Annotated in this window: 171 protein-coding genes, 2 tRNA genes and 1 pseudogene (2 of these 174 cut by a window edge); 68 read left to right on the top strand and 106 right to left on the bottom strand. The window is 37.7% G+C overall.

Annotated features, from left to right (window positions below):
• The 6 genes from FRZ67_RS21935 to FRZ67_RS21910 form a co-directional block, all read right to left on the bottom strand.
• Positions 1 to 140, bottom strand: the 5' end (the start) of a protein-coding gene (locus tag FRZ67_RS21935) for an alpha/beta hydrolase (RefSeq protein WP_147192705.1). 727 nt of this gene lie to the left of the window's left edge; 140 of the gene's 867 nt are visible here — the first part of the coding sequence; the start codon lies at positions 138 to 140; its stop codon lies beyond the left edge, outside the window.
• 186 nt (positions 141 to 326) lie between these two features.
• On the bottom strand, positions 327 to 3,803 hold the full coding sequence (locus FRZ67_RS21930) for a glycosyl hydrolase (protein ID WP_225975437.1): 3,477 nt from the start codon (positions 3,801 to 3,803) through the stop codon (positions 327 to 329).
• 105 nt (positions 3,804 to 3,908) lie between these two features.
• Entirely contained in the window at positions 3,909 to 4,295 is a 387-nt protein-coding gene (locus FRZ67_RS21925; RefSeq protein ID WP_147192704.1) for a hypothetical protein, read from the bottom strand.
• 344 nt (positions 4,296 to 4,639) lie between these two features.
• Positions 4,640 to 7,690 carry a type ISP restriction/modification enzyme gene (locus FRZ67_RS21920; protein WP_147192703.1) on the bottom strand — a complete coding sequence of 1,017 codons (3,051 nt, stop codon included), beginning with the start codon at positions 7,688 to 7,690 and terminating at the stop codon, positions 4,640 to 4,642.
• Between the two features lie 197 nt (positions 7,691 to 7,887).
• Positions 7,888 to 11,631, bottom strand: a complete 3,744-nt coding sequence (locus tag FRZ67_RS21915) for a ThuA domain-containing protein (RefSeq protein ID WP_147192702.1) — start codon at positions 11,629 to 11,631, stop codon at positions 7,888 to 7,890.
• A 382-nt stretch (positions 11,632 to 12,013) separates the two neighbouring features.
• Positions 12,014 to 12,400: a hypothetical protein gene (locus tag FRZ67_RS21910; RefSeq protein ID WP_147192701.1), complete on the bottom strand. Its 387-nt coding sequence runs from the start codon at positions 12,398 to 12,400 to the stop codon at positions 12,014 to 12,016.
• Between the two features lie 275 nt (positions 12,401 to 12,675).
• On the opposite strand from FRZ67_RS21910, the gene FRZ67_RS21905 reads away from it, so the two are divergent.
• Both FRZ67_RS21905 and FRZ67_RS21900 read left to right on the top strand, forming a co-directional pair.
• Entirely contained in the window at positions 12,676 to 13,440 is a 765-nt protein-coding gene (locus FRZ67_RS21905) for an NUDIX hydrolase (protein WP_147192700.1), read from the top strand.
• A 198-nt stretch (positions 13,441 to 13,638) separates the two neighbouring features.
• The gene (locus FRZ67_RS21900) at positions 13,639 to 14,670 is read left to right on the top strand and encodes a GntR family transcriptional regulator (protein WP_147192699.1); all 1,032 of its coding nucleotides are present in this window, start codon (positions 13,639 to 13,641) and stop codon (positions 14,668 to 14,670) included.
• Positions 14,671 to 14,672: 2 nt separating this feature from the next.
• Here FRZ67_RS21900 and FRZ67_RS21895 read toward each other — a convergent pair whose 3' ends face one another.
• The 7 genes from FRZ67_RS21895 to FRZ67_RS21865 all read right to left on the bottom strand — a co-directional run bounded on the left by FRZ67_RS21895 (position 14,673) and on the right by FRZ67_RS21865 (position 23,281).
• The gene (locus FRZ67_RS21895; RefSeq protein ID WP_147192698.1) at positions 14,673 to 15,911 is read right to left on the bottom strand and encodes a glycoside hydrolase family 172 protein; all 1,239 of its coding nucleotides are present in this window, start codon (positions 15,909 to 15,911) and stop codon (positions 14,673 to 14,675) included.
• A 109-nt stretch (positions 15,912 to 16,020) separates the two neighbouring features.
• Positions 16,021 to 17,295, bottom strand: a complete 1,275-nt coding sequence (locus FRZ67_RS21890; protein ID WP_147192697.1) for a metal-dependent hydrolase family protein — start codon at positions 17,293 to 17,295, stop codon at positions 16,021 to 16,023.
• Positions 17,296 to 17,485: 190 nt separating this feature from the next.
• Entirely contained in the window at positions 17,486 to 18,124 is a 639-nt protein-coding gene (locus tag FRZ67_RS21885; RefSeq protein WP_147192696.1) for a peroxiredoxin, read from the bottom strand.
• 233 nt (positions 18,125 to 18,357) lie between these two features.
• Positions 18,358 to 19,596, bottom strand: a complete 1,239-nt coding sequence (dinB, locus tag FRZ67_RS21880; protein WP_317131454.1) for a DNA polymerase IV — start codon at positions 19,594 to 19,596, stop codon at positions 18,358 to 18,360.
• 46 nt (positions 19,597 to 19,642) lie between these two features.
• On the bottom strand, positions 19,643 to 21,178 hold the full coding sequence (locus tag FRZ67_RS21875; protein ID WP_147192695.1) for a M20/M25/M40 family metallo-hydrolase: 1,536 nt from the start codon (positions 21,176 to 21,178) through the stop codon (positions 19,643 to 19,645).
• 145 nt (positions 21,179 to 21,323) lie between these two features.
• The gene (locus FRZ67_RS21870) at positions 21,324 to 22,478 is read right to left on the bottom strand and encodes an acyltransferase family protein (RefSeq protein ID WP_147192694.1); all 1,155 of its coding nucleotides are present in this window, start codon (positions 22,476 to 22,478) and stop codon (positions 21,324 to 21,326) included.
• Positions 22,479 to 22,612: 134 nt separating this feature from the next.
• Positions 22,613 to 23,281, bottom strand: coding sequence for an FAD-binding oxidoreductase (locus FRZ67_RS21865; protein ID WP_147192693.1), 669 nt, complete (start codon positions 23,279 to 23,281; stop codon positions 22,613 to 22,615).
• Between the two features lie 398 nt (positions 23,282 to 23,679).
• On the opposite strand from FRZ67_RS21865, the gene FRZ67_RS21860 reads away from it, so the two are divergent.
• Positions 23,680 to 24,258, top strand: coding sequence for an Lcl C-terminal domain-containing protein (locus FRZ67_RS21860; protein ID WP_147192692.1), 579 nt, complete (start codon positions 23,680 to 23,682; stop codon positions 24,256 to 24,258).
• 137 nt (positions 24,259 to 24,395) lie between these two features.
• On the opposite strand, the gene FRZ67_RS21855 is transcribed toward FRZ67_RS21860, so the two are convergent.
• The 5 genes from FRZ67_RS21855 to FRZ67_RS21835 all read right to left on the bottom strand — a co-directional run bounded on the left by FRZ67_RS21855 (position 24,396) and on the right by FRZ67_RS21835 (position 29,639).
• The gene (locus FRZ67_RS21855; RefSeq protein WP_147192691.1) at positions 24,396 to 25,022 is read right to left on the bottom strand and encodes a class I SAM-dependent DNA methyltransferase; all 627 of its coding nucleotides are present in this window, start codon (positions 25,020 to 25,022) and stop codon (positions 24,396 to 24,398) included.
• A gap of 180 nt (positions 25,023 to 25,202) precedes the next feature.
• Positions 25,203 to 26,576: a di-heme oxidoreductase family protein gene (locus FRZ67_RS21850; RefSeq protein WP_147192690.1), complete on the bottom strand. Its 1,374-nt coding sequence runs from the start codon at positions 26,574 to 26,576 to the stop codon at positions 25,203 to 25,205.
• 141 nt (positions 26,577 to 26,717) lie between these two features.
• A complete protein-coding gene (locus FRZ67_RS21845) occupies positions 26,718 to 27,791 on the bottom strand; it encodes an imelysin family protein (RefSeq protein ID WP_147192689.1) in 1,074 nt (357 codons plus the stop codon).
• A 1-nt stretch (position 27,792) separates the two neighbouring features.
• Positions 27,793 to 28,236, bottom strand: a complete 444-nt coding sequence (locus FRZ67_RS21840; protein ID WP_147192688.1) for a QcrA and Rieske domain-containing protein — start codon at positions 28,234 to 28,236, stop codon at positions 27,793 to 27,795.
• 170 nt (positions 28,237 to 28,406) lie between these two features.
• On the bottom strand, positions 28,407 to 29,639 hold the full coding sequence (locus FRZ67_RS21835; RefSeq protein ID WP_147192687.1) for a hypothetical protein: 1,233 nt from the start codon (positions 29,637 to 29,639) through the stop codon (positions 28,407 to 28,409).
• A 326-nt stretch (positions 29,640 to 29,965) separates the two neighbouring features.
• Between FRZ67_RS21835 and FRZ67_RS21830 the strand changes: the two genes are divergently transcribed.
• From FRZ67_RS21830 to FRZ67_RS21810, 5 genes are all read left to right on the top strand, one after another.
• Positions 29,966 to 31,231, top strand: a complete 1,266-nt coding sequence (locus tag FRZ67_RS21830) for an MFS transporter (protein ID WP_147192686.1) — start codon at positions 29,966 to 29,968, stop codon at positions 31,229 to 31,231.
• A gap of 266 nt (positions 31,232 to 31,497) precedes the next feature.
• Positions 31,498 to 32,661, top strand: coding sequence for an AraC family transcriptional regulator (locus FRZ67_RS21825; RefSeq protein ID WP_147192685.1), 1,164 nt, complete (start codon positions 31,498 to 31,500; stop codon positions 32,659 to 32,661).
• A gap of 20 nt (positions 32,662 to 32,681) precedes the next feature.
• On the top strand, positions 32,682 to 35,279 hold the full coding sequence (locus FRZ67_RS21820; protein ID WP_147192684.1) for a glycoside hydrolase family 2 protein: 2,598 nt from the start codon (positions 32,682 to 32,684) through the stop codon (positions 35,277 to 35,279).
• A gap of 326 nt (positions 35,280 to 35,605) precedes the next feature.
• Positions 35,606 to 38,131 (top strand): ligase-associated DNA damage response DEXH box helicase, encoded by a 2,526-nt coding sequence (locus FRZ67_RS21815; protein ID WP_147192683.1) that lies wholly within the window; start codon positions 35,606 to 35,608, stop codon positions 38,129 to 38,131.
• Between the two features lie 116 nt (positions 38,132 to 38,247).
• Positions 38,248 to 38,766: a class I SAM-dependent methyltransferase gene (locus tag FRZ67_RS21810; RefSeq protein WP_147192682.1), complete on the top strand. Its 519-nt coding sequence runs from the start codon at positions 38,248 to 38,250 to the stop codon at positions 38,764 to 38,766.
• Positions 38,767 to 38,861: 95 nt separating this feature from the next.
• Here FRZ67_RS21810 and FRZ67_RS21805 read toward each other — a convergent pair whose 3' ends face one another.
• The 3 genes from FRZ67_RS21805 to FRZ67_RS21795 form a co-directional block, all read right to left on the bottom strand.
• Complete coding sequence (locus FRZ67_RS21805) at positions 38,862 to 39,560, bottom strand: LytR/AlgR family response regulator transcription factor (RefSeq protein WP_147192681.1); 699 nt, start codon at positions 39,558 to 39,560, stop codon at positions 38,862 to 38,864.
• On the bottom strand, positions 39,557 to 40,735 hold the full coding sequence (locus FRZ67_RS21800) for a sensor histidine kinase (protein ID WP_147192680.1): 1,179 nt from the start codon (positions 40,733 to 40,735) through the stop codon (positions 39,557 to 39,559). Before FRZ67_RS21800 ends, FRZ67_RS21805 begins: the two co-directional genes overlap by 4 nt.
• A gap of 86 nt (positions 40,736 to 40,821) precedes the next feature.
• On the bottom strand, positions 40,822 to 41,619 hold the full coding sequence (locus tag FRZ67_RS21795) for an MOSC domain-containing protein (RefSeq protein ID WP_147192679.1): 798 nt from the start codon (positions 41,617 to 41,619) through the stop codon (positions 40,822 to 40,824).
• A gap of 280 nt (positions 41,620 to 41,899) precedes the next feature.
• Between FRZ67_RS21795 and FRZ67_RS21790 the strand changes: the two genes are divergently transcribed.
• Together FRZ67_RS21790 and FRZ67_RS21785 are read left to right on the top strand one after the other, a co-directional pair.
• Positions 41,900 to 42,709 (top strand): N-acetylmuramoyl-L-alanine amidase, encoded by an 810-nt coding sequence (locus tag FRZ67_RS21790; RefSeq protein ID WP_225975436.1) that lies wholly within the window; start codon positions 41,900 to 41,902, stop codon positions 42,707 to 42,709.
• A 21-nt stretch (positions 42,710 to 42,730) separates the two neighbouring features.
• Entirely contained in the window at positions 42,731 to 43,663 is a 933-nt protein-coding gene (locus FRZ67_RS21785; protein ID WP_147192677.1) for a DUF72 domain-containing protein, read from the top strand.
• A 777-nt stretch (positions 43,664 to 44,440) separates the two neighbouring features.
• Here FRZ67_RS21785 and rpoB read toward each other — a convergent pair.
• A complete protein-coding gene (rpoB, locus tag FRZ67_RS21780) occupies positions 44,441 to 48,244 on the bottom strand; it encodes a DNA-directed RNA polymerase subunit beta (protein ID WP_147192676.1) in 3,804 nt (1,267 codons plus the stop codon).
• 259 nt (positions 48,245 to 48,503) lie between these two features.
• Here rpoB and FRZ67_RS21775 point away from each other — a divergent pair, with 259 nt between their 5' ends.
• The gene (locus tag FRZ67_RS21775; RefSeq protein WP_147192675.1) at positions 48,504 to 49,196 is read left to right on the top strand and encodes an outer membrane beta-barrel protein; all 693 of its coding nucleotides are present in this window, start codon (positions 48,504 to 48,506) and stop codon (positions 49,194 to 49,196) included.
• Positions 49,197 to 49,385: 189 nt separating this feature from the next.
• Here the strand turns inward: FRZ67_RS21775 and FRZ67_RS21770 are convergent, their stop codons facing one another.
• Entirely contained in the window at positions 49,386 to 52,136 is a 2,751-nt protein-coding gene (locus FRZ67_RS21770) for a 2-oxoglutarate dehydrogenase E1 component (protein WP_147192674.1), read from the bottom strand.
• Positions 52,137 to 52,300: 164 nt separating this feature from the next.
• Here FRZ67_RS21770 and rpsT point away from each other — a divergent pair, with 164 nt between their 5' ends.
• Positions 52,301 to 52,558: a 30S ribosomal protein S20 gene (gene rpsT / locus FRZ67_RS21765; RefSeq protein ID WP_147192673.1), complete on the top strand. Its 258-nt coding sequence runs from the start codon at positions 52,301 to 52,303 to the stop codon at positions 52,556 to 52,558.
• Between the two features lie 300 nt (positions 52,559 to 52,858).
• The gene (locus FRZ67_RS21760; protein ID WP_147192672.1) at positions 52,859 to 53,494 is read left to right on the top strand and encodes a LysE family translocator; all 636 of its coding nucleotides are present in this window, start codon (positions 52,859 to 52,861) and stop codon (positions 53,492 to 53,494) included.
• Here the strand turns inward: FRZ67_RS21760 and FRZ67_RS21755 are convergent, their stop codons facing one another.
• The gene (locus FRZ67_RS21755; RefSeq protein WP_147192671.1) at positions 53,495 to 54,670 is read right to left on the bottom strand and encodes a class I SAM-dependent rRNA methyltransferase; all 1,176 of its coding nucleotides are present in this window, start codon (positions 54,668 to 54,670) and stop codon (positions 53,495 to 53,497) included.
• A 292-nt stretch (positions 54,671 to 54,962) separates the two neighbouring features.
• Between FRZ67_RS21755 and FRZ67_RS21750 the strand changes: the two genes are divergently transcribed.
• Together FRZ67_RS21750 and dnaJ are read left to right on the top strand one after the other, a co-directional pair.
• Positions 54,963 to 55,535, top strand: a complete 573-nt coding sequence (locus tag FRZ67_RS21750) for a nucleotide exchange factor GrpE (protein WP_147192670.1) — start codon at positions 54,963 to 54,965, stop codon at positions 55,533 to 55,535.
• An 85-nt stretch (positions 55,536 to 55,620) separates the two neighbouring features.
• Complete coding sequence (gene dnaJ, locus FRZ67_RS21745; RefSeq protein WP_317131453.1) at positions 55,621 to 56,781, top strand: molecular chaperone DnaJ; 1,161 nt, start codon at positions 55,621 to 55,623, stop codon at positions 56,779 to 56,781.
• Positions 56,782 to 56,949: 168 nt separating this feature from the next.
• On the opposite strand, the gene FRZ67_RS21740 is transcribed toward dnaJ, so the two are convergent.
• Positions 56,950 to 57,021 (bottom strand) — tRNA-Glu (locus FRZ67_RS21740).
• 265 nt (positions 57,022 to 57,286) lie between these two features.
• On the opposite strand from FRZ67_RS21740, the gene gap reads away from it, so the two are divergent.
• Positions 57,287 to 58,300 (top strand): type I glyceraldehyde-3-phosphate dehydrogenase, encoded by a 1,014-nt coding sequence (gene gap, locus FRZ67_RS21735; RefSeq protein WP_147192668.1) that lies wholly within the window; start codon positions 57,287 to 57,289, stop codon positions 58,298 to 58,300.
• Positions 58,301 to 58,478: 178 nt separating this feature from the next.
• On the top strand, positions 58,479 to 59,678 hold the full coding sequence (locus tag FRZ67_RS21730; RefSeq protein WP_147192667.1) for a phosphoglycerate kinase: 1,200 nt from the start codon (positions 58,479 to 58,481) through the stop codon (positions 59,676 to 59,678).
• Between the two features lie 454 nt (positions 59,679 to 60,132).
• Here FRZ67_RS21730 and FRZ67_RS21725 read toward each other — a convergent pair whose 3' ends face one another.
• Together FRZ67_RS21725 and FRZ67_RS21720 are read right to left on the bottom strand one after the other, a co-directional pair.
• Entirely contained in the window at positions 60,133 to 61,668 is a 1,536-nt protein-coding gene (locus FRZ67_RS21725) for a Do family serine endopeptidase (protein ID WP_147192666.1), read from the bottom strand.
• Between the two features lie 256 nt (positions 61,669 to 61,924).
• Positions 61,925 to 62,923, bottom strand: coding sequence for an aldehyde dehydrogenase family protein (locus FRZ67_RS21720; protein ID WP_147192665.1), 999 nt, complete (start codon positions 62,921 to 62,923; stop codon positions 61,925 to 61,927).
• Between the two features lie 71 nt (positions 62,924 to 62,994).
• On the opposite strand from FRZ67_RS21720, the gene FRZ67_RS21715 reads away from it, so the two are divergent.
• The 5 genes from FRZ67_RS21715 to FRZ67_RS21695 all read left to right on the top strand — a co-directional run bounded on the left by FRZ67_RS21715 (position 62,995) and on the right by FRZ67_RS21695 (position 67,951).
• Entirely contained in the window at positions 62,995 to 63,342 is a 348-nt protein-coding gene (locus tag FRZ67_RS21715; protein WP_147192664.1) for a 4Fe-4S dicluster domain-containing protein, read from the top strand.
• Between the two features lie 525 nt (positions 63,343 to 63,867).
• A complete protein-coding gene (locus tag FRZ67_RS21710; protein ID WP_147192663.1) occupies positions 63,868 to 64,494 on the top strand; it encodes a DUF4294 domain-containing protein in 627 nt (208 codons plus the stop codon).
• Between the two features lie 100 nt (positions 64,495 to 64,594).
• Positions 64,595 to 65,323: a bacillithiol biosynthesis deacetylase BshB1 gene (gene bshB1, locus FRZ67_RS21705; protein WP_147192662.1), complete on the top strand. Its 729-nt coding sequence runs from the start codon at positions 64,595 to 64,597 to the stop codon at positions 65,321 to 65,323.
• Positions 65,324 to 65,430: 107 nt separating this feature from the next.
• Positions 65,431 to 66,498 carry a fatty acid desaturase family protein gene (locus FRZ67_RS21700; protein ID WP_147192661.1) on the top strand — a complete coding sequence of 356 codons (1,068 nt, stop codon included), beginning with the start codon at positions 65,431 to 65,433 and terminating at the stop codon, positions 66,496 to 66,498.
• 259 nt (positions 66,499 to 66,757) lie between these two features.
• A complete protein-coding gene (locus FRZ67_RS21695) occupies positions 66,758 to 67,951 on the top strand; it encodes a formylglycine-generating enzyme family protein (RefSeq protein ID WP_147192660.1) in 1,194 nt (397 codons plus the stop codon).
• A gap of 239 nt (positions 67,952 to 68,190) precedes the next feature.
• Here FRZ67_RS21695 and yajC read toward each other — a convergent pair whose 3' ends face one another.
• From yajC to FRZ67_RS21675, 4 genes are all read right to left on the bottom strand, one after another.
• Complete coding sequence (gene yajC / locus FRZ67_RS21690; RefSeq protein ID WP_225975434.1) at positions 68,191 to 68,547, bottom strand: preprotein translocase subunit YajC; 357 nt, start codon at positions 68,545 to 68,547, stop codon at positions 68,191 to 68,193.
• 25 nt (positions 68,548 to 68,572) lie between these two features.
• Positions 68,573 to 69,043: a DUF1573 domain-containing protein gene (locus FRZ67_RS21685; protein ID WP_158638429.1), complete on the bottom strand. Its 471-nt coding sequence runs from the start codon at positions 69,041 to 69,043 to the stop codon at positions 68,573 to 68,575.
• 126 nt (positions 69,044 to 69,169) lie between these two features.
• Entirely contained in the window at positions 69,170 to 70,099 is a 930-nt protein-coding gene (gene nusB / locus FRZ67_RS21680; protein ID WP_147192658.1) for a transcription antitermination factor NusB, read from the bottom strand.
• A 281-nt stretch (positions 70,100 to 70,380) separates the two neighbouring features.
• Positions 70,381 to 71,418: an endonuclease/exonuclease/phosphatase family protein gene (locus FRZ67_RS21675; protein WP_147192657.1), complete on the bottom strand. Its 1,038-nt coding sequence runs from the start codon at positions 71,416 to 71,418 to the stop codon at positions 70,381 to 70,383.
• 129 nt (positions 71,419 to 71,547) lie between these two features.
• On the opposite strand from FRZ67_RS21675, the gene FRZ67_RS21670 reads away from it, so the two are divergent.
• The 6 genes from FRZ67_RS21670 to FRZ67_RS21645 all read left to right on the top strand — a co-directional run bounded on the left by FRZ67_RS21670 (position 71,548) and on the right by FRZ67_RS21645 (position 78,848).
• Positions 71,548 to 74,100, top strand: a complete 2,553-nt coding sequence (locus FRZ67_RS21670) for a TonB-dependent receptor domain-containing protein (RefSeq protein ID WP_147192656.1) — start codon at positions 71,548 to 71,550, stop codon at positions 74,098 to 74,100.
• A 222-nt stretch (positions 74,101 to 74,322) separates the two neighbouring features.
• Positions 74,323 to 76,284 carry a DUF5689 domain-containing protein gene (locus FRZ67_RS21665; RefSeq protein WP_158638428.1) on the top strand — a complete coding sequence of 654 codons (1,962 nt, stop codon included), beginning with the start codon at positions 74,323 to 74,325 and terminating at the stop codon, positions 76,282 to 76,284.
• A 269-nt stretch (positions 76,285 to 76,553) separates the two neighbouring features.
• The gene (locus FRZ67_RS21660) at positions 76,554 to 76,946 is read left to right on the top strand and encodes a DUF1801 domain-containing protein (protein WP_147192654.1); all 393 of its coding nucleotides are present in this window, start codon (positions 76,554 to 76,556) and stop codon (positions 76,944 to 76,946) included.
• Between the two features lie 27 nt (positions 76,947 to 76,973).
• Complete coding sequence (locus FRZ67_RS21655) at positions 76,974 to 77,339, top strand: DUF2200 domain-containing protein (protein WP_147192653.1); 366 nt, start codon at positions 76,974 to 76,976, stop codon at positions 77,337 to 77,339.
• Between the two features lie 133 nt (positions 77,340 to 77,472).
• On the top strand, positions 77,473 to 77,937 hold the full coding sequence (locus tag FRZ67_RS21650) for a hypothetical protein (protein WP_147192652.1): 465 nt from the start codon (positions 77,473 to 77,475) through the stop codon (positions 77,935 to 77,937).
• A 191-nt stretch (positions 77,938 to 78,128) separates the two neighbouring features.
• Positions 78,129 to 78,848, top strand: coding sequence for a hypothetical protein (locus FRZ67_RS21645; RefSeq protein WP_147192651.1), 720 nt, complete (start codon positions 78,129 to 78,131; stop codon positions 78,846 to 78,848).
• Positions 78,849 to 79,046: 198 nt separating this feature from the next.
• On the opposite strand, the gene FRZ67_RS21640 is transcribed toward FRZ67_RS21645, so the two are convergent.
• Both FRZ67_RS21640 and FRZ67_RS21635 read right to left on the bottom strand, forming a co-directional pair.
• The gene (locus FRZ67_RS21640; protein WP_147192650.1) at positions 79,047 to 80,231 is read right to left on the bottom strand and encodes a trans-sulfuration enzyme family protein; all 1,185 of its coding nucleotides are present in this window, start codon (positions 80,229 to 80,231) and stop codon (positions 79,047 to 79,049) included.
• 54 nt (positions 80,232 to 80,285) lie between these two features.
• Positions 80,286 to 80,708, bottom strand: coding sequence for an OsmC family protein (locus FRZ67_RS21635; RefSeq protein ID WP_147192649.1), 423 nt, complete (start codon positions 80,706 to 80,708; stop codon positions 80,286 to 80,288).
• 346 nt (positions 80,709 to 81,054) lie between these two features.
• Between FRZ67_RS21635 and FRZ67_RS21630 the strand changes: the two genes are divergently transcribed.
• The 3 genes from FRZ67_RS21630 (at position 81,055) to FRZ67_RS21620 (ending at position 82,893) form a co-directional block, all read left to right on the top strand.
• Positions 81,055 to 81,564: an RNA polymerase sigma factor gene (locus tag FRZ67_RS21630; protein WP_147192648.1), complete on the top strand. Its 510-nt coding sequence runs from the start codon at positions 81,055 to 81,057 to the stop codon at positions 81,562 to 81,564.
• A gap of 2 nt (positions 81,565 to 81,566) precedes the next feature.
• Positions 81,567 to 82,232: a hypothetical protein gene (locus tag FRZ67_RS21625; RefSeq protein WP_147192647.1), complete on the top strand. Its 666-nt coding sequence runs from the start codon at positions 81,567 to 81,569 to the stop codon at positions 82,230 to 82,232.
• Positions 82,233 to 82,317: 85 nt separating this feature from the next.
• On the top strand, positions 82,318 to 82,893 hold the full coding sequence (locus FRZ67_RS21620; protein WP_147192646.1) for a 1-acyl-sn-glycerol-3-phosphate acyltransferase: 576 nt from the start codon (positions 82,318 to 82,320) through the stop codon (positions 82,891 to 82,893).
• Between the two features lie 141 nt (positions 82,894 to 83,034).
• On the opposite strand, the gene FRZ67_RS21615 is transcribed toward FRZ67_RS21620, so the two are convergent.
• Positions 83,035 to 83,820, bottom strand: a complete 786-nt coding sequence (locus tag FRZ67_RS21615) for an NIPSNAP family protein (protein ID WP_147192645.1) — start codon at positions 83,818 to 83,820, stop codon at positions 83,035 to 83,037.
• Positions 83,821 to 84,074: 254 nt separating this feature from the next.
• On the opposite strand from FRZ67_RS21615, the gene FRZ67_RS21610 reads away from it, so the two are divergent.
• Positions 84,075 to 85,592, top strand: a complete 1,518-nt coding sequence (locus tag FRZ67_RS21610) for a S10 family peptidase (protein ID WP_147192644.1) — start codon at positions 84,075 to 84,077, stop codon at positions 85,590 to 85,592.
• Between the two features lie 136 nt (positions 85,593 to 85,728).
• On the opposite strand, the gene FRZ67_RS21605 is transcribed toward FRZ67_RS21610, so the two are convergent.
• A complete protein-coding gene (locus tag FRZ67_RS21605) occupies positions 85,729 to 86,562 on the bottom strand; it encodes a metallophosphoesterase family protein (protein WP_147192643.1) in 834 nt (277 codons plus the stop codon).
• 121 nt (positions 86,563 to 86,683) lie between these two features.
• Positions 86,684 to 87,127 (bottom strand): hypothetical protein, encoded by a 444-nt coding sequence (locus FRZ67_RS21600; protein WP_147192642.1) that lies wholly within the window; start codon positions 87,125 to 87,127, stop codon positions 86,684 to 86,686.
• 379 nt (positions 87,128 to 87,506) lie between these two features.
• On the opposite strand from FRZ67_RS21600, the gene FRZ67_RS21595 reads away from it, so the two are divergent.
• Positions 87,507 to 89,429, top strand: coding sequence for a S8 family serine peptidase (locus tag FRZ67_RS21595; RefSeq protein ID WP_147192641.1), 1,923 nt, complete (start codon positions 87,507 to 87,509; stop codon positions 89,427 to 89,429).
• A 374-nt stretch (positions 89,430 to 89,803) separates the two neighbouring features.
• Positions 89,804 to 91,156: a cytochrome-c peroxidase gene (locus FRZ67_RS21590; protein WP_147192640.1), complete on the top strand. Its 1,353-nt coding sequence runs from the start codon at positions 89,804 to 89,806 to the stop codon at positions 91,154 to 91,156.
• Positions 91,157 to 91,412: 256 nt separating this feature from the next.
• Here the strand turns inward: FRZ67_RS21590 and pckA are convergent, their stop codons facing one another.
• On the bottom strand, positions 91,413 to 93,017 hold the full coding sequence (pckA, locus tag FRZ67_RS21585) for a phosphoenolpyruvate carboxykinase (ATP) (RefSeq protein ID WP_147192639.1): 1,605 nt from the start codon (positions 93,015 to 93,017) through the stop codon (positions 91,413 to 91,415).
• A 382-nt stretch (positions 93,018 to 93,399) separates the two neighbouring features.
• Between pckA and glyA the strand changes: the two genes are divergently transcribed.
• Positions 93,400 to 94,680, top strand: coding sequence for a serine hydroxymethyltransferase (gene glyA / locus FRZ67_RS21580; RefSeq protein ID WP_147192638.1), 1,281 nt, complete (start codon positions 93,400 to 93,402; stop codon positions 94,678 to 94,680).
• A 94-nt stretch (positions 94,681 to 94,774) separates the two neighbouring features.
• Here the strand turns inward: glyA and FRZ67_RS21575 are convergent, their stop codons facing one another.
• Positions 94,775 to 95,617: a DUF922 domain-containing protein gene (locus FRZ67_RS21575; RefSeq protein ID WP_147192637.1), complete on the bottom strand. Its 843-nt coding sequence runs from the start codon at positions 95,615 to 95,617 to the stop codon at positions 94,775 to 94,777.
• 140 nt (positions 95,618 to 95,757) lie between these two features.
• On the opposite strand from FRZ67_RS21575, the gene FRZ67_RS21570 reads away from it, so the two are divergent.
• The 6 genes from FRZ67_RS21570 (at position 95,758) to flxY (ending at position 105,824) form a co-directional block, all read left to right on the top strand.
• Positions 95,758 to 96,960, top strand: a complete 1,203-nt coding sequence (locus FRZ67_RS21570) for a DUF2062 domain-containing protein (protein ID WP_192903889.1) — start codon at positions 95,758 to 95,760, stop codon at positions 96,958 to 96,960.
• Between the two features lie 2 nt (positions 96,961 to 96,962).
• Complete coding sequence (locus FRZ67_RS21565) at positions 96,963 to 100,817, top strand: 1-acyl-sn-glycerol-3-phosphate acyltransferase (protein WP_147192636.1); 3,855 nt, start codon at positions 96,963 to 96,965, stop codon at positions 100,815 to 100,817.
• A gap of 161 nt (positions 100,818 to 100,978) precedes the next feature.
• The gene (locus FRZ67_RS21560) at positions 100,979 to 102,490 is read left to right on the top strand and encodes a phytoene desaturase family protein (RefSeq protein WP_147192635.1); all 1,512 of its coding nucleotides are present in this window, start codon (positions 100,979 to 100,981) and stop codon (positions 102,488 to 102,490) included.
• Entirely contained in the window at positions 102,483 to 104,153 is a 1,671-nt protein-coding gene (locus tag FRZ67_RS21555; protein WP_147192634.1) for a C45 family autoproteolytic acyltransferase/hydrolase, read from the top strand. Before FRZ67_RS21560 ends, FRZ67_RS21555 begins: the two co-directional genes overlap by 8 nt.
• A 2-nt stretch (positions 104,154 to 104,155) precedes the next feature.
• Positions 104,156 to 104,542 carry a holo-ACP synthase gene (gene acpS / locus FRZ67_RS21550; RefSeq protein WP_147192633.1) on the top strand — a complete coding sequence of 129 codons (387 nt, stop codon included), beginning with the start codon at positions 104,156 to 104,158 and terminating at the stop codon, positions 104,540 to 104,542.
• Entirely contained in the window at positions 104,532 to 105,824 is a 1,293-nt protein-coding gene (gene flxY / locus FRZ67_RS21545) for a flexirubin biosynthesis putative acyl-CoA ligase FlxY (protein ID WP_147192632.1), read from the top strand. Before acpS ends, flxY begins: the two co-directional genes overlap by 11 nt.
• Positions 105,825 to 106,048: 224 nt before the next feature.
• Here the strand turns inward: flxY and FRZ67_RS21540 are convergent, their stop codons facing one another.
• Together FRZ67_RS21540 and FRZ67_RS21535 are read right to left on the bottom strand one after the other, a co-directional pair.
• Positions 106,049 to 107,812, bottom strand: a complete 1,764-nt coding sequence (locus tag FRZ67_RS21540; protein ID WP_147192631.1) for an ABC transporter ATP-binding protein — start codon at positions 107,810 to 107,812, stop codon at positions 106,049 to 106,051.
• A complete protein-coding gene (locus tag FRZ67_RS21535; RefSeq protein WP_147192630.1) occupies positions 107,793 to 109,535 on the bottom strand; it encodes an ABC transporter ATP-binding protein in 1,743 nt (580 codons plus the stop codon). Before FRZ67_RS21535 ends, FRZ67_RS21540 begins: the two co-directional genes overlap by 20 nt.
• Before the next feature lie 333 nt (positions 109,536 to 109,868).
• Here FRZ67_RS21535 and FRZ67_RS21530 point away from each other — a divergent pair, with 333 nt between their 5' ends.
• Entirely contained in the window at positions 109,869 to 111,104 is a 1,236-nt protein-coding gene (locus tag FRZ67_RS21530) for a cation:proton antiporter (RefSeq protein ID WP_147192629.1), read from the top strand.
• A gap of 98 nt (positions 111,105 to 111,202) precedes the next feature.
• Positions 111,203 to 112,501: a TIGR00341 family protein gene (locus tag FRZ67_RS21525; protein ID WP_147192628.1), complete on the top strand. Its 1,299-nt coding sequence runs from the start codon at positions 111,203 to 111,205 to the stop codon at positions 112,499 to 112,501.
• Positions 112,502 to 112,914: 413 nt separating this feature from the next.
• Here the strand turns inward: FRZ67_RS21525 and ggpS are convergent, their stop codons facing one another.
• The 9 genes from ggpS to FRZ67_RS21480 form a co-directional block, all read right to left on the bottom strand.
• Positions 112,915 to 115,200, bottom strand: coding sequence for a glucosylglycerol-phosphate synthase (gene ggpS, locus FRZ67_RS21520; protein ID WP_147192627.1), 2,286 nt, complete (start codon positions 115,198 to 115,200; stop codon positions 112,915 to 112,917).
• Between the two features lie 16 nt (positions 115,201 to 115,216).
• Positions 115,217 to 116,203, bottom strand: coding sequence for an NAD(P)H-dependent glycerol-3-phosphate dehydrogenase (locus FRZ67_RS21515; RefSeq protein WP_147192626.1), 987 nt, complete (start codon positions 116,201 to 116,203; stop codon positions 115,217 to 115,219).
• 300 nt (positions 116,204 to 116,503) lie between these two features.
• A complete protein-coding gene (locus tag FRZ67_RS21510; RefSeq protein WP_225975433.1) occupies positions 116,504 to 116,941 on the bottom strand; it encodes a hypothetical protein in 438 nt (145 codons plus the stop codon).
• Positions 116,942 to 117,054: 113 nt separating this feature from the next.
• Positions 117,055 to 118,791 carry an APC family permease gene (locus FRZ67_RS21505; RefSeq protein ID WP_147192625.1) on the bottom strand — a complete coding sequence of 579 codons (1,737 nt, stop codon included), beginning with the start codon at positions 118,789 to 118,791 and terminating at the stop codon, positions 117,055 to 117,057.
• Positions 118,792 to 119,061: 270 nt separating this feature from the next.
• The gene (locus FRZ67_RS21500) at positions 119,062 to 119,508 is read right to left on the bottom strand and encodes a DUF305 domain-containing protein (RefSeq protein WP_147192624.1); all 447 of its coding nucleotides are present in this window, start codon (positions 119,506 to 119,508) and stop codon (positions 119,062 to 119,064) included.
• A 172-nt stretch (positions 119,509 to 119,680) separates the two neighbouring features.
• Entirely contained in the window at positions 119,681 to 122,263 is a 2,583-nt protein-coding gene (locus FRZ67_RS21495; protein WP_158638427.1) for a TonB-dependent receptor, read from the bottom strand.
• 87 nt (positions 122,264 to 122,350) lie between these two features.
• Positions 122,351 to 123,247 (bottom strand): universal stress protein, encoded by an 897-nt coding sequence (locus FRZ67_RS21490; RefSeq protein ID WP_147192622.1) that lies wholly within the window; start codon positions 123,245 to 123,247, stop codon positions 122,351 to 122,353.
• Between the two features lie 482 nt (positions 123,248 to 123,729).
• Positions 123,730 to 125,112 carry a sensor histidine kinase gene (locus FRZ67_RS21485; protein ID WP_147192621.1) on the bottom strand — a complete coding sequence of 461 codons (1,383 nt, stop codon included), beginning with the start codon at positions 125,110 to 125,112 and terminating at the stop codon, positions 123,730 to 123,732.
• Positions 125,112 to 125,807: a response regulator transcription factor gene (locus FRZ67_RS21480; protein ID WP_147192620.1), complete on the bottom strand. Its 696-nt coding sequence runs from the start codon at positions 125,805 to 125,807 to the stop codon at positions 125,112 to 125,114. Before FRZ67_RS21480 ends, FRZ67_RS21485 begins: the two co-directional genes overlap by 1 nt.
• A 158-nt stretch (positions 125,808 to 125,965) precedes the next feature.
• On the opposite strand from FRZ67_RS21480, the gene FRZ67_RS21475 reads away from it, so the two are divergent.
• The 5 genes from FRZ67_RS21475 to FRZ67_RS21455 all read left to right on the top strand — a co-directional run bounded on the left by FRZ67_RS21475 (position 125,966) and on the right by FRZ67_RS21455 (position 132,741).
• Positions 125,966 to 126,811: a universal stress protein gene (locus FRZ67_RS21475; RefSeq protein ID WP_147192619.1), complete on the top strand. Its 846-nt coding sequence runs from the start codon at positions 125,966 to 125,968 to the stop codon at positions 126,809 to 126,811.
• 40 nt (positions 126,812 to 126,851) lie between these two features.
• Positions 126,852 to 128,465 carry a tetratricopeptide repeat protein gene (locus tag FRZ67_RS21470; RefSeq protein WP_147192618.1) on the top strand — a complete coding sequence of 538 codons (1,614 nt, stop codon included), beginning with the start codon at positions 126,852 to 126,854 and terminating at the stop codon, positions 128,463 to 128,465.
• 168 nt (positions 128,466 to 128,633) lie between these two features.
• Positions 128,634 to 129,698: a mechanosensitive ion channel family protein gene (locus FRZ67_RS21465; protein ID WP_147192617.1), complete on the top strand. Its 1,065-nt coding sequence runs from the start codon at positions 128,634 to 128,636 to the stop codon at positions 129,696 to 129,698.
• A gap of 585 nt (positions 129,699 to 130,283) precedes the next feature.
• Entirely contained in the window at positions 130,284 to 131,633 is a 1,350-nt protein-coding gene (locus tag FRZ67_RS21460) for a tyrosine-type recombinase/integrase (RefSeq protein WP_147192616.1), read from the top strand.
• 22 nt (positions 131,634 to 131,655) lie between these two features.
• Positions 131,656 to 132,741 carry a PDDEXK nuclease domain-containing protein gene (locus FRZ67_RS21455; protein WP_147192615.1) on the top strand — a complete coding sequence of 362 codons (1,086 nt, stop codon included), beginning with the start codon at positions 131,656 to 131,658 and terminating at the stop codon, positions 132,739 to 132,741.
• Positions 132,742 to 132,849: 108 nt separating this feature from the next.
• On the opposite strand, the gene FRZ67_RS21450 is transcribed toward FRZ67_RS21455, so the two are convergent.
• The 8 genes from FRZ67_RS21450 to FRZ67_RS21415 all read right to left on the bottom strand — a co-directional run bounded on the left by FRZ67_RS21450 (position 132,850) and on the right by FRZ67_RS21415 (position 142,539).
• A complete protein-coding gene (locus FRZ67_RS21450) occupies positions 132,850 to 134,040 on the bottom strand; it encodes an N-6 DNA methylase (protein ID WP_147192614.1) in 1,191 nt (396 codons plus the stop codon).
• A 4-nt stretch (positions 134,041 to 134,044) separates the two neighbouring features.
• Positions 134,045 to 135,013, bottom strand: a complete 969-nt coding sequence (locus FRZ67_RS21445) for a hypothetical protein (RefSeq protein ID WP_147192613.1) — start codon at positions 135,011 to 135,013, stop codon at positions 134,045 to 134,047.
• Positions 134,985 to 136,925, bottom strand: coding sequence for an ORC-CDC6 family AAA ATPase (locus tag FRZ67_RS21440; RefSeq protein WP_445375998.1), 1,941 nt, complete (start codon positions 136,923 to 136,925; stop codon positions 134,985 to 134,987). The genes FRZ67_RS21445 and FRZ67_RS21440 overlap by 29 nt, the downstream gene beginning before the upstream one ends.
• Positions 136,925 to 137,836 (bottom strand): phosphoribosyltransferase-like protein, encoded by a 912-nt coding sequence (locus FRZ67_RS21435; protein WP_158638426.1) that lies wholly within the window; start codon positions 137,834 to 137,836, stop codon positions 136,925 to 136,927. Before FRZ67_RS21435 ends, FRZ67_RS21440 begins: the two co-directional genes overlap by 1 nt.
• 23 nt (positions 137,837 to 137,859) lie before the next feature.
• Complete coding sequence (locus FRZ67_RS21430) at positions 137,860 to 138,654, bottom strand: thymidylate synthase (protein WP_147192610.1); 795 nt, start codon at positions 138,652 to 138,654, stop codon at positions 137,860 to 137,862.
• A gap of 73 nt (positions 138,655 to 138,727) precedes the next feature.
• Positions 138,728 to 140,686, bottom strand: coding sequence for a conjugal transfer protein MobC (gene mobC / locus FRZ67_RS21425; protein WP_147192609.1), 1,959 nt, complete (start codon positions 140,684 to 140,686; stop codon positions 138,728 to 138,730).
• A gap of 198 nt (positions 140,687 to 140,884) precedes the next feature.
• The gene (locus tag FRZ67_RS21420) at positions 140,885 to 142,159 is read right to left on the bottom strand and encodes a relaxase/mobilization nuclease domain-containing protein (protein WP_147192608.1); all 1,275 of its coding nucleotides are present in this window, start codon (positions 142,157 to 142,159) and stop codon (positions 140,885 to 140,887) included.
• Positions 142,144 to 142,539 carry a plasmid mobilization protein gene (locus FRZ67_RS21415; RefSeq protein WP_147192607.1) on the bottom strand — a complete coding sequence of 132 codons (396 nt, stop codon included), beginning with the start codon at positions 142,537 to 142,539 and terminating at the stop codon, positions 142,144 to 142,146. The genes FRZ67_RS21420 and FRZ67_RS21415 overlap by 16 nt, the downstream gene beginning before the upstream one ends.
• A gap of 804 nt (positions 142,540 to 143,343) precedes the next feature.
• On the opposite strand from FRZ67_RS21415, the gene FRZ67_RS21410 reads away from it, so the two are divergent.
• Positions 143,344 to 146,169, top strand: a complete 2,826-nt coding sequence (locus FRZ67_RS21410; RefSeq protein WP_147192606.1) for a tyrosinase family protein — start codon at positions 143,344 to 143,346, stop codon at positions 146,167 to 146,169.
• Between the two features lie 68 nt (positions 146,170 to 146,237).
• On the opposite strand, the gene FRZ67_RS21405 is transcribed toward FRZ67_RS21410, so the two are convergent.
• The 30 genes and pseudogenes from FRZ67_RS21405 to FRZ67_RS23700 all read right to left on the bottom strand — a co-directional run.
• A complete protein-coding gene (locus FRZ67_RS21405) occupies positions 146,238 to 146,708 on the bottom strand; it encodes a JAB domain-containing protein (protein WP_147192605.1) in 471 nt (156 codons plus the stop codon).
• Between the two features lie 172 nt (positions 146,709 to 146,880).
• Positions 146,881 to 147,171: a hypothetical protein gene (locus FRZ67_RS21400; protein ID WP_147192604.1), complete on the bottom strand. Its 291-nt coding sequence runs from the start codon at positions 147,169 to 147,171 to the stop codon at positions 146,881 to 146,883.
• 135 nt (positions 147,172 to 147,306) lie between these two features.
• Positions 147,307 to 147,615: a MutS N-terminal domain-containing protein gene (locus tag FRZ67_RS21395; protein ID WP_158638425.1), complete on the bottom strand. Its 309-nt coding sequence runs from the start codon at positions 147,613 to 147,615 to the stop codon at positions 147,307 to 147,309.
• A 60-nt stretch (positions 147,616 to 147,675) separates the two neighbouring features.
• Entirely contained in the window at positions 147,676 to 148,743 is a 1,068-nt protein-coding gene (locus tag FRZ67_RS21390) for a DUF932 domain-containing protein (protein WP_147192602.1), read from the bottom strand.
• Between the two features lie 50 nt (positions 148,744 to 148,793).
• Positions 148,794 to 149,186 carry a single-stranded DNA-binding protein gene (locus FRZ67_RS21385; RefSeq protein WP_147192601.1) on the bottom strand — a complete coding sequence of 131 codons (393 nt, stop codon included), beginning with the start codon at positions 149,184 to 149,186 and terminating at the stop codon, positions 148,794 to 148,796.
• A 40-nt stretch (positions 149,187 to 149,226) separates the two neighbouring features.
• Entirely contained in the window at positions 149,227 to 149,439 is a 213-nt protein-coding gene (locus tag FRZ67_RS21380) for a hypothetical protein (RefSeq protein WP_147192600.1), read from the bottom strand.
• Between the two features lie 1,168 nt (positions 149,440 to 150,607).
• Positions 150,608 to 152,833: a copper-translocating P-type ATPase gene (locus FRZ67_RS21375; protein WP_225975432.1), complete on the bottom strand. Its 2,226-nt coding sequence runs from the start codon at positions 152,831 to 152,833 to the stop codon at positions 150,608 to 150,610.
• 103 nt (positions 152,834 to 152,936) lie between these two features.
• Positions 152,937 to 153,164 carry a hypothetical protein gene (locus FRZ67_RS21370; RefSeq protein WP_147192599.1) on the bottom strand — a complete coding sequence of 76 codons (228 nt, stop codon included), beginning with the start codon at positions 153,162 to 153,164 and terminating at the stop codon, positions 152,937 to 152,939.
• Positions 153,165 to 153,190: 26 nt separating this feature from the next.
• On the bottom strand, positions 153,191 to 155,938 hold the full coding sequence (locus FRZ67_RS21365) for a multicopper oxidase domain-containing protein (RefSeq protein WP_225975431.1): 2,748 nt from the start codon (positions 155,936 to 155,938) through the stop codon (positions 153,191 to 153,193).
• A 90-nt stretch (positions 155,939 to 156,028) separates the two neighbouring features.
• Entirely contained in the window at positions 156,029 to 156,493 is a 465-nt protein-coding gene (locus tag FRZ67_RS21360) for a heme-binding domain-containing protein (RefSeq protein ID WP_147192598.1), read from the bottom strand.
• Between the two features lie 233 nt (positions 156,494 to 156,726).
• A complete protein-coding gene (locus tag FRZ67_RS21355) occupies positions 156,727 to 157,341 on the bottom strand; it encodes a DUF3347 domain-containing protein (RefSeq protein ID WP_147192597.1) in 615 nt (204 codons plus the stop codon).
• A gap of 80 nt (positions 157,342 to 157,421) precedes the next feature.
• Positions 157,422 to 157,946, bottom strand: a complete 525-nt coding sequence (locus FRZ67_RS21350) for a DUF3347 domain-containing protein (protein ID WP_147192596.1) — start codon at positions 157,944 to 157,946, stop codon at positions 157,422 to 157,424.
• 80 nt (positions 157,947 to 158,026) lie between these two features.
• Complete coding sequence (locus tag FRZ67_RS21345) at positions 158,027 to 158,479, bottom strand: HYC_CC_PP family protein (RefSeq protein WP_147192595.1); 453 nt, start codon at positions 158,477 to 158,479, stop codon at positions 158,027 to 158,029.
• 113 nt (positions 158,480 to 158,592) lie between these two features.
• Complete coding sequence (locus FRZ67_RS21340) at positions 158,593 to 159,888, bottom strand: efflux RND transporter periplasmic adaptor subunit (protein ID WP_147192594.1); 1,296 nt, start codon at positions 159,886 to 159,888, stop codon at positions 158,593 to 158,595.
• Positions 159,889 to 159,894: 6 nt separating this feature from the next.
• Entirely contained in the window at positions 159,895 to 161,136 is a 1,242-nt protein-coding gene (locus FRZ67_RS21335; RefSeq protein WP_225975430.1) for a heavy metal-binding domain-containing protein, read from the bottom strand.
• Positions 161,137 to 161,142: 6 nt separating this feature from the next.
• Complete coding sequence (locus FRZ67_RS21330) at positions 161,143 to 162,387, bottom strand: TolC family protein (RefSeq protein WP_147192593.1); 1,245 nt, start codon at positions 162,385 to 162,387, stop codon at positions 161,143 to 161,145.
• Positions 162,388 to 162,397: 10 nt separating this feature from the next.
• Positions 162,398 to 164,317: an efflux RND transporter permease subunit gene (locus FRZ67_RS21325; RefSeq protein WP_147192592.1), complete on the bottom strand. Its 1,920-nt coding sequence runs from the start codon at positions 164,315 to 164,317 to the stop codon at positions 162,398 to 162,400.
• Between the two features lie 128 nt (positions 164,318 to 164,445).
• A complete protein-coding gene (locus FRZ67_RS21320; RefSeq protein WP_147192591.1) occupies positions 164,446 to 165,723 on the bottom strand; it encodes an efflux RND transporter permease subunit in 1,278 nt (425 codons plus the stop codon).
• Positions 165,724 to 165,803: 80 nt separating this feature from the next.
• Positions 165,804 to 166,079, bottom strand: a complete 276-nt coding sequence (locus FRZ67_RS21315) for a heavy metal-binding domain-containing protein (protein WP_147192590.1) — start codon at positions 166,077 to 166,079, stop codon at positions 165,804 to 165,806.
• A 33-nt stretch (positions 166,080 to 166,112) separates the two neighbouring features.
• A complete protein-coding gene (locus FRZ67_RS21310) occupies positions 166,113 to 166,436 on the bottom strand; it encodes a heavy metal-binding domain-containing protein (protein ID WP_147192589.1) in 324 nt (107 codons plus the stop codon).
• Between the two features lie 181 nt (positions 166,437 to 166,617).
• Positions 166,618 to 166,983: a heavy-metal-associated domain-containing protein gene (locus FRZ67_RS21305; protein ID WP_147192588.1), complete on the bottom strand. Its 366-nt coding sequence runs from the start codon at positions 166,981 to 166,983 to the stop codon at positions 166,618 to 166,620.
• Between the two features lie 142 nt (positions 166,984 to 167,125).
• A complete protein-coding gene (locus tag FRZ67_RS23460; RefSeq protein WP_158638424.1) occupies positions 167,126 to 167,503 on the bottom strand; it encodes an HYC_CC_PP family protein in 378 nt (125 codons plus the stop codon).
• Positions 167,504 to 167,639: 136 nt separating this feature from the next.
• Positions 167,640 to 170,339 (bottom strand): cation-translocating P-type ATPase, encoded by a 2,700-nt coding sequence (locus FRZ67_RS21300; protein ID WP_147192587.1) that lies wholly within the window; start codon positions 170,337 to 170,339, stop codon positions 167,640 to 167,642.
• A 20-nt stretch (positions 170,340 to 170,359) separates the two neighbouring features.
• Positions 170,360 to 170,614 (bottom strand): DUF5676 family membrane protein, encoded by a 255-nt coding sequence (locus FRZ67_RS21295; RefSeq protein ID WP_147192586.1) that lies wholly within the window; start codon positions 170,612 to 170,614, stop codon positions 170,360 to 170,362.
• Positions 170,595 to 170,801 (bottom strand): hypothetical protein, encoded by a 207-nt coding sequence (locus FRZ67_RS21290; RefSeq protein ID WP_147192585.1) that lies wholly within the window; start codon positions 170,799 to 170,801, stop codon positions 170,595 to 170,597. Before FRZ67_RS21290 ends, FRZ67_RS21295 begins: the two co-directional genes overlap by 20 nt.
• A 331-nt stretch (positions 170,802 to 171,132) precedes the next feature.
• Complete coding sequence (locus FRZ67_RS21285; protein WP_147192584.1) at positions 171,133 to 171,879, bottom strand: PPK2 family polyphosphate kinase; 747 nt, start codon at positions 171,877 to 171,879, stop codon at positions 171,133 to 171,135.
• Between the two features lie 198 nt (positions 171,880 to 172,077).
• Entirely contained in the window at positions 172,078 to 173,214 is a 1,137-nt protein-coding gene (locus tag FRZ67_RS21280; protein WP_158638423.1) for an efflux RND transporter periplasmic adaptor subunit, read from the bottom strand.
• A gap of 10 nt (positions 173,215 to 173,224) precedes the next feature.
• Positions 173,225 to 174,571 (bottom strand): efflux RND transporter periplasmic adaptor subunit, encoded by a 1,347-nt coding sequence (locus FRZ67_RS21275; RefSeq protein WP_158638422.1) that lies wholly within the window; start codon positions 174,569 to 174,571, stop codon positions 173,225 to 173,227.
• Between the two features lie 29 nt (positions 174,572 to 174,600).
• Positions 174,601 to 175,860 (bottom strand): TolC family protein, encoded by a 1,260-nt coding sequence (locus tag FRZ67_RS21270; protein ID WP_147192581.1) that lies wholly within the window; start codon positions 175,858 to 175,860, stop codon positions 174,601 to 174,603.
• Between the two features lie 412 nt (positions 175,861 to 176,272).
• Positions 176,273 to 179,392: pseudogene (locus tag FRZ67_RS23700) on the bottom strand (efflux RND transporter permease subunit); the annotation flags it as partial.
• A gap of 25 nt (positions 179,393 to 179,417) precedes the next feature.
• Here FRZ67_RS23700 and FRZ67_RS21255 point away from each other — a divergent pair.
• Genes FRZ67_RS21255 through FRZ67_RS21235 form a run of 5 tightly spaced genes read left to right on the top strand, consistent with a single transcriptional unit; the run spans position 179,418 to position 182,412 of the window.
• Positions 179,418 to 179,744: a DUF4138 domain-containing protein gene (locus tag FRZ67_RS21255; protein ID WP_147192578.1), complete on the top strand. Its 327-nt coding sequence runs from the start codon at positions 179,418 to 179,420 to the stop codon at positions 179,742 to 179,744.
• Between the two features lie 9 nt (positions 179,745 to 179,753).
• The gene (locus tag FRZ67_RS21250; RefSeq protein WP_147192577.1) at positions 179,754 to 180,983 is read left to right on the top strand and encodes a hypothetical protein; all 1,230 of its coding nucleotides are present in this window, start codon (positions 179,754 to 179,756) and stop codon (positions 180,981 to 180,983) included.
• 47 nt (positions 180,984 to 181,030) lie between these two features.
• Positions 181,031 to 181,780, top strand: a complete 750-nt coding sequence (locus tag FRZ67_RS21245; protein ID WP_147192576.1) for a hypothetical protein — start codon at positions 181,031 to 181,033, stop codon at positions 181,778 to 181,780.
• Positions 181,752 to 182,087, top strand: coding sequence for a hypothetical protein (locus tag FRZ67_RS21240; protein ID WP_225975429.1), 336 nt, complete (start codon positions 181,752 to 181,754; stop codon positions 182,085 to 182,087). The genes FRZ67_RS21245 and FRZ67_RS21240 overlap by 29 nt, the downstream gene beginning before the upstream one ends.
• Positions 182,088 to 182,094: 7 nt before the next feature.
• Complete coding sequence (locus tag FRZ67_RS21235; protein ID WP_147192575.1) at positions 182,095 to 182,412, top strand: helix-turn-helix domain-containing protein; 318 nt, start codon at positions 182,095 to 182,097, stop codon at positions 182,410 to 182,412.
• A gap of 256 nt (positions 182,413 to 182,668) precedes the next feature.
• Here FRZ67_RS21235 and FRZ67_RS21230 read toward each other — a convergent pair.
• Positions 182,669 to 182,752 (bottom strand) — tRNA-Leu (locus tag FRZ67_RS21230).
• Between the two features lie 437 nt (positions 182,753 to 183,189).
• Here FRZ67_RS21230 and FRZ67_RS21225 point away from each other — a divergent pair.
• The 3 genes from FRZ67_RS21225 (at position 183,190) to FRZ67_RS21215 (ending at position 186,332) form a co-directional block, all read left to right on the top strand.
• The gene (locus FRZ67_RS21225) at positions 183,190 to 184,386 is read left to right on the top strand and encodes an NAD(P)-dependent oxidoreductase (protein WP_147192574.1); all 1,197 of its coding nucleotides are present in this window, start codon (positions 183,190 to 183,192) and stop codon (positions 184,384 to 184,386) included.
• Positions 184,387 to 184,487: 101 nt separating this feature from the next.
• Positions 184,488 to 185,597: a DUF5005 domain-containing protein gene (locus FRZ67_RS21220; protein ID WP_147192573.1), complete on the top strand. Its 1,110-nt coding sequence runs from the start codon at positions 184,488 to 184,490 to the stop codon at positions 185,595 to 185,597.
• Positions 185,598 to 185,789: 192 nt separating this feature from the next.
• A complete protein-coding gene (locus tag FRZ67_RS21215) occupies positions 185,790 to 186,332 on the top strand; it encodes a cupin domain-containing protein (RefSeq protein ID WP_147192572.1) in 543 nt (180 codons plus the stop codon).
• Here FRZ67_RS21215 and FRZ67_RS21210 read toward each other — a convergent pair whose 3' ends face one another.
• From FRZ67_RS21210 to FRZ67_RS21195, 4 genes are all read right to left on the bottom strand, one after another.
• Positions 186,333 to 187,058 (bottom strand): tRNA1(Val) (adenine(37)-N6)-methyltransferase, encoded by a 726-nt coding sequence (locus FRZ67_RS21210; protein ID WP_147192571.1) that lies wholly within the window; start codon positions 187,056 to 187,058, stop codon positions 186,333 to 186,335.
• 201 nt (positions 187,059 to 187,259) lie between these two features.
• On the bottom strand, positions 187,260 to 188,009 hold the full coding sequence (locus tag FRZ67_RS21205; RefSeq protein ID WP_225975428.1) for a succinate dehydrogenase/fumarate reductase iron-sulfur subunit: 750 nt from the start codon (positions 188,007 to 188,009) through the stop codon (positions 187,260 to 187,262).
• A 113-nt stretch (positions 188,010 to 188,122) separates the two neighbouring features.
• Positions 188,123 to 190,096, bottom strand: a complete 1,974-nt coding sequence (locus FRZ67_RS21200) for a fumarate reductase/succinate dehydrogenase flavoprotein subunit (protein ID WP_147192569.1) — start codon at positions 190,094 to 190,096, stop codon at positions 188,123 to 188,125.
• A gap of 143 nt (positions 190,097 to 190,239) precedes the next feature.
• On the bottom strand, positions 190,240 to 190,911 hold the full coding sequence (locus FRZ67_RS21195) for a succinate dehydrogenase cytochrome b subunit (protein ID WP_147192568.1): 672 nt from the start codon (positions 190,909 to 190,911) through the stop codon (positions 190,240 to 190,242).
• 271 nt (positions 190,912 to 191,182) lie between these two features.
• Here FRZ67_RS21195 and FRZ67_RS21190 point away from each other — a divergent pair, with 271 nt between their 5' ends.
• From FRZ67_RS21190 to eutC, 5 genes are all read left to right on the top strand, one after another.
• Positions 191,183 to 192,442, top strand: a complete 1,260-nt coding sequence (locus tag FRZ67_RS21190; protein WP_147192567.1) for an ABC transporter permease — start codon at positions 191,183 to 191,185, stop codon at positions 192,440 to 192,442.
• A 168-nt stretch (positions 192,443 to 192,610) separates the two neighbouring features.
• Positions 192,611 to 193,630: a tRNA (adenosine(37)-N6)-threonylcarbamoyltransferase complex transferase subunit TsaD gene (tsaD, locus tag FRZ67_RS21185; RefSeq protein ID WP_147192566.1), complete on the top strand. Its 1,020-nt coding sequence runs from the start codon at positions 192,611 to 192,613 to the stop codon at positions 193,628 to 193,630.
• A gap of 166 nt (positions 193,631 to 193,796) precedes the next feature.
• On the top strand, positions 193,797 to 195,134 hold the full coding sequence (gene eat, locus FRZ67_RS21180; protein WP_147192565.1) for an ethanolamine permease: 1,338 nt from the start codon (positions 193,797 to 193,799) through the stop codon (positions 195,132 to 195,134).
• A 135-nt stretch (positions 195,135 to 195,269) separates the two neighbouring features.
• Positions 195,270 to 196,646 carry an ethanolamine ammonia-lyase subunit EutB gene (locus FRZ67_RS21175; RefSeq protein WP_147192564.1) on the top strand — a complete coding sequence of 459 codons (1,377 nt, stop codon included), beginning with the start codon at positions 195,270 to 195,272 and terminating at the stop codon, positions 196,644 to 196,646.
• Complete coding sequence (gene eutC / locus FRZ67_RS21170; RefSeq protein ID WP_225975427.1) at positions 196,643 to 197,404, top strand: ethanolamine ammonia-lyase subunit EutC; 762 nt, start codon at positions 196,643 to 196,645, stop codon at positions 197,402 to 197,404. Before FRZ67_RS21175 ends, eutC begins: the two co-directional genes overlap by 4 nt.
• 464 nt (positions 197,405 to 197,868) lie before the next feature.
• Here eutC and galK read toward each other — a convergent pair whose 3' ends face one another.
• Together galK and FRZ67_RS21160 are read right to left on the bottom strand one after the other, a co-directional pair.
• On the bottom strand, positions 197,869 to 199,056 hold the full coding sequence (galK, locus tag FRZ67_RS21165) for a galactokinase (protein ID WP_147192563.1): 1,188 nt from the start codon (positions 199,054 to 199,056) through the stop codon (positions 197,869 to 197,871).
• A gap of 166 nt (positions 199,057 to 199,222) precedes the next feature.
• Positions 199,223 to 199,825: a GNAT family N-acetyltransferase gene (locus FRZ67_RS21160; protein WP_147192562.1), complete on the bottom strand. Its 603-nt coding sequence runs from the start codon at positions 199,823 to 199,825 to the stop codon at positions 199,223 to 199,225.
• Between the two features lie 249 nt (positions 199,826 to 200,074).
• Here FRZ67_RS21160 and glmS point away from each other — a divergent pair, with 249 nt between their 5' ends.
• The 4 genes from glmS (at position 200,075) to FRZ67_RS21140 (ending at position 205,958) form a co-directional block, all read left to right on the top strand.
• Positions 200,075 to 201,910: a glutamine--fructose-6-phosphate transaminase (isomerizing) gene (gene glmS / locus FRZ67_RS21155; protein ID WP_147192561.1), complete on the top strand. Its 1,836-nt coding sequence runs from the start codon at positions 200,075 to 200,077 to the stop codon at positions 201,908 to 201,910.
• A gap of 694 nt (positions 201,911 to 202,604) precedes the next feature.
• Positions 202,605 to 204,602 (top strand): choice-of-anchor X domain-containing protein, encoded by a 1,998-nt coding sequence (locus tag FRZ67_RS21150; RefSeq protein ID WP_147192560.1) that lies wholly within the window; start codon positions 202,605 to 202,607, stop codon positions 204,600 to 204,602.
• A gap of 355 nt (positions 204,603 to 204,957) precedes the next feature.
• Positions 204,958 to 205,389 carry a hypothetical protein gene (locus FRZ67_RS21145; RefSeq protein WP_147192559.1) on the top strand — a complete coding sequence of 144 codons (432 nt, stop codon included), beginning with the start codon at positions 204,958 to 204,960 and terminating at the stop codon, positions 205,387 to 205,389.
• 11 nt (positions 205,390 to 205,400) lie between these two features.
• Entirely contained in the window at positions 205,401 to 205,958 is a 558-nt protein-coding gene (locus FRZ67_RS21140; protein WP_147192558.1) for a globin family protein, read from the top strand.
• A gap of 225 nt (positions 205,959 to 206,183) precedes the next feature.
• Here FRZ67_RS21140 and FRZ67_RS21135 read toward each other — a convergent pair whose 3' ends face one another.
• The 8 genes from FRZ67_RS21135 to FRZ67_RS21100 all read right to left on the bottom strand — a co-directional run bounded on the left by FRZ67_RS21135 (position 206,184) and on the right by FRZ67_RS21100 (position 217,436).
• Positions 206,184 to 206,372, bottom strand: a complete 189-nt coding sequence (locus FRZ67_RS21135; protein WP_147192557.1) for a hypothetical protein — start codon at positions 206,370 to 206,372, stop codon at positions 206,184 to 206,186.
• A gap of 144 nt (positions 206,373 to 206,516) precedes the next feature.
• A complete protein-coding gene (locus FRZ67_RS21130; RefSeq protein ID WP_147192556.1) occupies positions 206,517 to 207,176 on the bottom strand; it encodes a hypothetical protein in 660 nt (219 codons plus the stop codon).
• A gap of 299 nt (positions 207,177 to 207,475) precedes the next feature.
• Entirely contained in the window at positions 207,476 to 208,687 is a 1,212-nt protein-coding gene (sucC, locus tag FRZ67_RS21125; RefSeq protein WP_147192555.1) for an ADP-forming succinate--CoA ligase subunit beta, read from the bottom strand.
• Positions 208,688 to 209,061: 374 nt separating this feature from the next.
• The gene (locus tag FRZ67_RS21120; protein WP_147192554.1) at positions 209,062 to 211,059 is read right to left on the bottom strand and encodes a choice-of-anchor X domain-containing protein; all 1,998 of its coding nucleotides are present in this window, start codon (positions 211,057 to 211,059) and stop codon (positions 209,062 to 209,064) included.
• A gap of 320 nt (positions 211,060 to 211,379) precedes the next feature.
• Positions 211,380 to 213,386, bottom strand: a complete 2,007-nt coding sequence (locus tag FRZ67_RS21115) for a choice-of-anchor X domain-containing protein (protein WP_147192553.1) — start codon at positions 213,384 to 213,386, stop codon at positions 211,380 to 211,382.
• A gap of 656 nt (positions 213,387 to 214,042) precedes the next feature.
• The gene (locus FRZ67_RS21110; protein WP_147192552.1) at positions 214,043 to 215,962 is read right to left on the bottom strand and encodes an SPFH domain-containing protein; all 1,920 of its coding nucleotides are present in this window, start codon (positions 215,960 to 215,962) and stop codon (positions 214,043 to 214,045) included.
• Positions 215,963 to 216,284: 322 nt separating this feature from the next.
• Positions 216,285 to 216,911: an ATP-binding cassette domain-containing protein gene (locus tag FRZ67_RS21105; RefSeq protein WP_147192551.1), complete on the bottom strand. Its 627-nt coding sequence runs from the start codon at positions 216,909 to 216,911 to the stop codon at positions 216,285 to 216,287.
• A gap of 339 nt (positions 216,912 to 217,250) precedes the next feature.
• Positions 217,251 to 217,436: a hypothetical protein gene (locus tag FRZ67_RS21100; RefSeq protein WP_147192550.1), complete on the bottom strand. Its 186-nt coding sequence runs from the start codon at positions 217,434 to 217,436 to the stop codon at positions 217,251 to 217,253.
• Between the two features lie 542 nt (positions 217,437 to 217,978).
• Between FRZ67_RS21100 and FRZ67_RS21095 the strand changes: the two genes are divergently transcribed.
• A complete protein-coding gene (locus FRZ67_RS21095) occupies positions 217,979 to 219,922 on the top strand; it encodes a M4 family metallopeptidase (protein WP_147192549.1) in 1,944 nt (647 codons plus the stop codon).
• A gap of 178 nt (positions 219,923 to 220,100) precedes the next feature.
• Here the strand turns inward: FRZ67_RS21095 and FRZ67_RS21090 are convergent, their stop codons facing one another.
• The 4 genes from FRZ67_RS21090 to FRZ67_RS21075 all read right to left on the bottom strand — a co-directional run bounded on the left by FRZ67_RS21090 (position 220,101) and on the right by FRZ67_RS21075 (position 229,606).
• Positions 220,101 to 221,162: an NAD(P)/FAD-dependent oxidoreductase gene (locus FRZ67_RS21090; protein WP_147192548.1), complete on the bottom strand. Its 1,062-nt coding sequence runs from the start codon at positions 221,160 to 221,162 to the stop codon at positions 220,101 to 220,103.
• A 160-nt stretch (positions 221,163 to 221,322) separates the two neighbouring features.
• Positions 221,323 to 227,616, bottom strand: a complete 6,294-nt coding sequence (locus tag FRZ67_RS21085) for an alpha-2-macroglobulin family protein (protein ID WP_147192547.1) — start codon at positions 227,614 to 227,616, stop codon at positions 221,323 to 221,325.
• Positions 227,617 to 227,882: 266 nt separating this feature from the next.
• A complete protein-coding gene (hxpB, locus tag FRZ67_RS21080; RefSeq protein WP_147192546.1) occupies positions 227,883 to 228,542 on the bottom strand; it encodes a hexitol phosphatase HxpB in 660 nt (219 codons plus the stop codon).
• A 134-nt stretch (positions 228,543 to 228,676) separates the two neighbouring features.
• Positions 228,677 to 229,606, bottom strand: coding sequence for a phosphoribosylaminoimidazolesuccinocarboxamide synthase (locus FRZ67_RS21075; RefSeq protein ID WP_147192545.1), 930 nt, complete (start codon positions 229,604 to 229,606; stop codon positions 228,677 to 228,679).
• Between the two features lie 147 nt (positions 229,607 to 229,753).
• Here FRZ67_RS21075 and FRZ67_RS21070 point away from each other — a divergent pair, with 147 nt between their 5' ends.
• Positions 229,754 to 230,686: the 5' portion of a TonB-dependent receptor gene (locus FRZ67_RS21070; protein ID WP_225975426.1), read on the top strand. Its footprint extends 2,001 nt past the window's final position; only the first 933 of its 2,934 coding nucleotides appear in the window; the start codon lies at positions 229,754 to 229,756; the stop codon falls past the right edge of the window.

Here is a 230,686-nt window from a genome sequence, read left to right as displayed (position 1 = left end):
CCGATATCAGCTTTGATCTGTGTCTCATCCCAGTTCCAGTTTTCAGAACCGGGTGCTGCACCATTGTATAATGGAATTACTGTTTGTGCATTTGAATAAAATGCAATAAATATAAATAAGACTGATAGTAGCTTTTTCATGAATTCATTTTAAATAATATAAATATAAACATTGCGTCGCACACTTTAATAGTTGTTCGTTGTTTGGCAAAGAACAAAACGTACAAGTGTGCGACGCAACGAAAGTTTCACGCTTATTCTAAAGCACGGCTCACAAAGACCTCTCCCTAAATCCCTTTCCAAAGGAGAGGGACTTTTGAATACTAATTACTTTCTGTCAACAGATATTATCTGCACCGGACCCAACAAACCTGATGACTGCAATTTTGAATTTGCCTGGTAGAAAGGCATGGTTGTGTAAGTAATTTTATTGGTAACATTTGGCTGTGCATCGCCGATCAGGCGGTTTACCCAAAGGTTGGTAACCTTTACCACCACAGTGTTTGCGCCGGGCTTCAATGCACTGGTGATATTAACACGGAAAGGTTTTTTCCAGAGAATGCCCAATGATTTACCGTTCACAATTACTTCTGCAAGATTCTTTACATCGCCAAGGTTCAACCACAGTTCAACATCTTTTTTAAACCAATCTGCAGATGCAGTAATTGTTTTTGTATAAGTGCCGGTACCAGAAAAATATTTTATACCAGCATCAGTATTATCAGACCATGAAGTGAGATCATTTACTTTAACAGAAGCAGGCGCACCGCGGTTCTTTTGAAAATCAATATTCCATTCGCTGCTTATTGTTGCAAGCTCTTTTACTTTAAGAGCAGGTAACTCAACAGAAGCTTTTGTTGCTTTGTCTTTGAACACGATGAAGAATGCATCGTTTGGTTCCATGTGCAGTTTAACTTTTGTAACACCATTTGCAATACTGTAAGAAAGTGGTTCTGTTTTTCCTGTTTCTGCAAACCATAACTCAGGCACTTTTCCATCAACACGGAATGTTGCTTCGAGATCCTGTACATCACTGGTTCTGCTGTTTATCCAATAAATATCACGGTCATTTGTTTTGCGGTGAACGTATAACAACTTTGTATTGTTCTGTGGTTTTGTATAAGTAAAATCAGGTGGTACATTCAGCACATCACTCAAAGATTTTCCTTCAGTAACTTTTGCATTGAATGAAGACCATATTTCATTAACGAGTTTATTGAATTCATTTTGGTCATCTGCCAGGCTTGGTGTTGATATTGGTTTAACGCCTGCAACAGTTGCACCTGCTTTTACCAATGCACTTATTTTACGCAGTACAGGCAACGACATTTTTGTTGCGTTGCTATCAAGCACCAGTACACGGTAACTCATACCACTTGGTGTAGTGAGTTTATCATCTTTAAATGTTAACACATTGATGAGTGCATCTGCGTTGATGTAATCGTAATTATATCCTTCAGGAATAACGGGAGGCTTCTTACCAAATAAAGAAGTTATGTTATTGTCTTCTCCATAATAGTAAACAATATCTGCAACAAATTTCCCTTGTTGTAACATGTAGCTGCTGCGTGATAAATAAGCATTCCATGCTACTGCCTGCTCAGCCCATGTTTCATGACGTGTGTACCACTGCCCGAATGGCCCAAGACCAAGCCCCGGAATTTTATCATCTACCGGTTGATGCGGGGAGCAGTGAATCACAAACCTGTTCAAGCCACTTGCCAATTCAAGGTCCACACTTGGTTTTAAGTTTTCAGGGTAATAAGACCATGCTGTACCTCCAATACCAAGCGCAGTAAGGCTTTCAGCGGCTACAAGATTTTGTCCGTAGATATGTGCAACAGATGCAGACTCACGGATATCAACAGTATGTTTTGTTTGATCGTTTCCATTTATAAAAGCATTGGGTGTCCACAGTGCAGACATAGGTATAGCAGCTGATCTTTTCACTTCCATACCATCCGCAATCAATGCACGACCATCTTCATGCGATTCTGAATAACGTTTCATGCCATGCGCTGCAAGAATTTTCGTCAAGCCATCGTAATGATATCCTGCAACAAGTTCACTGAGTGTATGCCTGAAATCAAACAGGAACTGTTCACTTGCCTGTGCACTTTTTATTACTTGCCCTGTTAAGACAGGCAACCATGGAATAATACTATAACCTCTGCGTTTCTGAAATTCTGCAGGGAGATTGGCTGTCCAGTTTTGTGCACCAGCTTCCCAGCTATCTGTGATCATATATTGCAAACCACCTTTGCTTCCCATCAAACCACCAGTTGCATCTTTATATTGATCAAGATAATTTTCAAAATAATTTTTGATAGCAACAGGATCTAATTTATCAACTTCCAAACCTGTTGCTTCGGGAGAAGCAGGGTGATTAGTGATGCCCATCAGCGAATAACCAAAGCGAACAATATTCCATTCTCCGGCAGGAGCAGTCCAGTTTAATGTTCCATCTGTATTCAGTTTATTGGTAAGATCAATGATATCATTCGTAGCAACAACATCATTTGCACTTGTAGTTGTTTTTTTATCCAAATCACCAACAGGAGCAAATGCATCTTTCTCTTCTATCATGTTTATGCGATCTGCAGTATGCAAAACAATTTCTGCTATTTCAGTACCACCAATATCTTTTACAGGTCCGCCAAAACCAAAGGCTGCGCCCGGGTTAGTAGCCATTGGAGGATTTTTTACCGTAACGCGAAAATATTTTGCAGTGGTTGGAGGTATGGTAATTGTTTGTTCTAATACTGCACCTGGCGGTATGATACAAATAAGTTTATAGTTAACACCATCGTCACTTGCTTCAAGTTTGCGGCTATCTTTCGCATCAGCACCCATTCCAAAAACACCGGGATTACCGCCGCCTACCATTGTTATTGCTTTAATGGTTTGCGGTTGTTGAAAAGCAAATTGTATCCAACCAAAACCGGCAACTGTATCTCTTGGTAAAAGATTAGTGGTACCAAGATCCCCATCTGTTAATTGTTGTAATATAAAATTCCCACCGCTTGATGTAACCACGGCATTTAATTCACTTAATGATTTGTCTGTTTCCGGTAATTTGTAAGCAACAACTGCAATGTCTTTATAAAATAAAGAAAGTTTTGAAGCATCAACAGTTTCGCCAAAACCCGGTTGCATAGGAATATTCTGAATGGGACCGGTAACACCTTTTTGCGAAGGTATTTTAATGTTAGACGTTCCGCCTGCAACACGTGTTTCTGTCCATACAATTTTTTTCATGCCATCTTCCGGTTTTACCCACGGACCACCACTTTCACTCCAGCCAGGTGAACCTGCAATTGCCATTTCAAGATGCAAAGAATCTGCAAGCTTTGCAGTAAACCTGAACGCATCTTTCCACTCAGGCGTCATGTATGTTAAACGCTTCTCTACGATCTGCGGTGTAGCCAATGCAGCGTCAAAATTCTGAAAACCGCCAATGCCAACACGATGCATCCATTCAAGATCTTTGCGAATGCCGTATTGAGTTATGTTGCCATTCATCCAATGCCACCACACACGTGGCTTTGCGCTGTTTGGTGGTGTTTTAAAGTTCGCATATACACTGTCTTTAGAAGTACTGTTTGTTTGAGAAAAAGCAACAACTGATAATAGTGTTGCAGCAGAAAAGAGAAAGATTTTTTTCATCATGACAAGTTTGATGCGATAAATGTAGAACACGATAATTATACAACCATCATGCGCCGTCATGGTTGAATTTTGGGTAGCCATCTTTGGCGCAGGTGGCATCGTTCCTTGCGTCGCACACTTATACGTTCCCTTCATTGATCTTCATTGCGAAGCCATTGTCATGGTTCGTGCCTCCCGAATCGTTTTCATTTGCTAAAATATTGGTGCGTGAGACACGCGCCTTGGCGGAGGTTACTCTAATTACAATTTCAAAACTTTTGCTTTTTTGTGTATTGCAAATATCATTATCGCTGAAACACAGCAATAAATTATTGACTCAACAATTGAAAAAATATTATTTATATAAGCACCTTCAACTATGGTAAAAATATTTACAAGAAACACTAATGACAGGGCGATTTTAAGAGTGGGAACACTTTGCTTAACCAGGGAATAAGCAATCAGGGCTCCAATAGAAAATTGTCTCATAGCCCACATGGTTGTAAAATGTCTTACATTTTTTGCTAAAAAATCAGTGTCGGGGAAAAATGTTTTTGGATAAACAACAAGATTTATAGAAAACGCTAAGATACTTAAGGTCATTAAGCTTGCAACAATTGTTACCCATAAAGGAATTACTCGTGTCATGTTAGTTTATTAAGATAGTTATATAATTACCGCCAGCGTTCACGCATTTGTGTTTGTGGCGGAATTTGAAACTCCATTGCCCTGGTTCGTGTCTCACGAACCATTTTTCATTTGATATTGGTGCGGAACACGCACCCTGGCGGAGAAAGATGCTTCCTTCGTCAGCATGACAAGCTAAGGAATAATTATTTTGCTGAGCATAAAATTTCAGCTTCGTTCAAGAACTTCAGCTTGTCATGCCGAAGAATGAGGCATCTGTTTCGCACTGCTCAGTAGCATTACCTTTAGTACAAGTGTGCGACGCAACGGCTGCTTAATGCATATTCTGTTGCCGGGTTCATAATTTACTCATCCGGCATTTGTGCAATAATGTTCATTGTTTCTACACTTACAGTGCATACTCTTCTTAAAAGATCAATTACATGTTCTTTGTAGTCTGCAAATTTGTAGGTGTTGAATTTTTCTGCAATGGTTGGGTCTGATGGTTTCTTTTCTTTGTATTGATCGAGCACCCATTCCAATGCGCTGCGGTTTCCGAGTTTATAATCCCACGCTGTTTTTGGAATGCCTGTTAAAGTAGTAGCTGCATCGAGTTCTATAATGCCGTTTGTTTTATCTGCTTTTAGTTTTGCTTTCTGTAGTTTCTCTGTATCTGTGGTTGAGCCTGCATTTACTTTTTCAATCAGTAAATTAAATGGCTGCACTGTTTCATAATTAATGTGCAGGTTCATTAACTGCTCTCCCCATTTCGCCCACCGCATAAAATTTTCGTAGAATGGTATGCGAGGAAATTCTCTTTTTAAATTAAGCTCGTATTTTTTGCGGTAGGCGGGATGATGGAGTACTGCGTAAACGTAATAAAAAATATCTTGTTTGGTTATGTTGCTTTCTTTGTACTGTTCTTTGAATTGTTGCAATGCCCAATCGGTTATGTTTTCTATACGTTGACCTTCTTTTGTGTAGCGGTACAGAGGGAGAACTTGACTATCTCCAGTGAAATGTAAATCAGGAATATTCTTAGTAGCGAGCGTCGCAAAATTATTTTTCTGATTTGAATCGAAAGTTATTACAGCATTTTCAAATCTATTTCCATCTATTCCGAAAATGTTTGGTATCTGATAAATCATTTCTATAAAGACTCTTTCAGAAAAGAAAGATTTTGATACATAGGGACGATAAGAAGCATCTGTTATATAATTACTATCGGCTTTTGAAAATACCCCTCGACATAGATATTTTTTTAATTCTCTTGCCCATTTTATCGAATAATCTATTTCATTGTCTATCTCATCATATTTTCTTCCTTTAAACTTAGGTACTTGTCTATTATAATTTTCAGAGAGAAATTTAACCTTCTTAAATAATTCATCGGAGTTGAAATCATAAACCCATTCATCTCTATTCGTTCTTATGCCTAGTGTATATAATCGAAATATTGAATTCTCAGAGTTACCCGATTTTACATTTTTATTTATCAAAGGGATAAGATTTTCGTAATCACTCTCCGAATTATTAATCCAGTTATTATTTTTATCCGGTATTAGATTTTCAAATTCAATTTTTTCAATAGGATTTTCAACTAACCATTGCAGTTTTTCTTCTTTCCTCCATTCATCTCTCATGCTCACATATTGAATTCGGCAATCGTTGTCTTTTATTTTTCCGCTACTTAATCTCAAAAGAAAAACAATTGCAACTCCAGTTTGTATTCCAAAAACATTATGCGTTGTTCCAGCGATCTTCGGATTTGTTCTGACGTCACTTTGTGTATCTATTATGTAGGCATAGTCATACTCAGTTTGTATTGTTTTACGAAATCCATCAAATGCTTTACTATCAATATAACTTCGATTTGAAACAAATGCGATTATTCCATTGCCATCTAATCTATCCATTGCCCATCGAAAAAATCTCGAATACATATCGAATATTTTATTCTTATTCTGAGCTTTTGAGACCTTTCCAAAAGTTTCTCGTATTCTCTTGTCGATTGTAGGATATTCGCGGTTTTTATTGTTGTCATTTTCATTTTGCTGATTAGCATTATAAGGCGGGTTGCCAATAAGAACGCTTATCTTTTTTTCATTTTGCTTTCGTACTCTTGCTGCGTTCTCTGCACTTACACCAAACAAATTGCCCTGTTTGCCAACCCAATGAAAGCCAGTATTGTCAAGCGTATCTACAAAACATAAATTCTCAAACTCTGCATAGTTGCCCATCTTTTGTTTGTAGGTGTATTCAATATTAAGGTTGGCAATATAGTAAGGCAGTATTGCCAGCTCATTTGCATGCAGTTCGTTTTTGTATTTGTATTCGAGTTTATTGCGGGGAAGAAAATCTATAATGTCGCAGATAAAAGTTCCTGTGCCTGTGGCAGGGTCAAGTATCTCTACATTTTTATCGGCCAGTGTTTTACTAAAATGTTTGTGCAGTAAATAATCTGTGCTTTTTATCATGAACTGCACAATCTCATTTGGTGTGTAAACAATGCCCAAACGGTCTGCGGCTTTTGGATTATAACCTTTATAAAAATTTTCATACACCACTTTTAAGAATTTTTGTTTCTCATGGTGGTCTGCAATACCTGCGGCGTTTGCATTAATGGTATCGTAATAATGTTTTATGCTGCCCAGTGTTTGCCTGCGTGCCGCACCGGTAAAAAAAGTTTCCACAACTTTATTCAGTTCCCGTGCTATATTATTTTCCTGGTGAAAATGCGGTTCATCAAAAATGGTGTTAAAGATGTCTGCACTAAGAATATGCTGCACGATCATTTCCTGCACATCAGCATCTGTTATATCAGGATTGATGGATTGTTTGCAGAGTTCATGAAAACTATGCAGGGCTTCTTTGTATGATGCATTATCGTTTTGCTTTTCTATTATTTCGCGGATGGCTGCTGTAACTTTTGGAATATCTTCTTTGAATTTTTCAATAGCCGCACGAAAGTCTTTTATTTCCTGGCGCTCAAAACTTATGTATTTGTTGAGGAGTTTATCCAATTGTTCTTCTTCCTGCATGGGCACACGCATTACTTCTGTGCCATGCTGGTAAAGAACAGCCGTATTGGTATCTTCAAAAAGAATATTATCGCTTGGGTAACCTTTGCCGAATTTCTTTTTTATTTCTTCGTTTATATCGTCTGCTTCATCCTTACTTTCCCAATAACCATGATCTAATCGCAGCTGGTCTTTTAAAGTTCCATCGGGTGTTACTGTTTTACCATTTTTTAGTTTTATAGAAACTTCCGGTACAAGACGCAGGTTTAAGGGCTTACCATATTCATCTAATAATTTCTGAAAAGCAAAACGAATAGCAGTTTCTTTTGTAGTGCCGCCGTAATGTTTTAGATCTTCAAGCTCCCTGTGGTATTGTTTAATAGCGTAAATGCTCATAGCCGAAGTGCGATTTAGGTTTTGCGTGTAAGATAAAGGATAGTTGGGAATTTTTGTTCCTGCTAAAATAAGAAACGGTCTTACACTTTTGAAGCGTAAGACCGCTATTGCTTTTTCATTGCTCAATTATGTTCAAACAGTACAAGTGTGCGACGCAACGAAAGTTTCATGCATGCTTAATTGCCGGGCTCATAAAATTATTCTTTCACTCCTTCAAACTTAAAGTTCATTGCTTCCATTTGAACCTTGTTTACCTTGTCCTTTTCGTCGCGTATAAATAAGAGCGTTGCTTTACCACCTGCATCAAATTTATCTGCTTCATCCATTTGTGTTATTTCTCCGCCCTGCTCTCCTGCCTTCATCATAAGCTTTCCATCCTGCACAGTTACTTCAATGTATGGAAACGGCAGGTTGGTCATTTTATATTTTCCAACATAATCATTGAGGTCTGCTTTTGGAACCGCTGCCTGAACATTTTGATTAGTGGTTGAATCAGCAGTTTTGAAACTTGTATTCAACACAACCATCAATGAAGCACCTTGTTTAGCATTTGGGTTTTTAAATACGAGGTAAATATCGTGCATGCCTTCTGTTGGCGCTACGGGAAGCGAAACAGGTTTACCGCCACCACCAAAACCGCCACCTGCATCTCCGATAAAAGGTGTTTTTCCTAACAGTTTTCCATTGGGTGCATCTGTGTGCAATTCAATGGTACCGCCTTCTGCATTCAATTGCGCTTTAGGCGCCATGGCAGTTATTTCTATACTGCTGATGCCTGTAAGATCTATTTGTTTAAGACTAATGTAGCTACCCGTTTTGGAAGGAATAACAAAATTATTGCCACCATAACTCATCTTGGTTGCATCAACTACTTCATCATATTTTGATGGGTTTATATTTGGGTTGCGGAGTGTGAATGTTTCTTCAGAAGCCACGCCTGGCAAGCCATTGGCACCATGATCTGTGTACGCTGCACGGAAGATGTAAACGCCCTGACCTTTATCGCCTGCTGGTTGCTTTGTTGTATAAGTTCCCTGTGCAGGCAATGATTTTACTTTTGGTTTTGGCTGCGAAAGACTCAAAATATATTTGATCATTTCTGCGGCATCTTCTGCAGAAAGATTGGGATGCGCAGCCATCGGCACATCGCCCCAGACACCTTTACCACCGGAAATAATTTTCTTCGTAAGTTTTTCTACTGCGGCGCTGCTTGCTTTATACTTTACTGATACTGCATAGTAGGCAGGGCCAATAGATTTTTTATAATCAGCATGACAAGACCTGCAATCGCTTGCTGTTATCAGTTTCAAACCTTTTGAAACATTTGGCGCTGCGGCTGCCTGTTCTGCTGTACGGTGCCCCTGTATGATCTCTGCCTTGTCAAAACCTTCGGCGAGGTAATCAATATTAACTATAACTGCAGATGGTTTTATTTTACCGTTTGCTGTGGACCCGTCTTCTTTGTCTTTTACATCTACTTTATAATTGTATGTTTTGTTTGGAACATAAAATGATTTGTTGCTCTTACCAATATCAAATGAAACGACAGGAGGTTCATTGCCTGCAGTTAATTCCATTGATTGTGTTGAAACACCACCTTTATTGTCTTTTACAGTAAGCGTTGCTTTATACACGCCTGCTTTAGCAAAGGTGAGTTTTGCATCCGGCTCATTGATGGTTTTTGAAAAACCATTTTTTGAAGTTACTTTCCATGAATACGTTAATGTATCGCCATCTGCATCTTTTGTACCTTTTGATGTAAGGCTTGCATTGAACGGAATAGAACCCGCCATTTTATCTTCAGCAATTTGTATAGATGGATTTCTATTACCACCGTTATATTCTATGCGAATTAAACGTGCATCATCATTTGCAGTGAACCAACCAGAACCATATTCAAGCATATAGAGATCACCATTAGCAGCAAACTCCATATCCATCGGATTACTGAATTTATAACTTGGCATAAAGCGTTCCATAGAAACATAATTGCTCTGTTTATCCATTGTTACCGCCATGATCCAGCCACGCATCCATTCATAGATCAATAGTTTGCCATCGTAATATTTTGGAAATGCACGTTGTGCAGTTTTAAATTCATCACTATGAAAAACAGGGCCAGCCATTGCAGTTCTGCCGCCAGTACCAACCAATGGAAACTCTTTTGATTCGGCATAAGGATACCATATGAATGCTTTTTGTGCAGGTGGCAATTCTTTCAGCCCTGAACTGTTTGGAGAATTGTTGATTGGTTTTTCAGGATCGAATTTTGGACCTGATGTATTGCTTGCAAAATCAAAATGATTGTATGCTTTGTTATCTCCAACAAAATAAGGCCAGCCGAAGTTGCCGGCTTTTCTTGCCTGGTTCATTTCATCCTGTGCTGCAGGGCCTTTCAATGAATCTGGATTGTTTGAATCGGGGCCAACTTCTCCCCAATAAAGAAAGCCGGATTCTTTATCAACAGAAATTCTGAAAGGATTCCTGTTGCCCATTACAAATATTTCAGGTCTTGTTTGCGCTTCGCCCTTTGGAAAAAGATTACCATCGGGAATAGTGTAGGTTCCATCAGGCTGTGGTTTTATGCGTAATATTTTTCCACGCAGATCATTGGTGTTTGCAGCAGATTTTTGTGCATCCCACGGAGACCTGCCTTCACGTTCATCAATAGGTGCATATACGGTTGCTCTCGGGCTTGTATTATCTCCGGTAGACAAATAAAGATTGCCTTGTGCGTCAAATGTAATGGAGCCGCCAGTGTGGCAGCATTGCTCACGTTGTGTAGCCACTTCGAGAATAACTTTCTTTGAACTAAGATCGAGTGCATCCCCTTTGAGCGTGTACCTTGTTAATATATTCCTTGATTTTGCCGGATCAGAATAATAGAGATATATCCAATGATTCATAGCAAAGTCTGGATCTTTATTCAAGCCAAGTAATCCATCTTCTGCTTCGGATGTTTTGCCATCTTTATCTGTGTACTTTGTGCTAACCGGGATTGTAGCGATCGTCTTTAATTGTTTTGTTTTGATGTTGTACAATTTTACAGCACCATGTCTTTCAATAAACAAAACACGCCCATCATTCAGTACACTTAATTCCATCGGTTCATTTAATTTTTCTTCCAGTACAACTTTTGAAAAACGATTCTCCTCGGGTTTAGCTTTTGAATAATCCAGTGCAGTTGGCGCATCACCACCCATTACATAATGCAAACCAGCCCAGAGATGATTTAGGAACAGTGGTTCCATAAATGTTTCATCGGTATGACCCATGTTGGTATAAAAAGCGCGGCCGCCATCAAAATCATGATACCAGCTCATGGGATGGTTATCGCCATTCTTTCCACCTTTGTAAGATGCTTCATCGATCTTCACCAATACATGAATGGATGGATCAATATTTTTGAAACTATAAAATTCATCTGTACGTTCAAATGTATCGGGCATTCCTGCTGTTGCCGCATTATTCTTATCAACTACATAATATTTTCCTTTCTGAATATTATTTGGCATCGGGTGATCGAGAAACCAGGCACCAACAAGTCTTCCATACCAGGGCCAATCATATTCACAATCTGCAGCGGCATGTATGCCCAGATAGCCGCCACCCGCCTGTATATATCTTTCAAATTCCTGTTGCTGATCATTGTTCAACACGTCTCCCGTAGTACTCAGGAAAACAACAGCATTGTATTTTTTCAGATTGTTTGTAGTGAATTGTGTGGCATCTTCTGTAAAGTCAATAGCAAACCCTTTCTCTGTAGCCATTTGCGTCAGCGCTTTTTTACCTGCATCGATAGATGCATGTCTAAAACCAGCTGTCTTGTAAAACACAAGCACACGCTGCGTTTGAGCACTCAGCGTATTCGTAAAACACATTGTCAACAAAGCAATAATAAATGTGTACACAGTTTTTATAACTGTATGTTTTGGTTGCATAATCGTTGATTTAAAAATTCTAACCTTTTATATAAATGAAATTTTATGAGCCATAAGCTATTGCTGCTATTAAGCTTTCGTTGCGTCGCACTCTTCAGCGCTTTGTTTACCAATCGTCAGATAATCTAATGCACTTAAAATCTTAATACTTTTTATTGCGTTATCGTTACGCAATATGTCGGCTAAAGTATATTATTTCCCTCAACCAAAACTTATTCTTTAATTATTATGCGACGAGCCTCAAAAAAACCGCGACATATTTCTTGTTGTGTCGCTCACTTGTACGCCTTGCTCATTACTGAACTGAACGATGAAGTGTGCGACGCAACAGGTGTCGCATAGTAGTAATGGAGCCTTGTACAAAATCGAATTCTAATTATAACTAGTTCTTCATTTCTTTGATACGCTCACCTTCGGCATCAAACATGCTCATCAGGCTGCCTGTTGTGTGATCATCGTCTTTCTTTGTCATTAACAGGTTAACATCATAACCCTGCGCAGTAAAATAAAGTGTTACTTCTGTATCCTTCAGTTCAACGCTTGTAATTTTTGCTATCTCCGTGCCTGTTGTATCCCGCACCACGCCTGCAATAGAATCGTTGTTATTTTCAAGAACGAAGATCATTTTTGCATCTCCGTTGGGTGTGCCCTTTATCAGCACACTCCATTTTCCTTTGAAATAATCGGCACCGGTTTTTGATTGCGCGTTTACGTTTACAGATACAATAAGACAAAGAATTCCCACAAGAACTGAAGTGAACTTTTTCATTTTTTTTGATTTTAAATTTTTGAGTATTGTTTATTTCAGTGATGTTAGAATGCCGGCTTTTTAGTCAGTTGTTCTTCTCCTGGCAGTTGTTTGACCTTACAGCAATCTTATTATTCTGTAAAGCCCGGCACATGCAATCACGAAATATATTTGACAAATATAACAGCTATTGTATCATTTTGATACAATAATGTGTAATTTTATTTTCTTAAAGGAAATTTACTAAGCGACCAGTTCGTTAAAGCAACATGAAGTCACCATAAATTGCGTTCAAAATGAGTACTATAGACTTTGTAAACGACTCAGCATTAAAGAAAGGAATAAAAGAGTTCCTGGAAACCGCACCCCATATTTATATGGCAGGTGTATCGGTTGACACCGTGATCTTTGGTTTTCACAATGACAAACTAAAAGCATTGATGCTACGCTTTGGCAATACGCCCTATTTCGTGCTGCCAGGAGGATATATCATGAAAGAAGAAAACCTTGATGATGCAGCTTTGCGCATATTGCAGGAAAGAACCGGGTTGAAAAATATTTACCTGGAACAATTTTATACATCAGGAAATACAAGTCGCTCTAAGGAAGAGGTTGCTATGGAACTAACGCAAAAAATGATCGGCACCCTACCGAACAGCAATTGGTTTGCGCAGCGTTTTGTTTCTGTATGTTATTATGCTTTGATAGATGATACAAAGGTGAACCCGGTGACAGAAGTATTCTTCACAGAGGTTAAATGGTTTGATGTAAGCAAACTTCCAAAAGTTTTATACGATCACGATGTTATCATTAACAAAGCATTGAAAAGATTACAAGCGGACCTTGACGAAAAACTTGTTGGTTTCAATTTAATGAGTGAAACATTTACGATGGGACAGTTACAAAAATTATATGAAGCCGTTTATCAAAAGAAATTCGTGCGCACCAATTTTCAGCGAAAGATGCTTAGTATGAATGTACTTGAACGATTGGAAAAGCAATACAATGGCAAGTCTCATAAAGCTCCTTATTTGTATAGATTTGCGGAAAGTAAAAAGTGAAAAATCGTTAATTGTTTTAGGTGCTGAATAATGTTTTGCAGTACAAGCGTGCGACGCAAGGAAAGTTTAATGGATGAACAAAAGCCTGGTTACACATTATTCTTCCACTATTATCAGCTGCTCTTGAATGTAAGAGTACTTATACCGACAATATTTACTTATATGTTTTTAATTCAGCGGTCTTAGCTTTGTAATATCATGGCATCGGAAAATATATACCGGCTTATATCTATTGATGAATATGCTGTAACGCCCAAGTATGTGCAGCTTACCAACTCTATTGTAAAAGCCATTGAAGAAAAAAAAATTGAGAAAGGTTATTTGCTGCCGTCAATAAATGATCTCAGTTTTGAACTCGATATATCAAGAGACACTGCAGAGAAAGCTTATAAACATTTAAAGAAGCTTGGTGTAATTGGCTCTGTGCCTGGCAAAGGATATTTTATTTCCAATACAGATGTAAAGCAACCAATAAAAATATTCCTGCTTTTTAATAAGCTGAGTACGCATAAAAAGATCATGTACGATGCTTTTGTAGCAAGCCTTGGCGAAGATGCAGTAATAGATTTTTACATTTACAATAACGACTTTTCTTTATTCAGAAAACTACTTACCAATAAAAGAGATGATTACACCAACTATGTTATTATACCGCATTTTTTAGAAGGTGGTGAAAATGCATACGAGATCATTAACACCATTCCCAAAGAAAAATTGTTACTGTTTGATCAAATGCTTGCAGGCGTTGAGGGCAAATTTGCTGCAGTGTATGAAGATTTTGAAAAAGACATTTACAATGCATTGGAACAAGCAGTGCAACAGCTAAGCAGGTACCAGACCATCAGGATCATTTTTCCGGATTATACTTATCACCCAAAACAAATACTCGAAGGGTTTTACAGGTTCTGCAACCAGTACGCTTTTAATTATGATGTGGTAGCTGACATCAACAGCACTGCCATTAATGAGGGTGAAGTTTATATAAGCCTTATGGAAAATGACCTTGTTACACTTATAGAAAGGATCATTGAAACAAAACTGGAAGTGGGCAAACAGGTGGGTGTTATCTCTTACAACGAAACGCCATTGAAAAAAATAATTCTCAATGGCATTACTACAATCTCTACAGATTTTTATGCTATGGGGGCAAAAGCTGCTGAGCTGATCCGTAATAAATCAACGGAGCATTTTGCGGCGCCGTTTTATTTAACGCTTCGCGAGTCTTTATGATCTTATTTGTGTCTTAACTCTGTTGTGCGTATTGATAGAGGTTGTATTGCATTTAAATTATTTGTTGGTTTATCCAAATAAAAATAAGCAACAGCAGAAACATCATCTGAACGGTAAAAATTAGTCCAGCCCTTGTATGGAGAAGTGGCAAGTTGTACCACGCTGTCTTTTTTATAAAATGAATGAAACTGGCTTTCACTTGTAGAAACAGGAATGAGTTGTGCTCCTTCTTTTTGATATGCAGCAACACTATCTGTTGCATCCCCTCCTATTTGCTGCATAGCAACACGACAACCTGTTTTAAAGAAAACAGGATCAGGAATATGATAGCGATAAAAAGCCCATTGCAGTAAGGTATCATCTGCAACAGTGCAGCCACTATAGTTATTGATAAATTTTCCCTGTCCCCAACCGGTGCCTATATAATCTTCTGTCCCGGTACCATTGAGCGTTGGATAATCTTTATCATTATCTAAATAGATTTTCACTTCACCTTCTCCAAACCATGACTTACGATAGGCACGATTTGCAGCAACACTAATATTGGTTCCGAGAAACCTTCCTTTGCCTTCGATCTGAGGTAATATTTCAAAATCCTGTGCAAGTTTTGTTTCGGTGTCTCTGTGCCAGTATGCATGAAAATACATATAGTCATCATCCCACTCTTTTAATAAACTATAATCAACATCAAAGAAGAACAAGGGCAGTGTTTTCGACGATTCATTTACTACCTGGATCTTCGCTCCCGATTTAAAAGGCATCTCTATAAAACAGTTGAATGATCTGCCTTCTGCGTTTGCAAACAATGCATTTTGAAATGCGGTTGTTTGCCCGAGACCAATACCAAAGAAATCTCCGAAAGGCACACTCACTGCGGGTTTATCAGCACCATCCCAAAACATTTCGATCTTTAATGCACGTAGCATTTCAGGGCTGCGATCATTAATTGTAACCCACATTCTGTTGATAATGCCCATGTCTCTTATATCAAGCAATTTGTAAGTTGCGCCTGTTGCAATAGAATCAAATGCATGACCTTTGGCAGCATTGTTTTCTTTGCCACCGGCACCCTGCACGCCATTTATATTTTCAGGGCTACTCCATCTTGTACTTATGTTGTCATTGTATTCAAACAGTTCATTACCATTTTCATGTTCTTCATTTTCTTTGCACTGGGAGAAAATAATTACAACCGTAAAACCAAATAATAGTTTTTTGAATAATGAAAAATTGTGCAGCATAGAAATGTTTTATCGTTAGAAAATAAAATTATTGCTGAATAAAGAACAAAGCGTACAAGTGAGTGAGACAACAAAGCCCAATAGTGGCTATTCTGTTAGTAAACAAAACTTATTCACTCTTATAAACAACTCCTGCTTTCATTACAAACTTTACATTACCCATAGCATTTACATCTTTTGTTGGATCGCCATCAACAGCAATGATGTCTGCAAGCTTATCTTTTTCAATACTGCCGATATTATTAACGCCAATTAAATCAGACGCATTGACCGTAGCCGCTTTGATTGCTTCGAGAATGGGCATACCGGCTTCTGTCATGTAAATAAATTCTTTCCAGTTCTTGCCATGTGCGTAGACCCCGGCGTCTGTACCGAACGCGATCTTCACGCCAGCTTTATATGCTTTGCCGAATGTGCTTTGTATCTGTGCACCTATTACAATTGCTTTGCCGGCAATAACCGCAGGATAATAACCAGGCTTCTTTGCAGAGTCTGCAACAGACTTACCTGCAATGATCGTAGGCACATAATATGTTCCATATTGTTTCATCAACTGCATTCCCTCATCATCCATGTAAGTGCCGTGTTCAATAGATGCAACGCCTGCACGTACTGCACGTTTGATGGCTTCTGCACCATGAGCATGTGCGGCTACTTTCATTCCATAATCTTTTGCCGTTTGTACAATTGCTTTTATTTCTTCTTCACTGAACTGTGCACCGGTTCCATCTTTTTCCAAACTTAATACACCACCTGATGCAGTTATTTTTATAAGATCGCTCCCTTCTTTGTAACGTTTACGTACAGCTTTTATACATTCTTCTACGCCATCTGCAACGCCATCACCGGGACCAGGGTTGCCCATAAGATCTTCGCGAAGACCTGTTGTAGGATCTGCATGGCCACCGGTTGAACCAATAATTTTTCCTGCAGTATAAATTCCTGGTCCAACTACTTCTCCTTTGTTTATCGCATTACGTAAAGAAATATTTACACCTGAACCACCCACATCACGAACTGTTGTAAAGCCAGCCATTAATGTTGTCTTTGCAAACACTGTTGATTCAAATGCAATGTCAGCAGGGTTTTCAGTAAACTGTTTCGCAAAATCATCAGGGCTTGTTTCATTTTCAAGATGTACGTGACAATCTATAAGTCCCGGCATTACGGTTTTATTTTTAAGATCAATTGTTTTATCTGATGCGCCTGCCTGTATATAACCTTTTTGTACATCAACGATCTTATTACCTTCAACAATGATTGACATTTCGGTAAGCACCTGAAGGTTCTTTACATCAATTAATTTTCCGCAATAGATAATAGTTTTTTGTGCGAAAAGAAAGTTTGTTACCAATAAAGCAACAGCAAGAAATATTTGTCTCATAAGTGGTTATTAGATTATGAAATTAATGAAGTATGCAATACAATGCTGAATAGAATTAATTGAGTACAAGAGTGCGACGCAACCGTTGGTAAATAGCAGCACTAAAGTTTGGTGCATAAAAAACCCGGCAGAAAATTACCGGGCCTCATATAATATTTGCGCATCGTTTCTTTTGAGACGATTACTGAATTTAATCAATATTTGGTTGTGGTGTATAACGCAAGTAGGGCTTTATAACTTTTACGCCTTTAGGGAATTTCTTAATGGCATCTTCTGTGCTTACGGCAGGCACCACAATTACATCCTCGCCACCTTCCCAGTTTGCAGGAGTGGCTACGCTGTAATTAGCAGTTAACTGCAATGAATCTATCACACGCAATACTTCATGAAAATTTCTTCCTGTTGATGCAGGATACGTGATCATGAGTTTTACTTTTTTATCAGGACCAATTACAAATAAGGAGCGCACTGTTGCAGTTGCTGAAGCGTTTGGATGAATCATGTCATACAACGTTGCAACTTTTTTGTCTTCATCTGCAATGATGGGAAAGTTAACGGTACAATTTTGTGTTTCATTAATATCATTCACCCAGCCAAAATGTTTATCGAGCGGGTCAACACTTACTGCAAGCACTTTTACATTGCGCTTTGCAAACTCTTCGTTGAGTAATGCGGTACGGCCGAGTTCTGTTGTACAAACCGGCGTATAATCTGCAGGGTGAGAAAACAAAATACCCCAGCTATTTCCGAGGTACTCATAAAAATCAATATCGCCTGCAGTTGTTTTTGCCTGGAAATTTGGCGCATCATCGCCTAAACGTAAACTCATAATTCATGTTTTTAGGACTGCAAATATAAAACCTACTGGTTAAGTGGACTAATATTTTTTTCTCTTTCCCCGCAAAGACACGGAAGCGCGGAGATTTTTTATTGACAAACACCATTGCTACTATTGAGCTTCTGTTGTGTCACTCACTTGTGCGTTCAGAAATTCTCTTCAGCATTGTAGAATCATCTTTTATAATAAATTACTTCGCTCTGTCTCGTCTCTGCGGTAAATTGTTATTCCTTTTCTTTACGCACCGTTCTTCCCTTCTGCAAAAAAGTTTTGCCGAATTTATTTTTTACATCATCAATGGCTTTATACAAATTGTTTTTCTTTTCACCGTCGTCAAATAAACTGGCCTGCACCGCATGGTTCGTTAATTCGCTCAAACGCACACCAAGCAAACGAACGGGTTGACCTTTCTTATAGAGTTTATGAAACAGGTCCTTTGCTGCAAAGATCAATTCATCATCACGCAACGTATAATTAATCGTTGTCTGGCGGGATGTAGTATCAAAATTCGGATAACGAATTTTTACTGCTATGCAACCTGCAAGTTTTTCATCCTGCCGCAATTCGTAGCCAACACGTTCTGTCATACGCACCAATTCACTCAACAAAAACTCTACATCAGCAGTATTTGTTTCAAAAGTATTTTCAGTTGAGATCGATTTTGCTTCATGATATGAATGCACTTCTCCATGATGGATGCCATGCGCTTTTTGCCAAAGATCAGCGCCCCATTTGCCAAGCTTTTTTTCCATTTCATCAGCAGACTTTTTTGTAATGTCCCCGATATATTTAATGCCCATTTCTTTAAGTGTAATAAAAGTGCTTTCTCCTACTCCGGGGATTTTATTAACAGGCAGCGGCGCTAAAAAATCTCTTTCTCTTCCAGGCTGAATAAAAATGTATCCGTTGGGTTTAGCCTCATCCGTCGCAATTTTTGAAACCAGTTTATTAGATGACAGACCAAATGAAATTGGTAGTTGTGTTTTATCTATGATCTCCTGGCGCAGATCGATTGTCCATTGGTATGGATCGAAATATTTGTCCATGCCTGTAAGATCAATGTAGAATTCGTCTATACTTGCTTTTTCAAACAAGGGCGCTTTTGCAGCAATAATTTCTGTCACCCATCTCGAAAATCTACTATACTCACCACGTGTACCACGTACTAAAATTGCCTGCGGGCAAAGCTGCATTGCCTTCTTCATCGCCATTGCAGAATGAACGCCAAATTTTCTTGCCGCATAGCTGCAGGCCGCTACCACGCCACGTTCCCGGCTACCGCCAACGATCACAGGTTTATCTTTTAACGCAGGATTATTCAATACTTCAACACTTACAAAGAAAGAGTCCAGATCAAAATGGGCAATATAACGTTGCGGCTTATTCATGAACATTGTAAAGGTAGAGAAGATTTTTTGTTGACAGGCTGTTGTGCAGGTGGCATCAGTGGTTGTGTCACTCACTTATACATCCAAAACTTTTATGAACAAAAAAAATTGTACAGTAGAATTATTTAATCAACATTAGTGATGCCATTGTTTCTATTCCTTCAAATAAATTACCCAAACGGATATTCTCATTTTCGGCATGCTGGTTATTATCGTAATTAGCTATCGGAACTGTAACAGTTTTGGCCCCAAGGTATTTTTCAAATAAAAACAACGGAAGACTGCCACCCATTGTTGGCTGAAGTACTACCTGATCCCTGGTAGTAGTTTTAACCGCATCAATTACTTTTTTAATTATGGGCAGATCCATAGCGGTTCGCTGTGCATTATAACCATCATTTGCAGGTATCACTTTTATAATCTTTGCATATTCTTTTCTTTCTTCATCAGTAGGTTCATGATCTGTTACAAAGTATCCCTGTGCTTTAATATGATCGATCACTTTTTGTTGTTGCCTTCTCCAATAGTTACCCAATACCAGCCGCAGATCAATAACTGCTGTGGCATAAGTTGGTATCTGGTTCGAAGCAAGTTTACCAACATTACCGCTTTGCATACCATTGATGTTTAATGAGGGCTGGTTTATAGCTTCTGTTAGTGAGAGGCCTTTCATCTCTGTAACACTTATTCCCAGTTCCTTTTTCATTTGCTCATCAACTGATGGCACTTCTGCCAGTGCATTTTTTTCAGTGGCAGTTAAAGGTGTTACATCATCATAAAAACCTTTCACCATAACTCTGCCGTTTTCATCTTTCATGGAAGCTAATAATTTTGCCAGCATCATAGCGGGGTTAGGCGCCCAATTGCCGTAATGACCGCTATGCAGCGGCCTTTTTGATGCATATACTGTAAGATCAAGATGTGTATCACCACGAACACCAAATACAATTTGCTTTTTTCCTGATTGATGAACAGGCCCGTCACAAATGATCCATAAATCTGATTCAAGTAAAGCTTTATATTTTTCCAATATTTCGTTAAGATGTATGGAACCGGCTTCCTCCTCTCCCTCAAAGAAAAATTTTAGATTACAGCTAAGCGCAGATCCGCTAATTTTAATGGCGTCATATGCATTAAGGATAACATCAACACCTGCCTTATCATCAGAAGCGGCACGTGCATAAATTCTCCAGTCATTATTATACATGCCATCGGCAGGAAAAGAAATATTTGTTCCTCCTTTATCTATTGCACCTGTAAATAATCCAGGCTGAAACGGATCAAGCTCTTTTGCCCATTGCGCCGGGTTAACAGGCTGGCCATCATAATGCGCATAAAAAATTAGTGTTTGTTTGGCGCCGGGAACCATCACTTCTCCGTATACTGCAGGAGGTGCGCTCTGAACAGTTGTATTTAGTAATTGTATGTTTTGAATACCACGTTTGCTCATCATAGACATAATAAATGCCGTATTCTTTTGAAGGCCCGGCGTGTCTGCAGCAATATTTGGTATCGAAAGAAAACTTGTAAATTCATTAATAATATGACCGGTATTTTGCTTTACATATTTATTGATTGATTCAACTCCCACTGATTGAGCAAGGATGAATTTGCTTACCAAAACACTTAAACTAAGGAAGCAGAAAATTTTTCTCATGAACTAAGTTTTATAAAGTAAAATTAGCTGTGTACACGAATGAAACAATCAACAAATTGATTCTGCTGATTATAAATCATCAGTATAAGTGTGCGACGCAAGAGCCGATGCCATGAAAAGCTAGCGGCGGGTACAAAAAAACTACTTATGCGTTCTCAAATTTCTTTTTTAGATTCAAAAATCTTTTTTCGAAAAAGACATAAGAAAGGTAAGCCACCAGCATAGTGAAAAACACACATAGTAAATAACACATAATGGTTGCGGTTGTAACCGGAATGTCTAAAAAAAAACGTTTCATAATCCCTATAACCACGAAGCACGTCATTACATGATACATGTACATACCATAAGAAATATTTCCAAGTAATTCAAACGTTTTACCGCCGGTTTTAATAATACTTCTTTTATTGAGTGAAACACACAAAATAACGTACAGGAATACAATACCCATTGGCACACCGTTATAAATTCTGTTAGTTAAAACACTAAAAAGAGGACTTATAACAGGAATGCCTGCAGCGGGTAAAGTTTTGTTGAAAAATAATACCGCGAACAATATCCCGAAAAATAACAGCTGTAAAGGCAGGCCAAATAATTTATCTAACAAATATTTGTAACGGCTTCTTATAAATATTGCACCAAGGCAACCAATACATATAGCTTCAAATCGAAGGTCTAATATGATAATCGTTGCAGTAGTTGCCGGGGTTACCTGGCCGGCAAAAAAATTCAAAAACAACTTGACAATAATAACAGTTGCAAAGATGAGAGCAAGGCTTTTCTTTTTGTATTTTATAACCGGCGCTATTATCAGGTAGAATTGCTCTTCTACACCAATGGACCATAGCGGGAACAATAAAATACGTGGCCCAAAAATAAAAGTGAAATTGGGCAGCAATAAAATATACATAAGCAATTGAGGAACACTTAGACCAGGGTCTGGTCTTAAATGAAATATGTTGGCCAGTATGGGGAAAACAGCAAAAGCAATAAATACTATAAGATAATACAGTGGCCATATACGCAGCATTCTTCTGATGTAAAATCGTTTAACGCTGATGGTGCCTGATTCTTCGTGCTCTTTTAATAATAAAGAAGTGATAAGAAAACCGCTAAGCACAAAAAAGAAATCTACAGCCAGACCACCATTGCTGAAAAATGAGAACGGCCTGAAATCGTAAATATTTGGATTTGAAGTTTTAGTAATAAAAGTGGGCACATGCGCAAAAACTACCAGTAATGCTGCCATGAAACGAAGCCCGTTTAATCCTTTGAAATATAATGTAGATTTAGCCTGCATGTATTTATGCACGAAATGTACGTATACTATGGCTAATGATAAAGTGTAATTGCTGATAAAATTACCAGCAGTACAAGTGTGCGACGCAACAGAAGCTTACCATTAGTAATACAGACGGCAAAAAAAACAATTTCCTATTTTTCAAAAACCAAACTATCAGGATGTGCACCGGATTCTTTTAAAGCATTTAAAATATCGGCGGTAAAGGCATCGGGGCCGCACACATAAAAAGGCTGATTGAAATTGGTTATGTTCTGATGCAGGAAAGTCTTATCTATCCTGCCGTGCATGTATGCTTCAGAATTTTCTTCTGTAATGATATTAATAAAATTGATGCCAAGCATCTTTTCAAACTCTTCTTTAAGTATAATATCTTTCAATGTTCGGTTAGAAAAGAAAAGTTGGTTATTGCCGATTTTATTTTCGGCATGCAAATAACGCAGTATAGCAATGAACGGTGTAACTCCGGCGCCGCCTGCAATAAACACACCCTCGCCTTTGTATTCAATAGCACCCCAGGCATCGCTAATTTCGAGCATATCGCCTGCTTGTGCTTTTGAAAGCTGGTTGGTAACACCATCATGATCGGTATAGCATTTTATGGTAAATTCAAGATGATCACCGTTGGGCAAAGACGTAAAAGTAAATGGCCGTTTTTCTTTTTCCCAGCCTGGTTTTAAAACAGAAAGCTCGGTAGCCTGCCCGGGCTGATAAGTAAAGCCAGCGGGCTTTTCAACAGTAAAAGACCTTACATTATGTGTAACATTTCTTACAGCTATTATTTTTACAGAAGTGTTTTCCATAATCCACTATGTTTACCAAACTAAGTTACACCATGTTATTTAAAGGAGTTAGAATTTGATAAACAACCTTTATAATATTTATTATCATTCTGCTAGGAAGACGAACATACTTTTTATAAGATTTCTCAGCCACTTAAAAACTTTACTTACAAAGAAATACTTCGCACTTTTATGTTTTGTGTTGGCAATACGCTATATTCGGTTTAATTTTTGTACCAATATCGTAAACAAAAAATCAAAAAAAACTGATCAAATAAAAATACCGGACCTGATTGCTCCGTACTGTTAAGATTGCTATTTCCCTGCTGGCAAGAATTAAGATCAAGACTTATTTATTAAAGAAGTGGCCTCTGGTCTTAATACATTAAACTGTATCTTTTAAAACCAAAAAAAATAAAATGAAAACATCAATGAAAACCACTCTCGCAGCTATTATTTTGCTGTCGGTTGTTGCCTGTAAAAAAGAAAGTATTCATACCAATACCGGTCTTGCTGCTGCAGATGCAAGTAAATCAGTGCAGGCACTTGTGATCGGGCAGGATTACCAGGGTGGCATTATAATTTATATAGACACATCGGGTGCACACGGACTAATTGCAGCAAAAACAGATCAAAGCCTCGGTGCTACCTGGTACAATGGTGTGTACGGCATTACCGGTGCAACAGGAAAAATTATTGGAACAGGCCCGGCTAATACCCGAAAAATCGTAAAAGCACAAGGCACCACAGGTGTGTATGCAGCCAGGGTATGTGCACAACTAAAAGTTGATGTCTATAATGATTGGTACCTGCCTTCTAAAAATGAACTTGCTGAAGTATATAAACAAAAAGCGATTATTGGAGCAGGCAATTTTGTATATTGGAGCTCAACTGAAGTTGATGGAAATATTGCATGGGCGCAAAACTTTTCTACAGGCGGCCGCAAACAAAGTGACAAAAGTAAAATTTACCATGTGCGTGCTGTAAGAACTTTTTAGTGCATTTCTTTTGAAAAAGCCACCGATAGTTTATACTTCCGGTGGCCTTTTTATTTTTATGAGCCAGGCTGTATTGCTGCTATTAAGCAACTGTTGCGTCGCACACTTCAGGGTTCCGATTTTTAAATGATAAAAAATCAGGCCTTTTTAAAAAGAATGTTTAATATCCTTGGTATTGTATTTCTATCATTGTCATCAAAATATTCATTTATATCAACCAGTACCAGGCCATTTTGTTTAGCGGCCAGCATAAAATCTGATACATGGTGATCATAACATGGCACAATAGTAACACCATCTGATGTCTCAAACCTTGCTTTGCTGCCATTATATTGTTTGAAAGGATGTAATTCCCCAACATAAACATATCCACCTTCAGTTAATGTTGCTGCAACTTTTTCAAAGATCGCATCAAGGTTTTCGATATGCTCGAGTACAAGACTGAATGTTACCAGGTCATACTGTTGTTTTCCAAATGACCATTCAGCAGTGACATCTGCCTGTATAAATTCAACATTACTATTGTTGATCTTTGCTTTTGCTTTTGCCAGCATTTCCTCTGAGAGATCAACAGCTGTTATGTGCTTTGCTTTTGTTATCAACCATTCTGTATTCTTTCCTGTGCCACAACCAATCTCCAAACATTTATCAAAAGGAATTGCGCCAAGTGTTGTACGCAGCGCCTGTGCTTCAAGGTCTCTTGTTTTATTTATGTTCGTGTCGTATTGTTCTGCCCACGTGTTGTACGCTTCTCTTGTATTCATGATTAATTATTGATGCGCAAAAATAATAATTACCGCATTTTGCGTAATGAACAAAATGCACAAGAGTGCGACGCAAGGAACGATGAATGATGCTATACTGTTGGGTTAAACGATATTCATACAAACAAATAAGCAATTGCTATTCAGAATAACAATTGCTTTAATTATAGCGGGGTTTTCTTACAGGGAATTCAAAAACTTAATGATCTTATCTCTTTCTGTTTTTGTTAACTGCATAAATGCATTTTTACTTTTTTCTGCTTCGCCGCCATGCCAGAGAATGGCTTCTTCCAATGTTCTTGCACGGCCATCGTGTAAAAAATAAGGAATACCATTTGTCTTCTGAAACAATCCTATTCCCCATAAAGGAGTAGTACGCCACTCTTTACCATCGGCAAGAAAATCGGGCCGGTTATCTGCAAGGCCATCACCCATATCATGCAACAAAAGATCAGTGTAAGGATGTATGCGCTGATTGCTTAATTGCCTGATCGTTACATCAACACCGGTTTGCATTGTCTGCTTATGACAACCCGTACAATTTATCTGATTAAATAATTGTTCGCCTTCTTTTATGGTTACATCTGTAACATTTCTTCTTGCAGGAACTGCCAGTGTTTTTACATAAAATGCAACTTCATTTAAAATACTATCTGCCAATTCAGGATCATCTTTATATGCATCGGATTGCGCTTGTCCATAACTGCTTTCCTGCGGAAAAACATAACTCGTAATACCCATGTCCTGGTTATATGCACCCGCAACCTGAACCAATAAATTGGGATTGTTTGCTTTCAAACCAAACCTTCCCAATTCAGTTTCTTTTGTGTATGCATTGTACACATAATTTGGTTTACCGCTTATGCCATCACCATCTTTATCGTTCTCATCCGCAAAAGAAAGAATGGTGCTTTCAGGTATCAGTTCAAGCAAGCCCGTACCAAATACAGGCGGCGCCATACGTGGCGATAACATATGACCGGCAGGCAGTAATAAATAAGACTGCGTAATAGTATAAACCGGGTCACGCAACACAACACTGCTGCCATCAGGGTAATTAATTTCTTTATCATTATAGTTGATATCAACATGTACTTCGGGTTGTTTACCAAACACAGCCTGGTCCTGCAATTGACCACCATAACCAATTGCTGCTAACGGTCCACCATATTCATCTGCACCCGGGATGCTTATTCTAAACAACATAGACGAGGTGCTGAAACCCGCTGTGGGCGTACCTTTCCCATCGTTGTGGTGACAAGATATACAGGATACATTATTAAACACGGGGCCAAGTCCGCTGTTTACAGGCGCAGGTGCACTTACAAAAGTTTGTTCAAACGCAGCATCACCTAACTCATGCACTTCCATATCACGGTCACTCAATCCTTCCACTGCATGAGAAAAAGCTTTGGATGTTTCATCAAATACAGTAGCAAGCCCGGCGCTTAGCCTCTCATCATAACCGGCATCAGGAAATACATCGGCTTTATTGCACATAGTAAATCCACTAATGCTCACCACCACAATACCGATGACCCAAATTTTTTTCATGTTGTTTTTCTTACTGTATTTTATTTTATGAACCAAACTTCGGTACTACTATCATAGTCCCTTGCGTCGCACACTTGTACTTAAGAATTTATATCAACAACCGGGAAGAAATTTCACATCTTACTTTTCACCTTTCACAGTCTAATCCAATATATACTGCACAATAAAAGGCTTCAGATCATTCTCCAATGTTTCTTTTAATGTAGCCAGTACATCCATCGTTGCCTGGATCTTTACACGGCCATCAGTAGTAATGATCGCATCTTCATAATAACCAGAAATATTATCAAAAGAATTGATCGCTGCCGTTATCTCATTTTGAATAGTATTGTCTAATGATTTATTTTTTGCAGCAACAAGATCTTTCAAACCTTTGCCACCATTTAAACCAAGATATACATTCTGTATCCCGATGATATTATTCTTAAAATCTATTGTTGAGTTTCCTGAATAAGGAGATTCTACCAACTGCGCATCTTTTGCATCAAAAGGCTCCTTCATTTTGCCTTCGCCTACTTCTTCGCAAATACCGGTCAGGCCATCAACCAGTGCTATATACACTTCCTGTTTCTTTGCATACTTTGTGCTGCCAGTTCCCGCAGTAATAACCTGCTGTGCAAAGTTTTCAGGAGCAGAAGCCCAACTTAAGTACAGGTCATTACAGGTGTTGCTAAGATCAGTTGATAAACTCATCATATATTCTTTCTGTCGTGTTGTTATCTCAGCAGCAGTGCGGCTTCCATGGTTTCCAAAGATGATATATTCAATAGGATGATAACCACGCAGGGATAAAGTAAGACCTTGTATATCGCTTACTGTAAGCGAATTTGCACTTGCCAGCAATGCATCCATCTGCTGGTAATCTGTTGGCCATGTATCCATGTTGGGATCGTAGTCATTATCTTCAACAGGGCCAAACAAAAAACTTTCGCATTGTTCCCACACGGTACGCATATCTTTCCATGCCTGTCTTGCTGTGGCAAGATTTACTTCCGTAGTATTTGCATTAAGATTTTGCAATGCCGTATTTAACTGCATTGCTTTAACACTAAGATTTAAATAACCACTCAGCGCTATGTTATTGGTGAAGTCTGTTAGCACTGTTTGTTCAAGCGTAGCAAAATCATCTGTTTGCGGTATGGCTTGTGGTGCTTTATTACAGGCAGCAAAAATTACAGTTACTGCTATGCTTAATGCGAGAAATGTTTTCTTCATTTTAAATAGGCGCTTTTGGTATTTGAATGACGAGATTATTATTTTCAATACTTGTGTAATAACGTTCCAGCGGCTTTTCAGCAGGGCCTTTCCTTACATTACCAACCATATCAAACTGGCTGCCATGTAAACTGCATTGGTATCCATTCTTTCCATTTGGTGTTAGCTGGTTTTCCTGGTGTGTGCACTGCAGCAATAACGCCTGATAAGTATTGTCAGCGTTTTTTTGTACAGCAATATCAAAATACCAGCCTTTTGGCCTTACAAACTGCACGGCACTCTGATCAAACATGCTCAAAGGGATGCTGATCTTTTTATCAACAATGTCTGTTTTAAAAACACTGTATGCTGCCGGACTGCAACCCGTAAGTTTTGGTAAAAAATATCCGGCAGTCATTAGCATACATGCTTTACAGGAAGACGTTATAAATTCTTTTCTTTTCATAATGTTGATTGCTTTTGTTGCTGCATAAAGATGAATTAGCCTACGTGCTATTTGCAATTAATAAAACAACTTGTAAACGTTACCCGGTGAATTGCCGAAACTATCTCTTGTGTACAAGTGTGCGACGCAACAAAAGCTTCATTTGTATGCCACAGTTCGGTCCCAAAAAACTAAAAGGAATAACCAATACCAAGATTAAAAAACTGGTTGCTCTGCTGATAGGGTAATGCATTGGGTGCAGGATTGATAACAAGATCAGGATTCTGCGCACCGGTATGCAGCAAACGCACATCTGCTTTTATAACCACGTTTGGAATAGGCAAATAACTAAAACCCGCAATGATATGTGTTTGCTTTTCTGTGCCATCGTATATGGCTTTGGGCGGTGCCGGAATAGAAGCGTTCAGATCAAACATTTCTGCACGTGCAAAAGTGATGAGCTGCGCTTTCTTTTGTTTCCTATACAACCAGTCATAACCAAATTCTGCATACGCACCATACATACCTTTAGCAATATTTTTTGCGTATGCCGTATTTATTTTTTCCGCATCGGGATAAGCAATATAGGCACCTAATACCTTTGCGGAGAAACCATTATTCGCATATTGCATATTTGCTTCGCCAAGATAAAGAGGTGTACCAAACGCGCCGCTGTTAAGCCCCAGACTGTCTGCACTTGTTTTAGGAAGTCCAACCGTACCGCCCATGTAACCCGATACCTGGAATTTGAAATTGCTTACACTGTATTGCAGCGAAGCAGTTACCGCAAGATTATTGGCAGTAGCGTTGCGGCCTTCAGCACGGCCTTCGCGTATGCCGCTGCCATGTTCAAACCCCTCACTGTTTAAACCGTTCACCAGCGCAACACTATAGTTTAATGGTAACCTGTTTGCAGTTCCGTAAAATCCAATACCCAACTCTCTCCATGTTGCCGGAATGACCAGTTGTTCAACCAATGGTCTTTCTACTCCATTGAAATTTACGGGCAGATGATTTTCGTTGAGCAAACCAATACGCGGAATAATCAACCCGGCAATAAGATATTGCCTGGGATTGAGATTGAATTTTAAGAATGCCTGCTCTAATGCAATTTCACCGCCTGGCTCACCACCTTCAACTTTTGCATTTTCAATTTCCATTTCCGTAAAAACAGAAATTTTAGGATTGAACTGGTGACCAACAAAAAGTACTACTCTTTCTAATGTTGCAGTAGATTGTTTCAGGTTAAAATCCCGCTGGTAAGAAGCACTTCCGTAGCCGGAAAGAACCGTTTTATTTTTTGAAATACCCGCATTCAAAGAATCCTCATTCGTCATAATCAATTGCTGTGCATTAGTTCGGTATTGCGCATTAGATACAAACACCACAAACACAGAAATAAATAATAGTAAACGCTTTCTCATAATGCCGCGAAAGTAATTATATACAAAACAGGTGACTTACGCAATCAGGAAACCACTTTACGGAATCAGGAAACGTTTTGTATTTACTATTCATCTATTGCAGCATATTTTAATTATGAGAATAAAATAATTTATGCACCAAACTGGAGAATAAATATTAAAGATTGTTGCGTCGCACACTTGTACGTTCAGATCTTCAGGCAACAGGTTAGCACTACAGCATTTTTGAGTCCACTTGCGCAAATCGAAGAATATTATACGCAAAATACGAATGGAATATCTGCGGAATCTGCATAGCTTTATCCTCTCTTTACGAAAGCCACTATATGAATCCAAAAAGACAAACGCTGCTGGTAATACTTGTAATGGTCATATTTTTTGTGATCTCTTTTCTTACCAATATACTCGGGCCATTGGTGCCTGATATTATTGACAGCTTTCATCTAAGCCTTGGCCTTGCCGGCTTTCTGCCCTTTTCATTTTTTGTGGCTTATGGTGTAATGTCTATACCTGCCGGTATTTTAATTGAACAATACAGCGAGAAACTTGTGTTGATACTTGGCTTCCTGCTTGCACTGGCAGGCGCCATGCTTTTTGTATTTTTTACCAGTTTCACGGTAGCACTGCTTTCCTTGTTTTTAATTGGCCTTGGAATGGCGATGCTGCAAGTCGTAATAAATCCGCTGTTGCGTGCTGCAGGTGGTGAAGAACATTTTGCATTCAACTCAGTACTGGCGCAGGTGTTCTTTGGGCTTGCTTCTTTTATCAGCCCATGGTTGTATAGTTACTTAGTACAAAACGTACATACTGATACCAGCAACGTAATAGTTAATGTGCTGAATAAAATTGTACCGCAACATTTGGAGTGGGTCTCTTTATATTGGGTATTTGCACTCGTTACCTTATTAATGATATTAGTTATCTGGAGTATAAAATTTCCGAAAGTAGAATTGAAAGAAGATGAGAAGATAGGAACGCTGGATAACTTTAAAGAATTACTGAAAAACCGTTATACCATTCTTTTTTTCTTTGGTACATTTTGCTATGTAGGCACAGAGCAGGGCATCGCCAACTGGATCTCAAAATTCCTGCAACTCTATCATGGTCTTGACCCTGAAACAAAAGGTGCATCTGCTGTTGCATGGTTTTGGGGATTAATGACTGCAGGTTGTTTACTCGGCCTTGTATTACTAAAGTTATATGACAGCCGAAAATTACTGCAGGTATTTGTTGCAGGCGCTATGCTTAGTTTACTCGCAGCATTGTATGGCTCTGCAGGTATTGCTGTGATTGCATTTCCGGCTTGCGGCTTTTTTGCATCTGTTATGTGGAGCATTGTTATTTCACTTGGTTTAAATTCTGTTGCCAAACATCATGGCAGCTTTGCAGGCATCCTATGCACAGGCATTATTGGTGGTGCTGTTGTACCATTATTAATTGGGGGAATTTCTGACTATACAGGTTTAAGAACTGCTATGTTGTTTTTGCTTTTAACACTGGGGTACTTATTCAGCATGGGCATATGGGCAAAGCCTCTGGTAAATAATTCCAAAATATCATTGCGTGATCTGTTCAAATCAAAAGATGCATAGAAAATTTTTATTGGCCTGGCTGTAGTACAAATATTAAACTTCTGTTGCGTCGCACACTTTTGCTCCTTCAAGAGTTTCAACAGTTCACGAGTTTAAATGTTTACGGGTTGCTTGCACCTGTAAACGCGTGAATTGTTGAACATGTAAACGTTTGAACTTTTTATCATTGTTCTGAACGTACAAGTGTGCGACGCAACAGGCGATGCTACAAACACTGCGGCCGGGTACATAAAAATCATATCAAATATTTACATGAATAAAAATATATGCCTAAGATAATCCTGTTAACAGATTTAGCGGAAGAGTATGGCCGAGGCCTGATAAAAGGAATTATGGCGTATGCAAAAGAACATGGGCCATGGGTGTTTTGCCGTATGCCTGAAGCATTTAAAGATGCCCATGGTATAAAAAATTTTTGCAAATGGGCAAAAGATTGGGGTGCAGATGGAATTATAGGGCGCATACGCACAGAAGATGATGCAGAGCAAATAAAACGTGCAGGTATTCCTTTGATAGCACAGGATTTTAAAGAGCGGTTAAGCAATGCCGTAAACATTACGGGTGCATATAATGACACCGGTAAAATGGCTGCTGAATATTTTTTGAAAAATGGCTATACCAATTTCGCTTTCTATGGTTTTAAAAATATTGTATGGTCGAGAGAACGTGCAGAAGGTTATGAAGCAACCGTAAAAAAACACGGATATAAGGTTCATTATTTTGAACAACGCAGATCAAATACCTCTGAATTATGGTATTACAAACCTTCGCCGTTGAGTGAATGGCTCACATCTTTGCCTAAGCCTATGGCATTGATGGCATGTGATGATAATCTTGGTCAGCAGATAACAGAAGCATGTAAGTTAACCGGCATCAGAATCCCTGAAGAACTTGCTGCGCTTGGTGTTGACAATGATGAAATGATCTGTACCATTTCAAACCCTGCATTATCAAGTATTAGTCTGGATGTTATAAAAGGTGGTTATGATGCTGCTGCATTGATGGATAAAATGATCAAACAAAAAAGAAAACAACAATGGAACGATATTATTGTAAAGCCTATGCAAACTGTAACAAGGCAATCAACAGATATCTACGCAGCGAATGATCCTTACATACTTCCTGCATTGAAATACATTCATGAAAATATTCACCAGAATCTGCGGGTAACGCATGTATTAAAACATATTCCGCTTTCCAGAAGAGCTTTGGAAACACGTTTTCAAAAAGTTACCGGCTTTCCTTTATACAGGTATATCTATCATTTGCGCATTGAAAAATTTTCGCGCCTTTTACTCGAAACAGATAAAAGCATTTTTGAGATAGCTACCGAAACCGGGTTTGACAGCAGCAAAAATCTTTCCCGACTTTTTAAAGAAGTAAAAGGATGCACGCCGGGTGAATACAGAAAAAAACATTTAATAAAATAAGTTATTATAAATAGTATACAATGAAACACTTCATCACAATTCTTTTCCTGCTCTTACTTATCAATGCAGTTGCGCAGGATGAAAACAAAATAATATTAAGCGATGGATGGAAAATGCAATCTTCGCTAACAGATAAAGCAGGTGGTAAAGAAATATCGCAGGAAAATTTTACAGCAAATAATTGGTATAACGTTTCTGTGCCTACCACAATTATTGCAGGCCTTATTGCTAACAAAGAATTTGATTTTGATCCGTTCTATGGTAAGAACCTGGAGAAAATTTCAGGTGAAAGATTTGACCATTCGTGGTGGTTCAGAAAAACATTTGAATTACCTGTAGGTGAAAAAAATAAAACAGTGATACTTACACTGCATGGCATTAATTACAAAGCAAATCTTTGGGTAAATGGTGTGCTTGTAAAAGATTCTTCAGTAATCAAAGGGCCATTCAGAATTTTTGATCTTGATATTACAAAGTTCATCAATGAAGATGGCAAGAATGTTATAGCATTGGAGATATTAAGCCCATTCAATCCTAATAAAAAAGATGGTGACCTTGCAATAGATTATGCAGACTGGATACATTATCCTGCAGATTATAACGGAGGCATCGTAAATAATGTAAGCATCAGTACTTATGATAAAGTTGCCGTTCGTTATCCATTGGTTACAACAAAGTTTAATTCCAAAGCCCTTACGGTTGCACATTTAACGGTAGATGCGGAAGTAATAAATTATTCCGGCGAAGCGCAGGACGTAACAGTAAAAGGAAAGATCAATAACAACATCAATTTTGAACAGAAAATACATCTTCAACCAAATGAATCGAAAAGCATTACATTTAAGCCGACAGATTACAAACAATTAAACATAGAAAACCCACGCATCTGGTGGCCCTGGCAATATGGCAATCCTGACCTAAATACCATCACCCTGCAGTCTGTTGTTAAAGAAAATATAAGCAATACTATCAAAGAGAATTTTGGTATCAGAGAAATAACTTCTGTATTTATCAGTAATGATGCAAGAGAATTTATTGTTAATGGTAAACCAATCATGTTGCGTGGTGCAGCATGGTCGCCTGATATTTTTCAGCGTCGCTCACCAGAAAGACAGGAGCAGGAAATAAAACTGGTGCGGGATATGAACATGAACATCGTACGTTCAGAAGGAAAATTTGAAGATGACAATTTTTATGATCTCTGTGATAAATATGGTTTGCTGGTAATGACAGGATGGATGTGTTGCGGTTCATGGCAATATCCAAAAAGCTGGAGTGCAGAAGAAAGAAATGTTGCCATGGAATCTGACCGCAGTGTTATGTACTGGCTGCGCAATAAAGCCTGTATGCTTAGCTGGCTCAATGGAAGCGATATGCCGCCAACAGATACTTCTGTAGAAAGCGGTTACCTTGCTATAGAAAAAGAATTGAAATGGCCCAATCCTATACTTGCTACTGCAAACGAAGGTGTATCGAAAGTGTCTGGCAAAAGCGGCGTAAAAATGGCCGGGCCTTATGATTGGGTGCCGCCCATTTATTGGGAAACAGATCCGCACAAATATGGTGGTGCATGGAGTTTTGCAACAGAGATCTCACCGGGGCCTTCTATCCCACCTTATGAAAGTTTAATCAAGTTTATTCCGAAAGATTCTTTGTGGTATACAAACAGTGATTGGCTTTATCATTGTGGCACCATGGAATTTGGCGATACAAAAATATTTAATGAAGCATTGAATAACCGTTATGGCAAATCAACAACTATACAGGAGTTCCTTGATAAAGCACAGGCACAGAATTATGAAGCTCATCGTGCTATGATGGAAGCATATGGTTTAAATAAATACAACACAGCAACAGGCGTAGTGCAATGGATGCTCAGCAATCCATGGCCCGGCTTAATCTGGCATACCTATGATTATTTTCTCTATCCTGCAGGCACTTATTTTGGTATGAAGAAATCGATGGAACCTCTGCATGTTCAATATTCTTACAAATCAAATGAAGTGATTATAAATAATTCCTTGTTAAAAAGCTTTAATAATCTAACTGCCAAAGCAGCGATATATGATATTAATGGTGTCTTGAAGTTTAATCATTCGATTGTAACGTCAGTAAAAGAAGATGCAATAACAAAATGTTTTGTTCTTCCAGCGATCAAAGATTTAAGTGATGTTTATTTTTTACGACTTGAATTGACTGATGCAAATGGCAAAACAAAAAGCATCAACTGGTACTGGCTTTCACAAAAACAGGATGTGCTTAACTGGAATAAATCAACGTGGTTCTACACGCCGCAATCTGCTTATACAGATCTTAGTGGTTTGCAGCAACTACCAAAGACCTCGCTAAAAACCGATTACATAACAACTAAAAAGGAGTTATCAACAACACAACATATTACAATAACCAATACAGGCAAAGCTGTTGCATTTTTTGTGCACCTGCGTGCATTGAAAGGAAAAGATGGAGATGATATTTTGCCGGTAATTTTTGATGACAATTATTTTTCACTGGCGCCCGGCGAAAGCAGAACGATCAATTGCAGTTATGAAAATAAAAATGCCGGCAATGCAGATGCCTATATTTTAACAACCGCATGGAATGCGGCCGGTGAATAAAAAATAATAACCGGGATAACACCCTATCCCGTTGTAAGATTGACGAAGCACTTGTATAACCTCATATGTCGGCGATCCAAAGGAAATGGGACACTTTTGAATTGCGCTTTGAATACATACGAATGCATTTTCAGTCTTACAACGGGATATTTTTTTGCTCCCATCTGCAGAATAAGTATTAGACTTTCGTTGCGTCGCACTCTTCTGCATTAAGTTCAATACTGAGCAAAGCGTACAAGAGTGCGACGCAACAATGCTTAATAGCAGGAATACAGTTGGGTTTATAATATTTCTCTGCTTACTTTCATGGTGCTGAAAAATATAGAATGGCATCATTAAATAGAACAAAAGGCTTTCAAATTATAAAAGATTGGTTTACTGCCAAAAGCTTTGCCCCATTTAGCTTTCAGCAGGAAACGTGGCAGCATATTCTTGATGGCAAAAGCGGTTTGGTAAATGCCCCTACAGGCTGCGGAAAAACATTCTCCGTTTTTATTGGCAGTGTAATACAATTCATTAACGAACATCCGGACAACTACAAAACGAAATCAAAAAACGGTTTACAATTATTGTGGGTAACACCACTGCGTGCATTGGCAAAAGATATTGCACGTGCCATGGAAGAAGTAATTGCAGAATTAGGCATGCAATGGAAAGTTGGCATTCGTAATGGTGATACAGACACCAGTGAGCGGCAAAAACAAAAACGTAATATACCCGAGGTGTTGCTGATAACTCCGGAGAGTTTACATTTATTATTGGCGCAAAAAGGCTATCCTGAAACTTTTAAAGACCTGCGCATTATTGCTGTTGATGAATGGCATGAATTGCTTGGCAGTAAACGTGGTGTACAAGTGGAATTGGCGGTGAGCAGGATTGTAAATGTCGTCAATGGGCAATTGGCAATAGACAACAGAGAAGGTGAAAAGTCAAAAGTTAAAAGTCAAAAAAAACAAATTTCTGTTTGGGGTATTAGCGCAACAATTGGAAATCTGGAAGAAGCAAGAGAAGTGTTGCTTGCGCCTGTAAATTTTGAAGAAAGTGTAATTGTAAAAGCAAACCTGCATAAGCGTACAGAAGTTTATTCCATTATACCAGACGAGATAGAAAAATACCCATGGGCGGGCCATCTTGGTATTAAGCTGGCTGCACAAATTATTCCCATCATTGAAGCAAGCAATACCACGCTCATTTTTATTAATACAAGAGGCATGAGTGAAAGATGGTATCAAACCATTCTTGATATTGCGCCACAGCTTGCCGGCGCCATTGCATTGCACCATGGCAGTATTGAACAAGAGCTGCGTTGGTGGGTTGAAGAAGCATTGCATACACAAAAATTGAAAGCAGTGGTGTGTACTGCAAGTCTTGATCTTGGTGTTGATTTTAGGCCCGTTGATACTGTAATACAGGTTGGTTCTCCTAAAGGTGTATCAAGGTTTTTACAACGTGCAGGCCGCAGTGGGCACAGGCCCGGTGATGTAAGTAAGATTTATTTTTTACCAACACATTCATTGGAATTGGTAGAAGCTGCAGCATTAAAAGAAGCCATCAAGGACAAAGTAATAGAAAGTCGTGAACCAATGTTGCTTTGCTTTGATGTATTGATACAATATCTCTGCACATTAGCTATTGGCGAGGGTTTCAGGCCAGAGGAAATTTTCGAAGAAGTAAGATCAACTTATTGTTTTGCTGATATAAAAGAAAGTGAGTGGCATGAAGTAATATATCATATCACCAGTGGCGGTAAAGCGCTGGAACATTATGATGAATATAAAAAAGTAGAAGTTATTGATGGCTTATACCGCATACGCAACAGGCGCATTGCCATGCGGCATCGAATGCATATTGGCACTATTGTTAGTGATGCGATGATGAAAGTAAAATTCATGAGTGGTGGCTATATTGGTGTGATTGAAGAATGGTTCATTAGTCGTTTGGAGCCTGGTGACGTGTTTGTGTTTGGTGGTTATAATCTTGAAATGGTTGCTATAAAAGATATGACAGTGCTTACACGTAAATCAAAATCGAAGAAAGCATTGGTGCCAAGCTGGATGGGTGGAAGAATGAGTCTTACTGCAAATCTGGGTCATGTGCTGCGTAACACATTTAATAAGATCGCAGCCAATGATCTTGATGAAATTGAATTAAAAAGTTTGCAGCCATTGTTTGAATTGCAAAAGGAATTATCACATATTCCACAATCAGATGAATTGCTGATAGAACATATCGAAGATAAAGATGGTTATCATTTAATGGTGTATCCGTTTGAAGGCAGGCAGGTGCATGAAGCCATGAGTTCATTGATGGCATACCGCATCAGCAAAGCAACAGCCATTACTTTTTCTATCGCTATGAATGATTACGGTTTTGAATTATTGAGTGATCGCCCCATTCCTGTGGATGACACCAACGTGCATGAATTATTTACAACTGAAAATCTTATTACAGACATTCAAAAGAGTGTAAACTCTGTTGAAATGGCAACACGTAAATTCCGTGATATTGCTGTGATTGGCGGATTGATCTTCCAGGGTTTTCCTGGTGAGCAAAAAAAGGCAAGACACCTGCAATCCTCTGCCGGACTGCTTTTCAAGGTGTTTAGCGAATATGACCCCCATAATATTTTATTGCGGCAGGCATACCAGGAAGTGTTTGATCAGCAGATGGAAGAAGTGCGTTTGCGCAATGCATTGCAGCGTATACAAAATAGTCGCATCGTGATTATGTTTCCACAGCAGTTTACACCGTTGTCTTTTCCTATTATCGTTGATGGATTAAGCAGGTATAATCTTTCATCTGAAAGACTGGAAGATCGCATAAGAAGAATGCAACAGCAACTTGAAAATTAAAATATAAATGATAGTAATTTTTATGAGCCAGACTATATTACTATTACGCATCTTCCTTGCGTCGCACGCTTGTACGTTCTTATCTTTATTCAGCAATTAGTAGCACCTGATAGAATATGCAATTAAGCGAGGCAATAAAATTAATTCAACATAAAGACATCCTGCACACAGCGCCACAAACGTGGGCTGATCTGGGTTGTGGTTCGGGTTTGTTTACACAAGCCTTAGCAAACTTGCTGAATAACAACAGTACAATTTATGCAGTAGATAAAACCATAGGCGGCTTTAGAAAATTCTCTACACCAATTACAATTGAATTTTTGCAACTTGATTTTATTAAAGACACTATACCTCTTAGTGATCTGAATGGTGTATTAATGGCTAACTCCCTTCATTACGTAAAAGATAAAATTTTATTCATAAATAAGTTGATGCACTTATTAAGGAAAGATGGTTATTTATTATTAGTAGAATATGATACAGATAAATCAAATCCCTGGGTTCCTTACCCATTGAGTTTTTCATCTTTAAATACATTATTCAAACAAATAAAACACAAAGAGATAATAAAATTACAAGAACATCCTTCAGTTTTTGGAAGAGCGAATATGTATGCAGCATTGATAAAACTATAAACTTTTTGCTCACTAAATAATAAGGTGTTGAAGAGTGCGACGCAACAGGCGATGCCATAAGATCAAAAGCCAGGTCCATAAAAAATTCATTGCAATCAACGGGCGATAAGATTCATTACTTTCTCTTTATAACTTATGCCAATAGGGATGGTTGCTTTACCCATTTCTATAGAGTTTCCGTAAATGCTTTTGATGTGCGCAACTGCAATAATATAAGATTTGTGTACACGGATAAATTGCTTTGAAGGTAGCAACTGTTCCATTTCCTGCATCGTCTGGTGTGTAACAAGTATGTTTTCCTGCGTATGAATTTTTAAATAATCTTTCATGCCTTCTATGTAAATAATATCAGGAAAGTCGATCTTAAAAAATTTGCTATTGCTTTTAATGAAGATATGATCACCGGTTACATCGCCGCTTTCAGTTTTGTTTTGTAAAACAAATTTGCCGTCAACAATTTTACTGATCGTTTTTGAAAAACGATCAAATGAAATGGGCTTTAGCAAATAATCAATAACATTGAATTCATAACTCTCTAATGCGTACTCTGCATAAGCTGTTGTGAGCACAACGAGTGGCGGATTGTTTAATGAACGCAGAAAATTCAGTCCAGTCATTCCGGGTAATTGAATATCAAGAAACATCAGGTCAACTTCATACTTATTCAACAATGCCTGCGCTTCCATCGCATTATTGCAAACACCTACCAGTTCAAATCTTTCTGCTTTTTGCAAATGGCTTTGAATAACCTGCTGTGCAAGTACTTCGTCTTCTACTATTATACACTTTATCAAGCAGCCTGTGGTTTTATAATTAATGAAACTGTGAATACATTGTTCTTTAAAATTACATCAAGCGTGTGAGCATCGGGATATAATGTTTCCAACCGGTCTTTTGCATTTTTGAGCCTTACTTTGCTTTCCTGTCTTTCATCTTTATCCGTTTGAATAATATCCAATGTGTAAGCAGCAGGATATAATAATTCAAGCAGGCTCTTACTTCCGCTGATACCTTTGCCATGAATTCTCTTTGCCTGTGTCTCAAGATCAATGTTTGTATTGTTGAGTACATTTAATACGATCTCACCTGGCTTTACTTTTATAGTAATATAAATAAATGGCTCAATCTCCGTATTATCCAATGCGTGTTTAAATCCGTTTTCAATAAAAGAAATAAAAAGAAAAGGTTCTATCATTATGCCTTCCGTATCTCCTTCCACAGTAAAACGTATATCTGCTTTAAACCTTATTTTTTCTATTTCAATATAGTTCCTGATGAAATCAATTTCTTTATTCAAAGAAATCCTGTCTTCATTGCATTCGTATATCAGGTAGCGCATTACATCTGCCAGTTTTACTACTGCTTCAGGCGCTTTATCAGATTTTTGCAGGCTAAGCGAATAAATACTATTCAACGTATTAAAAAGAAAATGAGGATTCAGTTGCGCACGCAGGTATCGAAGTTTATAAAAATTATTTTCCTTTTGAAGTATAGCCATCGAATCATCTTTTGTCATCGCTTCTCTTATAAAGCAAATTACCCCGGCAAAAAGCATGTTGATAATGATCCATAAACCTTCGCGAATGAACGTGCCATAGCTATGAGAAACATAATTGAATTCGGGAGGCGTAAGATCATGGATCGTTAAAACAATTGAGCAGATCGCAAAAAATAATGATTGTATCACCAGGAAGAAACCAATACTCAATAGTGCAAAAAGAATGTACCGTTTACGAAAAAGAAATTTAGAAACAATAAACCTGGCATATAATACATAAGCAGGAAGAAACAGCATATTAATGATAATAATAACTAAAAGGTCCAATACTATTGGAGTGGGATGAGCTTTTAAATATTCATGGAATATACTCCACCAATTAACGAGGGGATTCATAAGGCAAAGAATTATCCAACCCGTAATTTCGATCTTGTTGACCGGTCTTATTATTCTGTCATTATCAAATTCCATAGCAGTAGTGTTTCAATATAAAGCTACTCCTAATAATACAAGCTTATAATTGATTTCGACAAACTATCAAAAATATTCGATGAAGTTTAAAGCAGCGTTATTTTATCGCCTGCATGAAGCGTGCCGGTGTTATTATATAAAAGGTTTTGACCAAAGTAAACCTTGTTATCCCGCATGCGGTATGTGCTTAGTGTTTTAAGTGGCTCTTTATTTTTCTCACCGGTTTGCTGATCAATGGTTGTAATAACACAACGTGCACAAAGCTTTACACCATAAAAATTTATACCGTTAATTTCAAAGGCTTTCATATCATCTTCCTGGAAAGGATAACCACCCGTAAACACAATATTCGGTCTAAAACGGTTTATAGGTAAGGGTTCTGTAAGTTTTTCATTAAGATCATCAAGTGATGCCTGTCCAATAATCAGCAAAGGATAACCATCAGAAAAACTGGTGATTTCATTATGATGAGCATATTTCAAATCAACAAGTCGCCGCGTATCATCAGGCATATATACCAGCCTGCATTCCTGCGAAAGTATTTCAGAAAACCACGCATCTGCTTCTTTACTAATGTAAGTTGCTTCACAAACATCATCCCAAATATTTACTGTAACCGGCGCATCATTTTCATTGTGCAATGGAACAGATAATATATGCCCTTGTTTATGTAAATGGTGTATCAATAAATTTTCATCAGTAATAGAAACTCTTAATAACGACATTTCATTTACTTCACGTTGCGAAATAAATTTCCCTGCAGCATCGACCAGCATCCAGCGTCTGTCATGCTCAAACCCACGATCTGTAAGCTTTGCTTCATTTACAGCAACACCACCTAATGATTTAACCGGGTAAATATATAGTTCACTAATGCTAAGCATAAAATGTCTGTTGCAATAAAGATATATGATGTGATTAATATGGATATTTATTTTTGGTTGCAAGCTGTTGTACTTCTAGCAACCCAGTTGTGTCACTCACTTGTACGTTCTGATCGTGAATGGTCAATTGTGAATGGTTAATAAGTCCTTCACCATTGACCACTTATTATTCACCTGTACAAGAGTGCGACGCAACAGTAGCATCATAATTTTACTGCAGCTGGTTACATAATCCTGCTACATAAAAATCATTGCTTAATTTCATTTTACAAATATGAACATGAGACACAGAATTTTGTTATTAATTTTTATATCATTTTTACAATTACTTAGTTGTTCGCGCAATCCGTATGCAGCAACAAATAAATTGTATAAAAAACAAGCTAAAGCTTTTTCGAAAACAATTGCTACCTATCCATTGGAAGACTCCTTACAAAACGCACCATACTTTGTAGGAACTACCAACTTTAATTTGCGCAAACCAAACTTTGTTATCATACATCACACAGCACAAGACAGTTGCGGGCAAACACTGAAAACATTTACGCTGCAACGTACACAGGTAAGTGCACACTATGTTATTTGCAAAGACGGAACGATTCATCACATGCTAAATGATTATCTGCGTGCATGGCATGCTGGTGCAGGCAAATGGGGCAATGATGCAGATATTAACAGCAGCAGCATCGGCATTGAACTCGACAATAATGGTTTTGATTTTTTTCCTGATGCGCAAATGAAAAGCCTTTTGCAATTATTAACGTCGTTGAAGAAAACATATAATATTCCAACTGCAAATGTTATTGGTCATGCAGATATTGCACCAACAAGAAAAAATGATCCCAACATATTCTTTCCCTGGAAAGAGCTTGCAGGCAAAGGGTTTGGTAATTGGTACGATGATACAACGAATATAATAATGCCACCATTTTTTGATGATATAAAAGCATTACGCATTATCGGTTATGATACAAAGGATACTACTGCTGCAATACTAACTTTTAAAAGACATTGGCTGCAGGATACAACGAGAGTTTTAAGTGACGCCGATAAGAAAGTGTTGTACATGGTAGAAAAAAAGTTTGACTGATATTGCTAAAATATTTTACTCATGGAATTCGGACGTGTTGATGAAAGCGAATTAAATAATATAGATTTTTCTTTACCTGCAGAGCCTGTGTTTAACAAACAAGTGCTGAAAGGTAAGCCTGTAAAGAATCCCAAAGTTTATATAGGTTGTGCCAAATGGGGAAGATTGGAATGGGTAGGCAAAATATATCCGCCCAAAACAAAGGAAAAAGATTTTCTTGATCATTATGTACAACACTATAATTGCATTGAACTGAATGCAACACACTACAAAATTTATGGAGCAACAGGCATTGCAAAATGGGCTGCAAAAGCAAAAGGAAAAGATTTTTTATTCTGTCCGAAAATGTACCAGGGCGTTACACATCGTGGAAGTTTAAAAGGAAAAGATTTTCTTACTTCTGAATTCCTGCGAGGTATAGTTGCATTTGAAGAACATCTCGGGCCTATCTTTGTGCAGGTGAGTGATACATTTAGTCCAAATAGAAAAGATGAGTTGTTTACTTACTTAAGATCGTTGCCAACCGATCTGCAATTCTTTCTTGAAGTGCGTCATCATGATTGGTTTGGCAAACAACATATACGAGAAGAGTTATTTGGTACACTTAAAGAAATGAATATGGGTGCTGTTATAACAGATACAAGTGGCAGAAGAGATTGTGCACATATGCATCTTACTATTCCGAAAGTATTCATCCGTTATGTTGGCAACAGCCTGCACCCCACTGATTATACAAGAACAGATGTTTGGGTTGATCGCATGAAATACTGGCTGGACAAGGGTTTACAGGAACTCTATTTTTTCATGCACATGCATGATGAGGCATACTCACCTGAGTTAACTGTTTATCTTGTTGACAAACTTAATGCGGCTTGTGGTTTGCAATTACAAAAGCCCGTGTTTATAAAAGATACAACGCAACAAAAACCAAGACAGAAAGGCTTGTTTGATTGATGTTTTTTGTTGACAAGCTTTTGAATTATTATAAGCTTTTGTTGTGTCACTCACTTGTGCGTTCGCGGCAGTGCTGAGCTTTTATCGAAATATAATAAACATATTTCATCAACGTTATACTTGTAAAACAAATGCGTGCTTTTTTTCTGCTATTTATATATCTTCTAATTTCAGGAAATTGTTTAGCAAAAAACAATGTATATGAACCAGATACTTCTTTGTTAAGATGGATCGACAGCATTTATTTAAACCTTCTTAAGAATAAGCTTCCAAAACTTAAATACTGTAGAAATGAATATGAAACAGCGGCGATATTGATGTATTCGACCGAAGTCTAAAATCCATTTCAAGCAAAGCTGATCGGCACTTTATTATTAAATTAATAGAATATTCAAATAGCTTTTGCAATAATGCAATTCAATATTCTGATTCATTAAAAAACACAATAAACTTGCTGAAAGAAGAAAATTATTGGGTAGACTTTTATTAGCGTGAAACAGATGACAAGACTACTGATGTGTTGTGTATTATAAGAGGTTCGAATAGACAAATTATTCTATCAAATGGATTCAAAGACAATGATTAAAACAACACTAACAAATTAATCCTTACGTAAGCTAAGAGTAGCCATTTAATATTCTTGTTAAAAGCTCAATAAAGAATTACAGTACAAGAGTGCGACGCAAGTAAAGCTTCATAGAAGCAATACAGCTAATTACATAAAATAAAAAAAGGCTGTTCTTTCGAACAGCCTTGAATATGATGTAAGCGTTTTGCTTATTCAAATTTAAGATCGAGACCTAAGCCGCGTAACTCATGAACCAATACATTGAATGATTCCGGTACACCTGCTCTTGGAATATTATCACCTTTAACGATGGCTTCATAAGTCTTTGCACGACCGATGATATCATCTGATTTAAGCGTAAGCAATTCCTGCAGAATATTTGCTGCACCATAAGCTTCGAGTGCCCAAACTTCCATTTCACCAAAACGCTGACCACCGAACTGTGCTTTACCGCCGAGTGGCTGTTGTGTGATAAGAGAGTATGGTCCGATTGAACGGGCATGCATCTTATCATCAACCATGTGGTGCAGCTTAATGATGTAAATAACACCAACTGTTGCTTTTTGGTGGAAGCGTTCGCCGGTTTCACCATCGTACAGATAAGTGTGACCCATTGAAGGAATTCCTGCATCTGTGCAATACTGACCGATCTCATCTACTGTAGCACCATCAAAAATTGGTGTAGCAAATTTAACGCCCATCTTCTTACCTGCCCATCCAAGAATTGTTTCATAAATCTGACCGAGGTTCATACGTGATGGTACACCCAATGGATTCAATACAATATCAACCGGTGTTCCATCTTCCATGAACGGCATATCTTCTGCACGAACGATCTTGGCAACGATACCTTTGTTTCCGTGACGACCCGCCATTTTATCACCCACTTTCAACTTACGTTTTACAGCGAGGTAAACTTTAGCAAGTTTCAAAACACCTGCAGGTAATTCATCACCGATAGAGATATTGAATTTCTCTCTCTTGTAACGACCAAGTTCTTCGTTGTATTTGATGTTGAAGTTGTGTAACAAAGTATTGATCTGGTCATCAACAACTGCATCACCAGTCCAGTTCAAAGGATTAACGTTCTGGTAATCGATTGCCGCAAGATTCTTAACATTGAACTTAGCAGTTTTACCAATCAGCATTTCGCCAAAGTTGTTGGTAACACCTGCAGAGGATTTGTCACGAAGTAATGTTTGCAATTTGCTTAGCAATACTTCTTTCAGATCTTCTTCATTTTTATCGTGAACCTTCTCTACTTTTTCAAGTTGTGCTTTCTCACGGATCTTTGCATTCTTATCTTTCTTTGCACGCTGGAAAAGCTTCTTATCAATTACAACACCTTCAGTTCCGTTAGGTGCTTTTAAAGAAGCATCTTTTGCGTCACCTGCTTTATCACCGAAGATGGCACGTAATAATTTTTCTTCCGGTGTAGGATCGCTTTCACCTTTTGGTGTGATCTTACCGATAAGAATATCGCCTTCGCGAACCTGAGCACCAATACGGATGATACCATTTTCGTCAAGGTCTTTGGTAGCTTCTTCAGAAACGTTTGGAATATCAGGCGTTAATTCTTCTTCACCAAGTTTTGTATCACGAACTTCCAATTCATATTCATCAATATGGATAGAAGTAAACAGATCTTCACGAACTACTTTCTCGCTGATAACGATAGCATCTTCAAAGTTGTAACCTTTCCATGGCATGAATGCAACCTGCAGGTTACGGCCCAGAGCCAATTCACCATTCTGTGTTGCATAACCTTCTGTAAGGAAATCACCTTTCAAAACCTTCTGGCCTTTCTTAACAGCCGGGCGAAGAATGATACAAGTTGATTGGTTTGTTTTGATGAATTTAGTGAGTTTGTAAATTCTCAGATCTTCTTCAAAACTTACCAAACGATCCTGATCGTTCCTGCTGTAGCGAACATGTATTTCTTTTGAGTCAACATATTCAACTACGCCATCACCTTCTGCATGGATTTGGATACGTGCATCACGTGCAGCTTTACCCTCCAGCCCTGTACCAACAATTGGTGATTCAGGACGGATAAGCGGAACTGCCTGGCGTTGCATGTTTGATCCCATCAATGCACGGTTGGCATCATCATGTTCAAGGAATGGAATTAATGAAGCACTCAAACCAACGATTTGGTTAGGTGCAACATCCATATATTCAACATCAGCTTTATCAAGAATAGGGAAATCACCAGTTTCGCGGCTTACAATCTTATCTTCAACAAAGTTTCCTTTTTCATCTACTATAGAATTAGACTGTGCGATCTTTGCCGTATCTTCTTCTTCTGCGCTCAGATAAGTAAGCTCTTTCATATTCACCTTACCATCGTTAACCTTACGATAAGGTGTTTCAATAAAGCCCATATCATTGATCTTGGCGTGTACACAAAGTGTAGAGATCAAACCAATGTTTGGACCTTCCGGTGTTTCAATCGTACAAAGACGACCATAGTGTGAATAGTGTACGTCACGAACCTCAAAACCAGCTCTTTCACGGCTAAGACCACCGGGGCCTAAAGCTGAGATACGACGTTTGTGTGTGATCTCGGATAAAGGATTGGTTTGGTCAAGAAACTGTGATAACTGTGATGTACCAAAGAATGAATTAATCACTGATGAAAGTGTTCTTGCATTGATCAAATCAACAGGAGTGAACACTTCATTATCGCGTACGTTCATTCTTTCACGAATAGTACGTGCCATACGTGCAAGGCCTACACCAAACTGTGCATATAATTGCTCGCCCACGGTACGAACGCGACGGTTACTCAAATGATCGATATCATCAATTTCCGCTTTAGCATTTGTTAAGCGCACCAGGTATTTAATGATTTCAATAATATCCTCTTTAGTAAGAACCTTATTAGTAAGCTTTTGAGTAACGCCTAATTTACGGTTGATCTTATAACGACCAACTTCACCAAGATCATAACGCTTATCGCTAAAGAATAATTTATCGATGATACCACGTGCAGTTTCATTATCAGGAGCATCAGCACCACGCAATTGGCGATAGATATGTTGAACTGCTTCTAATTCACTATTAGAGGTATCTTTATTTAATGTATTATAGATAATAGCATAATCACCACCAACGTCTTCACGCTGAACGAAAACACTTTTGACATCTATATCTGCAATAGTTTCAATTGCTGCCTCATCAAGGATTGTATCACGTTCCATAACGATTTCGTTACGTTCGATAGATACAACCTCGCCGGTATCTTCATCCACAAAATCTTCTACCCAGGTACGCAATACACGTGCAGCCAATTTTTTACCAAGATGATTTTTTAAAGATTTTTTATCGGCGGGAACTTCTGTAGCCATGCCAAAAAGTTCCAGGATATCTTTATCTGTTTCGAAACCGATAGAACGCAATAAAGTAGTTACCGGGAATTTTTTCTTACGATCGATGTAAGCATACATTACATTATTAATGTCTGTAGCAAATTCCATCCACGCCCCTTTGAAAGGAATTACTCTTGCTGAGTATATCTTAGTTCCGTTAGGATGAATAGACTGACCAAAGAATACACCTGGTGAACGATGCAATTGAGATACCACTACACGTTCAGCACCATTGATAACAAATGTGCCACGTGGAGTCATGTACGGAATATTTCCAAGAAATACATCCTGAACAATTGTCTGAAAATCTACGTGCTCCTCATCATTACAACTTAAACGCAATTTAGCCTTAAGCGGAACCGCGTAAGTTAAGCCACGCTCCATACATTCTTCAATTGTGTAGCGGGGAGGATCAATAAAATAATCCAGGAACTCCAAAACGAAGATGTTACGGGTGTCGGTAATAGGAAAATTTTCCTTAAATACCTTAAACAAGCCTTCGTTGTTACGTTTGTCAGGAGTAGTTTCTAACTGGAAAAAGTCTCTGAAAGATTCTAACTGAATGTCTAAAAGATCAGGAGTTTCAGCCAGGTTCTTTGTTTTACCGAAACTAACCCTGCTTTGCATTGTAGTTGATGACATATCTATAATTAACCGGTTTTACTGTACAATAAAGAGAACAACTTGATTCTCAACTGTTTGATATGTTGTGCTACGGATTATCTGGCCAGCCGCAGCAAACATCGCTAATTAGCCCTAAATTAAAGGAGGGCAAAGGTAATGATAGTGCGCGAAACTCAAAAACAAATTTTATTCCGTATGTTAATACTACCAAATAAGACATTATTCTTTTTAAACCTTTTTGTTTATTGATAATCATACTGATAAATCATTATTCATTATGAAAAAACATATACTGATTATTGTCATACTTTGTACGGCTTTTGCGATAGAGTCTGAAGCTCAATTCCGATATCATTACTATTATGGAAGGCCAAGGGTAAGGAGCAGAGTAAGAGTTGCACCGGCACCAAGACGACCACAGACAAGGCAAACAGCACCGAAGAAAGCACCATTCGAACCAACATTGAATTTGAGCATTGGGTATGGGTTTCCCAATTTAGATAAAGATCATCTGTATAATTTTTACAATAGCTACAGAGGAAATTCCTCTCAAACAGGCCCTATAACAGGCGCGATAGACTACCAGTTTAACCGCAATATGAGCATTGGAGTTATAGGAACTTATGGAAAAGTTTCTGCTCCATATTATAATTATAGTAATAGTACTAACATTCCGGATTTTACAGGCAAATTAGAAAACTGGAGTGTAATGCTGAATATCATGACTTATTTTCCAACATATAACAGAAAAGTAGAACCATATTTAAGAACAGCCATAGGTGTTAATAACTGGAAACAGGATTATATAGACGAAACTGGTGCAAAAGTTTATGACCTTGAAAATCCTACCATCCTCGCATACCAGGCATCTCTTGGTGCAAGATTTAATATTTCTAAAAATGCAGGGCTTTATATTGAAGGTGGCTATGGAAAATATATTCTTAATGGCGGCCTTACCCTTAAATTTTAAATAATCAATTTGGTTGATGTTTAGTAAAACGATGAAGTGATTGCGACGCAACGATGCTTAACCGGAGTTGCAAAAGCTTGTATTCAAATAAATAAGAAAAGCCCGGAACATTTTTATGATCCGGGCTTTTGTATTTCAATTAATCTTATGTTGCGTCGCACTCTTGTACTACGACAAATAATGCAGCAATTAAATGCTGAAAGCTGTTTGTATAATTTCTTCCTGCTCCTGTTTATGAACTTTAGCATAGCCTGTAGCTGTTGCCGCGCTTGGGTTACGGCTGATTACGCCGTAATTGATACTCTTTAAATTCATTTGTAAAAATGATGCGGCGCCCATGTTCAAAGGCTCTTCCTGTACCCAAAACCAAACGGCTTTATTGTATTTTTTATAAAGATCATCAAGTTGTTTAAAAGGCAATGGGTATATCTGTTCGAGACGAATGATCGCTACATCATTGCGATTGTCTTTTTGTTTTCTTTCAGCAAGATCGAAATATAATTTACCGGAACAGAACAATACTTTTTTGATCTGTGCAACATCAGTTACATTTTCATCATCTATCACTTCTTTAAAACCACCACTTATAAACTCTGAGAGATGACTATAACTTCCCGGGTGACGAAGATTTGCTTTTGGCGAAAAATTGATCAATGGTTTTCTGAACGGCCAGGCAACCTGTCTTCTCAAAGCGTGGAATAAATTTGCAGCGGTAGTAATATTTGTAATTACCATGTTCAATTCGGCACAAGCCTGTAAGTAACGCTCCATTCTTGCGCTGCTATGTTCAGGGCCCTGACCTTCATAACCATGAGGCAGCAACATAGTAACGCCATTCATACGATTCCATTTTTGCTCACCAGCACTTATAAATTGATCAATCATGGTTTGTGCGCCGTTACTAAAATCACCAAACTGAGCTTCCCAAAGAACCAAAGCGTGTGGATTTGCCATAGCATAACCATATTCAAAACCTAATACACCATACTCACTAAGTAAGGAATTATAAATTCTGAATTTTCCTTTTGCTCCATCAAGCCTGCTTAAACGGCTATATTCTTTATCAGTATTTTCATCTCTTAATACTGCATGACGATGAGAGAATGTACCACGTTTAACATCCTGCCCGCTCATGCGCACATCATTGCCATCAAGCAGAATACTTGCATAAGCCATTAATTCGCCGGTTGCCCAATCAACTTTATTTTCAGCCTGAAAAAGCTTGACCTTATCCTGAATAATTTTCTCCACTTTTTTAAGTGGCGTAAAATCTTCAGGCCATGACATTAAGGCGTCAAATATTTTTTTGAAATCTGAATTGGAAATTGCAGTTGTTGGTGACTTCACAAAATCATCAGATGTTGCTTTGCGCAAACTCTTCCACCACAACTCCGGTTGTTGATAATTATAAGGAAGCGGATTCTGTTTTACTTCATCTAATCGTTCTTGCAGATCTCCCCAGAATTTCTTCTCCATTTCTTTGGCAAGATCTTTTGCATCAGCTTCACCTTTTTCCAAAAGGTAGTTTGTGTATAGCTCACGCGGGTTTTGGTGTTTCTCAATCAATGCGTACATATGCGGCTGTGTAAACTTTGGATCATCACCTTCATTATGACCATGACGACGATAACAAACCATATCTACAAAAATATCAGCATTGAACTGCTGACGGTAACGCGTTGCGATCTCAACACATTTTACTACTGCTTCAGCATCGTCACCATTTACATGTAGCACGGGTGCTTGAATAGCACCAGCAAGCGAAGTACAGTAATCAGAGCTCCGGGCATCGTCGAAGTCTGTAGTAAAGCCAATCTGGTTATTAATTACAAAATGAATAGTACCTCCGGTATAATAACCTTTCAGATCGCTCATTTGCAATATTTCATATACTACACCCTGACCAGCAATTGAAGCATCTCCATGTATAAGTATTGGAAGAATTTTGTCGTATTCACTTTCATACATCACATCTGCCTTTGCCCTTGAAAAACCTACCACCACCGGATCCACTGCTTCAAGATGTGAAGGGTTTGGCATTAGTTTCAGGTGGACAGTTTTATTACCGGGTGTAGTAACCTCACTTCCATACCCCATGTGGTATTTAACATCGCCGCTACCCATTGTCTGGTCAAGTTTAGCAGTACCTTCAAATTCACTGAATATTTGTTCATAGGTTTTACCCATGATATTAGCGAGCACATTTAATCTTCCTCTATGCGCCATGCCAATCACCACTTCCTGTACGTCATTATCTGCCGCAGTATTAATGATTGCATCTAAAGCCGCAATGGTGGTCTCCCCTCCTTCCAATGAAAATCTTTTCTGGCCGATATATTTGGTATGTAAAAATTTCTCAAACATTACACCCTGGTTCAATTTTTCCAGTATGCGTTTTCTTTTTTCAAGAGGCAAAGGGTCATTGAATTTTCTTTCCATTTCATTGTATAACCAATCTACCCTGTCCTGCTCACTTATATATTTAAATTCAACACCAACATGTGTTGCATAAGCTTTTTGTAAATAATCAATAATATTTCTAAGCTTGGTTTTGCCAAGACCAATTAATTGACCTGCCTGGAATTCTTTATCAAGATCAGCTTCCGTAAACCCAAAAAAACCAAGATCAAGGTTAGCGCCTCGATCTTTTCTTTCACGAATAGGATTTGTTTTAGCAATTAAATGCCCCTTGTTCCTGTAACCAAGAATAATACGATAAACACGAATTTCACGCATCCAGTCAATTGCTTCGCCAGTGCTAACTGCTGCAGGCGTCGCAGCCCCATTACCGTTTTTTGAGCCGTTATTTACAGCAAAATCAAAACCTTCGAAGAATTTCCGGAATTCCGGATCAACACTTTCGGGGTTTTTACTAAAATCCTGGTATAAGCTTTCAACGAATTGGGGATGTGAGCTGGTTATATACGAAAAGTCTTTCATCTCGATTGCTTTTAAAAATCATTATGGCGGATGCAAATATCGTTCATTGATGCCATATTGCAATTGCCCTGGAAAATTCGCAAGATCAAAATTTTAGATTTATTCTGAATTTTTTTTCTTTTTTTCGTTCAGATGCCTACCTTTGCCGTCCGAAAAAATAAATAATGGCAAATCATAAAGCTACAAAGAAGGATACTCGCCAGGCAGCGAAACGCAGGGACAGAAACCGTTATTACGGTAAAACTACACGTAATGCAATACGTGACCTGAAAGAGGTAAAAGAAGAGAAAGCTTATACTGATGAACTTCCTTCTGTTATTTCTATGATTGATAAACTGGCTAAAAAAGGTATCATTCACAAAAACAAAGCAAGCAATCTTAAGAGTAAACTCTCTAAGAAAGCTGCGCTTCCCAAAGCATAATTAATTTTAGTTGTTGAATTATAATTAAAGCTGTGTTAGTCATAACACGGCTTTTTTATTTTGTTCCGGGCTTCTGTTCTTTTGGCATCGCCGGTTGTGTCACTCACTTGAGCGTTTGGAAAAATGGTCGACAGTTAACGATTGACTGTCGATAGAAGAGCAGAACGTACAAGAGTGCGACGCAACAAAAGATTAATATATATTCATCAGCCTGGCTCATAAAAACTAATTCCATTTTACTGATAGGTTACTTACACAATCATCTTACTGTTTTCTTATCATTGCATTTTAAATAAGTGCATGCATTATTTTTTTATTTTCTGGATAGGCTGGTTGGTAAGTTTCTTAGGACAATTACCATTAGGCACCATGAGTATTACCTCTACACAGATCGCTGTGCAGGAAAATTTTAAACATGCATGGCGCTATGCAATTGGTGTAGCAATCGTAGAAATTATTTATCTGCGGCTTACGCTTTTCAGTGTCAACTGGATTATGCAGCACAAACTTTTATTCCAGGTTTTAGGATGGCTTACAGTTGCGGTTTTTCTGACGCTTGGTATTATTAGTTTTGTTTCAGCGTGGAAACAAGAAACTGAAAAAAAAGCGCTATTACTTGATAACAATCTTCACCGCTTTTTGCTGGGTGTAAGTATGAGTGCATTGAACCCTGCACAAATACCTTTTTGGTTTATATGGAGTACATATTTGCTAGACAATAAAGTACTCCTGTCAAATTTTACCGAGTTTAATTTTTTCACTTTTGGTTGTGGTGCAGGAACCATCAGCGGTCTGGCACTTTACATGTATGGCGGCAACTGGCTTATTACCAAAATGAACACCAGTACAAAAACACTTAATTCTGTAATGGGCGGCATTTTTATAATAGCCGCACTGGCACAGCTTTACAGGATGATATGGGGAAAATTTATTTAGTTATTTATTACTTACTTCAACGATCAAAAATTTCAAGTAATTCGTATTCTCCATCCCCCAAACAATCGGATGATCACTTGCCTGTGCACGAAATGTAACCTGCTTTATTTTCTTTCTTGCATCTCTCGCAGCCATATCAATGACCTGCAAAAACAATTCAGGTTGCACAAGATTGGTACAACTTGATGTTACGAGAAACCCTCCATCACGCAGCAACTTCATACCACGTAAATTAATTTCCTTATAACCGGTTATTGCCTTCTGAATGGTTTCCCTGCTCTTGGTAAACGCAGGCGGATCAAGCATTACAACATCATATTGCCTGCCTTCTTTTCCCCAATTCTTCAACGCATCAAAAGCATTGATCGTTTCAAACTTGCAGATATGATCCAGTTTATTTAACTGAGCATTTTTTGTAGCTTGTGCAACCGCATTTTCTGAAATATCCAAACCATGTACACTCTTTGCACCATAATGCGCTGCATGAATTTCAAATGTGCCCGTATAAGTAAATGCACCAAGAACATCTGCACCTTTTACTATGTGTTGTATCTGTCTCCTGTTATCTCTCTGATCTAAAAAGTACCCGGTCTTTTGTCCATTTTCAATATCCACATGAAACTGCAAACCATTTTCATTGATGATGATATTTGTATCAAAAGGCTCAGATAAAAAACCCTTTTGTTGTTGCAACCCTTCCAGTTCACGAACAGGCACATCGTTTCTTTCATAGATTCCTTTGGGAGAAAATATTTTCTGCAAAGCCTTTACTATGGCAGGTTTCCACACATCAATACCCAGCGCCATTGTTTGAATTACAAAATAATCGTTGAACTTATCAATGATCAATGCAGGCATTTCATCTGCTTCACCAAATATCAGCCGACAATTTTCTGTATAACCAATTTTCTGTCGGTATTTCCAGGCTTCATTAATGCGCCTGAAAAAAAATTGTTCATCAATTTCTTCTTTCCTGCGTGTAAGCAAGCGCACCATTATCTGAGATTGCGGGTTCACATATCCCCTGCCCGCAAATTTGCCGTCGTGAAAAAAAACATCTGCAATACCACCTGCATCCACAGCGCCTTCCGTCTTTTCAATTTCATTGGCAAATATCCACGGGTGCCCGTTGGCAATACGCATTGCAATCTTTCGCTTTAGAATAACCTTTGTCATGTGGCAAAGATAATTGGCGGGTTGCAGTATTTGATTTTGATATTTAGGAACCCAACTAAAGTGCAGAAATTGGACATCGTTGCGTCGCACTTTTGTAATCCATGAACAAAGGCAAGGAGGCAATAGGCAGTGAAATTGTTCATTAAAGTTCCGAACGCACAAGTGAGTGACACAACCGGCGATGCCATAAAAACCCAAAAGCCGGCCCCAGAATTCATTTATCGCCTGCCAATATTTCCACTTAAGTATCCTTGGCAAAAAATTTGACCAATTGAATAACAATATTTAAAGTATGGAAGACAATCAAAAGCAAACCTTTGAACAGGATAATACTGTAGAAACGGCTGATTTTTCAATTAATGCTGACGAAAATGCAGCGGGCACCACGCATCTTAACGAGCCTGTAGGCAATGAGTCTGAATTAGAAAAACTAAAAGCTGATTTACAGGAACAAAAAGATAAATATGTGCGCCTATACGCAGAGTTTGACAACTTTCGCCGCCGCACAGCTAAAGAAAGAATAGAGCTGATACAAACAGCAGGCAGAGATGTTATCACGTCTTTACTGGATGTATTGGACGACTGCGACCGTGCAGAAAAACAGTTGCAGCAAACAGAAGATGTTGCCTTAATAAAAGAAGGTATACAACTGGTTTTTAACAAGCTGCGCAATAACCTGCAATCAAAAGGTGTAAAGGCAATGGAAAGTATTGGTTCTGAGTTTGACGTAGAAAAACATGAAGCCATTACGGAAATTCCGGCACCCACCCCTGCATTATCAGGTAAAGTAGTGGATGAAGTTCAAAAAGGTTATTACCTTAATGATAAGATCATACGCTTTGCAAAAGTAGTTGTGGGTAAATAATTTGAAAATTTAAAATGTGGAGATGTGAAAATGAAAAAGCGGATAACCACATAAATTCATCGACACATTAGCGCATTTAAACATTATGAAGCAAGACTATTACGAGATTTTAGGTGTCAGTAAAACAGCTACTGCCGAAGAGTTAAAGAAAGCTTATCGCAAGGTGGCTATGCAATATCACCCTGACCGCAACCCCGGAGACAAAACAGCTGAAGAAAAATTCAAACAAGCAGCGGAAGCCTATGAAGTATTAAGCGATGCTGATAAAAGGGCTAAATATGACCGCTACGGTCACCAGGCATTTGCACCAGGGCAAGGTGGTTTTGGCGGCGGCCATGCAAGCAATATGGAAGATATTTTTAGCCAATTCGGAGATATTTTTGGCGATGATATTTTCGGCAGCTTCTTTGGTGGAGGACAACGAAGAAGTGGTGGCGGTGGAAGGCCCAGAGGGATAAGAGGAAGCAACCTTCGTGTGAAATTGAAACTCACTTTTGAAGAAGCTGCAAAGGGTGTAACAAAAACCATCAAGGTTAAAAAATATGTAGGCTGTAATACGTGTGGTGGCAGCGGTGCAAAAGATAAAGGCAGTGTGCAAACCTGCAGCACCTGCGGCGGTAGCGGGCAGGTGAGAAAAGTAACTAATACTTTTCTTGGTCAGATGCAAACAGTAACAACATGCTCAACCTGTAACGGAGAAGGAACAACCATCACTGCAAAATGCGGCAACTGTAAAGGAGAAGGCCGTGTGTACGGTGAAGAAATGGTTACCGTTGATATTCCTGCAGGTGTGCAGGAGGGCATGCAGTTAAGTATGAGTGGAAAAGGTAATGCAGGTGAAAGAGGCGGTGCACCAGGTGATCTGATTATTCTTATAGAAGAAGAAGCGCATAAAGAATTGCAGCGTGATGGATTGAATGTAGCATTTGAATTGCACATCTCTTTTCCTGATGCAACATTTGGCACACAGGTAGAAGTTCCAACGATTGATGGAAGAGCTAAAATAAAAATACCGGCAGGTACACAGAGTGGAAAGATCTTTCGATTAAAAGGCAAAGGCTTTCCTGATGTAAACGGATATTCCAAAGGAGATCAGTTGGTGCATGTAAATGTGTGGACACCACAACATGTAACAACTGAAGAAAAAGAAATGCTCGATAAATTAAACAACAGCCCGAACTTTAAACCGCAACCAGGAAAAAGTGAGAAAAGTTTTTTTGACAGAGTGAAGGAAGTATTTAGTTAAATAGTTTTTTTATTTATGATACCAGCGATAGTACATGTAGCAGCTTCGTTGCGTCGCAATCTCTTCATCAGCAAAAGATAAATTGAGCAAACCAGAACAAAAGATTTAAAATAAGAAATCCCAACCATCTTTGCAGACAATTGGGATTTACAACTTTACCTTTTCCTGTAGAGCGTACGGGAATCGAACCCGTGATTCCTCCGTGAAAGGGAGGTGTCTTAACCCCTTGACCAACGCTCCATGTCCCTCATTTTTTGGGAGTGCAAAAATAGGCGCGTTTTCTATTTCGGCAAAATTTTTTTAAGCCTTATAAGTATTTTATCAATCACAAAAATAACATGCGAGCTGCAACTCAATGCTCATAAGGATTACAGAACGATGAACGTAATGCGACGCAACAGAAGCTTAATGCTTGTACTAACGTCTGTAAACAAAAAATATCATGTTTTTTCACTTCAATACTTGTAAATTCGCATCGCTTTTAATAAAATATAAACAATAAAACATGAGCACAGTAAAAGTTGCAATCAACGGATTCGGAAGAATCGGCCGTTTGGTATACAGACAGATATTTAACATGGAGGGGATTGATGTTGTTGCGATAAATGATCTTACTAGTCCAAAAGTATTAGCACATCTTTTAAAATATGATAGCGCACAGGGCCGCTTTAATGAAGAGGTTTCTGCTACAGAAAATTCAATCATTGTAAAGGGTAACGAAGTAAAAATATATGCACAAAAAAATCCTGCTGAAATTCCATGGGGCCAGCATGATGTAGATGTTGTTTTGGAATGTACAGGTTTCTTCACAGATAAAGCAAAAGCAGAATTACATCTTACTGCAGGCGCAAAACGCGTTGTTATTTCTGCACCTGCTACAGGAGATCTGAAAACAATTGTATTCAATGTAAACCATAGTATTCTTGATGGCAGCGAAACCGTGATCAGTTGTGCATCCTGCACTACCAATTGTCTTGCACCAATGGCCAAAGTGCTTGAAGATACATTTGGTATTGTTAATGGTTTAATGACTACTATTCACGCTTACACAAACGATCAGAATACACAGGATGCGCCGCATCCCAAAGGTGATCTTCGCCGTGCACGTGCAGCAGCACAGAACATTGTACCAAACAGCACCGGGGCTGCAAAAGCAATTGGTCTTGTACTGCCTTCATTGAAAGGCAAACTGGATGGTTCTGCTCAGCGTGTTCCAACTATCACAGGCTCTTTAACTGAATTGACTGCGGTTCTTGGTAAGAAAACAACCGTTGAAGAAGTAAATGCAGCAATGAAAGCAGCAGCAAATGAAAGCTTTGGTTATACCACAGATGAAATTGTAAGCACAGATGTTATCGGCATCACCTATGGTTCTTTGTATGATGCAACACAAACACGTGTGCAAATAGTTGGCGATGTTCAATTAGTACGCACAGTTAGCTGGTACGATAATGAAATGAGCTATGTAAGCCAGTTAGTACGCACAGTACATTATTTTGCAGGTTTAATAAGCAAGTAATTTTTGTTGCACAACAGTTGTGCTTATGGCATCGCCTGTTGTGTCACTCACTTGAAGGTTCAGATCTTTATTCAACATAAACCGCGGAGACGCAGAGACGCTGAGAGTTTTTAATTTTATTATTTCTCTGCGCCTTTAAGTCTTTGCGGTTTTTATTTACAAATAATAAATCATAATCATGAGCAAATTCTCTGATCATAATTTTGCAAATGAAAAAGCATTGATCCGCGTAGATTTCAATGTGCCTTTAGATAAACAAACTTTTGCTATTACAGATGACAGCAGGATGCGTGCAGCAGTACCCACTATAAAAAAAATACTGGGGGATGGCGGCAGCGTAATTCTTATGAGTCATCTTGGCCGCCCCAAGGAAGGACCAGAAGATAAATATTCATTGAAACATATTGTAGCACACTTAAGCGATTTACTAGGTGGCGTTGCTGTTGAATTTGCCGATGATTGCATTGGTCAGCAGGCTACAGATAAATCTGCAGCATTAAAACCAGGACAAGTATTGTTGCTGGAAAATCTCCGTTTTTATAAACAGGAAGAAAAAGGTGATGAAGCATTTGCAGAAAAATTATCAAAGCTTGGTGATGTTTATGTGAATGATGCATTTGGCACAGCTCACCGTGCACATGCATCTACAGCAGTAATTGCAAAATTCTTTCCCGGCGATAAAAAAATGTTTGGCTTATTAATGGAAAGTGAAGTGATCAGTGCAGAGAAAGTATTGCACCAATCAGAAAAGCCATTTACAGCTATTATTGGTGGCGCAAAGGTTTCAGATAAGATTCTCATTATTGAAAATTTATTAGAACGAGCAACGGATATCATCATCGGTGGTGGCATGGCTTACACATTTATGAAAGCAAGAGGTGGAAAGATTGGTAATTCATTATGCGAAGAAGATCGCCTGGATACAGCAAGTGAGCTTCTGAAAAAAGCAATAGTAAAAAATGTAAGCATCCATCTACCTGAAGATTCTGTAATTGCAGACAAGTTTGCGGCAGATGCAAATACCAAAACATGCATGAGTGATGCAATACCAGATGGATGGATGGGTTTAGATATTGGTCCTAAAGCATGCGGTGTATTTTCTGAAGTGATCAGGAACTCTAAGACCATTTTATGGAACGGACCAATGGGTGTTTTTGAAATGGAAAAATTCCAGGCTGGCACCAAAGCAATTGCAGATGCGGTAGCTGAATCAACACAAAACGGTGCTTTCTCTTTAGTAGGCGGTGGTGATAGTGTTGCTGCTGTTAACCAGTTTGGTTATACTGACAAGGTAAGTTATGTAAGCACCGGTGGTGGCGCAATGCTTGAATATTTTGAAGGCAAGGTATTGCCAGGCATTGCAGCTATTAATGAATAACAGGTGGGTACAAAAGATTCTGCGACTAGATTTTTAAAAATCTATTCGCAGTTTTATTTATAAGCTATAATGTATTTACTAAATATGCCTAGATTAAAACGGCTCATGTAAACATATATTCAATTCAATCTTCTTTTGATACAGTTCATTCAGATACATTTTTTGAAAGGCATATTATGAATATATCTTTACGCAAGAAATAAAACACCGAAGAATTCATAGTTAAGAAATTAAGTTGGATTTGGATAATGGAAAGCAACCTATGGAACAAAAGAAAAGAAAGTGGCTCCGTAAAGCCACTTTATTTTTATTATTTTATTGCTCATGCTTTTCAGAAAGTTGAAGTGAGTGACGCAACGGAAGTTTAATAGTAGTGCTATAGCTAAGTACATAAACAGTATAAAAAACCCGTTCTATCAATGAACGGGTTTTTTAATTTAATAATTATATAAGATTACTTATCAGCACCACCATCTGAACTACTTAAGTTGAGTGGATAACCATAGGTGCCTTCATAACCAGGGTAAATACCTTCGAGTCTTACAGTGCCGCCCTGTGCATTATTTAAAATTGCTTTTAAGTCCTCAACAGTTTTTACTTCCTGTCCGTCTACACTAGTAATTACAAAACCTTCCTGCATGCGTGTATTTTTCAAAATACCATCGCCCAGTTTCTTTACAAGTACACCGCCAGCTATGTCATTTTTCTGAGCAGTAGCTTTATCCAGATTTACCAACTCAGCACCACCAAGATTATCAAGAGCTGATTCTTGTTTTACTGCCTCATAATTACCAGCCTTGTTTTTAAGTGTAATTGCAGCTGTATTCTCTTTACCATTTCTTACGAAAGTAATGGTTACTTTATCGCCTGGTTTATAACGGGCAACCTGCTCCTGCAATTCAGGGCCACTGTTCACTGCACTTCCATTAATCTTTGTAATAAAATCACCCTTCTGAATACCAGCCTGTTTAGCAGCACCATCATCGGCTACACCATTTATAAAAACTCCTTCACCGTCTTTAATACCCATTTCTTTTTTCTTTTCTTCGGGAAGATCATCTGGTGGATAAGAAATACCGATATAAGCTCTTTGTACAGCACCAAATTTCATAAGATCTCCAACTATCTTTTTTACAATATTTACAGGTATTGCATAAGAATAGCCAGCATAAGAACCTGTTGGTGAAGCAATGGCAGAGTTAATACCGATCAATTCACCATTTGTGTTTATCAAAGCCCCGCCGCTATTACCCGGGTTAACTGCCGCATCTGTTTGTATGAATGATTCTATTGGACGATCGCCTTTATTTATACCAATAGAACGCGATTTGGCACTCACAATACCGGCAGTTACGGTAACATCAAGATTTAATGGATAACCAACAGCTAATACCCACTGACCAAGTTTTACATCATCACTATTACCCCAAACCATATAAGGAAGGTTGCCTGCGCCATCTATTTTAATAACAGCAAGATCTGTGTTAACGTCTGTGCCAATTACTGTTCCCTTGTATGTTTTTCTGTTAGTTGTGGTTACCGTAATTTCATCAGCTCCTTCAACTACATGGTTATTGGTAACGATGTACCCGTCATTGCTAACAATTACACCACTGCCGCTTGCGCGTTGTTCAGGTATTACCATGTTACGCGGGCCTCCAAAAAAATCAGAGAAAGGATCATCATCGCCAAAAAGGTCAGAGAAAGGATTTTTACGTTTGTTATTATTGGCAACCTGCTTTTCTTTTGTATGTGTTTTTATGTGTACTACTGCAGGGGTAGATGCTGTTGCAGCTGCGGTAAAATCAACCGGACCAACAGGAGCATTATCCTTATCAAAAAAACCGGCATAGTTTACGGGAAGTTTTCCGTTGTCCTGCTGTATTCCGGAAGAGCTATTATGATCTGCAAACTTAGCATAGCCCCAAACACTCAAAATAGCGGTAGTAGCACTAATAAAAACTACCAATAAAATGTTTTTGAGTTTCATTGTCATTTAGATTTTGTTTTATCGTTTAGTGTCAAATTTTATTCCTGTTCTGATAACAAAGTAACAAAGCGGTTTAATCGTCAGTTGTTAAGCTATCCCTTTTAACATAAAATTGACGAAAGCTATCGTAGTTCTGTCATTCTTTCTTTTATTTAAAAGGATAAATTTCTGTTTGATGACAAAATATGTCATGCTTACAAACAATCTCTGATAAATCCATCTGTAAAATTAAATAAAGAAAGTATGTTCAAAGAGATTAAAGTTTGCTCAAAAAAAGCAAAGTATCTTTCCCATCTGCATAATCAGTTAATGATGGGAATTGTGCCCTGCCAAAAGGGATAAACCCATGCCCTGTTATACATTGAATATCCGCAATTTTACTGAGGCTTCTTTTTAGTACCATGGCATCCTCAAAAAAACTGTAGTTAACCTGGCTTACCGGTGCAAATAAGGAATCATTTTCAGTAAGAAGGAGAGACCCATCCGTCATATAAAATTTGTTATTCATTATAAGTAATGCTAACTGGTAATCATAATTGTGTTTATACTTGTAAAACTCCATAAACCTGTCGTACTTTTTTATGGTACTTAATAACGGCACAAAATCATAATTCCTGGGGATATACAACTTGGTGATGTTTCTGCAACCAAGACCAAAATACAATTGCATATCGTCGGTTAGTAATTCAAGTTCTTCAGGTGATTCGCTCCCATCAAGTATTGCAACAGATGTTTTATTTTTTCTGATGATAGAAGGATATTTTCCAAAGTAATATTCGAAATACCTGCCGGAATTATTACTGCCGGTAGCTATATAAGCATCGCAATCTTTCAGTGTTTCTGCCAGTGATATTAATTGGTGAATGCTTCCTTCCCATTCATTCATCTTATTAATGAGGTGTTTTATTAAAATAACGTCCTTTGAAGAAGGCTTAATAACTGCGGTATGACCACTTATAAATACACTCAGCAGATCATGAAAACCCACCAACGGAATATTGCCTGCCATTACAATCCCAACAGTTTTAGGAGATTTATTTTCTGCAGGGATATTATAATAATCTACCCAGGCTTTTAGTTTATCTTCCTGCAAAAAATCATTTGCAATATTTGCTACTGCCAGATCAATAAATTCGGGAATAAACCACGGGTTTTCGCGGTATGCATTTTCTTTTACCAATTCAAATTCATTATTTCCATTTTGCATATATTCGCCAAGGTGAACCAATAAATCTATTCTTTGTGATAACTGCATGTAAAATATTTAAGCTGCTTAACTATATTTGAATTACAAACACTATTTAAAACTTCAAAATTAAATATACTATGGCTATAAAAATTACTGAAGAATGTATTAACTGTGGTGCCTGCGAACCAGAATGTCCAAACAATGCAATTTACGAAGGCGGTGTTGAATGGGCCATTTCAGATGGTACTACTATTAAAGGCCCATTTACATTGATGGACGGAACTGTTGTAGACTCAGATCAACGCTTTGAACCAATAAGTGTGGATACATATTTTATTGTTCCCAATAAATGTACAGAATGCCAGGGTTTTCATGAAGAACCACAATGTGCTTCTGTATGTCCTGTAGATTGTTGTGTGCCCGATGAAATGTACAAGGAAACAGTTGAAGAGTTACTGGCAAAAAAAGACAGGATGCATATATAATTGTGCATAACTAATGTCAAAATTTTAAGGTAGATTTTCTTGGTTTATTCAATGAAATTTCTACCTTTCCTATACAAAGAACTGTTGCGAAAGCAGCAATTAACAAGCGGGTGATATTTCCCGTAGTAGAGGTGAAGGGTCAGTAGTCCTTCACCTTTTATTTTTTTGTAATTAATTAATTTTATCTGGAGGTCCGGGCAAAAACCTATTAATCAAACTTTGTGCGTCGCACACTTCAGCACCTTTATATCTTTCATCTTATTTATACAGAAGTTGTAATTTTTATGTATTTAGCATTTATTATTTCATTCAAATCATAATGTTTTTACTGCAGCGTCAAGTACAAATTGTACAAGAGTACGACGCAACTAAGTTTAATAGCAGTATATAGCCGGGCCCCAAGTATAGTTCTTCATTAATTTTATTTGAATGATTGTTAAATATTCATAAAACAACATCCTGCAAAGGTTACTAAACGGCCGGGATGTCATTAATAAGATGGACTATTGTTATATTTATACTTGAATGCGATTGACTAAAAGAATATTATCCTTATTAACAATCTTTTTTATATTTTTCTGTGTACCCAAAACCTCAAATGCACAGAATGGCACCGGTATATATGATACGATAAGAGTTGATGCGTGCATAGAGGCAAATGGAGATACTATCCCCTGCTCATGGCTTGATCCTGCTTATGTGTATGCCAAACTAACCGGCAAATGGAAAAAGAAATATGCCGAATGGACGCGTTTGCGTAATGCAGTTTATGTTACTTATCCCTACGCAATCGAAGCTTCAAAGGTTATGAACAACATCAACGCACGATTAGAAGGTGTAAGTGATAGAAGCAAACGTAAAGCAATTATTAAATCGCAGGAAAAAGAACTCAAATCAAAATTTGCAGATAAGCTTACACAACTTTCAGTTTACCAGGGAAAGGTTTTAATGAAACTAATCTACCGTCAAACCGGCAATAACTGCTATGAAATTATTGAAGAATACAAAGGCAGTTTCAATGCAAGTTTCTGGCAGACCATTGCGTTGATCTTTGGGAGTAACCTTCGCCAGAATTATGAACCAGCAGGGAAAGATGAGGTTATGGAAATGATAGTAAAAGATGTTGAGAAGATGTATGGTGTAAAAGGATAATAATAATTCCCCTTTGATTCTTTCCTGGATAAGCATGTTTCTGGTTCTCTCCTTTCGACTTTATCAACTTATCTTGCATTCCGAAAAAATTTTCTTTTATATGAAAGTGGACATACTTGCTTTTGGTGTTCATCCAGATGATGTTGAATTAGGCTGCTCGGGAACATTGATTGCTTCTGCAGCTGCAGGAAAAAAAGTGGCGGTTATTGATCTTACCGGTGGTGAACTTGGTACAAGGGGAACCATTGAAACAAGAAAAACAGAAGCTGCTGATGCAGCTAAAATAATGCGGCTTTCTGCCAGAGAAAATCTTTTTATGGCAGATGGTTTTTTTCAAAACGATGAAACAAATATTCGTAAAGTAATTACTGTTATAAGAAAATATAAACCTGAAATAGTTTTATGTAATGCACCTGAAGACCGGCACCCGGATCATGGGCGCAGTTCAAAACTTGTTGCCGATGCAGCCTTTCTTTCTGGTCTTAGAAAAATTGAAACAAGTATAAACGATATTCAACAAGAGCATTGGCGGCCATCTTATGTTTTTCATTATATACAGGACAGGTATCTGAAACCTGATTTTGTATTTGACATTTCAGCTTACTTTGAGGAAAAGATCAAATCAATTCTTTGCTACAAGACGCAATTTAATACTACTGATACAAGCGAACCAGAAACATACATTTCAAATCCGGATTTTCTTGAAACAATCAAAGGAAGAGCACTGATGTTTGGCAAAAGAATAGGGGTAAAATACGCAGAAGGATATTTATCGGCTAAAACACCCGGGGTTTCAAACTTTGATGCTTTTATTCAACAAGTAACATAAGCAATAAGAATATAATATCATACATTAACTAAACATAATTCGGATAACTGACGAAATAAGTGCACCTTTGCAACCGAATCATTTTAGTCAGTAATTTTATTTTGATCATGCAAGCTCCAAAATTCGCGCACACATCCCAATCTTTCCACGTAGAACTGAAAAACCGCATCAACGATTATTTTGCAAATACAGGTAAACCAACAACAGGAGGTATAAGATTATTTGGTAAAGCAGCTTTTTTGCTGATTACTTTTTGTTACCTCTACATTCAATTAGTTTTCTTTACTCCATCTGCTCCATGGGCCATATTATTAAGTATTTTATTAGGCGCATGCACAGCAGCTATTGGCTTTAACGTTATGCACGATGGTGGCCATGGTAGTTTTAGTAAATATCCATTTGTAAATAAATTTGCCGCTATAACTGCGGAAGTTTTAGGTGCAAGTCATTTTATGTGGAACATGAAGCACAATGTTATACATCATGCATATACAAATGTTGATGGTGTGGATGATGATATAGATGCTAAACCTGTACTTCGAATGGCTTCAACGCAGAAACGTTACAAATTGCATAAATTTCAACATTTATATTTTTGGATATTTTATTGTTTTCTTCATCTCTATTGGGTTATGATGAGTGACTACAGGAAATATTTTGCCGGAAAGATTGGCGATATTCCTTTGAAAAAAATGAGTGTAAAAGATCATATCACTTTCTGGGGTTTTAAAATATTGCACTACTCATTGTTCATTGTTATACCAATAGTAAAACTGGGCTTTACAGATTGGCTGATAGGCTATCTTTCTTTCACTGTTGTTGCAGGTTTTATTCTAAGTATTGTTTTCCAGCTTGCACATACTGTAGAACATACCGAATTTCCCGTGCCTGATGCAGCTACAAACAGGCTGGAAGATGAATGGGCTATTCACCAGTTGAAAACAACTGCCAATTTCGCTACAAAAAGTCGTTTTGTATCGTGGTTTGTTGGCGGGCTTAATTTCCAGATTGAACATCATTTGTTTCCTAAAATTTCGCATATACATTATCCGCAGATCAGCCGCATTGTGAAACAGGCATGTCATGAGTACGGTGTAGTGTACGTAGAATATCCAAGACTTGACCAGGCGGTGGCTTCCCATGTTGCATTTCTGAAACAAATGGGCAGGGCATAACTTCTAAATAATATTTCTTTTGTGTAAAAGCCGTTCATTTAATGAACGGCTTTTACTTTTTCTAAATAGACCCATAATATTATAATTGCAAAAGAGTGCGACGCAACAGAAGCCTGATAGCAGTATTAAAGATCGGCTCCCTACAGAAATCAAAAGATTTATTATCAGGAGTGCAATATTTTAACGGCTTCTTACTTTTATTTACACAAAGCTTATATAACTTACATAAAACGTTGAGCAAACATTTTATCCATTAAAGATGATACATTTTAAATACACAAGCATTTTACTTTTAATACCAGTATTAATTACATCACTTTTTAGTTGTAATAATGCAACTCAGAAACAAAAGGAAGATGCCTCTGTTATTATTGAGCACACAAAAGTTGCAGGCGCGATATCATGTGCATACGGGCTCTCACCAAACGATAGTGCAGTATTTATGAATGGTGGTGGCGCAGATTTCAAAGAAACTGTTGCAAATACTACTACACCAACTGAAACCGCACCTGAAGGAATGGTTTGGATACCAGGTGGCGAATTTAGCATGGGTGGCGTAAACCCTGTAGGCATACAAGACGGTGGCTTTGAAACCATGAACGATGCAAGACCTGTTCACCGTGTATATGTCGACGGTTTTTACATGGATGCATCTGAAGTAACCAATGCAGAATTCGCAGCCTTTGTAAAAGCTACTAACTATATTACAGTTGCAGAAAGAAAACCAACTAAAGAAGAATTCCCAGATGCTCCTGAAGATAAATTGATTGCAGGTTCTGTGGTATTTTCTCCACCTGCAGGAAAAGTAAGTCTTACTGATTATTTACAATGGTGGAGCTATAAGGATGGTGCCGACTGGCAACACCCGCTTGGCAAAGGCAGCTCCATAAAAGGAAAAGAAAATTACCCTGTTGTACATATTAGTTATGAAGATGCTGAAGCTTATGCAAAATGGGCAGGTAAACGATTGCCAACAGAAGCTGAATGGGAATTTGCTGCACGTGGTGGCAAATCAGGCAACCTATATGCATGGGGCAATGAACTAAAACCTGGAGGCAAATGGCCCGCTAATATTTTTGAAGGTTCTTTTCCGGATAAAGATGCAGCAGACGATGGTTATGCGGGCATTGCACCTGTAAAACAATTTGCACCAAATGGGTATGGCTTATATGATGTAGCCGGGAATGTTTGGGAATGGTGCAGCGACTGGTACACACCCGATTATTATCAACAATTATCAACAACCGGCGTTGCAAGGAATCCTCAGGGCCCCGCAAATTCTTATGATCCGGCGGAGCCGGGTTTAAAGAAGAAGGTTCAACGCGGTGGTTCATTCTTGTGTACCGATCAATATTGCACACGCTACATGGTAGGCACAAGAGGCAAAGGGGAATACAGGTCTGCCACCAATCATATTGGTTTTCGCTGCGTGCAGGACTATGTAAAGAAATAATTGAAACAATTCAAGAAAGTCCTTGTAACCAGCTTTTGTACTACTATTAAGCGCCGGTTGTGTCACTCACTTGTACGTTCAGAAATATAGTGAGCATTTAAAAATTATTTTTTGCGTAAAGATCAAATGCACACGAGTGCGACGCAACAGGTGACGCCACACAATACAAAAGTTTGGCTCATAAAAAAAGGAAACCATTTTAGTTTCCTTAATCTATTTTATGCCGTGCTTGCTGTTGTTTATTTCTTCTCTACAGAACCTGCTGCTTTATTGGCATTCTGGCTCCACTCAAGACTGATAGCAGATTTTTCGATCTTAATATAGCTACCCGGGCTTGTTTCAAGATCTATAGTTCCATCTTCATTTACTTTGTTGATCTTGCCATGTATACCTGCAATGGTTACGATCTTATCCCCTTTCTGCATGTTCTCGATATATTTTTTCTGATCCTTTGCTTTCTTGGCCTGTGGACGTATCATAAACAACCAGAAAACAAGAATAATGGCGCCCATCATAAGAAAGGTAGGTAACGGACTTTGGTCTGCTCCGGTTCCTGTTTGAGGAGCCATTAGTAATACTGTGTTCAAAAGATTCATCGTTGCTTTTTTATATGTTATTGTGTTAAGAACTTTTCTTAGTGCTGTCTTTGCTTTCCGCAGGAGGATTTACGGTTCCTGTAAAGGTTAAACGTGGCGAAGCATTCAGCGTATTTGTTTGCACGGCAATTGATTTGTGTACTTCACCAGGATTGCCATGATTACTGTCAAATTCTGCATTTACTTCCCCGGTTTTACCCGGCATAATAGCAGCCTTGGTATAGTCAGCTACGGTGCAACCACAGCCAGGGCGTACAGAATAAATAAATAAAGGTTTATTGCCCGTGTTAGTGCAGGTATATTTTATATGCACTTTCTCCCCTTTAACAACAGTGCCGAAATTAACCGCAGTATCATTCCATTTTACCGTAGTAAAATTGGCAGAATCTGTGGCGACATCTGCAGGTGCTTCTTTGGCTGCAGCATCGCCTGAATTACAGGAATAAAAAATTATCAGCAGCAACAAGGGAAGAATAAAAAAAAGAACCCTTTTCATTTGTTTAATTTTTTTTGTTTTGGTCAAACAGAATTCGCTAAATAATCTTTCCGGCTTCGGATAAGCATTATCATAGCTCATTTCATAATTAATTATTTTGAGCGCAAATGTAAGCGATTCCTTACATCAGGCTTTTTGTTTAAAATCAATTTTATGAATTTTATCCTGGCTTAGCAGTTCCTTATGTATGCTGTCGAGAATACCATTTACAAACTGCCCACTTTGCGGTGTGCTGTATTCTTTTGCCAGGTCTATATATTCATTGATGGTAACCTTTGGTGGTATCGTTTCAAAATAAAGAAACTCACATACACCCATTTGCATAAGTATCATATCAAGCGCGGCTATTCTTTCTGAATCCCAGTTTTTGAGTTTGGGTTTTATAAGTTCCAAGGCGTAATCTTTTTTATTAAATGTTGTTACCAGCAGGTCTTTTGCAAATTTCCATTTCTCCTCTCCCACCATTTGCTGCAGGCTGTAAGATCCAGGCTTTTGGAGGTAATTTAGCATTAGCTGGTCCATCATTTCAGCATCGTCATCCCAGTTGGTGAAATGTTCTTCTATATGCTGAATAAAATCTTCGTTGGGCAACATAAGATTCGTAAAAATAAAAATAAGCATGTCTTTTTCTGCTTTCTTATCACGCCCTTGTGCAAGAATGTATTGCTTGTAATTATCAGTAGCAGCCAGCTCATTGTAGGTTTTTTTTACCTGGTCTTCCGTATCAGGAAAAGCTAATGTACGGGTAGCTTTTTCTTTTTTAAAAGACTCATTTTCCAGGATACGCCAAAGTAATTCATTTCCCGAAATCTTGGTATTTACATTTTTGTCTGCTGCCGATGGCAGGTTTCTTAATGCACGCTGTTTTGCATCTTTTTCTGCATAGCGTGCCACTTCGGTAATAAAGTACAACAGGTAAACAAAAAGGCCCGTGGTAAGATCAAGACTCTTTTTTAAATTATCTACGGGATTAATTTTATCCTGCGCACCATCTATTGCTTGAAGCGCGTACAGTTCCTGCATTACTTTAACACGTATATTTCTTCTGCTGATCATTCAGGAAAGAGCTTTTTTTGAGGCTGCGAAGATAGGGATTTCATCCTAAACAGGATATCGGGAAATCTTGATAGTGAGATATTGATTTGGGTACAGGCTTTGGTAATGCTATTGAACTTCGTTGTGTCACTCACTTGTACGTTCGGAAGAAAAGGCAACAAGGCAATGAGGCAATAGGCAAAGAGTCTTCTATTGCTATCTGTTCATTTGTATTCAATAGCACAAGAGTGCGACGCAAGGAACGATGCACATTGAATTAATAGTTGGGATCAAAAAAACTATTACACTTTTTTTACCAATACAATGTAAGTAGGAAAGTGATCACTATAACCGCCGCGATACGTATTGCCATCCCATGTGCGCATAGGATAACCGCGATACTTACCATTATTCTCGATCATGTATTGTTTATTAAAAATATGCTGATGAAAATAAAAATAACCATCCTGGTTTTTGTTTAGCCATGAATAACCGATGATGATCTGGTCAAACAATCCCCATGCATCCTGGTAGGCAAGTGTGCCATAACCTTTCTTATACATCTCCACCCATGGATTAAAGAGGCCGCCAGGTTGCACCTCATTAATTTTTCCTTTTGCATGCAACACTTGTGTAAGGCTTGGACTGATAGGATCGTCATTTAAATCGCCCATGATAATGATCTTTGCACTGGCATCAGTTTTTTGTATAGAGTCTGCGAAATCTTTACAAACCTGCGCTGCTGCTGCGCGGCCAGGAGCACTGCGTTCTTCTCCACCCAACCGACTTGGCCAGTGGTTAACAAAAACATGAACAGTTTCGCCATTCAGTTTTCCTTTAACCCATAATACATCTCTGGTAAAAATATTTTCTTTTGCACCGGCTGGCAAGCGCACAAAAAGTTTTTTACTGTCTTCTACTTTAAAATATTTTGGATTATAAATCAGTGCCACATCTACACCACGCAGGTCTTTAGAATCGTAATGAACAAATTTATATTGACGGCCACTGAGCAATGGCTCTCTTATAAGATCATTTAACACAGTATCATTTTCAATTTCAGCAGCACCGAGAATCGCAGGCCCATCAGGATTCATATCTGTTCCTATTTGAGAGATAACTGTAGCAAGGTGATGAACTTTGCTGTTGTAAATAGTACTGTTGTAATTTTTTTCTCCTTTTGGTGTAAACTCATTATCATTAATGACAGGGTTGTCTATAGTATCAAAAAAGTTTTCGAGGTTATAAAACGCAATCACCTCAGCTTTATAGTTTTGTTTCTGCGCCTGAACTGTATAAAAAAAGATAAGGGATAAAATTAGCGTTGATACTATTTTCATGCGGGTGAAATGTGTACGCAAACATACAACAGTGTTGCTTTTGCGGAATTAAGAAATAATTATAAATAGCTGAGCTCTTTGTACAAATAATATACATGTATAGTTTTGTTGAGATACCAAAAACTCTGTATGCGAAAACTAATCCTAATCCCATTGTGCTGTATCTTTTTTGTATCCTTTGCCCAAAATAAAGATTCAACATCAGTGGCAGACAGTTCACTTTACGAACTAAAAGATAATGCACTGGATAACCTGCCTGTGATCTCTTTAGACGACAATGATTTTTCAGATGCAGGGCCACAAAATGTTTCTTCTGTTTTAAATGCAGGAAGAAATCCTTTCTTTTCAGCGGCAGCTTATAATTTCAGTGCGCTTCGTTTTAAGATCCGCGGATATGATGCAGATCTTTCTGCAACATTTATGAATGGTATTCCAATAACGAACCTTGATAATGGTTTTACACCTTTTGGTTTATGGGGCGGATTAAATGATGTAATGCGCAACCGCGATATGGCTATTGGGTTAAGACCGGGCACGTTTGCTTTTGGTGCACCAGGTACCAGTACAAGCATTGATGCAAGAGCAAGTAAGCAACGCAAACAAACCAGTTTTAGTTATGCATACTCTAACCGCAGCTATAATCACAGATGGATGCTTACACACAGCACAGGCATTAATAAAAAAGGATGGGCATTTTCTTTTTCAGGCAGTCGCCGCTGGGCCGATGAAGGTTATGTACCCGGCACTTATTATGATGGGTGGAGTTATTTTTTTGCTGTAGATAAAAGGGTGGGGCAAAGAAATATGCTTTCACTTGCAGCGTTTGGAGCGCCTACAGAGAATGGAAGGCAAGGTGCTGCTGTTACCGAAATGCAGGAACTGGCGGGCACGCATTTTTACAATCCTTATTGGGGATACCAAAATGGCAAAAAAAGAAATGCAAGTGTGGGTAAAACTAACCAACCTGTATTTATACTTACACATGAGTTCAGGATAAACGACCATACTTCACTACTGACAGCAGCAGGGTATTCATTTGGTAAAAGAAGCATAAGTGGTGTTGACTGGTATAATGCACCGGACCCAAGACCTGATTATTATCGTTATTTGCCAAGCTTTCAAACAGATCCTGCAATAAAAGATATAGTAACAGGTCTTTTAAAGAATAATGAAGCCAACAGGCAAATAAACTGGCAAAATTTTTATGATGTAAACAGGGATAACAACGAAACAATTTACAATGCTGATGGTATTGCCGGAAATAATGTTACCGGGCATCGTGCATTGTATATTTTATCCGACAGAGTTACTGATACAAAAAAATTTAATTTTAATTCAACACTTAATTCCAGCTTTAGCGATCATCTTGATTTTACTGCCGGGCTAACAGTGCAATCTCAAAAAAATATTTATTACCAGCAAATAGATGACCTGTTGGGTGGTGAATTTTATGTTGACCTTAACCAGTTTGCAGAAAGAAGTTTTCCGGGTAACAACAACGCAGCGCAAAATAACCTGGATCACCCCAACGGGCTTGTAAAGGTGGGAGAAAAGTATGGATATAATTACGACATCGATGTTATAAGAACTGCAGCATGGGCACAAACATCTTTTAAATACAATAAATTAGATTTCTTTCTTGCAGGTGAAGTTTCACAGAATGTTTTCTGGCGAAAAGGAAATGTAAGGAATGGATTATTTCCTGATGATTCTTATGGCAAATCAGACATAAACTATTTTGTAAACTTTTCTTTTAAAGGGGGCTTTACCTATAAGCTTAATGGCAGAAATTATTTATATGTCAACGCCGCTTATAGCACCAGAGCTCCATTCTTTGAGAATGCCTATATAGCACCCAGAACAAGAAATATTGAACAGGATGATCTTACTTCAGAAATAATACAAACAGCAGAAGCAGGCTATATACTTAATGCACCAAAACTTAAGATAAGGCTGAATGGTTATTATACATCATTCAGGCATGGGTTTAACGTGCTCACATTCTATCATGAAACTTATCAGAATTTTGTCAACTATGCATTAAGCAATATTGATAAACTTCATTTCGGTGGCGAATTTGGTTTTGAAGCCAAAGTTGCCCGCAACCTTACCGTAAATGCCGCAGCAGCTGTTGGCCGCTACTATTACAACAGCAGGCAAAACGCAGTTGTATCGCTAGATAATACCGCAGAGATACTGGATAAACAAACAGTGTATTCTGAAAACTACAGGATTGCTGCAACGCCACAGGAAGCTTATAGCTTAGGCTTTACTTACCGTTCACCAAAATTTTGGTTCTTAAGTTTAACGGGCAATTATTTTGACCAGATGTGGCTCGACTTTAATCCCATACGAAGAACCGCAGCAGCAGTGGAGGGTGTTGATCCAAAAAGCACGCAATGGCAGGAAATCATAGACCAAACGAGACTAAAAGCTGCATATACAGTCGATTTCTTTGGTGGTTATTCCTACAAGATCAGCAGAACAACACAAAAACTTAAACCCATGTACCTGGTATTTAATGTTGGTATCAATAACCTGCTAAATAATAAAAATATAGTTACCGGTGGTTATGAACAACTGCGTTTTGATTTTGATACAAAAGATCCTAACCAGTTCCCGGCCAAATTATATTATGCGTATGGTTTAAATTATTTCGCCAGTGTTACATTAAGATTTTAGTGTTATTCAAATTCAGGAAATAAAAAAGGCAGGTTGGATTTTTTGGGAGCAAGACTGCATTACTGCTATAAAGCCTTACTTGCGTCGGACTCTTCAGGGTTTTGTTCTTTGTTAAGCAATGTTCCGAACGTATAAGTGAGTGACACAACCGGCGATGCCCAGAGACATAAAGCCGATATTCAAATTAACCTTTAAAAAAATTATTCAATGCAAATTCATTTTATGAAAAATAGATTAAAGTGTTTCTTATCGTTTACGAGCCTTGCAATTGTTGCAGTATGCATCACAGTTTCCTGTAATAAAAAATTTGATGAACCCCCTGTTTATACAGCACCTGATATAATACCGGATCTAACCATCAGCGATCTTAAAGCCATGCATGTAAGCGGAAAATTTGAACAAATAACAACAGATAAAACAATTGGCGGAATAGTAGTTGCCGATGACCGTACTGGTGAGTTTTATAAAACAATTGTAATAGAGGATGAAACAGGTGGCATAAGTGTAAAACTTGATGCGTATGATCTTTATACAAAATATCCTGTTGGCAGAAAAGTATATATAAAAGTAAAGGATCTTTATCTCGGCGATTATAACAAACTTATTGAAATAGGCGGTGGCGTTGACAATACAGGTTCTTCACCAAGATTGGATGAGATACCTTCTGTGCTAATAGATAAATATGTAATAAAAGGAACGCTTGATAATGCAGTAACACCAAAGGTGGTAACAGTAGATGAATTAGATGACTCTTACCAAAACATGCTGATACAACTCGACAACTATGAATTTGCTGTAGCGGATACTTCAAAAACTTATGCAAAGCAAGACCTTAGTTCCAGCGCAGTAAATTTTACGTTACAAAGTTGTTCGGATAAGTCTATTATACTTCGCAACAGCAGCTATGCAGATTTTGCAGGATACAAAGTGCCCGGTGGCAATGGTTCTATTATTGCCATTTATACAGTATTTGGTACTACCAAACAATTAAACATACGCGATACATCAGATGTAAAATTTTATGGTGCCAGATGTGGCAGCGGTGGTACCGGCGCTGTGGTTGACATTGCAACCATCAAATCATTTTATAATGGCAGTGATGTTACACTTGGTTCTTATAAAATAGGAGGTGTGGTTATTTCAGATGCTGTTGCTAAAAATATTTCTTCGGGTAATATTGTTTTACAGGATAAAGATGCGGGTATTAAATTATATTTCGGAAGCAGTGCAGCAACTGCAAACTTTAGCATTGGAGATTCACTGGTAGTAGATGTTACAGGCGGCACATTGCAGGATTATAATGGTTCCAAGGAAATATCATTGTCTTCTTCTGCACTACCATCGGTTGCAATAGCTACAGGCAAAACAATAACACCAAAAGCGTTAACAATTGCAGAGATCGCCACACAATTACCCGACATAGAATACACACTCGTTACAATAAAAGATGCAACAGCAACCAGTGGCATTTACAGTGGCAATAAAACATTAACCGATGCAAGTGGTTCTATGACACTCTACACTTCTTCAACTGCAACATTTGCAGGCGATGCATTACCCACAACAGCAAAAACATTTACCGGTTACTGCACACTTTTTGGCAGTACAAAGGAGATGATGTTGCGTAACACAAATGATGTAACTGATGGTGAAGCCCCACCACCAACAGGCGATACACTTATCATCTCAGAATATGTGGAAGGTTCTTCTAACAATAAGTATTTGGAAATTTATAATTCAGGAAGCGGCGCAGCAGATCTTTCTAAATACACAGTCAAAATGTACACCAATGGTGCAATCACTGCTTCATCAACTGCAGTACTGGATGCAGTTACAGGCCTCGGTACATTACCCGCAGGCGCAGCCATTATATTAAAAAATTCCGGCGCTGCATTAACATTACCTGCTGCTGTTACAGCTTACAATTCCGGGGTATGTGGGTTCAATGGCGATGATGCTGTTACATTAGAAAAAGATGGAGTGGTAGTAGATGTATTCGGTCTTGTTGGTATAGACCCGGGAGATAGCTGGACCATCAACAGTGATGCCGCTGCCACAAAAGATAAAACAGTGAGAAGACAGGCAGGCATTACACATGGCAACACAGACTGGGCAAGTTCTGCTGCTACAGAGTGGGATGTAATATCAACAACAGATGATGTAAGCAATCTCGGTACACGTTAACCGAATATTCAAATATTTTGAAAACTTCACTAAAATTTAGTGAGTTTTCATTTTTTATGTACCCAACTGCCGAATAAAACGGCATCACCTGTTGCGTCGCACTCTTGTACAGTTAATGCTATAAGCAGCTTTATTGAAGCGGAACATGGCAGTAGTAAAAAAACGAAAGTTGCCGATTTTCAAATGCAACATAATTTGTATTAATTCTCAATATTTTTTTATAGATTTATTTTGCTAATACAAAATTTAGCTGTGATTATTGACAAATCATGAACGCAGAAATTCAGGCATATAATAACGACCAAACAACAGTTAACAAAGAAATCTGTAACCTTCTCGCAGTTACAATAGACAACGAACTGACTAAAGCAGAAAGCAAAATCTGGCACGCTCACCCTGTTTGGTTTTTAGACGGTAATCCAATTGTTGGCTACAGTAAACAGAAAGCAGGAATGCGTTTGATGTTTTGGAGTGGCGCAGGTTTTGAGGAAGAAAATTTAAATGTGGCAGGTGGGAAATTTAAAGACGCTTCTATTTTCTATACTGTTCCTGAACAAATCAATACAAAGGATCTTAAACGCTGGCTGAAAAAATCAAAAGAAATTCAGTGGGACTATAAAAACATAGTGAAAAGAAAAGGTAAATTAGAAAGATTGAAATAACTTGAAGTTGTAAGTTAAATATAAGATATGAACACCACAGAAAAACACGATGAGCGTATTGCGAAAATGACATTCGCTTCTGTGTATCCTATGTACATCGCAAAAGTGGAGAAGAAAGGCAGAACGAAAGAAGAATTGCATCAAATAATTAAGTGGCTGACTGGCTACGATGAAAAAAAACTACATGACCTGATCGAAAAAAAAGTAACTTTTGAAACATTCTTTCAGCATGCAAAATTAAACGCAAATGCGCACCTGATTACTGGTTTAATTTGTGGCTACCGGGTGGAAGAAATAGAAAATACTTTAACACAACAGGTAAGATATCTGGATAAGTTGGTAGATGAATTGGCTAAAGGTCGTAAGATGGAAAAGATCCTGCGTGTTGCATAGTTTGTTTTATCTTTTGAAAAGTTTAGTCTATTAGCAACTTCACAAACACCTTGCTCCGCAAATTTAAGTTGCAGGCAAAGAATATGTTTTCCTGTGGCACCATTTTGGGAGCAATTACTGTAAACACTAACTTATGGAACAAAACAAAAAAATATCTTCAGACCTGCAGGATTCAAAAAGAGATAAACAATATCTTAAGAAAGAAGAAACGACAATAGATATTCCCGACGTAAAAGATATACCCGGGCAGGAACATATACATGTGCCCAAAATGAAAGAAATGATTGATACAACAATTTCTTCTGATGATGAAGAAGGTAAAGGTTTATTTGAGGAAGATGAATTAGATGCAGAAACCAATGTATCAGCCGAAGAAAAAGAGCTATTACAAAGCAGCAGCGAAAGTATGGCAGGCGAAGATGATGAAGCAAGAAAAAATATTGTACTTGATAATACTGATGAAGACGGTGAATTATTAAATGTACAAAATGATATATCCGGAGATGATCTTGATGTTCCTGGTGCGGAACTTGACGATGCTGATGAAGCAACAGGCAATGAAGATGAGGAAAATAATACTTACAGTTGGGGACAATAATCCATAAAGTCTGGTTTCAATAAAAAAGTTCCGTATGCGGAACTTTTTTATTTTATTCAGGTGAACCGGCCAATGTTTTTCATGGCATCGGCTGTGGTGTCACTCACTTGTGCGGTTGGGGTTGTAATTGGGCAGTTGCCGGTGAAAAAGTTTTGTATATTTTTGAGTTAGCGGCAAGCTTAAATGACCACATGGACAATCAACTTAAACTTTTAATTTCCTTGTACGAAGAAGAAAAGGTTCAACTCCAAAAACTGATTCACGAGTGTTTAGGTGAAACTGAATATTTACTGGCTCATTATCATTCACAAGCTTTATATCAATTAAACGGCAGGCTTCAGACTTTAAAGAATATTGACGACAAACTCTTTGACCAGAAAGATTTTAGACAAAGAAGAATTGACAGCCTACAAAAACGAATTGAGGTCGAAAGTTCAGATTATATGAAGGAGCATTATGTGAAAGACCTTCAACGGGCTAATGAAGAATTAGAAAAACTAAATCAAATTCCCAAACCGGCGACATCATCAGGCAACGAAACTTTATTTGACGAAACTCTAAAAAAGCTTGTAGACAAGAAAATTAAAAACCTAAAGCTAATTCTAAAAAAAGCAGACAATTTATTCTTAGGATTTAGGTATTCAAAGAAAATACTAAAAGTAACATTGCCGTATGTTAAACAGCATACAAAAAAGTGGATACTTTATGACGACAATATAAACTCTTTTAAAAATTTAGGGTTCAACTTAACAGAAAGTGAAACAAAACTTATCTTGACACTTACTGGCGACAAAGACGAAATCCTGAACAGATTGAAATTAGTTTTATCAAAAGTAGTTTTTGAAATTTTTTATTTTAAAGAGTTTGACAATGAAAGCTTCATTGAATTCACGGACAAAGCCAGCCGCTAACGTGGGCTTTGCCCTCTCAGCCTATTCAGGGCAAATGAACGGATGTGCTGTATATCATCCGTTCTTGACTTTTTTGTTACTTTTTGTGTTAAGACAAAAAGTAAATAAACAAGAATGATGCAAAGAGAACAGCACGCACAAGTGAGTGACACAACCGCCGATGCCATGCAAAACAAAAGCCTGCAAACAAAAATTATTTTAGCACTTATCTAATGCCTGTGTAATATCATAAATGATATCATCCACAAATTCCAAACCAACGGAGATGCGCACAAGACCCGGCGTAATGCCAACGCTCAAACGCTCTTCTTCGCTAAGCTTTGAATGTGTAGTGCTGCTGGGGTGAGATGCAATGCTGCGTGTATCGCCAAGATTAGCGGTCATAGAAAGCATCTGCAAACTGTTGAGGAATTTTCTGCCGCTTTCAACGCCACCTTTTACTTCAAAGCAAACAATACCACCACCGCTTTTCATTTGTTTGATAGCAATATCGTATTGCGGGTGACTTTTTAAGAAAGGATATTTAACCCATGAAACTTTTGGATGATTTTCCAATGCCTGAGCAACCTTCATCGCATTCTCGCAATGACGCTGCATGCGCACATCAAGTGTCTCAAGACTCTTGCTTAGTATCCACGCATTGAATGGAGATAATGATGGACCTGTATTTCTGCAGAACAAATAAATTTCTCTTATCAATGCTTTATCGCCAACAACAACACCACCTAATACACGACCCTGTCCATCTATCCACTTAGTTGCAGAATGCACACTAAGATGCGCACCATACTGCAAAGGTTGTTGTAATAATGGCGTAGCAAAACAATTATCAACGTTAAGAATAAGGTTATGCTTTTTTGCAAGCTGCCCCGCCCATTCAAGATCTATCAATTCCAGTTGTGGATTTGTCGGCGTTTCCAAATAGATCATTTTAGTATTTGGCTTTATTGCTTTTTCCCACGCCTCTTTATCGTTGGCAGCAACCAATGTACATTCAATGCCATACTTGGGAAGAAACTTTGTAACGATCGTAAATGTGCTGCCAAAAACAGAACTGCAGCAAAGCAAATGATCGCCTTGTTTCAGCAATGCGAAGATGGAGCCAAACACAGCAGCCATACCGCTTGCAGTGGCAAAGCCTGCTTCAGCATTTTCCAATGCACACATCTTTGCAACAAACTCATCAACGGTGGGGTTACTAAACCGGCTGTAAATATTTTCTTCATTCTCTTCTGCAAATGCGCCACGCATTTCTTCTGCTGAATCAAATGTAAAACTGCTGGTAAGATACATGGGAGAAGAATGCTCCATCTGCCAGGTTTGATCACCTCTTACACGCACCGCTTTTGATAAAGGGTGCAGTTCATGTTGTTGTTCGCTCATCAAAAATATAATTATGATTTGCGGTCAGGCCGGGACGGTCAGACCGATGCTTACTTAAGGATGTACAAATACATTCCATTTAAGATCCGCACCTGCAGCCTTCAATGTTGCAGATACAGAACAATATTTATCCATTGATAATTCCACTGCACGTTTTGCTTTGTCTTCATCAACATTGCCATAGATGTGAAAATCTATAGAAATATCTTTCCACAAAGAAGGTTCTTTACCGGCTTCACGTTCACCATTCACGGTCATCTTATAATCGCGAACTTCCTGGCGTTGCTTTTTCAAAATGCTTATCACATCAATAGCACTGCAACCAGCCACACCCATCAGTAACATTTGCATGGGCCGCACACCAAAATTATGCCCGCCACTTTCGGGGCTTGTATCCATCTGCACTTTATGCCCGTACGCGTCTGTGGCTTCAAAGCCATAGTCATTCTGTACACGTGCAAGTTCTATTTTAACCATACAACTAATTTTCGGGAGGCGAAGTTATTTCATTTTGCAATAACAGGTGTTAGCGAAATAAGAAATGATTTGGAGCCGGGCAATAGAATATGCATTAAGTTTTCGTTGCGTCGCACTCTTGTGCTGCAATTGCATGTAGCAGCAGGTGAAAAGTCAAAAGTAAAAGTGAAAGTACAGGGTTGACTTTTCATCTTTCACTTTTACAGTACAATACAGCTTCGAACCCTGAAGTGAGTGATACAACCAGCGATGCCAGATGCCCTACAGCTTGTTACAAAAAAATTTTATACTTCACTGTGATTTTTCTGACCTTTCTGCGAATAATTATTCAGACACGAACAATCACATGAATAGCGAGGCAGATAAACAGGCATTTACGCAACTAATACAGGACAACAAGGGAATTATTTTCAAGGTTTGTAATGCCTATTGTGCTAATATTCATGATCGCGAAGATCTTGCACAGGAAATTATTTACAACGTTTGGAAATCCTGGAGTGGTTTTGATAACAGCCATAAATTTTCTACATGGATGTATCGCATAGCGTTGAATGTTGCTATTAGTTCTTATAGAAAGCAAAGCAGGAATACTTCAACGATTTCTATCGATGCAAATGAAAAAGAGATAGCAGATACAACTGAGCGACATGATGCAGCAACAGAAAACACTTTATTGCTGGAGCAATTTATCAACGAACTCAACACACTAGACAGGGCATTAATGCTGCTTTATATAGATGGCAAGAGTTATGCCGAAATAGCCGTTATTCTTGGCATTACAGAAACAAACACTGCTACAAAAATTAATCGCATTAAAAACAACCTGAAACAAAAAGTATCAGGGTTAAACAAATAATTATGGAAGACAAATCTTTTGAAAACATGTTACAATCTTTTAAAGAAAAAGATAATGATACATGGCTCATGAATGTAATGCAATTAAATATGGATTGTATTATTACTATACAAACACAAAAAGCAAAATCAAAACTTACTTCAGTTGCTATTATTAAAGTGCTTGGTATATTGCTTGGCTTGCTTTGGGTGTGGTTGCTCGGATCACTTGGCTTTGCTGCATATACTGTTGGTAATATTTTCTTTGCTTTATCAGCATATGCTGTGATGTTTATTTCCATTATTGCCATTATTGTTTATATCAAACATCTTGTGCTGATAGCACAGATAAAAGAAAGTGATAGTATTACTTACACACAAAGAAAACTTGCAGAGCTGCAAACATCGACTTTGAAAATAACACGTATTCTTTTTCTGCAGATGCCATTTTATTCTACATGGTTTATTACACCAACACTCTTAGCAAATGCAGGTACGGGTTGGCTGATAGTACAGGCAGCAGCAACAGTATTACTTACATTTCTTTCCGTATGGCTCTACATGAATATTTCTTTTAAAAATGTAAATAAAAGATGGTTTAGAATATTATTTGGCAATAGTGAATGGACCGGCGTTACACAAGCCATTGCTTTTATGAAAGAGATAGATGAATTTAAAAGTGCTAAATAATATACTCAAGACTTAAAAGCATTTACAAAACTTTTCATGCGCATTGTTGTAATAAAAGTTACTTTGCTCGTATAACCACTGCTGCATGCTAAGACTTTTTTGCCGTTTCATTTTTTGGGTCACCGGATGGAAACTCGACACTAACGTGCCCCCGCAGATTAAGCGATGCATTGTAATAGCGGCACCACATACCAGTAACTGGGATTATTGGTATGCGATGGCAGCATTTATAATTTACCGGCTAAAGATCCGCTATGCTATAAAAAAGGAATGGGTTCGTTTTCCATTCAGCTTAATTACTAAACCGCTTGGTGGTATTGGCATTGACCGTTCTGCCAAAAAAGAAGGTGAGCCACGTTTAAGCCAGACAGAAGCGTTAATGGCGCTCTTCAAAGAAAATGATGAACTGATTTTATTGCTTACACCTGAAGGTACCCGTAGCAAAAACGAACATTGGCGAACCGGTTTTTATCATGTAGCTAAAGAGTGTAATGTGCCGATATTACTTGGTTATGTAGATTATCTAAAAAAGATTGCCGGCATTGGCAAAATTATTTACCCATCTGATATGGATAAAGACATGAAAGAGATTATGCAGTTTTATAAACAGTTTCATGCAAAATATCCTGACAATTTCAGTGTGGATATTGACTATCTATAAAGTACAGTTTATTTTTTATACTAAACCGGATCGATGCTGTCAGGCTTGGTTGAGCAACCTGCGTGATGAAGCAGCAGATAGAAACACTATATATGAGTTCTTTATGCAGCAAAAAGGTTGCTGCATAAAGAGCAGGGGAAATTAAAAATCGGAATAATTTGTTGGTCTTAAAAAAGTGATATCTATATGCTGTACATTATTTTGATATTCTGGCATAGAAGATAATTTTTTCCACTCTTCATCTGCACCAAAGGCCTTCCAATGGGCTTCACGGTCCTGCATATTTTCAAATGTGGTCATGTACATCAGGTTAGGCATTTTAGGGCCTGCAATTACTTCACTGTAAAAAACAGCATTGAAATTAAGTCGTTTAAAGAGCGGCACTTCCCCACCCTCATTAAACATTCTTACTTTGTTTGCAAACACTTTTTCCGTGGCACTTTCATAACTGCGCAACTCATACACTCTTTCATTTGCGGCTGATTTTAACTGTGGTAATTGCATTTTAGGAGCCATTGGAAATGCATACAAAATAATTGTTTCCTTTCTTGTATAAGGTGGTTTATTATAAGCGGCATCGATGTAATTACTGCCGGCTGCCTGATATGCTTTGTCTTTGTCGATATCTTCTTCCATATTCTTCATATCTTTTAGAGATTTGAATGGCATGAACACATACAATAATTTATCTGTAACCGTGTCATTGGAAAGACTTTTGAACACACCTACATCTGAAACCTTTTGCCTGTGCAGTGCAGGTAAAAGTGCATGCTCAAGATAGGTATCCAGTATATCCTCCTGAACGGCATCTTTATAATGATACACTATTAGTTTATAATATTCTCTTTCGGGAGTTTTTTGAGCAAAAGCAAGTGTGCTTATCAAAACGAAAGAGGAAAGACAGGCAATAATTAAAGATTGTTTCATTTTCATACTTATGATCGTTATATAAATTTATAAGACGCACCGAAATTAGTACAAGTAAATTATATACTGCAAACATTCTGCGGAACCCCGCAATAAAAAATCAAATTAATTTTCAAATAGTATGCCCGCTGATGCTGAATAAAGAAACAAACAGTACAAGAGTGCGACGCAACAAAAGCTTAATATTAATTCTAAAGTTGGGTGCATAAAAAATTTTATTCTCCTTATCTTGTATACTTAATAAAAATCTGTTTATGAGAAAACGTGTTTATTTATTCTTGCTATTGTTATGTTTTACAAGTATTGGATACACGCAAACGCCGCCGGCAATTAATGATACTACGCCTATACCGGCACCTGTAAAATCTGTAACGAAGCACAGCATTACTATTAATGGTAAGCTTATTAATTACACTGCTACCGCCGGTGCCATCATTTTAAAAAATGAGAAAGATGAACAGGTGGCATTGTATGGTTATACAGCTTATACAAAAGATGGAGAGGCAGATGCGGCAAAAAGACCGATTACCTTTTCATACAACGGAGGGCCGGGTTCTTCTTCTATGTGGTTACACCTTGGTGTAATGGGCCCAAGGAAAGTGGTGGTAAATGATCCATATGACAATCCGCCACCGCCATATAAAATGGAAGACAACATGAACTCAATTCTTGATGTAAGTGATATTGTGATGATAGACCCTGTGGGCACGGGTTTGAGCCATGCAGTAGGTAAAGCAAAGAATAAAGATTTCTGGGGAGTAGACCAGGATATAAAAAGTGTAAGCTGGTTCATTAAACAATATGTTACAGATAACGACCGCTGGAACTCTCCCAAATTTCTATTGGGAGAAAGTTATGGCACCATGCGCAGTGCAGGTGTTGCCAATTATTTGCAGGAAAATCTGGGGTTAGCAGTAAATGGCATTGTGCTTGTTTCTGTGGTGCTTGATCTGCGTACACTTACTTTTCAGCAAGGCGATGACATTTCTTATCCGCTGCATTTACCAACTTATGCAGCAACTGCCTGGTACCATAATAAACTTGCAAACAAACCTGCAGACCTCAATGCTTTTCTAAAAGAAGTAAGAACATTTGCAAGTGGCGAATATCTTGCTGCGCTTACAAAAGGCGATCAGTTAACAGACGCAGAAAAAGATAATATTGCAACCAAACTTGCATCTTATACCGGCTTAAGTAAAGATTACTTACTAAAAGCAAATCTTCGTGTAAACGAACCACAGTTTACACAGGAATTATTACGCAACGAACATATGACTGTTGGCAGGCTTGACTCAAGATATAAAGGTATTAACCAGGATCTGCTGAGCGAGTATTCTGTTTTCGATCCACAGAGCAGTGCAGTAAGTCCACCATTTGTTGCCTCTTTTATGAATTATTATTATGGCGATCTTAAAGTTGATAAAAGCAACGTATACCATGTTAATGCTTACAGTGCAGAAGGTTTTGACTGGGATTGGAAACACGCTAAAAATGGTGGAGGCGGAGATCCTGTAACGCCTAATACAGGAACTGATCTTGCAGAAGCCATGAGCCATAATCCAAACCTGAGGGTGCTTGTGTTAAACGGATTGTATGATCTTGCCACGCCTTTCTTTGCAACTGAATACACTTTCGATCATTTGAGTCTGGAAAAGAAATTAAAACAGAATGTAACTTTCAAATATTATAATGCAGGCCACATGATGTATGTAGAACCAGCGTCTGCAGCGGCTTTCAAAAAAGATGTTGCAGATTTTATCACAGGTAAATAAATATTTTATTGAAAATAAAAAAGAGGCATACGCAATGCCTCTTTTTTTATTTCAATAACCAGGCTGCAGTAGAACTATTAAGCTTTACTTGCGTCGCACTCTTGTACTGCATAACATTATGCAGCAATAAAGCCTGCTAAATATTATTAGTATTCACTTTCTGTTGAACAGCAGGATTCATTTGATAAGTAATGATCTCTCCACTTTTTAAAATCTCAACAATCCTGTATCCACGATACTCTGTTCCCCAGTTACCTGCAATATGCGAATCGAAGAAATAATATTTTCCTTCGTTTTCTTTTACATTATCCTCGTCATGATCATGCCCATGAAATATAGCTTTCAGGTTTGACTGTTTGTTAAAGATGTCAACAAGTTCAGGGCAAGGCAATCCTGCTTTCGTCCAGTTAAATGGCGTTATATGCATAAACACGAATAACTGTTTTTTATTTTGGTGTTTATCCAGTTGTTCTTTTGTCCATGCAAGGTCGGGACATATGTACGTGCCTTTGTCATCAGCTGAATTTAAAACAAGAAACGTTGCATCCTTTTGTTCGAAAGTATAATGCCACCGGGTATTCCATGTTTGTTCCCATGCATCTTCATGTATCATGTCATGATTGCCATGTGAAACATAATAAGGCATTTGCAAACCATCGAGTTTCATTTTTATTTTTGGCAAAAAAGTTACATCGTTATGAAAAAGATCACCATTGATCATTGTAAAATCAATACCACGATCTTTCTTTTCTGCATTTAGCCAGGCAATCATTTCATCATGCAGTATATCATACTTTGTATCAGGCTGGCCATAATGCCCGTCTGATGCAACAGCAAAACGCAAACGGATTTTGTCTTTTGAAGGCAATATAAAATCTGAAGCTGCAAATGATTGCAGTGTATTACCTGCTCCAATTACAACAGCAGCTTTAAATGTTAGCTGTAAAAACTTTCTCCTGTTAACATTCATGGTTTTGCGTTTACACTGCTAAGTAACAATATTTACATGAAGTAAATATTAAGTATTACAGCGAAAGAAAAGTCCTGCCCTACAGGCAGAACTTTTACTTTTCGAAACCTCAAACCAATTATTACCTTATTACCACATAATTATTGCGATGATTTCTGAAAGGCGCATACCTTGCATCGCGACTGTTTAAAATCACTACCTGCCTGTTACGATAGTTCCTGAATTTCCTGTAGTGATTTCTGTCATAATCGTGATACATGAAAGGGCGATCACGGTTAACTACAACTTTGTAACCGCCATACAGATCATAGTTGCGATAGTTAACAGGTAATGCAGTTGCATACACCCAGCGGCCACGATCAAGATAAACGAATCGTCTTGCCTGTACATCATAGTACATATCAAGATCAGGTAAGTAGTAAAATTGTGCGTAGTCATAACCTGCAGGCCCCCACTGTGGCTGGTTGCCAATGTTTGCATGCAAACTAACTCTTACCTGTGCATCTGCCGAAGTATAGATCATACTTCCGATGAATAATGTTGTTGCGAGTAAAATTCTTTTCATAATTTTTATTTTTTGTTGTTTGATTACTATATGCCAAAGCAGGTGCCAACGATTGTTATTAAAAACAGAAACATTCCCTATTAAAAATATAAATGTTCATTCCTCATTAAACCTTTGAAAACAACAATTTTTTGGGCCCATCAATTAATGCTTTGGGCATCGCCTGTTGCGTCGCACTCTTGTACTGCAACACAGGTATCAGCCACCAGCAGTCAGGCTTCAGCAATACACTTTACTTTCTGAATGCTGATAACTGTTCTGAATGTACAAGTGAGTGACACAACCAAAGCTTAATAGTATTGTTGTAGCTCACAAACAAAAACTATTTATCATAAATAGTATTATAAATGCGTTGTACATTCGAACGGAAGAATTTTCTATGCGTGTATTTTCAATAGCAATGATTTTATGTTTGTGCAGCACACAGTTGGTTGCGCAATATTCAAAGTGGATCATTCAATTCACCGATAAAAATAATTCTCCATATAGTTTAAATGATCCAACAGCTTATCTCTCACAGAAAGCAATCGACAGAAGAACAAAACAACATATTGTTATTGATAGCAGCGACCTGCCGGTTAATCCGATTTATATAGAACAGGTTCTTGCAAAGGGAAATGTTACTTATTTAAGCCAGGCAAAATGGCTTAACCAGATATTGATCTATTGCAAGGACAATAACACAATCACTGCCATCAATCAATTACCATTTGTAAAAAAATCGCAGGCTATTGGTTTGTTTAAAACAACAGAACCCATAAAAGAAAAGACAGAAGATGAAATAAAAGAATTGGACGTTAGTTCATTCACTGCATCCACTATGCAGGATACATTAGATTATGGGAATGCCTATAACCAGGTGCATATACATAATGGAGAATTCCTGCACAATAAAGGTTATACAGGTGATGGAATTACCATTGCAATACTTGATGGAGGATTTTATCAATACGATAACCTGCAGGCCTTTGACAGTGCACGATTACAAAACCGCATACTTGGTGTAGAAGATTTTGTTGATTTTGATAACAGTGTAACCGAAGATAATTCGCATGGTATGTTTTGCTTAAGCACTATTGCAGCGAATGTGCCAGGCAAAATGGTGGGTACTGCGCCGCATGCTTCTTTCTGGTTAATGCGCACAGAAAATGTTTTTAGTGAATACCCTATAGAAGAACATAACTGGGTTGCAGCAGCAGCATTTGCAGACAGTGCAGGTGCAGACATCATCAGTTCATCACTCGGTTATTATCTTTTCGATGATCCAACTTTCAATCACAGCTATGCAGATTTTTATAAGAATTCAACCGTTGTAAGTAAGGGGGCAACTATGGCTGCACAAAAAGGTATGATCGTAACCAACAGTGCAGGCAATGAAGGCAACAACAGTTGGAAATATTTAATATTTCCCGCCGATGCTGATAGTGTTTGCACAGTAGGCGCTGTTGATAATAATGGTATCATTGCATCTTTCAGCAGTTATGGCTATCCTGGAAAAGTAAAACCCAATATTGTTTCTGTAGGATCCGGCACTGTTATTTGGGGTACGAATAATGTACCTGCAACAGGTAGCGGCACTTCGTTTTCGAATCCTAATATAAATGGCCTGATAGCATGTTTATGGCAGGCATTTCCGGCAGATGATAATATGACTATTTTAAATGCAGTTTATGAAAGTGCTGATAAATATAATAATCCTGACAATCGCTATGGCTTTGGTATACCAAATATGAAAGAGGCTTATGTCATCCTGAAAAAGAAACAGAACATTGAATTGTATGGCAACGAATGGTTATTCGCAAGCCCTGATCCTTTCACCAGCAGAATTGATGTAAAAGTGATTGCACAACAGGAAGGAACAATAACATTATCATTAATTGATAAAGACGGTAATACTATTCAATCACTTGCACTGAATGCAGAAGCGCAGGAAATATATGACACTTCATTTACAGGACTTGATAATTTACCTCCGGGAAATTATAACGTTCAATATAAAGACAATGAAAACACAAGAACAGTTGTATTAAAGAAAAATGGCATTATCATGAAAGACTGGCTGGTTGTGGCACCAGTGCCATTTAATAACCAACTTACAGTTTATTTAAAAGCGCCGGAAACAGGAAAAGCCAACATAAGGCTTATTGATGTGGCAGGAAGAATAATAACTTCAACGACTATGAATGTGCAGTTAAATTACTATTACACCATTCCATTTAATAATATAGCCATACTTCCTGAAGGCGTTTATTTTGTACAATATATAGGCGCTACAAAGAAGACAGTAAAAGTTTTGAAATAACATTGTCTAACAAATCTTTATAAAAAACCAGCCATCTATTCTTTCCTTTTTTATAACAACAGGCATTATTATAAAAGACTTAAAAAGTTTTTTCTTATTCTTCTCAAGTAGGTTTTGTTTAGTTATATCCGTGTAATGTACCATACAGACTTTAACGCTGAAGAGTGCGACGCAACAAGCGATGCCATGAAATATTATCGTTGGGTTTATAAAAAAATACCTCATCACTACATCATCATTTTTGTAATTAATAGATGCTTAAACACATTATTTCCGAATCGCACATTTACTATTTCGCCTACTTTTGTGTTTCCGTACCTGGTTAGTATTCTTACCCTAAATACTAATCATTCTTTTTATGAAAACTCAACCCGATGAAGAAAACTTTAATCCATTTTTCCCTGCTTGCCTTGTTTATCAGTGGATGTCAGAAAAGTGATTTAAGGACAAATACAAGGAATAGTATTCCCAGCAAAAATGATCCTGATAATGTAAAAACAACGGCCGTTGCACTGGCAGCATACCGCTTACCGGACAGCGATGATTTTGCATCCATTCCACAAGATCCAAAAAATCCTCTTACAGCTGAAAAAGTGGAATTGGGAAAATTACTATTTCACGAATCCAGGTTAGGTATCAACAATTTATCTCCGCAAGGGTTACAAACTTATTCCTGCGCAACCTGTCATCATGCAGAAGCCGGTTTTCAATCAGGTCTTGCCCAGGGCATTGGTGAAGGTGGAATTGGATTTGGAACTTATGGTGAAACAAGAGTTGCAGATCCTCTATATGATATAGGTCTTATAGATGTGGGTCCTATACGTACACCAAGCGTATTAAACACTGCTTACAGTGAAGTAATGATGTGGAATGGTCAGTTTGGCGGTACAGGAGTTAATATTGGCACCGAGGCCGGATGGACTCCGGGAACAACAAAATACAATAACTATTTAGGCTACCAGGGCCTGGAAACAACAGGACTTGGCGCAGAAGTAAGACATAGATTACAGCCTGATACAGCATGGCTCGCCTCTGTTCCTGAATACAAGAATCTATTTGATCTTGCGTTCCCCGATCTGCCGGATACTGCGCGAATTACCGATCTTACCGTAAGCCTTGCCCTGGCTGCATACCAGCGTACACTACTACCTAACCAATCACCTTTTCAGCTTTGGTTGCGCGGCGACGAAAAAGCTATGACAAAAGATGAGAAAGACGGTAAAACATTATTCTTTAGTAAAGCCAAATGCGCCACATGTCATACTTCGCCTGGTCTTAATGCTGCAACATTTTATAGCCTTGGTATGAATAATCTTACAAATGGCATCTCAAATGTGTTGAATGTTTCGTCCGGTGCAGTTGAGCATAAAGGAAGAGGTGGGTTTACGGGCAAGAATAAGGACCTCTATAAATTTAAAACACCGCAGTTATACAATCTTAAAGATGTAAAATTCTTTGGACACGGCTCTTCGTTTAGTTCGGTGTCAGATGTTATACATTATTTAAACAATGCAGTGCCGCAAAATCCGAATGTACCGGTATCACAATTAGCCAAACAGTTTCAACCGCTTTATTTAACAGAGGATGAAATGAGTAAACTTACAAAATTTGTTGAGGATGCTTTATACGACCCAAATCTTTCAAGGTATGTGCCTGCAAGTTTACCGTCGGCAAGCTGTATTCCAAATAATGATGCACAATCAAAAACAGACCGGGGATGTAATTAATATTTTTTTGAGCCGGGCAGCAGTGCTGCTATATGACCATGTTGCGTCGCACGCTTGTACGTCTTATACTTAACGGTGCATTTAATAACATAAAGATTGACCTCCATTTCCTCATAGCAAGCAGTACATAGTGTTTAAACAAAAACTCCACCGGCAACGGTGGAGCTTTTTTATTTGCATAGCAATCGAAGAGGCTCAGTTTGATGTACAGATTAAAATACTTTTGAATATTTTATAAATATAAATACAAAATTTCTTAATTACCCAAAGGCGCAGCAGATAATATTTCTTTGCTTACACAGTTTGCATACTTTTCAAAGTTTTTTACAAACATAGCAGCAAGCTCGTTTGCCTGTTTATCATATGCTTCTTTGTTTGTCCATGTAGCACGAGGGTCGAGTAACGCTGAAGGCACATCAGCACAGCTTTTAGGAACCGCCACACCAAATACAGGATGTGTTTCATAATCCACATTATTTAAGCTTCCGTTCAATGCTGCGGCTATTATTGCTCTTGTATAACGCAGTTTTATACGGGCACCAACACCATATCTGCCACCTATCCATCCGGTGTTTACCATCCAGACATTTACATGCTGCTCTTTCATTTTTTTTCCCAGCATCTCTGCATAAAAATCAGGGCGTAAAGGCAGAAAAGGCGCTCCAAAACATGCACTGAACGTTGCCTTCGGCTCTGTTATACCTGTTTCTGTTCCGGCAACTTTTGCGGTATAACCACTTATGAACTGATACATAGCTTGCCCGGGTGTAAGCTTACTTATTGGTGGTAACACGCCATAGGCATCACAGGTAAGAAAGAAAATATTTTTTGGCAAGCCGCCAATACTTGGTTCAATTGCATTCTTTATATAACCGAGCGGATAACTTACTCTTGTATTCTCTGTAATTTTTTTTGAAGTAAAATCTATTTCGTCAGTATCATCGATAAAAGTTACATTTTCAACCAATGCACCTTGTTTTATTGCCTTGAATATTGCAGGTTCTTTATCTTCATTAAGGTCAATACATTTTGCGTAACAGCCACCTTCGAAATTAAAAACTCCATGATCATTCCAACCATGTTCATCATCGCCGATAAGTTTGCGGCATGGGTCTGCACTTAACGTCGTTTTACCGGTACCACTTAAGCCAAAAAATATTGCAACATCACCGTTACTGCCCATATTAGCGCTGCAATGCATGCTCAACACATTTTTATCATTCGGCAATATGTAATTGAGTACCGTAAAAATGCCTTTCTTTATTTCACCGGTATAACCTGTACCTCCAATCAATATTGTCTTATGCGTAAATGAAATAATAGCAAAATTTTCCTGTCGTGTTCCATCAACTTTTGGATCTGCTTTAAAACCCGGCGCCTGCATTACTGTCCATTCCGGTTCAAAACTTTCAAGCTCTTCTTCTTTTGGACGCAGGAACATGTTGTAGGCAAACAAATTACTCCATGGATTTTCATTGATCACACGAATATTAACCCTGTAAGCAAGGTCTGCACAGGCATAACAATCACGCACCCAAACATTTTCTGCTTTATTTAAATAGGTTAGCAACTTTTCTTTTAGTTGTAAAAAATATTTTTCGTCTATCGGTAAGTTGAAATTATTCCAGTAAGCGCTGCTCTCTGTTATGGCATCTTTAACTATGAATTTATCCTGCGGACTTCTTCCTGTATACGCTCCTGTACTGATACAAAGGGCTCCTGTATTGTTTAAAACACCTTCTCCTCTGTTGATCGTTTGTTCTGTAAGGTCGTCAGGATTTAGCTGGTAATGAATGTTGGTGTTTGTCAAACCAAGTTGCTTCAGATGCTTTTCAGGTATTGTCATTAGCGATACAGACATAATCATAGATTTTTTTAGAACGACAAAAATATAATTTATAAACTAACGATAGTAAGTTTTTATTACCGAAACTTAGAAAAGGTCTTGTTGAATACAAGTTTATTTAGATAGTGTCGAAATTTCTATGACTGTAATTAACAGTGGTCTATAATTTTTGCCATGCTATTGGATAGCTACGAATACTTTAAATATCAAATCCGGCTAAAAATTAGTATTGAAGATGCAACAATGATCTGAACGATGAAAGGATTGCGACGCAACGGCTGATGCTATGAAAAATTGCTGCTGGTATCACAACTTTTCAACATAACAGCAATGAAAAACGATTAACTAAAAACGGCAAACGTTTACCCGCTATCTTTGCGGCAAATTTTAGAACCTCATGCAAAGAGATAATTTGGTTTTCGACCTCATACGCAAAGAACTGGAACGCCAGCGCCATGGTATTGAACTGATTGCATCGGAGAATTTTACAAGTTTGCAGGTGATGCAGGCGATGGGGAATGTGATGACGAATAAGTACGCTGAAGGCTATCCTGGCCGCCGTTATTATGGTGGTTGCGAAATCGTTGACCAGACAGAAAATCTTGCGATTGACCGTTTAAAACAAATCTTCAATCTTGAATATGCTAACGTGCAGCCACATAGCGGTGCGCAGGCAAACGCTGCAGTAGCGCTTGCTTGTTTGCAACCCGGTGATGATATTCTTGGACTTGACCTTAGCATGGGCGGACACCTTACTCATGGCTCGGCTGTTAACTACAGTGGTAAGTTATATAAGCCACATTTTTATGGTGTGGTAAAAGAAACCGGTCGCGTTGATTATGAAATGCTCGAAGCAAAAGCAAGAGAAGTAAAACCAAAACTGATCATTTGTGGCGCCAGTGCCTATAGCCGGGATTGGGATTATGAGCGCATTCGCAAAGTGGCCGATGAAGTTGGCGCTTTGGTGATGGCTGATATTGCACATCCGGCGGGTTTGATCGCTAAAGGTTTGCTGGCTGATCCTTTTGATCATTGTCATATTGTTACTTCAACTACACATAAAACTTTGCGTGGACCACGTGGCGGCATCATTATGATCCGCAAAGATTTTGAAAACCCGTGGGGGCATAAAGATCCTAAGGGCAACATTCGCATGATGAGCAGCCTGATCGATCTTGCTGTTTTTCCGGGTATCCAGGGTGGACCGCTTGAACACGTAATTGCTGCAAAAGCAATTGCATTTGGTGAAATTCTTTCTGATGATTTTACTGTATATGCAAAACAGGTTGTTGAAAATGCGCAGGCAATGGCAAAAGCTTTTCGCGACAAAGGTTACAACATCATCAGCGACGGTACAGACAATCATTTATTGTTGATAGATCTTCGTAATAAAAACATCAGCGGTAAAAAAGCAGAGCAGGTTTTGGTGCAGGCAGATATTACTGCTAACAAGAACATGGTGCCTTTTGATGACAAGAGTGCATTCGTTACAAGCGGTATCCGCGTTGGTGTTCCGGCGATCACCACACGTGGTATGAAAGCAGAGCACATGCAGTTCGTGGTAAATTCTCTCGACAATGTATTGATGAATGCAGACGATGCAAATGTTATTTCAACTGTTAGGAAACAGGTAAATGAATTTATGAGCCAGTTTGAATTGTATCCTGAGATGGGTTAGGAATTTTTTGAACCAGAGTGTTGAATAAGTATTAGGCTTTCGTTGCGTCGCACTCTTGTACGTTTGTACAAAAGATGTGCTTTTCAAAATGCGTCTATTTCACAGAATAGTTGTCAGAGTTTAATAGTTCAACGGAAATTTCTTTTTCCCATTCCAGTTGCTTTTGCCTGTCCAGTCCATAATTAGTTTCTCTTTCATAGGCTTCCTGTCGGGTAAGGTAAGATGAAGAAACATCTTTGTAAATACGATCTGTGGCTGCAGATGAGTTGAAACTATTAATTTTTTCCTGGCTTAATCTTTTAGATAAAAGTCTTCTGTATATTTCTGACAAATCGAAATGTCCTTGTTCATGTTCCAGTAAATCAGCCCGACCTTTTTCTTCAGGCTTTACCCAACTTAACCTGCAATCAAACGTTGCCTTTGTAAAAGATCTTGCAGAAGAAATCATACTACTGGTACTTGACCTATAAGCAAAGCCACAATAGGTTTGAGCAGCTGTGTTAATATTGGTCAGCACTTTTGGAGTTCCTTTAAAATCATCCCAGGTTAATTTTCTGTTTTTGCTCCATTCGATTTCTTTTTCGTAGTCGAAAACATTGTGGACTTTATAAATGTCCGCTTTAATACGATGGCACGAACTCCATACATCCGGATATTTATGTTCAGTTATTTTTAAAACATTAGCTCCCTTTGTTAAAGCAAGGCTTTTCAATAATTCAACTGTTTTTTCATAAGAGCAATTAACAGAGAACCCATTGTCAGATGAGCGTAATGTACCAAGAACATTACCACGAATACTACTGGTATCGTCCTCCTCTAAAATAATAAATGGTGTATTTACCGGCAAAGAAGGCTGTATGGTGGTAATTTTTGAACTGAGTTTTGGTGCACAGGAAAATAATATAAAAAAGGTTACTGCAAGAATGAAATATTTCATTTGGTTGAATTATTACTACTGTAAACAAATATAAAAATCAATTTAATTCAAAGAACAATAATGCGATCACTAAAGAACTATTTAAGGTTGTACAATTCGAAGCATTAAATTTGCCGAGATAAATATTGACTACTATTTTAATGACTGAAGATATTTTATATCGGGATAATTTTGATCAACTGAAAGTGTGTGTTATTATTCCTACCTACAATAATGCAAAAACACTTGGTTCAGTAATCAATGATGTATCGGCTTATACAAAAAACATTATAGTAGTTAATGACGGCTCGCTTGATGAAACAGAAAAAATTCTTAGTGAGCTCCCTTTTCTAAATATTATCAGTTACAAAAAAAATGTTGGCAAAGGATGGGCACTAAGGCAAGGTTTGAAACGTGCAACAGAACTTGGCTATTTATATGCCATAACAATAGATTCAGATGGGCAACATTTTGCAAAAGATCTTGCTGCATTCTTAGAAAAACTGGAAACGGAAAAGAATGCTATCATTATTGGTTCAAGAAATATGAACCAGGAATCAGTACCCGGTAAGAGTAGCTTTGGACACAAGTTTTCTAATTTTTGGTTCAAGGTAGAAACGGGGATTAATGCCCCGGATACGCAATCTGGTTATCGCTTGTATCCATTACAACCATTGAACAAGATAAAATTCCTTACCCGCAAATATGAATTTGAAATAGAAGTATTGGTGCGTGCAGCATGGCGTAGTGTAAAGATTGAATCCGTTCCTGTTTCTGTTTATTATGCGCCAAAAGCAACAAGGGTTTCTCATTTCAGGCCGTTTAAAGATTTTACAAGAATAAGCATATTGAATACTGTGCTTGTTCTTATAACTTTTTTATATATAAAGCCAAGAAATTTTTTAAGCAGCATTTTTAAGAAAGAAACCTGGCGCACTATATGGCACAATCATTTATTACATCCCGGCGAGCCTGACGTCGTAAAAGCTGCATCTGTAGCTTTTGGCGTTTTTATGGGTATTGTTCCAATTTGGGGTTTTCAACTGGTTGTGGCTATTTTTCTGGCTATTCTATTTAAACTGAATAAACCCATTGTAATAATTGCTGCCAACATAAGTATACCACCAATGATACCACTGATTATTTTTCTAAGTTTCATGATGGGTAGTTTTTGGATCGGCGATAAAGCAATTGATTTTTCATTGACAAATAATATAACACTTGATTCAATCAAACAAAACCTTCAGCAATACATTTATGGAAGCATAACATTGGCTATTGCTGCAGGTATTACCTTAGGCTTACTAACTTTAATACTTCTGAAAGTTTTTAAAAGGAAACATACCATTACAGTACAGAATTAACAATGGAAAAATTCTTCTTACGGATATATAATTATTTCAGCAATCATAAGACGGCTTTGTATGTTTCATTTGTTGCCAGCTTTCTGGTAATTGGCTTTTTTGCATCCCGGGTGGTTTTTGAAGAAGACATTTCCAGGATTCTTCCAAATGATAAAAAGATTGAAAAGCTGAACAGTGTTTTTCAGAATTCAAAGTTTGCTGATAAACTCGCCATTACTATTTCACTAAAAGATTCACTTGCGGGGCCACAGCCCGATAGCCTTGTAAACTTTACGGACAGCTTTGTAAGTCAAATACAAAATAACCTTTCTCCCTTCATAGCAAAACTGAATTATAAAGTTGATGATAATACGGCGCTGGAATTATTCAGTACGATCAACGATCACTTGCCAGTGTTTCTTACGGAAAAAGAATATGCAACAATAGATAGCCTCATAAAGCCTGAAACGGTAAAACAAACTTTGGAGTCTGATTTCAGAACGCTTATATCGCCTTCAGGTTTTGCATTAAAGCAGATGATCAGCAAAGATCCTGTTGGTATCTCATTTATTGGCTTAAGGAAGATCCGGCAACTGCAGTATGACGATAATTTTGAATTATACGATAGCTATATCGTTACAAAAGATCAAAAGCATTTATTAATATTTATTACGCCCGCATTTCCTGCAAACAATACAGGAAAGAATGCGGAACTAATTCATGGACTTGATAATATCATTGATAGTTTTACTTCTATCAGCTATAAGAATATTTCTGTTGATTATTTTGGCGCCGCCGCAGTTTCTTTAGGCAACGCAGAGCAATTGCGAAATGATACTTTACTTACTCAAGGCATCACTGTTATATTCCTTATTTTATTTATAGGTTTTTATTTTAAAAAGAAAAGAGCACCCTTTCTGATTTTAATTCCAGTTGTCTTTGGGGCTTTATTTTCACTTGCTGCCATTTATTTTATTAAAGGAACGATTTCTGTTATTGCATTGGGAACAGGCTCCGTAATACTTGGTATTGCTATTAATTACTCTTTGCATGTATTTAACCATTACCGTCATACACATAGCAGCGAAAAAACAATTGAAGACCTTTCCTTTCCTTTAACGATTGGAAGTTTTACTACCATTGGTGGGTTTCTATGTCTTGAGTTTGTGCAATCCGAATTATTGAAAGATCTGGGTTTGTTTGCTGCATTCAGTCTTATTGGTGCAGCACTCTGTAGTCTGATCTATTTACCGCATTTCATTCATACTAAAGAAGAAGATAATCATGGCGCACATGATCTTTCATTTATAGATAAACTTGCAGCATACAATCCTCATTACAATAAAATATTGATTGCAGCTATAATTGCACTTACTATATTCTTCTCATTCTATGTAAGCAATGTTGGCTTTGATTCAGACATGATGCACATGAACTACATGTCAGATAATTTGAAAAAATCTGAATCAAACCTAAATGCATTAAACCAGGCTGCTCTAAAATCTGTGTATGCAGTCTCAGAAGGAAACACTTTGGATGAAGCTCTAAAAAACAGCGAACATCTTTCTTCAACAATTGATTCATTGAAACAGCAGAATATTGTTACTAAATATTCAGGGGTCTCATCACTTATCCTCTCTGACTCTTTGCAGCGGGAAAGAATTAACCGCTGGAATAATTACTGGACTGTAGAAAAAAAGCAAGCCCTGATGGCAACATTGAAAAAAGAAGGTGCACCACTAAAATTCTCTTCATCTGCATTTAATAATTTCAACAACTTATTAAATACAAAATACGAACCTATCTCTTTAACAGAAATGACGGATGTAAGGAAAAAGTTTCTTGATGATTATATTTCAGAAACACCCACGGGTGTAAATGTTGTAACACTCATAAAAGTTTCAGATAAAAATAAGCCTGCTGTTTATAAAAGTTTTGCACATAATAATACTGTTACTGTTCTCGATAAACAATACCTGGCAGACCGTATGGCTGAAATCATCAATACTGATTTTACCAGCATTGCATATATGTCTTCTATATTGGTGTTCATCGTTCTGTTAATCACTTACGGAAGAATTGAGTTGGCACTTGTTTCATTCATTCCAATGTTCATTACCTGGATATGGATCCTTGGCATCATGTCTTTATTCAACATTCAGTTCAATATCATAAACATCATCATCTCTGCATTAATATTTGGCTTGGGTGATGATTACAGCTTGTTCATCATGGACGGTTTATTACAGGAATATAAAACAGGAAAGAAAAATTTATCGTCTTTTAAATCATCTATTTTCCTTTCGGCAATTACAACAGTTGCAGGTCTTGGTGTATTGATCTTTGCCAAACATCCTGCATTAAAATCAATTGCATTTATTTCCATTACAGGCATTCTTTGTGTTGTATTGATTGCGCAGGTAATGATCCCGTTCTTGTTCAATTTTCTTATTACAAACCGTGTTAAGAAAAACAAATTCCCATGGACAGCACTTGGTTTGTTCAAATCATTTTTTTCTTTTGCATACTTTGTTATTGGCAGCATATTATTAACCATTGCAGGTTTTTTTCTTGTGATTATCTTTCCGTTTGGCAAAGAGCGAGGTAAACTTATCTACCATACACTGCTCTCAAAATACACGTGGTCATTAGTGTATATAATGAGTAACCTTACAAAGAGAATAGTAAATCCACATGAAGAAAATTTTAAAACGCCTGCGGTTATTATATGCAATCATCAATCCTTCCTTGATATTCTGGTAACGACAATGCTTTATCCAAAGCTTATTCTTTTAACCAATCAATGGGTCTGGAAATCGCCGGTTTTTGGATGGGTTATAAGAATGGCTGATTATTACCCGGTCGCAGATGGTATTGAAAACAGCATTGAATTATTAGAAGATCGTGTTAAGAATGGTTATTCGATAGTAATCTTTCCTGAAGGCACAAGAACAGTTGATGGAGCGATGAAACGTTTTCATAAAGGAGCATTCTATCTTGCAGAAAAATTAAATCTCGACATTTTGCCTGTCATTATTCATGGTACTGGCTACACTATGACGAAACATGATTTTCTTTTAAAAGATGGAACCATAACATTAACCATTGAAGAAAGAATAAAACCAGGCGCCACAAAATTTGGTGATGATTATACTACGAAAGCAAAAACAATAAGTAAAAATTTCAAACAACGTTTTGCGGAAATTAGCAACAATATTCAGCAACCTGCTTACTACAAAGAGCAACTCAAATACAATTATCTTTATAAAGGTCCTGTTCTTGAGTGGTACATGAGAATAAAGACAAAACTGGAAAAATATTATCAGCCGATTCATAACCTGATCCCCGGAAGCGGCAAAATGCTGGATATCGGTTGTGGTTATGGTTTCATGAGTTACATGCTTCACTTTGCAGCGCCACAAAGAATTATAACGGGCATAGATTATGATGATGAAAAAATAACACTTGCCAATCATTGCTTCAGCAAAGACGAAAATATAAATTTCCTGCATGCTGATGCAACAAATTTTGAAACCGGAGATTACGACGTAATTATAATGGCAGATATGTTGCACTATCTTGAATCTGCACAACAAAAAGAGCTGATTGAAAAATGTATCAGGCATCTGAATCCGGGCGGAACAATTTTGATAAGGGATGGCAATACAGATTTAAAAGAGCGGCACAAAAAGACAAAGCTTACAGAATTTTTTTCAACAAGATTGATCGGTTTTAATAAAACATCCGGAAAGGGTCTTACGTTTTTTTCCGGTCAGCTTGTAAAAGATATAGCAGCAGCGCACAACATGCAATGCAAAGAAGTTGACAACACAAAATATACTTCTAACATTATTTATTTGCTTCAACATGCTGAGTAGAATTGTTGCAGCAAAAGTGTGCGACGCAAGAGAAGCATCATAGCAGCAATATTGTTGGGGGCATAAAAGAAATAAATTTTGTGAGCCAAACTTTAGAATAAATATTGAACATCGTTGCGTCGCACGCTTATACGCTTTGTTCTTTATTGAACTTTTAAAACATGAATGGATACGACGTTATAATAATTGGTAGTGGCATGGGCGGTTTGGTTTGCGGAGACATTCTTAGCCGCGAAGGTTATAGCGTGTGCATTATAGAGAAGAATAAACAAATTGGCGGGTGCCTGCAGATTTATGCAAGAGACAAAGTGGTATTCGATTCAGGTGTGCATTATGTGGGAGGGCTTGATAAAGGGCAAAATCTTTACCAGCTTTTCAAATATCTTGGATTGATGGACAAACTGAAGCTGGAAAGAATGGATGAAAATGCGTTTGATAAAATCATTATCAGTGGTGATGAAAAAGAATATGCATTGGCACAGGGCTATGAAAACTTCATTGCAACACTTGTACAGGATTTTCCCGAAGAAGCAACTGCTATAAGAGCGTACTGTGATAAAATAAAGGACATCTGTAAAAAATTCCCTTTGTACAATCTTGATACAAGAGATGGCTACGAAGAAAAAACAAGCATACTTGATATAGATACCAAAGGTTTTATTGAATCACTTACAGGTAATAATAAACTGCAGGCAGTACTTGCAGGCAATAATGAATTATATGCAGGTGTAGGCAACGAAACACCATTTTATGTGCATGCACTAATTACCAATAGCTATATAGAAAGTTCATGGAAATGTGTTGATGGCGGCTCGCAGATTGCAAAATATATGGCCAAAAATATAAGAACCAATGGCGGTACAATCTTTCGAAACACAAAAGCAGTAAGCATTGTAGAAGATAAAGGAAAAGTTGATCATGTTATCCTGGAAGATGGTTCAAAATTGTATGCGGAACATTTTATATCAAACCTGCATCCTGTAAAAACACTTCAACTTACAGAGACAACTGTTTTTAAGCAGGCTTATAAAAACAGGATGCATAGTTTAAAAGATACGATCTCCTGCTTTATTGTAAACATAGTTTTGAAAAAAGATTCTTACAAATATCATACACATAATTATTACTGGCACAGAGAAGGGCATTTATGGTCGCAGACAGCATACACGGAACAGGATTGGCCATTAGGTTATGCCATTTTTATTTCAGCAACATCAAGATCAAAAGAATATGCAGAAGGATTTACCATATTTACTTACATGCGCTATGAAGAAGTGAAAGAATGGGAAAATACTTTTAATACTGTCTCAGCAGAAAGCAGCCGTGGAGAAAGCTATGAAGCTTTCAAGAAAAGAAAAGCGGAGAAATTGATAGATGTTGTTTCTGAAAAATTTCCGATGCTTAGAAGCTGCATAAAATCTTACTACACTTCAACACCACTTTCTTTCCGTGATTATATCGGAACAGACAATGGTTCTCTTTATGGAATAGCCAAAGATTATAAAGAACCTTTAAAAACTTTTATTTCTCCACGCACTAAATTGCCAAATCTTTATTTTACAGGTCAGAACCTGAATTTGCATGGTGTACTTGGCGCAGCAATAAGTGGCCTGGTAACCTGTACGGCAGTAATGAACAGCAATGAATTCATAAAAAAAATCAAGAATGCTTAGAAGAAAGAAGTTTTGGAAAAGGGTAGCATATGTGTTTGGAAGCTTTATAGCATTGCTCCTTATTTTGTTTTTATATCTGGCATGGATTGCAAAAATTGATCCGCCGGAAATAAAAGATAAAAGCAGTTTACAATTAACACGCACAGAAGTAAGCCCTGATTTTTATACACTAAAAAATGATTGGTTTCATAAAAGCAATACAGGTCTTTACGAATTATATACAGAAGGCCAACCTTTTGAACGTGGTGTTATTAATGGAAAACTTACCAAAGAATTGATCTGGCGACAGGAAGATAATTTTAGTGCGCAAATAAAAAAGATGATTCCGTCTGATTTTTATTTGCACTTTCTAAAATATTTTATTGGATGGTTCAACAGGGATCTTGCAAAAAATATTACAGAAGAAGACAAGGAAGAGATTTTTGGTGTGTCTCAATCTGCATCTGATAAATACGATTACATTGGTGATAATTATTCACGCATTTTAAATTATCATGCGGCGCACGATATTGGTCACGCATTGCAAAGCATGGCATTAGTTGGTTGCACTTCATTTGGTACATGGGGTGCTATGTCTCAGGACAGTACGATGATCATTGGTCGCAATTTTGATTTTTATGTAAGCGATGATTTTGCAAAAGAAAAGATCATTTCATTCTGCAAACCCTCACAAGGTTACAAGTTCATGTATGTAACATGGGGAGGTTTCACAGGCGTTGTTTCCGGCATGAACGAAAAAGGGCTAACAGTAACTATCAACGCCGCAAAATCAGATATACCAGGCGGCTCCGCAACGCCGGTATCTCTTGTTGCAAAAGAAATTGTGCAGTATGCAAAGAATATAGATGAAGCAATCGCCATAGCGAAGAAGAGAAAAATGTTTGTATCAGAATCTTTCCTCGTGGGTTCTGCAGCAGATAAAAAAGCGGTCGTTATTGAGAAGACCCCGGACTCTCTTGATGTGTACGATCCAAATAAAAATTTCATTACATGCGCTAATCATTTCCAGGGACCGCAGTTAAGCAAATTAAAATCAAATCTGGAACAGATGGATCAAAGTGCATCAATTTACAGATACAATCGCTTGTCTCAATTGCTGCAGCAAAATGGAAAAAACACTGTTGAAAAAACAATTGCAATTCTAAGAGATCATGAGGGTATAAATAATGCAGACATTGGTCTGGGGAACGAAAAAGCGTTGAACCAATTTATCGCACATCACTCCATTGTATTTGAACCGGAAAAATTAAAAGTGTGGATATCTACATCGCCCTGGCAATTGGGTCAGTTTGTTTGTTATGATCTTACTAAAGTATTTGCGATGGCTGGCTCAAAAAAAGACCAGGAAATTTATGATACGGCACTGACTGTACCTGCAGACCCGTTCATGCAAACACAACAGTTCAAAAATTTTCTTGATTACAGGAATTATGCACATGAAATAACTGACGGCAAGACGATTAACGCAGACAACATCATTGCAAAGAATCCAAACTATTATCATGCGTATGTTTTGGCAGGAGATTATTCTTATAAGAAAGAAGAATACAAAAAAGCGTTGAGCTATTATAAAACCGCATTAACAAAAGTTATTGCAACAAAAAAAGAGGAAGATCATATAAAAGCGCAAATAGAAGCCTGTAATAAAAAGTTAGCCGATTGATCATGATAAAAGGCATAGGAACAGATATTATAGAAGTGGAGCGGATTGCTTCAAAAATTCAAAAAGAAAATGGATTTCGTGAACTCGTGTTCTCTGCTGAAGAAATAAAATATTGCGAAGCAAAAACAAACAAATACGAACATTACGCAGCACGCTTTGCTGCGAAAGAAGCGCTGGGAAAGGCTTTGGGCTTAGGTTGGGCAGAAGGAACAACCATAAACGAAGTGGAAATTCGCAACAACGCCGAAGGTAAACCATACATCAATTTTTTAGGAGAAACAGCAAAAAAAATTGCTTCATTGAATTTAGGAAACATTCATGTTTCTTTGTCTCACATAAAAACATTTGCAACTGCCATTGTAATTATTGAACAACAGCATGGATCATAAAAACAATATTGCATTTCAATCTGCAGCAGAAATAAAAAAAATACAGGAAACAAAACTGAAGGAATTGCTTGTTTACCTGCAAAACAATTCTCCCTATTACAAACAACTTTTTGCGGAGAACAATATTGATGTTTCAAAGATCAATACGCTTGAAGATCTTGCAGCTTTACCAACAACTGGCAAAGAAGAATTACAAACAAGCAATGATGATTTTTTATGCGTCCCCAAAAACAGGATCATTGAATACACTTCTACATCAGGCACTATTGGCAAACCTGTTACCATTGCATTAAGTGATAATGATCTCAATCGTCTTGCGCTCAATGAATATTCATCTTTTTTATGCGCTGATGGTTCTGCATCTGATATATATCAACTCATGCTTACGCTTGACCGCCAGTTTATGGCAGGCATGGCATATTATACAGGCATACGAAAAATGGGTGCGGGTATTATTCGTGTTGGTCCGGGCGTTCCATCATTGCAGTGGGAAACAATTGCAAGATTGCAACCAACTGCGATCGTAGCCGTTCCTTCATTTATTGTAAAACTTATTCAATTTGCAGAAGAACATAAAATTGACCTCAATAATTCTTCTGTGAAAAAAGCAATTTGCATTGGCGAGAATATCCGCAATACAGATTTCTCTTTGAATGTGCTGGGTAAAAAAATTACGAATGCCTGGAATATTAAATTGTATTCTACCTATGCATCTACAGAGATGCAGACTGCATTCACGGAATGTACTACACAACATGGCGGACATTTGCAACCAGATCTTCTTATAGCTGAACTATTAGATGATGATGGAAACCCTGTTGCAGCAGGCAATCCCGGCGAAGTAACAATTACAACACTCGGGCTGGAAGCTATGCCACTACTACGTTACAAGACCGGTGATATCTGCATTGCTCATCACGAATCGTGTAGCTGCGGTAGAAATACTTTGCGCCTCTCTCCCGTTATCGGCCGTAAAAAACAAATGATCAAATACAAAGGCACCACGCTTTTCCTTCCTGCACTTTCAGATATTTTAAATGAGATGGCAGACATACAGGATTATGTTGTGGAAGTTTATGCAAACGATCTGGGTACAGATGAAATTTTATTACACCTTGTTCGCACAAACGAAACTGAAGAAACAGATCATAAAATACGTGCTTATTTGCAGGCAAGACTGCGTGTTAGCCCGCACGTTAAATATGTTGCCAAAGATCAAATGATGCAGTTGCAATTCCCCGATGCAGGCAGAAAACCAAGAAAATTTATTGACAAGAGATAATATATTTTTTTGCAGGCTGCAGCTCTTGGTGTCATCGCCTCTTGTGTCACTCACTTGTACGTCCGGAACATTAATCCTCAATAGTCAATCATGAAAGGTCAATAAATTTTGAACAGTTATTTTATTCACCATTGACGACTAACCATTCACCAGTACAAGAGTGCGACGCAAGTAAAGCTGAATTGCAACCAAAAGCCGGGAACAAAATACTTGAATAATTAATTTTAGCTTTCTCTTTCCCCATGTAACAACATATTCACTGCATGATCGAAGGAACCAGCACGGATGACTTCACCGGCATTTACAAAAAATATTTCATCTGCATTTTGTATAGTGTTTAAGCGATGCGCAATAATTACACGGGTAGTGCTTTCGGGAAGTTTGTTTAGAATGTCTTGCAAAATTTGTTCGGTGATGGTATCTATATTGGCAGTGGCTTCATCTAAAATAAGCAATGCAGGATTGCGCAATACAGCACGCATAAAGGCAATGAGCTGTTTTTGACCAAGACTTATGCTTTCTCCGCCTGAGGTTATTTCAGTATCAAGACCTTTTTCAAAAATATTGAGCAGGCTTTGCAAACCAGCAGATTGAATGGTTGCTTCAAGTTGCTCATTGCTGAAATTTTTATATGCTTCGTTGCTATACAAAATATTTTCCCGCACAGTACCCGTAAAGAGAAATGGTTCCTGTAATATAAAACCAATCCTGTCACTTCGTTCATCAGGTTGGTAACTACGAATGTCTTTACCATTGAGCAATACCATGCCTTTTACAGGATCATACAATCTTGCGATCAATGATGCAGTGGTTGTTTTACCGCCACCTGTTGGGCCAACCAATGCATACGTTCTGCCGCGTTCCAATGTAAAATTAATGTGGTGCAAAATTTCTTTGTCTTTATTATACCCAAATGAAACATCACGAAATTCCATGATTGCACCATTCATATTCTCTTTAGTATTGCTTGCTATTACAGGCAGGTTTGTTTCCAGATTTAAAATATAGGATATCCTGTCCCACCCTGCCATTGCCACCTGGAAGCCCGTCCATAATGCAGCAAGTTGTCGCAATGGGTTATAGAAATTTGTAGCATAGGCAAGATAGCTTACCAGCAACCCAATAGAAAAATGCCCGGTAGCAATAAGATATATACCAAACGTAAGTACAATTAGTTGTGCGAGTCCTGCAAAAAAGCCATATACAGGTATAAATACATTATTTGCAATACCGGCAGCAATGGCACTTGTATAATTTTGCTGATTGGCTTCGTTAAAACGGTTGCGAAAATAATCTCTTCGATTAAATGCGATGATGACTTTAAAATTATGCAGGCTCTCCTGTATCTCTGCACTGAGGCCACCTGTACGCTGCATGCTGAGTGCATTTCTTTTTTTAATCCATGGCGAAGCAAATTTGGTAAAAAGAAATATCAGTAATCCTGGTATGAGCGTAGCAACACCCAGTTCAAAATTAATAGCCAGCAAAAAGATGCCGGCACCAGTCATAGTAACAATTGTTCCTATAAACTGCATCAGCGATTGTGAAAAGAATTGATTGATCTTATCTGAATCATTATTAACCCTTGAAATAAGGTCACCTGCTTTATTTTGATTAAAAAAATCAACGGGTAATTGCTGCAGTTTTGTAAAAATGGAATTACGCAGTTTAAATAACATACGTTGCCCCACACCGCCCATGCCTCTTGATTGCAGGTAACTGGCTACGGCTGCCACAATATACATGGCAAGTAATATACCTGCCCACATTAATACACCAGCATAATCTTTGTGCACTATGTAAGTATCTATTACATAGCCAATGATAAAAGGACCAAGCAGGTTTAGCCCCGAGTTAGTAAGTATGGCAACCAACGCCAGAAAAAGGTTGCGGCGCTCTTCCTTTATCAGCTGCAACAATCTTTTCAACGCATTGAGTGTTGATGTTTTCTGTTGTGCCGTTCCAATATCATTGAGGTTGTAATTCATAATTGCTTGTGCTCTGCTGTGAATTAAAAATCTGTATGTATTCCGGGCTTTGCTTCATTAATTCGGAATGTATACCGGTAGCTACAATTTCGCCTTCCATTAATACGATGATCTGGTCAAAGTTCTCTGCCGTAGCTATTTTTTGTGTAACAGAAACTAATGTAATATCAGGATAGTTCTGCCGCAGGTTTTTCAGGATTTTCGTTTCGGTATTGGTATCTACACGTGCTGTAAAATCATCGAGTAATAATATTTTCGGATTAATAGCCAATGCTCTTGCCAGCATCATACGTTGCTTTTGACCACCTGATAAACTGGTGCCTCTTTCTGAAATAACTGAATCCAATTTATCAGGAAGCGAATCAATAAACTCTTTCAATTCAGCAGTGGCAATGGCTTTGGCAAGTGATTCATCTGTAACAGTGTTGCTGAATGCAATATTCTCTCGTATACTCATATTGAACAGAATGCTATCCTGAAAAACAAAACCTACCTGGCTGTAAAAGTTCTCTTTGTTGTAATCCTGAAGATTTACTCCGTCGAATGTAATACTGCCTTCAGTTGGTTTTATTAAACCAGTTAACAGGTGCAGCAATTGTGTTTTGCCTGCAGCAGTTGGTCCAATTACCGCTAAAGTAGAACCACCCCTAACTGAAAAGCTAATATGCTGCAAGGCTGGTTTCTGTCCATAGAAAACAGACACGTCCCTTAATTCAATATTGCCTTTTAAATATGCTCTGTTGGTTCCCTTATCCGGCACCTCCGGCACATCGATGACCGCTTTTATACGCTGATAACTCGCACTTGCCTGTGCTATCACATTGCTCATAAAGCCAATAACCAGTATAGGAAAAATAAGCAATGAAAGATAACTGCTAAAGGCTGCATAATCGCCAAGTGACATGCTACCACTTATTACAAATTTGCCACCGATAGTAAGTATAGCTAATCCCGCTAAATTGGATGTAAAAATGATTACAGGAATAAGACCTGCAAATAATTTTAAAATACTTAATCCAAGATCTTTTGCTTTTGTATTGGCAGCAAGAAATTTATCGTATTCCAGTTGTTGTGAATTGATGACCCTAATGATTGCCGCGCCAAGAATGCTCTCATTAATCACTTTATTTAATCTGTCCACCACCTGTCTGCTTTGTAAAAATATTGCCCTGACTTTTTTTAACACAAAAAAGAATGCTCCACCAATAATTGGAATAATTGCTACTATAGCGAATGCAAGTTTCCAGTTAATGGAGAACAACATTATGCAGGCTCCAATAATAATGATGACAGAAGATACAATAGACACGATCGCCTGTGACACAAACATCTTAATAGAATCAACATCTGCAGTTAAGTTGGTTAATAATTTTGCCGGATTAGATTCTTCTATATATGCATAACTCTGTGTAGATATTTTATAGGAAAGTTGGGAGCGCAAATCTCTGGCTACTTTCTCAGAAGTATATACCTGCACAACACCCTGCAGATAAGTGAAAATAAAAATAATCAGAGAGGCGCCAAAAAACTCGATCAATATCTTTTGTAATACATAATTTTTTGGCCAGGCATCAATACCATTGGCTATTATTTTAGGTAACATCAGGTTTATGCCGTTACTTAATAATGTAAAACTTATAAGCAGGAAAACCATACCATTGTAAGGCTTAAGGATACTGAATATACCCGGACCTTTGGTGGCTGCAGATTTGAAACGTGCCATTGTATTGCTATGCGTTATTGGTAGATATACCTGCGAAAATTAATTAAAAATAATGGCAAATAAGTTATTTACTTCTTTAAGGCATTTGTTTGGTGCATAAAAAAAATCTTGAAAAGAGGTGTTGTGTCCAGAACAGGAATCGAACCTGCACTACGTTGCGATAACCAGATTTTGAGTATCTTTTTTTTGAACATCCATCTTTTTAGAAAAGGATTTGTAATAATAAATATACTATACTAAAAATGTATTTCTTAAATTCCCGGTTATTGACAACATCAGTAGCTATTTTAGCAATCAGCTACTGTAATAGCTAAAGCAATAATTTAAATAATCATGGAGCTTTTTGTTTTATTTTCCGCTTTAATTTCCCTGGCTGCTTTTTTTTCATACATTAACGTAAGATTTTTAAAACTACCATCCGGTATAAGTTTAATGCTAATGGGCACAATCGCAGCTATTGCTGTAATTATTGCCGGATCCTTTTCCAGTGGGTTTAGTGCGCTTGTAGAAGAGAAATTGCTGTTAATAGATTTTTCAGAATTTTTACTTGGCATTTTATTAAGTTTTCTGCTTTTTGCAGGGTCATTGCATGTTCAGTTAGATGATTTGAAAACTGCAGCAAAAAGTATTATTAGTTTTGCTACATTAGGCACCCTCATTTCCACCTTTGTTATTGCTACAGGATTATTCTACCTTGTTCAGTTATTTAATGAACAAATTCCTTTTATCTATTGTCTTCTCTTTGGGGCATTAATCTCACCTACCGACCCTATTGCTGTTATGGGCATTTTAAAAAGTGCAAGACTGTCTAAAACTATTGAAACTAATATCATTGGTGAATCATTATTTAATGATGGTATTGGCGTTGTGGTCTTTACTACGGTATTAAAAATCGCAACTTCGTCAGAAGATAATTTTGGAGTTCCTGAAATCAGCATGCTGTTTTTACGGGAATCAGGCGGTGGCATTATAGCAGGCCTTGTAATCGGAATAACAGGTTACTTATTGATGAAATCTATCGATCATTTTCAAACTGAAATTTTAATTTCATTAGCCATGGTAATGGGCGGCTACAGTCTTTGTCATTACCTGCACGTATCCGGCCCATTAGCAATGGTTGTTGCAGGTATAATGACAGGAAACAAAGGCAAAGCACTTGCAATGAGTGATATAACCAGAGATTATCTTGGTAAATTCTGGGAGATCACTGATGAAATATTGAATGCGGTTTTATTCCTGCTGATTGGACTGGAGTTAGTTATAGTTGATTTTAAATTTCAATACTTTTTTATTGGCTTAATCACCGCTTTACTATTAGTTGTAGCCAGGTACATTTCTTTGTTTTTCCCCGCCTGGCTATTGGGTTTTAAAAAAGCCCTTGGTAATAACACCCTGACAATAATGACATGGGGAGGTTTACGCGGAGGCATATCCATTGCTCTTGCCTTGTCATTACCGGCCGGGTCTTACAAATACCAGTTAGTTTCAGTCACTTTCGTTATTGTCTTGTTTACTATATTAGTGCAGGGTTTTACCATTGAAAAGCTAATCAAAAGATTAAACAGGTAATTACAAGACTGTAGAAATTTTCCCTTTACGCCGAACCATTGATTATCTATTATGGCTTCGCTCTTAATTTTATTATTTTATCATTAGAACTGATATACATGAGATTTTTGCACAAAACTTTTAGCATTTATGAAGGTACTGATAAGGAGCAAACCATTGATGCTATCAGCAAAGGTGTAACGTTGCAAGGCTATAATATCTGGATATTGATTTGCTCGGCCATGCTAGCTTCCATAGGCTTGGATACAAATTCTACCGCGGTAATTATTGGCGCAATGCTTATCTCTCCTTTAATGTCTCCTATACTTGGTGTGGGGTTATCCATTGCTATACACGATAAAGAACTTCTATTCAGATCTGTTCGCAATCTAAGTATTGCAGTTATATTAAGCCTTGCAACTGCAGTACTCTTTTTTTTACTTACGCCATTAAGAGATGTTACTTCAGAAATTCAGGCAAGAACATACCCAACTTTGCTTGATGTACTTATAGCATTATTTGGTGGTGTTGCAGGTATTGTTTCAGCTTCCAGAAGTGAAAAAACCACTGCTATTCCCGGAGTAGCTATTGCAACCGCTTTAATGCCACCTTTGTGTACCGCTGGTTATGGTATAGCAACCGCACAATGGAATTATTTTTTTGGAGCATTTTATTTATTTTTTATTAACGCAGTTTTTATAAGTCTTGCCACATTTATAATTGCCAAGTATTTAAAATTTCATGAAAAAGAATATGTAGATGAGCGAATGCAAAAGTTGTATTCAAGATGGTTTACTGTGCTTGCCATAATTGTTATTTTACCAAGTATTTATTTTCTGTACACAGTGTATAAAAAAGAATCTACCAAAAAACAATTGCAATCATTCGTGTTAGATAAAATTCAAAGTGGCGGCAACGAAATACTTAAATGGGAATTACAGCCCACGGATTCTGCTACGCTCATAAAAGTATATCATTCGGGAAACCCCATCAGAAAAGATGAAGTTTCTTCTATTGATAGTGTACTGCGACAAAATGGCTTAAGTAATTACAGGCTAAAAGTGTTTCGTGTTAATCTTACAAAAGAAGAGATCAGCAGTCTTACGGCCGAAGCTGCAAGGCAGGCAATTAACGAAATTCAGTTGCAGTCCATTAAAGAAACTCTTCCTGTAGTATTAAAAGATTCTATAAAATTTTATAACAACATTGCCGGCCCTGAAACCAAAATAGCTTTTCCTTTTATTGATACGGTTAAGAGCGGAATGTTCATTTCAATTTCAGATAAAAATACCGTAGATACATTACCTGTATTCTTTTACAAAAGTAAACGTAACCTCAGCAATAGTCAAAAAGCGCAGTTATATCAATACCTGCTGCTGCGTTCAAATAAAGATACAGTGGCGTTACTGCCATTTTAAACCATTAGTAATATTATTCAAAAAATAAGTTATTAGCTTTTTGTACCCTGCAGCAGGTATCTGTTTAGCTTTGGTTGCGTCGCACTCTTGTACGTGCAGATCATACTTCGTCAGATGCCGCTTGAAATTATAATGCACAAGAGTGCGACGCAACAGAAGTAGCTTTCTTATTCTTTAGCAGATAACAAAACTGTATTTTATTGAATTCAAAGAAAATGAGGAGTGTAAATAAAAAACATCCCTTTAAAAAGAGATGTTTAACCAAACTGCCTGCGTAAAAGCTGGTAAAGCTTTTCATAGTATTGCATCAGATTACTTATAATTAACAAATAGACCCTTTATGTTTTTAAAAAAGCAAAATGAGATCATTTAGGTTTTTTGCTTTTTTCTGCAAAACCTTTGTGTAATATTAATTATTCAACATGTTCTTCAACTAATTCTCCGTTTACTATACACATAGAGGTTGAATTATCTGACAAAAGATTTTGCAGAAAATCATCTGACCAAAAATCAATATCATAATATTCCACTTGTTCATACAACCGTTGGATCCGCATTTGTTTATCCTCATCAGCAAGCGTTAGTGCATGCAATAAACTTTCTTTCAGTGAGCGCAGATCATAAGGGTTGGTGAGAATTGCATACGGTAATTCAACTGCTGCACCTGCAAATTCAGAGAGTATCAACACGCCTTTTGGATTTGATAATTGGCCTTGTGCTGCCACAAATTCTTTTGCCACCAGGTTTAGTCCGTCCCGGAGAGGAGTGATCCATGCAATATCTGCCGCAGCATAATAGGTAACAATTTCTTCAAAGGGTAATGAGCGGGAAAATAATCTTATGGGAATCCAGTTCATGCTTGCATACTTACCATTGATCCTACCGATGGCATGTTCAAGATCATGCTTTATTTTATCATAGATCTTCATACCGGAAGCAGGTGGCGTACAAATATTTACCAGCTCAACTTTACCTCGGAATTCTGCATATTCATCGAGGAATTGTTCAAATGCCAGTACTTTTTCAAGCGGCCCTTTTACATAATCCAACCGCTCCACACTGAGAATAAGTTTCTTGCCATGCATTGATTTCTTTATGCCGTTTATTTTATCAAGCATAACCTCCTGTTGCAGCAATTCTTTAATGTAATTGACATTAATTCCAACAGGGTTAGCACCAAGTTTTACCTTCCGCTGCCCTGTATCAATTCGGGTTGTCATTTGTTGAACTCCTAAAGCGGTACTATAGGTTAAATATCTGGGTGCACAATTCACCTTTTCCAATACAGTTATTGGGAAAAGGCTTTTTACTACATCAACAAAATTTTCTACATATCGTGGTATATGAAAACCTACATAATCACATTGCAGGAGGCTGCTGATAATTTCTCTTCTCCACGGAAGTATATTGAAAGTATTGGCTGCAGGGAATGCGGTATGATGGAAGAAACCAATTTTTAAATCGGGCCTTAATTGTCTTAATAATCCCGGCACCAGCCAGAGATTGTAATCATGGATCCAGATAATAGCACCAAAGTCTGCCTGCTCAGCAGCTTTTTCCGCAAACAACCTGTTAATATCTACAAAATGATCCCAGTGATGATGATTGAATTTTACTTTTTCTATAAATGCAAATATGGTTGGCCAGAATGCTTCCTTTGCAAATGTTTTATAAAATATCTCCACTTCTTTTTTTGTAAGCCCGATCCTTGAAGCCATCAGATTTGGGTATTGTTCTTTTTCAATGTAAACATTACGAAGCAATTCTCCTTTCTTACTTACTTCTTCCCAGGCAATCCATACACCCGGGCGGCCATTGGCAAAGTAACCCTGCAACGTTGGCAATATTCCGTTGGGGCTTTTGGGCGGCACATTTTTTATAACCCCGTTGATCTCCTTTTTTTCGTAAGGAAAACGATGATACATCATTACCAGTTGTTGTGCGTCGTTGGTTTCAACAGGCGTCTCGTGTTCGATAAAACTTTTTATATAAGCCCCGAAAACGTCAATCGTGGACATGGCTTCTAAAATACCTCCTGCGCCATCTTCTTTTGCATGATATACTTCCGGTATAGACAACGTTGCGTCAACCAGTCTTTTCTCAGCATTACCTACTACAACACCTTTATAACCGCATTCATACATTTGAAGATCGTTCAATGTGTCTCCGGCAACAAGCACCGTTTCTCCATCAGCTTTAAGGAATTCAATAAGATTAATAAGCGTAGTTCCTTTATTGACATCTTTAGGTAATATATCCAGAAATTTATTTGCAGAGAATATGACATCACAGTCAAGTTCAACAACTCGCTTAGTTACTTCATGAATAAGATCAGGGTCATTGGTAAAAAAGGAACACCTGCGTTGCTGCGGCACTTCCTGGTATTGTAATCTTTCCAGATCTGCAAGGCACTTTATAATTTTTCGCCTGCCCGGCCATTTTTTTTCTATTTCATTTTGTAATAATTCGACAGGCTCTAGTGTATGACCATTTACAATGGTTGCCCCGACATCGCATATTATGTAGTCAGGATTAGGTATAATTGGATCGTTCAATATGGGAATTACTGATTCCAGGCCGCGGCCTGTTACAAATACAAGACTTATATTCTTGTTCTTTCTGATTAGCCTGTATAGTTTTTGTTTATCTAAGCTTTTCCCTCCCAGGAAAGTCCCATCCAGATCTGTTGCCAATATCATAAATTACTTTTTTAAATTAACATAATTGCTGTTCAAGCAATTTAAATTCATGAAAAGGATTTGCATGCTGATGCAGTATCCTATACACGCTATTAATAACCGGTAAAGAAATATTCAGGTCACTTAACATCGGGGCCAGCTCTTTTGATGCATTATAACCTTCTGCTACCATTTCCATTGCCTGCAATGCATGGCTTACATGAATACCGCGGCCAATTAATTTTCCCAGTGTTCTGTTCCTGCTAAACCCAGAATAAGCCGTAACAAGCAGGTCTCCAAAATATACAGAGTCATAAACGCTTCTGTTTGCATGTATACATGATAAGAAACTGTCTACTTCACGCATTGAATTACTGGTAAGAACAGCCTGGAAATTTTCGCCATAATGCAAGCCCGACGCAATACCTGTTGCAATGCCGATGATGTTTTTAAGTATAGAAACATATTCAACACCCACCGGATCATTGTTGGTAACAGTGCGTATATAGGGCACAGAAATACTATCTGCAATTTTTTTAACCCATACCGGGTCTTCGCCGGAAATGGTTACGTAGGTATTTCTTTTCATGCCAATTTCTTCTGCATGACAAGGGCCACCGATAATCAATACGGGCTCGCGCAAATCAAAATATTTTCTGATATATAAACCTGGTGTACTACCTGAAGATGGAATAATTCCCTTTATAGAAACAGCTACTGCTTTGTTATGTATCCAATCTTTGTTTATAGATTGTATAATTTCCTTTAAATAGATGGAGGGGACAGCAAGAACAATGAGTTGTGCATGTAATATAGCTTCTTCCATACTAGTCGTTGGCCTGATAAAATTAAGATCAAGTTCTGCATAGCTCAGGTATCGGGGATTACGTTTATTCAACCTTATATACTCAGCCTGATCTCTATTACGAACCAGCCACGATATGTATATTCCACTTTCAGAAAAAATTTTTGCAAGTGCAGTTGCCCAGCTACCACTACCTATTATTGCGATATTTTTTAACATGAAAAGTAAAGGTATCAACGTAGTATTAGGGTATAATTAGAGATGCATTAGAATTGTATTAGAAGCTTAACACAATTTTTAAAATATAATTTGCCAGGCATTATTACAAATATTAAGCTGTACTTGCGTCGCACACTTATACGCTTAGTTCATTGCGGTTTTCAAATCAAACTCAGTAAAGTGGCACGCCGCCTGGATGCCAAAATCCAGCGTTCGTCTTGGAAATGGAGTATAGGCATAATCGCTTCATTCATATCATAGAGTTACCTCTTTGAGAGAACTTAATTAACAACCATAGGGTCAAAAATTGTTTGTTGAGAGTACAACCTGCTCGCCGGGGTATTGAATATTAGTATTATTTTCTGCTGTAATGAAAACCTTTTTTGGTTTAAAAGAAGTAACAGTTTCTAAAGAACCTTTTAAAGCATTTGAAAAGAGGCTGCTGGAACTTTTTAACTGACCAATATTTTTTATGCCATTATTCTCAGTTTCTATCCATACTACGTAATACTCTCTTGCAGGTTGCAGCCTTGAAGCATCAGCTAAACGCTCTATATTTATAGATATGGCGTAATTACTATTCTTATCCTTTTTTACTTTAACTGAACCTTCGGCCGCAGGTACTACTGAAGAATTGTTAAAAGATACTTTTCTTGAACAGGAATTTAATACTATAAAAGAAAGGCCTAACAGAATCGTAAATAATACTCCGGAGCTGAATTTATTTTTAAGCATCATATGTGTTTTCTTGTTGTGTAAATTCACAACACTTGTATAGATACAATATACGAGCCTGTTATTAGTACCTCGTTAATGCATCATTAGAATCTCCTAAGAAAAAAGTTTATTACCTAAATAATTAATCTGACACCATGCAGATCTGAAATACGATGGGAAAATTTATCGCCAGGGGAACTGATAAACATAAAATTGGTTGGTATATTCCACTTTTTACTTAATTCATCTATAAGCTGCGGACCGAAAATTCCATTCATTTGCAGAAACTCAATATCTATTTCCGGGTAAGCACGGTCAAGTACTTTCAGGTCTGTAAGAAAAGAAGGAACAATTTCCTGGCCATCTTTTAATACTGTAACAATTTTTAGTTTAGTGGTTATTTCATTTTCCTGGACATAGATCATCACCTTGTTTAAAATAGATATATCATCGCCTTTAGTGAAATAGACAAATTGTTGCTGAGACAGTCTGCGGATATATTTATTTATGTGTAACCTGCTAAAAGCTGCCCATTTTTTTATTACATCAAAAAAACTGGTAACGATAATAAGCATGTACTGTAAGATCTGTATTCTATTCAGCAATATGTACAGCAACAGAATGGATGGTATAAAATACTGTAGAAATACAATCAGGTATTCGGGATTTAATTTCACATTTACATAAATTGCTATCAGTACAGCAAGTACCGCTATTGCAACCAGGAAAGACGGTGCATACTCCGGTCTGGGCAGCTTTGATCTTTTAATCTTAAGCAAAAAATTTCCATACCCAAAATAAGCCATCACCAAGAGAAATGAAATGGTGTATACACCTGCCAGCGGGCCCAGTTGGCCTTTCGTAATAAACAATACAGAAAGACACAGTAAATAGAACAATATAAATATGCGTGAAGAACTGCCACGTTTATTTTCTTTTAGCAATCCTTGTGGTAATATCCTGTCAAGCGTCATACGCTTCATTAAACCTCCTACACCAACATAAGAAGTTAATACTGCACCACTCAAAACCAAAGTAGCATCAATAGAAATAAATGATGCCAGTGCCTCTCCACCTGTTTTATTACCAAGGTAGGATAGTAAGGCTTCTTTATGAAGAACTGCGTCACCTACCGGTAATACTAATATTGCTGTCAGCGCCATTAAAGGATTTATAATTGAAACAGCCATCCACATGTTGCGCAATGTTTTACGAAATACACCAGGAGCCTGCTCTTCTACAAAATTGGCTGAGCTTTCAAAGCCTGAAATACCCAGCATTGCAGTGCTAAAACCCAATATGAGTGCGGTAAAAATGCCGCCTTCTACAGGTAACTGAAAATTTTCATGCGCTATATTTAACCCATTATTAAATACAAACCAGAACCCGCTTACTATAAGTAATAGCATCGCAAACAAATGCGTAATAAAGATAATCGTTGCTACAATTGCAGATTCACTGGTACCCATAATTACCAGTACAAGAAAAAGGCTCAGCAATATTATTGTAGAGATAAAAACATTTACCTGCATAAATAAACTATGCAGGTAATGCATTGCTTCACTTGCTGAAATAACAGCGGTAACCATGTATGATAATATAGTAAGGCAGGCTGCAACAGATGCATTGCTTTTACTGGTTGTATTAAGCAAAACATTGTATGCTCCACCGTTTAAAGGCAGTGCGCCTACTACTTCACCATAAATTCTCCTGAATAAAAATAAAACGGCTGCTACCAGCAATAAAGCCAGCCATGCATACTGCCCTGCATATACTATGGTAAGTGCTGAAACATATAAACAGGAAGATGTAATATCATTTCCACAAATGGCAGTTGCGGGCAGTTGCGAAAGTTTTTTTGTGGAGCTCATCTTTTTAAATTGTAATACCAATTACAGAAGCAATCTTCTGTAAAATTATATTTTTTTGAACCAGGCCTCATAGTGTATATTAAGCTTTTGTTGCGTCGCACTCTTGTACTATATAACTTTCAGCAACATACTAATTGCTGCTTTTACGTACACATATTACAGATAACATATGGCAAACAAAAAATTATCTGGCAGGGACATCTGAAAACAAGACTGCCGGAATTATTTGCTCACCTGTTTTTATAATAATTTCTACTTATCCAAATAATTTTACTTTTTTTCGATTCTTTCAAGCATAGCTTTCATCTTAGCTATCTCTTCTTCCTGTGATTTTATGATCTGTTCAGATAACTGCTTTACTTCAGGATCCTGGATATCCGCATTTTTGCTTGTCATTATTGCAGATGAATGATGCGGTATCATTGCTTTCATGTACTGTATATCGCCAATAGGAGTCTGGGTTCTCAATGCGACAATAAAAACACCAATTAAAACAAAGCTTGAAATAATGATGATAGTATTTAATTTCTTCCTGGGATACATTTTCCCCATCATGAGTAACATTAAGATGCTCATTGGTAATATCATCAACATTGTCATATAAGTTCTGGTGGTGCTTAGATATATATGGTCTACTTCATCTACGTTTAAAAACATAACGCTGTACATAATTATAAATGAAACAACCAGCATTAGTAAAAATTTTCTGTAATTCATTATCGCGTATTTAAAATTAAAAATCCAGGTTGGCCTGGCTTATATTCTTGTATAACAAAAGCCATGCAATGAAATAGTTGATAGTTTTTTCCTGCTGAAAAGGCTAAATTGTTGAAGTGAGTGACACAACAGGCGATGCCACTGTGTTACAGCAGCTGGTAAATAAAAATCTTTAGTCGGCACTATCAATTCCGTCCGTTTCAAAATCTGCAGTATTATTTCTTCTTTTGAATAGGTCAAAGTTTGCACTGCCGAATTTATATGTGAATGTTATGCGGAAAGTTCTTACGCTCCACCTCCGATAAGAATCCTGGTAAAAGTTTTCAGTTTCATAAATATTACCAAACCTGCGTGTATTTAAAATGTCGTTGATGCTAAAAGAAAGAGAGGCAGCTTTCTTTTTTAGAAATTCTTTACGCATAGCAAAATCAGCAACAAACTGCTGTTTTGTTCTGCCTTGCGGTATTACACGTGGCCCCTGGTAATTAGCTACAAACTGAAACCCGAGATTATTGAAAAATTTGTTTGCTTGTGTGATAAACTTATAATTGGCAATCAATTTTGTTCCAAAATTAAAACCCTTATTATTTAAATCAAGTTTGTTTACGCTTGCTTTTGTAACGCGGTATTGCATATCTGCATTATAAATAAGATTTAAACCCTTACCGAGTTTTTTTTGCACAGTAAATTCTGCACCCATTCTATTGGTATAACCGGCATTAATGTATGTATTTAAAATAGCATCAGGTGAGATGGCGGCATTGCTTAACTGCTGATAAAATGCTGTTGAAATGGTGTCACTATACTGTGTAACGTCACCAACATTATTTTTGAAATACAACACTGCGAGAAATGTACCTGCGTTTTTATTAAACCTGTTGAAATAGTTTAATTCAAATGAGTTTGTGTATTCAGGTCTTAATGCGGGGTTTCCTTGCCGGATATTTAAAGGATCATTAATGTCAACAAAAGGATTTATTTCCCAAAACCTTGGCCTGCGTATTCTTTTGGAAAAATTGAATTGAATGTCTTCATTTTCACTTAAAGGTTTAGTGAGAAAAAAGCTGGGGAATAACGCATAACCCAGGTTATTAAATCCATCAGGAAAAGCATATCCAAAATTAAAATTGCTATCTACAAGAAAGCCATCTAGCTTTGAAAATTCTACACGTAATCCCAACTGGTAAGTAATAGATTTCCATTTATTGGCATAATTAAGGTAGCCTGCGTTTACCATTTCAGTATATTCATAATTGTTGCTAAGTGGCAACTTGGTTTCATGATCGGACTGGTCAATTGAGTACGTTCCGAAATTGGTAGAAGTTTTATTATAGAAACTGCGTATACCAAATTCTATTCTTTTATCATCACTCATTTTATTGCTATAATCTGCCTGTACAGTAAACTGGTGATCATTTCCTGACCCAGCATTTCGCACCATATTAGCAGGTGCATAATCAGTTCCATCAATTGCGTAAAAATCATTAGTGATGAATGATTCGTTATTCCTGCCGCCATTATTATAGGTTATATCTGCTGTAAGCTTTTTATCAGGGCGATCAAACTTTTTTTCAAAGCTTAAACGGCTGCTGTTTCTGTTGAAAGCGTTAACACCGTTTGCTGTACGTAAACCCGTATAATTTAAAGATTCATTTTTGTCAAGATAATCCTGGTCCTGGATTTCATTATTTAGAACATTGCCATTATTAAAACTTTGAGTTAGGGAAAGGGTGCTGTTGTTATCAATATAATAATCCATTCCAAACCGGATTGTTTCAAATTTTCGTATTCGCTCATTTGTTGAAGATTGATAAAAATAATCAGTTATCTGCCCATCGCTTTTATTTTGCCTGCCTGTTTCTTCGATGGCTTGTCCACCTGATCTGTTATAATTTCCGCTTACAAAAAAATTGAATTTTTCTTCCCGCAAATTCAGGTTAATATTCCCGTTTAGTAAACCGGGCGTCCCGGCACCCACGGATGCAATGCCGTTTATACCTGTCCTTTTATTCTTCTTCATAATAATGTCAATGATACCTCCGGCGCTGGATGCATCATATTTAGCGGATGGATTGGTAACTAATTCAACCCTTTCTATGTCGTCTGCGGGTATCTGGTCGAGTGTTAATATAGTAGGCCGGCCATCAATAAGTATTTGCGGACTGCTGTTTCGCATTTGTACATTACCATCTACATCAACAGAAAGCGAAGGAATATTTTTCATTACGTCAACAGCGGTACCGCCTTGAGCAGTAATATTCTTTTCAACATCAAAAATCTTACGGTCTATGTCAAACCGCATAGAAGGCGCTGCGGTTGAAGTAACTATTACATTGCCAAGCATTTTTTGACTTTGTAGTAATTTGATAGTGCCTATATTTCTGATTTCCTGTGCACCATCCCTCCGAGCTGATTGAGGTACAAATATCTCTTTGAATTTAGTGTCATATCCGATTGAAGAAACAACGAGCGTATATTTTTCACATACCGGTATGTTGCCAATAATAAACTTACCATTAGCAGTTGTAAGAGACATTTTTTTTACAATATCATTTGTGGTATTAGCATCTTTGGTTAACGCAACCCAACTTAATTCAATAGTAGCACCATTAATGCCAAGAGAAGTAGTACTATCTGCAATTACACCGGTTATTGTTATTTGTGCTGTAGTAGAATCAATTTTATTTTTTTCAACCTGTGCCGATAGAAACAGATTTATTAAAACTAATTGTATGGTTATTAAATATCTTTTCATTTGCATTTTTTTGTATTCATCCTGGATGATTTTATGGTTGTTAGTTCTAAAAGCTGTAACGTTTAAAAATAATATCGTATCAACAAATCAATTGGCGCTGATTTGTTTCTCCAGCAGTTCCAGTTCAATTTCTTTTGATTGGGGAATAGTTTCCGGTTTAATTACCAACACAGGAATATTAGCCTGGTGTATAATCTGTTGCGCATAAGGTGATAGATAAAAAGTATTTGCAGGTATATTATGTTCAGCTGAAATAATTAAAAGATCATGTTTAGTCGTAGCCTCCTGTACTGTCTTCAATATTTTTTCAGCGAATTTATCATCCCGGAAATAGTAAGATATCTTAGTCTTGATATTATCTTCTTCGAATTTTCTTTTCAGGAGATCAACCAATTTAGAAATGATATGCAGTTCATTGATGTAATCAGGGTTGCGCAAATTCATTATATGCAATGTTGCATCATTTTTATTAATTATCTCCTTCACCGTCGTATACTTTTCAAGCATACTTACTGAAGGGCGCACAGGGAAAAGTATATTTTTAAATTGCGACCAGGATTTTCCGGCAGGCACAAGCAAAACAGGGCAAAGCGCTTTTTTAGACACGTCATAGGCACAAGAACCCGCATACAGTTCTCTTTTGCCTGCATTTCCGTTCTTTCCCATAACTATAAGGTCTATTGATTCGTCGGCAATGTCCTGTAATATGCAACTTGTTATAGAGCCTGAAAAGAATGAAAAACTGCATTCAATATTGCCATCATCTTTTACGCACCTGGCAAGGGTTCCCAGCGTTCTCATTGCATCATGTGCACCATTTGAATGCAGGTGCGGGTAAAATTTATTATCATTATCATTAACGTAAACCAATTTTACAGAAGCGTCATGCCTTTTGGCTATAGATGTGGCGGTTTCCAGGGCGTTCATAGAATTGTCGCTGAAATCAATAGGAACCAATATTCTTTTTAAATGTAGCATTTGCATGTATTGTATTTTTTTATTTTTTGAAATTGCAGTTGTGAAAAAACTCTCTTAAAGTGTCATTGCTTTACTATATTGCTTACGTGCATTATAAATTCTTCCCGCAAGTTTATAATTCTGATAATCGGGGTAAATGCTTTCATAATCTGCACAATATCCTTTTTGACAATTAGCAGGTAATTAATATAAGATTAGAAAACCATTAGAATAGAAAAAAGCAGAGACATTTTTATTTGTGTAGCCCGGCAATGGTAACATTATTAAGCTTTTGTTGCGTCGCACACTTGTACTGTTGAGTAATTATGCGGCTTTATAGCGACGCAACATAAACAGAACAGCAATTGTGAAAAATATAGAATTATGCCTTTAAATTTTTATTAACTGATTCACTATGTTAAAAAGTTGCATAAAATTCAGAACGCACAAGTGAGTGACACAACAGCAGACGATAGTAGTAATGCCGTTGGCAAAAAAAATATGTAAACTTATTTGGTGCCTGCAACAGGAAGGTAAATGGTGAAAGTTGTTCCAGTATTTATAACAGAATCTACTTTTATATGGCCGCGATGAAGTTTTATAATGCGGCTTGTTAGCGAAAGCCCAAGGCCAAAACCTGTCTCAGTTTTATGATCTCCTGCACGAAAAAATGGTTGAAAAATATTTTGTAATTCATCCTTGGCTATTCCCCGCCCTTCATCGATTACTTCAATAATAATCTCATATTGTTTTACTGATAAATTAATATTTGCTGTATGGTTAGATGAATATTTGCAGGCATTAAGCACAATATTTTTTATCGCACTAAACAACAGGTCCTCATTGCCAAAGATGAGCAGTTTTTCTTCTTCTTCCGGAAGGTCGTTAAAACTAAGCTTTACAATATATTCATTATTAAGTTTAATCATATCCCGCGGCATACGCAACAATATTTCATCTATGCGAACAAGGTCTATTTCCAGGCCACTTGAAGTGCCGGAAGCCTTTGCAAATTGCAGCAATGCCTGTGTAAGTTTATTTAAATGCCTTACATCCTGCAGTACAGAATGCATGACTGTTTTATAATCATTTGCGTTTCTTTCTTTTTGTAGTGATACTTCCAGCTGGCTGGAAACGGAAGTAAGCGGTGTAGATAATTCATGCGACGCATTGGCAATAAACCTGCGCTGCGTGTCAAAACTTTCCTCCAGTCTGTCAAGCAATTCATTAAGCGTATTAGTTAAATAATCCCATTCATCTTTGCTATTCCTTGAAACTATTCTACGTGTTAGATTTTGTGCCGAAATATCGTTTAATTCATCAGCAATCTTGCGAACAGGCCGTAAAAGGCCCGAAGTAAAGAAATAACCACCGGCTAATGCAATTAATATACCACCCACAAAACAAGACCATAAAATATATTGCAGTTGCTGAAGGTTCTTTTTACCTTCTGCATCATAGGCAGCTATAATAATGATTACATGGTTATTCTTATCAGTAAAATGATAACCTGCAGCATCTTTATTGTTTGCGGTAAAATAAACGTATTGGTTTTGTTTGGCCTCTTCGAGTATTTTTTTATCAACACTTATGGTATCACCCGGCTTATCGGCATATGCATATATTCTTTTATCATAAAAATCGTATGCCTGTACAGTCTTATTGGTCATAGCAAGTGCCGTGGAAGCATCGATCTTATGTATCAGTTCCTGGTTAAATGTTTCTGACTGTGCTAATAAACGGGCAGTTGTAACGGCACGGTTGGTAAGACGGTTATTAAAATTTTTTTGCCTGTTTATATACGAGAAATAATAAACAGCGCTGCAGAGCAACGATAGAATAACAAATACTATCAATGTAAAGAAAAGGGTAATTTTTATTCTTACAGGCATCAGCTCGTTGTTTCTTTAAGTATATAACCAAGACCTACCTGGGTTTGTATCAACTTATAAGGAAATGGCTTGTCTATTTTATTGCGCAGGTAATTAATATAGACATCTATCACATTGGTATTTGTATCAAAAGACATATCCCAAACATTCACTGAAATATCCGCTCTTGAAACTACACGGTTTTTATTTCTCATCATATATTCCAGTAACTGAAGCTCTTTTGCAGTGAGATTAATTATTTTATTTCCCCTCCTTACTTCCATGTTGTCAAGATTTAATTCCAGTTCATCAGCCCTTAAAATATTGCCGGAAGGTAATTGCTGTTCCATAGTTCTTTTCAGCAGCACACGTATCTTCAAAAGCAGTTCCTTAAATTCAAAAGGCTTCACCATATAATCATCTGCCCCTGCGTCGTAACCTTCCACCTTGTCATCTAAAGTACCCATTGAAGTAAGCATTATAACAGGAATGGCTGCATTTTGCCTCCGTATATGTCTGCACAAATCATAACCGTTCATACCCGGCAGGTTAATATCAAGTATTACCAGGTTAAAATCATGAGCATCAAATATCCTCTTTCCGATCTTACCATCATAAGCAACCTCAACATGATATCCATGTTCTGATAAACCAAATTTTAATGTATCGGCAATCTTTTGTTCGTCTTCAACTATTAGTACTTTTCGCTCCTCCATAGCTAAGGTTTTTTACAAGGAAAATTCAAAATTAACTATTGCATGGCTTCTAAGTTAATCCTGATTCTAATAGAATTCTAATCTTCATTTAAGACCCCGCTAATACTCTGCCTATAATTTAGTACATATTCAACTTATAAAGTTTAAACCATGCATGCATGAACACTCATTTTTCTAATATATTAATACCCGTTGATTTTTCTATCAATACTGAAATAGCAGTTCAGAAAGCGCTATGGCTTTCCGGGAAAGAAGTTACTGTAATTCACCTTTTGCATGTTATACATACAACTTTCAAGGCAGTCGGTTATTATGTATCAGGTTTTATTATGCCTCCACCTTTGACAATACCTTCAATTAAAACTACAGTAGAAAACAAACTGGAAGAAATAAAATGCCGCATACTGAATTTCGGTTCAAACATTGAAGTGAGAACCCACATAATTAAAGATAATTCTATACAGGATTCTATAATAAGCGCTGCCAATGAGTTGCAAACTGATCTGATTATAATTGGCAGAAGCAACAACCATAACTGGTTTCCTTTTCTAAAAACCGTTAATGCAAATGTGATAAACAGGGAAACAAAATGCGCTGTATTAACAGTAAAGCCGGGTAGTATTTCCAGGAAAATGCAGTCAGTAGTAATGCCAATTGACAACAATAAAACTGAAAGAAAAATCGAACTGCTGAGCGCATTAACAGGCACTAACCGGCCAAAGATCTATTTAGTTGCTATATTCAAAAAAGATGATCCTGATAAGTGGCCCAGTGTATTTCTTGAAACCTATCGCACTCTGTCACATTATCTCCATTACCCGGTGGAATATGAAATACTAACAGGAAATAACACCGCAAAAGCAATTTACGCTTATGCAAGGTCTGTAAGAGCCGACATGCTTATTCTTAACTCGAATGAAGAATCTAAAATCAATTCAATTTCCGGCATGCAGACAACCGATCTCATCAGGCCTAACTCAAAGCTTAATGTATTAACCGCGTGAATAATTCGTAATTAATTTATCAAATAAAAAAAGGGCATTTATGAAAAGTATTTTTATTATCATTATCTGTTTAATTTTTTCAACAGCAGTTTTTCCTCAAAGCATACAGGAAGTAAAGGCACTTATTTATCATCAACGTTACAATTCTGCAGAAAAAATGTTACATACTATTTTGCAGGCTGGTGCTGATAACGAAGAAGCTTGGTATCTTCTAATTAAAACAAACCTTGAACAGGATAAAGTAACACAAATAAAAGATAGCCTTCAAAAAGCCCCGCAGACAGTATTAAATGCACCCTTAATAAAAGCTGCATATGGTCATATTTTATTAAGAGAAAATGACGCAGCAAGTGCACAGCAAAATTTTGAAGCGGCTTTAAAGCAAACAAAATATAAAGATGCTGCTGTATTGATAGAGATTGCACAAGCTTATATAGATATTAAAGAGGCAGATGCAAACTATTCTATAGAATTATTAACAAAGGCAATTAAAAGAGATAAAAAGAATCCAGAAATTTATGCGCTTATGGGCGACGCATACAGTAAACTATCCAACGGTTCTGATGCCTATAGCGCTTATCAAAAAGCATTGCAGGTTGATCCTTCTTATGCCAGGGCGTTCTACAGATTAGGTAAAATATTCACCTCGCAAAAGAACCCTGTCTATATGCAGTATTTTAATGATGCCCTGACAACTGATTCATTGTATGCACCCGCCCTTTATGAAGTATATTATCATTACTATTACCGCGATGCAGCACTGGCGATGACATACCTGAAAAAGTATATTGCAGCATCTGATTACAGTATAGAGAATGATTACATGCTTACTGATATGTTACTTGTGCAGAAAGATTATAAAGCTGCTGTGCATAGCGGGCAGGAACTAATCAAGAAAGAGGGTAAAAATGTTTCTCCAAGGATCTATAAGCTTGTTGCCAATAGTTATAAAAATCTGAATGATAATGAAAATGCGTTTGAATACATGCAAAAGTATTTCAGCAAAAATACAGATACAACTTTCCTGGTATCAGATTATGAAACAATGGGTGATATATATGCAGAAACGGGAAAGAATACAGATTCAGCAGCATATTATTATGCTATGGCAGCCAAACTAAACGAAAAGGAGGCAGAGCGATTTAGGTTGTATAAAACAATTGCAACATTATATGGAAAAGAAAAAAATTATGAGCAACAGGCTTTATGGCTAAAAAAATATTATGATGGTAACGTAAAAGCCACAAATGTTGATTTGTTTAACTGTGGTCTTGCATATTACTATGCCACTGAATATAATAATGCCGATTCTGTCTTTGGTATCTATACAAAAAAATATCCTGATCAGAAATACGGTTATTATTGGAGAGCAAAGGCTAATGTGGCAATAGATACAGCAATGGAAAAGGGTTTGGCAATACCTCACTATCTTAAAGTAATTGAGATTGCGGAAAAAGATACCGCGGATGATCAAAACAGGAAAAGGTTAATAGAAAGCTATGGCTACCTGGCAAGTTATAAGGCTAATCACGAAAAAGATTATAACGGTTCGTTGCTATATTTTGAAAAGATATTGGATCTGCAGCCAGAAAACGAAGATGCAAAAAAATATATAGCAATATTGAAAAAGTATGTTAATGATGGCATCAATTAAAAAGCCGGGAAAATATATCGGGTAGCATTATCTGGATTATCTTTTATTAAAGAAATTATTTAACAGTATAATACGATAAATATATCCTGTGCGGCTTTGCCAACCTTTGTACTGAAAAGTATCCGGCGATGGTTTTCAATCCCACTTTTTACTAATGAATAATAGATTATGAATAACCTTTGGGGCCATACATATTTGGGAAATGATATAAAGACGTGGTTAATTGTATCAGGCATTATCATTGGTGGATTTTTGACTACCAGATTTTTTAAAGGTACTTTGTTAAAAAAATTTAAACGGTGGTCAAAAAATACGAAAAGCTCTTTTGATGATTTTATCGTAGTATCTTTTGAAAAATATGTTATTCCGTTTCTTTATTTCCTCATCGTTTATGCAGCCCTATCTTACCTTCATATGCCTCAGGTAACAGAGCAACCCATCCATACAGCTATGCTGCTGATTTGTACTTATTTTATTTTACAAATTATCAATTCAGCATTACAGTATTTTTTACTTAGCGTTTTAAAAAATCAGGATGGTGGTGAAACAAAACAAAAACAAGCCAGGGGTTTGATCATCATCATCAAAGCAATTGTCTGGATCATGGGGGTTGTATTCGTTTTGGATAACCTTGGATACAATGTAAGTACCATCATTGCCGGGTTGGGAATTGGGGGTATCGCGATAGCTCTTGCGGCGCAAACAATATTGGGAGACCTGTTCAGTTATTTTGTAATTCTATTTGACCGCCCTTTTGAAATCGGTGACTTTATTATTGTAGATGATAAAATGGGCGCTGTTGAATATATTGGAATCAAAACCACAAGATTGCGCACTTTAGGTGGGGAGCAATTGGTCTGTTCCAATAAAGATCTTACAGACTCACGTGTGCACAATTATAAAAGAATGGAAAAAAGAAGAGTAGTTTTTAACATTGGTGTAACCTATCAAACAACATCAGAGAAATTAAAAGCTATACCAGTTGTAGTAAAAAATATCATTTCAAAAACCAATGATGTACTTTTTGACCGTGGGCATTTTTCGGCATTTGGAGATTCAAGCCTCAATTTTGAATTTGTGTATTTCATACTCAGCTCAGATTACGCTTTATATATGGATAAGCAACAGGCAGTAAATTTTGAAATCTTTGAAACGTTTGAAAAAATGAATATCGATTTTGCATATCCTACAAGTACTGTATTTATTAATAAGGAGCAGCCAGTATTTGAATAAAAAATATAGTTATTGATATGAGTTTGCCGAAATAATGAACCAGACTACATAATTATCTGGCATTTTGATGCATCACTGTAACTACAATTATAAATTTTAGTAAGGATAATAACGAAGTGTAACAATTAAAAGAAAGATGAGAAAAGATAGAGAAAGCGAATACAAACATACATGGGTAATGTCAATCATTCCAAAAACCAATTAAGCCTTTAACGCATTCAGGAAACAGTTCTTTTACTTTTCCGATAAAGCCTGAAGGAAGTAATAAGAGAGTTAGTTTTTATTTTATTTGCAAATTAAAAAAGGCCGCAAATTGCGACCTTTATATTAATTAATAATCACGTGCCCAGAACAGGAATCGAACCTGCACTACCTTGCGATAACCAGATTTTGAGTTCCCTTTAATACTTAATCTAAGTTAACTAAGCTTATCTTAGTTTAATTTAATAAATTGATTGTCAAATATTTAGAGTAATTTTTTAATTTTACTTACTCTTATTAATAAGACGTTTAACTGGCGATTGTTTGCAAATTTGTTTGCAAATTTTTGAGGAAAAGATATTGTGAAAGTGAAATTATTCAGTTATGTCCATATCATTATCTATTATTCTCGATACACGAAGAATAAAGCAGAAAACAAACAAATACCCTGTCAAAGTTAGGGTAACATTTAAAAGGGTTAGTAGGGATTATCAAACTATCTATGATCTGTCCAAGGAAGAGTATGACAAGCTCACTGCGCCACGCATAAATGCGGATCTGCAAATTGTAAGGGAAGGACTTAAGGAAATTCAAAGAACTGCAGAAAATGCTACGAAAGATTTTCTTGACTTTACCTTTCATGAATTTGAAAAAAAATATATCGTTGATAATCGGTTTTTCCGTCCAAGGAAGTTTAGAAATGTAGAAGCTCCAATAACTAATTATCAATTTGACTTTTCTTCTTATGAACAAAAGTTTTCAATCTTAAAAGAAGACCAATCCAAACCCGATTTTATTTCTACTGTTTATATTTCATACATAAAAAAGTTATTACAGGAAGGTCGTATCGGAAGTGCATTCAATTACCAGGATAGCTATTATTCCTTAAAGAAATTTAGAAGCAACCTTCCTTTTGCTGAGATTACTGTTAGTTACCTAATTCAATACGAGCAATGGATGCGTAATAAAGATTGCAGCAAATCTACAGTTGGAATTAAACTCAGGCCATTGCGTGCAATCTTCAACGAAGCGATAGAAGCTGGTATAATTGACAGAAAAAGATGCTACCCGTTTGGCAGAAGAAAATATCAGATTCCTACTTCCAGGAATATAAAAAAAGCGCTTCTGTTAAATGATATAGCCCTTATCTACTATCACAAACCTATTTGCGTAGATGAACAGAAGGCAAAAGATTTTTGGCTGTTTTGCTATTTAGCCAATGGCATCAACCCAAAAGATGTGGCGTATCTAAAGTTTAAAAATATTGAAGGTGAGTATTTAGTTTTTGAACGGGCTAAAACAGAGAACACTACAAGAAATGATCCCAAACCTGTTACAGTTTTTTTAACTGAAGACATATTGGGCATCATTGATAAATGGGGAAACAAAAACCGTAAGCCAGGCAATTATATTTTCCCTGTTTTAGAAGAAGGGTTGACTTTGCTTGAACAACATTTTGCTGTAAGAGCATTTGTAAAATTCATTAATGATAGAATGGCGAGGATCGGAATGGAATTAGGTATTGAAAAAAAGCTTACAACGATTGTATCTCGCCATTCATTTTCTACACAGTTAAAGAGATCAGGTGCAAGTACTGAATACATCCAGGAAGCTCTAGGTCATGCTGATAAAAAAACTACAGAAAACTACCTTGATAGTTTTGAGAAAGAAGTAAAGAAAGAATTTGCCGCAAAACTCACCGCATTCAAACATAACGATCTGAAAACCGCCTGACTTACGTGCTAAATTCAAACAAATGAAACCATCAAAACAATATCTCCATTTGATAACTGAATTAAAGCAAAGTATTATCAACAGTCGCTACCAGGCTGCAAGGTTGGCAAACCGTGAACAATTAATGCTGTACTTTAAAACGGGTAAGATGCTTACAGAAAAGATTGATGCGGAGAAATGGGGCGCCAAAGTGGTTGACCAAATATCAATAGACCTTCAAAAATTATTGCCCGGGCTAAAAGGTTTCTCCCGCAGAAACTTAATGAAAATGAAACAATTTTATTTGGAATATCATCAGTTGGTAATTGTGCCGTCGGTAACGGCACAATTGGAAAAATCAACGGAAAGCTTATTTGTGCCGTCAGCGGCGGCACAAATGAATGCAGAGATGTTAAGCGCATTTGCGTCAATAAGTTTCAGCCACCATATTGTTATTTTAAGCAAATGCAAATCCTTTGAAGAAAGAATGTTTTACATTCTTGAAACTGCTGCACAATTCTGGCCGGTCAGCGTAACGGAGCACCAAATAGATGCAGGTCTTTTTCAAAAACAGGGAAAGCTACCCAATAATTTTTCTAAAACCTTAAGCGAAGATTTAAAGCCATCAGCCCTGCAGGTTTTCAAAGATGAATATTTGTTTGACTTTATTTATATACAGGACGGTGATGATGAAAGAAATATAGAAAGTAAAGTGGTAGCAGAAATCCGCGATTTCATTCTTCGTATGGGCAAAGGCTTTTCTTTTATTGGCAATCAATACAGGGTAGAATTAGATGGCGAAGAATTTTTTATCGATCTGTTATTCTTCAACCGTAACCTGCAGTGCCTTGTGGCATTTGAATTAAAGAAAGGAAAGTTTAAACCGGAATATGCAGGGCAGTTAAATTTTTATCTGAATGTACTGGATGAAAAAATAAAACTGTCTCATGAAAATTCCAGTATTGGAATTGTATTGTGTAAAGAAAAAAATAATACAGTGGTTGAGTTTTCAGTAAAGAGTATAGACAAAGCGATGGGCGTAGCTACTTATAAAACATCAAAGCAAACCCCAATTCAAATGAAAGGTATATTACCTGACGCTAATGAGTTGTGTAAGCTGTTAGAATAATTTTTATGATACCAGCTTAAGTTTTTCATGGCATCATCGTTGCGTCGCAATCCGTTCATCGGTTGGAAGGAATGGCATCTTTTTTATATGAGAGGTAAACTATGTTAGTTATTTTTTATGAACATGACGCTTATATACAAAAACTTTAAAGTTTTCAAGATCTTTTTTGCTTAGCACTTGTGCACATACTCCATGAATAACCTTCTGTAAATATATTTTGCCCTCCTCACTTTTTAGCCTGTTATATACCGCTTCCCTAAACTCCTCTGAAATTGACACCTTGTAAACGCAGTCAGTTACTGCAATTTTACCGCTTTTTACAAAAGTTATTTTGTCAATACAATTTCTTCCAACCCTACCAATCAGAATATCTCCCTTCTTAGCAATCACAGGTTCTTTATTAAGTTTATAATGAGTATTTCGCAACGATAGGCCGTTAATGCTCCAATTACTGGTAGTGTGAAAGTATATTTGTTTTGCTTTTTCAAGTTCATTTTTAGAATAATTACCCCTTCGAATCGTAACTCCCAATTCTTTTAGGGTTTTCCCTTTAATATTTTTATTTGCAGAGGCATGGTATTTATAATCCATACGTTCTATCAAATCAGTTTTTTGTATCTTAATTCGTTTTTCAATTTTCCCATTAAGGTCGGCTTTGCATAATTGTACTGTTCTGGTCCTGGTTTGACCTTTGTCTAAAATAAGTATGTAAGTTTTTGCTTCAGTTTTATTGAAAATTTTTGGCTCTAACTGAATTACCATTTTCAGGTCATGCCTTTCAAGCAGATCCTTCCTTAGTAAATTAAAATTATGTCCGCAAACAATGCCTTCCGGAACGATAATTCCTAATGTCCCTTTATCTCTTAACAGGTTAATATTTTGCGCCAAAAAAATTAGGTCAGATGTATAACAGGGTATATTAACAGAATTGTTTAATCCCGCATTTCTCAATATTGTTTTGTACTTCGATCTTTTTTTAAGATTCAAATAGGGGGGGTTACATATGGCGATATCCACAGTACCCATTTTTATTTTAATACTCTTTCCTAGAGATATATCCAGCGAATTAATATTGTGTAACCTTACATTTGGTAGTCTTTCATTTAAGCTATCAAGCCGTTCCTTGTCTACATCAACACCATAGTACTTAGCATGTCTCCACTTCTTAATAGCTGCCACTGTCAAAGCCCCGTCACCTATCCCTAAGTCCACGATTACTTTCGGCCCCCTGAAATCAATATTTTGAATGAGCAGGTTTGAAAAGTGATCTTTTGTAAAATATTGTGCTAGATATGCCATTATTCTATTCTATATAAGTAGTTAAGTTATAAATATCCGCTTTTAATATCTCTTCGCTCCTGAATAGTTTTTCTACAGGGAAATCGTAAATTAAATGACATTGCTTATGCTTTGTTGCAAATAAAGCAGCACCTAAAGAATGCGGCCTGGTGCCCAAAGGTGCAATTAGTAGTTTGTAATCACTTCCATAGAGATCATAAAGTTCTTTCAATAACCTGTATAGGCCAAAGGGGCTGGATGCTTCACAAAATCTGATCTGCTGTTCAGATTCAGCATCAGAAATCACTTTATAGTTCATATAAAGGGCTGTCAAATTCCAACCAGGCACAAACGATGGGAAACCTAATATTGGAATAAGGCCACCCTTAGGTTCAACACTTTCAAAAATTGAAATCAAACGTTGTCGTTCAAACCCAAAAGGAGCTATAAGCATTTCTTTTTCCTCACGGTTAATCTTGGCAAACCCCGGTACAGAATAGTTACACCCAATAATTTTTTCATACAGTTCAAACTCCTCATCTTCAGTAATAAGATGGTGATTCTTTTTATACTTTTTAGGTTCAGTATATGCAGCAAACAGTTTTTTGGGCTTGATTTCTGTAAGAAATATTTTGATAAGTAGAAACAAGATAGGCTGTGCTAGGCAGGTAATATCAATACACACACTGTTTGCATCAAACTTATTTTGTTTTAAAAATTTTCTTAAGTCGGGAATTAAGTTCAATCCGTCTTGTTTGTCAATTATATCACCATTATCTTTTCTGATTTCATAGTTTAAGGTATTTGCATCTTCATCAGTACTAAAATAAATCACCTTGCCCTTAAAATCTTTCAAGCTTCGTTTTACATGATTATAGCGGTCGTCTTTTTCACTATCTGCCCTTAATCCACATATAAGTACATCAACTTGCTGGGAAAAATACGGAGCGCTGCTATGATCGAGATTAAATTTCTCCTGATAAATCATCTCCATAAAAGTTTAATTTTCCCTGGATACTTTCAGTGTTTTTATTGACAATTGATCTGACAACCTTTTCTACTTCACCTGTAGTGCCAATTAATAAAGTTTTTAACTCAGCGGGTTCAAGAAATATCTTCCTTTTTCTCCTATGTGATATTTTAAAATAAGGGCAATAAATGTGATTTATATGGTAATCTGTTGTTTCAATAGCCTCTGTGTTTTTTTCCTTCGTAGGTAAATCAAACTGAAGCACATTGTGCAGTATGGCATTTTCCAAAATCCGTAATGCCTCTGGCGAAAGTGCTTTTAATTCCAGAGGTTTTGTATAAAAATGATTGGGCTCTGGCTCTCCCAAAGTTGCATCGGGGTCAGTATGTTTTAAATAAAATATTTTTCCAATTGCTAACATAAAACGTTTTAAGTGCATGCCATCTGGAACAAAGCCCTCTATTTTTGATACTTTGGATTGACTTACATAGTGTGCAGCATTTGTTTGCTCGTCAATAGTTAGACTCCTTGGATTGTCAAATGTAAAGCCCTCGCTGAATGCATAATCGAAGGCGCTTTCACAAATCTCAAGAAAGCTCCTTATCACTCCAGACGACAACATTGAAAAGGTCGACAGGCCGTGATATTTTTTTATAATATCCAGTTCCTTACAAAGGAGAAAATAAGTAGCGAATCCGGTATTATGCTTCCAGCTTTGATAAACTTTTGTGTTGCTCTTTGCATTTTCAAAGAGTTCCTTAATTGAAACTTTATTACGGCGATTCAAGATGGAAATATGCATTCTTACCAGGTCAGGTGTACAGTTCACAAGAACGTTGTAAACCTCCTTCATTTCATCTTTGTCAAAGTAATGTCGGTGTGCATTATCTTCTTCTATTAATCGTTTTAATCTTGTTCGTATAGAAGGCATTTTAGAAGATTGCTCAAATTCCTTCAGCTCTATTTCTTTGCCATAATCTTTCAGATAAAATCTTATATCAAGGAAATCGTCATTAGAAACTAATGCTTCAGGTAAATAGTCCTTAATTCGCTTTGAGCAAATAGAAACTAATAATCTCTCGTATTCCTCTTTTCTTTCATAACTATCAATTTCGGGGTAGTAGTGTAAATAATCATCAGGCTCTTGAATTATTTCTCCCGATATTGTTTCTTCGGTATGCCTTCCTTTGGTCTTTACTCCAAAATCATATACAAGCCAATACTTGCTCTGTTTTAGCAAAGTATTCAATTGCTTTTGTTGAGCTTCATTCAACTCTTCAAATTCATCAATAAAAACATGGAACCTTGCTTCATTAAATAACTGAATTTTTCGGATTTCCTCAATAGCTGTTGCAATGAGGGTGCCTGCATGTAATCCAAGTGGTTTCTTTTTCTCAGGGTCATTGGAGAAACCTTCGATCTCATCCAATACAACATCAAAATGATTATATGTCTTTTCCAGGCTTTCTACGTCACAGTTAAATTCCAGCTTGCCGTTTATTCTTTTAACTAGGGTTGAAATTTCATCTTTTGCGATATACCCTCTATCGATACAATGGCTTAAAAAATTAAGGACATCTTTACAAATAATAATATTAAAATAGGTATTGAATACAGATTGCCATTCCCATTCTTCAACGCCTTTTTTTGATAAATTTTTCCCAACAAACTTACCGTCAACCTTATAGTAAAACCCAATTAAACCAGTTTTGGAAAATATTTCTGTAACGTTAATTCCTTGGGTCTCGTATTCAGCGAACTTTTCTTTCCAGGAGTTGCACAAAAAAAACATCGTTTTCCCACACCCTCGGCTTCCTTCAAAAATCAGTGGCTTTTCAGACAACAGATCTGTAAATGGTTCTTTCACAAAATACCGCCAGGTATCTTCTCCCATCTGCTCGGCTCTGTTTCTGTTAAATGGGTTCTTTGCTCGCATTATGAATTTGAGTTTTTTCGTTTCAATAAAGGCTTCCAGTCATAATTTTCTGTCCAGAATATAGGCAGAGTCCAGTCTGGTACGGAATTATGCATGAATAAAGAAAAATCCAGTCCGGCATAACCCACTCGTGGCACACCATATTTGCTACCAATGTCATCAAAATAAGTAATTGCGAAGTTCATTTCTTCATCACTGTTCCAAATGATATTCTGACTTGAATATATCTTGTTACGTTCCTCAAGTTTGTCACATATTACTACTCTCAAGCCAACCAAATCTCCAGTGAGTTGTAAATCCAGGACTTGATTTTCATAACCAATCAAAGCCAGGTAGTAAATGTCTACCCCTTTCGCTAACGCTTTATTTTTTACATCAAGGAATGTTGTGTTCCAGAAAGTATTCAACTGATCCCCGCTGCCAATACAATCATCAACAATGATTATTTTTTCAATATTATCAAGATCACTATCCTTAATATTAAAATGAAAAATTGTATTTGATGGGCTGATAGAAAGTTTTGTAGTTAGATATCTTATAATAGCATTGCCGCTTTCATTAGGCCTGTTCTTATCCAAAAGTGGAACAAATAAAATTTTATCAACCTTCTGCCGTACCTCAGCTTCAGTAACTGATTGAGGTACAAAAATATTGTTACTTGCAATCAGGTTGCTTTTTATTTCCTCGCCAATTATTTCATGATAAATGCCATGTCGTAATAGTTCAATTAGATTTTCTTCACTGTAGTAAAGACTATGCAATAGAATTTTAACAGCCAGATATTTGCCTTCAGGGTCTTTAAAATTTCCCTGCAGCCAGTCAGTTAAATTTGATTCTTTTAACCCACTCCATTGATTTGTTCGGCATATTACTCTTATTAATGTGCTTTTATTAGAGTAATATAACTTCATATCCGGTATGCTTGGAACACTCATTATACTGCAATTGGTGCTTTTATCGAGGAATGAGGGTTATATCCCTCTAGTTTAAAATCCTCATACTTAAAATCAAATATATTTTTTATTTCTTTATTAATAACCATTTTAGGGTAAGGCCGTGGTTCCCTTTCCAATTGAAGTTTCACTTGTTCTATATGATTGTTGTAAATATGGGTATCTCCAAAAGAATGCACCAATTCACCTACTTCCAAATCACAAACCTGTGCAGTCATCATGGTTAGCAATGCAAAGGATGCAATATTAAAAGGCACACCAAGAAAAAGATCAGCACTTCTCTGATACATGTGACATGATAATTTTCCTTCAGCAACATAAAATTGAAAAAAAGCATGGCAAGCAGGTAGCGACATTTTTTCTATATCTGCTACATTCCAGGCGCTGACTATAATCCTTCTTGAATCTGGATTGGTTTTAATTAAATGTATTGCATTACTTATTTGATCGATATGTCTTCCATCTGGGGCAGGCCATTTACGCCATTGGTACCCATAAATAGGACCCAATTCTCCATTCTCATCGGCCCATTCATCCCAAATCGTCACCCCGTGCTCCTTCAAATACTTAATGTTAGTTTCACCTTTTAGAAACCAAAGAAGTTCGTAGATTATTGATTTTAGATGAAGTTTTTTTGTTGTTATTAGTGGAAAACCTTCTTGCAAATCAAATCGCATTTGATAGCCAAAAATACTAAGGGTACCCACCCCAGTTCGATCTGTTTTCTTATTTCCTTTTTCTAAAACGAATTGGAGAAGGTCTTCATATTGGTTCATAAAAATTGCTTGTGTTGATTACCAGATTTTAACCAAATATTGTTCTGCGGTTTTTGAGTAAAAACAAATATAGTCAATGAGTACTTAACTTCAACCTCTCCACCTCTTCCCCAATCAACCGCTTCACTTCCATCTTCACCTGGTAATAATTATCCATCACCTGTTGTCGCGTAACATTTGATACAACAGGTATCTCTTTATATCTGCCTACTTCATCGTTCAGCTTATCAGTATCATTAATAATCTCTGCATTAAACATTTTAAGTTTAATCTTTTCATGCGGATCATCAGCAACCATTCCCACAAATTCACCCGATGATAAGGCTGCGATCTTAGATGCCGGTATAGCGGCATCTAATTGTGTGGAGCGACTGATGGACGTATCATTGCGGTTAATAGAAACACTTTCCCTGTCCTGCATAATTTTACCAAAACGTTCAGATAAAAGTTTAGATGTTTCACCCATCACCTGACCACTGATAATATTACCAGTAATGTTTACAATCACATCTGCCTGTTCTTTGCCATAATCTTTTTTTAACTGGCTAAAATCCTGCATCGCTAAAGTGGTAGCAACTTTATTGCTTCTCGCCGTTGCTATCAATGAATCAATATGATTAAAAAAGATAGTCGGAAATTCATCAAACACCAGGCTGCATTTTTGCTTTCCTTTTTTGTTCACCATTCTTACCAATCTTGAAACATACAACGATAACACTGCGCCATAGATCTGTTGCTTCTCCGGATTGTTACCCATACAAACTATTTTAGGATGCGCAGGGTTATTTATATCAAGTGTAAAATCATTGCCCGATAATACCCAATACAATTGTGGCGAAGCAAGCCTTGCCATACCAATTTTTGCAGATGCAACCTGGCCTTCCAGTTGTTCCATTGCATCATTTTGATATGCCGTAACAAAGGGGTTTACCAACACTTCGATTTCAGGTTGCGTGTTTAGTACGGGAAAGAGTTCATCATAATCTGCCTGCATTAACTCTATTACATGTGGCAGCGTACAATATTTTCCATCATTATACTTTCGCAAAAACCAAATGACGGCGGTAACAAAATTGATAGGTGATTCTACAAAGAAATCCCCTTGCTTGTTGATCCACTCCCTGTTAAGCCCTAATAAAATTGTTCTGGCAGATTCTGTCGCATCTGTTATATCATGCATCGCAGAGGGCTCTAATGGGTTGCAGCGATGGGTTACAGAAAGGTTATCAAAATTGATCACATAAAATGACGGCACAACCGCATACTTGTCTTTATACAATTGCAAACAGTTGTAAGCAATCTTGGATAGGTCATCATATTTAAAATCGTAAATGAACATAGCAAAGCCTTTCTCAATATGCTGCTTCATCACATGCTGTATCACAAACCAACTCTTACCTGCACCCGGACTTCCAATCACTAACAAGCCACGAAATGGATTGATAATATTGATCCAGCTTCTTTTTACTTTTTCTTTCAGTTTATAGCGAGCCGGAAGATTAATGGAATACTCATTATTGATCAGCCTTTCTTCCTGCGGAAATGTTTCATTCAGGTCATTAAAAATATCTTTTGACAAACTCACCTTTATCAACCTGCTCAACATAGTGCCATTACTCAATACCAATAAAAATCCCAAACCACTACCTGTCATGTAAGCAACAGCAATTGTTGTGTTATCAACAGTAAGGCTAAAAAACAAATTGCTTGCGAAATAAAAAAGTAACCCAATAGCTATCCATGAGAGAATGCTTTTCAAACGCAGCTTTTCATCCTTTTTACCCATTGCACCGATTAGCGAAATAACCAACAACCCCAATGCAATTATTTTTGAAGTAACCCAGTGATTGAATAAACCAGTATTCGCTATATTCATCATCAGCCGGTCGCTGATGCTTGCTGTAAAATTCCATTCTCTAAAAGCTGCATAACAGTAGTAGTAAAAATGCAGTATCAAAATAGCGATAGCCGCAAGCCTTGTAAAATCAAGTATTTTCCTCAGCCCCATTTCATTTTCACCTGTACCCGACATAACAATATTTTAAAGATTGTAAATTTTTATGAACCCAAGTTTTGCTTTTCAATTAAGCATTCGTTGCGTCGCACTCTTAAACGTTCTTCTCATTGCTCAATAAAATTCCGGATGTATAAGTGTGCGACGCAACAGGCGGTGATAAAAGTGATAAAGCCTGGTACAAAAGATTTTTATAATTTTCATACACCTCACATTCTATGAATTAAAATTCTTCTTCTTTTTTCTTTTCTTTTTGAGTAACTGAAAGGGAGTATTTCCGAATTCTTGTTTGGGAGAAATCAAAACATTCAACAGGCCATAAGTTTTTGCAGACTGATCTTGTTGTGCATTTGTACTCAAATCATTTTTCAAATTGTCAATTGATTTATCAGTTTTACCAACATTTTGCATAGCCTCATTTTTTGAATGTCCATTACGTGAAGAAACTACGCGGATTTGCAATGCAGCAGCACTATATCCTTTGCCTATATCACTGCCATTAAAAACACATCTATTTTGATTGTTCACAAATGTTATCCCATACAACCTGCCTTCTGCATTTTGTCTTAACACGGTATAGATTTGCTTTTGTTGCAGAGAGGCCATCAGATTTTTCATACTGCCGGGTGACATTTGCAAACATTCATCAATCTCTTTTTTCATTCTTTGTTTCAATGGCTCTTTTGCAGTTTCATTTACGATAAATTTCTTTTCAAGATTATCCAATGTGGGCTTACAACCAATACTGCTTGCTTTAATGGGAACACCAACTTTATTTCCATCTGCATCTAATATCCGGTACACCAATCCTCTACTCTTATAAATTCTTCCTTCTTCTTTTCCTCTGTCGGCAACTACATTAAATTGTTTTAGTGCCGCATTAAATTCAGGTAACGATGAGAATTTATATTGACTAAAAACTGCAGCCACAACATTTGAAATACTTCTTTTGGTTTCAGTCTTTCCATAGATCGCTTTTTCAGGATCTACCGGCTTGATGCCAGGCTTCATTATCTGTTGCTGCCGTTCTGCTCTTACCAATCCATACATTCCTTCAATTTCTTTTCTCGCCTTTTCCGACTGATTTCTGCCAATGTTATGCGTATTAATTCTGCTGCCACCTTCCTTGATAGTTGTACTTACAATGTGAATATGCGGATGCCCGGCGTCTTCGTGTTTGTAAACAAGAAAAGGTTGTTCGCCAAAACCAATCTTATTCATATATACATTTGCAACCTCAACTAACTTTTCATTGGACAACTTTTCAGATGGATCAAAATTGAGCGACACATGCAGTGTTTTTGTAAATGCTCTTTCATTCAAACTGTTCAAACTTTCAAAGCCATTTAATTTTTGATAGAAATTCATTTGCTGTACATCACTTAAATAGTTGGCTGCATGTAAACATTCAGCGTTGCCTTTCTGTACTTTTTTTTCGTTATAGTTTAGTGCAGCTTCAATGCTTTTTGGTATCGTTATTTTTGCAACCATTCTTCGTAGAGTTTACTCACTTTTAATTTTATTTCTTCTACCTTGCTCACTAAAGATTGCTGAACACTTTCATAATGGTTAAGCCAAACCCTGAACTCAGGTATCTTATCCAGCAAGTGCAGTTTATGTACTGCCTGGTTGAAATTATTACCGATGGCATTCAGTTCCTTCTTAAGCCCCAGCATCTCTTTTAAAAAATCATCTGCAGACTGGTTGCGGTATTTGATCGTAATAGGCTTTTGCATGGATACTTTTCGCATATACTCACTCAGGCTCCTTTCTGTTGTTTGACTCTTGTATTTTTTCACCATTTTTATCTCTGCATCATTCATGCGTATTTTGATAAATGTTCTTCGCACTTCGCTTTCTTTCTTCTTCACGATCTTACCATTTTGTATTTGGAACAATATTCAAATCATCTTCTGTAATTCCCCCGAACGACTTCGGAGTGGAGAGGCAAGATTCAAACGTGGCCACGTTTGTACATCTTGCCATGTGCAAGACCGGGCACATTAATCCCTTGCAGATATTAAATAATCGCGAACCTTGATAATGCTGAAGTAATCGTAAATCATAACAAAATGCGGAATATATTTGAACGAAGAAAGAAAGCTAATAAAGCTTTGAATAATGCTGTTGTAAACTGCGTATTTGCAGCAAAGATTTTTACCTTTCATAACCTTTCATTTTCACTTAAAAATCTGATAGCATTATAAAGGTAGACCGAACGAAATTCCGTAACAATACATGGCTAAATTTTAGCCATGCTAAATTAAAAATGAGTTTTACGGGATCACATAAGCTTTTTAGCATAAACACTCTGTTTACTGCGTAGAACTACACATAAATTTTCAGGTGTTTATACGCTTGCAAAGAAACTTATGCTTGCTTACATTTACAGGTGTGATAGGAATAACTGTTGCAATAAAAAATTGATCATGTAAACGGTCTTATTAAAATAAAATTTCGGCCCTTAAACTTTTCTATTTCCACGCAGCAATAACACAAATCTATTTCCTATAAAAACATTACAGAGTTCAATCAGGAAGAAAGGGATGTTTTGATCTGCTTATTCATTAACACTCCTTAAATAGCTAACATAAATAACAGCTTGCCGGGTATTCTTTAAAACTTATCCGAATAAACCATTTCATGTCTTTTTTAACTTATAAAAACAATCAATTATGGCACTCGGTGATGGAATCCGCAGAAACATTGCGCATGTCGATCCAAGCGAAAGAGCTTTGCTGATCGACGCGATCAAACAATTAAATCAACGTTATTTTCCGGGAAGTAGGAACGACCCCAATCCCGGTGGTGTTTCCTGGTGGTTTAAACAGGATGAAATACACCAGGCAACACATGTACATGGTGGTCCGGAATTTATTCCATGGCATAGGGAGATAGTAAACAGGTTTGAGGCGATGCTTCGTGAGATTAATCCTCAGTTATCATTGCATTACTGGGATTGGACGCAAGACCCAAGAAATATTCCCAATGCGAACCTCGGTGGAGGAACAACAGGCAATCTTAATTTATTTACATCGTCGTTAATGGGCTCTTCTAACGGCTCAATTGGTGAGCCATGGTTAAGCGCAGGTTATTATGTTCCCGGAACATCAAATGACAGGGATGTAACAGGCAATCCTGCTGATGCACCAGCGGACGTTTTCAGGATTGTTGGAGGTTTAGGAAGTGGCCCTGAATCAATAACAAATGACAATAACAATATTGTTAACGGCGGAGATTATCCAACTATGCGTCTTGCAATGGAAAGCGCCCATAACAGGGCACATGGCTTTGTGAACATGGGTGGCGCCCATATTTCTTTCAGAGATCCTTTTGTCTTTTTACTTCATTCAAATGTGGATCGCTTATTTGCAAGATGGCAAACTGATCCTGCACATCCTGGACGACTGGATCCTGACCAGATATACGGGGCAGAATCAAATCTTGACGTTCCGGTTTTAGACCATATTCAAAATGTAAATCACAACATAGAGCCATGGTCTTCAGGCTTCTCAGAGGATGAATTTGGTGTGACCCATTTCACGAGACCTTGGTCTGCCCCTGAAAACGAGGGAATTCCTCATACCTATAAACATCCTTCTATTATTTTCCCTCCTTGTTATGATACAAATTTCAATAACATTCCGATTGTTGAAGTTAAGAATGCGGGTACACCACCTGTAATAAACTTTAATGATATACCATCTGGCGATACAGCAGTAAGAGCAGCAAGTTTCAAGGTTTACAGTTGTGTAGGTACAACCATTCGGGTGCAGCCAGGGGGTAACCCTGCAGCTCCTTTTTCCATTCTTCAACCTTTATCCGGTACAGTAAATGTTTCTCACGTTTTAGAGCCTTATGTGGAAGCGCGTATCTGGCTTGCTTTTACTGCTGGTGCAGCGAATGTGGCAGTACCTGATGGTTCAGTTACTTTTGAATGCGTGGAAAGCGGACAGACTTTTACTTTTATTTTAAGAGCAAATGCTATTGTCCGACCAAGGGTGGCTGTTATGCTTGCATTGGATCAGTCCGGCAGTATGGATGATCCTGCAGGCACTTCTGGTGCACATAGAATAGATGTATTGAAAGATGCAGCCGATGCTTTCATGGAAGTAATTCCGGCTAACAGTGGAGTTGGGTTAATTAGATTTGATACAGATGCTTATCCGGTAAATGACGCAACTTTTCCTGGATTCCCTGTTACAAGAATCACAACCAATAGCCAATTTGATCCAAACAGGATTGCGGCAAAAAATGCAGTATCCGCTCATCATACCAATATTAACGGTGCAACTTCAGTAGGTGATGGCTTGCAAATGGCGAGAACGGTGATCAACGCTGTGCCAATTGCGGACTATGAGCAAAAAGCAATTATTGTTTTTACTGATGGCTTGGAAAATCAACCACTTTCTATTGCTGATGTAGCCGGGTCGATAGACAACAGAACTTTTGCAATTGGTCTTGGTAATGAAACACAGGTTAACACCGGGGCACTTAAAGCACTAACTAATGGCACTGGCGGCTATCTTTTACTTTCGGGTATTTTAAGTTCAAGTATTGATGATTTTTTCAGGCTAAGCAAATATTTTCTTCAAATACTTGCTGGTGTTACAAATAATAATATAGTGCTTGATCCCAATGGATATATTGCACCCGGTAACAAAATAAAAATTCCCTTCCAGCTTAATGAAGCAGATATTGATGGGACTGCGATACTTATTACAGATGCACCTGTAGTAGATATGTTTATAGAAACACCGGGAGGATTGTGGATTGATCCGGTAAATGCTGCTGGTCATGGTATTGATTTTGCTGCCGGACAAAAAACAAAAAACTATAAATTCAATCTTCCTGTTGCTGCTGCTAGTGGAAACCATGCAGGTACCTGGAATGTTGTGCTGTGCGTAAATGATGATGATTATAAAAAGTATCTTTCTAAAATAAGAGAGACGCAAAAACGGAGTCAGTCCTTTGCCACACATGGAGCAAGATATTCTGTTGTAGTGAATACTTATTCCAATTTAAAAATGAATGTCTCAATACATCAAAACAGTCTTGAACCTGGAGCAACCTTAACCTTACGTGCCATTCTTACTGAATACGGTTTGCCGGTAGAAAAAAGAAGTTCAGTTCAGGTAGAAATCAGAAGACCAGATAACACTTCATTTTCGCTTTGGTTATATGAAGTTGAACCAGGCGTTTTTGAAAATTCTTTTACTGCTGGCATAAGCGGGATTTATATATGCAGATTTTTGGCAAAAGGTGTAACCCTGAGAGGAACTCCATTTACAAGAGAACAAACCTTAAATGGTACAGTTTTTAACGGCGGAGATAAACCCGATAACCCTATTCCATCAACACATAATGATTGTTGCTCTTTAATAAAATGCTTCCTTTATGATAAAGGTGTGCAGAATTATCTAAAAGAAAGAAAAATCGATTTCAAAAGTATATTGGAGTGTAATGAAAAACATTCCAAAAGGAGTCGGTTATTTCAGTAAATAAATTTTGACATTCAAAAGCCTGTAATGACTCTCTTACAGGCTTTTTTCATAAATAATCTCAGCTATTATATACATCCTTCATCGGCAAATGAATAATAACCTTCATTGCAGATAATAAGATGATCCATTACATTAATATCAAGCAGCTTTCCTCCTTCTTTTATTTTTTGTGTAAGCGTTGTATCTGCATTGCTTGGTTTAAGACTGGCGCTTGGGTGATTGTGTGCAAGAATAAGTGCTACAGCGTTTGCTTTTAAAGCGGCAGTAAATATGAGGCGCGGATCTGCAACTGTTCCGGTAATACCACCTGTTGAGACTTCATAAATACCTACTACTTTATTGCCTCTATTAAGTAAGAGAATTTTAAACTGCTCCTGCAGTTCCATTTTATCTTCATCCCACGTTTGAAGCAATATTTTATAAGCATCTTTTGAAGTAATGATTTTAGGACGTTCTGAAGCTTTTACTTTTGATTTATATACCAATTCTATTTCCGCAACCTGGTACAATGTTTCCATACTGAATGTCTGTTCCATAACATAAGATTTAATGATTTAAAAATTAATGATGGAACCATCGCTGCTTTCAGGCAATACAGGCCATGAAGCAACGGAATAAATAGCGCAGCGGTTTATGCCGGAATTTCATGGCCGCTTCAGCAGCCTGAAAGCGAAATTTGTGAAGGGATTAATAGAGAATAAAAAATAATCAGAGCATTTCTTTATTGATGATCTTGTTAGCTTTTTCTGATTCATCAATCGCCATTTTTATCATTGTTCTTAGCAATGGATTAATAGGTGTATTGCCTGGCATATCATACCAGTTTCCTTCTTTTGTTTTGTAGAGTTTACCAATTAGTAATTCTGTTTCAGCAATCTTATAAAGCGTATATTCTTTGAGTGTAGCTTTTATAATACCTAAAGGGTTTTCAGCATTGATAAATGCAGTAGCGTAAACATACCTGTTCCCGTCCTGTACAAAGATTTCAGTTTTTTCCATATTGCCGTATTCGCATTACAATAATACAAATTAGCCTGACAATTCAATATGATTAATTGTACACATCTGCCACAGTAAACACAACGCCCAAGCCCTTAAAGGCTTGGGCGTTTCCGGGCATTTATTAATGTGATGTTATGGTGGTGAAACCAACTGATCACATATAGCTACCCTGTTACCCGCTTTTACCAGTTTGTTTAAACAGATATCTAACTCAGCAACAGGAAAACAACATTGCATTTCTACATGTTCGCATTCACTTAAGATAATACCTGTAATACTGCTTACAATGTATGCATCATTATCAAAAGTAAAATAGCATTCTTCAATTCTTAGTAACACAATAGTATTACTGTATTTTGCTTTAAGAGATTGCCACGCCTTAATATGCATAATGTCGGGTTGAACGATTGCTTTATTATTACGCTTCATTTGTTTTTCCATAACTGATATTTTTTTGTTAGAAAATAAAAAGAACAGGGCAGCCATAGCTGCCCTGCCTTATTAATTTAGTAATAAAATAGCATCACCCTTATTTGCATAATCCGTACAAAGATTAAATGCTGCCTGTGTTCTTAATTGTGCTGTGCCGCCCAGCAAAACAGATTTTAATTTTGCTTCATCATTTTTATAGTTGCGTATATTTTGAAAATATCCTGTTACTGCATTGTAGGCTCCAAACAAAGTGCCTCTGGTAGTTGCATGCTGTTGCGTGGGGCTTGTTAATGCATATTCATACACATTATCACACATATTTTTAAAACAGGTAGAAAGCACATCATCTTTGCCAGCCTGTACATTGTGCAATACTTCTTTGTTTGGAATCATGGCAAGTTGTATCAGTTTTTTTATTGCGGAGTCGGCAATGCGCACTTTAGCCCAATGGTTAAAAATAGTTTCCATTTGTTCTGTTAGTTTATTGGCAATGCCCATCACTTTATGTGCCTGCTCCAGTCTTTGTTTTGCGTTGGCGGTGTGCCGTATTTTAATACTGTTGGAATAGTTACGAAGTGCTGCGTTTAAAGTATTGGCGCAAACAATACGCACAGGTGTAAAAGCTGCAAGAATACTTCCATAGCCATCATGGGAAGTGGTAAGGAATAAATACTTTTCTATTAAATCATCATTACCGACTTTAATATAACCCGGTAGTTTCGCAGTAATAAAAATGCGTTCGCCTTTACCCAATGCACCTGCTGTTTCATATTGAATGCCATCACCACCAACAATTGCATCAAAGAAACTGAATGCATCTGTATTTTGTACTACTTCATAATCCTTGCCCACTACGCCTAAGACCTGTTCTGTATCTGTACGCATGGTAGCAAAAAAATCAGGTACATCAATTTCAGGAATTTTAATATCTGTGTCTTCATCCGCTGCATTGTTTTCATTGTCATAAGTAAACAATGGTCTTTTTTCTACGGTGTAATCCAGCCCTGCATGTTTAATTGCTTCTGCACTGGTTGGATAGTCCTGCACAATTTGTCCCAACCCATGCCATGCTTTTTCCTTCACTGAAAAGAAACTGTGCTTTTCTGTTTGCTCATTGTAATTAAGATTGTGTGCCATGATCAAATTTTTAAATGATTAAATAATTGGTAAGGGTTAGGGTTAAAAAATCAAAACGGTAAATCATCTGTCTGCTCTGCCCCTGCTTCTGTTGCAACAGGTGCGGCTGTTTCTGTGTTGTTGCTTTCATACTTTGGCTTGCCATGCAGTTTAATATTGTTTACATGAAAGGTTAATGCAGCTTTCGCTTCACCCTGCATATTGTTGTAAGCGTTTACACCAATGCGCCCCTGCAACTCAACCAGTGTGCCTTTGGTGAGGTATTGGGCTATGTTGCTGTTTACCCAATAAGCGCATTGCACATAGGTTACCAGCTTTGTAACTTCGCTGCTGCCTTTAGGTTTGTAACTGTCGTTAATAGCTACATTGAAGTTTACCACCTGCCTTTCATCCTTCAAGGTTTTTACTTCTGCGTTTGCTGTTAATCTTGCTGTGATTTCCATAATGCTGATTTTAAAATATGAATAGATAATTGTTTACTGCTTAGTGTGAATTGAATAAAGTCAAATGTTGTGCTTCCACTTTGTTCGGTGCATTTTTATTGCTGTGCCGTTTAACGAGATAATAAATAGTGATGTCCTCGTTTAATGTAATTGCCCATGCAGCCTGTAATGATTTGCTGCGGTTGTGTTTCTTCTTGCGCTGAATTTCCCATGACAACTGCATGAGGTAAGAAAGTTTAGTATTGCGTTCCATGATGTTGCATTTTGCCTGTTGATGAAAAAAATATTTTGTAAAAGAAAAAATGGAAAAAAGAAAGCATTAAGAACTGCGGCTGTATTTAAGCCAAAAGGAAACGGAATAAATGATGGCTTTGTGCGTAAGGAGTTGTGTTTATGCCGTAGTCTTTTGGCAGCTTTTATTTAATCATACAACAATGACAGCCGCAAGCTTCGCTGCCTTTTTATCCATTGATTTTACAAAAGACAATACAGCCTGATATATCTGTGATTGCAATTCAGGTTTGCAATAATCTATTGCAATAATTTTTAAACATCCTGGTATTGGGCTTCATGAGAGAGCGACGGAATGGAAGTATGGAATGAAGGAGCGAATGAATGAAGTGGAATACCACAATAATTTTGCAGCAATCTTTTATGTTTTTCAAAATAATTTGCGGTTGTTGCACAGCAAGTACCGCAACAGTTAAATTTTAGCAGTCATTAAGAATTGAATTTTTTGTACCGAACATCTGTAACACTATTTAGCTTTCGTTGCGTCGCACTCTTGTACTGGATATAGAGGATGAGCAATGCAAAAGAATTGACTTCAGTACTTTTCAGTTGGCCCAAGATCGCTTTATACACGAATTTTTTTATATACATTCGTAAATACAAACCACAAAACTCAATCTTTTTGGGATTTCACTCCTAACTGGTTTGATTGGTTTTCTGTGCTTATAAGTATTATAAGCATATTTGGTGGCTATTTGATTGCCACAAAGATTTATTCAAAAGAAAGACGAGATAAAGACAATGAAGAAAAAGAAGTTCTTTCATCAGAAATTAAACTTTTTAAGAACAGCTTGACGCAGTTAAGTTCATCAGCTTCAAATCAAATACAATTGCATTGAAAAAAAGGGTGAGCAATCATCCATTTTACCACCAAGCGGATTGGATGGGTGCGTAGCTTGTACGGAAGTGCTTTTATTTGAATGCGCAGCATCAGTATCGGAGCAGGGCATACAGCTCAGCACCAAAACAAGAACAGCCATTATAAATCCCAATAAACGCATGGCGGCAAAGGTAACAGACAAATAGTACAGCGCAAAACAGTAAAAGTTTTACGTTGTTGCAAAAAAAGATGCATGAGGAGTATCTGCCAAAAAATACCTTATGCCCTTTCAAATATCCTGTCGCTATAATTATTTTACTTTCAACATGCTTGCATTAATCGCAACCACTATGGTACTCAAACTCATCAAAACCGCACCCGCAGCAGGGCTTAAGAGAATTCCCCAATTATATAAAACTCCTGCTGCCAATGGTAATGCCACAACATTATACCCGGTTGCCCACACTAAGTTTTGAATCATTTTACGGTAAGTAGCTTTGCCAAATAATATCAGGTTTGTAATATCCTGCGGGTTGCTGTTTACTAAAACAATTCCTGCTGTTTCTGCAGCAATATCACTTCCGCTGCCAACTGCAATTCCTACATCCGCCTGTGCCAAAGCAGGTGCATCGTTAACACCATCACCGGTCATTGCAACGAACTCGCCCTTGTTTTGCAATTCTTTTATCTTTTCTAATTTCTGGTGCGGTAGCACTTCTGCTATGTAACTGTCTATTCCTATTTTTTTGCTTACGCTTTCGGCTACCTGTTTGTTATCGCCGGTGAGTAAAACTGATTTAATATGGTTTGCATGTAATGTTTGTATTGCTCCTGCTGATTCCGGACGAATGGAATCTGATAATGCAATGTATCCTGCCAAAGCATTATTGATTATTACAAAAACAACTGTTTCTGCCAGATCTGTTTTAAAATCTCCTGGTACTGTTATGTTGTTTTCTTTGAGGTATCCCGGACTAACTACTTTTACATCCTTCCCTTCAACCTTAGCTTCAACGCCTTTACCTGTAATGGCATTAAAATTTTCTGTTGCAGGAACTGATAGCTTTAAATCTTTTACTTTCTGCATAATGCCTGTGGCAATAGGATGTTCAGAGTTTTGTTCCAACGCAGAAGCAATCTGCAACAATTCATTTTCTGAAATTTCCTTTTGCAAGGAAACTATTTTTGAGACTTCAAATTTTCCTATGGTTAATGTTCCCGTTTTATCAAATACAATTGTTGTTATCTTTCTTGCGTTTTCAAAAGCTGTTCTGTTCTTAATCAATAACCCGCTCTTTGCCGCTATAGCGGTTGACTTCGCTACTACCAAAGGAACAGCAAGCCCTAAAGCATGCGGGCAGCAAATCACAATTACTGTTACCATTCTTTCAATAGCAAATGCAAGGGTTTGCCCGTTGAAATACCAGTACAAAAATGTAGCAGCACCTGCCGCCAATGCAATAATAGTAAGCCATTGCGCTGCGCGGTCTGCTAATAATTGAGTGTTTGATTTTGAATTTTGCGCATCCTGCACCAGCTTAATCACCTGCGACAGATAAGAATCCTTTGTACCATGCGATACCTGAACTTTTAAAGAACCGTTTCCATTTAATGAACCTGCAATCACTTTATCACCTTTCACTTTTTGTACAGGTTTTGATTCACCCGTGAGCATTGATTCATTCAGATAACTTTCGCCTTCTGATATAATTCCGTCTGCTGCAATTTTTTCTCCCGGTTTAATTAATATAAGATCATTTTCTTTTAATGAATTTGTTTTTACATCATTAGTATTTTCACCCTGAATTAAATGCGCATCGGCGGGCATTAATTGTACCAGTAATTCCAGTTCTCTTGAAGCTCCTGCAATAGATTTCATTTCAATCCAGTGCCCTAACAGCATCACTAAAATCAAAGTGGTCAATTCCCAGAAAAAATCCATTCCCTTCAAACCAAATACAGTTGCAACACTGTACACATACGCCACAGTAATAGCAAAGCCAATCAGCGTCATCATACCTGGTTTCCAGCTTCGCATTTCATCAAGCCACCCTTTCAAGAAAGGCAAGCCCCCATAAAAGAAAACGATGCTTGAAAGACCGAATAATAAATACATAGAACCTGTAAATTGCCAGCTAACACTTAACCAGTGCTGTATCATGGGTGATAATAAAATAATAGGCAGCGTTAATACCAGGACAACAAAAAATCTTTTTTTGAAATCAGAAATCATCGCTCCATGATCATGACCACCATGACTGCCCGGCATTTTGCTGTGATCCATCTTGCTATGACCTGTCCCATGATCATCCCCGCCTAAGGGACGGGCAGGCATTTTCATTTTACTGTGATTCATTTCGGAATGATCCATTTTTTCATGCTCCTGTTTCTCTTTAACAGGAACCAGCGTCATTTCGCATTTTGGGCAATTCCCAGGTTTATCTGAAACTATTTCAGGATGCATTGGGCATGTGTACTTTGTATTTTCACCCTGCGCAATATTTTCACCGTCTTTATGATCTTGAGGTTGTTTCATAAATGATTATTTAATGAATGAATAGAATACACAATGCACAAGAGTGCGACGCAACGATGCTTAATAGTAATTAGGAGCCCGGCTCAAAAAACATTTTCTCTTACTAAGCTTCTTCAGTATTTTTTTTCTCTTCAATTTTTAAGTCCTTAATTTCTGCAAGCAATTCTTCAACCTGCTCTATGCTGATTGTTTCATCTGCATTAATTTCTACATCGCCTGTAGCTACTGATATTTGAACGGAATGAAAGATGCCGCTTTGCTCCAAAGCAAACAATACCTTACCTGCGTAAGCGGCATCTATTTTTTTACTTATTTTAAAAGCTTGTTTCATTGCAGTTGGTTAAAATGATTGGTACTTTAATAAGTAAATGTTACTCCTGCGCCTAAGCCCATGTCGCTGTCGTAATGAGATGAAAGGGAAATATATTTTGTGGCTATGTATCTAAGACCCACAGTATATTCCTTATCTGTGTTGATCATCCAACTAAAGCGCAGGCGTGGCGTAACTGCAAGATCTTCTCTTGATAATTGGAAGCGTAATTTTCCATCGCCATCTACACGAAAATCTGCAATGGTTAATGTAGGCAACGTAAATGCAATGCCCGCAACAGCAGTATGTCTGTCATTTTTATTACTTGTTTGTCCAAACAGGTTTTTTTCATCTGCATTGTTTCCAAAAATATTTTTAGGGCTGTGCTGCCAGTCGAAAATACCTTTTGCATTCGGACCTTCTGTTTTGTAGTGATAATCGAAACCTACATAAGGATATATCCATTGCATTTTGCCAAGGTATCTTCCAAACATAGTTTCACTTTCAAAGCCATGTTCTGAGTGATAACCTAAATGCCATAGTGTGCTTAATTTCCATCTTGTATTTGCAAACATTGCAGAACCATCGCTGCCATTTGTTTCCAAACCAGCCTTTGCCATAAAATGAAACATTCGATCATCTGCAAATAATTTGCGCTGCGCAAGTTTGGCATCTGTAATCGAAGGTGCAGTAGCAGTATCAACATTTGTATAACTGAAAACTCTACCCATTCCACTCATCATGTGGTATAGAATATGGCAATGGAAGAACCAGTCTCCGCTTGTGTTTGCTGCAAATTCTATTGTGTCTCTTTCCATTGGCATAATGTCTAAAACATTTTTTAGAGGCGCATAATCACCTTGCCCATTAAGCACCCGAAAGTCATGTCCATGTAGATGCATCGGGTGGCGCATCATGCTGTTGTTGTACATGATGATCCTTACATTTTCACCTTTTTTAATTAGAATTTTATCTGCTTCAGAAACTACTTTGTTATCAATACTCCACACATAGCGGTTCATGTTTCCGGTTAAATTAAAGTGCAATTCTTTTACAGGACCATCGGGCAAAGTTGTTTTATGAGTAGCTCGTAACATACCGTAGTTGAGCGTAACAATGTCGCCACTTCCACCCATATCCATGCCCGGCATGCTGTTGTTGTCAGGCATTTGCATGGAGTGATTGTTATGTTCATTGTGCTGCTGCATAGTATCTCCGCCTGACGAACGGACAGGCATTTTCATTTTTTTATGACTTTCTTCTTCACCGGTAATTTCAGGATACATTACTGCATTCATATCCATTGTTTGATTGCTCATTTGCATGTCGCCCATAGAAGAAGGGTCAAGATCTCCATTCATTTTCATCATCTGGTTCATCATTTTCATGCCTTCAAAATATTTTAGTTTCGGCAATCTTGAAGCGGGCATTTTCATACCACTGCCCAGCCAAAGCGATGCAGACTTTGTGCGGTCTTCCGGCGTTGCCAAAAATTCATAACTCATGTTATCGGGAATGGTAACAACAACATCATAAGTTTCAGAAACTCCAATAATCAACCTGTCCACCTCCACAGGTTCTACATCATTGCCATCGTTGGCAACAACTGCAATTTTCCCGCCTGAATATGTAAGCCAGAAATAACTTGATGCGCCGCCGTTTGCAATTCTTAGTCTTACTTTATCTCCTGCTTTGAATTGTGGTTGGTCATACTGATTTTTTCCATTGATTAAAAATTTGTCATAAGCTATATCACTTACGTCCATTGCATTCATGCGTTTCCATTCATTGGTAAGTTTTGTTTTTAAGTTGCCGCTTCCAATAGCCTCACTGTAAGATTGTGTTGTTCCCTTTTGAATGGCAAACCAGTCTGTTTGATAATGCAAACTGCGTTGTGCTTCTTCGGGTTTCATATTCAGCCATTCGCTTAATACAATTGGAATGGTTGGCAAATCATCAATGCCTTCGCGGAATGTGCTGTCATCACTTTTTTTATTTAAGATCAAAGAACCATACATACCAATCTGCTCCTGTAATTCAGTGTGACTGTGATACCAGTGCGTACCATTTTGTATAATGGGAAATCTGTACAGGTAAGTTGAATGCGGTTTTATAGGCATTTGCGTAATGTATGGAACGCCATCTTCTTTATTGGGCAACATCAAACCATGCCAGTGCAGCGATGTTTCTTCATCCATTTCGTTATGCACAAGTATTTCCGCAGTATCACCCTCCGTGAAAGTGAGTGTGGGCATGGGAATTTGCCCGTTTACTGCGATGGCTCTTTTATTTTTTCCTGCAAAGTTTACAGTAGTGTCTTTAACGTATAAATCATAATGCACCGTTTTAGGTGGCGCTGATTTTATTACACGCTTCGCTGTTGCTGTTTTAATCACAGGCATATTCATATTACCCATATCATTATTGTTATGAGTAGTGTCATTCCCGCCTTCGGAACGGGCAGGCATCTTCATGTCGCCCATTTCTTTCGCGGTATCGGTCCTCGAATCCATGTGCATTGAAGTATCTGTATGTGTATTGTTTGGAGTATCTGTTTTTGATTTCGTTACAGGAACTTTTACTGTTACGGTTTTTTTATACAATGTCATTCCGCACTTGGGGCAATTGCCCGGTTTGGACGCATGAATTTCAGGATGCATTACACAGGTATAGTAACTGGTGGTTTTTGTTTTTACTGTATCTTCTTTATTCATGTTCATGCCCGGCATATTTTGCGCATGCACAAAAGAATAAGCCATAAGCATAACCACAATCATCATTATTTTTTTCATCATCAAATAATTTTATTTGCAACAATCTTTTTTTCTAATGAAGATTGCTTTGAAAATTTTTATCAGTATTTGTTTTATTTTTTGCATTAACTATTAATTGTTTGCAGATAAACTGTCCTCTAGGATTTGCGCCCAGTTCATTATTAATTTTTTTTCATCATCAGATAAGTTTGCGTCTTTGTGCATCAATTCATACGACCACAATGGCATTGCATCATCTTTAACCTGGTCTGCAATACTTTTAAATTTGCTCGTTTGCCTGCGAATGCTGTAACCACCAAACTCGCTAAAATTAAGTTCTTCTTTTCCGTTGCTGATGTGGTTTGCCATCATCCATGCCATTGGTTGAATATTTGAGTACCACGGGTATCTTGTGTTATTGCTGTGGCAATCATAACAAGCGGTTTTTAAAATCCTAAACACGCTATCAGGAACTTTGTAATTTGTTGCAATATCTGTTGGCAGTTGTTGCAAACTTTCATTACGTGCAGGATGTAAAAACTGAATTGCAATAAGCAAGACCAATAAGACCAGTGATATTTTTTTTATGCGTTTCATGTATTCATCATCAAATTTTTTTCACTTTTTTTGCTCCCGGCTAAAGTTCGTTGTGGCATCGCCTGTTGCGTCGCACTTCTGTACGTCCTGAACTCTTTGCTGCAACAAGTATTTAAACTTGCTTAATTATTAATCCGAACGATGAACGGAATGCGACGCAACAAAGCTTAATCAGGGCGATGCAGCTTGCACCAAAAAAATCTATGTGATTTATTATTGGCACTTACTATTACTTATTGTTTTATTTCTTCTTTCATTACACCGCACGCAGGCATTGCTTTACCGAGGTACGGATTTTTTATTTCCTTTGTTTCACTAAGCCAGTATGCACCTTTCTTATTGTTATACATGGGGCAAAAATCTTTGTAGAGCGTTTGCCCGCCTGTACCCAAAGTTTTTACCAGGTCTGCCATGTCTTTGCTCAGCAGATCAAAATGTTCTCTTTGATGTGCAATGTTTCCACCATTTGCACCAATATGTTCTGCGTGTTCTTTTGCATCGTCGGTTATATCATTAATAGTTTTTTGCTGGTCTGCCGACAAAGTTTTTGTATCTAAATTGATAAATGCAGCCTGCAAATTTTTTCCCGCTGTGGCGGCATCGTTTGTATTATCATTGGTAAAAGCATTTTTCATTTGAAGGTAAGCAGCAATTACATCCTTAACAGAAACAGTTGTTGTATTGTTCATGTTCATGCCTGCAGGCATTGTGTCTTGCGTTTGATGCACTGCTGCTGTGGTATCTTTATTTGCATCGGTTTGGCTGGCTGTTGAATTATTATTACTGCTGTTACAGGCTGCCAATGCTACTACAGCAATTGCTAATGTTATCGCAAAATACTTTTTCATAATTTTTACTTTTGATTTAATAATAAATAAATGCAGCAGGATGCAGGGCAAGAATGCCCAACACCTGTTTTTTGAAATGATTACTGATTGAGTGTTTCAGTTATGCTTCCACAACTAAGCATGGCACTGCCGAAATATGGGTTTTTGACTGTCCTATCACTGCTTAGCCAATAAGACTTTTTCATAGGACAATATAATGCATACACCGGTTGTGCTGAAAGCTTCGCTGACTTTGCCACGGCAAGCATGTTTGCTGATAAGCCTGCAAAATGTTCGCGCTGATGTTTGATATCTTTCATCTGCTCGATTGCACCCGCATCTTTTTGTAAGGCTGCAAGTTTGTCCTGAGCGATTACTTTACTATCGACGCTATTAATAGCTTTTAAAAAGGCTGTTGCGCTTGCTGAAGCAGCATCAGCATTACCGGCAGTTAAAGCGTCTTTAATACCGTAATATGAAGTGAGTAATTGAGAGGGCTGTGATTGATTATCCTGCGCGAATGTTTTTTGTATAAATAAAGTAGAGAATATGACAACTGCAAAAAATATCTTTTTGCAAATGGTAAAAATTGATGAGCTTTTGTGCCTGTGAATCTTCGATTTCATTTTAATTGATTAATGTTTTGAATAAAATAATTAATAGCATGACGATATTCGTCATGAAAGAAATAATTCAAAACATTAAATCAAATCAGGAAACTCTGAATTGCTATGCGAATGTCCGGTATGGTAGGCGGGGAACTTCGGACGAAGTACTTAATACTTGTGTCTTTTGAATAAAGAGAAAAAATATTGGTTTGATAAAATACAGAAACGAACGAAGTAAAAAACGCCGGGTTAATATCGGCACTATAACCCTGCGGTACTGATTTATCTAATTGGGCAAACTTGGTTACTTTATCATTACAGCAATTGTCTTTGCCTTCTTTTGAACTATTGCGACTATCGGCCTCATCGTGATGATGTGACTTATAGTGCTTGTGAGAATGATTATCAGCTATTGTTGCTTCTTCGTCATGATGATGAGAATTAAAGCCCATATCCAAACCCATGGCACAAGCAAAGCCAACGATGATATTCAGGGAGAAAATCACCATCAGAAACGCTGCTTTTAATTGTATGGACCTGATATTCTTCATTTAATAAAGCCAAAGGTAACCGGGTTTAAAACAAATCCTTTACATAATTATGAGAAAGGTTTACAAAACTTTTGTCATTAATAACTCCTTCTCAACAAAGATTAATCCAATTTTTACATTTTCATATTGCTCATATCCATTCCTGCCATCGGATTAGCGCCATGTTCAAAGATATATTCGCTGTTTATTAAATACGCCCCTTCTGTAACTACTATATCACCTGTTTTTAATCCCGAAATTATCTCAACCGCATTGCCGTCATTGATACCTGTTTGCACCATTCGTATTTCATAAACATTTGCATGAGTTTGCACCCAAACTGTTGAGCCTTTGCTGTCTGTTAAGACTGCATCAACAGGAAGTGTAATGGAATTATGCTCCTTATTGTTTACAATAATATAAACCGGCATACCCGGATGCAGTTGATTACTGATGTTTGGAATAGTAACACGCATTACACTAATACGTGTATCAGGATTGATTTCGGGATTCACAAAATCAATTTTACCATTGATGTTCTGATTATTCAAATCAGGTATTTGCACATTCACATCTTCACTTTTATTAAGTGTGGACATTTGAGTAGTATATACCTGTGCTTCTGCCCAAAGTGTGGAAAGATTTGCAAGCTGTACAACTGTGCCACCGTCCATTACATAATCCCCTTCTTTTACATTCAGTGTTGTAATATATCCTGCTTCGTTGCTGTAAAAAGAGGTAAGTGTTGAGGTTTGCTTATCTTGAACAAGCTGACTGATTTGCTCATTTGTCATTCCCCATAACATCAATTTATTTTTGGCGCTTTCAACTAATGCATGATAATTGATAATTGAATTCCCAATGGAATTTTCCTGCTGCAAAGCTGTTATATATTCCTGTTTTGCGTTGTTGAGTTGTTCACTGTAGAGATCATAAAGCTTATCTCCTTTATGCACATAGTCGCCAATGTTTTTAAAATATAATCTTTCAATTCTTCCTTCCACTCTTGCACTGACGGATGAAAGTTTATCCTGGTTAAAATTCAATGTGCCTGTAAGTGTCATTTTATCTCCAATGCTTCCGTTCCTGATAGTATCAACCTGAATGTTACCAAGTCTTATTTGTTCGGCGCTTAAATGAATTTGTGTTGTTTCACTTGTGCCTGTTTTTGGTACTGCGATTAATTTCATGCCACAGATGGGGCAATTGCCCGGATGATCTTCATGTACCTGCGGATGCATGCTGCAGGTATAATAAACATCTTTATTAACCGCTGAAGCTGTTGTTTGCTTTTTTTGTTTGCAGGATGATAAAAGTAATACTGAAAAAAAAGCTGCACAAAGAATCAACAGTACAAGTGTGGGACGCAAGGGACGATGAATAGCATTCCCGTTGCTTGTTTCAAAATATTTTAAATCATTTTTCTTCATACCAATTTATTTTGAAGAGATTTTAATAAAGCTTTCACTGTCTACCAAATATTGCGCATTTGCGGCAACTGTATCCGTAATATTAAGCCCCGATAGAATTTGAACATAGTTATTTAAGCGAATACCAGTTGTTATTTTATGCGCGGCAAATCCTCCATCTTCTTTTTTAAAAGCTATTTCATTTGCGCCAAGCGAGAGAACGGCAGAAACCGGAAGCCATAACCCGTGCACAGTATATGAATAAATATTTGCAGTTACATGACTGCCGATGGGCAACATATTCATGTTATGAAAGTACACCCTTACCGTAAGTGTTTTACTGTTGCCACGAAAAAACGGTTCAATAAAATCTATCTCTCCATTTATTACAGCGGTTGTATCTGTTTCAGGAAGGATGTGTACAGTGTCCCCTTTTTTTACAAGCGATTGTTCATTTGGAAAAATTTGCAAGGCAGCCCAAACCTGGTGATGGTTCATAATCATAAATAATGTTTGCCCTTTTTGCACATACATTCCTTCTTTGAGATAAAGCTCCTCCGTAAGAGATGCATTATTTTTCATGTCACTGCTGGCAACATCATTATTCATTCCCGCATCGTGCACATGGCCGCTGTAATTACTATACACACTTACGGTAAATAGTGGTTTGCCGGTTTGTACAACTTTATTCAATTCTGTTTCGCTCATACCAAGCAATAACAATTTTTGTTTTGCAGCATCTATGAACGAAATATTATCTGCATCACTCTTTAAAAGGAATAGCAAATTTTGTTGAGCAGTAAGTAACTCAGGACTGTATATGTCCATTATCTTTTGTCCTTCTTCTACCTGCTGGTAACGATAGCGCAGGTACAATTTTTCAATACGACCTGAAACCCTTGCCGAAATTGAACCTGCTGCTCTTGTATCATACTCAACAGTGCCGTAAACTTTTACAGGAATGTTCATATTTTTTTCCTCAGCTGTTGTTACAGTCAACGAAGACACTACAAATTCATTTGCAGGTTTCAATAAAGATTCAAGTTCAATATTATTGAGAGCGACAGGTGCTGCATTCTTTTTAATAAGCGTCATTCCGCAGATAGGGCAATTGCCTGGATGATGTTCGAGTATCTGCGGATGCATGGAACAGGTGTACAAATCTTCTGATGATGCTGCAGTTTTTTCCTCTTTGATTTGTTTACTGCTGCATGCCTGCACAAGCAAAGCTGTTATAACTAAAGAGTATATCCACAATATTTTCTTCATTTCACACTATTTTATTTCCTGTAATTTTTCAAGATCAGTTTGCATGCTTAATAACTGTTGCAATTGATCAAGGTATTCGAGCTGCATATTGTTGAGTGTTTCCCAGGCATCATAGAGTTCGAATAACTCCTCTGTATTTTGTTCATATCCCAGCAACATACTTTCATAATTTTTTCTTAGCGCGGGGATAATGTTTTTCTCAAACAATGCTATCTGCTTTTTCTTTGTGATAATATTTTGCTGCATTTGATAAGCCATTCCTGAATATTCATTTGCAATTGATACTTTTTGATTTTCAAGCGACTCAGCTTTCCATTTTAAACTTTCAATATTTGCCTTATTCATTCTTGTTGACCAGTTGATTGGTACCTTCATCATTCCCATCAGCGTATATTGCATGGGGAAGCCGCCAAAGCCAAACATGTGATCATATCTTACACCAAACTGCGGTTTTTGATTTGCTTTCTCTACATTTTGTTGCAGGTAGGTAAGCGCTATATTTTTGTCTATTGCTTTTAAATCGCTACGGCTGGCATAAAACAAACTGCTGTCAAATACAGTGCTTGAGTAGTCGCTCATTGCATAATTTGTATCCACAGAAAAATCAATTAATTTATCACGGTTCATCAGTGTATTTATTGCAATTTTTTTTTGCACTATCTCATTTTCAAATTCCACACGCATATTTTCAATATCTCCCTGTGATGCTTTTGCTTTATAATATGCACTTATTTTTCCTAAACCATTCTTATACCTTGTTTCTGCATTGGTGATCATAAATTGTAAGAGTTTCCCGCCTTCTGAAAGCACTGATAATTTTCTTTCGATAATGATCCATTCATAATAATTGTTCTTTGCCGCAGCAAATAATTCATTTAATGTTGCCTGTTTATTTTCCTTTTCAACGGATGACATGGCTTTCATATATGCTTCATTGGCATCATTTAATTTTTTGTTGGGAAACATTTGCTCGGCGCTAATCATATATTGTCCCATGCCTGTATTACCCGCTCCGTCTCTCTTCCAGAGATTTACATTATAAGGCACCATCCACAATCCTGTTGAAACTTGCGGCGACATCCAGCTTCTTGCACCTTTTGCCGCTGCATCGAGTGATTGAATTTCTGCATCATACATTTTAAGCGATGGATAAGAAAGTTGAATGCTGTCAAGAATATCCTGCAGCTTTAAAGTTTGTGCTGATGATACTTCATATAACAAACACAGTATAATTATAAAACCTGTTTTCATGTTTTTGATTTTAATGCTTTATTTCTGCTACAGCAATCTTTCCATATTTCTTCAATTCATATTCTTTGCTCATTAAAAAGATGAGTGGAGTAACCAGTAAAATGTAAATCGCTGAAGTGATAACACCACCAACCATCGGCAATACGATTGGCTTCATTACATCGCTGCCTACACCGCTGCTCCAGAGAATGGGAACGAGTGCGAACAGTGAGACGCTTACTGTCATTATTTTGGGGCGCAGTCTTTTTGCTGCACCTTGTATAGTGTATTCGCGTAAATCATCCTTTGTAATTGTTTCTCTTGAATTTCCTTTTTTTGCAATCAGTTGTTGCATGGCATCATTGAGATAAATAACCATTACGATATTTGTTTCAACCGCGAGTCCAAACAATGCAATAAAACCAACAGCAACAGCCACGGATAAATTCACACCCCAAAACCAGATCATGTAGGCGCCGCCAATCAAAGCAAAAGGAAGCGTTATCAAACTAAGCAAGGCTTCGCGTGCAGAATGAAAAGCAAAGTACATACTGATGAAAATAACAATAAGCACAATCGGCGTAATAAGCTTCAACGTTTGCTCACTGCGGATAAGGTTTTCGTACTGTCCGCTCCACTCGATAAAATAGCCTTTCGGCATTTTGCCAATTGCATCATTTAGTTTTTGTTGTGCTTCAGATACAGTGCTTCCCAAATCTCTTTCACGCACATTGAATAAAACAGTACCGCGTAACAAAGCATTCTCAGAATTGATCATGGGCGGACCTTCTGTGATTTTGATATCGGCAACAGCCTGCAGCGGGATTGGACCAAAACTCATTGTTTGAATTTGCAAACGTTTCAATGATTCTATATTATTGCGGTAATCTTGTCCAAATCTGGCGTTAACAGAAAAGCGCTGGCGACCTTCAACAGTTGTTGTTATTTTTGCTCCGCCCAATGCAGTTTCAATTACAGCATTTACATCATCTACACTTAAATCATAACGGGCAATTTCATCACGCTTAATATTTACATCAATATACTTGCCGCCTGTTATTGGTTCTACATATAAATCCTTCACGCCATTTATACCTTGTAATTCTTTTTTTATTACCTGCGAGAAAGCATAGATGCTGTCGAGATTTTGGCCATACACTTTTACACCAACATCGGTTCTTATACCTGTCGAAAGCATGTTGATGCGATTGATGATTGGTTGTGTCCACCCATTTGTTACACCTGGTATTTGTAGTTTACTATTGAGTTCGTTAATGATACTATCCTTTGTCATTCCCTTGCGCCACTGATCTTTTGGTTTCAGCATGAGAATAGTTTCAATCATGCTTATAGGTGAATTATCCGTTGCAGTATTCGCTCTGCCTGCTTTGCCCAACACTGACTTTACTTCGGGTACCGATGCAAGAATTTTATCCTGTACCTGTAAAATGCGTTTCACTTCACTGTTTGATACATCTGGTAATGTAACAGGCATAAAAAGAATGGTCCCTTCATCTAATGGCGGCATAAACTCTGTACCCAAACTCATTACCATTGGAATACTGATACCAAGCGCAATAAGCATGACAGCAATAGTTGTTTTGCGCCATTTGATGCAAAGATGAACTATCGGCTCATACACTCTTTCAAGAAAGTGATTAACAGGGTTAGCGCTTTCAGGGCGAAACCTGCCACGCATAAAAAATGAGATCAGCACCGGTGCAAGTGTAACAACCAATAACGCATCCACTATCATGATGAATGTTTTTGTGTATGCCAACGGACCGAATAATTTTCCTTCTTGTCCCGTTAATAAGAATACAGGAAGAAAAGATGTGATGATAATAACTGTTGAAAAAAATACACCACGCGAAACCTGTTTACAGGCACGCTCGATGATATTCATTCGAACATCGTTGGGTATTTTTTTATATGACTTATTTTTTAGCATAAATTATTTTTTTGAGCAGGCATTTGCAATTCTTGTCATCGCCTGTTGTGTCACTCACTTCATCGTTCAGTTCAATATTGAACAGAAAGTACAAGAGTGCGACGCAACAGAAGTTTTATTTATAGTGATTAGCCGGGATCATTACTGTTCTGCCACTCCGATAAATTCCTGTATGCATTCTCACTCATGATAATGCCATTATCCACAATAACACCGATGGCTAATGCAATCCCCGTCAATGACATAATGTTGGAGGATAAACCAAAGGCATTAAGCAAAATAAAGCTGATGGCAATGGTTATGGGTATTTGAATAATGATGCTTAATGCGCTTCGCCAATGCAGCAGAAAAACAATTACGATAATACATACAATGCTTATTTCTTCTATCAATTTGTCTTTGATGTTGGCGATGGCTGCTTCGATGAGTTCACTGCGATCATAATCTATTTTGAAACCAACTCCTTCCGGTAATCCTTTTTGTATGTCGCCCATTTTTTTCTTTACATCACTGATTACTTTATCCGCATTCTCCCCATATCGCATCACCACAATACCACCGACAACCTCACCTTCACCATTTGCATCAAAAATGCCAAGACGCAGATCAGGACCCATTTGCACTGTACCAATATCTTTTACACGAACAGGTATGCCATTGTTATTGCCGAGTGCGATGTTTTCTATATCCCCAACATTCTTTATGTAACCCAATCCGCGAATGATATATGCCATGTTGCTCATTTCAAATTTTCTTCCGCCCACATCATTGTTATTCGCTTTTACTTTGTTCATTATATCCATCATAGAAAGATTATAGAACTGCAGCTTTACGGGATCAATAACTAACTGGTATTGTCTTTCAAATCCTCCGAATGATGCAACTTCTGCAACACCGGGAACTGTTTGTAACGCAAACTTTACATACCAATCCTGTAGTGCCCGTTGTTCACCCAAATCAATTTTTGGAGCATCGAGATGATACCAGAAAATATGTCCCACACCTGTACCATCAGGACCGAGTGTTGGCGTTACACCTTGCGGTAGTAAACGTTGCGCATAACTTAATCTTTCAAGCACTCTTGTTCGTGCCCAATAAATATCTACGTCATCATCAAATACAACATACACAAAGCTCATCCCGAACATAGAAGTGCCGCGGATGTTTTTTACTTTAGGCACGCCCTGCAGATTACTCACTAAAGGATATGTTACCTGGTCTTCGATGATCTGAGGGCTTTGCCCCATCCACTCTGTAAAAACAATCACCTGGTTTTCGCTCAGGTCAGGAATCGCATCAACAGGATTGCGCTGAATGTTATAGATACCCCAACCCAACAAGCCCATCGCAACAATTACCACGATAAGCCTATTACGCAGGGAGAGTTCGATTAATCGGTTAACCATGTTTTGTGATTTACAATTGGTAAGAGGTAATGAGCAATCTCAAAGTTTCAATAAACCCGGATTGCTCATTGCCATTGATGCTATTTCATCATGCTGTCTTTGCTCATCTTCATCATACTGTCGGTCATTGGCACCATGTCCATTCCGCATTTTGGACATTTACCGGCAGTATCGCTAATAATTTCAGGATGCATTTTGCAGGTGTACTTTACAGATGCAATCATTGATTTTGAAGTGTCAGTTACGGTTGTGGATGTTGCAGCGGTATCTTTTGTTGTTGCCGAAGAACTGCCACTGCTGCAGGCTGCAAAAACTGTTGCAGTTAAAAGCATAGATGCTGCGATTGCTTGCTTCATGTGTGTTGTGTTTTTGAATAAATAAAATAGTTGTTACATCGGAGTTTTATTATCAGTTATTTTTTTCTCCACCAGATCCATTCCACATTTTGAACATTTACCCGGCTTGTCGCTTATCACTTCAGGATGCATCGTGCAGGTGTAAGTCTTTTTTGCCTCCACTTTTATTTTCTTTGCTATCAATCCCATACCGCAATCAGGACATCTGCCGGGTTTGTTTGCTTTTACTTCAGGATGCATACCACAGGTATAGATTACAATGCTGTCTGATTCTTTTTTTGCTGTCGTATCTTTTTGTTGCGCATAAGAAGAAACTGATGCTGTTAAAATGATTAATAAGACGATTACATGTTTCATGCTTTTTTTGATTTTGTATGGTTAATTGTTAATGGGAGCAACATTTAGTGTGGTTAATTTTTTTATTAGCTAAACAGCATTGCTACTAGGAAACTCTTGTTGAGTCACACTCTTGTGATGTTGATTCGCGTTTCAGCATACTGCAAAAAGCCTTACTAAATGTTGCTCCTTGTAATAACTATTAGCTTTTACGATAATGGCAGCATTCGGGTAAGTTCATATAAGCAGTGTCATCTGCCTTATATTTTTCAGTGTCGTTACCGAGCGATGCAATTGTTTTCTGTGCATTATCCGGCGCATCTTTTTTAAAAACACTGTATTTAATTGTGAGTGTTTGTGTATTTAAATCCCACACTGCTGATTTTATTCCATCAATTTTATAAGCGGAATTTTCAATGCGGCGTTTATCCATATCGCATGTGCCAAGCACTTTAATGTTTTGTGTTTTAATACCAATTGTTCTTTGAGATTTGTCACTCTGCGCATGCGCAGCAGAAGTTGTTGCAAGCAATACTATTGCTGCTAACAATAGTTTAAACGTTTTCATTTTATAAATTTTTAGAAGTAAAAAATTACATAAGCATCGAACCAACGAAACGCTTATGTTAATTTTAATGAGAAGAAATAATAACTAAAAGAATACAGTTCACCGATCCTGATGAAGATCGAAAGAAGTAAGGTTCAGGGTATTAAATTCTATAGGTGCAGTTGAAAATATAAATCGGATTGCCTGCTAATAAAGGAGGGGCATTAACATTATTTGCAGATACAGCCTGCAATATAACAGGTGCAGTAAACTCAAATAGAGGAAACGTTGTTTGAATAACAGTAAAATATTTTTCGGGAGATGTGATGTGATCGGAAGAAATGTGTGCATCCTTTATCTTAAAATATTGATGGGTGGTTTTACAACAGTCTGATGCATCATTGTTTTCTTTTTGCTTACTCCCGAGAAACGATAAGCTCTCAGAAGATAACTTGCCACAACAATAAAACTGGTTTACAGCCATGCCAGCAATTGAAAGCATGTAAACTACAATTATGAATATGAGAGCAAGTTTTTTCATTTACGATACAATATTACGAAATAAACTATTTGAATATTGTCATATATACGACGATGTAACTTTTTTATTTACATAAAAGCCTGTTTAAATTTAGTTCTACGAATTTTGGATTAAGCGTGTTCATTTAAACTTATCATTAAATCACCCATCTCATTCTTTTGACCAATTGTATCAGGAAAAGAGAAAGGAATGATGCAGCTATCACAATTATCCAGTCCCTCCAGCCATAGATTGTAACATCCAGCACATTCCTTACCGGGATGATCCAATACGAAATCATAGAGAGAATAATACAACCCACCACAGCAAACCATACATATTTGTTGCGGAATACCTCTGTTTTGTGAAAAGCCACTCCTTTTTCAAATGACATGTTGAATACATGAAGGATTTGTGAAAAAATGAGTGAGTAAAAAAGTATGTTATTGCATAATTCCTTGTTCCATCCTTCCATATCATGCAGCAATTCATGACTTACAAAAACGGCCCCAATATTTGTAACGGCTATAATGGAAGAGTAAACAAAAATAGCGGACCATCGTTTTTTATTAATAATGGAAGTTTCAGATGAGTAGGGTTTTCGCTGCATAATATGCGGCGCCGCTTCTGTTACCCCCAAAGCTAGTGCAGGCAATACATCCGTAACGAGATTGATAAATAAAATTTGTAGTGGGAAAAGCTGGAAATGCAGGTTAAGAACGGATGCAGTTGCAACGATCAATAGTTCGCTCAGGTTACAACTCAGTAAAAAGATTACAAACTTTCGGATGTTATCAAAAATCATTCGCCCCTGCTTAATGGCTAACACAATAGATGAAAAAGCATCGTCCTTCAATACCATATCTGCAACTTCCTGCGCTACCTGGGTACCCCTTTGTCCCATTGCAATACCTATATCTGCTTTTTTCAGGGCTGGCGCATCATTCACACCATCTCCCGTCATTCCTACTATCATTTTCTTTTCCTGGAATAAAGTAATCAGGCTGAGTTTGTGTTCTGGTGATACACGAGCAAAAACTGGTGTATGTAGCCACTTTTCTTTATCTGCATCAGTGAGCTGATCATAGGGCTTCATTGCGTTGCCATGCATTACTTCATCCTCTTCTTTGGCCAACCCTAACTGGATGGCAATATTTTTGGCAGTAGCAGGATGGTCTCCGGTTATCATCACTACTTTAATGCCTGCTGATTTACATTCTTCAATGGCAGCCGGCACCTCTGGTCTTGGAGGATCTATAAAGCCTATCAAACCTGCCAGGGTTAAATGATGAAGAAAATCCTTTTCTTTTTCTTTAGTGAGCCTGAAGGCGAAAGCAAGTATCCTCAACCCTGATTGCGCCTGCTTTTCTGCATTAATCAACCATTGCTTCCTTTTATCATCAGTAAGCGCCACTATTTCGTTCCCTTCCATTACCGATGAGCAGAAGGTCAGTAACTCCTCCACTGCGCCTTTGGCTGCGATATAATAATCCTGGTTGTTTTTATGCAGTGTAGCCATGATTTTAGTATCGGAGGAAAAGGGTATTTCGTCAACTTTAGGAAATTGCTTTTGATGGTCTTCGGGCTTTATAGCTGAAGAAAAAACCATTTTCAGCAAACCGACTTCAAGCGGGTCGCCGGATTCCTTTTCCGACTGCCCATCGTAATGATAAGCCGCAGTATTACAAAGTGCAGCGATGCGATGGAGCTCTATATGTGCAGGAGTGTCAATAAGTGTATTATTATCAATGAACCGGATGGAGGCCTTGGAAACATCTACATTAATTCTTGAAGCGGCATTGTAAACCTGCATGTATGCCGCTTCAATTTTATTTTGGGTAAGCGTTCCGGTTTTATCCGTAACTATCACATTGGTTCCACCTAAGGTTTCAACTGCTGATAATTTTTTTACAATCACGTTATACTTTGCCATACGCAGCATCCCAAAGGCAAGCGCTAATGTAGCTACAATGGGTAAGCCTTCCGGAATAGCTGCCACAGCAAGTGCAATGGATGTTTCCAGCATTTGCACTATTTTTTGCCCGTTTAAAATGCCGGCTATAAAAATGATGATAAGAAGACCAACAGTTATCCAGATTAATTTTTTGCTGAATTGTTGAATTTTTTTCTCCAGTGGTGTAGCGGCCTGGCTTGCTTGCTGCACCAAACGTGCTACAGCACCAAGCTCTGTTGTCATGCCTGTATGCACTACAATCGCTCGGCCATTTCCTTTGGTTACAAAAGTTCCCTTATACAGCATATTGTGTCGTTCTGCCAATGAAACATCCTGCTGTAATGCCTTTGTGTTTTTTTCGACCGGCAAGGATTCGCCGGTAAGCGCAGATTCATCAGTTTGGAATTGTGATGCCTGTATTACCCGTGCATCCGCTGTTATCATATCACCGCCTTCAACAAATAATATATCGCCGGGCACAACCTCTTCAGATGGGATTTCTATGATTTTACTATCTCTCACTACACGGGCCGGTACAGAGGTAAGTTTTTTCAACGCTTCCATGGAGCGCTCTGCCTGGAATTCCATAAAAAAACCAATGATGGCATTTATAACAATCACTGCAATGATGGCAAAACCATCGAGCCATTCTTCGAAGAAAAACGAAAGCCCGGCGGCAACAGTCAGCAGCAATACAAAAGGGCTGATAAATTGGTTAATTAGTATCCTGAAGGGACTGACTCTTTTACTGGATTCAATTTTATTATATCCAACAAAGGAAAGCCTTCTTGCTGCTTCCGTTGAAGATAAGCCACTTTCTGAATCGGCATGTAGTTGTGATAATATTGATTTATCATCAATTGCCCATGGTGTTTTTATATTATCTATATCCGGGAGGTTCATACTTTACTATTTTAATTTTTTTACCAATTGCTTGCAATGCTTGCACCGGTTAGCCATGCTATCATAAATGTTTGCATTAGTCCAAGTACCGTCTCTGTAATTGAAATATCCATACGCAGAATAGTGATGACATCAATGCCATGTAACAGGCTGTTGAAAAATTCTTTCGTTAACTCCGGTCCGGTCAGCTTCATTACCATAGCACAACCAAGATAGAGCAAAGCAGCAGTGATGCCTGTAGCCAAACCAAACGATTTAATATGAATGCGGTTCATGATTTGTTTTTTTAGATTCATCAGAATGATGCTGATGCATTGGCATGAAAAGATGACATGCAAACATGGCTGCCACGAAAATGAATACCGACCAATTACCCCTGATTCCTAATAATGGTGCTATAAAAATCAGCAACAGGGGAAGGGCGCACCCCACCAGCATCATCAGTGTATGTTTCCATTTCATATAATTCTGTTTAGGCTTTATAACTTATTAAGCGTATAACTATTTATTCTGCTCGTAAAAAAATTAGCAGGGTCATTGATCTTTTTTCCTTTTCGTGAAATCCAAAAAAGATAAATCACCATAATGATAAAAAAGATGAAAGCCCCTATATACACGATGTCCAGCCCAAAAAAATAATCCTTGCCCATAGTAAAACATTTAAATCATTAAATTTTCATCTAGGCACTGAACTAAGCAAAAGTTATCCGCAGAGTTATGAACGCTTATAATAAAACTTAACAAAAAACTATCATAACCATACTTAATTGATAAAGACCCATCTTTTGTATTCTCATTTTTCATCACCAGGATATTTCATTTTAAGAGATTCTAATTTGCCTACTATCGTTTTTGCCACTAGGTAATTCCTGTACCATTTATCATCCGCAGGTATAACCTGCCATGGAATAGCCGGACTACAGCGGCTGATAATATTTTCATAGGTGCGGATATAATCATTCCATTTTTTGGATTCGGTTTTATCTGACGCTTTGTATTTCCACTTTTTCAATGGGTCTTTCAATCTTTTTTCCAGTCTTTTTTTCTGCTCATCCCTGCTGATGAGCAGGTAAAATTTCAGAATAATAGTTCCACTGTCTTCTAACTGCTGCTCAAAAGAATTAATATAATCATACCGGCGTTCAATAAGTTTATCATCGAGCATGCGATGAACTGTTGGAACAAGAATATCCTCATAGTGTGAACGGTTAAAAATCCGTATCATTCCTTTTTCCGGCAATTGTTGATAAATGCGCCATAGAAAATCATGCACCCTTTCTTTATCGCAAGGTTCGCTGAATGCGCTAGCATGAACTCCCAACGGGTTAACACAGGAAAACACATGCCGGATGGTACCATCTTTGCCAGATGTATCCATGCCCTGGAAAATGATCAGCATACTTTTTGAAGCATTTGCATAAAATAAATGTTGCAGCGAAAACATTTTTTTGTGCAACGAGAAAAGTTCCTTTTTCAATGCTTCCTTGTCTGCATCTTTCGGAGCTTTGCTATCTATCTTATTTAATTCAATACGGTTCATAAATCAGCTTTTCATAAATGTTATACTTTGCACTGCATGATTTTATGCATTGTAAGACATAGCTGCGCAGTGTTGAACATTGATCTACAGTACAAGTGTGCGACGCAACGGAAGAATAATAGCAGTATTACAGCCTGGCGCATAAAAAAAATTGTACGACTTGTTCCGTTACCGGTATTTTATGTAGCCTGAAGTATATTACATTTTCATTCCTTCCATGCCCGGCATGCCAGCTCCCTTTTTTAATACCAGAGCACTATTCAATAAGTAAGCTCCATTTGTAACAATCAGTTCACCTTCCTTCAATCCGCTGATTACTTCTACTTCTTTTTTATTTTGAATGCCTAATTCTATCATCCGGTTCTCATACATGCCGTCGCCGGTTTTTATCCATGCTGTGATCATATTGCCCACTAATATTGAAGACTTGGGTATGACAATTGTTTTCTTTTCATTCCGTTTTATATTGACATAGGCCATCATTCCCGGCTTCAACTGATGACTCCGGTTGGTAATAAGGAAGCGAACCAAGCTGATTTTTTGGTCAGCCTCAACGGAAGGGTTATCAAATACAGGGACGGCAGAAAAAATTTCATTTGGATAAGCATCGAATTCAACAGCAATGACCGGCTTTTCATAAAGCCATCTTAGTTCACTGGTGTACATCTGCGCTTCTATCCAGAGTTGCGATAAATCTGCCATGCGAAATAAAGGAGTGCCGATTTCAACATACTGACCTTCACCAACAGTCAGTTCAACCAGTGTACCTGATACCGGACTGTAAAAAGTAACAAGCGGAGATGCTTCACCGGTTTTTTCCAATTGTCCTATCTGCCCTGCTGTAAGTCCCCATAGCAATAATTTTTTTCTTGCCCCTTCCACCAATTGGTCTATTACCTGTTTCATATTACTGAACTGCGCCTGTTGCTGCAGAGCATTTAATAACTCATTTTCATACGACAACAGTTCTTCACTGTAAATGGCATACAAGGGCTGTCCTGTGCTTACCATTTCCTGCGGGTTGCGCACAAATAATTTATCAAGCCTTCCCCGGATACGGGAAGTAACCACGGTAATTTTTCTTTCATCAAAGCTGGTAGTGCCCAGCAGCGTAGTGTATTCTGCCATTGTTTTTACTTTCACTGTATCAATGGTGATATTAGCGTATTGTTCATCCCGCTTAGTAATGGTAACCATATCTATATCATTCTTTACAGGCTGATCGGCATTATGTCCGGAGTGCTGCTGCTTTGTATCACTGCTTTTTTTACCGGTACATGAGGCAACTATCAAAAGCGTAGTTATGAGCGCAATAAAACAGATTTCATTCTTCATAATTACCGGTTTAATATTTAATAATTGATTCGCTGTCCGCCAGGTAACCAGCATCCTTGGCAATTGCTTCATTGGCATTAAGACCTTCGAGTATTTCAACCATATTACTATCCCTGTGCCCGATACGCACTACACGTGATTGAAAAACATTACTGCCTTCTTTCGTAACTCCTGTGCGGACCCATACAATAGCAATTTTTCCGAGATAATAAACGCTGCCCACAGGGATCATTAATGACTTCACAGGTATGGATACAGTAGCCGTGATTAAGGAGTTTTGTTTTAATATTCCTGCAGTATTTGGAAGGTAAACTCTTGCCTGGCTGAACTTCTGTTCGTCCTGGTAAACCTGTTCCATCAATTGTATGGAAGTTTGAAATGGTTTTTCAGGAAAAAGTTCGCTGGTAACAGTTACCGGCAATCCTTTGCGAATGTATTTTTCATTTTCTTTAGTAAAGGCTACAATGCCCCATACTTCTTGAAAGTCATTTATCCAGAACAGCGTCTGATCTTTACTTACATACATTCCTTCACGAATGCTGTTGTCTGGTAAACCAGATGGTGCAATGGAAGGAGATGCATCGGTACCTGCATTCATACCGCTGCCCATACCTGCAGAAGCATTGCCTTCTTTATTCATGCCTGCTGCGCCGGATGGATTGAATAATACATATCCTTCAAACGGGCTATAGATAGAAATCGTGAAAGGAGCCAGACCAGTCTGTTCAACTTGTTTTATCTGTGTTGCAGAAAGTCCCAACAACAATAATTTTTGTCTTGCCTTATTTTGAAGTATCGAGTCATTTGTGCTGTTTACATACAGAAACTCTTCGATATAGGTATTGATTTCCGGGCTGTATAGTTCAAGGATTTTTTCTCCTTTGCGAACATACTGGTAATTGTATTTTACATATAACCGTTCAATACGGCCACCAATACGCACCGGTACTTTACGGTTGCGCCGCCAATCAAAAGTGATATACCCGTTGCCGCTGAATGCAAAATCCATATTACCTTCTACCGGCGCAATTACTTTTTGAGCAGAGATAACAGTTCGGTTAGTGGGCAAAGAATTCCAGTATGTTTCTCCGGCGGTTGTATCTCTCATATCATTAGCATCATTCATCTTCATTCCTTCCATTTCATTATGTGCGGTATGATTGCCGCTGTCACTGCCCATATTGTTCATGTCCATGTTTGCGTTGTCCTTTTCATTCATCTCCTTCATATTGCTGTCCTTAGCAATTTCTGTTTGCTGATTATGACCGCTGTGTTCTTCTTCTTTATTATTGCAAGCAATAAACAGCAGCATGGTTGTCATGACCAACAGATATACGCTGTAATTGAAAATTTTCATTCTAATATGTTGATTGCTTCCTTCCATGGTTATTTAATTTCCCGTTGATACTCGTATTCTGACTGTAAAGTAAATACCTGTCCCAGTTTATCAATGCGTTCCAGTTGTTTCATGAGCAGCATATTCCATGCATCCAGCAATACAAAAAAGTTTCCCGTGTTTTGCCTGTAGGTCAGCATGTTGCTTTCCAGGTTTTTTTGATAGGAAGGCAATACGTTTTTATCATAGTTATCCAGTTGCCGGGTTTCATAAACAAGCATGGTTATTTTTTCGCGTATCATTTGCGTGGCCATTAGTTGCATGGTTGATTTTTCCTTTTGCATAGCCTGAATTTCAAAGCCCATTGATTTTACTTCCGACTTATACATTTTAGAAGACCATGGCACGATGGGTATTGTCATCATACCCATGATGGAAAATTGGTTGGGCATACCAAACATTTGGCCATGCGAAAATTGAACACCAAAATCAGGTTTTGAGCCGGTAGCAGTCCATCGTTGATTAAACTTCATGGAACGGATACGGCTTTCAACAGCAAGAATATCGTTTCGCAATAGCTGTGAGCTGTCTAATGCAATCAAGTATTCACTGCTGTAATCTTTCGGAGTTAATAAGCTGTCAATAAAGAAAGGGGTATTTACATCACGGCTCATCAATGTATTCAGACCGATATTGCTTTCGGCTATTTGTGAAAACAACATCGTCTCCATATTACCCAGTTCACTTAATGATGCTTCGGCTTTAAAGATGGTTGGAAGATCGGCCTGGTTAAAAGCGTATTTATCTTTTGCCGTTTTGATAAGCATATTAAGCAGGTCCCGGTATTCTTTGATTACTTTTAGTTTTTGCTCAGCAGTATAGCGGCGATAGTAGTAAAGCCTTGCTGTAAAATGCAGAATATTTTTCTGCCACTCCACATCATTATACTGCACATTTTCCAACGATGCGAAGTAATCCTTTTTTGCATTTAACTTAGCCGAATTGGGAATCATTTGCTGCACAGAAAACATAAGGCCCGCCTGGTTATCCGGTGTCATTTCCTTTATAAGAGATAAGCGGTAAGGAAACCTGTCAAAAGCAAAGGCCACCGTTGGTGGCATCCAGGCCTTGGCGCCTTCTACCAAAGAACGGACAGAAGCTATTTTTGATTCATATAATTGCAACAGCGGATAGCTTTTGTCAATTTCAGCAAATAAATCCTGCATACCAAGCCTTGCAGTATCCTGCGCGGTAACTTTTATAGAAGTTATTACCTGTAGCAATAAAACGTATATCAATATTTTTTTCATCAGTATATTTTTTTACAACTTAGCGGCTGTTTAAAATTTCAATTTCAGAATGTCGACATTGGTTTTACTGCGTTTTTGTTATTTTATGTTGGTTTCAGTGAACGCCGCGAATTTTTATTATACAAGCTGCGATATTTCATGGCATCTTCGTTGCGTCGCAATCACTTTATCTGCATATCAATGGTCATCTTCAGCTTCTTCAGTAACCTTCGCAACTATACTTCGCACAGGATTGATTTTTTGCATTGCTGAACCAGACCATACAGTGCCGAATAGCGAACAAAATGTATAAGAGTGCGACGCAACGGAAGCATCATAATAGCAATGCAGCAGGGCTCACAAAAAACATTGCACAACTTGTTCCGATTAACGGAATTTTTACACTGTGTGAAGTATAATTTTAAACAGCTTCTCATTCTTCAATATTTAATATCTCCAGTTTCCCATGTTTTTTCAGTTCTCGTTCTTTCAGCAGGTTATAAATCACCGGCAATACAATGAGTACAAATAAAGTGGCCGTGATGAGGCCAAAAACAAACGGGATGGCAATCGGTTTCATTACATCGCTACCCGTACCGGTTGAAGCCATAACCGGTATCAGACCAATGATGTTGGCTAATACGGTCATCAGTAATGGACGAACCCTTTGTGTTGCACCAAATAAAATCGTCTCTTTCAGATTTTCGTTATTGATATTTTCGGGGCCGTTCCCTTTTGCTTCCACCAGTTTTTTGATGGAATCATTCAGATAGGCAATCATCAGCACACCTGTTTCCACCGCAACGCCAAACAGCGCTATAAAGCCAACAGCCACAGCTACAGAGAAATTAACGTGGTAATAGTAAAGAGAATAGACCCCGCCCATGAGGGCAACAGGCACACTGATGAATACTACTATTACCATTTTAAACGAATGGAAAGTGATGTATAAAATGAAGGCGATAACCAACATTACAATTGGAATAATAATCTTTAACCGTTGCTGTGCTCTCACCTGGTTTTCGTACTGACCGCTCCAGTCAATGTAATACCCCTGTGGTAATTGTTTGAATGTTTCTTCAATTTTTTTCTTGGCATCATTTACCACACCACCCATATCCCTTCCACGTACATTGAAAAGCACCGTGCCACGAAGCATTGCATTTTCTGAATTAATCATGGGAGGGCCTTCTGTTACTTCTACATCTGCAACAGAGGAAAGCGGGATAACACCATATTTCATGGTTTGTATAGGGATGCGTTTAATTTCATCAATGTCATTGCGGTATTCCTGTGCCAGCCGGAGATTAACATTAAACCTTTCCCTTCCTTCTACTGTGGTTGTCAGGATCATTCCACCCAAAGCACTTTCAATTACCATATTTACATCATCTATATTTAATCCATACCGTGCAGCATCAGGTCTCCTGATTTTTATGTCGAGATATTTACCGCCGGTAAGTTGTTCTACATACAAATCAACCAATCCCGGAATTCCGGTAAGTGCAGCTTCTACTTTACGACCGATATTATAAATGCTGTCAAGATTTTTACCATAAATTTTCACACCTACATCGGTACGGATACCTGTCGAAAGCATATTGATGCGATTGATGATCGGTTGTGTCCAGCCAACAACTACTCCCGGTATCTGCACTTTTTCATTCATCTCTTTGATGAGCTTTTCCTTGGTCATTCCTTCGCGCCATTGTTTTTTCGGCTTCAACACTATAATGGTTTCAATCATACTGATGGGCGCATTATCTGTAGCAGTGTAGGCTCTGCCCGCTTTGCCCAATACATTTTCTACTTCAGGGAAACTTTTTATTATTTTATCCTGCAATTGCAGTATGCGTTTGGCTTCGGAGTTGGATACATCCGGTAAAGTAACAGGCATCATTAGCAGGGAACCTTCATCCAACGGAGGCATAAATTCAGTACCAAGGTTAATTACCAGCGGTACACTAGCTGCAATTAATGCGAAACACATTATCAAAACTGTTTTACGCCATTTTAAACACCATCTTGCCACAGGTTTATAAATAGTAATAAAAAAGTTAGACACCGGGTTCCTGCTTTCCGGGACCAGTTTGCATTTCATAAAGGTCCTGGTTAGCATAGGAGCGACTGTTATTGCAAGTATAGCTGCCCCTATTAATGAAAATGTTTTGGTGAGTACCAGCGGAGAGAAAAGCTTTTTTTCCTGGCCTGTCAGGAAAAGAATAGGTGCAAATGAAATAATCATAATGATAACAGAAAAGAAAACGGACCGCCCAACTGTACGGGAAGATTCTTCAATAATAGCAACCCTTTCTTCTTCAGGAATTTCCCTGGTATGCCCGATACGTTCTTTAACTTTTATTTCTTTTTCCTTTGCCATGCCGGATAATTTTTATTTATTCTGAAGAATACGATTGGTTAAAGACCTGTAAGCATTTTCAGCCATTACTATTCCGGGATCCACCACATCACCTATGGCCAATGCTATACCTCCCAATGAGAGGATATTTGCTGTAATACCAAAAAGTTTCATAAGTATAAATCCAATGAGTACAGAAAGAAGTATACAGATAATAGCAACCAAACCACTGCGAATACTGAACAGGAAAAGAATGACTATGATGCAAACTATCAGCACCTCCTGCCACAATGCTTCTTTCAATGTATCAATAGCGGCCAATATCAGATCACTGCGGTCGTAAGCAGCTTTGAATTTTACACCGGGAGGCAACCCTTTTTCAATATCCTTCATTCTTGCTTTAGCTCTTTCAATCACATCTTTGGCATTTTCTCCAAAACGCATCACTACTATACCACCCACTACTTCACCTTCACCATTTTCTTCTACAATGCCCAGTCTTAAATCGGAACTCATTTGCACTTCGGCTATATCACTCAGTTTTATTGGAATAGATTTATAGGTACCGACTGGTATCTCTTTAATGTCATCCAGGCTGGTGATGTAACCTAAACCACGAATGAGGTATCCTGTAGCATTCATTTCATACAAACTGCCGCCTACATCCCTGTTATTGGCTGCCACAGCACGGGTTACATCCATAAGGGGAACACCATAGTAAACCAGTTTGTACGGGTCAATAGTAACCTGGTAACGTTTCTGAAAGCCACCGAACGAGGCTACTTCGCTTACGCCTTCCACGTTTTGCAGCGCAAACTTTACATACCAATCCTGAAGGGCTCTCAGTTCACCAAGGTTATAATCCTTTGCATCCAGTGTGTACCAGAAAACATGCCCCAGTCCTGTTCCATCCGGACCCAGGCTGGGAGTAACACCCTGTGGTAAAAATTTTTGAGCATAGTTCAACCGTTCCAGTACCCTTGTTCTTGCCCAGTACACATCCACATCATCATTAAACACAACAAAAATGAAACTCATACCAAACATGGATGAAGCGCGGATAGATTTGATCTTAGGAATACCCTGCAGGTTAGATACCAACGGATAAGTAATCTGGTCTTCCATAATCTTTGGATTGCGACCCATGTATTCTGTAAATATGATAACCTGGTTTTCACTTAGGTCAGGTAAGGCATCAACGGGTGTTTCTTAAGACAACATACTTTTCATCCAGGTTTTATTAAAAAATCAATCTTCCATTAATTATGATATTGACCTGTTGAGGTTTAGTATTAAAGATCAAAAAAGAGCCAACCGAACGGCATCACAGGAAAGAGATTTACAACCAGTATATATAGCAGGAAATAAAGCAATTGTTGCAGCTGATACACAAAACGTAATTGTGTTTGCTGTCCCAAAATTCACCATACCTGAACATCAATATCTATCATTTGAAGTGAATGAATTGAATGGTGGCCGGAATTTATCTGTTAAGATCAACAACAGGACAATTACCAGAGCAAAGCAGTTGCCTTCATTTGAATAATATCTGATTATGAATAACGAGCATGTTATATCGGATAAATTGATGCGTGAAATTACTGAAGCGCTTAACAATAGTGAAAACTGGATGGCCTACAATACAGGTTCATATTACCTAGAAACAGGAAATGCGTGCTTCTTTAAAGACAAAGATCAGGCTCATGAGTTTGCAGAGAATAATATCAGTGATGTTGATTCTTTTAAAATTATTCATTTTGATTCTGTATCAGATTTATTATCACAAATACCCTATGGAAATGCTTTGGAAATAAAGATCAATGATCCTGATGCAAATGGATTGTACAATAAGGATGGCAATGATTTTACAGATGCTTTGATTGATCATTTCGAGCAAACACAAATTATCAACAATAAAAACACATTAATCATGAACGACAAAAATTTTGAGTATTTGAAAGACAATATCAAATACCTCGGCTTCGGTGAAAAATTATATGCTGAGCTTGAAAATAATATGAAGCAGGGCAAACCAGAGTTTCAATTAAAAATTGAAACTGAGTTTAATACTGACAAGATTGGTGCTGAGTTGCATTTTAAAAAATCAGATACCAATGATATGTATTTCTTTAATCGTTATGATGCAATATTGGAAAAGGCCAATAAAGAACAACTATCGCAAACTATTTATCTGAATAAAGGTCAGGGTATCACCATGAAAGAAACCTATAATCTTTTAAATGGCAGAGCTGTCAACACCGATCTTACTAACAAGGCTGGAGAAAAATATAATGCCTGGATTCAATTAGATCTGGAAAAGAAGAATGAACAGGGCAATTATGAGACAAAGCAGTTTCATCAAAATTATGGCTATGATATGCTAGCCTCGCTTCAGAAATATCCTGTTAAAGAATTGACGGATGAAAAGGAGAAAGAGCGGTTGATTTCATCATTGCAAAGAGGTAATCTGCAGGTTGTTACATTCCAGCTTAATGGCAGTGATCAAAAAATGTTTATTGAAGCAAACCCACAGTTTAAAACAATCAATATTTACGACAAAGACATGAAACTTATGCAGCATGACTCTTTAAAAAAAGATCAACCCGTGCAGCAAATTAATAGCCCTGAGAAACAAGTTGAAAAAGACGTTAGGCAAAAAGATAAAGACCAAAGTCAGAAAGAAGAAGTAAATAATTCAAAAAAAAACTTTAAGGGGAACAAGAAAAAGGAGGATAGTTTAATACCCAAGAAAAGGGTATCACATAAGAAGGGGCTGAACGTATAAAGTCACTTAATAGTAGCTGTTAAGTATGAATGTATAAATTGTTTAGTATGAATATTCAAAATATTGACTCATTGACAGGCACACTTTGCTCACTTGGATTTGCAAGAGATTTTGGTAATAAACTGCTTAGACATATTTGTTTTAGGAAACCTGAATTTACCATAAGAGAAAGATTGATTATTGGATCTGATGTTGTAAATTTTAATTTAGTCTTCCAGTGTAAATCTGAGAAGCATGAATATGCATGTATATATTATGATGCCACACTTCGTAAAGAAATAAATGTCACTGGTTCTGTAATTAATGGCATAAACACGAAAGAGTTAGAAAAGCAAATGCAGGAAGTTGATTGGAGTATTGATTACGAAAATCAAATTGATAAAAAATTTAACAGCCAGGAAAAAGACTCATGGTTGAGAGAAGAAAAGATTGATAAAGTGGTAATGCAATTACATTCCCTATCATCGGTTGAAGAAGGAGAAGATATTGCAGATTGTCTTCGGTTTAAATTCTGGAGTGACACTCCTGCACAAGAAATGGTTCGTAACACAAATACACTAAAAAGCAGGTACGAAATTAGTCAGCGATTTTATTTTTTTGATAATGGCTCCTGCATATCTGCTGAAGAAGCTTGCCGGTTTTTGAATAATCGCTGGATGGAAAAAAATATGCAAAGCAAAAGAAGACAAGAAGAAAATAACAATACAGAAAATGCAGGGTCATCAGGGGATAAAATAGTAAATGAAAAAAAATTACCAAAGAAGAAACATGGTAAAGCAGTTAGGTCAAGGTCGTAATTATTTAAACTTTATGCAAGCAGCAACCTCCTTTATCATAGCTTTTTATAAAGCGATAGATGATGATACAAGAATCACTGCAAAACATATCAGTTTATATATGGCTTTATTTGTACAATGGAATTTAAATCAATGCAAAGACCCCATTTACATTAAAAGAGAAGTTGTAATGAAAGCGGCGAAAATAAGTGCAAGGCATACGTACAACAAACATATTAATGAGCTACATAAATTTGGTTATATAAAATACCTGCCGACTTCAAATCCACTTCATCACAGTATCGTTTATATTAAACAATTACAATAGTATTTATATGGAGACTTTGTTTATTCCGTCAGAAAATGATTTTAAACGATGGGTAAGAGAGGCACTAAAAGAGTATCTTGAAGAATCATTCTCTCCATCATCAAACTTAGTTGAAAAGGAAGAGCCGCTTCTTAACCGGGTAGAAATAGCGAAACTTTTGCGTGTTTCGCTTGTTACATTAACCGATTGGATGAAACGTGGGCTACCTTGTCATAAACAAAGAGGTCGTGTTTACTTTATGCGATCAGAAGTGTTAGAGTATATCAAAACAACCCGTCCCAATCAATTCAAGTTTAGTAAACGTTTCTCAGAGATTAAGTTATAAGTGGTTTACGAAAGAATACGCAACTAATGCTGAAAGAACTTGTTCATAAATCTGAACAAGTTTTTTAATTTATAAGCATTGGTAAATGTGAGAGCAATAACAGAAAAAGCTTAATTTTATAATCAATAGTTCTTTTACTTTTCCGATAAAATTTGCAAGAATTAATAAGGAAGCTAATTTTTCATTTGTTTGCAAATTGTTTGCAAATTTAAAAAGGCCACAAAATGCGACCTTTCTAATTAATTGATAATCAATGTGCCCAGAACAGGAATCGAACCTGCACTACCTTGCGATAACCAGATTTTGAGTCTAGCGCGTCTACCAATTCCGCCATCTGGGCTTTTTGAATTGGGCTGCAAATATAAGTGCATCATTGCAATCCTGCCAAATACGACTGAGATATTTTTTGCCGCAGAAAAACCAATCATTTACAGCAATTCTTTTTAGGCAATAATACCTTCTTTATTATACTCCACAATTTGCTTAACAGGTTCATTTATTTATAATTTCATTCAAGGGAAATTGCTTTCAAACCATAAGATTTATGAGCCAGGCTTTTGAATGCAAATTCATCGTTCCTTGCGTCGCACGCTTGTATTACAGTATAGATATCAGCAACCAGCAATCAGGTTTCCAGCAAAAAAAGCTTTACTGCATACTGTACCTGATAGCTGATGTTTTTCCGAACGTACAAGTGAGTGACACAACCGGCGATGCTATACTAACAAAAGTTCGTCTCACAAAAATATGCCTTACTTTCGCGCAAAATTACTGTTCATGTTTGCTATTGGGCTTATTAAAGAAGGAAAAACTCCAAATGATAACCGTGTGGCGCTTACACCATCGCAGTGTAAATGGCTGCAGCAGCATATTCCGGCTTGCACTATTAAAGTGCAGCATTCTGATACACGCTGCTTTACAGATAATGAATACAAACAGGCAGGTATTGAACTTACAGACGATCTTTCTGCATGTGATATTTTACTCGGTATAAAAGAAGTACCGATTGATATGCTGATTGAAAGCAAGACTTATCTTTTCTTTTCGCATACCAAAAAGAAACAGCCTTACAATAAAAAACTGATGCATGCATTGGTTGATAAAAATATAACCCTGATAGATTATGAATGCCTGGAGCATGAAGATGGTCAGCGTATTATTGGTTTTGGTTTTTTTGCAGGTGTTGTTGGTGCACACAATGGTGTAATGGCTTATGGAAACAGAACCGGTGCATTTGAATTAGGAAGAGTTTACAAACACAAAGATTACCGTGAATTGATCCATACTTATTTTGGATTGCGTTTGCCTAATATAAAAATTGCTGTTACAGGAAGTGGCCGTGTGGCGCACGGAATACTTGAGATCATGAATTTAATGGGTGTGACAGAAGTGGAGCCTGATGAATACCTGGAACGTAAATTCAGTTATCCTGTTTATGTTCAATTAAAAGGCCATGATCTTTATACGCACAAAGAATTGAAAACTTATAAGCGAGAACATTTTCATGAAAATCCACAGCAATATCGCAGCAGGTTTTTGCCATTTACACGTTGCACAGATATTCTTATGAATGGTATTTACTGGGATGTAAATTATCCGCGCCTGTTTGAGAAAGAAGATATTGATGAAAGCTTTACCATACAAACTATTGCTGATATTACAGATGATATGAATGGTTCCATTCCTGTTAACCTCGGCGATCAAACCATTGAAGAACCCGTGTATGGTATAAATAAAAAAACATTTCAAAAAACTGAACCTTATATTCATGACAGCATTGATGTAATGGCGGTAGGTAATTTACCAAACGAGTTACCAAGAGATGCAAGCCGTTATTTTGGTGAACAATTATTAAAATATGTTTTACCGGATCTTCTGGGCAAAGGCAGTGATATTATTACCCGTGCCACCATCCTTAATAAAGGAAAGCTTACAGAAGCATTTATGTACATGGAAGATTATGCCAGGCATTAAAGCTTAAAAAGTTATAACCGGTACAAATAAACAGGCAGACTACTTTATATTTACAGTTTCGGTTGAAGAATAATTATTACCGTAACCAAAATCTGTAACTAATGAAAAATTATTTAACCACTGCATTGCTGTTATTATTATTAGCTTCCTGTAAAAAGGAATTCACTACAACATCTGCAGATTCTGCCAATGCAGTTGATGCTTCAAATGAAACTGCAGCTCTTACAACAGTAAAAGCAACTTACTGGGATAGTGTCTTTACACGGTATGGTGGCGGCTGGACAGGAGGTGATGTTGCCGTTTCTTACAAACTTCCCGATAACCGAGTAATGTGGCTTTGGGGAGATTCATTCCTTGACACAGTTTATCCTGATCGTCATCGTCCAATTATTGGCTTTATTCATAACCAGGTAACCACTATGAATTTGCAGGGTGGAGATTTCACTACTTACTATGGTGGCAACAGACAAAACCCCTTGCCCTATTTTAATACAGGAGGCAGCAGGTATTACTGGCCGAATCTTGCATGTATGAACCAGCAGAAAACACAGGTGTATGTTTTTATGGATAAAATAAAAGCAACAGGCGATGGTGGTGCATTTGGTTTTAAAACAGTTGGCGTTGATGTTGCCATTCTTAACTATCCTGATCTTTCCATCAAAGAAATAAGACCATTCAGCACAGGCTCCGTCATTAATTGGGTAGGTGCTTCTTATGAAGGAGATGATGGCTACATTTATATTTATGGTGTAGAGAGTACGAAATATAATAAGTATGCAAGAGTTTGCCGTACTCCGAAAAACAATCCATTAAGCACAGTTACTTACTATAATGGCACTACATGGGCAAGTGCCCCCGAACAAAACGGGAGATTGCTCGGCGGCCTTTCAGAAAATTTTTCTTTCTTCTCTTACCAGGGAAAATATTATTTGCTTTCGCAGGAGAATCTGCTTGGCCCAAAGATCTATTTGTACGATGCTGCATCACCAACAGGCCCTTTTACCAATAAACGTTTGGTTTATACTACTCCAACACAGGTCGATAACTGGACAGTTATTACCTATAATGCCACAGCACATCCTGAATTTATAACTGCAGATGGCAAATTACTGGTTGGCTATTGCACCAATGAAATTGAAAAAGGTACCGGCATCTGGAAAGACGCAGATACTTACAGGCCTTATTTTGTCTGGTTAAGTAACTGGCAATAATTTTTTGTAGCAGGCTTAAGTTTTCATAGCATCGTTCCTTGCGTCGCACACTTGTACAGTTCAATCATTATGCGGCTTTTATGAATCAGTAAGACATGAATTGCGCAATTCATGTCTTATTTTTTTCGTTTCAAACATTTTACAGATTTCCTGTAAAGATTTCATCAACAACTTTAGGAATAATTCAGTTGTATGGCACACACTAACCAAATAATTTATAACCCCGAGAACAAACAGCAAATAGAATTTTTGCAAACTGCAAAAGATACAAATGGAGCAATGCTGGAAATGATTTCCACCTATGGGCCATTCTCAACTCGTCCCCCATCTCACTATCATCCGTATCAGTCAGAAGATTTTTTGGTAATGGAAGGAGAATTAACAGTACAACTGGGAAGAGGAATTAAAACATTGAAGAAAGGTGATGCCATTCATATTTCTCAAAACGAACCACACGCTATGTGGAACAACGGTAGTGAAAAAGCAGTTATCAACTGGAAAGTGCAACCTGCATTAGATACAGAATACATGTTTGAAAATGCCTGCAACATTGCAATTAAAAACATACATAATAAAAGAAAAACAACTATCATTCAAAAAATAATGCTTGCGAGGAAATATAAAAATATGTTCAGACTGGCAAAGCCATCTTATTCATTACAGCAAATTATTTTCTGGTTAATTACACCTTTAACTCTAAAAGCTGATTTTGATCGTATTACATACTCAGATTAATCATAAATAGAGATAATAATCTTTTAGTAATTCAGTAAAAGCACTGCTGTATTGTTGATCTTCTTCCCGAATGATTATTTCACTTTCTTTTGTTTCAACCTTTGTTGAGCCAAACAATAACATACTTCTGAAATAATTGTGTTTTGGAGTTTGTTTTACCAAAATTTTTTCCTGCAAAAAATATTTTAATCCTGCAAGCTTTTCAAAGTATGCTGTGCGGTGATAGGGTAATAATACTGCAAATGACCCATTGTCTTTTAAGTATGTATCTATAGCACTCAACAATTCATCAAGACTTAATTCTGAGCTGTGTAATGCAATATTCCTTCTTATGTTATCGCCTCTCAAATCATTTTCAAAGAATGGTGGGTTACTAATAATAAGTTCGTATGGTTGATTTTTTGTTTCTGCGAATTCCTGTATAGAATTATTATAGACACTTAATCTTTCTTTCCATGGAGATGTTTTAAAGTTTTGCCTGGCTTGCATTGCAGCAGATTCATCAATCTCAACAGCATCAATTATAGCATCTGTTTGCTGTGCAAGCATTAATGATAATAATCCTGTACCTGTACCAATGTCAAGTATATTTTGGACTGCAGATTTTGAATTTCGGATTTTCTTTGCGACCCATGCGCCAAACAGGCAGGCATCTGTGCAAACCTTCAAAGCACAGTGTTCCTGCTGAACAGTAAATTGTTTGAATTGAAAATAATTGTTGGGCATTGAAAAGACGAAGTTAGCAGTCACACGGCTTAAAGTCATCAGACCGCGGTGCAATTTAATTGAGTAAAGATCAGAATGTACAAGTGTGCGACGCAACGAATGTTTAATTCTTTCTATTCAGCCTGGTTCCTAAAAATTTCTCAAATAAAAAAGCTGCTTCAATAACTGAATCAGCTTTTAATATTTAGAGAGACTTCTAACTTATTTATCTGCAACAAGGCTTGCAACAAGATATTCGCTGTTGAGTCTTGCAATGTTCTGCAATGAGATTTCTTTAGGACAAGTTGCTTCGCAGGCACCTGTGTTGGTGCATGCCCCAAAACCTTCCTTATCCATTTGCGCAACCATATTCAATACACGTGTTTTGCGTTCGGGTGCACCTTGCGGAAGCAATGCCAGGTGCGAAACTTTTGCAGAAAGGAACAACATAGCCGAACTATTCTTACACGCTGCAACGCAGGCACCACAACCTATACAAGCCGCCGCCGCAAATGAAGCATCAGCTTTATCTTTTTCTATGGGCAAGGCATTTGCGTCAACCGCATTACCGGTATTTACAGAAATATAACCGCCAGCCTGTACTATACGATCGAAAGAAGTTCTGTCAACAACAAGATCTTTTATAACAGGGAAAGCATTGGCACGCCATGGCTCAACAGTGATCGTGTCTCCGTTTTTAAATGCACGCATGTGCAACTGGCAAGTTGTGTTTGCCTGCCACGGACCATGAGGTTTACCATCGATATACATAGAACACATACCACAAATACCTTCACGGCAGTCGTGATCGAATGCAACCGGATCTTTGCCTTCGCTGATAAGCCTTTCATTCAGCACATCAAACATTTCAAGAAAAGACATTTCAGAAGAAATATCGCTTACCTGGTAAGTTTCAAAACGTCCGCTGTCTGTGCTGTTCTGTTGTCTCCACACTTTAAGTGTGAGGTTCATATTATAATGCTCCATACTAAGCCCCCTAACCCCCTAAAGGGAGAATTAAAGTTTTTATTATTTAAAGAACGATTCCTATTCCAATTGCCTTACTCCCCTTTAGGGGATGGGGGCTATTTGTAACTCCGTTGGCTCGGTTTCACCACTTCATAATTCAATTCTTCTTTATGCAGTTCCCAGGCATGATCACCTTTGTATTCCCATGCTGATACATACATGAATTTATCGTCATGCCGTAATGCCTCGCCTTCTTCAGTCTGATGTTCTTCACGAAAGTGGCCACCACAACTTTCTTCACGCTGCAACGCATCTTTACACATCAGTTCTCCTAATTCAATAAAGTCAGCAACACGACCAGCTTTATCTAATTCAGGATTCATTTCATTTATACCACCCGGAATTTTTACATCACTCCAGAACTCTTTTTTCAGCTGCTGAATTTCTGTAATGGCTTCCTGTAAGCCTTGTGCATTGCGTGCCATACCGCATTTATCCCACATGATCTTGCCCAAACGCTTATGTAAACTTTCAACAGTTTGTTTGCCTTTGATGTTCATCAACATGTTGATGCGATCTGCCACTTTCTTTTCTGCTTCTTCAAATGCAGGATGCGAAGTTGGAATTGCATTTGTACGAATTTCCTCAGCTAGATAATTTCCAACTGTGTAAGGGATAACAAAGTAGCCATCAGCTAAACCTTGCATCAATGCACTTGCGCCTAAACGGTTTGCACCATGATCGCTAAAGTTTGCTTCACCTAATGCATATAAACCAGGAACCGAAGTCATCAATTCATAATCAACCCATAATCCACCCATTGTATAGTGCACAGCAGGATAAATACGCATTGCAACTTCATATGGGTTTTCGCCTGTTATCTTTTCATACATATCAAACAGGTTACCGTATTTCTCTTTCACCACATCTTTACCCATTGCTATTATCTCATTCTGCGCAACATTATCACGACCTTGTTTCCCTGCTTCTATTTTTCCATATCGTTCTATAGCTGCAGCAAAATCAAGGAAAACCGCTTGCTTGGAAGAGCCTACCCCATAACCTGCATCACATCTTTCTTTTGCTGCACGTGATGCAACGTCTCTTGGTACAAGGTTACCAAATGCAGGATATCTTCTCTCCAGATAATAATCTCTTTCCTCTTCAGGTATTTCGTTTGCTTTTCTTGTATCGCCTTGTTTTTTGGGAACCCAGATTCTTCCGTCATTACGTAACGATTCAGACATCAACGTCAACTTACTTTGATGATCGCCCGTAACAGGAATACATGTCGGGTGAATCTGCGTAAAACATGGGTTGCCAAAATAAGCACCTGCTTTATGTGCTTTCCATGCAGCAGTTACATTACTGCCCATAGCGTTTGTCGAAAGATAAAAAACGTTGCCATAACCACCGGTGCACAACAATACTGCATGACCAAAATGTCTTTCTAATTTTCCATTTATTAAATCACGTGTTATAATACCACGCGCCTTACCATCTATCTTTACCACTTCCAGCATTTCATGGCGAGTGTACATTTTTACATTGCCCAATGCTATCTGTCGTTCCAATGCCTGATAGGCACCTATCAGTAACTGCTGACCGGTTTGTCCGGCTGCATAAAATGTTCTTTGCACCTGTGTTCCGCCGAATGATCGGTTGCTTAATAAACCACCATACTCACGAGCAAAAGGAACGCCCTGTGCCACGCATTGATCAATGATATTTGCGCTTACTTCTGCCAGCCTGTGTACATTGGCTTCACGTGAACGATAGTCGCCACCTTTTATGGTATCGTAAAACAAACGAAAAACACTGTCTCCATCATTCTGGTAATTCTTTGCAGCATTAATACCACCTTGCGCAGCAATTGAGTGTGCACGGCGCGGAGAATCCTGGAAACAAAATGCTTTTACTTTATAACCCAACTCACCCAGCGATGCAGCCGCAGATGCACCAGCCAAACCTGTGCCCACAATGATCACTTCTATCTTACGCTTATTGGTAGGATTCACCAGTTTACAATGTCCTTTATAATCTGTCCATTTATCATCTAATGGTCCTGCAGGAATTTTTGCGTCTATCATATGCTACAGTTTGTAGTTTCTGTTTACAGATATTTATGAACCCGGCTTTCTGTATTTCAATTGAACTTTTGTTGCGTCGCACTCTTGTACTTTCTTTTCAATGTGTATCATCCTCACATTTGCATATCATCATATCCGCACATCTATTTAATCCAGCCCAAATAAAAACTTATCGGCATCATGGCAAATGCAAGCGGAACGATGATTGCAAAACCATAACCCAATGATGATAACATAATATTGTATCTTTTGTTGTAAACCCCTAATGTTCGGAATGCACTTTGAAAGCCGTGGGCCAGATGATATGCTAAAGAAATGCAACCAACCACATAAACGATCACTACCCACAAGTGACTGAACTCTTCCTGCATTTTATCAAAGAGATTGATTTCTTCACCCAATAAAAACCCCTGGTGAGAACGGTTAGGAAACCAAAAATCTGAAAGGTGAATAACGAGGAACAACAAAACAATCGTTCCTAATAAACCCATACTACGGCTATACCATCTGCTTCCGCGATTGCCATAGCTTACTGCATATCCTTTGCTGCGCTTGCTTTGGTTAGATGCGGTAAGCATATACCCCTGAACAATGTGTAAAATAAATCCAACGAACAAGCCAATTTCAAGTACACGCGGTACAACTGTACCCCCCATAAAATGTGCCCCCGCATTAAACATTTGTCCACCATCGTTTGCCCAGATACAGGCATTTAACCCAACGTGAACAATTAAAAAGAGAATCAGGAAAACTCCTGTGAGCGCCATTACTAATTTTCTGCCGATAGAGGAGGTAAAGACTTGTTTCCAGGTCATATAGCGTTGTTGTATGTGAGAAAATCGCCGCAAAAATACGTCACGAACGCCAGTTTACAGTTATTGAAAAAAATATTTTTGACATTAGCATGTAATTGCTCAACAAAACGATTTAAAAACATGCTGAATAACGAGATAGAATTACAAGAGTGCGACGCAACAAAAGTTCAATGCTTATTCTGGAGCCGGGTCCATAAAATTTCTCATCTTGCTTTTCGCCCGTTTATCTAAAAAAAAGATTTTGTTGCCTATGCTTTGTTACTTTTGAAATATGTTCAAATCGCTCTCCATATTCTGGAACAGTTTTAAAATGAGTGTGCAGGAATTGAATAACAATAAACTGCGTAGCTCGCTATCGCTTATTGGTATTGCGTTTGGCATATTTTGTATCATTGGTGTACTGGCAACAGTGGGTAGTCTTGAAGCTAAAATGCAGAAAGATATTTCAGCACTTGGTTCTAATACCATTTATATAGATAAGTGGCAATATGGCGGCGGCGATGGTGGCGATTATCCCTGGTGGAAATATGTAAACAGGCCTGAACCTAAATATAATGAAGTGGCTTTTATTAAAAATACCAGCACACTTGCCAAACACGTAAGCTACTTTAACTCCACCAATTCAACAGTTACCTTTGAAAACAACCAGCTTAATAATGTAGGTATCTACGGAGTAAGCGATGAGTTTTCAGAATTGCAAACGATCAATATTGCATATGGCCGTTATCTTAACAGTACTGAGTTTACACGTGGTAATCCTGTTTGCGTAATAGGCAATGAAATAGCAACTCAATTATTTGATAAGCCTGAAAGAGCAATTGACAAAGAAGTTACATTCGACGGCAAAAAATTTGATGTAGTAGGAGTTATCGAAAAGCAAGGTCAGAGCTTTGTTGGTGGTTTCGATTACGACCATTGCGTTATACTTACGTATCGCAGTTATGCTTCTGTATATGACGTAAATGGTAATTTTTCTCAACCGTTTATTATGGTAAACGGAAAAGATAATATCGCCACCACAGCACTTATTGATGAGCTAAGAGGTATTATGAGACAGGCTCGCAGACTTAGCCCGAAGCAGGAAGATAATTTTGCACTTAACGATATTAATCTATTTAGCCAACAGTTAAGCGGATTCTTTGGCCAGGTAGATATTGGCGGTGCTGTGATTGCTTTTTTAAGTTTATTGGTAGGTGGTTTTGGTGTTGCCAATATTATGTTTGTAACTGTGAGAGAAAGAACCAGCCAGATAGGGCTGAAGAAAGCGATTGGCGCCAAAAGAAAAACGATACTGTTAGAGTTCCTTCTGGAAAGCGCTTTTCTCTGCATCATCGGTGGCCTGATAGGATTATTGATGGTAGGTGGTCTTGCATTGGTGCTTAGTGGCATTCTTCCTTTTCCTATTGTCATATCAACCAATGTAATGGTACTTGCTTTTATTATCTGCCTTATACTTGGTGTGTTGTCGGGCATCATCCCTGCATCAATTGCTGCAAAAATGAATCCTGTTGTAGCTATCCGTAGTAAATAATTTAGTTACGGGCTTTTTGCTTTACATGGCATCTTCGTTGCGTCGCAAACCGACGGAGAAGGTTCTTAAACATTAAAATAAACAGCAAGTGGGCATTCCTTTCATTTGCAGAACAGGAATGATGCTTTTCTTAAATGATAGATAGTACATTTGCAGCCTTATAAAAACATGGCTACAATACTTGCAATAGAATCTTCATGCGATGAAACTTCTGCTTCTGTTTGTGTTGATGGAAGAATTCTTTCCAACTTTATTGCCAATCAAACAGTGCACGAAAAGTATGGTGGCGTGGTTCCTGAGTTAGCAAGCCGTGCACATATGCAGAATATTGTACCCGTTGTTGATGCTGCTATAAAGAAAGCTGCAGAAATTCATGATTCGCCATTCACTATTCACGATATTGATGCCGTTGCTTTTACACAAGCGCCGGGATTGATTGGAAGTTTATTGGTAGGCACACAATTTGCCAAATCATTGGCATTGGCACTAGACAAACCATTGATTGCCGTGCATCACATGCAGGCGCATGTTTTGGCTAATCTTATTGCAGATCCTAAACCGGGTTTTCCATTTTTATGTTTAACAGTAAGTGGCGGTCATACACAAATTGTTCTCGCCAATTCTCCTTATGACCTAAAAGTTATCGGCGAAACCATTGATGATGCTGCAGGAGAAGCATTTGATAAAAGTGCTAAGTTGCTGGGTCTTCCTTATCCCGGCGGACCACTAATAGATAAATATGCACAACAGGGCAACCCACTTGCATTCAAATTTGCAGAACCACAAATACCTGAGCTCAATTTTTCTTTTAGTGGTTTAAAAACATCTGTCTTATATTTTTTACAGGCGCAACAAAAAGAAGATGCAAGTTTCATTGAAAAAAATCTCAATGATCTTTGTGCATCTGTTCAATATACCATCATCAATATTTTAATAAAGAAACTGAAGAAAGCAGTTAAGCAAACAGGCGTAAAAAATGTTTGCATTGCTGGCGGTGTAAGTGCTAACAGCGGTTTGCGCAAGGAATTAAAAGAAAACGGTGATAAAAATGGTTGGAGCACATTTATTCCTGCATTTGAATATTGCACTGATAATGCTGCCATGATCGCAATAACTGCTTACTATAAATATTTAAATAAAGAATTTGCTGCACTTGATATAAGCCCGACTGCAAGAGCTGAATGGTAAAGAATGAGCTCTTTTGCTCAATCAGCATGACTGCACCACGCTGCATAATGAACAGAACGTACAAGTGAGTGACACAACCAAAGCTTCATAGCAATATTGCAGTTTGTAGCATAAAAACTTCTCTTCAAATTTTTTGGCCAGCGATTTTATCAGTAGTTTCAAGCCCATGAGCAAGCAAACTACTGCACTGAAAAAAGTACTGAAGCCAGTGCATTTGTGGGCCTTGGCAGTTGGCCTTGTTATCTCCGGAGAATATTTTGGCTGGAACTATGGCTGGGGCGTTGCAGGTACCTTGGGTTTTTTAATTGCAACATTACTCGTTACTGTTTTATATATCACATTCATTTTTAGTTTTACTGAACTTACTACTGCTATACCGCATGCAGGGGGACCATTTGCCTATGCATACAAAGCATACGGGCCATTAGGCGGATTGATTGCGGGCTATGCGACACTTATAGAGTTTGTGTTTGCGCCACCAGCCATTGCATTTGCGTTGGGCAGCTACGTGCATTTTTTAAACGATAGTATTCCTGTTATGTACACTGCAGTTGGTTGTTATGTTGTGTTTACACTTATAAACTTATTAGGTATAAAGGAATCCGCGGTTTTCAATTTGATCGTTACTATTCTTGCGGTTATCGAATTACTGATATTTCTTGGAATTGTTGCCCCGCATTTTGAAACAGGAAATTTTATGCGCAACAATATGCCTTATGGTGTAGCGGGAATATTTGCTGCATTGCCATTTGCTGTTTGGTTCTATCTTGGCATTGAAGGCGTGGCGATGGTTGCAGAAGAAGTAACAGAACCGCGTCGTAATATTCCCAAAGGATATATACTTGGCATTGCAACGTTAGTGATACTTGCGTTAGGCGTTATGATCTTCTCAGGTGGTATCGGTGATTGGCAAGCATTGAGTAGGATTGATTATCCGTTGCCGGAATCTATAAGTATGGTGCTGGGCAAAACAAACAGCTGGACGAAAATTTTTGCAGGCATTGGCTTGTTTGGATTGATTGCTTCTTTTCATGGATTGATCATTGGTTATTCAAGACAAATCTTTGCATTATCAAGAAGTGGATTTCTTCCAACTGCATTAAGTGTGGTAAATAAAAAGTTCCGAACGCCGCACTGGGCGCTTATTGCAGGCGGTATTGTTGGTTTGATCTCTCTTTACTCTGGCACAACAGATAAAGTAATTATTATATCGGCGCTTGGTGCAGTTGTTATGTATTGCACCAGCATGATGAGTTTGTTAAAGATGAAAAAGCAACTGCATGATGCAGCAACTTTCAAAACACCTTTGTATCCATGGTTTCCAATTATAGCGTTAGCGTTATCATTTGTTTGTTTGATCGCCATCATCTGGTACAATTTTTATTTGAGCCTGATTTTCTTTACGGGTCTTGCAATTGCGTTAATGATCTTTGTGGCGCTTGGAAAACATAAACAACCTGTAGAAGATGAATTACTCGAAGCAGTTGAAGAGACAATTTTATGAACCAGACTTTGGTGCTGCTATTAAACTTTCGTTGCGTCGCACTCTTGTACTGAAGAATAAAATTCACCAAGTGAAAAGTCAAACGTGAAACGTGAAAATCTTCATATTTAATTTTCACAAAACAGAATAACAACGTTGTTATACAAACATACCATACAACAACACACTTATCAATTCAATGATCTAAAAACATTGATGGCAAAAGCAACGCCCTTCAGAAGTGGCGATGCATTGGCGGGTTTTGCTGCTGAAACCTACCAGGAAAGAGTTGCCGCACAAATGTGTTTGGCAGATGTTCCACTGAAAACATTTTTGAATGAAGCTGTTATTCCATACGAGCAGGATGAAATAACAAGGCTCATTACAGATGCACATGATAAGAATGCATTTACTTTAATCAGTTCATTCACAGTTGGTCAGTTAAGAGATTGGTTATTGAGTGATGCTGCTGATACACATACATTGCAACAAATGCAATTTGCTTTTACACCGGAGATGATCGCAGCAGTTAGCAAGATCATGCGCAACCAGGATCTTATTCTTGCCGCACAAAAATGCGAAGTAGTTACACGTTTCAGAAATACTATTGGCTTAAAAGGAAGATTCTCTGCGAGGCTGCAGCCTAATCATCCTACAGATGACCCAAAAGGAATTGCAGCAAGTATCGTGGATGGCTTATTGTATGCAAGCGGCGATGCAGTAATTGGTATTAATCCTGCAACAGATAGCCCTGCACATGTTTATACTTTATTGCAGATGCTTGATGGGTTGATCAATAAATTTTCTATCCCAACACAATCATGTGTATTGTGTCATCTTACAACAACTATTCAATTAATTAAGCAAGGCGCACCTGTTGATCTTGCATTTCAATCTATTGGCGGAACAGAAAAAACAAACGGCAGCTTTGGCGTAAATCTTTCTTTATTGAAAGAAGCATATGACGCAGCCTTATCATTGAACCGGGGAACAGTTGGTAAAAACGTTATGTACTTTGAAACGGGACAAGGCTCTTCTTTATCTGCTAATGCAAATGAAGGTGTTGACCAGCAAACATGCGAAGCAAGAAGCTATGCAGTAGCCAGACATTTTAAACCACATATTGTAAATTCTGTTGTTGGTTTTATTGGTCCTGAGTATTTGTATGATGGTAAACAAATAATGCGTGCGGCATTGGAAGATCATTTCTGCGCAAAGATGCTTGGTGTACCCATGGGCATGGATGTTTGCTATACCAACCATGCAGAAGCAGATCAGGATGATATGGATAACCTATTAATACTTCTTGGCGTTGCAGGTTGCAATTTTATCATTGGCGTTCCTGGTGCAGATGATATAATGCTCAATTATCAATCAACTTCTTTTCATGATACTTTGTTCGTAAGAAAAGCTTTGAATTTAAGACCTGCCCCTGAGTTTGAATCATGGCTAATAAAACAAGGTGTTATTGATGAAACAGGTAACCAGTTACCTGTAAATGCCTCACATAAATTATTATTGCAATCATTTTGATAGAAAAGAAAGATCATATTAACCATGTGGATGCATGGACATCATTGCGCAGTTTTACGAATGCAAGAATTGCATTGGGCAGAACAGGTGTTTCAGTTCCCATAGAGGAAGCATTACAATTCAAAATGGCACATGCTAATGCAAGAGATGCCGTCTTCTCTCATTTCGAGAAAGAGCAAATTTTTACTGCACTTCAATTATTTCAGCAACCGGTTTTCTTTTTACGTAGCAGCGCAACAGACAGGCATGTTTATTTACAAAGGCCGGATCTTGGCAGAAGATTAAATGAAAAATCAATAAATAAACTCAACAACTTCAAAAGCAAAGGGTATGATATATGTATCTGCATTGCTGATGGCTTATCATCAACTGCAGTAAATATGCATGCAGTAAATCTTTTATTGCTATTGGTTCCAATGTTGCGGGAACAAAAAATTTCTATTGCTCCGTTTTGTATTGTTGAACAAGGTCGTGTTGCAGTAAGTGATGAGACCGGAAATTTATTAAAAGTAAAACTATCTGTTATATTAATTGGTGAAAGGCCGGGTCTCACTGCTGCAGACAGCATGAGCGCATATCTAACTTATAATCCATCAGTTGGTCTGACGGATGAATCAAGAAACTGTATTTCCAACATAAGACCCGAAGGAATGAGCTACGCAACTGCTGCGGATAAAATTTTCTATATGATTACTGAATCGATACGTTTAAAAATATCAGGAGTGCATTTAAAAGATAACATTAAAGCAATAAGCTAACCTATTTTTAAGCAACAATAATGGATCGTCAGTTTTTTTATGGACTTATATAACTACACAAATCTTATTAAATTCTTGTACAATTTTGGCATTTTTCAGCCAGCATTCTTTTTTTGAAACATTAATTCAGAAGTGGTAAAAAAACTTCTTGCATATATCCAAAGTGAAACTTATCTTACAGCAGTTTTTTAAGGGTTTAGGGTTGAAAAAAGCCGCGATAGTCTTATCGTGGCTATTTTTTTGCAGGTATATTATTATCAATATCTACAATTGTTTTAAGTGTGCAGTTAATATTTCTGCACACAAAATTTCAACGAGGATCATACTTAAAAAGGAATAGAGAATTTATTTGTTTCGCAATTAAACAAGCAGATGAGTTGTGCTGCATAAAGAATAGAAAGTACAAGAGTGCGACGCAAGGGAAGCATAATTGTTTTTGTGTAGCCGGGCTAAAAAAAAGATACTTAATTTATACGAGCTGTTCCTGATCCGATCTGTGCAACATATACCTTTAACTCTTTTCGCATAGCTTTAGCATAAGCAGCCTTTAACTGATATGTAAGTTCATCCACAGCTTCGTTTTTGACAAGGTTAATGGTACAGCCGCCAAAACCTCCGCCCATCATGCGTGCACCGGCTACTGCAGGATTATTTTTTACATAATCCACAAGAAAATCAAGTTCTGAGCAACTTACTTCATATAAATTACTTAGACCCATATGCGTCTCATACATCTTTAAGCCGAACGCTTCTATATCATTTTTCTCCAGGTCGATACAAGCTTCCTGCAAACGTTCAATTTCTTCTACCACAAACCTGCATCGCTGATATACTTCTTTATTTTGAGGTTGTACATATTTATTGAGCATGCTTATATCCACATCTCGCAAGCTGTTTATGCCTGAAATATGTTGCTGCACAAGGCTTACACCGGTTTCGCATTGCTGTCGTCTTACATTATACTGAGATGAAGCGAGTGTATGTTTAACATTGGTATCAAAGAGTATCACTTTATAACCATCAAGGTTAAGTGGTTCATATTGGTATTCCAGTGAGCGGCAATCGAGTTTTATCACATGATTTTGTTTACCGAACATACTTGCAAACATATCCATAATACCACACTGAAGCCCTACATATTCATTCTCTGCTTTCTGTGCAATTTTAACCATTTCCAGTTTGGTTAAGCCTGCCTGCAACCATTCATTCAAAGCAAAAGCAACGGCACATTCTATAGCAGCAGAAGAAGAAAGGCCTGCTCCTATCGGAATATCCGCAGTTAGTGCGGCATCAAAACCATTAATGGTAAAACCTGTTTTTTTGAACTGGTCTGTAACGCCAAGGATATAATCATACCAGGCATGTTTCAAAGAAGGGATAAGAGCGCTAGTAGTTGTTTCATATTCTTCCCCGAGATCAACAGAAAACAAATGAATGATGTTATCCTTACGTGGTGTAATAGCAACCCACGCAGCTTTATCAATTGCGGCAGGCAGTACAAAGCCCTCGTTATAATCAGTATGCTCACCAATAAGGTTAATTCTTCCGGGAGAACGGACCACTAAAGTTTCTTTATTTATATAAGATTTTAGTTTCTCCGGAATACTATATTTTTTTTCAGTTGCGGAAACCTCTTGCGTAAGCTTGCTCATTGTATAAGGTTATAAAAGTGAAGAATGCCTTCACATTTTTATGAATATGGTTGACCGTAAAACAGCGTAATCGTTTACACAATGCTACGAATTTTATAAGCAATAAATAATGAAAAGCTCTTTAAAATAATTGAAGAGGAAAATAAAGCTGTAAACAATGTATCAATTATTTCAACCTGGCAGCCAGCATTTCTTTTACTCCACCAAACCATTCATCTTTTAAAATGCTTAGCACTATTGAATCCCGGCGGCCGCCATCACGTTTTGGCATATTACGCCTTAACACACCATCCACTTTACAGCCAATACTTTTCATTGCAGCAATACTTCTTGCGTTATCATTATCGGCCCTGAATTCCACCCGCTCCATACCTGTATTTTCAAATGCAAAGGAGAGCAATAAAAATTTGCAATGCCTGTTAAGACCTGTTCCCTGAAAATTTTGACCATACCATGTGTACCCAAGTTGTAAGGTTTGAAAGGGTAAGTTGATATCATAGAACCTGGTGCTGCCCGCATATTCATTTTTCATCTTATCAAATACTATAAAAGGATATTCCCTGCATTCTTTTCTTGCATCGAGAGCCAGTTGCAGGTAATAAGAAAGCCCTTCCTCACCTGCAGCAGTTACAAGAGAAAATTTCCAAAGATCAGGTTCATTCATTGCAAATGGTAATAAAAAAGAATGGTCTTCTTTTTGTAAAGGCCTTAGTAACACGCGTTCGTCTTCTAAAATATAATTTTTTGAACAATCAAATTTCTCTTCCATACAACAATATTTAAGCTTATTCTGGTGTTAAAATTCAGCTATTCCTTATTTTCACAAAAGGTTAATTTTGTACCAGGCTTTTTGCAAATATGAGACTTCCGTTGCGTCGCACACTTAAGCGCCTTGTTCGCTTTTCAGCAGGTACGTCATTATAATACTTCTCTTCGATTGCCGCCAGATGAAGATGACACCTAAAGAGGTGTAAAAGAAATAAATTTTAGATATTGCACCCAATTTAAAATATACGCTATGTGTGGAATTGTTGGATATACAGGAAAGAGACAGGCTTACCCGGTGATCATAAAAGGTCTCAAAAGACTTGAATATCGTGGATATGACAGTGCTGGTGTGGCACTTATTAATGATGGTCTGCATGTATTCAAAAAGAAAGGCCGTGTATCAGACCTTGAAGAATCGGTTGTTGGTGAAAACATTGGCGGTCATACAGGTATTGGCCATACACGTTGGGCCACACATGGAGAGCCAAGTGATCGCAATGCGCATCCGCACACTTCACAAAGCGGAAAAATAGCCATGATACATAACGGTATCATTGAGAATTATGCACAGATCAAAAAGGAGCTTACTGCAAAAGGCTACGTATTTAAAAGTGATACCGACACAGAAGTATTGCTAAATTTCATTGATGACATTCAGCAGAAAAACGAGTGTACACTGGAAGAAGCATTGCGCATTGCCTTACGCAGGGTTGTGGGTGCTTATTGTTTATTACTCATACATAAAGATGACCCGGAAACCATTATTGCAGCACGAAAAGGAAGCCCGCTGGTAATTGGTATTGGCAAAGATGAACATTTTCTAGCCAGTGATGCCTCACCAATTATTGAATACACCAAAGAAGTAGTATATGTGAATGATTACGAGATCGCCATAGTGAGACCTGATGAATTAATTCTAAAAAATCTTGGCAATGAAAAGCAAACACCTTTCATAACCAAACTTGATATGGAACTTGCTGCCATTGAAAAAGGCGGTTACGACCATTTCATGTTAAAAGAAATATTTGAACAACCACAAACGATCTATGATTGTTTACGTGGCCGTTTGGATGCAGTACATGGTAATATTATACTCAGTGGTATGAACCAGTATGCAGAACAGATCATGAATGCACCACGAATTATTATTCTTGCATGCGGTACAAGCTGGCATGCCGGCTTAGTGGCTGAATACATTATTGAAGAACTTTGCCGCATACCTGTAGAGGTAGAATATGCCTCTGAATTCAGATATCGCAATCCTGTTATTCATAAAGGCGATGTGATCATTGCTATTTCTCAAAGTGGGGAAACTGCAGATACATTAGTTGCAATAGAAACTGCAAAGGAACAAGGTGCTATTATACTTGGTATTGTTAATGTGGTAGGCTCTTCCATTGCACGTAAATCGCATGCAGGCGCTTATACACATGCAGGTCCCGAAATTGGTGTAGCAAGCACTAAGGCCTTTACGGCGCAGCTTGCTGTGCTTACAATGATCGCATTGAAAATAGCGCATGAAAAAGGTTCTATCAATAATGAACGTTTTATGCACCTGTGCAAAGAACTGGCAGATATTCCCGAGAAAGTAGCATTGGTTTTAACACAGGCTGAAGCGATAAAAGTACTTGCAGAAAAATATAAAGATGCTACAGATGCACTATACCTTGGCCGTGGCTATAACTTCCCTATTGCTTTGGAGGGCGCATTAAAGCTAAAAGAGATTTCTTATATACATGCAGAAGGTTATCCTGCAGCAGAAATGAAACATGGACCGATTGCTCTCGTAACCGACACTTTGCCTGTAGTTTTTGTTGCCACCAAAGATTCATACCACGAAAAGGTAGTGAGCAATATGCAGGAAATAAAAGCACGCAAGGGCAGAGTAATAGCTGTAATTACTGAAGGTGATACTATTTCACCCACGCTTGCAGACGATGTTATTATTATGCCACCTGCAGATGAAATAGTAGCGCCCATGCTTAGTACCATACCTATGCAATTGCTTGCATATTATATTGGTGTGGCAAAAGGCTATGATGTAGATAAACCAAGGAACCTTGCCAAAAGTGTGACGGTGGAATAATTAATTATAAACAGAATGGACAGACATTAATTACCGTAATGCCTGCCTGAATGTTACATTTAAGCTGATTATTTGTTCATGTTATTGTATAATTACCGGCATAAAAAGTTTGCTTTTGACCGGATATCTTTTAATAAATGGCATTACTCATTAGCAAATTTTTCAGTATGTCTAGGTTATATTCATCATTAAAATTAATTATCTTGCAAACATTGTGTTAGTTAAGCTGATAATCCAATTTTTAAGTTTCGTGTTACTGCAGCAATAAAAGCAGGTTTCTTTACTTTCTTTGGAAAAGTTACTTTAGTTTATTAATGCAGCCCTTCTGCAATCCCAATATAAATGTCCACCTATTTTAAAGCCACCCTGCAGACCTTTTTTTTGTGTTTAGTTAGTAGCTTTTGAGACTTTTTAGTATTCCCAAATCATTACATTTTTAATTTCAGGTGCTACTAAACACTAAATAACTCCTGCGCGGGTACCAATGAAAATAAAAGACTGTAAAAAAGTTGCCGCAATCAACAGAACGATGAAAGGATTGCGACGCAACAGGTGATGCCATTATATAAAAGGCCGGTATCTGAAAATAGAAGTGGATAAAAAAACATATCAGAAAAAAATGTGGCATGATTTTAAAGTAGTTATTAAAAGATTTAGTTAAAACTTTTAAACCCACATAACAATAACAATTAGTATGAAAACATCGAAACAAACGTTGTGGTTGCTACCTGCTGCAGTATTGACTATTTTAATTGTCTCATGGAATCGTACTCCTCATAGCCGTGAAAACAAAACAGCGGTGTATGATCGCATCTTTTCCAATGCAAATAATTATCTGTTACAGACTGATTATGGGAATCCTGACCCAATGATGGCAGAAGATACTCCTTACGATAGTGTAAATGGGGAAGCGCCTCCTGCTGAAGATGTATTGGTTCAAAAAATACCAGGTGACAATCAACATATCCTTATAATGGCCATATATCCATTTGCAAAGTATTCAGGGCCTTACATAAAAACCAGATATGATAACGCAGAGCTTATATTAAGAGACGATGGCAAAGACTACGATAAGGTAGCTGGCGATGGTGTTTTTACAGCAAAGATCTATGCCGATGTAAACGAATTCAGGCAGAAGGCAATAGAAATAGATGCAGCTATGCGTAAAGATAATTACAAGACAATCCAGTTCTCAGGACGTGAATTAAAATCTGCGAAAGATTGTATTGTGGAACCTTTTGACTTACAAAAACTAGATCAGAACCAGCCAGTTTCCATTTCAAGTCTCACGAGTGGAAATACAAACGAGTTGATAGATTCTGTAAGAAGGAACTGTATTTTTATAACAGACTTGAAGGTTGTAGAAGATCCTACCCGTACCTGGAATTATTGTACGCAAAGCGGAAATATAGATGGGCCCTGGACCTTTAAAACGTTAATGAAAAATCTGGCAAAGACCAGTTCAACCACAGATCCTACTGATGCGGAGCTTTCTACTTTTGTCTTAAAATGGTTGAATAACTGGAAGTCAGTTAAAATAATAAACGATGACACAATTCCTGCCAGATCACTTATATTTCAAAGAATTATTACGCCGTGGCAAACAAAAAGTTTTAATGCAGGGTCACCTTCGGGGCAGCTTGATATGCGTTTTGCGCCTTTTAAGTTAACAGCTATAGTTAATCGTTTCGACCTTCGGGAAAGAGCCGCCGGAATTCCTGCAGGCGAAGGAAGGTTTACATTTTGCCTTATTGAAAGTAATTGTACAAGGCCTTTAGAGATGACCTGTGTTATTGAATATGCCATTCCAAAACCAGATATATGTGACACCCTTCAAAACTGGGCACAACAATGGTTTAATCTTAAGAATTTTACTTTAGGCAGCCCGGGCTATAACGCTGCGTTGCAGGCCATTACAGACCAGTACAGCAAATGGGGAACAGGAAACAGGGTTGGCAACACCAATCTCGACGCTATCAGAACGAACGAGAGAGAACTAGCTCCCCTCGATGGTTCACCCAGGCGATGGGAATTCAGGGAATTTGGTCTCAATGCCAGCCCACGTGCAATAGTGGAAAGACGCGTAGCGCAGATTCCGCAGGATAAATACAATGCCCAGGTTGATAATCCTGATGTAAGGGCCATGGTGGCCTGGATCAATGCCAATAAGGCCAATATAAATGCAGATAATTATACATTGCCCGATACACTAAGTAATGGCAAGTTCTTCATGGGTGGCCATGCGCAAATATTAGATACGCCAGTTGGGTTGCCCACCAAGCCATATCATTGGGATGGTGTTGAGGTAGCAGGCCCTACACGTATAAAAAATACAACCACACGCCATGTATTTTCACTTAATACCTGCACTGGTTGTCATTCCGGCGAGTTACAGACTTTCTTTACACATGTAGACCCGGTAATGTTTGGAACGCAAGCCACACTTTCTGGCTTCCTGGCTGGTAAAGCAGGAAGAGGCGGTGCTATTGATTTTGATAATAACCCCAACAATGACAGTATGATGGTAAGAGATGCGGCTCTTAGGGGAAGCACATTAAACGGGGTTAGAATGTTTAATGATATTCTGCGGCGTGCCAAAGACCTGAAAGATTTTGCATTAACACCTCCTTGTACCGGTGTGTTTGCACTAAAGAATGAACTCATGTTCCAACCAGTACACGCAGTGCATTAATAAAAACAGGAGCTACATTTTCTATAACCTTCGAATTTATCTCGGCTACGAAATAAATTCGAAGGTTTTTTTATACTGGCCTCATCACCATTGGCATCTTCGTTGTGTCACTCACTTGTGCTGCTTAAAATGTATTGAGCATTTATTCAAGTTCATATTCTTTATCGAATACCCAGATACTATATTTTATAAAAAGGAATCAGCTTGATTCCTTTTGTATGTTTCATACTTCACTTAATAACTTCTTTTATTTATTACAAAAATAACTTTTACAAAAAAGTATTTTCTTCAAAACCATGATGAATCAAATACCGTAAATAATTCAGAGCTAAATGTTCATCAATAAAATTCAGGTATGACAAAACACAAATTCAAAAAGATGTTGTGGATCAGTTTATCAACAATTCTTTTACTGGCATCCGTTTTAGCTATACACATTTATATGGTTATGAAGCCTAAAGCTCCTACAGCTAATACAAAGATCATGGCCCGTTTTGATTTTAAACAACCCATTGACAAAACAGATGCAAACACTGTTACTGCATGGTTGTACAATCAAAAAGGTGTTGATCATGTATTATGTAATGAAAAATCGGGAACAGCTGTTTTTACATTTTACCCTATAAAAGCAAACGCTGATGATATATTGAATAGTATGCGTTCTACGCTTCATTACAATGCAGTAAGATATATGCCAAGCAAAGAAGAATTGCAAAGTGGTTGCCCTGTCGCAGCTGGTTCTTTTACATCAAAAATTTATAACTCGGTAACTAACCTTTTTAATTAAAATTCATAAATATGAAAAGAGTATCTGTTGTAGTATTATCCTGTGTTGTTGCATTCGCATCTTTTTTAACTGCTTGTAACAAAGATGATAACAACCCTCCACCTGCCGCTATGACTTTGTATGATTCATTAGGTGGCACCACACTTGTTACAGATCCGGTAGATGCTTCTGTAAAAATTGAACAGGGAAGATTAGGCATTCGTTCCGTTGTTGACAGCACCATTTTTGTTATCGCAGCTGATCCTGAACTTAATCCATATTTCAGTGTGTTACTTGCAGAAGTTACAGCCGGTGACTTAAGTGGTTTCCAGGAATTAAGTAAAAATCTTACAGACTTCTTTTGTGTTGCTACAGGCGCTAAAGATTATACCTACACTGGTTTAAGTATGATTGAAGCACATGATCCTGCAAAGAACCCAAGAATGGCTGCCAAGGCTGCTGACGATGACTTTGATCAGTTTATTGTTGACCTTGTAGCCGGTGCAACAAAAAATGGACTGCCTGATTATCTTATAGCAAGAGTCGGCGCAATTGTTGAAACGTTGAGAACACAGGTTGTTCAAATGTAATTTTGGAAAACAAACATCAATAAAAAAGAATACTCAAAAGGGTATTCTTTTTTTTGATGCAAGACCTATAACGGATTACTTTAAAACTCCTTTATTTACATCACATGATTTCAAGATAAACACTACGCATAAGGATGTGCAAGTACAAGTGTGCGACGCAAGAATGCTGCATAGTAATTATACAATTGGGCACCTGAAAATCCTTATAGTAAATGAAGGCCGGCTTTATACAGGCTCCATATTATCTTTCATTTTCTTTAATTCGGAAATGCGTTTTGTAAAATCGTAAGGCTGCTGTTCAAGCTCTTTTATCTTTTCATCTATAATAAGCAATGTCAGTCTCCTCGCAGCATTTCCGTTTATTAGATTGTGTGTCCGCAGGCATTGCTGAAACAGGTAATCGGTAAGTACCATGTTACAGGATTTTTAAATGGAATAATGGATTTTCGGTTTATCGTTATGCAAGTAAAGTTATTTATATTTTAAAAAAAATAAAAGATGCTATGAATTTTCTGTAGTGTTGTTTCTACGAATTAAGCAGTTTTAAATATTGAATAATTATTCGCTGCATTTAATATCATCGTTTAATTTATTCAGCTGTTGCCATATTGCATGCTCATGAGGCTTGGGAGATATTTCAAAGAAAACTGCAGTATTATTTTTTGTTGTACAATTTTTTATATGCACCAAACAATTTAAAATAATAGGTACTTGTGCTATATAATCGAGCATTTTTATTGTACCGCTGTATGTTGCCGTATCGCCTTGCATTGTTGGCGCTTTTGTAATTGTTGCTATTGTTGGCACAACCTTGAAAGCCGGAATAGTTCTTTGGATAATATTTCTTTTTACAAGACCGGAATAATATGCATTAAGGTTTTCCTGTAAAATATTTGCATCGATTAAAGGCTTCCCGTCAAGCCACCATAGAAAAGCATATGTCCAATGTTCATCGCTGGCTACATCTCCCCATCCATGGGTAAAGCGAAGGTCTTCTATTCCTGTATATGTTATTTGTGGTGCAAAGTCAATCGGAAAAAGCATTTGCTCAGTCGTCCACCCTGTTGGAATATCAAGATGATAAGGTGCTGAAGGCTTTAGCGACTCAGTGTTATTAATTCCGATATTATTTTTTGCATTAGTGTTATTACTATTACAGGATACCAACAAAATAAATACGGTAAGAGGTAAAGAGATATTTTGTAGTGCATGCTTCATACAAAAATATTTTACTCTGAAGGTCTATTAATAAAACTAATATATAGAAATGAAATAGTTAAATATTTTCATAATACTGCTACTTCCTGAGAAGTCCTTTATAGTTATTAAATATTGTTTCGGTTGTTAAATTGAAATGACATATCCTGGATTGTTACCCTTGTTGCTTTTCTTCCAATAATACAAGTGTGCGACGCTACAAAAGCTTCCTGTTTATTCTTCAGCATGGTTCATAAAAAACGCTCAACATGTTTTCGTGTGAGCGTTTATAAATAATTGGAATAATAGTTTCTTTTCTTTTATGCCACTGCCTTTTTTACAAGATCTGCTGCCTCGCTTAACAGTATTGCACTTTGCACTTTTAAACCACTTTCATCAATCAGCTTCTTAGCCTCTTCTGCGTTGGTGCCCTGCAAGCGAACAATGATTGGAATATTGATATTGCCAAGTTTGTTGTATGCTTCAATAACACCTGCTGCAACACGGTCGCAACGCACAATGCCGCCGAAAATATTTATAAGAATTGCTTTTACATTCGGGTCTTTCATGATGATGCGAAAACCAGCTTCCACTGTTTGTGCATTCGCACTACCGCCTACATCAAGAAAGTTGGCAGGCTCGCCACCACTTAGTTTGATCATATCCATAGTTGCCATTGCAAGACCCGCACCATTTACCATGCAACCCACATTGCCATCCAGTTTTACAAAATTCAGATTGTATTGACCAGCTTCTACTTCTGTTGGATCTTCTTCTGTTACATCACGCATAGCAGCAAGATCGGGATGACGCATTAATGCATTCTCATCAAGGTTCATTTTACAATCGACTGCTATTATCTTTTCATCACTTGTTTTGAACAAAGGATTTATTTCGAGCATGCTGCAATCCAAACCAACATATGCGTTATAAAGATTGGTCACAAACTTTACACAGTTTTTAAATGCTTCACCGGTAAGCCCCAGATTGAATGCAATCTTTCTTGCCTGGAAACCCTGCAACCCACCGCCGGGGTGAACCCATTCTTTAAATATTTTCTCGGGGGTATCATGCGCCACATCTTCAATGTTCATACCACCTTCGGTGCTGTACATAACTACATTCTGACCTTTTGCACGATCCAATAATATAGACAGGTAAAATTCTTTTACAGGATTTGGACCGGGATAATAAACATCCTGTGCGATTAATATCTTATTTACTTTTTTTCCTGCAGGTCCTGTTTGAATAGTAACCAGTGTATGTCCCAAAATATTCTTTGCAATGGTATCAATATCTTCCAGGCTTTTGCCCACGGCCACGCCACGTTGTTCAGAGCCTACAATCTTTCCTTTACCACGGCCACCTGCATGTATCTGCGCTTTCACTACGGCAAAGCTATTGCCTGTTTGTGTTTTCATTTGGCGATAAGCCTCTTCGGCACTCATAACATTATCCACCGCAATGCCTTCCTGAACGGGCACATTGTATTTTTTCAGCAGTTCTTTTGCCTGGTATTCGTGTAGGTTCATGTGTATAAAAATTTGATGGCGAAGATAGGAGGAAAAGAGTCAAGTTACAAGAGCCAAGTTTCAGGCAAGAAGAAACAAGAACAGGTATCAGTTTGTGATATATTATTTGAATACGGGCTGAAGTACATGTGGCATCGCAGGTTGTGTCACTCCCTTGTGCGTTCGGAATTTTATTCGTCAATCGTGAATAAGAAAGGTTATGCTGTCGATTCATGCTCTTCAGTACAAGAGTGCGACGCAAGGGATGATGCCATAAAAAACAAAGCTGGTACCAAAAAATTCAATACGCTTTTAGAACATAATGTTTTTTTGATACCAGCAAATCAACAGACCATCAAATCATTATTGTAATATCTTTCTCTGTAGCTCTTCTATTAATGAACAGCACCCACAGGATGAAACATTAATTCATTTCTTAAAGAAAATACCGTTGTGCAGGTAGTAGTGGCGACCTGTTTTAAATCTGTTGCTCTTCGCTTTATATCATTAAAAACATGAAAACGCTCTGTGCCATTACCCCTGTTGGCGGCATCTCTTACTTTAAAAGCATCGTTACTCGGGTTACCATCTGCGTCAACTGCACCGCCTCTGCCAGCCGTTCCGGTAAGAAACCCTGAGAGTGTTGCTGCTGTTCCAAAAAATACAGGATCTACATGTGTAAAGAATGTTTGCACTTCGCCGGCATGGCAACCGGAACAGGCATTTCTTGAAAATATATGCCTTGTTTTAGTGGTGGATATAAATGCAACTGATTTATTATTGTTTACGCCATCCCAATGGTAAGGTTTTGTGGGCAAACCCACAGGTGTATCAAGTATCGTCGATTTACCACCGAGAAAGGCAAATCCATCATAAATATTTGGTACCTCATATGCGTCACTGTCTATTCCTGCAGAATTTTCATTGACAAATTTCACCATGCGTTCCACATCAGCATTATCAATTTGTGCATTATACCTGTCTGCAGGTATTTGCGACACGGTTTTTTGAACAAGCGCATGCACATTTCCATTTAAACCAAATTCCCTGAACTCCCAACGGGGAGGATCTGTGGCAGCAAGCGCAACTTCATTGGTACGCACCGCATCTATGCTGCTTTGATGCGTCCGGTTAGGATTAGACCCGCAAAGTGTAAATTGGTCTGTGATAGCCTGCAAAGCCGAAAGATATTGTGAAGAGCCTAATGTAAGATCCTTTAGTTTAAACCATTGTGTTGCCCAGCTTTTCAAAGAATCACAAACATCTTTCTTATTAATGCCATATTCAAAGATGGTAGTGAAATTTTCAGCAGTGGTGCAATCAGCATTTATCAGGCAAAAGATCATCCTTCCTTCACCCGCCGGAATACCTGAAGCTCTTTCTCTAAGATCAAACCGATTTACAATTGCAGTTAATTTAAAGGGTGCAAAACGCATATCAAGAAAACCTTCCGGGTTACCTGCGGCAAGGCTTTTTGCAAGCCAAGGATTTAAAATTTTATCATTCACCAATGTTCTTGCAGGCACAGTATCTTCATTAATTATTTTTTGTACGGCCCAGCTATTCAACCAGGCTTTTACAAAATCCGAAACGGTTTGGTCTGAAGCAGGTTGAGAAGGATCCTGTGTTGCCAGGTTTTTCATTAATGTTTTAAAGGTCCAGGGACCATCCACATTCCCCGTTTGTGTACAACAATTCCACGTGCGTGTTGGGTCTTCCACTACAGAAAGATCTGTAAGAAAGATACAGTTATTTCTAACCTTATCTAAAGTAGTGCTACCAGCCGGTGCCGCAGTAAGATTACTTATTGATACGGCTTCATTGTTATCAAATTTAATTTCACTAAATGGATTTGTATCGCAGGCTTTGCTGTAATTAAATTCCCTGTCAACAAAAAGCGGCTCCCAATTATCTTTGATCGTTTCTTTCAACATGCTCAGGGCCTGCTTCCTGAATTCTTTTACATCTGTATAGATTTTAGCGGTATATACACCATCACCGGCAACTTTATCATTACCTGTTCCATCGTCTCTCAAGACTACATCTTCTCCCCCATTGTTGATGGTTACAAATTTTTCCCTGAACGAAGCATTTGCATACACCGCCATCACGAGTATATGAAAATTATCTCCGGGTATGCGTTGCACCATTACATCATCTGCAGGTGGTATTTTTTTAGGATTACTTAAATTGTATGCCCAATCAAATTCATTTGTTATGCCGGCATCAAAATCCGAAAAATCTGCTGCAGCACGCCTCGACGAAAAAAATGCATCATACGAAGAACTATTATTTTGCTGTTGGTCTTTTTTGTTGTTTCTGTTCCAGGAAAGTGATAATAAAATAATAGCAGCAGAAATGGCTAGCGTGAAGATTTGTTTTGAAGGTCCCATAAGTTTTTTATTTGAGGTAAGTTGAAAAAGTTTTTCCGGTTAAAAATTAGCGGTATATCAGGGAGGTATGGATCAAGCTGGTGTATACGATAAAAGTACTACAATATAATACATTTTAAAAGGGATTTCGAATTTTTATTTCATAATATATATGTGGTATTTTATTTTAAATTATAGAATTACTTTTCGTATTCGAACTGTTCATTAACGAATAAGATGCCGAAGTGTGCGACGCAACAAAAGCCTAATTTTTATTTTACAGACCGGCATAAAAAAACCGTTCGCTTTATGAACGGTTTGAATTGATAATATTATAAATATTAATGAACAGCGCCTACCGGGTGAAACATCAGATTATTCCGCAAAGAGAATACTGTTGCACATGCAGTAGTTGCCACCTGTTTTAAATCCATGGCTCGTCTTTTGATATCGCTGAAAGTATGAAACCTGTCTTGGGTTGTGGTTCCGCGGTTCGCTGCATCTTTTACCTTGAATACATCGTTAGTAGAATCTCCATCTGAATCAATAGCTCCTCCTCTACCAGCCTTACCTGTTAGAAAACCTGAAAGCGTTGCCTGGGTTCCAAAAAAGACAGGATCTACATGTGTGAAGAAAGTTTGTACCTCTCCGGCATGACAACCGCTACAAACATTTCTAGAAAAGACATGACGCGTTGTTGTTGATTTTATAAATGCGGCAGTCTTATTATTCTCTACACCATCCCAATGATAGGGCTTTGTTGGCAGGCCTATAGGTGTATCAAGTATGGTTGATTTACCTGCAAGAAATGGAAAACTATCATAAACATCAGGTACATTATAATTTTCTACATCAATAAGGGAATCATTTTCATTTATAAATTTTACCATACGTTCAACATCGGTATTATCAATTTGTACATTGTATTTATCTGCCGGTGCCTGGCTAACTGTTTTTTGCACCAATGCATGCGAATGTGGGTTTAATCCAAATTCCCTGAACTCCCATCTTGGTGGATGTGTTGCATCTGAAGATGCCAAAGCAACTTCATTTGTTCTTACAGCATCAATGCAGCTTTGATTTGTTTTATTAGGATTTGTGCCGCAAAGCGTAAACTGGTCTGTTATTTTTTGTAATGCCGTCAAGTATTCAGGGCTTCCTAAAGTAAGATCTTTTAGATTATACCATTGTGTAGCCCAGTTACGCAAAGAATCACACACATCTGGTTTGTTGATACCATATTCAAAAATTAGTGTAAAATCTTCTGCCTTTGAACAATCTGAATTAATAAGGCAGAATATCATTCTTCCTTCTCCTGCAGGTATTCCGCTTGCACGCTCTCGCAGGTCAAAACGGTTTACAATTGCTGTTAATTTAAAAGGAGCAAAACGCATATCAAGAAATCCATCTACATTACCTGCGGCTTTACTCTTGTCTAGCCACGGATTCAGGATTTTTTCATTCACGAGTTTTCTTGCCGGAACTGTATCACTGTTAATAATTTTCTGTCTTGCCCAGCTATTCAGCCAGCTCTTTACAAAATCTGAAACAGCTTGATCTGATGCAGGTTGCGAGGGTATCTGGGTCGCAAGGTTTTTCATGAGTGTTTTAAAAGTCCACGCACCATTTATATTACCTGTTTGTGTACAAAAATTCCATGTTCTGGCAGGATCTTCAACTACAGAAACATCAGTAAGAAAAATACTGTTTTGTCTAACCTTTCCAATCTGTACTGTTTCACCAGCAGTTGTAAGATTTACAATTGAAACAGGTTCATTGTTATCAAACTTTGTTTCGCTAAAAGGATTTACATCGCAGAGTGTACTTGCCTTGAATTCACGGTCAACAAATAAAGGTTGCCATTTATTTTTAATAGTTTCTTTTAGCATTTCAATAGCCAGTTTCCTGAATTCTTTTACATCAGTAAAAATTTTCGTTGTGTAAACACCATCTCCTGCAACTTTATCATCTCCACTACCATCATCGCGTAAAGAAATGTCTTCACCACCATAATTGATCGTGACAAAATTTTCATGATAAGCAGCATAACTATAAACTGCCATTACAAGTAAATGATTATTATCACCAGGAATTCTTTGAACCATCACATCATCTGCAGGTGGTACTTTTTTGGGCTTTGTCGTGTTATAAGCCCAGTCAAATTCATCAGTATTATCATCACCTTGAAAGGAATTCAGGTCATCAGTTGGAGGTGAAAAAAAATAATCATAAACAGTTTCATGGCTGATGGCACTGTTGGGTGAATTACTATTTCTTGTCCAGGAAACAAAAAAGAAAATAAAAATAGCAGCAAGATTCAGGTACAAAATTTTCTTTGAAGTTCTCATAAAGTTTCTATGTTTGAGTACAGTTGAAAAAAGTAGGTTTTTCAAAAAATAGCGGTTGCTTTTTCAGAAGATATACGGATCAAATTATATTTGATAAAATGCTTACCTAAATTTCACTACTTACCCAGCTAAAAAATTTATTGAACTTTATTGCGTCGCACTTTCCTACAGCAGTTTCATCACCCGGGCATTTCAGCTTTGGTAGCACAATAAATTCCACACATTACTATTATTTCAAAAATGAAGCCACTTATTAAAAAATTAGTTACAACGATCTCACTGAATTTCTTTATTTATAGTTGCATGATAACTGGTGCTATTATAAATAACGCTGAAGTTCTGATGTTGTAACTATGTTTATCGCCACCTTTAAAAAACAAATCTACTTGTAACAAAAACTGTAAACACTGATAGTGATCATTACGTTATTTGATTATCATCATTTATACATTTTAAATATTTTATGTTGCAAGCTGTAGTATTTCAATTGAACATCCTTGCGTCGCACACTTCAACGCTTTGCTCGTTGCTGAATAAAGAAAAGAAAGTCTACGTGTGCGACGCAACGGATGTATAATATATATGCTGTCGCTGGCGTCATAAATAAAAAAGGTCGCTCAAAATTTTGAGCGACCTTTTATCAAATGCGTAACTAATTAATTTTTACTCTCTTCTTTGTTTGCTTTCTTTTCCTGTATCATTTGCAGTAATTGCAAGCCCATTAAACCACTCAAACTTCCATCGCTGCCGTTGCCGCCACTAACAATAAGATCAGGAATAATTTTTATGTTGCCTTTGCCAATTTCTTCAGTGATCTTGTATTTGGTAAAGTTATCCCCACCCATTGCTTTCACCTGCAACTCATAAGCTTCTGCAGTTGATTTACCGACAGCCATAATTTTTTCTGCTTCTGCCAAGCCGGTTTTACTGATTCGCTCTGCATCAGCACTGGCATTGAGTTTTGTGGCTTCTGCCTGTGCAGCGGCTCTCATTTTTGTAGCTTCTGCTTCTGCATTTGCCCGCATCTTTGTTGCGGTTGCTTCTGCATCAACCTGAAGTTTTAAACTTGTTGCATCACCTTCTGCTTTTTTTACCGTTGCATCTGCAGTGCGCTGAGAAATTTCTACACTTTGTTGTGCCTTTACAATTTCTTTCTGCATTTCAGCAATGGCTGTTTCCTTTTCTTTACCCTGGCGCTTTTCCTGTGCCATGCGCTGTGTCTCATAAGTTTTTTCTTCTTCCTGTGCGATTTTTCTGTCAGTCAGCGTTTTCATCAATGCTTCAGGTGGAACGATGTCACCGATCAAAGTATCAACTGCATTTACATTGTAATCATCGAGTACCGCTTTAATATGTTCTTTTGCAGAACTCTGTCTTTCTTTACGGGTACTTAAGAAACTGATCACATCACTATCCTGTGCAGAATTTCTGAAATAGTTACCAATGGTTGGTTCTAGCACTTGTGATACAAGATTGCCCATACTACCAAAACGGGCAATAACTTTTGGAGCTTCAGTTGCAGGAATATGAATGATCTGCGCCACATCAAGATTGAAAGGGAAACCATCTTTACTGCGCACGGTAATGGTAGACAAGTTTTTGTCAAGCATATGTGCTTCGCTTCTTGCATTTGCCCAATTTAATACAAGGTTTGTTGTTGGCACCAATTCCACCTTCATCGTGTATTTGTTGATCGGATATTTACCGGGTCCCAGTGGCTCCATCCAAACTCCGCGAAAACCTTTACTTACAATGTTACCGTGTTTAAAACTTTCGCCGGTAAGGTCTTTACCGTCTTCACCAATATAACTAATCACGACTCCAACATGACCAATAGGCACATCAGTCATCGGGTTCTCTTCTATCTGTACTGCCCATGGATTGATATAATAACTACCTGCTAATATTACCTGCGGCTGTAATCCACGGCAACCACCATTATTCATGAAAGTATCAATATCCTGGAAGTTGTTATGGCCTTCAACATTACTACCGGCGATCTGCCCTTGTGGAATTGGTTGACCATCCAGGGAAGTAATGATGCCCACCATATTTTCATTAATGATAACCTGGTCTGCAATTGTTACATCAAATAAAAAACTATTGATACGATAAGAACCTGCAGTGATGTATGCCGTTTGCCGGCCACGCTGGCCACCATTGTCCAGGAACTTTTGAGCATCCTGGAAATTATCGCTGTCAACTTTACGGGCAAGAATTCTACCCGTTGGAATTTCAGCACCGTCCTTACTCAACACCAATCCAATCTTGCCTTCCGGAATAACAGTGAAAGCGATCATGTCTACTCCAAACTGCCATGGCCACATACCCCAATACAATCCAGGAGCAAGGGTTTTAGCCTGGAAGCCTGCTTCACCTTTTGTTGCAATGATGCGACCGTCAGGCAACTCACGGTTAGCACCAACAAGCACGAATTTTTTTGTAACAAGACCAATTTTGTTTTCAGGCACCATCACCATACCAAAGAAAACACGCAATATAAATTTGTAAAATAGTAGTGATAAAACGATCACCAGTACCCACCAGTAACCTGTAATAAAATCGTAAGCGTTCATAATTGTTGTTTTAAGTTTTTTAAGAATGTTTTTTATTTTTTTGAACCGGGCATTTGAATAAACATTAAATATCGTTGCGTCGCACTCTTGTACTTTCTTTTCATTGCCCGGCAAAAATCTGGTTCTTGATAATCCAAAATATAGATTTCATTTTTTATAAGCAATCTTTAATTTCTTCTACTGTTTCTGTAAAAGCCTTCTCCTTTTTTATATTCTGTTTCCATGCTAAATTCCTCTCGATAAGATCAATTTATTTTTTGATCGTTGCACCAGGTTTACCATTTTCATTTCCCATGATTAGTACCGTATCAGAAATAGCTACTTATGTTGCAATATCATGAGAAACAATGATGAGTGTCTTAAATTCATCTGAAATGGAAACCTGTAATAACAGGTCTGTTACTTTATCCCACATACAAACATCGAGACCAGAGAATGACTCATCAAGTAATAAGAAATCTGAACCTTTCAGTAACTGTTGAATAATGCTTGCTCTTTGTCTTTGTCCACCAGATAATTGCCGCGGGTATTTTTTTAACTCATCTTTTAAATTAAAGTCTGCAGCATATTGCTCTATGGTTTCCTTTTCTCTTCCTTTTAATGCAGTATTTTGTTTTGATGCAAGTAATAATGATTGATATACTGTTCTCCATTCAAACAAATAATAGTTCTGGAATATCACGCCCATGACACCAGCTTTTACTGTTTCGTTGTTATGTAATTTCACAGTGCCCGATGTTGGCTTTTGCAGACCAGAAAGTATTTTAAACAATTGTGTTTTTCCAATACCGCTTCTTCCAATCAGAGAAACAACCTCTCCTTGTTTTACATCCGGACGTACAATGTCTTTGATACAAAAGTTGATGTCTCTTAAAATAATTTTATCATCATAAGAGAGATTGATATTCTCTGCTTTTAATAATGTGTCTTTTTTAATACATGTTGTCATGATGCAATCTCCTGTTTTAATTTACTATGTGGGAATAACCAATGTCACTGCCATCATAATTCCAAGTGTTTGTATACTAACATTTGCGAATGGCTGAATTATTTTTTCATGTTTTATTTTTTAACGCAGAGACCGAGAGACGCAGAGTGTTTGTTTTATCTCTCCGACTTCGCGTCTCTGCAGTTTTATTGCTCAATTAAATCCTTGCAGTACAAGAGTGCGACGCAACGATGTTTAATGTTTATTCAATAGTGCGGCTAACAATTATTTCTTTACATCACATAGCTCCGCCGATTACACTTTCGTGCATTACTCTATCCGGACTTGTTAGGGGAAGTTTTATGGCAGGCGGTCTATCCAGAAATCTGACGTATGCACATCAGTTTCTGTATCTTGTTTCAGCTCAATTTGCTGCACACGTCTGGTACGACTTTTACGCAGTTCCTTTGAGTAATGTATATTATGATGGCGCATCATGGGCATTAGCATTGCTGCACCCACAATTACCAATATGATTGGTTTCATGTTTGAAATGCTTGTGAATTGTTTTTTGCAGAGTGCAGATCATTTAGACCTGCAATTACGCGGTTAGAATCTTTACTGTTTGAGAAGCTTTACAGGCTGGAGATATTCCCGGGTGGATTTTCCCTTAATCTGACAAGGGTAAATAACTGTTCCAGAAATTTGTTGTTCATCTTTACGTTGGAGACTGGCTCCTTTTTGGTTTGATGGCGTAAAGATATATGAGGTTGGCATTTCAAATAAAGGATATGTGGGAGCAGCGGGACTTGCGGTTTCACAAATGGTAAAGTATGTATTACAAATGGTATCTTAAGATTTGCGGAAAGGCAAACGAGCCGGAGGAGTGGCGTTATAATATTTTAAACGTTGTTGCGAATTACAATATCGCTTTATAAACCAAAATGAGCAATGTTTTTTACAATCTGCTTACCTTAAAAGCCAATTAAATGTAGAGGCGCTCGAAATCAATCAATTAATATTGCGTTCTTACTTGAACAAATCAGAATGTTAAGCGCAATCTGAAATCCTTTTCAAAACCAATATCCATGAAGAGACTGCTTGGGGCAGCCATATATATTTTCTGTTGCGGCCTTTTTACACAAGCGCAAAAAGTAACCAGGCTGGAAGCCGGCGATAAAGGTTTACATCCCTCACTTATTGAATTCTCTTCCACCAATGCACCGGTTTTCAAAAAAGGAAATGTTGTAATAGTTAATAATAATGATCTTAAATCAAGTGTTTCCGCTAATACGATTCTTTTGAATGCTGACACAGATGATCTTGGCTTTGAACATTATCGTTACCAGCAAATCCTCAATGGCATTCCTATAGAAAATGCCATTTATATACTACATATAAAAACAGGAAAGGTATTATCTGAAAATGGCAGGTGGATAAAAAATATTCCTTTGAATTCCATCCGCATACCAGGCATTGCAGAAGCAGATGCATTAAAAATTGCTCTAAAGAAAGTAAATGCACAGCATTATAAATGGGAAGACAACGAAGAAAATACACCTGCAAAAGCAACAACTGAAGATGAGTCAATAACATTGTACCCAAAAGCAAAATTGGTTTATTATGCATCTGAAGATGATGCAACGGCATTACATCTTGCATATAAATTTGATATTTACGCAAAAGAGCCGCTGAGCAGGCAGCTAATATATATAGATGCACAAACCGGTGCGGTTCTTAGCACAAAAGAATTAATCGAAACGATTGACACGGAAGGAAAAGCCAGCACAGTTTATAACGGTATACAAACCGTAAAAACAACATTAAACAATCGTGTATACTCACTCAAAGAAACTACAAGAGGTAATGGCATCATTACACTGAACCTGCAGAATAGAACTGTTTATACAACCGCAGTAGATTTTACTGATGCAGACAATAACTGGAATAATGTAAATGCTGTAAAAGACCAATATGCAACAGATGCACACTGGGGCGCCGAGAAAACCTATGATTTTTACCTGCAAAATTTTAAACGCAACAGTATCGACAATAAAGGTTTCGCATTGAAGAGCTATGTACATTACAACAAAAATTACTTCAACGCCTTTTGGGATGGCAGTGTAATGACTTACGGTGATGGAAATGCTTTTTATGGTAATAAACCTCTCACAGCTCTCGATATATGCGGGCACGAAATAACACATGGTCTTACTTCATATACCGCAGATCTTAATTATGGCAAAGAATCCGGTGCGCTCAATGAAGGCTTCAGCGATATTTTTGGCACTGCCATAGAATGGTTTGCAAGGCCAGTAAAAAAAGACTGGCTTATAGGAAGCGATTTTTATACACTACGTTCTATGAGCAATCCAAATGCTTACAATCAACCAGACACTTACAAAGGCATTTACTGGTATACAGGCAACAATGATAATGGTGGTGTACATACTAACAGCGGTGTACTTAATTATTGGTTTTATCTTTTATCGAATGGTGGTAATGGCACAAATGATAAAGCATTCTCTTTTAAAGTTACAGGTATCGGTATGCAGAAAGCACAGGCAATTGCATATCGCACATTGGTTACTTACCTTGTTCCAACTTCTGTTTATAAAGATGCAAGGATTTATTCTATAAAATCGGCTGAAGATCTTTTTGGTAAAGGCTCAAATGAAGTATCGCAAACCATAAAAGCATGGGACGCTGTAGGCGTGACGGAGAATGTAACAGGTATTGTGTATGCAACAAATGTACCGCATGTAAATGCTGGTATTGCAGAAGAGGTTAAAGTAAAGAAACTCTATCCCAATCCAACACAAAATTATCTTATCATAGAATTTACCGATAACAAACCGGGAACAAGGAACGCGGCTATTTACGACATCAGCGGAAAATTAATTTACGATAGATATATAAAGACAGTGCAAGGAAACAACCGGTTACAGATCAATCTGCCTTCCTTAGTGGATGGCACATATGTTTTAAAGGTTGATAATGTGCATTCAGGGATATTCTCTGTTAAACATTGATTCGGTTTTTCTTTTGATAACTCGGGCTGCCTTTCCAGGCGGCCCTATGTTTTTATGTACTTGGCTTCAGCTCTTAGTAGCATCGCCTGTTGTGTCACTCACTTGTACGTTCTGAACAATGAGCAACAATTGTAGAAGTTTTTAAACTTAATATTTATTTGCGCAGGGCTTGCAGTTTCTATTTTTCCATAAGAATCCTGTTGAACCGTTTTATGTCAGCAAGTGCGTCCAGTGGTTGGTTATGTGTAAGATGATCTGCAAATTGCTTTGCAAAATAAGGAGCCAGCGAACAACCTTTTGTTCCCATGCCATTGAAGATGCCTATGCTGTTATGCTGTGGATGCAAACCCACAAATGGCCTGCGTTCCAGTGTAGCAGGCCGCAATGATGCAACTTGATCAATTATAGTGAATGGAATATTAAGTATGCTATTCAATTCTTTGATCATTCCTTCTCTGAATACTGCCGTTGGCTCTGTTGTCTCAAATTCATTTTCATAACTACTTCCCACCCACCATAATCCATCATACCATGGTACAGCAGACAATGCACCATATTTGTAAATATTTGTTTGTGGTAAACCGGGAATATCTGCAATTAAAGCTTGCCCTTTATTGTATACGTAAGGAAGATTTTGCCAATAAGTATATTCAAATGTGCTGATGCCATTACAAAAGATAACTTTTTGAGCAGTAATATTTTTATAGGTTACATGATCTTCATGTACACCTAGCATTGAAATATCGAAACTCTCTTCCAATAAACCATCGCTATCAAACAATTTTTTACGCCAACCTTTTAATAATGGGTGCAGGTTAATAAGATAAGTTGGCTCGATGCTGTAACATCCAAATAAATAATTGAAGAATGTTTTATATTGCTGATTATCCCCTGCACTGTTGATATAAGAATCTTTTTCACTCATGCGCTTTTCATAGGTTTCTTTCATTTGGTAAGACGGCGCAAAGCTGATGGTGTTCTTTTGTTCAATAATTGTTTCGTTCAATTCTTTTCCAATGCTGCTGTAAGATTCCCATGCAAATGGCAATAATGTTTCTATCATCCACGTGGTTACTACACGTCTGCCAGTTACAGGATTAATAACACCACTGGCAACTTTTGTTGACGAGAATGGTTGTAGTTCATCAATAACCAAAACAGTTTTGTCTTGCTGCTTTAAATAATAACTGAGGAATGTACCGCAGATACCCTGGCCTATTATTAAGTAATCAACTTTCATATAATGCAAGTAAAGGAAATAAATGGTTGTTTCTACAGCTTATTATTTTTTAGCTCAAGCCGCGAGGCTTAGCTCATGCATGATTCAACTGCACAAGTGTGCAACGCAACGGAAGCGCGATAGCAGTAATATAGTCCGGTTCATAAAAATAATACAAGATTTACTGCCCTGCATTCTCTACGTTGATCCTGATTCCTTCACTGCGTGCATTGAATTCCGGCGCATACATGCATTGAATATTGGCTACCCCAACAGAAAAATTTCCGGTATGTGTAATGTATGCGGGATACTCAAACACATACGTTCCTTTGGGCAAATAACTGATAAAAAAATCAGTTGAAGCATCTTTTGTGGACTCGTAATAACCAAGTCCATCCTGCCATTTGTAACCACTTAATACATTCGCTGGCTCCATGGAAGCAGCACGCATATCTTTCAGGTGCAGGTATTCCATATCTCTATCGCTTTTCAAAATTATTTGCATTACTACTTTATCGCCAACATGCAATTCATCATTATCATTCACTGGTTGTAATATTTTTCCTGTTGATGAATTTTTCTCGATGAATAATTTCTTATGCAAATTCAATGGCGTTTCTGCCGAAGTGATTTTATCAAGGTCTTCAAAATATTGCCAGTACACAGCACCCCAGGACGGAGGGTTTGTTGCACTTTTAGCTAAAGGATTTGAAATCCCAACATATATATTACCCATCTCTGGTTTTACATCAGCACCGTTGATGCGCTCTTTAAAATAACCTGTGCCTGACTGTTGTTCTTTTTCAACAGAGTTGATAGAATAATCACCCAGGTTTACCGATACAGCAAGTGGCTGTTCCTGCAAGCCACTGCCTGCCAGCAATAACGCATAACATGCATCAGCAGTGGCTTTGGTGGTTTTCCAGTTATTGGTTTGTTTGTTAAGCAACAGCCATGTTTGCATGTTTTTAATATTCGTACTTATTGCTTCGTTATCTTTCTCCTTTAGCATTTCATGCATAAGTTCTATCATTAATGCCTGTTGTTCTATCGGGCTTTGGTACCAGTAGTAACCCCATGGATTATTTTTCCAGTACATGCCTTTTGTGGAATCAACAACTGCATTTTCAAGAATAGATGGAATGATATTCTTATCTGCAAAAGTTTGTTCATTACTTCTGTATAAAGCTGCAGCGATCATTGCTTTTAAATAATTGCTTTGCTTGTTCCAATATTGTTCAGCTTGTTGCTGATAATATTTTTGTGCAGGTTTAGCAGCATCGTTTATTTTATTATCGTTAAAGAAGCTGCGCATGTATAAATACTGGATCTGCGTGCTGCCAAGGTTATCATTTTTAAGATCTTTTTCTTTGATGTTTGTTTTATCTTTCGCAATCTCAAGGTCCGGGTATTGCAAAGCTTTTGTTTCAATTTCCTGCAACAGTGTATTGCCTGTATTTAAGGCACCCAGTTTTTTCAACCTGCCAATACCCGTTAAAATGTATTGCGTAATATACCTGTCAGCATAGCCTCCTTTGAACCAGGGGAATGCGCCGTTATCCATTTGCATTTGTTGCAATTCCTGTAAAGCTTTATCCATACTGCTGCTCATATTAACCACATCAAATAACAAAGCAATATTTTTTCTTTGTTGTGTTTCATTCGCAGCATCAAGCACCCATGGTGTTTCATTTAAAAGTATTTGTTTTAATTCCTGGTTCTTTTCAAGATTACTGATCAAAGCTGTTGTATCTGTTTTCCATTTTTCAAATACTTCTTTTATGCCGGGATGTTTGGCCACAATAAATGCAGCCAGTGCATTGGCATAAAAACGATTGAATGTTTGCTCTGCACATTCGTATGGATATTCCATTACATAAGGCAACGCCTGCACTGCATACCAAACAGGTTGCGGTGTATACTCTACTGTAATACTTTCGTTGGTAAGTGTGGGTGAAGTATTGTTTAATAATTTTTTGAATTTGAATTCTTTAGAGCCTTCTCCGGGCATATACAGAGGCAATGTTTCTGTCACAAGCATGCGGTTTGTGAGAACAGGAATGGTGTTTTCTTCGCCATCTGAAACCTCATCCCCCCGCCCTTCTCCTTGGGGAGAAGGGGGCTTGGCACTCGCTATTATTTTTATAGTAAGTGGTTTGTTGTAATTGAAAGGTATGGTAACCGGGAATTTGATTGCGGTACTTTGTTTGGCTTCTGCAGTAAAGTATTGGTCAGGAAAAACACTTTGGAACAAACCATCTACAGGTTGATTAGTAATGGCATCAAACAATTGCAAAGAGGCTGTGCCTGTTAATGCACTGTCGCTGAGATTGCTGATCCGTGCGGTTAATTCCACCTTATCTCCTTCCCGTAAAAAGCGCGGCAGGTTGGGTTGCACCATCAATGTTTTTTGTGTTACAATGGTTTGCTGCTGTAGTCCAAATGCCAGTTCTTTTGTATGCGCAAAGCTTAACCATTTCCATTGCGTTAATGCTTCCGGCATGGTAAAGCTGAATGTATAGTTACCTGCAGTGTCTGCATGTAATTGCGGAAAGAAAAAGGCTGTTTCGTTGAAATTTTTCCGGGGTTGGATTTGTGGCTCATCTTTTTTAGAGCCAGATTTTGTTGTAATTATAACTACCCCATTTGAAGCTTTTGCACCATATAAGGCAATCGCCTGTTCATTCTTTAAAACTGTCACACTTAAAATATCATCTGGAGGTATTTCATTAATATTTTTTTCCGTTGGAACACCATCAATTATATATAAAGGAGTTGCATTGCTTTCTATAGAAGCAGCACCACGAATTCTAATAACATCTCCACTACCGGGTACTGATTTCATTGCCATTGGCGCAGCTACAATATCATTTGCATAGCCAACTTGATTAATAGTTCTAACTTTTCCCGCTTGCAAAAAATAATTTTCTCCCCAGAAATCTTCTCCTTGAATTGCTAATCTATTATAGGTAGTGTAAAAAATTTCTATATTATTTGGCAAATAATTTGGTTGAGAATTATTTATTTTAAAAGATTCTCTACTACTCCAATTATTATTACTATATCCAACAGACCATACATCCGGCTTGTACCAGCTATGCGGTTTAAACTGGTCAAGCGATGCATCATACATAGCAGTTAATAGTTCTGCTGTTGCTTTTTCTTTATCATCTCCTTTAACTGTTACTGTCCATTTTTCTTCACTACCAGGTTCTGTTTTGTTGCGGTATGTATTATAATCTATTTGCAGGTCTTTATTGATGTATGGAATTTCTATAGAAGTGCCGCCCGTATAGAAACGGTTGTTCTTTACAAATGCATACCAGATGCCAAGACCATTTCTGTCTGCTTCTTTTACGCTGTAGGAATAGAGTTGCTTTTGATTATTCAGTTTATAGAATGCATAATAACTGGTATCGCTTTGTGGCGTTGATTTGTAATCTGTATTTAAAATAAGGTTTACATTTTCATAAGATGAACCGATCAATAATTTTGCCTGTTCCCCGGGTTGTACAGAAGCTGCAACAATATTGCTCCATGCTGTTTCTTTGGAAGCCAATACAGATGAATCTTTATTATAGAGCTGAATATATTGTACATCTTTAACAGCATTGCCTTCTTTATCCTTTGCCGTTGCTTCAATTACGTACCACCCTTCTCCAAGTTTTAAATTTTGAATTTTGAATTTTGAATTAACCTCTGTGTTAAGCGTTTCACTTACAAGCACTTCTTTCTTTTGCCAGTTGCGGTGATCGCTTTCATTTTCATAAAGGTCATAAGGAAAAGCTTTTTCAAATTCATTTTTGCTTAAACTGAATTGATCGGGTTGATCCCATAATCTTTCTCTATAAATTTTTGCCGGTGATTGTAATGGCGCAATACTGATGTTTACATCTGTTGGTACATTTTGTCCTGAAAGATTCTTTGCACTTATAGCGATCTCTTTGAATTCATTGAGCTCTGCTGTTGCAGGAACTGCGACAGATAATTGCAATGATTTATAACCAACAGACACACTGCTCTTCCCTTCTCTTGTTTCGCCGCTCATATCTGTAACTGCTGCTTCAATACTAAAATCAAAAACAGGTTCTGTTGCTTTATCAATACTATTATCAGGTTTTGCAATAAAACTGATTTCAAACTTTCCGGTTGCATCTGTTTTGATAATGCCATCTGCAATTTGTTGTGCATTACCTCTTGGCCAACTAATCTTCCAAAACATCCATGGATATAAAAATCTTGTATTGCGCTGTACATTGAATTTTACCGTAGCATTATCCATTACATTACCTGCATAAGATTTGGCATAGCCTGTTATAATTATGGTATCATTTAATTTGTATGCTGATTTTAGCGTATCAAACTCAACATAAAATTTTGGACGTTTGTATTCTTCTACACTAATGCCTGCAAACCCTTGCAATGTTTCTGCAACAATGGAAAAATTACCGGTAAGTGTATTCTGAGGTATCTTAAACTTACCCGTAAATGAGCCATATTCATTCAGGTTTACTTCAATTGAATCTACCTGCTTATTATTTACATCTTTTAATAAAATATCGATCGCTGCTTTAGTTGAAAGTATTTTTGGGCGATTGCTGATCTTATCTTTTGTTACCGCAATACCTTTAAAGAAAATAATTTGACCGGGACGATAAATACTTCTGTCTGTAAAGAAAAATATTTTTGTATTTCTGCGTTCAAAATCTGTTGTGTCTTCTTCCTGCACATTATTATAAGGCCTGTAATAATCATTGCTCCTTGTTTCAAGCGTATCATCTCCATAAGTAAAATGAAGAATAGTATTTCTCCGGTTGCTGATCTTTGTTACAGGTAAATGAAACATACCGTTTGAATCAACAGGAATAGTTATGAAATTGCCCGCTATGTAATCTCCTTTCTTATTATCGTATGTTTCCACACTGTATTTGACAACAGCAGTTGTAAGCGCTGCGCCTGTTTCGCGGTGTAAGACAAAATAATCATCACCGTTATTGATATAACTAATATTGGAAACATCAAAACGCTGCAATATCATTTTGTCTTTGGAAGGATCGAAGTTTTTGCTGCTGCAAGCAAGGATAGCATAATCACCAGGCTTCAATGCATCTATTTTTACTTCAGTTGCATGTTGCTGGTAATCTTTTGTAGCTGGTAATGACTGCGTATAGCTTTTTGTGAATGAAAGCTTTGAAAGCTCTTTCCAGAAACTTTCATCCCATCTTTCTAATTTTATTTTTTTGAGTTCGGATGCATTGATAATTCTTATGTGCATCGTTTCAATATTCCGGTAATTTACCAGCATCCGAAAGGGCTGCCCGGGAATATTAATACCTTCTACCTGTGTTTGTAATTCAATTGTATTAATACTGTTTTGCAGCTGCAGCATATTACTTCTGCCTTCACTTGCAATAGTATCCTGTTTCAATCTTGCATTGATGATTTCTTTTGTTTTTATATAAGCATACCTGTTGGTAGTATCGCCAAAAGGTTTGTAAGTCCCTGCTTTATCTGCATAAATCTTTGCTAGCAAATACCAGGCCTGTGCAGCTACACTGTTGTTTGCATATTTTGTGGTTATCTCCTCTAATGCTGTTTTATACAATGCTTCTTTCTCGTCAATAACAGCTTTTTCATTCACCCATTCTATTCGTTCAATATTTACATCGATCAATGCCGATGGATCTTTATCAGCTTTATGAAACTGCATCAACTGCTGAAACAGTTGTAAAGCTTTCAGTATGTTAGAAGTTGAATCAACTGATTTAAAACTATGCTGAATAAAATTGTCAGCAGTTGATAAAGCGGCTTCTTCTTTAATTTCAAATGTATAATCCGGTTGCGTTATATAGTTGTTATCATTTTTAAAATGATCAAGCACTTTATGTGCAATAAGATCATAAAGAGTTGGTCGCAAATTGCCTGCGTTGCCTTTTATAATAATAGCATTATAAAATTTCAGAGATGTTCTTTGCAAAGCAGCGGCAGGTTGCAATGCCTTATTATATAAAGCACCGATCTCACGGTTAAAATCATCAGCGCTCCATGTAGCTACATCTTCCTTCTTAAAATTTATTGTCTTACTTCTTTCACTGAACTGCCACGCATGTTCATCAAAATAATTTTCATAGTTATAAGCAAGCAATACATATAAAATACTTTTCTGCACTTCATCTTTTGCGGCATTGATCTCTGCTTTCAGCAATGCATCATTTACATTTGGGTTTTCTTCGTTTATATCATTTTCAAGACTCATCCTGTACAGCAATGCTTTTATCAACTGATCTTTTATTCCTTTAGCTTTTGCATCTGCGTATAGCAACTTAACTTTTTTCAGCGCAGTTTTTGGAAGGTCTTTTGAAAGTATAAGCGTATCAATTTCCTGCCATTGTTTTATATAAGCATTATCTTTTTTCTGTGCATTTGACATGATGGCTGCAATTATAAAAATGAACAATGCCAGTAATCTTTTCATACATTCTTATTGATGTTACAAATTAAACGATTATAGTACAGATGCAAATGTGAAAGAATTACATAAGTTGTATCTAAGTATATAAAGTAGTAAACAGGTATATACAGTTGGAAAGTATTATTTCCTTTATGAACCCGGCTGCAGCATACCTATGATGCATTCGTTGCGTCGCACTCTTGTACTTTCTGTTCATTATTGATCTGAACGTACAAGTGAGTGACACAACAGGAGATGCCCAGTGCATTGCAGCCGGCAAACAAAAAATATTATTGTAATAAATTCAAATGTAGTTCGCCAAAGTTTTGAAGAGAAGAAATTTTTAGATCGGCAATAGTCCACCGGTCACTCTTTTGCTGGCTGAAATGCGGCACTACCACGCATTTCATACGTGCTGCTTTTACAGCGATAAGCCCGGGAAAAGAATCTTCGAAACACAGACAGGCCAAGGGATCTGCATTGAGACTTGCAGCGCAATCAAGATAAACCTGTGGGTGCGGTTTGCCATAAGGCAGGTCTTCCGCAGATGCTTTTGCCTGCACAAAATTTTTGATGCCGCACATGGCAATGGCCATATCTATCATATCAAGCGGCGAAGAAGAAGCTATGCCAATTTTAAACTGACGTTCATAAAAAAAGCGAAAAATATATTGCACGCCGGGCATTACGTTTCCTTTTGCTTCTATTTTGTGCATCACTTTTTCGAAGATCAGTTTTTCTGCACGTGCATGTTCTGCATCACCAAGATTGAATTTTTGAAACCACCATTGTACAAATTCTTTGGTGCGCAGCCCTGTAGTGCTGTTGTATTGTTCTTCGGAGAGTGTAACGCCATACATTTTGAAAACCTCTGCTGCCGCTTCGTTCCAGAGTGGTTCACTGTCTATCAATAATCCATCCATGTCGAAAATAACCGTATTCAGTTGCATGAGCAGTTTTTGAGTTTCCGTTTAAAGTTTTGGTAAGTATTTTTTTGAAACCGGCTTTGGTAATATTACTCATAGCCTGTTGTGTCACTCACTTGTACGTTCGGAACGTTAATCACCAGTGAAAGTAAAATATTTTATGCCGATAAATGTTCAAGACTTTTTATAATGCGGGCATAGGTTTCATCATCGCTCAATTCCTGCGGAATGAATTTTTCGCCTATTACATGCTCGTATAATTCAATATAGCGTTTAGAGATAGTATCAACCCATTCATCTTTCATCTCCGGAACGGTTTGCCCCTCCTTACCCATAAAGTTGTTGGCTATAAGCCATTCACGTACAAATTCTTTACTCAATTGTTTTTGGCGCTCGCCTTTTTGCTGTCTTTCTTCAAAACCATCTGCATAAAAATAGCGGGAAGAATCGGGCGTATGAATTTCATCCATTAGAATGATCTCATCACCAAGTTTACCAAACTCATATTTTGTATCAACGAGTATTAAACCTCTTTTTGCAGCAATTTCTTTACCTCTTGCAAAAAGTGCGAGTGCGTATTTGCTTAATATTTCCCATTCTTCTTGTGTAGCAAGACCTGTAGCGATAATCTCAGCTGCAGAAATATCTTCATCATGCCCTTCGGATGCCTTTGTAGAAGGCGTTATAATGGGTGCAGAAAAAAAATCATTTTCTTTCATCCCTTCCTGCATACTTACACCGCATAAAGTTCGTTTACCAGAGTTATAGGTACGCCATGCATGGCCGGTAAGATTGCCCCGAACAACCATTTCAATTTTGAAGGGCACGCATTTTTTACCGATGGCCACGTTGGGTGCAGGAGTATCTGTAAGCCAATTGGGACAAATATCTTTGGTTGCATCCAGCATATATGCAGCTATTTGATTCAAAACCTGTCCTTTATAAGGTATAGGTCTTGGTAAAATAACATCAAAAGCCGAAATACGATTACTTGCAACCATTACCAGCCATTGATCATTGATGCTATAAACATCTCTTACTTTTCCTTTGTAAAAAGAGGTCTGGTGGGGGAATTTAAAGTTTGCCATGCGTCAAAATTACCTGATAATCGTTTTAATACATGGCATTCTGAAGGAAATAGCTTAATTTATCTGCACAAATGTGGACAAGAAAAATTTTTGTAAAAAAATAACAATTGTTATCATTGTCTGTTCAACAACTAAAATAACATCCTTATGGGAAAGAGTCAGCGCATTCTAATGGTTTGCATCACCATATGTTGCATAAGCCTGAACAGTTTTGCCCAAAGTCTTACGGCCGTTTCCGGTAATGTTAAGAATAGCGGTACCAAGGAATCTATTGCTGCTGTTTCGGTTATGGTCAAAGGGTCATCGGCGGGTGCTTATACAGATGACAGGGGGAACTTTAAGTTCACTACAACACAGAAGCCTCCTTTTACTTTAGTTGTTAGTTCCATTGGTTATGAGACCAAAGAAGTAGAGTTCAATGGTGAGGCCTCGATAAGCATAGAATTAACAGTATCATATGCGCTTGGTCAGGATATTGTAGTTGCTGCTACAAGACTGCCGCAACGTATTATGGAGGCGCCAGTTTCAATTGACAGGGTTAATTCCTCTACAATTCGCAATACACCAGGTGCCAGTTACTATGATGCATTAAATAACCTGAAAGGCGTAGATATAACAACTTCCAGTTATACTTTTAAAACAGTAAGTACAAGAGGTTTCAACGGAAGCGGTAATTATCGTTTTAACCAGTTGGTAGATGGGATGGATAATGCTGCACCTGCATTAAATTTTTCAGTAGGGAATGTAATAGGCCTCTCAGAACTCGATGTAGATAATATGGAATTATTATCCGGCGCATCTTCTGCACTGTATGGTTCAGGTGGCATGAATGGTACTTTGCTGGTAACCAGTAAGGACCCTTTCAAATACCAGGGTGTAAGTTTCCAGATAAAACAAGGTGTTAACCATGTAAGCGATTACAGGCATGATGCTTCTCCTTTTTATGACTGGAGTTTGCGCTGGGGTAAAAAAATCTCTGAGAAATTTGCTTTTAAAGTTGGTGCAGAATATATAAAAGCAGATGATTGGCAGGCTGATGACAGTACTAATCTTTTACGCACCAACGTACTGAGCAAAATA

It is taken from the genome of Panacibacter ginsenosidivorans (assembly GCF_007971225.1).
Lineage (GTDB): Bacteria > Bacteroidota > Bacteroidia > Chitinophagales > Chitinophagaceae > Panacibacter > Panacibacter ginsenosidivorans.
Note: the sequence above shows the minus strand (reverse complement) of the source record. Positions and strands in the feature narration are given on the sequence as shown.

Coding starts and splice junctions, on each gene's coding strand:
- FRZ67_RS21930 (WP_225975437.1), bottom strand. CDS start 3,803: ATGAAGGGAACGTATAAGTGTGCGACGCAAGGAACGATGCCACCTGCG.
- FRZ67_RS21925 (WP_147192704.1), bottom strand. CDS start 4,295: ATGACACGAGTAATTCCTTTATGGGTAACAATTGTTGCAAGCTTAATG.
- FRZ67_RS21920 (WP_147192703.1), bottom strand. CDS start 7,690: ATGAGCATTTACGCTATTAAACAATACCACAGGGAGCTTGAAGATCTA.
- FRZ67_RS21915 (WP_147192702.1), bottom strand. CDS start 11,631: ATGCAACCAAAACATACAGTTATAAAAACTGTGTACACATTTATTATT.
- FRZ67_RS21910 (WP_147192701.1), bottom strand. CDS start 12,400: ATGAAAAAGTTCACTTCAGTTCTTGTGGGAATTCTTTGTCTTATTGTA.
- FRZ67_RS21905 (WP_147192700.1), top strand. CDS start 12,676: ATGAGTACTATAGACTTTGTAAACGACTCAGCATTAAAGAAAGGAATA.
- FRZ67_RS21900 (WP_147192699.1), top strand. CDS start 13,639: ATGGCATCGGAAAATATATACCGGCTTATATCTATTGATGAATATGCT.
- FRZ67_RS21895 (WP_147192698.1), bottom strand. CDS start 15,911: ATGCTGCACAATTTTTCATTATTCAAAAAACTATTATTTGGTTTTACG.
- FRZ67_RS21890 (WP_147192697.1), bottom strand. CDS start 17,295: ATGAGACAAATATTTCTTGCTGTTGCTTTATTGGTAACAAACTTTCTT.
- FRZ67_RS21885 (WP_147192696.1), bottom strand. CDS start 18,124: ATGAGTTTACGTTTAGGCGATGATGCGCCAAATTTCCAGGCAAAAACA.
- FRZ67_RS21875 (WP_147192695.1), bottom strand. CDS start 21,178: ATGAGAAAAATTTTCTGCTTCCTTAGTTTAAGTGTTTTGGTAAGCAAA.
- FRZ67_RS21870 (WP_147192694.1), bottom strand. CDS start 22,478: ATGCAGGCTAAATCTACATTATATTTCAAAGGATTAAACGGGCTTCGT.
- FRZ67_RS21865 (WP_147192693.1), bottom strand. CDS start 23,281: ATGGAAAACACTTCTGTAAAAATAATAGCTGTAAGAAATGTTACACAT.
- FRZ67_RS21860 (WP_147192692.1), top strand. CDS start 23,680: ATGAAAACATCAATGAAAACCACTCTCGCAGCTATTATTTTGCTGTCG.
- FRZ67_RS21855 (WP_147192691.1), bottom strand. CDS start 25,022: ATGAATACAAGAGAAGCGTACAACACGTGGGCAGAACAATACGACACG.
- FRZ67_RS21850 (WP_147192690.1), bottom strand. CDS start 26,576: ATGAAAAAAATTTGGGTCATCGGTATTGTGGTGGTGAGCATTAGTGGA.
- FRZ67_RS21845 (WP_147192689.1), bottom strand. CDS start 27,791: ATGAAGAAAACATTTCTCGCATTAAGCATAGCAGTAACTGTAATTTTT.
- FRZ67_RS21840 (WP_147192688.1), bottom strand. CDS start 28,236: ATGAAAAGAAAAGAATTTATAACGTCTTCCTGTAAAGCATGTATGCTA.
- FRZ67_RS21835 (WP_147192687.1), bottom strand. CDS start 29,639: ATGAGAAAGCGTTTACTATTATTTATTTCTGTGTTTGTGGTGTTTGTA.
- FRZ67_RS21830 (WP_147192686.1), top strand. CDS start 29,966: ATGAATCCAAAAAGACAAACGCTGCTGGTAATACTTGTAATGGTCATA.
- FRZ67_RS21825 (WP_147192685.1), top strand. CDS start 31,498: ATGCCTAAGATAATCCTGTTAACAGATTTAGCGGAAGAGTATGGCCGA.
- FRZ67_RS21820 (WP_147192684.1), top strand. CDS start 32,682: ATGAAACACTTCATCACAATTCTTTTCCTGCTCTTACTTATCAATGCA.
- FRZ67_RS21815 (WP_147192683.1), top strand. CDS start 35,606: ATGGCATCATTAAATAGAACAAAAGGCTTTCAAATTATAAAAGATTGG.
- FRZ67_RS21810 (WP_147192682.1), top strand. CDS start 38,248: ATGCAATTAAGCGAGGCAATAAAATTAATTCAACATAAAGACATCCTG.
- FRZ67_RS21800 (WP_147192680.1), bottom strand. CDS start 40,735: ATGGAATTTGATAATGACAGAATAATAAGACCGGTCAACAAGATCGAA.
- FRZ67_RS21795 (WP_147192679.1), bottom strand. CDS start 41,619: ATGCTTAGCATTAGTGAACTATATATTTACCCGGTTAAATCATTAGGT.
- FRZ67_RS21790 (WP_225975436.1), top strand. CDS start 41,900: ATGAGACACAGAATTTTGTTATTAATTTTTATATCATTTTTACAATTA.
- FRZ67_RS21785 (WP_147192677.1), top strand. CDS start 42,731: ATGGAATTCGGACGTGTTGATGAAAGCGAATTAAATAATATAGATTTT.
- rpoB (WP_147192676.1), bottom strand. CDS start 48,244: ATGTCATCAACTACAATGCAAAGCAGGGTTAGTTTCGGTAAAACAAAG.
- FRZ67_RS21775 (WP_147192675.1), top strand. CDS start 48,504: ATGAAAAAACATATACTGATTATTGTCATACTTTGTACGGCTTTTGCG.
- FRZ67_RS21770 (WP_147192674.1), bottom strand. CDS start 52,136: ATGAAAGACTTTTCGTATATAACCAGCTCACATCCCCAATTCGTTGAA.
- rpsT (WP_147192673.1), top strand. CDS start 52,301: ATGGCAAATCATAAAGCTACAAAGAAGGATACTCGCCAGGCAGCGAAA.
- FRZ67_RS21760 (WP_147192672.1), top strand. CDS start 52,859: ATGCATTATTTTTTTATTTTCTGGATAGGCTGGTTGGTAAGTTTCTTA.
- FRZ67_RS21755 (WP_147192671.1), bottom strand. CDS start 54,670: ATGACAAAGGTTATTCTAAAGCGAAAGATTGCAATGCGTATTGCCAAC.
- FRZ67_RS21750 (WP_147192670.1), top strand. CDS start 54,963: ATGGAAGACAATCAAAAGCAAACCTTTGAACAGGATAATACTGTAGAA.
- dnaJ (WP_317131453.1), top strand. CDS start 55,621: ATGAAGCAAGACTATTACGAGATTTTAGGTGTCAGTAAAACAGCTACT.
- gap (WP_147192668.1), top strand. CDS start 57,287: ATGAGCACAGTAAAAGTTGCAATCAACGGATTCGGAAGAATCGGCCGT.
- FRZ67_RS21730 (WP_147192667.1), top strand. CDS start 58,479: ATGAGCAAATTCTCTGATCATAATTTTGCAAATGAAAAAGCATTGATC.
- FRZ67_RS21725 (WP_147192666.1), bottom strand. CDS start 61,668: ATGAAACTCAAAAACATTTTATTGGTAGTTTTTATTAGTGCTACTACC.
- FRZ67_RS21720 (WP_147192665.1), bottom strand. CDS start 62,923: ATGCAGTTATCACAAAGAATAGATTTATTGGTTCACCTTGGCGAATAT.
- FRZ67_RS21715 (WP_147192664.1), top strand. CDS start 62,995: ATGGCTATAAAAATTACTGAAGAATGTATTAACTGTGGTGCCTGCGAA.
- FRZ67_RS21710 (WP_147192663.1), top strand. CDS start 63,868: ATGCGATTGACTAAAAGAATATTATCCTTATTAACAATCTTTTTTATA.
- bshB1 (WP_147192662.1), top strand. CDS start 64,595: ATGAAAGTGGACATACTTGCTTTTGGTGTTCATCCAGATGATGTTGAA.
- FRZ67_RS21700 (WP_147192661.1), top strand. CDS start 65,431: ATGCAAGCTCCAAAATTCGCGCACACATCCCAATCTTTCCACGTAGAA.
- FRZ67_RS21695 (WP_147192660.1), top strand. CDS start 66,758: ATGATACATTTTAAATACACAAGCATTTTACTTTTAATACCAGTATTA.
- yajC (WP_225975434.1), bottom strand. CDS start 68,547: ATGAATCTTTTGAACACAGTATTACTAATGGCTCCTCAAACAGGAACC.
- FRZ67_RS21685 (WP_158638429.1), bottom strand. CDS start 69,043: ATGAAAAGGGTTCTTTTTTTTATTCTTCCCTTGTTGCTGCTGATAATT.
- nusB (WP_147192658.1), bottom strand. CDS start 70,099: ATGATCAGCAGAAGAAATATACGTGTTAAAGTAATGCAGGAACTGTAC.
- FRZ67_RS21675 (WP_147192657.1), bottom strand. CDS start 71,418: ATGAAAATAGTATCAACGCTAATTTTATCCCTTATCTTTTTTTATACA.
- FRZ67_RS21670 (WP_147192656.1), top strand. CDS start 71,548: ATGCGAAAACTAATCCTAATCCCATTGTGCTGTATCTTTTTTGTATCC.
- FRZ67_RS21665 (WP_158638428.1), top strand. CDS start 74,323: ATGAAAAATAGATTAAAGTGTTTCTTATCGTTTACGAGCCTTGCAATT.
- FRZ67_RS21660 (WP_147192654.1), top strand. CDS start 76,554: ATGAACGCAGAAATTCAGGCATATAATAACGACCAAACAACAGTTAAC.
- FRZ67_RS21655 (WP_147192653.1), top strand. CDS start 76,974: ATGAACACCACAGAAAAACACGATGAGCGTATTGCGAAAATGACATTC.
- FRZ67_RS21650 (WP_147192652.1), top strand. CDS start 77,473: ATGGAACAAAACAAAAAAATATCTTCAGACCTGCAGGATTCAAAAAGA.
- FRZ67_RS21645 (WP_147192651.1), top strand. CDS start 78,129: ATGGACAATCAACTTAAACTTTTAATTTCCTTGTACGAAGAAGAAAAG.
- FRZ67_RS21640 (WP_147192650.1), bottom strand. CDS start 80,231: ATGAGCGAACAACAACATGAACTGCACCCTTTATCAAAAGCGGTGCGT.
- FRZ67_RS21635 (WP_147192649.1), bottom strand. CDS start 80,708: ATGGTTAAAATAGAACTTGCACGTGTACAGAATGACTATGGCTTTGAA.
- FRZ67_RS21630 (WP_147192648.1), top strand. CDS start 81,055: ATGAATAGCGAGGCAGATAAACAGGCATTTACGCAACTAATACAGGAC.
- FRZ67_RS21625 (WP_147192647.1), top strand. CDS start 81,567: ATGGAAGACAAATCTTTTGAAAACATGTTACAATCTTTTAAAGAAAAA.
- FRZ67_RS21620 (WP_147192646.1), top strand. CDS start 82,318: ATGCTAAGACTTTTTTGCCGTTTCATTTTTTGGGTCACCGGATGGAAA.
- FRZ67_RS21615 (WP_147192645.1), bottom strand. CDS start 83,820: ATGAAACAATCTTTAATTATTGCCTGTCTTTCCTCTTTCGTTTTGATA.
- FRZ67_RS21610 (WP_147192644.1), top strand. CDS start 84,075: ATGAGAAAACGTGTTTATTTATTCTTGCTATTGTTATGTTTTACAAGT.
- FRZ67_RS21605 (WP_147192643.1), bottom strand. CDS start 86,562: ATGAATGTTAACAGGAGAAAGTTTTTACAGCTAACATTTAAAGCTGCT.
- FRZ67_RS21600 (WP_147192642.1), bottom strand. CDS start 87,127: ATGAAAAGAATTTTACTCGCAACAACATTATTCATCGGAAGTATGATC.
- FRZ67_RS21595 (WP_147192641.1), top strand. CDS start 87,507: ATGCGTGTATTTTCAATAGCAATGATTTTATGTTTGTGCAGCACACAG.
- FRZ67_RS21590 (WP_147192640.1), top strand. CDS start 89,804: ATGAAGAAAACTTTAATCCATTTTTCCCTGCTTGCCTTGTTTATCAGT.
- pckA (WP_147192639.1), bottom strand. CDS start 93,017: ATGTCTGTATCGCTAATGACAATACCTGAAAAGCATCTGAAGCAACTT.
- glyA (WP_147192638.1), top strand. CDS start 93,400: ATGCAAAGAGATAATTTGGTTTTCGACCTCATACGCAAAGAACTGGAA.
- FRZ67_RS21575 (WP_147192637.1), bottom strand. CDS start 95,617: ATGAAATATTTCATTCTTGCAGTAACCTTTTTTATATTATTTTCCTGT.
- FRZ67_RS21570 (WP_192903889.1), top strand. CDS start 95,758: ATGACTGAAGATATTTTATATCGGGATAATTTTGATCAACTGAAAGTG.
- FRZ67_RS21565 (WP_147192636.1), top strand. CDS start 96,963: ATGGAAAAATTCTTCTTACGGATATATAATTATTTCAGCAATCATAAG.
- FRZ67_RS21560 (WP_147192635.1), top strand. CDS start 100,979: ATGAATGGATACGACGTTATAATAATTGGTAGTGGCATGGGCGGTTTG.
- FRZ67_RS21555 (WP_147192634.1), top strand. CDS start 102,483: ATGCTTAGAAGAAAGAAGTTTTGGAAAAGGGTAGCATATGTGTTTGGA.
- acpS (WP_147192633.1), top strand. CDS start 104,156: ATGATAAAAGGCATAGGAACAGATATTATAGAAGTGGAGCGGATTGCT.
- flxY (WP_147192632.1), top strand. CDS start 104,532: ATGGATCATAAAAACAATATTGCATTTCAATCTGCAGCAGAAATAAAA.
- FRZ67_RS21540 (WP_147192631.1), bottom strand. CDS start 107,812: ATGAATTACAACCTCAATGATATTGGAACGGCACAACAGAAAACATCA.
- FRZ67_RS21535 (WP_147192630.1), bottom strand. CDS start 109,535: ATGGCACGTTTCAAATCTGCAGCCACCAAAGGTCCGGGTATATTCAGT.
- FRZ67_RS21530 (WP_147192629.1), top strand. CDS start 109,869: ATGGAGCTTTTTGTTTTATTTTCCGCTTTAATTTCCCTGGCTGCTTTT.
- FRZ67_RS21525 (WP_147192628.1), top strand. CDS start 111,203: ATGAGATTTTTGCACAAAACTTTTAGCATTTATGAAGGTACTGATAAG.
- ggpS (WP_147192627.1), bottom strand. CDS start 115,200: ATGATATTGGCAACAGATCTGGATGGGACTTTCCTGGGAGGGAAAAGC.
- FRZ67_RS21515 (WP_147192626.1), bottom strand. CDS start 116,203: ATGTTAAAAAATATCGCAATAATAGGTAGTGGTAGCTGGGCAACTGCA.
- FRZ67_RS21510 (WP_225975433.1), bottom strand. CDS start 116,941: ATGATGCTTAAAAATAAATTCAGCTCCGGAGTATTATTTACGATTCTG.
- FRZ67_RS21505 (WP_147192625.1), bottom strand. CDS start 118,791: ATGAGCTCCACAAAAAAACTTTCGCAACTGCCCGCAACTGCCATTTGT.
- FRZ67_RS21500 (WP_147192624.1), bottom strand. CDS start 119,508: ATGAATTACAGAAAATTTTTACTAATGCTGGTTGTTTCATTTATAATT.
- FRZ67_RS21495 (WP_158638427.1), bottom strand. CDS start 122,263: ATGAAAAGATATTTAATAACCATACAATTAGTTTTAATAAATCTGTTT.
- FRZ67_RS21490 (WP_147192622.1), bottom strand. CDS start 123,247: ATGCAAATGCTACATTTAAAAAGAATATTGGTTCCTATTGATTTCAGC.
- FRZ67_RS21485 (WP_147192621.1), bottom strand. CDS start 125,112: ATGCCTGTAAGAATAAAAATTACCCTTTTCTTTACATTGATAGTATTT.
- FRZ67_RS21480 (WP_147192620.1), bottom strand. CDS start 125,807: ATGGAGGAGCGAAAAGTACTAATAGTTGAAGACGAACAAAAGATTGCC.
- FRZ67_RS21475 (WP_147192619.1), top strand. CDS start 125,966: ATGAACACTCATTTTTCTAATATATTAATACCCGTTGATTTTTCTATC.
- FRZ67_RS21470 (WP_147192618.1), top strand. CDS start 126,852: ATGAAAAGTATTTTTATTATCATTATCTGTTTAATTTTTTCAACAGCA.
- FRZ67_RS21465 (WP_147192617.1), top strand. CDS start 128,634: ATGAATAACCTTTGGGGCCATACATATTTGGGAAATGATATAAAGACG.
- FRZ67_RS21460 (WP_147192616.1), top strand. CDS start 130,284: ATGTCCATATCATTATCTATTATTCTCGATACACGAAGAATAAAGCAG.
- FRZ67_RS21455 (WP_147192615.1), top strand. CDS start 131,656: ATGAAACCATCAAAACAATATCTCCATTTGATAACTGAATTAAAGCAA.
- FRZ67_RS21450 (WP_147192614.1), bottom strand. CDS start 134,040: ATGGCATATCTAGCACAATATTTTACAAAAGATCACTTTTCAAACCTG.
- FRZ67_RS21445 (WP_147192613.1), bottom strand. CDS start 135,013: ATGGAGATGATTTATCAGGAGAAATTTAATCTCGATCATAGCAGCGCT.
- FRZ67_RS21440 (WP_445375998.1), bottom strand. CDS start 136,925: ATGCGAGCAAAGAACCCATTTAACAGAAACAGAGCCGAGCAGATGGGA.
- FRZ67_RS21435 (WP_158638426.1), bottom strand. CDS start 137,836: ATGAAGTTATATTACTCTAATAAAAGCACATTAATAAGAGTAATATGC.
- FRZ67_RS21430 (WP_147192610.1), bottom strand. CDS start 138,654: ATGAACCAATATGAAGACCTTCTCCAATTCGTTTTAGAAAAAGGAAAT.
- mobC (WP_147192609.1), bottom strand. CDS start 140,686: ATGTCGGGTACAGGTGAAAATGAAATGGGGCTGAGGAAAATACTTGAT.
- FRZ67_RS21420 (WP_147192608.1), bottom strand. CDS start 142,159: ATGGTTGCAAAAATAACGATACCAAAAAGCATTGAAGCTGCACTAAAC.
- FRZ67_RS21410 (WP_147192606.1), top strand. CDS start 143,344: ATGGCACTCGGTGATGGAATCCGCAGAAACATTGCGCATGTCGATCCA.
- FRZ67_RS21405 (WP_147192605.1), bottom strand. CDS start 146,708: ATGGAACAGACATTCAGTATGGAAACATTGTACCAGGTTGCGGAAATA.
- FRZ67_RS21400 (WP_147192604.1), bottom strand. CDS start 147,171: ATGGAAAAAACTGAAATCTTTGTACAGGACGGGAACAGGTATGTTTAC.
- FRZ67_RS21395 (WP_158638425.1), bottom strand. CDS start 147,615: ATGGAAAAACAAATGAAGCGTAATAATAAAGCAATCGTTCAACCCGAC.
- FRZ67_RS21390 (WP_147192602.1), bottom strand. CDS start 148,743: ATGGCACACAATCTTAATTACAATGAGCAAACAGAAAAGCACAGTTTC.
- FRZ67_RS21385 (WP_147192601.1), bottom strand. CDS start 149,186: ATGGAAATCACAGCAAGATTAACAGCAAACGCAGAAGTAAAAACCTTG.
- FRZ67_RS21380 (WP_147192600.1), bottom strand. CDS start 149,439: ATGGAACGCAATACTAAACTTTCTTACCTCATGCAGTTGTCATGGGAA.
- FRZ67_RS21375 (WP_225975432.1), bottom strand. CDS start 152,833: ATGAAACAACCTCAAGATCATAAAGACGGTGAAAATATTGCGCAGGGT.
- FRZ67_RS21370 (WP_147192599.1), bottom strand. CDS start 153,164: ATGAAACAAGCTTTTAAAATAAGTAAAAAAATAGATGCCGCTTACGCA.
- FRZ67_RS21365 (WP_225975431.1), bottom strand. CDS start 155,938: ATGATGAAAAAAATAATGATGATTGTGGTTATGCTTATGGCTTATTCT.
- FRZ67_RS21360 (WP_147192598.1), bottom strand. CDS start 156,493: ATGAAACGCATAAAAAAAATATCACTGGTCTTATTGGTCTTGCTTATT.
- FRZ67_RS21355 (WP_147192597.1), bottom strand. CDS start 157,341: ATGAAAAAGTATTTTGCGATAACATTAGCAATTGCTGTAGTAGCATTG.
- FRZ67_RS21350 (WP_147192596.1), bottom strand. CDS start 157,946: ATGAAATCGAAGATTCACAGGCACAAAAGCTCATCAATTTTTACCATT.
- FRZ67_RS21345 (WP_147192595.1), bottom strand. CDS start 158,479: ATGAAGAATATCAGGTCCATACAATTAAAAGCAGCGTTTCTGATGGTG.
- FRZ67_RS21340 (WP_147192594.1), bottom strand. CDS start 159,888: ATGAAGAAAAATGATTTAAAATATTTTGAAACAAGCAACGGGAATGCT.
- FRZ67_RS21335 (WP_225975430.1), bottom strand. CDS start 161,136: ATGAAGAAAATATTGTGGATATACTCTTTAGTTATAACAGCTTTGCTT.
- FRZ67_RS21330 (WP_147192593.1), bottom strand. CDS start 162,387: ATGAAAACAGGTTTTATAATTATACTGTGTTTGTTATATGAAGTATCA.
- FRZ67_RS21325 (WP_147192592.1), bottom strand. CDS start 164,317: ATGCTAAAAAATAAGTCATATAAAAAAATACCCAACGATGTTCGAATG.
- FRZ67_RS21320 (WP_147192591.1), bottom strand. CDS start 165,723: ATGGTTAACCGATTAATCGAACTCTCCCTGCGTAATAGGCTTATCGTG.
- FRZ67_RS21315 (WP_147192590.1), bottom strand. CDS start 166,079: ATGAAGCAAGCAATCGCAGCATCTATGCTTTTAACTGCAACAGTTTTT.
- FRZ67_RS21310 (WP_147192589.1), bottom strand. CDS start 166,436: ATGAAACATGTAATCGTCTTATTAATCATTTTAACAGCATCAGTTTCT.
- FRZ67_RS21305 (WP_147192588.1), bottom strand. CDS start 166,983: ATGAAAACGTTTAAACTATTGTTAGCAGCAATAGTATTGCTTGCAACA.
- FRZ67_RS23460 (WP_158638424.1), bottom strand. CDS start 167,503: ATGAAAAAACTTGCTCTCATATTCATAATTGTAGTTTACATGCTTTCA.
- FRZ67_RS21300 (WP_147192587.1), bottom strand. CDS start 170,339: ATGAACCTCCCGGATATAGATAATATAAAAACACCATGGGCAATTGAT.
- FRZ67_RS21295 (WP_147192586.1), bottom strand. CDS start 170,614: ATGAACCGCATTCATATTAAATCGTTTGGTTTGGCTACAGGCATCACT.
- FRZ67_RS21290 (WP_147192585.1), bottom strand. CDS start 170,801: ATGAAATGGAAACATACACTGATGATGCTGGTGGGGTGCGCCCTTCCC.
- FRZ67_RS21285 (WP_147192584.1), bottom strand. CDS start 171,879: ATGAACCGTATTGAATTAAATAAGATAGATAGCAAAGCTCCGAAAGAT.
- FRZ67_RS21280 (WP_158638423.1), bottom strand. CDS start 173,214: ATGAAGAATGAAATCTGTTTTATTGCGCTCATAACTACGCTTTTGATA.
- FRZ67_RS21275 (WP_158638422.1), bottom strand. CDS start 174,571: ATGAAAATTTTCAATTACAGCGTATATCTGTTGGTCATGACAACCATG.
- FRZ67_RS21270 (WP_147192581.1), bottom strand. CDS start 175,860: ATGAAAAAAATATTGATATACGTTTTATTGCTACAGGTAATAACTTCT.
- FRZ67_RS21250 (WP_147192577.1), top strand. CDS start 179,754: ATGAATAACGAGCATGTTATATCGGATAAATTGATGCGTGAAATTACT.
- FRZ67_RS21245 (WP_147192576.1), top strand. CDS start 181,031: ATGAATATTCAAAATATTGACTCATTGACAGGCACACTTTGCTCACTT.
- FRZ67_RS21240 (WP_225975429.1), top strand. CDS start 181,752: ATGGTAAAGCAGTTAGGTCAAGGTCGTAATTATTTAAACTTTATGCAA.
- FRZ67_RS21235 (WP_147192575.1), top strand. CDS start 182,095: ATGGAGACTTTGTTTATTCCGTCAGAAAATGATTTTAAACGATGGGTA.
- FRZ67_RS21225 (WP_147192574.1), top strand. CDS start 183,190: ATGTTTGCTATTGGGCTTATTAAAGAAGGAAAAACTCCAAATGATAAC.
- FRZ67_RS21220 (WP_147192573.1), top strand. CDS start 184,488: ATGAAAAATTATTTAACCACTGCATTGCTGTTATTATTATTAGCTTCC.
- FRZ67_RS21215 (WP_147192572.1), top strand. CDS start 185,790: ATGGCACACACTAACCAAATAATTTATAACCCCGAGAACAAACAGCAA.
- FRZ67_RS21210 (WP_147192571.1), bottom strand. CDS start 187,058: ATGCCCAACAATTATTTTCAATTCAAACAATTTACTGTTCAGCAGGAA.
- FRZ67_RS21205 (WP_225975428.1), bottom strand. CDS start 188,009: ATGAACCTCACACTTAAAGTGTGGAGACAACAGAACAGCACAGACAGC.
- FRZ67_RS21200 (WP_147192569.1), bottom strand. CDS start 190,096: ATGATAGACGCAAAAATTCCTGCAGGACCATTAGATGATAAATGGACA.
- FRZ67_RS21195 (WP_147192568.1), bottom strand. CDS start 190,911: ATGACCTGGAAACAAGTCTTTACCTCCTCTATCGGCAGAAAATTAGTA.
- FRZ67_RS21190 (WP_147192567.1), top strand. CDS start 191,183: ATGTTCAAATCGCTCTCCATATTCTGGAACAGTTTTAAAATGAGTGTG.
- tsaD (WP_147192566.1), top strand. CDS start 192,611: ATGGCTACAATACTTGCAATAGAATCTTCATGCGATGAAACTTCTGCT.
- eat (WP_147192565.1), top strand. CDS start 193,797: ATGAGCAAGCAAACTACTGCACTGAAAAAAGTACTGAAGCCAGTGCAT.
- galK (WP_147192563.1), bottom strand. CDS start 199,056: ATGAGCAAGCTTACGCAAGAGGTTTCCGCAACTGAAAAAAAATATAGT.
- FRZ67_RS21160 (WP_147192562.1), bottom strand. CDS start 199,825: ATGGAAGAGAAATTTGATTGTTCAAAAAATTATATTTTAGAAGACGAA.
- glmS (WP_147192561.1), top strand. CDS start 200,075: ATGTGTGGAATTGTTGGATATACAGGAAAGAGACAGGCTTACCCGGTG.
- FRZ67_RS21150 (WP_147192560.1), top strand. CDS start 202,605: ATGAAAACATCGAAACAAACGTTGTGGTTGCTACCTGCTGCAGTATTG.
- FRZ67_RS21145 (WP_147192559.1), top strand. CDS start 204,958: ATGACAAAACACAAATTCAAAAAGATGTTGTGGATCAGTTTATCAACA.
- FRZ67_RS21140 (WP_147192558.1), top strand. CDS start 205,401: ATGAAAAGAGTATCTGTTGTAGTATTATCCTGTGTTGTTGCATTCGCA.
- FRZ67_RS21135 (WP_147192557.1), bottom strand. CDS start 206,372: ATGGTACTTACCGATTACCTGTTTCAGCAATGCCTGCGGACACACAAT.
- FRZ67_RS21130 (WP_147192556.1), bottom strand. CDS start 207,176: ATGAAGCATGCACTACAAAATATCTCTTTACCTCTTACCGTATTTATT.
- sucC (WP_147192555.1), bottom strand. CDS start 208,687: ATGAACCTACACGAATACCAGGCAAAAGAACTGCTGAAAAAATACAAT.
- FRZ67_RS21120 (WP_147192554.1), bottom strand. CDS start 211,059: ATGGGACCTTCAAAACAAATCTTCACGCTAGCCATTTCTGCTGCTATT.
- FRZ67_RS21115 (WP_147192553.1), bottom strand. CDS start 213,386: ATGAGAACTTCAAAGAAAATTTTGTACCTGAATCTTGCTGCTATTTTT.
- FRZ67_RS21110 (WP_147192552.1), bottom strand. CDS start 215,962: ATGAACGCTTACGATTTTATTACAGGTTACTGGTGGGTACTGGTGATC.
- FRZ67_RS21105 (WP_147192551.1), bottom strand. CDS start 216,911: ATGACAACATGTATTAAAAAAGACACATTATTAAAAGCAGAGAATATC.
- FRZ67_RS21100 (WP_147192550.1), bottom strand. CDS start 217,436: ATGAAACCAATCATATTGGTAATTGTGGGTGCAGCAATGCTAATGCCC.
- FRZ67_RS21095 (WP_147192549.1), top strand. CDS start 217,979: ATGAAGAGACTGCTTGGGGCAGCCATATATATTTTCTGTTGCGGCCTT.
- FRZ67_RS21090 (WP_147192548.1), bottom strand. CDS start 221,162: ATGAAAGTTGATTACTTAATAATAGGCCAGGGTATCTGCGGTACATTC.
- FRZ67_RS21085 (WP_147192547.1), bottom strand. CDS start 227,616: ATGAAAAGATTACTGGCATTGTTCATTTTTATAATTGCAGCCATCATG.
- hxpB (WP_147192546.1), bottom strand. CDS start 228,542: ATGCAACTGAATACGGTTATTTTCGACATGGATGGATTATTGATAGAC.
- FRZ67_RS21075 (WP_147192545.1), bottom strand. CDS start 229,606: ATGGCAAACTTTAAATTCCCCCACCAGACCTCTTTTTACAAAGGAAAA.